We start from the raw sequence: 230,686 nt of genomic DNA, 5'->3' as shown, positions 1-230,686 counted from the left end.
CGGTACTGATCGAAACCTTACCCGCCGTTTTTCAGATGGATGAGATCCTGTGGAATCTGCGCGATCACATCACCGGCCTCAACTGCGGTCGCTGGGATTATATCTTCAGCTATATCAAGACCCTGAAACAGCATGCCGATCGTGTGCTGCCCGATCGCCAGTCCGTCACCATGGATCAGCCGTTCCTGAATGCCTATTCACGGCTGCTGATCAAAACCTGCCATCGACGGGGCGCGTTTGCGATGGGCGGCATGTCGGCGCTGATCCCTGCGAAAGATCCCTCGCGCAACGCCTGGGTCCTGCAGCGCGTAAAGGAAGATAAGCAGCGGGAAGCCGGTAACGGCCACGACGGCACCTGGATTGCGCACCCTGGTCTGGCCGATACCGCGATGGCGGTTTTCGATGCCGCACTGGGCAGGCGATCGAACCAGCTGCACATCCTGCGTGAAGAGGATGCGCCCATCACCGCAGAGCAGTTGCTCGCGCCCTGTCCGGGTGAGCGAACCGAGGCCGGAATGCGCGCCAACATCCGTGTCGCGCTGCACTATCTGGAGGCCTGGATCAGCGGCAATGGCTGCGTGCCGATTGACGGGCTGATGGAAGATGCGGCGACCGCAGAGATCGCACGCACCTCTATCTGGCAGTGGATTCGTCATCAGCAGCGCCTCAGCAATGGCCAGCTGGTCACCGCCGAACTGTTTCTGCGCTGGCTGAATGAAGAGCTGCACCTGCTGCAGAATGCGCTGGGCGAAACGCACTTCAGCGCCGGCCGCTATAGCGATGCGGCGCAGCTGATGGCGCAGATCACCACGGAGCGCGAGCTGGTTTCCTTTCTTACCCTGCCAGGCTATCGCCTGATCCCCCAGACAGAGGAGCTATTGCCATGACACGTACTCAACAGACAGAACAACTCGAACAACTCTGGCAGACCGCACGCTGGCAGGGAATTACCCGTCCCTACAGCGCGGCAGAGGTGGTTAATCTGCGCGGATCGGTTCTGCCCGCCTGTACGCTGGCCACGCGCGGCGCGGAAAAGCTCTGGGCGCTGCTGAACGGCGGGGCGAGGAAAGGGTATGTCAACAGCCTGGGCGCGCTGACGGGCGGGCAGGCACTGCAGCAGGCGAAAGCGGGCATCGAGGCGATCTACCTCTCCGGCTGGCAGGTGGCGGCGGATGCCAACGTGGCGGGGCAGATGTATCCGGATCAGTCGCTCTATCCGGTGAACTCGGTGCCGGAGGTGGTTTCGCGCATAAATCAGACCTTCCAGCGCGCCGATCAGATTCAGTGGTCCGGCGGTATTGAAGCCGGTGACAGCCGCCACATCGATTTCTTTCTGCCGATCGTGGCGGACGCAGAAGCAGGATTTGGCGGCGTGCTGAATGCGTTTGAGCTGATGAAGGCGATGATTCAGGCGGGCGCGGCGGCGGTTCACTTCGAAGATCAGCTGGCGGCGGTCAAAAAATGTGGTCACATGGGCGGCAAAGTGCTGGTGCCGACGCAGGAAGCGATTCAGAAACTGGTCGCGGCACGACTGGCTGCGGATGTGATGGGAGTGCCAACCCTGCTGCTGGCCCGGACCGATGCCGATGCGGCCGATCTGCTGACCTCCGACTGCGACGAATATGATCGGCCCTTTATCCGCGGCGATCGCACGGCTGAAGGTTTCTTCCGCACCCATGCCGGGATTGAGCAGGCGATCAGCCGCGGGCTGGCCTATGCGCCATACGCGGACATCCTGTGGTGCGAAACCTCCACGCCCGATCTGGCGATGGCGCAGCGCTTTGCCGATGCCATTCATGACCGTTTTCCGGGCAAGCTGCTGGCGTACAACTGTTCGCCTTCGTTCAACTGGAAAAAGAACCTCGACGATCGCACCATCGCGAAGTTTCAGCAGTCGCTCAGCGACATGGGCTATCGCTTCCAGTTCATCACGCTGGCGGGCATCCACAGCATGTGGTTCAACATGTTCGATCTGGCTCACGCCTACGCACAGGGTGAAGGCATGCGTCACTACGTTGAAAAGGTTCAGCAGCCTGAGTTCGCCGCCCGCGATCGCGGTTACAGCTTCTCCTCGCACCAGCAGGAGGTGGGCACCGGCTATTTCGATCAGGTGACCAATATCATTCAGGGAGGAAAATCGTCGGTGACGGCGCTGACCGGCTCCACCGAGGAGCATCAGTTCTGACCTTTTCCGCTGACTGATCCCCCGCCCGCCCTGTGCGGGCGGGCACTGACCGGAGCCGATTATGCCGCCACGCGAATCGCTGATCGCCCACACCATTCTGCAGGGGTTTGATGCGCAGTATGGCCGCTTCCTCGACATTACGGCTGGCGCGCAGCAGCGCTTTGAACAGGCGGAATGGCAGGCGGTGCAGCATGCCATGAAAGCCCGTATTCATCTCTATGATCATCATGTCAGCCTGGTCGCTGACCAGCTGCGGGTGCTGAACGGCGCAGCAGACTGGGATGTGACGTTCTGGCTGCGGGTCAAGGATCACTATCAGAGCCTGCTGCCCGGCTATCCCCGGCATGAAATTGCCGAAAGCTTTTTCAATTCCGTCTACTGCCGGTTACACGGACATGCCGATCTGCAGCCGGATCGGCTGTTTATCTTCACCTCTCAGTCCCGCACCGCGCCCGTCACGCCCCTGCGTCCGCTGTCGCGCACGTATCAGCCGCAGCGGGGCTGGCGGCCGCTGGTGGATCAGGTGCTGGACGATCTGCCTTTCACCCTGCCGTGGCAGCATCGTGCGCGCGATGTCGGCTGGATTGTCCGCCACCTGCAGTCGCACTTTCCCCGGCTGAACCAGGGCTGGCTTGAGGTCAACAGCGAGCTTTTCTACCGCAACAAAACCGCCTGGCTGGTGGCGCGTCTGCATCTGCCGGAGGGGATCTTTCCCTGTCTGCTGCCCGTCCAGCGCAGTGACGCGGGCGAACTGTGGATCGACACCTGTCTGACCGATGTGAACGACGCCAGCATCGTTTTCGGTTTTGCCCGCGCCTATTTCATGGTGTATGCCCCGGTGCCGGCGGCGCTGGTCGCCTGGCTGCAGCCGATTCTGCCCGGCAAAACGCTGGCGGAGCGCTACATGGCGATCGGCTGCCAGAAGCACGGTAAGACCGAATGTTATCGCGAATATCTTCAGGCGCTGGCCGAGAACAGGGCGGCGTTTGAGATCGCGCCCGGCGTGCGTGGCATGGTGATGCTGGTCTTTACGCTGCCGGGCTTTGACTGGGTCTTTAAGGTCATCCGGGATCGCTTTGCACCGCAAAAAGAGGTGACGGAAGCGCAGGTCCGCGCCTGCTATCAGCAGGTTAAAGAGCACGATCGCGTGGGGAGGATGGCGGATACCCAGGAGTTCGAGCAGTTTGCGCTGCCGCTGGCGCGCCTTTCACCGGCACTGCTGGCGGAACTTTACGCCTGCGTGGCGGAGAAACTGCATGTCGAAGGGGATCGCCTGATCGTTCGTCATCTGTGGCTGGAACGGCGTATGCAACCGCTCAATCTCTATCTGGCGCAGGCCAGCGCCGCCGAGCGCCAGCACGCTATCGATGAGTATGGCAATGCCATCAAACAGCTGGCGGCGGCCAATATCTTTCCGGGCGACATGCTGTTTAAAAACTTCGGCATCACCCGTCACGGCCGGGTGATCTTCTACGACTACGATGAGATTCGCCCGATGCAGGATCTGAACTTTCGTGAGGTGCCTGCGGCGCGCTATGAGGAGGATGAGCTGAGCGCCGAGCCGTGGTACAGCGTCGGGCCGGACGATGTCTTTCCGGAAACCTTCCGCTATGCGTTATGCAGCGAAGCCGTGACCGGCGCATTGCTGCTGGCGCTGCATCCGGAGCTATTCGACGCTGGCTGGTGGCGCGCCCAGCAGCAGCGCATCGCCCGCGGCCATGTGGAAGAGGTGATCGCCTGGCGGCAGACGCAGCGTTTCAGCGTCTGCTACGCCGCTGAAGCGATTAACGGCCGCTATACGCCAGCGTGACCTGACGCGCTTCCCGGATGACCAGCGCCCCCAGTTCGGTAATGCGATCGTCTGTCATGCGGGCAATGGGGCCGGAGATGGAGAGCGCGGCAAACGCGTCGCCATGCTCATCATAGATAGGCGCGGCCACGCAGCGCAGCCCCAGCGCATGCTCCTCATCATCCAGCGAAAAGCCCGCTTTGCGCACCTGCGCCAGATTCTCTTTCAGGCTCTGCGGTGACATCAGGGTTTTCGGCGTGTAGTAGTGCAGCCCTTTCTGATGCAGCAGGGCCGTGACCTGATCCTCGCCCAGATGCGCCAGAAACGCTTTGCCCGCGCCTGATGCATGCATCGGCAGCTTGCCGCCAATCGGCGCTGACATCCGCATCAGCTGGGTACACTGCACCTGATCGATGATCACCGCCTGGTGATCGCTGAGATCCAGCACCGCCAGATTGACCGTTTCGCCGGACTGCTCCATCAGGCTGCGCAGCACCGGATGCACCAGCGCCAGCAGATTCCGGCTCTGCAGAAAACTGCTGCCGACCACAAAGGCGTGCGCGCCCATCGTCCAGAGACCCAGATCGCCGACCTGGCGGACAAAGCCCTGCTGCTGCATGGTGCTGAGCAGGCGATGTGTGGTGGAGTTTGGCAGGCCCGCCTGCTGCGCCAGTTCGGTCAAGGCGACGCTGCCATGTGAATCGGCAATCAGCTCCAGCAGCGTCAGGCCACGGGTCAGCGACTGTACCTGTCCCCCCGCTGGCGCGGCGGCAGGGGAGCTTCTTGGTTTCTTGCCACGCTTTACAGGAACCGGCGTTGCCATCGTGTTTCTCCTTTTGCATTGTGGAAATCATTTTCGTTTTAATCCGCCGGTTTGCAAACGCTGGTTTTCTGGTCAGACCTGTCACGTCGTGCTGAAAATGTCTTATCTGTGGTCACTTTGTCGCCTGACCAGCTTGTGCCAGAATGAAAATCGGGGTTTTCGCCAGCAGACTGACGTGAAATGGGGCAACAGTGAGCAGAAAAATCGACGCGTTACATCAGCAGCTCGCCCAACGCATTATGGTGCTGGATGGCGGCATGGGCACCATGATCCAGCGCTACGGGCTGGAAGAGCAAGCGTTTCGCGGCAGCCGGTTCGCTGACTGGCCCTGCGATCTGAAAGGCAACAACGATCTGCTGGTGCTGAGCCAGCCGCAGGTGATCCGCGAGATCCACGACGCCTATCTGGCCGCAGGGGCGGATATTCTCGAAACCAACACCTTCAACGCCACGTCGATCGCGATGGCGGACTACCTGATGGAGAGCCTGGCGGCGGAGATCAATCTTGAAGCCGCCCGGCTGGCGCGCGCCTGTGCCGACGCGTGGACGGCAAAGACGCCGGATCGTCCGCGCTATGTGGCGGGGGTGCTGGGGCCGACCAACCGCACCTGCTCGATCTCGCCTGACGTTAACGATCCCGCTTTCCGCAATATTACCTTCACCCAGCTGGTGGCGGCGTATCGCGAAGCGACCCGTGCGCTGGTGGCGGGCGGGGCGGACATCATCATGATCGAAACCGTGTTCGATACGCTGAATGCCAAGGCGGCGGTCTATGCGGTGCAGGCGGAGATGGAGGCGCTGGGCGTTGCGCTGCCGCTGATGATCTCCGGCACCATTACCGACGCCTCCGGCCGCACGCTCTCCGGCCAGACCACCGAAGCCTTTTACAACGCCCTGCGCCACGCGGAACCGCTCTCCTTTGGGCTGAACTGTGCGCTGGGGCCGGATGAGCTGCGCCAGTATGTGGCGGAGCTGTCGCGGATTGCGGAAAGCTACGTGTCCGCGCATCCCAACGCGGGTCTGCCCAACGCGTTCGGGGAGTACGATCTGGATGCCGCGCGGATGGCAGAGCAGATTGGTGAGTGGGCGAGGGCGGGGTTCCTGAATATTATCGGCGGCTGCTGCGGCACCACGCCGGAGCATATCGCGGCCATGGCCCGCGCGGTGGACGGGGTCGCACCGCGCCCGCTGCCGACCCTTCCGGTGGCCTGTCGCCTTTCTGGCCTGGAGCCGCTGAACATCACCGCCGAGTCGCTGTTTGTGAACGTCGGTGAGCGCACCAACGTCACCGGCTCAGCTAAATTCAAACGGTTGATCAAAGAGGAGAAATATAGCGAGGCGCTGGAGGTGGCGCTGCAGCAGGTACAGAACGGCGCGCAGATCATCGACATCAACATGGATGAGGGAATGCTCGACGCCGAAGCGGCGATGGTGCGCTTTCTGAACCTGATAGCGGGTGAACCCGACATCGCCCGTGTGCCGATCATGATCGACTCCTCGAAATGGGCGGTGATTGAAAAGGGTCTGCAGTGCATTCAGGGCAAAGGGATTGTGAATTCGGTGTCGATGAAAGAGGGCGAAGCGGCCTTTATTCACCAGGCGCGCCAGGTGCGGCGTTACGGCGCGGCGATGGTGGTGATGGCGTTTGATGAGGTGGGTCAGGCGGACACCCGCGCCCGTAAAATTGCGATCTGTCGCCGGGCCTACCGGATCCTGACGGAGCAGGTCGGTTTCCCGCCGGAAGACATTATCTTCGACCCCAACATCTTTGCGGTCGCCACCGGCATCGACGAGCACAATAACTACGCTGCGGATTTCATCGGCGCCTGTGAAGATATCCGGCGGGAACTGCCCCATGCGATGATCTCCGGCGGCGTCTCCAACGTGTCGTTTTCCTTCCGTGGCAACGACCCGGTGCGTGAAGCGATACACGCGGTCTTCCTCTATTACGCCATCCGCAACGGCATGGATATGGGCATCGTCAACGCAGGTCAGCTGGCCATCTATGACGATCTGCCAGCGGAACTGCGTGACGCGGTGGAAGATGTGATTCTGAACCGGCGCAATGATGGCACCGAGCGGCTGCTGGCGCTGGCGGAGAAATACCGCGGCGGAAAAGGCGATGAGGCGCAGGAACAGCAGCTGGCGGAGTGGCGCAGCTGGACGGTTGCGAAGCGGCTGGAGTATGCGCTGGTCAAAGGGATCACGACCTTTATCGAACAGGATACCGAAGAGGCGCGCCAGCAGATGCCGCGTCCGATTGAGGTCATCGAAGGCCCCCTGATGGCCGGCATGAACGTGGTGGGCGATCTGTTCGGCGAAGGCAAAATGTTTCTGCCGCAGGTGGTGAAATCGGCGCGCGTAATGAAGCAGGCGGTGGCCTGGCTGGCGCCCTTTATCGAAGCCAGCAAAGAGGCGGGGCGCAGCAACGGCAAAATCGTGCTGGCCACGGTGAAAGGGGATGTGCATGACATCGGCAAGAACATCGTCGGCGTGGTGCTGCAGTGCAATAACTACGAGATTGTGGATCTCGGCGTGATGGTGCCGGGCGAGAAAATCCTCAAAACCGCGCGGGAAGTGAATGCCGATATTATCGGCTTATCGGGCCTGATCACGCCGTCGCTGGATGAGATGGTCAATATGGCAAAAGAGATGGAGCGGCAGGGCTTTACGCTGCCGCTGCTGATTGGCGGCGCGACCACCTCGAAGGCGCACACCGCCGTCAAAATTGAGCAGCACTACAGCGGCCCGACCGTCTACGTGCAGAACGCCTCACGCACCGTGGGCGTGGTGTCGTCGCTGCTCTCCCCGACCCTGAGAGAGGAATTCATCGCGCGAACCCGCAAAGAGTATGAAACCGTGCGCATCCAGCACGCGCGTAAGAAGCCCCGCACGCCGCCGATCCCGCTGCAGGCGGCGCGCGATAACGCCACCGTTATCGACTGGCAGAGCTATACGCCGCCGGTGCCGCATCGGCCGGGCGTCAGTCAGGTGGAGGTGAGCATTGCGACGCTGCGCAACTATATCGACTGGACGCCGTTCTTTATGACCTGGTCGCTGGCGGGCAAATATCCCCGCATCCTGGAGGATGAGGTGGTGGGCGAAGAGGCACAGCGTCTGTTTGCCGATGCCGGTGCGATGCTCGACAGGCTGAGCGAACACTCCCTGCTCTCGCCGCGTGGCGTGGTCGGGATTTTCCCGGCGAACCGGGTCGGCGATGATATCCATATTTACCGGGATGAGCGGCGCGAGGAGATTTTGTGTGTAAGTCATCACTTACGTCAGCAGACCGAGAAAACGGACTTCGCGAACTACTGCCTGGCCGATTTTGTGGCCCCGAAAACCTCAGGAAAGGCAGATTATCTGGGGGCGTTCGCGGTGACGGGCGGACTGGAAGAGGATGCGCTGGCGGAGGCTTATGATCGCCAGCATGATGATTACAACAAGATCATGGTGAAGGCGCTGGCGGACCGTCTGGCCGAAGCCTTTGCCGAATATCTGCATGAGCGGGTGCGAAAGGTCATCTGGGGCTTTGCGCCGAACGAAAATCTCAGCAATGAAGAGCTGATCCGGGAAAATTATCAGGGAATTCGTCCGGCACCCGGCTATCCGGCCTGCCCGGAGCACACTGAAAAAGCCGCTATCTGGCGTCTGCTGGCGGTGGAGCAGCAGACCGGCATGAAACTCACCGAATCCTTTGCGATGTGGCCCGGCGCGTCCGTGTCGGGCTGGTATTTCAGTCATCCCGAGAGTCGCTATTTCGCCGTTGCGCAGATCCAGCGTGACCAGGTTGAGGATTATGCGGCACGCAAAGGGATGCCGGTGAGTGAGGTGGAGCGCTGGCTGGCACCCCATCTCGGCTACGATGCGGAGTGAATAAAAAAAGCGGCCAGCGGGCCGCTTTTCTCTTCTGACGCTGTTCCCTTCGCATTAAGCTCAGGTGTGGTGGTCAGGTTCAGCCTGAGCCTGAGCCCTGGTCCTCTCCGGAGCATGAAGCGGCCCGTAAGCCGCCCCCGGCTTAGTTGAAGCGCGCGTCGCGATCGGAGGTCAGGTCATAGAGCTGGTACTTACGACCCAGCATCTGACCGCCATCACGCGTCAGCGGCACCCAGTTCACCTGCGCACGGCCACGGGTCGGCGTCACGGTGAAGAGGTCCATCGGGATAGAGATATAGAAGCCTTTGGTGAAGTCGCCCTCACCATACTCTTCAGACGACACGTTGGTTTTGGTGGCATACACCCCGACCATCACGCCGCTGTCGAAGCGCTTCGACACATCGACCGTCACGCCTTTATCTTTCGCCAGATACTGACCGACGCTGGTCTTCACCAGCACATCCTGCATGAACCACGGCCGCCAGTAAGCGGTCAGGTTGCCGGTGGCCGCTTTGTAGCGGTTAAACTGCATCATGTTGTCCCAGTCACGCTGACGGACGTAGTTGGCATCAACGCCCACCGCCCAGTTAGCATCGACCGGTCGGTAGAGCAGCTCGCCGCCCACGCCGCCGTACATCGTCTCCAGATACCCGCCGTAGACCTGACCATAGAAGCCGTTACCGAGGTGGCCCATATAGTTTGCCTGCAGATCGTTGACGTAGACGTTGTTCTCAACGTAGTCGCGGATGTGGGTACGCACGCGAGGCAGCGTGGAGTCCGCCGGAGCGCCGTTGTAATTGAACTTGTCGTAGTTGTTGGCAAGGTTGCCAAACAGGCTACCGCCCACCAGCAGGTGATCCGTCAGCCAGTAATCGACGTTGCCCATGACGCCGACCTGATACATGTAGAAGCTTTCCGGTCCGCCCACCGACTGATTCAGTACCGGCGACAGGCTGTAGTTCAGGCGATCTTTGCGGATGAACATCCCCTGTTCCGTGTTACCCGGATCGACCGGCTCTTTGCGAACCTGCTGCAGCGGCTGCTCATGACCCAGCGGATAGCCTTCCAGCTCCTGACGCAGACTGGCGACCTTCGTCTCCGTTGTCACCTGCGGCATGTTAAAGCGCGACTCGGTGACATTGATGGTGTCGATGCCGTCAGGCAGGTGGTTCATGATGATGCGGTTAGCGCGATCGACGCCTTCGCGGGTATCACGATACTTCGTCTGCTCGCCTGACACATAGAGCGTGTGGCCCTGCGTCTGAATGCGTGGGCCATCCAGCCCGGCATTCTCTTTCAGCGCGACCAGCTGATCGCCGACGACCGTCGTCTCCAGCAGGGCCGGTTGCGGCTGCGGCTGATAGGCAGGCTTCGCGCTGTCGATGTGCGACTGGCGCAGATCGTTAAAGTTCGTGCGGAAGGTCACACCAAACATAAAGGTGTTGCCGCGTTCGTAGCTGGCGTTGATGTCCGCCCAGTCGGTTACGCGATAGATCGCCCCGACGTTGAGCTTACTCCGCTGATCCAGCCGGCCCGCGAAGTCATTCTGGTAGTCGTTGCCCTCATACTCCATTTTAAGGCGCAGCGGCTGCCATGGCGTCTGATACTCCACGCCGCCAAAAAAGGCCGTCGGGCCGTGGAACATCTGCGAACCGTTGATGGAGCCGGCTTCGCCGACCCGTGGCCGCTGGCAGTAGCTGTCGCTGTAGGAGCAGAAGGGGTTCTTCACCGTGCCGCTGTTGCCGAGGTAGCCCCAGCCCAGGCCCAGGGTAAAGTCGAACGGCCCCCAGGCTTTGGTCGCCACCAGATATTCGCTGTCGAACAGGCCGGTGCCGCCGAGATCGCGGGTGCCCACCGCCACTTCCGGCAGCCAGAACCCTTCCTGCCACAGGCGGAGTTTCAGGTCGAACGCTTTGTCTTTATAGCTCTGGGTGCCGCTGAACTCAGACACCGCACTGTACTGGCGGGTCCGCACGTCGGTATACCGCACGGTCGTCTCCAGCCACGGGAAGAGCTGCAGCGAGGCGGAGTAGTAACGGTACTGGTCGTTGTCACGCGCATTGAGGCTGAACTCACCCTCTCTGGCCATGCGTGCCGTCGGCACCTGCATCAGGCCCACGCCGCCAAAATCGGATTGTGACGGGCCCACCGGTGCGGGCCAGGTGTCCGCCTGCGCCTGACAGGCCGCCGCCACAGAAACAGCCAGCAGGCTGAAGAGATAACGTTTTTTCATCAGTCTGGTATCCGGTGAGTCAGTACGGAGAGGATGCGGTCATTGAGATCGTCGCTGCTGCCTGGCAGGCTCCATGAGGAGAAGCCGAGCCAGATCACGCTGCCGGGTTCCACTTCCGCATGACGATGATTCCAGTACGCGACGGGCACCTGCTGTGTGGCCCCCGACGGCGAAATCACCGTGACAAAGTTGCGTTCTGCGCCGGACAGGGCGTCATGCCCCTCCAGATAGTCGCGCACCGACTTGCCCGGCTGCCAGCTCACTTTGCCTGCGCCACGCAGTGCGCCGAGCAGCAGCACGGCGTCGGACGGGGCCTGCAGCCAGAGGTCGTAGCTGCCTTCGAGCCGGCGATTGTCTGCCGGATGCAGACGGATCCAGTCCGGGTCGAGCGAGGTGAACTGACGTCCTGTGACCCTGATGGCGCTGAGCTGGTGGATCACCTCATCAATGGCCGCGGCCCGCTCACCACTGCTGTCACTGCGCCAGGCACGTAATGCGCCCAGCGTCTGCTGATAGTGCTGCTGTGCAACGGCGGTAGCACCGCGCTCGGCAATAAACGTGCTGCGCCAGTCCGTATTCGCCTGCAGCGGAGGCAGTGTCACCAGCTGTGCAAGATCGGCGACCTGGCTCAGCTCAGCCTGCCCCCCGTTGTGCGGTGCATGGACCGTAACCTGCGCAGCGGCCTGCGCGCCTGCGGTGCTGAACAGGCTCAGCCCGGCCAGCAAAAAAGTGATTTTTTTCATGATTTCGCCGGCTTCAGAATGGTGGTTTCAACAGGGAAGGCATCAGCCGCCAGCATCTGATGGGCCTGCACCACATCGCCGCTGCTGTTATCGATCCAGAAGGTGTTTTCCCACTCGCGGTGCAGGCTGTCGATGCTCACCTGCTCATGCCAGACGCGGCAGGGAATGCGGTTGCCCGCGACCGTCAGCACCTCGTCGGTGCCGCGCTGGAAGGTCGAACGCACGGTTGCGCCGCGAACTTTGCCCTGTTCAGTCCACTGCACGATACGGGTCCAGCCTGCGCCGTTGCTGAGGTGCAGGGCGTTTGCCAGCGGATCCTGCGGCAGATTACTGACGCTCAGCAGGTTATCGGTCAGGCCCAGAGTTTTCACCAGGCGGCCATGCTGTGTCACCAGCATCGCCTGATCCTGTGTTACCCATTTCTGCTGACCCTGCTCGTTGTAACCCAGCACCACAAAAATGCGCGGGCCGTTGTTCAGACGAGCGTAGAGACTGGCATAGGGGAGATTACTGACCTGTTGATCGGTGACGGTGACGTCGTCCGGACCGTTAACCGCCAGCAGCAACGTCTGTTCAAGACCTTTTTGCGTTTGTGTACAGGCCTGCAGCAGCAGGCAAGCGAGCAGCAGAGGAAGTTGGCGCACTGTGTGTCCCTGATAAGTCATGCCAAAGTAAAAATAACCACACAGACGTGTGGTTATGTTTAAAAGTGCTCTGCCCGTCAGCGCTGACAGCAACACGGAAGACTACGCTGCAAAGCTGCATCACCGGTGGGTATTCAGCCTTGCCCGTGAGTCACCGGACTGCCATCAGACATCTGCCGGTCAGCCATCAACGAGTGGTGCTCGTCGTGGTTGTGGTTGTTGTACCGGTATTCGCACCGTCACCACCGCCAGAAGCGGCAATGCCAAGCCCGACCAGCGCGCCCAGTGCGCCGATACCCACAGCGGTGGACGTGCCGGACGAGATTGCTCCCGCCTGCGCGCCTGCTGCAGTACCTGCTTCACCCGCTTCCTGTGGCGCAGCATACGCGCCGGAAGAGACAGCAACGAGGATCAGGGCTGCACCGGCAACCATAGTTTTTTTCATAACAACGTTTCCTGCATTGAGTGAATGAAGGATCTCTGACCGGCAACCCGGACGATGCAGATAACCTGCGATCCGCGTGACGGACAGGCCCATTGCGGGCGCGTTCATTATAGGGCAACAAAATATCAGAGTTCAGTGCCATAAAAACCAGGGCAAATAGCGGGGCGTGAACGTGATTTAATGAGCAATATTGGCGATAACTGCTCTTTATATGGGAGGGTTTCGGGCGGATACCAGATATTTTGCTGCCAGCGAATAAGTTGCAAAGCGTAATCATCTTTTTTATTTATATCTGGTACGGAATAAGAATAATCAGAATTTACTCAAATCAGCCAGAATTAAATCGGCTTACTAATCAAGGCTTAACAGGCAGGGCTGTCACGTTTCAGGGCCATTTTAAACTGTATAAGCACCGGTTTTGTCTCTGCAGGTTCAGAATTATCTCATGCTGTTTTAAGACTTTTCCCGCCCCCAGCCGCCGCCATAAAAGAATAAAAGGCCTGTTCCGCGATAAAAACAGACAAAAAAAGGGCAGCGCGGTCGCTGCCCTGTTCATTTAACGCCGGTTAACGCCAGGACTTATATCGGTTAATTAAGGCATTGGTGGAACTGTCGTGCGAGGTAATTTCGTCGTCGTTTTCCAGTTCCGGCAGAATGCGGTTCGCCAGCTGCTTACCTAATTCCACACCCCACTGATCGAAGGTGAAGATATTCAGGATAGCGCCCTGAGTGAAGATCTTATGCTCATACAGGGCAATCAGCGCGCCCAGGCTGTAAGGCGTAATCTCACGCAGCAGAATGGAGTTGGTGGGACGGTTACCCTCAAACACCTTGAACGGCACGATATGGGCAACGGATTCAGCAGACTTACCGGCATCGGTAAACTCTTTTTCGACCACGTCGCGTGACTTACCAAACGCCAGCGCTTCCGTCTGGGCAAAGAAGTTTGAGAGCAGTTTCGGATGGTGATCCGCCAGCGCATTGTGGGTGATGGCAGGCGCGATAAAGTCACACGGAACCAGCTTAGTGCCCTGATGGATCAGCTGATAGAAGGCGTGCTGGCCGTTGGTGCCCGGTTCGCCCCAGATAATAGGGCCGGTCTGGTAATCCACCGGATGACCGTCGCGATCCACATACTTACCGTTCGACTCCATATTGCCCTGCTGGAAGTAGGCGGCAAAGCGGTGCATGTACTGGTCGTAAGGCAGAATGGCTTCGGTTTCAGCACCGAAGAAATTGTTGTACCAGATGCCAATCAGCGCCAGCAGAACCGGCAGGTTCTGTTCCGCCGGGGCAGAGGCGAAGTGCTGGTCCATGGCGTGCGCGCCGCTCAGCAGCTGCTCAAAGTTGTCGAAACCGATGGACAGGATGATCGACAGGCCGATGGCTGACCAGAGTGAATAGCGGCCGCCCACCCAGTCCCAGAATTCAAACATGTTGTTGGTGTCGATACCAAATTCACCCACCGCTTTGGCGTTGGTCGACAGCGCCGCGAAGTGTTTGGCAACGTGCTGCTGGTCACCGGCTGTCTTCAGGAACCAGTCGCGCGCGCTGTGGGCGTTGGTCATGGTTTCCTGAGTGGTGAAGGTCTTCGAGGCGACCAGGAACAGCGTGGTTTCCGGGCTGAGATCTTTCAGCGTTTCGGCGATGTGGGTGCCGTCAACGTTGGAGACAAAATGCATGTTCAGATGGTTTTTGTACGGGCGCAGCGCTTCGGTCACCATAAACGGACCCAGATCGGAGCCGCCGATGCCGATATTCACCACGTCGGTGATCGGCTTGCCGGTATAGCCTTTCCACTCGCCGCTGATGATGCGTTCGGAGAAGGCTTTCATCTTCTCCAGCACCGCATTGACTTCCGGCATCACATCTTTGCCATCCACCCGAATCGGCGTGTTGCTCCGGTTGCGCAGGGCGACGTGCAGCACCGCGCGATCTTCGGTGCGGTTAATCTTCTCGCCCGAAAACATCGCGTGAATGGCACTGCTCAGATCGGTCTCTCTGGCCAGCGCCTGTAACTTATCGAGGGTTTCCTGGGTGATGCGGTTTTTGGAGAAATCCACCAGCATCTGATCATCAAAGGTGGCAGAGAATTTGGCAAAACGATCGGCATCCTGGGCGAACAGGTCGGCAATTTCCACCGATTTCATCTGCTCAAAATGCTGTTGCAGCGCTTTCCAGGCTGCGGTTTGTGTCGGATTGATATTTTTCATGGCAACACTCTTGTTGATATTAAGAACCGTCATTCCATCGGGGGCAGATCCTGCCCGTTTAGCGTTTCAGTATGACCACAGTTGTAACTGAAAGGGAAAAATTTTGTCAGTGCCCGGCGGGCTGGTGCACGCCACACCGGCCGCTTATCGCCAGCATTGTGTGGTGCGAAGCGCCCGTGCGGCGCCGATTCATCTCGCGGCAAAGTGTGCCGTGAAAGCCGGTGAAAAACGTTGTGCGTTATCAGGGATTGCTGCACAGGCTGAACCCATTAAGCACTGTAGCCGCTGCGCCACAGGCTGATTTGTTTTCTGATGCGGCATTCCAGGCCTTACTGGCGTTGACAGCAGGGCCAGAAAAGGCTAAATCTATGCGCCTACTTGCGCACCTGTGCGCAAGCCAGAAGAGGCGCGTCGCCCAGGCAGTGTGTTGGAGGAACCGTATCCGGTGAAAACACATAATGGGGAGCGACGCCGAGGCGGTTCAGCACGCGGCGTGTTGTCTGTCGGCTACAGGGGCTGAATCCTCTGGGTTGTCACCAGAAACGTCTGCAGTCGACGTTTCGCAAGGTGGGGCGCTTCTGGGTGACTCGTCTACCCGATCTGGTCTGCCCGTTTCTGCTCTTTCCTTGTGCCTGGCTGAAAGAATGTTTCTCGACCCTTTCTGCGGCGAGAACAAGATAACCTGACACGAGGTCCTACATGTCTCAAACTCTGATTGTGGCAAAATTCGGCGGCACCAGCGTGGCCGATTTTGAAGCGATGAACCGCAGTGCCGATGTCGTCCTGCAGGATGCGAACACGCGTCTGGTGGTGCTTTCCGCCTCGGCGGGCATTACCAATCTGCTGGTGGCGCTGGCGGAAGGCCAGCCGGCTGCCCAGCGCGCGACGCTGCTGGAGGATATCCGCCGCATCCAGTACGCCATCGTTGATCGCCTGCAGCGTCCGGCAGTGATCCGCGAAGAAATCGATCGCCTGATCGACAATATCAGCATGCTCTCCGAAGCCGCTTCGCTGGCCAACTCCCACGCCCTGACCGATGAACTGGTCAGCCACGGCGAGCTGATGTCTACGCTGCTGTTTGTGGAAATCCTGCGCGAACGCCAGGTCAACGCCGAATGGTTTGATGTCCGCAAGGTGATGCGCACAGACGACCGCTTTGGCCGGGCCGCACCGGATGTCGCCGTGCTGGCAGAGCAGGCAACGGCACAACTGCAGCCACGCATCGCAGAGGCGCTGGTGGTGACGCAGGGCTTTATCGGCAGCGAAAGTGAAGGGCGCACCACGACCTTAGGACGTGGCGGCAGTGATTACACCGCCGCGCTGCTGGGCGAAGCGCTCCACGCGGCGCGGGTGGATATCTGGACCGATGTGCCGGGCATCTACACGACCGATCCGCGCGTGGTGCCGACCGCAAAACGCATCGATGAGATTACGTTCGAAGAGGCCGCCGAAATGGCGACCTTCGGCGCCAAAGTGCTGCATCCGGCGACGCTGCTGCCGGCCGTACGCCGGGGTATTCCGGTCTTTGTCGGCTCCAGCAAGGACCCGGCAGCGGGCGGCACCCGCGTCTGTAACGAGACCCGTAACCCGCCGCTGTTCCGGGCGCTGGCGCTGCGCCGCAAGCAGACGCTGCTCACGCTGCACAGCCTGAATATGCTGCATACCTTTGGGTTCCTCGCTGAACTCTTCGCGATTCTGGCGCGTCACAACGTCTCTGTTGATCTCATCACCACCTCCGAAGTGAGCGTGGCGCTGACTCTGGACACCACCGGCTCCACCTCGACCAGTGGCAGCCTGCTGACCCAGGCGCTGCTGACGGAACTCTCGTCGCTGTGCCGGGTTGAGGTGGAAGAAGATCTGGCGCTGGTAGCGATTATCGGCAACCAGCTGTCGAAAGCCTGCGGTGTCGGCAAAGAGGTGTTTGGCGTGCTGGATCCGTTCAACCTGCGGATGATCTGTTACGGTGCCAGCAGCTACAACCTCTGCTTCCTGGTGCCGGGTAACGACGCTGAAAGCGTGGTGCGGACGTTGCATCACAACCTGTTCGAGTAAAGCGCCTTGCCCTCAGGCCGCGTTCGCGCGGCCTGAAAATAGGCCTGAATGGCCTGTTTCTGCCCGATCCCTTCCTGTCACTCCAGTCTCATTAACGATCGTAAAAACAGAGAGTTAAGTGGATCATTGCCAAATGGCAACCCATTTCTTTGCGCATTTCGTGCACCTCCGTTGCGCTCCCCTTGCGCAGATTTATAATCCCGCCGCTGAATCAATTCACCCAAATTTAGGAAATATCATGAAAAGGTTAGTCGCAGAGGCGCTGGGCACCTTCGTGCTGGTCGCGGGCGGTTGTGGGAGTGCCATTCTGGCCGCGGCGTTCCCGGGGCTGGGCATCGGCTTCACGGGCGTGGCGCTGGCTTTCGGGCTGAGCGTGCTGGTCATGGCGTACGCGGTGGGGCATATCTCCGGCGGTCACTTTAACCCGGCGGTCACCCTGGGATTAGTGGCGGGCGGCCGTTTTCCGGCGTCACAGGCCATCCCCTATATCCTTGCGCAACTGGCGGGCGGCATCGCTGCGGGCGCAGTGCTCTATCTGATCGCCAGCGGCAAAGCCGACTTCAATGCCACGGCCAGCGGCTTTGCGGCCAACGGCTATGGCGAACATTCGCCGGGCGGCTTCAGCCTGCAGGCGGGCATGATCACCGAAGTGGTGATGACCGCTATCTTCCTGATTGTCATCATGGGCGCCACCAGCGAACGCGCGCCGAAGGGCTTCGCGCCTGTGGCGATTGGCCTGGCGTTAACCCTGATCCATCTGGTCAGCATTCCGGTAACCAACACCTCGGTGAATCCGGCCCGCAGCACCGCGGCCGCGCTGTTCCAGGGCGGCTGGGCGCTCTCTCAGCTCTGGATGTTCTGGTTGATGCCGGTTATCGGGGCGGTGATCGGTGGTTTGATCTACCGTGGTTTACAGGAAAAAGCAGCGTAATTTCGTCGATATCCTGCGGATCGGCAGCAGTCGATCCGCATTTTCCCGCCTCGCCCCATCTTCGCCTTACGTCCCGATCCTGAGATGTTATGATCCTGCCCTCGTCACGGCAGTCGTTCCTGCCTGACGTTCCGACAGGGAAACCCTGCATAAAACATCACATTCTAATAAGGAAGTCTGGCTATGCTCGCCACCCTGACCCGCCTGTTCCCGCTCTGGGCCGTTCTGTTATCCGCTGCGGCGTATTTCTCGCCAGGCACCTTTCTCGGCATCGGCCCCTGGGTCACTTATCTGCTGATGCTGATTATGTTCGGTATGGGGGTAACCCTGAATATCGATGACTTTAAACGGGTGCTGATCCGGCCTGCGCCGGTGATCGCCGGCACTTTTCTGCACTATCTGGTCATGCCGCTCGCGGCCTGGGGACTGGCAAAACTGTTCCATATGCCACCCGATCTGGCCGCCGGCATGATCCTGGTCGGCAGCGTGGCCAGCGGCACTGCCAGCAACGTCATGATCTATCTGGCGAAAGGGGATGTGGCGCTGTCGGTGACCATCTCCTCGGTCTCCGCGCTGGTGGGCGTATTTGCCACGCCGCTGCTGACCCGCTTCTATGTGGATACGCATATTCAGGTGGATGTGGCGGGCATGCTGCTGAGCATCGTGAAGATCGTCGTGATCCCGATTACCCTGGGCCTGATCATCCATCACAGCATGAACAGCGTGGTTCGCCGCGTAGAGCCGTGGCTGCCTGCGTTTTCGATGATCTGTATTCTGCTGATCATCAGCGCGGTCGTCGCGGGCAGTCAGGGCTTTATCGGATCGGTGGGCCTGATGGTGATCGCGGCGGTGATCCTGCATAACGCGATCGGCCTGCTGGGCGGTTACTGGGGCGGTAAGCTCTTTGGCTTCGATGAGTCCACCTGCCGCACCCTGGCGCTGGAGGTCGGCATGCAGAACTCCGGTCTGGCGGCGACGCTGGGCAAGCTCTACTTCTCGCCGCTGGCCGCCCTGCCGGGCGCGCTGTTCTCGGTGTGGCACAACCTCTCTGGCTCACTGCTGGCGGGCTACTGGTCAGGCAAACCGATCAAAAAGAAAACCCCGTAACCTCGCAGGCCAGCGGGACGATCCGGTTGCGCCGCCGCCCGCCGGCGCAACCGGCGATTCAGGGCCTATTCGTAGTCACGCTCATCGTCGGGCTGTTCCAGCACGGTATAGGCCACGCTGCAGAACAGGGAGTTAAGACGCTTCATATCGCCGAGCAGACCGAGATGCAGGGAACTGGTTTCGATGCTCTGCACGTTCTGCTGATGCAGCCGATCGACGTGCGCGTGCGAGTAGCGCCTGATCATCAGGCGGAAGCGATGTTTCGCGCGGCGCAGCCGTCTGGCGCTGGTGACATCGTGCGACAGAAACACCGACAGACTCATTCTGAGGTTAGCGAGCAGCAGCTCCTGCAGCCCCTCCAGCTCTTTTAAGCCTTCGGCAGAGAAGGCGCGGCCGGCGGCCAGGGATTTGTCCGCGACATCGCCACTCATCCGCTCAATGATATCTCCGGCCTGCTCCAGATTCAGCGACATCTCGATAATCTCTCCCCAGCGGCGCGAATCCTCTTCCGGCAGATCCTCTTTCGGCATCCGCGCCAGATAGAGTTTGATGGCGGTGTAGAGCACATCCACATCATCATCCAGCCGCCGGACCGTGCGCTCCTCGCGGGATTCGCCCTGCACCACCTTGCCGAAGGCCTCCAGCATCTGCTCCAGCACATCCCCGATGCGCAGCGCTTCGCGCGCCGCATTGACCAGCGCCAGCGCGGGCGTATCCAGCGCGCTGCGATCGAGGTGTCTGGGTTTAAGATGCAGCGCGGTGTCGATATCGTCGGCGATCAGGCGACGGCAGAGGCGCGCCATCTGGTCAGTCAGGGGCACCATCGCCACACAGCGGATCAGGTTGTAAAACACATGGAAGAAGATCACTAACTCTTCGTCGTTAACCGGCAGCTTATCGAGCCAGGCCGCCACGACATCAACAAACGGCAGGACCAGGATGCAGCCGATCAGTTTGAAGAGCAGGCTGCCAAGCGCCACGCGTTTGCCCGCCGCATTCGAGCCGCTGGCGTTAATCATCGCCAGCAGGCCGCTGCCCAGATTGGCCCCAATCACCAGACAGAGCGCCACCTTGAACGAGATCACGCCCGTGGCGGTCAGCGTGGCGGTGATCAGCACGGCGGCCAGGCTGGAGTAGCTGATGATGGCGAAGACTGCACCCAGCAGCGCATCGAGCATCACGTCGCCGGTCAGGCTGGAGAAGAGCACCTGGACACCGGCAGCCTGGGTTATCGGGCGCGCTGCGGCGACGATCAGCTGCAGCGCCAGCAGGATCAGGCCCAGACCGATGCTGGCGCGGCCCAGCTGACCGGCGCGCGTCTGCTTGCGGCTGAGGAAAAACACCACGCCAAAGAAGATAAACAGCGGCGAAAGCCAGGAGAGATCAAACGTCAGGATACGCGCCATGATCGCGGTGCCGACGTCGGCGCCCAGGATCACCACCAGCGCGGGCGTCAGGCTGACCAGATTCTGCGCCACAAAGGAGGTGACCAGTAAGGTGGTGGCATTGCTGCTCTGCACCAGCGTGGTCACGCCAATGCCGGCCAGAAAAGCCATGGGTTTTTTTTCGATACTGCGGCTCAGAACCCGCCGCAGATCCGCGCCGTAGACCCGCATGATACCGGTTCGCACGATGTGGGTGCCCCAGACCAGCAGGGCCACGGCAGAGAGCAGATTAAGCAGAGTTAACACGGGGCGTCGCTCCTCGTTCGTCAGGCGCAAAGCACAGACTGCCGGCCTGACGGGAAGCGCAATCTGCGAAGGGGGATTGCCGCGCTGTGCGTGATTTTTTCCTGTGTTTTAAGCCACCTGGCGCAAAGTCGACATCTCCAATTGTAGACCAATCTGACAGCCCGCGGGGTGCAAATCGGCCGCCGAGCGGTTAAGCACATCCACCGAAAGTTCGACCTCGTTTGCCCGGATCCGGTAGCGGATGACGTTGCCCAGCAGGCTGTGGCTGAGGATTTCAGCCGGGATCCCCTGGCCCGGCGCGGTAAACCGCATCGATTCAGGGCGGATGGCGACCTGGCTGGTGAAAGGCTGGCCGGTCAGCCGCGTCGCCTCTCCGGCGCTCAGCAGGTTGTAGTTGCCAATAAACCCGGCGGCAAAGAGATCGACCGGCTGGGTGTAAAGCGCCTCCGCATCGCCGTTCTGCACGATTTTCCCGCGATTCATCAGCACGATACGGTCGGAGAGCGTCAGCGCCTCCTCCTGATCGTGGGTGACGAAAAGGGTGGTCAGCTTCAGTTCGCGCTGGATGCGTCGGATCTGATCGCGCAGGTGGCGACGAATGCGTGCGTCCAGCGCCGAGAGCGGCTCATCCAGCAGCAGCAGACGCGGGCGCGTCACCAGCGAACGCGCCAGCGCCACGCGCTGACACTGCCCGCCCGAGAGCTGATGCGGATACCGGCGTGCATAGTCGCTGAGTTCCACCAGCTCCAGCACCTCCAGCACCCGCTGGCGGATCTGCGCCTCGGGCAGTTTCTGCATCTTCAGGCCGAACGCGACGTTCTTCTCCACCGTCATGTTAGGAAACAGCGCATAGCTCTGAAACACCATGCCGATCGCCCGCTTCTGCGGAGCCAGCGGCACGATATCTTTGCCCTCCAGCCGGATCTCGCCGCTGTCGACGCCGGTCAGGCCCGCCAGGCAGCGCAGCAGCGTCGATTTGCCGCAGCCGCTCGGGCCCAGCAGGGTAACAAATTCCCCTTCCGCAGCGCTGAAATGGATCTGCTCAAAAATGGGGGTGGGTCCATAGGACTTATTCAGCTCTCTGACTTCCAGATAACTCATATTCAGCCTCGTTCAGGATTCAGGGCGTTAGCCAGCCAGGTGACCAGCAGCACCACGACGAAATAGGAGATCACCAGCGCGCTGGTGAAGTGGCCGCTGCCGTTGCGCATGTTGAACAGGTAGACCTGCAGGGTTTCGTAGCGGTTGCCGACCAGAATATTGGCGAAGACAAACTCGCCGATCAGAAAGGAGAACGAGAGCAGTACGGCAATCAGCATCCCTTTGCGCAGGTTGGGCAGCACGACCCACAGCGCGGCCTGCCAGGTGCTGGCCCCCAGCAGCTGTGCGGCATCGATCAGCTCTTTGAGGTTGATCGTCTGCATATTGTTTGCCAGCGCCCGATAGATAAAGGGCAGCGCGATAGTGAAATAGCAGCCGATCAAGATCCACGGTGTGCCGGTCAGCATCAGCGGGGAGGCGGAGTAAAGTTGCAGCAGTCCCACCGAGGAGACGACGGGCGGCACGGCGAACGGCATCAGGATCAGCACGTTCATCACCGCATCCAGTCGGGGATAGTAGTAAGCGATCACAAACATGGCAGGCAGCACCAGCACCAGCGAGAAGAGCAGCGCGCCGAAACAGATCAGCAGAGAGTGCCCCAGCGCCGTCAGAAAACGCGGGTCGCTCCAGAGCTGGATGAACCACTTCAGGCTATAGCCCTGCGGCAGAATGGTGTTGCTCCAGTCGGATGAGAGCGCATAGAGCAGCGTGGCCAGCAGCGGCAGCGCCAGCAGGATAAAAAGCAGCCCGACCATGAGGCGGTGATAGAGATGTTCGGCGCGTGACATGGCGGCTCCTTTCATGGCTGCTTCGCATTGAGATAGCTACGGCGCACCAGATACTGCTGCACCAGGGTGATCAGCGCCATGATCGCCACCAGCAGCATGGCCAGCGCACTGCCGGTGTTAGGGTCCAGCGAAATATCGCCGGAAACCAGCGCGGCAATGCGCACCGGCACCACGTTGAAGTTGCCGGTGGTCAGGGCGTAAATCGTGGCGTAGGCGCCCAGCGCATTCGCCAGCAGGATGACAAAGGTTCCGATTAGCGCCGGAAAGAGAATCGGCAGCCCGATGTGCCACCCGTAGCGCCAGCGGCTGGCACCCAGCAGCGCCGCCGATTCCTGCCACTCTTTTTTCAGCCCGTCGAACGCCGGATAGAGCAGCAGCACGCCAAGCGGGATCTGGAACCAGGTGTAGACCAGCACCATGCCGTTGCGGGAGAAGAGCCGGAAGCTCTCGATCACACCATAGTGGCGCAGCAGCAGCGTCAGGCAGCCGTTCAGTCCCAGCAGGATTACAAAGGCGAAGGCCAGCGGCACACCGGCAAAGTTGCTGGTCATATTGGTAAAGGAGAGCAGAAAGCGCTGCAGCCGTCCGCCACCGATCTGATGCAGTGAATAGCCGGTCACCAGCGCAATCAGCAATCCATACAGGCTTGACCAGAGCGAGATATCCAGCGAAAAGCGGAACGCCTGCTGATAGAAGGGCGAGGTCAGGATATCCTGATAGTTATCCCAGCCCCACTGGCTGTTCATCTCACTCCAGAAGCTGTTGATGGCGATCCACACCAGCGGGGCCAGCTGAAAGGCGACCCAGAACAGGGTGAAAGGCAGCAGCAGCAACAGCGCAATCCCTTTGCCTTTCATCGTGGACACTCCGCCAGCAGTCCGCGACAGACCGGCTTGTCATGCGCCACCGCCAGCAGCTCGCACAGGGTGCCGCAGAGGTCGGTCTGCTGCGGTGCAAGGTCCGGCTGCAGCGAGAACGCGCGGCCAAAGACAAACAGCGGCACGGTGGTCTCCTCCGGCAGGATGCCGCCGTGGGAGCGATCGTCGTTCATGCCGTGATCGGCCGTGACCATCACCTGATAGCCCTCCGCCAGCCACTGCGGCATCCACTCCGACAGCAGGCCGTCGGCGATGCGCGCCCGGTTACGATACTGCGGCGAGCAGAGCCCCGACTTATGCCCGGCATCATCGATGTTCATCGGGTGGATCAGCAGAAAATCGGGATCGTGACGCAGCCGCAGGCTCTCTGCATCTTCAAACAGATGCGAGTCGGGATAGCTGTCGTCAGAGTAAAAATGGCCATACTGGATGGGCAGGTCCGGCGCGTCGGTGTGGCGGTCGCGCGCCGCGACGAACGGCGTCTGGTTATACAGCTCACTCACCCAGTGGTACGCGGCGGCCGCCGTCGTCAGTCCGGCGGCCCGCGCAAAGTGAAACACGCTGCGTTCGCGACTCAGCCGGCTGACGCCATTATGAATAATGCCGCTTCTGACCGGCGGAACACCGGTCAGAATGCACTCATAAAGCGGGCGCGACAGTGACGGCAGCTCACAGGTCATACGGTAATAGAAGCCGTTGCCCTGCGAACATTCGGCATGCAGGTAACCCATTGCATGTTGCGCAACCTGATTGCTCAGGCCGTCCAGCACCACCAGGATCGTTTTCATTCCGTTCTCCCCGCCAGAAACTACGGCTGCATATTGATGATGACGTTTTCCTGCCACAGACGCGGCAGCATTTTCGACGATTTATCCCATGCAGCCTGGTCCTTAACCGGACGGGCATTTTTATATTCCGACTGGGGCAGCAGGCGAGCCTGAACGTCCGCGGGCAGCGTCAGATGCTCAGCACGGATCGGGCGGGCATAGCCTTTCGCCAGGTTAATCTGCCCCTGATCGGAGAAAATATATTCGCGGGTCAGTTTCGCGGCCGCAGGGTGTTTCGCATATTTGTTGATGAGGGTGGTGTAGCCGGAGGTCACGGAGCCGTCAGAGGGGATCACCACCTCATAACGCGTTTTGTCGATCTGGTCGCGGTAGTTAAGGGCATTAAAGTCCCACACGACCGCCATCTGCACTTCGCCCTTTTCGATGTTGGCAATCACCGGATCGGTGACGCCGAGACGCCCCTGTTTTGCCAGATCGGCAAAGAAGGCCAGCGCCGGTTTCAGGTTCTTCTCATCGCCGCCCAGCGCGTAGTTAGCCGCCAGTACGCCGTTAGCGGCCTGAGCTGCCACGCCGACGTCGCCGATAGTAACCACATACTTACCTTTCTTAAGATCGGCCCAGCTGTGGGGAATATCTTTCACCTGCTGCTTGTCGATCAGGAAGGCGATGGTGCCGGTATAGGCCAGCGCCCAGTGCCCCTCTTTATCTTTCGCCCAGTTCGGGATCTGGTCCCAGTGGGTCGGTTTATAGGGCTGGGTCACGCCTTTAGCCACGGCAATGGGGCCAAAGGCGGCACCGACGTCACCGATGTCAGCACTGGCGTTCTCTTTCTCCGCGTCGAATTTGGCCAGCTCCTGGGCCGACGACATATCCGTGTCGCTGTGCTTCAGGCCATATTTGCTGCTGATATCCTGCCAGGTCTCTTTCCAGTTGGCCCAGCTGTCCGGCATCCCGACACTGTTGACCTGACCTTCACTGCGCGCGGCTTTTTCCAGCGCGGCAAGGTCGTTATCGGCGGCCTGCGCGACGGGCAGGGTAAGCACAACAGCACTGGCTACTACAGAGGCGATAAACGCTTTCATCTCAGTTGCTCCGGGTGTAAGTTGATGGGCCTGTCTGGTCTAGTCCAGCAAAAACCGAGCCAATGTAGTCCCTGTCTGTGAAGGATTTATGACAGGGCGGCGCGGGACGGGGAACAGGGGAAGCAAGCGGCGACCCGTCAGCCGGTCGCTGACGCGTTGACCTGAACAGTAAGAGTGCGGGGTCGCACTAAAATGAGGCTACAGTTGTGGAGTCACCAGCACTCAAATCAGCGGACGCGATCGCCAGCGCCCTGCTGACGCGCATTCAGTCTGGCGAGTTCAGCGGCGGACGTCTGCCCGCCGAGCGCGCCCTGAGCGAGGCGTTCAGCACCACGCGCATTACCCTGCGGGAAGCGCTGGGCAAGCTGGAAGCGCAGGGCGTGATCTACCGGGAACTGCGGCGCGGCTGGTTTATTGCGCCGCCGCGGCTGATCTATAACCCGCTGCATCACAGCCATTTTCATGCCATGGCGATCGCGCAGGGACGCCAGGCGACCACCGAAGTGATCGCCGCCGAAGAGGTTGCGGCGCACGACAGCGTGGCGACCGCGTTGCAGCTGACGCCGGGTTCGGCGGTCTACTGCATCCGCCGCCTGCGGCGCATCGATGGACGCGCGGTGCTCTATGTCGAACACTACCTTAATCCCCGTTTTTTCCCGGATTTGCTCGGCGAAGACCTGACGCGTTCACTGACCGATCTCTACGACCAGCGTTACGGCATCCGGTACGGCGGGGCGCGCTTCACCATCCTGCCCGGTCCGTTGCCGGAGATCGCCGCCCCGACGCTGAATGTAGCATCCGGCAGTCCCGGCCTGCTGATCACCCGCATCAATCGCAATCAGCATCGGGAAGTGATTGACTGCGACTGCGAATACTGGCGTTACGATGCGCTCTGCGTGGATGTGGAGGCCTGACTCAATATTGTGATTTGCGTCACACTCGCGCATGATAGCGCGCGCTGATAACCTCTTTTTTAAGGCGCAACATGAGTGACAAAAATCCGTTTGCCCGCCACCTTGCCACGCTGCTGCAGTGGGTGCTGAATCTGGGTCTGCTGAGTCTGGCGATTATCCTTATCGTCTTCCTGGGCAAAGAGACGGTCCACCTGGCAAACGTGCTGTTTAATACCGGCGAGCAGGCCTCTTCCTATCTGCTGATTGAGGGAATCGTCATCTATTTCCTCTATTTCGAGTTTATTGCGCTGATTGTGAAGTACTTTCAGTCTGGCTATCACTTTCCGCTACGCTACTTTGTCTATATCGGGATCACGGCCATTATCCGCCTGATCATCGTCGACCATAAAAATCCCTTCGACACGCTCTGCTACTCGGCCGCGATACTGATTCTGGTGGTCACGCTGTGGCTGGCAAACAGCAACCGGCTGAAACGCGAGTAATCTCTCTGCCGTCGGACACGACGGCAGGTGTTCGCATCGCGTCTCTGCGCTAAACTACCGACCTGAAAATTACTGGGAGTGGTGCTATGTCGCAAGACGCGCTCAGCTTATTACGTGCGCTCAACTGGCTTTCTCCGTCGCAGGCAGCGCCTGCGCCCGCTCTGCTCGACTGGCTGATGGAGGAGGACTCGATGACGCGCCGTTTTGAACAGCATTGTCAGCGGGTCACGGTGCAGCCGCTGCGTGAAGGCTTTATCGACGCCCGCGAACTGGGCGAGGAAAAAGCGCTATTGCCGGACGATGAACGCTTCTGGCTGCGCGAAGTGCTGCTGTTCGGCGACGATCAGCCCTGGCTGGCGGGCCGCACGCTGGTGCCGGAAAGCACCCTCAACGGACCGGAGGCAATGCTGCAACAGCTCGGCACCCGTCCTCTGGGCCGCTATCTTTTCTCCTCATCGACCCTGACCCGCGATTTTATCGAGCCGGGGCAGGTGGGGGCATTATGGGGGCGGCGTTCACGCCTGCGTCTCTCCGGCAAACCGCTGCTGCTGACTGAACTGTTTTTACCCGCATCGCCATTCTATCGCGATCGGGACTGAGGGCTCTGTAGTGCAAAATAGTATGACGATGAAATGGCGGGCGTATGCCCGCCTGATGCGTATCGACAAACCGATCGGGACGCTGCTGCTGATGTGGCCCACGCTCTGGGCGTTATGGCTGGCGGATAGGACCGTGCCGCCGCTGCCGGTGCTGGCGGTCTTTGTCGCCGGGGTGTTTGTGATGCGCGCGGCGGGGTGTGTGATCAATGACTATGCCGACCGTAAGGTGGATGGTCATGTCGAGCGCACGAAGCACCGGCCTCTGGCCAGCGGGGCGGTGAGCGCCAGAGAAGCGAAGCTGCTGTTTGTGATCCTCGCGCTGGTGGCCTTTGCGCTGGTGCTGACCATGAACCTGATGACGATTATGCTCTCCGTCGTGGGGCTGGCGCTGGCCTGGGTTTATCCCTTTATGAAGCGCTATACCCATCTGCCGCAGGTGGTGCTGGGGGCCGCCTTTGGCTGGGCGATCCCTATGGCATGGTCCGCAGTTAGTGAGTCCTTACCTCTCGTCTGCTGGCTGGTCTTTATCGCCAACATCTGCTGGACGGTCGCCTACGATACGCAGTATGCCATGGTGGATCGGGATGACGATCTGAAGATTGGCGTGAAGTCGACCGCGATTCTGTTTGGCCGTTTCGACAAGCTGATCATCGGCCTGCTGCAGCTGGCGACGCTGGTGCTGATGGCGCTGGTGGGAATGATGCTGCATCTGAATGGCGCCTTCTACTGGACGCTGCTACTGGCGGCGGCGCTGTTTGTGTATCAGCAGAAGCTGATCGCCGGGCGCGAACGGCAGCCCTGTTTCCAGGCATTCCTGAATAACAACTATGTCGGGATGGTGCTGTTCCTGGGCGTGCTGATGAATACGCCGCCGTTCAGCCAGATTTTCTGACAGCGTGCCGGGCGTCAAAAGGCGGATTCATTGCTGCCACGCTCCTTCTGCACGGTATGGCGGATATAAAAAAGGCGACCTCATGAGGTCGCCTTTTTTGCGGTACGCAGATATCAGTCGTGCGCCACGGCGGTTTCAATCGTCATGCGCACGTCATTGGTCACCAGATCCGCCAGGATGTGCCAGGTGGCCTGGGTCTGTGTGACATCAGCATCGCCGCTGTCACTGATGTACCCTTCGTCGCGCAGCGTCAGCACCAGCGAGGTAAAGACCGCTTTGTCGAAGAACTCCGGTGCGTTGATACCGTGCAGCACTGACAGTCGCTGTGCCAGCGTCCGGCTCTCTTTTTCCAGCGTGCCGCGGTTAATCGTCGGCTTGGCGCTGAGGATGGAGAAGGTAATGGCGTAACGCTGCAGCGTTTCACGCACCCCGGCGGCCAGCAGCTGCAGCGTGCGATAGCGCGCCGCGGTAAAGCGCAGCTCACCGGCTTCACGCGTGATCAGGCCCTGACGCGCCAGCTCCTGACACAGTTCGGTCAGCAGCTGTGGCAGTTCATCGGTCTGCCAGCGCAGGAACAGCTCACTCTTCAGCATCGGGTAGATCAGGCTCACCTGACGCAGCAGTTCGGCTTCGCTCAGCGTCTGGTGCTGCTGAACAATGGCGGCAATCAGCGACGGCATCACCAGCATGTGGTGGATGTTGTTGCGATAGTAGGTCATCAGCACCGCCTGCTCGCGCGGCAGAATGATGATGTCGCCAATGCTGTCCTTTTCACTCTCGAACTTGTTCATGCCCATAGCGTGATCCAGCAGCGCTTCCGCCGTGAGATCGGGCACCGTCGCGTTGGGTGAGTAAGGCACGTTGCGCAGAAGCTGGGTGTAGCACGCCAGCTGTTCAATCAGCTGTTCACGGGTGAGTGAGCGCTGACGTGACGCCAGCAGCGCCGTGACGCAGAGGTTCATGGCATTGGCTGCGCCCGCTTCATTGATTCGCACCATCAGGCTGGCGGCGATATCGTTGACGGTCGGCGTTAACCAGCTCGGGCGCTGCGGCTCGATCGGATCGATGGCATCGCGCCATTCCGGCACGCGCTTGTTGAGATAGTTAACCAGCGGCATCGGCTCGCCAAAGTTAACGTAGCCCTGGCCGAGATTACGCAGCTTGCGTAAGCCACGCACCATCTGCATAAAGCCTTCTTTCTCTTTCGCCGCGCCGCGCAGCTCTTTGGCGTAAGTGCCCACTTCCATCACATGCTCATAGCCGATATAGATCGGCACCAGCGTGATCGGACGATTTCCGCCGCGCAGCATCGCCTGCAGCGTCATCGCCAGGGTGCCGGTTTTCGGGTCCAGCAGGCGACCGGTGCGTGAACGGCCCCCTTCGACAAAGTACTCAACCGAATAGCCGCGGGTAAACAGCTCGCCCAGGTATTCGCGGAACACCGTGGCGTAGAGCTTGTTACCTTTAAAGGTACGACGGATAAAGAATGCGCCCAGACGACGGAAAATCGGGCCTGCCGGCCAGAAGTTAAGGTTGATCCCGGCGGCGATATGCGGCGGCACCAGCCCCTGATGGTAGAGCACATAGGAGAGCAGCAGATAATCCATGTGGCTGCGATGGCAGGGCACATAGACGATCTCATGGCCATCCTGCGCCAGCTGACGCACTTTTTCGCCGCCGTTGACGTTGATGCCCTGATAGAGGCGGCTCCAGAGCCAGCCCATCACCCGGTCAGTCACACGAATCGCTTCGTAGGAGAAGTTGGCCGCAATTTCTTCCATCATCTCGATGGCATTCTGCTGCGCTTTCTCGTGGGAGATTTTTTTGCTGCGCGCTTCATCTTCGACGGCTTTCTCAATCGCTTTGGATTGCAGCAGACGATTAAAGAGATCCTGACGCGCCGGTAAGCGCGGGCCAATCGCGGCCAGCCGCTGACGGGCAAAATGAATACGGGCCACGCGGGCCAGCTTCTGGGCGATCGACTTGTCCGTTCCGTGTTCGGTGGCCATGCGGCGCAGCGAAACGGTCGGCGAGAAGCGGACAAAACTGTCGCGCCCGTGCCAGATGACGGCAAAGAATTTCTGTACCCCGTTCAGGACGCGCAGATGTGGCGTTGCCTCACCCTGAACTTCACGTCCCGGTGCGCGGCCAAACATCACGGTGACCGGCAGCATCTGAATATCCAGCGTGGGATTGTTTCGATGCAGGTCGAGGTAGTCGTGAAAGATTTTCACGGATTCGACGCTGGGCACAAAATAGGGGAAAACGCGCGGGCCGTCGTGAATAAAGACGTGACGCGGCAGCAGCGCGCCGTCAATCTCCAGCGGAGAGAGCGGATCGGGCAGATGATGTCGCAGACACTGGGCGCGCAAAGTCAGTAAGTCAGCCTTCGAATCGTAAGGCAAAACATACATAATAGGTCGGGTCGGGTCCAGACCATGTTCTGAAACGGGATCGGCCGGAATGGCCTTACTTTTTACCAAAAACGACAGTGGTAAATTAAGCAGTTTGTAATAAAGTTTACGCCAACCTGACATAGACAACATGAAGCCTCTTGTTAGCAAAGCGCCGCAAGCATACCAGAAAGTGCAGCGAAGATCTGTGGTGGTGCCAATTGCACGCAGCCCAGACATTGACGTCAATACGATGAAAGGGTTCCCCCATCATGGCAAATAATGCCACCGGACTTATCAGAATAGTTAAAGCCGCAGGTTACTCATGGCAGGGGCTGCGTGCCGCCTGGCAGCATGAAGCGGCATTTCGTCAGGAAGCGCTGGCCGCGCTGGCCGCCATCGTCATCGCCTGCTGGCTGGACGTGGATGTGGTCTCCCGCATCCTGATGATTGGTGTCGTAGTGCTGGTCGTCATTGTCGAAATCCTTAACAGTGCCATTGAAGCGGTGGTCGATCGCATCGGTCAGGAGCATCATCCGCTGGCCGGTCGGGCGAAAGATATGGGATCGGCCGCGGTGCTGATCAGCATTCTACTGGCTCTGTTTGTCTGGATCGCGCTGCTCTGGACACATTTGCGATAAGCGTTCCATATCGCGTCGGAAGCCGCGTTTTGCGGGACAATCGGTTTCCATTTCGCCAATACCTGTATATACTCACAGCGACTGTATAAACAACCAGGGGGCGGGATGAAAGCATTAACCAGCAGGCAGCAGCAGGTCTATGACCTGATTCGCGACCATATTACTTCAACGGGCATGCCGCCTACGCGTGCCGAGATTGCCGCGCAGCTGGGATTCCGTTCGCCGAATGCGGCAGAAGAGCACCTGAAAGCGCTGGCGCGTAAAGGCGTCATCGAGATCGTGTCCGGTGCCTCGCGCGGCATCCGTCTGTTGATGGAAGAAGAAGCCTCAGAAGGCTTACCGCTGATTGGCCGGGTTGCTGCCGGTGAGCCCATCATGGCGCAGGAACATATTGAAACCCACTACAAGGTGGATCCGGGCCTGTTTAAGCCGTCGGCTGACTTCCTGCTGCGCGTCAGCGGAATGTCGATGAAAGACATCGGGATTATGGATGGCGATCTGCTCGCGGTGCATAAAACCCAGGATGTGCGTAATGGTCAGGTCGTCGTGGCGCGCATCGATGATGAAGTCACGGTGAAGCGCTGGAAAAAGCAGGGGGCTATCGTCCATCTGCTGCCTGAGAACAGCGAATTTGACCCGATCGTGGTTGATACCCGTGCTCAGTCGCTGACCATTGAAGGTCTGGCGGTGGGCGTGGTTCGCAACGGCGAGTGGCTCTGATTTCTCTGCCTGCGTGCATTCGCCCTCTCTGATGCTATTCTGTCTGCCCTAATTTTGTCGCGGCCCTCTTTGCGCAGCGACACTGAGCACGGAACGGCGAATGCGCGTTATCACGGCAACCGATAAAAATCTCTGGCGGCTCGCGCTGCCGATGATCCTTTCAAATATCACCGTGCCCTTACTGGGCGTGGTCGATACCGCAGTTATTGGTCATCTCGACAGCCCTGTCTATCTTGGCGGCGTCGCGGTCGGAACCACCGTCACCAGTTTCCTCTTTATGCTGCTGCTTTTTCTGCGGATGAGCACCACCGGTCTCACGGCGCAGGCGCTGGGTGCGGGCGACAAAACGGCGCTGGCGCGGGCGCTGGTTCAGCCGCTGATGATTGCGCTGCTGGCTGGCGTGCTGTTTATCGCCTTACGCTATCCGATTATCCGGCTGGCGACGCAGCTGGTCGGCGGCAGTCCCGAGGTCCTGGCACAGGCGGCGCGATTTATTCAGATCCGCTGGCTCAGCGCGCCGGCCACCCTCGCAAATCTGGTCATTCTGGGCTGGCTGCTGGGCGTGCAGTATGCGCGCGCGCCGGTGATCCTGCTGGTGGCAGGGAATCTGGTGAACATCGTGCTCGATCTCTGGCTGGTCATGGGGCTGCACTGGGGTGTCGCAGGTGCGGCCACCGCCACGGCGCTGGCCGAATACATCACGCTGGGCGTCGGCAGCATCATGGTCTGGCGGGTGCTGAAACTGCACGGCATCACGCCAGCCCTGCTGAAACAGAGCTGGCGCGGCGACAGTGCCCGGCTGCTGCGCCTCAACCGGGATATCATGCTGCGCTCCCTGATGCTGCAGCTCTGTTTCGCGTCGCTGACCGTGCTCGGCGCACGGCTCGGCCCCGATGTGGTCGCGGTTAACGCCGTGTTACTGATGTTCATTACCTTCACCGCCTACGCACTGGATGGCTTCGCCTATGCGGTAGAGGCGTTTGCCGGTGAGGCGCATGGGGCAAAAGATGGCAGTAAACTGCTGCGTGTCTGGCACGCCGCCTGTCGTCAGGCGGTGGCCGTCGCGCTGTTCTTCTCGCTGGTCTATGCGATCGCTGGCCCGCAGATCGTGACGCTGCTGACCTCGCTGACGTCGCTGCAACAGACCGCCGATCGCTACCTGGTCTGGCAGGTCATACTGCCGCTGGCGGGCGTCTGGTGTTATCTGCTGGATGGCATGTTCATCGGCGCCACGCGTGGTCGCGAGATGCGCAACAGCATGGTGATGGCCGCCGCGGGCTACTTCCTGACGCTGCTGAGCGTACCGCTGCTGGGCAACCATGGACTGTGGCTGGCGGTAACCGTTTTTCTGGTGCTGCGCGGCCTGACGCTCTGGCTTATCTGGCGCAGGCACTGGCGTCACAACAGCTGGTTTGAAGCCTGATTCAGTCGTGCTCACAGAGGTATACAGATAATTCTGTATTATTCTGAGTCCCGGAATAAAGCAACTACAATTAACTTCATACGGCGCAGTTAAGTAGCGCTTTGTATCGAGGTTATGACGAGTAGCCAGATAATTAAACCCCGAGGATTGGAGGTCTGCCATGAATAAAGACGAAGCGAGCGGCAACTGGAAGCAGTTCAAAGGCAAGATGAAAGAGAAATGGGGCAAGCTGACCGACGACGATATGCAGGTGATCGAAGGTAAACGCGACCAGCTGGTAGGTAAAATTCAGGAGCGTTACGGCTATGCAAAAGATGAAGCAGAGCGCGAAGTAACGGACTGGGAAACGCACAACAAAGATCACCGCTGGTAATCGACCCTCTGTTCCGGTGAGCCCTCACCGGAACACGCTTCAGGCGCTGACACCTATCCCCGTTTTCCCCGCTTTTTGCCTTCATCCTGATGATCATGTTCGCAGTTTTCATGATGCGTACAGGCTGCCACTTCCGCACAGTTTTTACACAGTCCATGCGCTTCAATCACGCTATGGCGCAGAGCAAACTGCGCTTCCCCCGCCAGCGTCGCGATAATGGTCTCCACACCCTGCGCCTGTTTTTCGGTAACGGCGGCACAGCGATCGCAGACCAGCATCACTGAGGTATGCGCCGGTGCTTCAAAATGGTGACACATCACGTAGCTATTGTTGGACTCCACCCGGTGGATAAAGCCCTGTTCCAGCAGGAAATCGAGCGCCCGGTAAACCGTGGGCGGTTTGGCCTGAGGTTCACTGACCCGCAGCTGGTCCAGCAGATCGTAGGCGCTGATAGAGCCAGGCTGTTCGGCCATCAGGCGCAGCACTTCGGCACGCTGCGACGTCAGACGCACACCGCGCTGCAGGCACATTTTTTCAGCCTGGGTCAGAATTTGCTGCGTCGTCATGGTTGTCATGAAAATCCTCCGCTGGATAAGTGATGTTATTTTATCACAATTGATGGCCAGGTGCTGAAGTGGCTTCTGGCTGAAAAAACAGCATTAATTGCCTGTTAAACCAGCATATTCAGCATGCCGCTCCCCATTTTTAAGCTCGCCGGCGACAAAACAGATCCATTCTGATTCAACCGGAAGAGGATTTTATTGGCATTTTGCTTTGCATCTCACGGAGTTAAGAAGTAATGTTCAGAAAGACTTAAGCAACGTCTGGTATTTTTTGAAATCCCCCGACTCAGTTTGAACAATCACAACATGTTTTTGGTTGGAAAACGTCCAATCCCTTGAATTAAGGCACTGTTTCCTTTGAATTCACAGCAACGACGCGTTAGCCAGCATTCACAATACGGCTAACAAATTATTCAGTCATTGAATGTATTAATGACAATTTTCAGGTGATGGCAGGCAAATGGTGAAAAAATCCGCTCAACGTCCGGCGCTGAAGTACTCCGCTGCGGCGACCGCGCTTTTCCTTTCTTCTTCCGCCATGGCGGCAGGGACCTGGTACGATGCACGTAATGACGCCATGGGTGGCACCGGCGTCGCTTCTTCTCTCTATGGCTCCGCCGTGCTGGCTAACCCGGCACTGATGACGCGTGCCAGACCCGACGATAACGTCAGCATTATTTTTCCGTCAGCCGGTATTCAGGTCACTGACAAGGATGACCTGATTGACAAGGTCGATGATATTACCGCGACCGTAGATCGTTACCGCTCAGTGCTGGGTAACTTTACGCCCGCAGACTATTTACGGGGCTATCCTGAACTGCGTGCGGCCTCGGGCGATGTGGCCAACAGGCTGAGCGATTTGCGCGGCGATAAGGCCAACGGTTCGGCGGGGGTTGCCGTCGCCGTGACGGTTCCGAATGAGACGCTGCCTTTCGCCTTCATTACCAAAGCCTACGGAACCGCGCACGTTCGCGCTAACGTGGTGCAGGGTGATATCGACTATCTGCGCGGCGTGGCCAACGGCACGATACTGCCGCGTCAGGGCGATCAGAACAACCTTCGCTCCAGCGCCAATGGCTTAGCGGCCCTCGTCACTGATTATGGTGTGGCGGTCGCGCATGAGTTCACCATCGCCGGTCAGCCGGTGTCGGTGGGCGTTACGCCGAAAGTGCAGAAAACCTGGCTCTACAACTACACCGCCAGCATCTATAACTACGACAAGAACGACATCAACAACAGCCAGTATCGCAGCACGGATACCGGGTTTAACGTCGATGCCGGTCTGGCGACGACCTTTGCGGAGAACTGGACGCTGGGCGTGACCGGTCAGAACCTGGTGTCGCGCGATCTGCAGACCCGCGAGGTCAATGGTTATCGCGATACCTATCAGATTCGCCCGCTGGTCACTACCGGCCTGGCCTGGGATAAAGGTCCGTTCACCGTGACGGGCGATGTGGATCTGACGGAGACCAGACGCTTCAAAAGTCAGGGAAACAGCCAGTATGTGGCTGCAGGCGCAGAATATCGCGTACTCGACTGGCTGCAGCTGCGTGCCGGTTATCGTGCGGACATGCGGTCCAACGACGAGAATGTGGCGACCGCCGGTTTTGGTCTCTCGCCGTTTAACAACGCCGTCCATCTGGATCTGGCGGGCTCGGTGGGTGCAAACAACACCTGGGGCGCAATGGCGCAGCTGGGTTTCAACTTCTAAGCGCGTTATTCAGGCGGTCCGGGGCGGGGCGATGCACTATCGCCCCGCCTTGTGTTATCCTTGCACAGAATTCCATCACCTTAATTACCGGATTGCCTGTACTTCATGCCTGAATTTTCTTCGCAACGCTTCTCTGTCGCGCCTATGCTCGACTGGACCGATCGCCACTGTCGCTATTTCCACCGTCAGCTGACGGCTGATACGCTGCTCTATACCGAAATGGTTACCACCGGCGCCATCATTCATGGCAAAGGGGATTATCTGGCTTATAGCGAGGCCGAACATCCGGTCGCGTTGCAGCTGGGCGGCAGCGATCCGGCGGCGCTGGCGCACTGCGCGAAGCTGGCAGAGCAGCGCGGCTACGATGAAGTGAACCTGAACGTCGGTTGTCCCTCCGATCGGGTACAGAATGGCCGTTTCGGTGCCTGTCTGATGGCCGAGGCGACGCTGGTCGCCGATGCGGTTAAAGCGATGCGCGATGTGGTGTCGATCCCGGTCACCGTCAAAACGCGGATTGGTATTGATGAGCTGGACAGCTATGCGTTCCTGACCGATTTCATCGGCACGGTCGCGGGGCGCGGCGAGTGCGACACCTTTATTATCCATGCGCGTAAAGCCTGGCTCTCCGGCCTCAGCCCAAAAGAGAATCGCGAGATCCCGCCGCTGGATTATCCGCGCGTCTGGCAGCTGAAACGCGATTTCCCGCATCTGACCCTCGCCCTGAATGGCGGCGTGAAAACGCTGGAAGAGGCGCAGAACCATCTGCAGCACCTCGATGGCGTAATGATGGGCCGCGAAGCCTATCAGAACCCCGGCATTCTGGCGCAGGTCGATCAGACCCTGTTTGGCCGTGAGCATCCGGCGGTGAACCCGGTTGAGGTGGTGCGCGCCATGTACCCTTATATCGAAGCGGAGCTGGCGAAGGGCACCTATCTTGGCCACATTACGCGCCATATGCTGGGGCTGTTCCAGGGCATTCCGGGCGCGCGCCAGTGGCGTCGCCATCTGAGCGAAAATGCGCACAAGCCGGGCGCGGACGTGCGTGTGCTGGAGGCGGCGCTGTCGCTGGTCGCGGATAAAATCCCGCAGGAAGCCTGACCGCTCTTCTGAAGCATAAAAAAACCAGCCCCGAGGCTGGTTTTTTTTACGCCAGGATCTGGTTTTTTTCACCAGCTCTCAGGTGCAGCGTGCCCGTTTAGTGCTGCAAAAACAGCAGGTTATCTGTTGGCACGCTTTTTGTACTGCTTCTGTCAGTGAAGATCAATCAGGAGCACTGACGTGGAAATTTTATTTGTATTGGGGTTTTTCCTGATGCTGTTGCTGACCGGCGTTTCGCTGCTGGGCGTGCTGGCGGCACTGGGGGTGGCAACCCTGGTGATGGTTGTCGGGGGGCTGTTCGCACTTGTTATTAAAGTGTTACCGTGGCTGGTGCTGGCGGTGATCGCCGTCTGGCTGCATCGGGCATTTTCTGGCGACAGTGACGCACGAGCCCGCCGCAGGCTGCGTCGTAAGATCAACAGGTTAGACCGGAAAGGCTGGCGCTAAATGCGGTGACGATCACAGAGTGAGTGATTGTTTAACGCGGATCTGCAATTAAACATATTTTTTACTTATGTTTTCTGGCAGGATGCTGTCGTCAATTCGATGTGCCATCGACTCGACATGAATTCATCGCCGCTGTCCCTACACCAGCGCGAACAAAAAAGAAAAAAAGAAGAGGGCTTCCTGCGGGAAGCCCTTTTTGTTGCTGACGCTTACGGGATTAACAGACAGGAGCCCTGCGTGGCGCGGCTCTCCAGCATCTGATGCGCTCTGCTGGCCTCTTTAAGCGCAAACTTCTGCTGCGCGGGAACCTCCACCTGAATCGCGCCGCTGGCCAGCAGCGAAAAGAGCTCGGCGCTGGCAGTTTCCAGCTCCTGACGGTTGGTGATGTAGCCAAACAGCGAAGGGCGGGTCACAAACAGCGACCCTTTCTTATTGAGGATGCCGAGATCAACGCCGGTCACCGGCCCGGAGGCGTTGCCAAAACTCACCAGCAGGCCATGACGACGCAGCGAATCCAGCGACGCTTCCCAGGTATCCCGGCCGACCGAGTCGTAGACCACGCCCACTTTTTTTCCGTCGGTCAGTTCGCTGACGCGCTGCGCAATGTCCTCTTCGCGATAGTTAATGGTCGCCCAGGCACCGGCCTGTTTCGCCAGCGCGGCTTTCTCTGCGGAACCCACCGTGCCGATCAGGTGCGCGCCCAGCGCTTTGGCCCACTGACAGGCGATCAGGCCGACGCCGCCTGCGGCCGCATGAAACAGGAAGGTTTCGCCGGCGCTGATTTTATGGGTCTGGCGCAGCAGATACTGCGTGGTCAGCCCTTTCAGATAGCTGGCCGCGCCCTGTTCAAAACTGATCGCCTCCGGCAGATGCATCAGGCGATCTTCCGCCACGTTGTGCACTTCGCTGTAGGCACCCATGGACGCCAGGCAATAGACCACGCGGTCGCCGGGCCTGAACAGGGTAACGCCGCGGCCGACCCGTGATACCACGCCCGCGGCTTCCGTTCCCAGGCCAGAGGGAAAGGCGGCCACCGGATAGAGGCCGCTGCGAACATAGGTATCGATGTAGTTGATGCCGATTGCGCGATGCGTTACCTGAACTTCATGATCCGCTGGCTCAGCAGGTGAAAAATCTGTCCACTCTAAAACGTCCGGTCCGCCGTGCGCACTGAACTGAATACGCTTTGCCATTCTGACTCCTGTGATTGTTTCATCATGAGGGTGAGGCACGCCCCTCAACTAAGGTATACTTGCGCGTCCCCACAGAAGATCGGTAATGCATTCACTATGGCAGGAAATAAACCCACCAACAAATCGAACGAAACGCAGGATCGCCAGCTCGCAGGCGTGAAAATGCCCCCGCATTCGCTGGAAGCGGAGCAGTCTGTGCTGGGTGGGTTGATGCTGGATAACGAGCGCTGGGATAACGTCTCTGAGCGCGTCGTCGCGAATGATTTTTTCAACCGTTCGCATCGGCTGATTTTTTCAGAGATGCAGCGGCTGCTGGAAAACAGCAAACCCATCGACCTGATTACGCTCTCTGAATCGCTGGAAACCCGTGGCGAACTGGAGATGGCGGGCGGCTTCGCCTATCTGGCTGAGCTGGCAAAAAACACCCCGAGTGCGGCGAACATCGGTGCCTATGCCGATATCGTGCGCGAACGTGCGGTAGTGCGTGAGATGATCTCCGTCGCCAACCAGATCGCGGATGCGGGTTACGATCCGCAGGGGCGCAACAGCGAGGAGCTGCTCGACTTTGCGGAGTCGAACGTCTTTAAGATCGCGGAAGCGCGCGCAGATAAAGATGCGGGCCCGAAAAATATCGAGCAGATCCTGGAATCGACCGTTTCCCGAATCGAGTCGCTCTATCAGACGCCCCACGACGGTGTCACCGGCGTCGATACGGGGTATCAGGATCTGAATAAAAAGACGGCGGGTCTGCAGGGATCTGACCTGATTATTGTCGCGGCCCGTCCGTCGATGGGTAAAACCACCTTTGCGATGAACCTGTGCGAAAACGCCGCCATGCTGCAGGAAAAACCGGTGCTGATCTTCAGCCTGGAGATGCCCAGCGAGCAGATCATGATGCGTATGCTGGCGTCACTTTCCCGCGTCGATCAAACCCGCATCCGAACCGGCCAGCTCGATGATGAGGACTGGGCGCGCATCTCCGGCACCATGGGTATCCTGCTGGAGAAGAAGAACATGTATATCGATGACTCTTCCGGCCTGACGCCCACCGAAGTGCGCTCCCGCGCCCGGCGCATCTACCGTGAAAACGGCGGATTAAGCCTGATTATGATCGACTACCTGCAGCTGATGCGCGTGCCGTCGCTGTCGGACAACCGTACGCTGGAAATTGCGGAGATCTCCCGCTCGCTGAAGGCGCTGGCGAAAGAGCTGAACGTGCCGGTTGTGGCGCTGTCGCAGCTTAACCGCTCACTGGAACAGCGCGCCGATAAGCGGCCGGTGAACTCGGATCTGCGTGAATCGGGCTCGATCGAGCAGGATGCGGATTTGATCATGTTTATCTATCGCGATGAGGTCTATCACGAAAACAGCGATCTCAAAGGGATCGCCGAGATCATCCTGGGTAAACAGCGTAACGGCCCGATCGGTACGGTGCGCCTGACCTTTAACGGTCAGTGGTCCCGCTTTGATAACTATGCAGGCCCGCAATACGACGACGAATAATCTCCGCACCGGGCTGTCATGCACGATCTGTGCATGACAGCTCCCATCATCGGAAAATAGTGTTGGACAACTTCTCGGGTTATCGGGTTATCTGTAACAAAGCGACGACCATTACGCTGTGGAAACGGAATGACTCACGTAGACGATTACGACCTTAAAATCCTGACCTTATTACAATCTAACGGCCGTCTGACCAATCAGGAACTGAGCGATCTGGTCGGCCTCTCGGCCTCACAATGCTCCCGCCGCCGTATCAATCTGGAACAGGCTAATCTGATCCTGGGCTATCACGCCCGGCTGTCACCCGATGCCATCGGGCTGGGCATGGTGGGACTGATTGAGGTGCGCCTGATTAACCATACGGCGGAGTATGTCGAGAGTTTTCACCGCATGGTGGAGCAGGAGCAGGCGATCGTCGATGCCTATAAAACTACCGGCGATGCGGACTATCTGCTCAAGGTCGCCGTGGCCGATCTCAACGCCCTGAGTGCCCTGATCAGTCAGTTAGTCGCGGGTCATCAGAGCGTATCCCATGTGAAAACCTCGGTGGTGCTGGGCCGTATGAAAGAGAACGGGCTGATGATGATGCCGGAAAGCAGAACGCGCTAAAAAGGTGCGTGTTGTGCGCTTTTGGTGCACACTGGCGGCAAAGCATGCAAACAACGCGCATCATAACGAGGTTTTTCGCATGAACTGACGGTTGCAGACCGCGCTCATGCAAAAAATTCTGTTCTGAAGCCTGTTAGATATCAATGAGATATCGCGGGCAGCCGCGCAGCCGCCGGTGAGTGCGGTGACGATGGTGCGTTTTTTGCATTGGAACCGCATCATTTGCACTGAGACAACCCCCATGGATAACATCGCAGAACCCGCCCGCGTCCCGCATTCGCGCATCGAAGATGCGCTGGCGATGGTGCTGGGCACCCTGATGGTCTCGTTCGGCGTCATTATGCTGAAACAGGCCGGGGCGCTGACCGGCAGCACCGCCGGTATCGCCTTTCTGATCAGTTACCTCTCGCCGCTGTCGTTTGGCGGCGCCTTCTTCCTGATCAACATCCCTTTTTACTGGCTGGCCGTAAAACGCATGGGCTGGGAATTCACCCTGAAAACCTTCTGCGCCGTCGGTCTGGTGTCGCTGTTTTCCCAGCTGCATCCGCTGTTCGTCCACTTTTCCGATCTCAATCCCTTCTATGCGACACTGTTCGGTAACGTCATCATGGGAATCGGGTTTATAGTGTTGTTTCGTCATAAAGCGAGCCTGGGCGGCATCAACATTCTGGCGCTGTGGCTTCAGGACCGCTTTGGGATCCGCGCGGGAAAACTGCAAATGGCGGTGGATACCTGCGTCGTGCTGGCGTCCCTGTTTGTGGTGAGTGGCCCGATTCTGCTCGCCTCGATTGCGGGGGCGGTGATCCTGAATCTGATTATTGCAATGAACCACCGTCCGGGACGCTACCGGGTTTAACCCGTTTTTACCTCTGGACCAATCTTGGAGACCTACACCGTGTTTCAAAACGTTGATGCCTATGCTGGCGATCCGATTCTGTCGTTGATGGAAGCTTTCAAACAAGACCCGCGCGAACACAAAGTTAACCTGAGTATCGGGCTCTATTACAACGAACAGAACATCATCCCGCAGCTGAAGGCCGTGGCGGCTGCCGAAGAGCAGATCTATGCTGAGCCGCATCAGGCATCGCTCTACCTGCCAATGGAAGGGCTGAACAGCTACCGGAGCGCGATTGCACCGCTGCTGTTCGGAGCAGATCATCCGATGTTGCAGGCGGGCCGTATCGCCTCGATTCAGACGCTGGGCGGTTCGGGCGCGCTGAAAGTGGGCGCCGATTTCCTGAAGCGCTATTTCCCGCAGTCCGCCGTCTGGGTCAGCGATCCGACCTGGGAAAACCACATCGCGATCTTCAACGGTGCCGGTTTTGAGGTGAACACTTACCCCTGGTATGACGCAGAAACCCACGGTGTGCGCTTTGATGCCTTCATCAGCACCCTGAAAACCCTGCCAGCCCGCAGCATCGTTCTGTTGCACCCCTGCTGCCATAACCCGACCGGCGCCGACCTGACAGACGCGCAGTGGGATGAAACCATTGAGGTGCTGAAAGCGCAGCAGCTGATTCCTTTCCTGGACATCGCCTATCAGGGCTTTGGTGCCGGTATGCAGCAGGATGCTTATGCGCTGCGCGCCGTCGCGGCGGCCGGTCTGCCTGCGCTGGTGAGTAACTCGTTCTCGAAGATCTTCTCACTTTACGGTGAGCGCGTGGGCGGTCTCTCTATCGTCTGCGACAGCGCCGAAGAGTCAGCGCGCGTGCTGGGCCAGCTCAAAGCGACCGTTCGTCGTAACTACTCCAGCCCGCCGAACTTTGGTGCGCAGGTTGTGGCGCGTGTCCTCAACGATGAGGCACTGAAAGCGAGCTGGCTGGCGGAAGTGGAAGCGATGCGCCTGCGTATCCTCGCGATGCGTGAGTCATTGGTCGAGGTGCTGCGCACCGCGCTGCCGGGCAAAAACTTTGACTACCTGCTGAAGCAGCGCGGCATGTTCAGCTACACCGGCCTGAGCGCGCAGCAGGTCGATCGCCTGCGCAACGAATTTGGCATCTACCTGGTGGGCAGCGGCCGTATGTGCGTCGCCGGTCTTAACAGCAAAAATGTGCATCAGGTGGCAGAGGCCTTCGCCGCCGTCATGTAACGACGCGCCACGCTGTGAAAAAAACCGCCGGGTTCGCGCCGGCGGTTTTTTTATGGGGCAGGGTTTACCTTTGGGCGACATGCTGCACACTTAAACGGGACAATCGTTCAAGGAAACCGTTATGTGGCATCAACAAACCCTCACGCTGAGCGCGAAGCCACGCGGCTTTCATCTGGTCACCGATGAAATTGTCGCATCGCTCTCCGGCCTGCGGGATATCAAAACCGGCCTGCTGCATCTGCTGTTACAGCATACGTCGGCGTCGTTAACCTTAAATGAGAACTGTGACCCGACGGTGCGCAGCGATATGGAGCAGCATTTCATGCGGCACGTGCCGGAAAATGCACCCTATCAGCACGACTATGAAGGACGCGATGACATGCCCGCGCACATCAAATCCTCGACCTTAGGCGTGTCGTTACTCTTACCGGTTCAGCGCGGCCGTCTGGTGCTGGGCACCTGGCAGGGTATCTGGCTGGGCGAGCATCGCATTGATGGCGGTGCCAGGCGAATTGTCGCGACGTTACAGGGGGAATCGTCATGAATAACTCAGACTTACTGACCTATTGTATGAGCAAACCGGGCGCGGAGCAGAGCGTCCACAGCGACTGGAAAGCGACACAAATCAAGAGCAACGGTGTGCTGTTTGCGATGGTGCACGAGGCCAAAGGGCGGCCCGCGATATCGCTGAAATCGACGCCGGCGCTGGCCGAGTTACTGCGCGAAGAGCACAGCGACATTATTCCCAGCGAGCACCTGAATAAGTCCCACTGGAGCACGCTGTTTCTCGACGGCTCGCTGAAAGATTCGCAGATCTACTATCTGATCGACGCCTCCTGGCAGCAGGTGGCGGCGGGGCGGTAGACCGCAAAAAAAAACCCTCTTACCTGAGCAAGAGGGTTTAGCGCAGGAGGATTATGCGGCAGGCTGTTCGCGCAGCGTGTTGATGTCGATAACAAAGCGGTACTTCACGTCGCTTTTCAGCATGCGTTCGTAGGCGTCGTTAATCTGGTCCATCGCGATCAGTTCAATGTCTGAGGTGATGTTGTGCTGACCACAGAAATCGAGCATCTCCTGCGTTTCCGCGATGCCGCCGATTAGTGAACCGGCAATGCTGCGGCGTTTGAAGATCAGGTTAAACACCTGAGGCGCCGGGTGATCGTGCTCCGGCGCACCGACCAGCGTCATGTTGCCATCCAGCTTCAGCAGGGTGATGAACGGGTTGAGATCGTGCTGCGCCGCCACGGTGTTGAGAATAAAGTCGAAGCTGTTGGCATGCTGCGCCATCTGCGCCGGATCTTTAGAGATCACGACTTTATCGGCACCCAGACGTTTGCCATCTTCGATTTTAGATTCCGAGGTGGTAAACAGCACCACATGCGCGCCCATTGCGTGGGCAATCTTCACGCCCATGTGGCCCAGACCGCCTAACCCGACGATGCCCACTTTTTTGCCCGGGCCAACGTTCCAGTGGCGCAGCGGAGAGTAGGTGGTGATACCGGCGCACAGCAGCGGTGCGACGCCCGCCAGCTCCAGGTTCTCGGGAATGCGCAGCACAAAGCTCTCATCCACCACCATTGACGTGGAGTAACCGCCGTAGGTGATCACGCCGGTTTCGCGATCTTCACCGTTGTAGGTGCCGACGAACCCGTTTTCGCAATACTGCTCCAGCCCCTGCTGACAGCTCGGACAGCTGCGGCAGGAGTCCACCATACAGCCCACGCCAACCAGATCGCCGACTTTATATTTCTGCGTCTGCGGGCCAACGGCGGTCACGCGACCGACAATTTCATGACCCGGCACGACAGGGAAAATCGTGTTTTTCCACTCATTACGGGCCTGATGCAGGTCTGAATGGCAAACGCCACAGAACAGCACCTCAAGCTGGACGTCATGGTCGCGCAGCTCACGCGGCTTGAAATCGAACGGTGCCAGTTTGGATTTTGCATCCTGAGCAGCATACGCATGCGTAATATTCATGGTGTCTCCAGTTTCGATGTGTCGTGAGTTTTTCTGATGAAGTGCAGCCCTCTGAACAGGTTGCAAAAACAGGGCGACGCAGGGCGTGCCAAAGAGGAACCGCTTAAGGATAGTCAGCGTGGTGAAAAGCGTATATGCCTATACATGTCTGAATCTTGCCTGATCCTGCATTTTTCTGGCTGAATCGGCAGGGGTCATAAAAAGGCCCGCACACGGCGGGCCTGAGGGGATTACTTCTGTAACAGCGGCTTGAGGAAGCGCGCCGTATGGGATTTCTCACACTCCGCGACGGTCTCTGGCGTGCCCGCCACCAGGATTTCACCGCCGCCGCTGCCCCCTTCCGGGCCGAGATCGACAATCCAGTCGGCGGTTTTCACCACGTCGAGGTTGTGCTCAATCACCACGATGGTGTTGCCCTGATCGCGCAGCTGATGCAGCACTTCCAGCAGCTGCTGGATATCGGCAAAGTGCAGACCGGTGGTTGGCTCATCCAGAATGTAGAGCGTCTGGCCGGTGCCACGCTTGGAAAGCTCACGCGCCAGTTTCACACGCTGCGCTTCACCGCCGGAGAGCGTCGTCGCCGACTGGCCGAGACGGATATAGGAGAGACCCACATCCATCAGCGTCTGCAGCTTACGCGCCAGCGCCGGCACCGCATCGAAGAACTCACGCGCCTCTTCGATGGTCATCTCCAGCACTTCGTGAATGCTCTTGCCCTTGTACTTCACTTCCAGCGTTTCGCGGTTGTAGCGTTTGCCTTTGCACTGGTCGCACGGCACATAGATATCCGGCAGGAAGTGCATCTCGACTTTCAGCACGCCGTCGCCCTGACAGGCCTCACAGCGTCCGCCGCGCACGTTGAAGCTGAAGCGGCCCGGGTTATAGCCACGCGAACGCGCTTCCGGCACGCCGGCAAAGAGTTCACGCACTGGCGTAAAGATGCCGGTGTAGGTGGCCGGGTTAGAACGCGGAGTTCGACCGATCGGGCTCTGGTCGATGTCGATCACCTTGTCGAAGTGCTCCAGACCCGCCACATCGCGGTAGGGCGCCGGTTCCGCGATGGTCGCGCCGTTCAGCGCCCGCTGGGCAATCGGGAACAGCGTGTCGTTGATCAGCGTCGATTTACCGGAGCCGGAGACGCCGGTGATGCAGGTGAAGAGTCCGACCGGCAGCGTCAGCGTGACATCCTTGAGGTTGTTGCCGCGCGCGCCGGTAATCTTCAGCACCTTCGCCGGATCGCCTTTGACGCGCGCTTCCGGCACCGCAATCTCACGCTTGCCGCTCAGGAACTGGCCGGTCAGCGACGCTTCCTGCGCCATGATCTCATCCACGGTGCCTTCCGCAACGACCTGACCACCATGCACACCGGCACCCGGGCCGATGTCGATCACATGGTCAGCGGCACGGATCGCATCTTCGTCGTGCTCAACCACGATCACCGTGTTACCGAGATCGCGCAGGTGAATCAGGGTGCCGAGCAGACGTTCGTTGTCGCGCTGGTGCAGGCCGATAGAAGGCTCATCCAGCACATACATCACGCCGACCAGCCCGGCACCGATCTGGCTCGCCAGACGGATACGCTGCGCTTCACCGCCGGACAGGGTCTCGGCAGAACGTGACATCGAAAGATAGTTCAGGCCGACGTTCACCAGGAAGCTCAGGCGATCGCCAATCTCTTTCAGGACTTTCTCGGCGATCTGCGCACGCTGGCCGCTGAGTTTCAGATTTCCAAAGAAGGACATCGCATGCCCGATGCTCATCTCCGAGATGGTCGGCAGCGTGGTGTTCTCGACATAGACGTGACGGGCTTCGCGACGCAGACGGGTGCCTTCACAGCTGGCACAGGCGCGGTTGCTGATGAATTTCGCCAGCTCTTCGCGCACCGCAGAGGATTCGGTCTCTTTGTAGCGGCGCTCCATATTGTTGAGCACGCCCTCAAACGGATGGCGGCGCACTGAAGTGTCACCGCGATCGTTGATGTACTTAAATTCGATGTTCTCTTTACCTGACCCATACAGAATCACCTTCTGTACGTTGTCGGGCAGGCTGCCGAACGCGGCTTCAATGTCGAAGCTGAGGTGGTCCGCCAGCGAACGCAGCATCTGGAAGTAGTAGAAGTTGCGGCGATCCCAGCCGCGGATAGCGCCGCCCGCCAGCGAAAGCTCCGGATTCTGCACCACACGATCGGGATCGAAATATTGCTGCACGCCCAGGCCGTCACAGGTCGGGCAGGCACCGGCCGGGTTGTTGAACGAGAAGAGGCGCGGCTCCAGTTCGCTCATGCTGTAACCACAGACCGGACAGGCGAAGTTAGCCGAGAAGAGCAGCTCTTCGGCGTCGGCATCATCCATATCCGCGACAATCGCCGTGCCGCCCGAAAGCTCCAGCGTGGTTTCAAACGATTCCGCCAGGCGGGTCGACAGGTCGTCGCGCACTTTAAAGCGGTCAATCACCACTTCGATGGTGTGTTTCTTCTGCAGTTCCAGCTTTGGTGGATCGGAGAGGTCGCACACTTCACCATCGATGCGCGCGCGGATATAGCCCTGCGCCGCCAGGTTCTCCAGCGTTTTGGTGTGTTCGCCCTTGCGATCTTTAATCACCGGCGCCAGCAGCATCAGGCGACGGCCTTCCGGCTGCGAGAGCACCTGATCGACCATCTGGCTGACGGTCTGCGCCGCCAGCGGCACATCATGATCCGGGCAGCGCGGTTCGCCCACGCGGGCAAACAGCAGACGCAGGTAGTCATGGATCTCGGTGATGGTTCCCACCGTAGAACGCGGGTTGTGCGACGTGGATTTCTGTTCGATAGAGATGGCGGGCGACAAACCTTCGATGTGATCGACGTCCGGCTTCTCCATTAACGAAAGAAACTGGCGCGCATACGCAGAGAGCGACTCTACATAGCGGCGCTGACCTTCCGCATACAGCGTATCAAACGCCAGTGAGGATTTACCGGAGCCTGACAGGCCGGTCACCACAATGAGTTTGTCGCGTGGGATGGTCAGGTTAATGTTTTTCAAATTATGGGTGCGGGCACCACGAACTTCGATCTTATCCATTCACCTTTCCCGGATTAGCAGCACTCACCGCGCCTTGCCGACACGGCCAGAATAAACGTGTCATTATGGCACAAAAAATAGACTGAATAAATATCCAGTACTCTGTGGTCCGGGCGGCGGGCAGATTAAAACTGGAACCCCGCTCTAAAGTGGGAAACAGTGCGCAGGACGTGTTAGAATTGATGGATTAGACTGTATGCATTAACTCATCGGGAGACAGCAACATGGCCAGTCGTGGCGTTAACAAAGTGATTCTTGTCGGGAATCTGGGTCAGGATCCGGAAGTACGTTATATGCCCAATGGCGGCGCGGTTGCGAACATTACGCTGGCGACGTCTGAGAGCTGGCGTGACAAGCAGACCGGTGAAAACAAAGAGATCACCGAGTGGCACCGTGTGGTGCTGTTTGGCAAGCTGGCCGAAGTCGCGGGCGAATACCTGAAAAAGGGATCGCAGGTTTACATCGAAGGCCAGCTGCGTACCCGTAAATGGCAGGATCAGGGTGGCCAGGAGCGTTACACCACAGAAGTGGTCGTGAACGTCGGTGGCACCATGCAGATGCTGGGTGGCCGTCAGCAGGGCGGCAACGGCGGTGGCAACAACAACGGCTGGGGTCAGCCGCAGCAGCCGCAGGGCAACAACAACCAGTTCAGCGGCGGCGCGCAGTCCCGTCCGCAGCAGCAGCAGCCACAGAGTGCGCCTGCCAGCAACAACAATGAACCGCCAATGGATTTCGACGACGATATTCCGTTCTGATTCTGCTGGCAGAAAAAGTGCCGAAAAGCCCGCGATGCGGGCTTTTTTTATGCGCGGTGTCCATGTTCCCGCACCGATCGCACTGCCGGTACCGCGTCCCTGCGCGGCACGTTACCGGACAGCCGCAAAGGCGAGCACACCTCATACTCTGAATACGTCTGCTGTGCCGTCGGCGCACAGTGAATCGCAATCTTTTGCATTTTGCCCCCGGTCGCAGGCATTCTGAAGGTCACATCGGTTGAGAGAAGGAGTTAAAGGTGGAAGGTGTTCCGGCGAGTTTCCCCTATGAAAAAGACCGCGCCTGTTTCCAGCAGCCTGCTGGCCTGCCCGGTGTGGAACTCTATCAGGCTCACATCTCCCGTTACGCTTTTGAACCCCACACCCATGAAGCCTTTGGGATCGGCACCATCGAAGCGGGCGCGCAGCGTTTTCGCTATCGCGGAACCCAGTATACGGCGCCGGTTAACTCGCTGGTGACGATGAACCCGGATGAGCTGCACACCGGCGAGTCGGCGTGCGACGAGGGGTGGCGCTATCAGATGATCTATATTCAGCCGCAGCTGATGGATGAACTGACCGGCGATCGCGGCTGGTGGTTTAACGAGGCGCTGCTGACCGATCCGCGCGTGGCGCAGCCGCTTTCCCGCACGCTGGCCGCCCTCTGGCAGGCGGAGTCTGACCTGGCGCGTCACGGCCTGCTCGCGGAACTGCTGCTGCAGATCCGTCCGCTGGCTCGCATGGCCTCGCCGGGCCGGGAAGAAACCGGCCATCGCTTTGACCGGGTCCGGGATTATCTGCGTGCGAACCTCGCCGAGCCGGTACGGCTGGATGAGCTGGCGGCGCTGGCATCCCTGTCACCGTGGCACTTCTTACGCGCTTTTCGCCAGCACTATCACGTCACGCCGCATCAGATGCTGATGGCGTTCCGGCTTTACGACGCCAAACAGCGACTGGCGCGGGGCGAACCGGCCGCCAGCGTCGCGGCGGCGGTCGGGCTGACCGATCAGGCCCATCTGACCCGCGCCTTTGCCCACCGTTATGGCATCACGCCGGGACGCTATCAGAAACAGGTCCGCCAGCCCTGAAACAAGCGCAATCTGCTACAAGCATTGCCCGCCCGAACCCGCCACACTGGCCGAAAACGTCATACAGGAAAAAATCATGTTTGCTGGCGTCATCTTTGCCATCACTGCCGGGCTGATGTGGGGGCTGATCTTTGTCGGGCCGCTGCTGGTGCCTGATTACCCCGGCGCGCTGCAATCGGCAGGGCGCTATGTCGCCTTTGGCCTGATCGCCCTGCCGCTGGCCTGGCACGATCGTCGCCGCCTGCGTCAGCTGCAACGCGCGGACTGGCGCGAGGCCATTAAGCTCTCGCTGGTGGGAAACCTCTTCTATTATGCTTTTCTGGCGAACGCCATTCAGCGGACCGGCGGACCGGTCTCCACCATGATCATCGGCACGCTGCCGGTGGTGATCGCCGTCACGGCCAATCTCTGTTACGGCCACCTCGAAGGGCGGCTCTCGTGGCGGCGGCTGTTCCCGGCGCTGATTATGATGGCCACCGGGCTGCTCTGCGTTAACGCGGCGGAGCTGCAGAATCAGGGCACGAGACTGGATCTCAGCCGTTACCTCACCGGCATAGTGCTGGCGCTGCTGGCTGTGGTCTGCTGGACCTGGTATCCGCTGCGCAACGCCCGCTGGCTGCGGACGCATCCCGAACTGCGGCCCTCGACCTGGGCCACCGCGCAGGGGATGGTGACGCTGCCGATGGCGCTGGTGATGTATCTGCTGGTCAGCGTGCAGATCGCCTGGCAGCAGCCCGCGTTTTCCCTGCCGTTCGGGCCACGGCCTGCCGTGTTTATCACCCTGATGCTGGCGATTGGCCTGCTCTGTTCCTGGCTCGGCACCCTGTGCTGGAACGCGGCCAGCCAGCGGCTGCCCACCGTTCTGATGGGGCCGCTGATCGTTTTCGAAATCCTCTTCGGCCTGTTATGGACGTTTCTCTGGTATCAACGCTGGCCGCCGCAGCTCACCGTCACGGGGATTCTCTGTCTGATGGCGGGCGTAATCTGGGCCATGCGTATCAAACCTCAGCCGCGGGTGGTGTCGGTGAACGACTAACCCCCACGCGAAACAGCAGGTGATTGCCGCGCAGAGACGACTCTGCGCGGCTTTTTAAGATTAAGCCCTATGCCGATTTGCTCGCTCTCCGGCAGATTTATGCCGCGAAATCGTTTTCATACGGTGCTGCACCCAGGCGATTCCCCGCGCTTCCCCTGGTTATCCCCCCTTAACCCGTGAAAAAAAGCCTCTTACACCCGTCTCTCCCCCGATCTTTTCGCACTGAAAAGGGATTCACTGTTCAGATATCGGTCATTAATCAGGGAAAAAGGGACAACATTATGGACGTTACGTTTTTATCCACGGCTTTTTATTGTGGTCTGGCCCTGAGAAAAGCGGGTTAAAAACCACGATTAACTTCACTCAGTGATAAAGGAGTAAGACAATTCCGCCGCTGCGTTAATAAATAAATATTAATCTCTGGCATCAATGATGCGCAATGAAGAGAAGCAGGCGTAAGACAGATAACGTTAGTGTTAAGGAGCAATAAACTATTTATCCTGGATTATTCCTGGTCCTGGCAGAGGCAATTAACGCACTGCACGACAATTAAAGCGAAGCCGAAAGATTTTCGTCAGGACCATTGTTAACTTAAAAAGGTGTGATGATTTTTTGGCCGATGTTTAAAGTGGCTTAATCATATTCAGCGTGTTTAGTTCCGGGGATTAGCAGGGCTTATCAGATAACGAGAGGGCCCGGCCCCGCTGTTAACGGGGCCGGGAGGAGGAGAAAAGGCGTGGAATGCGAGACTTTTGCTGTTGTGAATCAATTTTACCGCAAAAAAAGAAGCTTAGCCGTGAAGCCATTCATTAGTTATAAATGGAGCGGAAAAGGGTGCCGCAATTGTCCTGTTAAATGATCTTCATCTCTTCTGGTAAGAACAAATCTCAGCGTTAAGTCTAAAAAGCGCGGTAGCATTGGGTTCAGCGGTTCTCCGTGCCTGACGGATAGTGGTAGACGCTGCGGCTGATATCTAATAAGCGGCAGCTGCGGCGGGTGCCGATGTCGAAAGTACTCTGCAGGAAATCCACAGCCTGACGTTTTTCGTTCGTCGTAAAGAAGTGCTTCAGCACGCTCTGCAGCATCTCTTTGTCAGAGTTGAGGGTCTGCAGTTCGCGTGTGATGTTCTGCAGTTTTTCTTCCAGATCCTTGATTTTTCTGCCTTCTTCCGAAGACAACCCAGAAAACTTCTTCTTCCAGCTGTAGAACGTGGCTTCAGAGATGCCTAACTCTTCACAGATTTCCCTGACTTTCACGCCCGATTCAGAAGCTTTAATGGCATTTGTGATTTGATCTTCGCTGTATCGTGACTTTCTCATAAATGCTCTTACCTTTCTTATCGATTAATGGATGAGAATGACTTTAATAATTTCTGGCACTGTAAGATTCTATTAAGGCAGTATTAAAGTGCGCGAGTTGAATTGCGAAGCCTAAATTAAGATATTTGGAATAAATATCATCATGGGATAAATCTTATTTTATTCTTATCGGCCAGGCGTGCCTTCCTGGAGGCGGGTTTTTGTTATAAATTCATCGCATCCAAATTACGAAAAAATTCTACGTACATTGGATATTTAGCCGGATCGACATGATTAATTTGCTGATAAGGCTCTTTAAGGTTGTTTTATTTTCAGCCTGAAATCGTTTCCATTTGAAGTGATTCGCGCCATTTATAATAAGAATTATCCTGAATTCACTCTCCGGAATATGATTTACTTCTCACTTTTCGGACCAGTTTGGTCTGAAGTCTTACATTTCCGCCAGGCCCACTGAGCGCTTATTAATTCGTTACAGGGATGTTGTACCGAAGCGGTTGTAGTTGAGTAATACTAAGGAAGAGTCGATGAAATTGAGCGTAATGTCGAATGCCGCCTGGATGATGTCTGAAAAGATCATCTCCGTTTTTGGCGTCATTTTTGTGACGTCTTACGTGGCGAAATCCTTTGGCCCGACGGTGTTCGGCCAGATGGCGTTTTCTACTTCACTATTTGCAATGGTGCAGACCGTTGCAATCTTTGGCACCGAAACCATTCTGTTCAAGCGCGTCAGCAAAAATGCGGCCAAAGGGCTGCGTCTGATGACCATCGCCCGCACGCTGCGGATGGTGCTGTTGCTGGCGACATCGGTGCCAGTCTTAATCTGGGTCTGGTACAACATGCAGGAAAACTTCCTGGCATTTGCACTGGCCTCATTTGTGGCCTCGGTGTTTGTTACCCAGGACACCTTCAGCGTCTATAACAACGCCCGGCTTGCCTCGCGCCTGAACACGATCGCCAACGCCGTGGGGATGCTGCTGAGTTTCGCCATCAGCTTCACCATCGCCTGGCTGCGTCTGAATCCGCTCTGGCTGACGCTGTCAATCGTGGCCGTGACGCTGGTGCCTTACCTGATTAAACGCCGCAACTTCTATCAGGAGCATCAGGATCAGATGCCGCCGCGCGAGAAGCGCACCGCCTATCTGCGCTATCTGATGTATGCCGGACTGCCGCTGGCGATCTCCAGCATCTTTATCTCTGTGCAGGTTAAAGCCGCTCAGATGTTCCTGGCCGGCACCGCACCTGCGCGCGATCTGGGCCTGTTTGCGGCGGCGAATACCATTTCCGCCTCCTGGATTTTTATCCCGGTGGCGCTTATCACCTCCTGCTTCACTGAAATTTTCAGGGAGCGCGGCGAGGTCGCCATTAAGCTGGCTGCCCGGCTCAATGGCTATGTTATGGCTGTCTCCCTGTTGATGTTGCTGGTTATTTCGCTTTACGGCGAGCGGATCATCATTGCGTTGTACGGGCCGGAATACACACAGTCAGGAAGTCTCATTACGTTGCTGTCGATAGCGACCAGCTTTTCGGCAATGGGGACGGTAGCGTATCGCTACATGGTTAAAGAGGGAGGATTCAACTACCTGCTGAGGAAAATCATCTGCCTTATGGTCATCAGTCTGCCGCTTTCGTGGTGGTTGATTCAGGGCCACGGCATCATGGGGGCCGCGTGGAGCGTTTTCCTTTCAGAGCTTTTGTCCCTGACCGTAATGAATTACTTCTTTAAAAACGGCGTCATTCAAAAGATTCAGGTTTCCTCACTCAACTACAAAACCTACAAATGAGGTCAGATATGCTCAAGTTGAAAGAAGAACTCAGAAGAAGTGTGCAGTACTTTATCAAGAAGATGCCCTGGGCGTATCAGGACCGCATCTACTACTTCCACAAGTTCAGAAAGCTGCCCAATCTGCGTCAGCCAAAAGTGTTCAACGAGAAGGTGCTGTACCGTAAGTTTATCTTCGGTGACTACCAGAACTACGGTCGCCTGTCAGATAAATACTCGGTGCGCGAATTCATTGCTGAGAAAATCGGTAATGAATACCTGATCCCGCTGGTTCACGAAACCACGGACCCGACCACGCTCAACAGCTTACCCTGCTGGAAAGGCACGGTGATTAAGCCGAACCACGCCTCCAACATGGTGGAAATTCTGCTGGAAGAGCCGGACGCGCTGCGCAAGCAGCAGATTATTCACGACTGCTACCGCTGGCTGAAGACCGACTTCGCCAACGAAGCGCGTGAGATCCACTATCGCTACATCAAGCCACGCATTCTGGTGGAGAAGTACATCGGTGATGGCAAAAGCGCGCCGATCGATTACAAGTTCCATATGTTCAACAAGCGCGATGGCAAATTCGAATATGTGCTGCAGGTGATCTACAACCGCTGTCAGCCGCTGCTGTCGATGAATTTCTATGTGAACAACCTCAGCGAGGCGTATCACAAGATTCGTGACACCGGTCTGGATGTCTCGCCAATCATGCCGTCGCTGGAGCATGCGCTGGAACTGAGCAAGAAACTGGCCAGTGATTTCGACTATGTGCGTGTGGACTGGTACATCCATGACGAACAGATCTACTTTGGCGAACTGACCTTCACCCCAGGTGCAGGACTGGTGACCGGATTGGATCGCGGTTTAAATCAGATGATGGGAGATATGTGGATTCAGGACCGTCGCGGAACGCAGAGCCCGGGCGTGACAGTGCAGGATGTTAATATCCCTGCCATGTTGAAGAAAATTTAAGCACACACAGCAATATAAAAAACCCCGCTTCGCGGGGTTTTTTATGCGCCGAAATCAGGGCATCGGCCAGTCGGCAGGCGCCTGACTCATCGCCTCGATAAAGGCATGCTTTGAGATGGCCAGGAAGTTATGCACATTATCCATGCTCAGCGTAATGCCCATCAGTCCGGTCACAAACCAGCAGGTCATGCCTAAACCAATTCCGCCACACATAAAGGCCATCACGTGACGGCTATCCTGACGAAGTTTGGTTTTCAGGGTGCTGGCAAAAAACATCATGACTGCGCTCAGCAACTCCCAACGCATAACAAGAAAACTGGCGGTTAACGTAGCCATCGGCCGGACCTCAATATCAGTAAGTATCCCTGACAATCTGCGGACATCACCGGCGGCGGAAAAGCGTGTCAGGAAAGACTTTTGCGCCGTCAAACCAGGTTCAAAGTGTGACTTGGGTCACATTATATCACCCGATTTTAAATTTTGAACAAAATTTGACTCATTGCGCGGGCAGGAAATGAACAGCGGCGGGATAAACGGGAGAAATCAGAGGGATGCGCCCGGGCAGGCGCATCCGGAAATCAGCGGACCGGGCAGCACTCGCCGGTGGTGCGCTGGGTAAAGCTGTTCAGCGTGTCGTTGCAGCCAAAACTCAGCAGGCGAGGGCGCTGAATGGCCTGACGACGCATGGTGTGACGGTAGGCCGTCGGCGTCTGCGAAAACTGACGACGAAACACCCGGGAGAAGGTCTGCTGCGAGTCATAACCATATTGCATCGCGATATCGAAAACCGGGCGCTGCGTCTGCGACAGCGCTTCTGCGGCCAGCGTCAGACGGCGTTCACGAATATAGCCACCCAGCGTCTGTTTCGTTACGGAACGGAACATACGCTGCAGGTGCCATTTCGAATAGCCTGACTTCGCGGCCACTTCGTCAATCGACAGGCTCTTATCAAGGTTCTGGTCAATCCAGTGCGTCAGGGAATGAATGATCTCTTCTTGCATGATGGCCTCATCCTTCTGGTGTGTAATAAAGAGGTAACGGAAGTTTAGTCGTTCAGATGGAGAAGAAGTATAATTCCTCAAGTTAACTTGAGGTAAAGGCTGAGATGAAAAAAGAACGCAACTATCCAAAACCGGTCTTAACGCCGGGTGAAGTGGCGCGCCGCAGCGGCGTTGCGGTCTCTGCGCTGCACTTCTACGAATCGAAAGGATTGATCTTCAGCACCCGTAACAGCGGTAATCAGCGGCGATACAGTCGTGACGTCCTGCGCCGCGTTGCGATTATCAAGATTGCGCAGCGCATCGGTATTCCGCTGGCGACGGTCAGCGAGAGTCTGGACCACATTCCGGCCAACAAGCGCATGTCGACGCCGGAGTGGGATGCGCTGACGCAGCACTGGCGCGAAGAGCTGGACAAGCGGATCGAAACCCTGACCCGCCTGCGCAACGATCTGGATGGCTGCATCGGCTGCGGCTGTCTGTCGATGCGCGACTGCCCGCTGCGCAACCCTGGCGACCGGCTGGGCCAGCAGGGTTCCGGGGCCGTGCTGCTCGATCCCGAACAGGATGACCGACATCCGGAAGGTGAGTGACGTCTATACTGTGGGGAGGTCAACACACAGGGAATCACGATGATCACCGTTCACCATCTTGAGAAGTCGCGCTCACATCGGGTGCTGTGGCTGCTGGAAGAGCTTGAAGTGCCTTATCAGATCAAACGCTATCAGCGCGAGCCGAGCATGCTGGCCCCGGCGGCGCTGAAAAAAATTCATCCGCTGGGGAAATCGCCGGTCATTACCGATGGTAATCAGGTAGTCGCCGAATCCGGTGCCATTCTCGAATACCTTGAAGAGAAATATGACCAGACGTTCCGGCTGAAGGTGAATGATGAGGCGTCGCGGTTGCAGTGCCGCTACTGGCTGCACTATGCCGAAGGCTCCCTGATGCCGCTGCTGGTGATGAAATTAATCTTCGGGCAGATGGGGAAAAAGCCGGTGCCCTGGCTGCTGCGGCCGGTAGGCGCGGCCTTTGGTAAAGGGGTGCAGAAGGCGTTTCTGGATAAACAGCTTAAGCCGCATATGGCGATGATCGAACAGCATCTGGCGAACCATCCCTGGTTTGCCGGCCCGCATCTCACCATTGCGGATATCCAGATGAGCTTCCCGCTGCTGGCGCTGGCCCAGCGCGCCGGACTCGATCAGATGCCCGCCACCCAGACGTGGCTGAACACCGTGCAGCAGCGTGCTGCCTGGCAGCGTGCGATTGCGCAGGGCGGCGAGCTTTCGCTGCCGGGCTGACCGCGCGTCCAGACCGCCGGGCCGGGCTCTGCCCCGGTTGCGGCGGTCCGTCTCTCCCTGAAATCCCGCCTGCAGCGGGGTGTCCGTCCTCCCCTCTGAGCCCGGCCGTGCGGCCGCGATCCTGAAGAATCTCCCTCTGACAGTTGAAAAGGGGCCGCTAAACGCCGGATAATCGCCTGCCTTTTTTATCTGGCCGCGTCTGACGGGCCACTATCTGCGGCAAGGTAAACGTTTGCCTGTCGGGTTACTCCGGGCAGTGACGCCGTCTACCCGCTTATTCCAGGGACAGCGATGGTCGCAGAGCGATCCACACTACAAAAATTTTTGAGGCTCAACTATGTCAACTGAATCACGCCCGGCCAGTGGAAAACTGGACGCCTGGTTCTCGATCTCGGCGCGCGGCAGCAGCGTGCGTCAGGAAATTCTGGCCGGACTCACCACCTTCCTGGCGATGGTCTACTCCGTGATTGTGGTGCCGGGGATGCTGGGAAAAGCCGGTTTTTCTCCCTCCGCCGTGTTCGTCGCCACCTGTCTGGTCGCCAGCTTTGGCTCCATCGTCATGGGACTGTGGGCCAATATGCCGATGGTGGTGGGCTGCGCCATCTCCTTAACCGCCTTTACCGCCTTCAGCCTGGTGCTGGGGCAGCACATCAGCGTGCCGGTCGCGCTGGGCGCCGTCTTCCTGATGGGCCTGCTGTTTACCCTGATCTCGGCGACCGGCATCCGCGCCTGGATCCTGCGCAACCTGCCGATGGGCGTCGCGCACGGCACCGGTATCGGGATCGGCCTGTTTCTGCTGCTGATTGCGGCTGACGGCGTGGGGCTGGTCATGAAAAATCCGGGGCCGGGGCTGCCGGTGACCCTGGGCCACTTCACCACCTTTCCGGTGATGATGACGCTGCTGGGGCTGTCTGCGATTATCGGCCTGGAGAAGCGTCGGGTGCCGGGCGGCATTCTGCTGACGATCGTCGTGATTTCGCTGCTGGGGCTGATTTTTGACCCGGCGGTAAGCTATCAGGGGCTGTTTGCGCTGCCCGCCCTGCGCGACGCCAGTGGTCAGTCGCTGCTGTTCAGCCTGGACATTATGGGCGCGATGCAGCCCGTGGTACTGCCCAGCGTCCTGGCGCTGGTGATGACGGCCGTGTTTGATGCCACCGGCACCATCCGCGCGGTGGCGGGCCAGGCCGGTCTGCTGGATAAGCAGGGGCAGATCATCAACGGTGGCCGGGCGCTGACCACCGATTCCGTCAGCAGCCTGTTTGCCGGTCTGGTGGGCGCGTCTCCGGCGGCGGTCTATATTGAGTCGGCGGCCGGTACGGCAGCGGGGGGCAAAACCGGCCTGACCGCGATTGTGGTCGGCCTGCTGTTCCTTGTGATCCTGTTTATGTCACCGCTGGCGTATCTGGTGCCGGCCTACGCCACCGCGCCCGCCCTGATGTATGTCGGCCTGCTGATGCTCAGCAACGTCTCGAAGATCGACTTCAGTGATTTCGTCGATGCGATGTCGGGCCTGCTCACGGCGGTGATCATCGTCCTGACCTGTAACATCGTCACCGGCATCATGATTGGCTTCGCCAGCCTGGTGGTCGGCCGTCTCGTCGCCGGTGAGTGGCGGAAGCTCAACATCGGCACCGTGGTGATCGCTGTGGCGCTGGTGGCCTTTTACGCCGGAGGCTGGGCGATCTGACTGTACAACCGGACGTGCGGCTGCGCGTCCGGGATTTTTCACTGTTTTCCCGCCCGTCGCACGCGTAGCTGACACCCTTCACCGCACTTTGTTTTACACTTTAGCGCTTAACCAATGATTGAAAGAAACGACGCCTAAGGAAAGCATGGAAATCTTCTTTACTATTCTCATCATGACGCTGGTCGTGTCGCTCTCTGGCGTCGCGGCCCGTATCCTCCCTTTTCAGATCCCGTTGCCGCTGGTCCAGATCGCCGCCGGTGCGCTGCTGGCCTGGCCCACGTTTGGTCTGCATGTGGACTTCGACCCGGAGCTGTTTCTGGTGCTGTTTATCCCGCCGCTGCTGTTCGCGGATGGCTGGAAGACGCCGATCAGCGAGTTCCTGCATCACGGTCGTGAGATCATCGGCTTAGCGCTGGCGCTGGTGCTGATTACCGTGATCGGTATCGGCTATCTGATCTACTGGATGGTGCCTGGCATTCCGCTGATCCCAGCCTTTGCGCTGGCCGCGGTGCTGTCGCCGACCGATGCCGTGGCGCTCTCCGGCATCGTCGGGGAAGGCCGCATTCCCAAGAAGATCATGTCGATTGTTCAGGGTGAAGCCCTGATGAATGATGCGTCGGGCCTGGTCTCCTTGAAGTTTGCCGTCGCCGTCGCGATGGGCACCATGGTGTTTACCTGGAGCGGTGCCAGCATTGAGTTTCTCAAAGTCGCGATAGGCGGGCTGATCGCCGGTGTGGCCGTCTGCTGGCTCTACGGGAAATCGCTGCGTCTGCTCAGCCGCTGGAGCGGCGACGATCCGGCCACGCAGACCGTCCTGCTGCTGCTGCTGCCGTTTGCCTCTTACCTGATTGCCGAACATCTGGGCGTGTCAGGCATTCTGGCGGCCGTGGCGGCCGGGATGACCATCACCCGTTCCGGCATTATCCGTCAGGCACCGCTGGCGATGCGTCTGCGTGCTAACAGCGTCTGGCAGATGCTGGAGTTCGTGTTTAACGGCATGGTCTTCCTGATGCTGGGCCTGCAGCTGCCGGACATCCTGCAGACCTCTGTGGACCAGGCGCAGGCCGATCCCAATGTCGAACTCTGGATGCTGTTTGCCGACATCGGGCTGGTCTATCTGGCGCTGATGGTGGTGCGTTTCGGCTGGCTGTGGATTATGCAGCGCTTCAGCAAACGCCTGCTGAAGAAGAAGCCGCTGGAGTTCTCTAACTACTCGCTGCGTGAACTGCTGATCGCCTCCTTTGCCGGCGTGCGCGGTGCGATTACCCTGGCCGGTGTGCTGTCGATTCCCCTGTTCCTGAGCAACGGTGATCCCTTCCCGGCGCGCTATGAGCTGGTCTTTATCGCCACCGGCGTGATTCTCTTCTCGCTGCTGGTGGGCGTGGTGATCCTGCCGGTGCTGCTGCGCGGCATCGACAGCATCGACAAAGGCGCCCATCGTCGCGAACTGCAGAGCGCCCGCGCAGTGATGGCCGGGGCGGCAATTGAAAGCCTGCACAAGATGGAAGAGCGGCTGGAAAATGAGTCGGAAGAGAATATCGATCCGGAGCTGCTGAAAGAGGTGAGCCTGCGGGTGATTGGCAATCTGCGTCGCCGCGCCGAAGGGAAGAATGACCTGGAACATGCGCTCTACGCCGAAAACCTGGAGCGCCGCTTCCGTCTGACCGGACTGCGCGCCGAGCGTGCCGAGGTCTACCATCTGCGCGCCACTCAGCAGATCTCCAACGAGACCATGCAGAAGTTACTGCATGATCTGGACCTGCTGGAGATCCTGCTGATCGAAAAAGAGGAGTAAGGTCAGGCTGGCACGCCTGCGCTCATGCGGCGTGCCAGCGTTTCATACCGACAGGCGCGGCGGTTCATCCGGCCAGTGTTCGCGGCAGCAGGCTATCCACGCCTGGGCGCTGCGCGACAGATAGCAGCCCTCCCGCCAGATCAGGCCCAGACTCCACTTCAGTTCCGATTCCAGCGGCAGCCACAGCAGAGATTGTTTGTCCAGACGCTGACAGATCGGCTCCGGCAGGATCGCCAGCCCCATCCCGGCCTGCACCATGGCCGCCAGAAAATCCCACTGTCCGCTGCGCACCGCCACCGTAGGCGTCAGGCTGAGCCGCTGAAAGGCCTGCATCAGCTGACGATTCAGCGAGAACTCCTCATTGAAAATCAGCAGGGGATGTTGTGCGAGTTCGGTCAGGCTCATCTGCTGGCGGTCGAGCCACTCCGGATGGCGCGGCAGCAGCACACAGAGCGGATGGTGCATCAGCGGCAGCGTGTTCAGCGGTAGCCCGGCGTCCACCGGCAGGGCGGTCAGGGCGATATCAAGGCTGCCCGCCAGCACCGCCTGCTGAACCGTCAGGCCGCCAAACTCAGAGATCTTCAGCTTCACGCCGGGATAGCGGCGGCGAAAGGCGGAAATCGAACCGGCGATCTGCATACCGACCATCGGCGGAATACCGAGCCGTAATTCGCCGGTTTTGAGCTGGTTAATGTCACCGATCTCCGCCTCCAGCTGATGAAACTCCTGCAGGATCGCCAGACCTCGCTGATAGACCGCCTCGCCGCTGTCGGTAAGGTGCAGACGGCGGCCATCGCGCAGGATCAGCGTGCAGCCCAGCTCCTCCTCCAGCTGACGCAGCATCTTGCTGATGGTCGGCTGGGTCACAAACAGTTTCTGTGCCGCCCGGGTAAAGCTCTGCTGGCGGACGACCTCAGTAAAGTAACGCAGGGCACGAACATCCATAACTATTCCTTTCAGGCATGATTCCGATAATTTTAATTCATTTTTTTCACCTTCTGTGGGCGTTTTATACTGGTGCGGTCAATTTAATCGGGGGAGAGGAAGATGGCGTCACTGCTGGTTTCACGCACTCATCGCGCAGCGCAGTGGTTCAGCCTGCCGCTGCAGCTGGGGTTCTATATCGGCCTCTACATCGCCTGCGACCGGCTGGTGAGCTGGCTGCATCTGCCGCTGCCCGCCAATATCGTCGGGATGCTGCTGATGCTGGCGTTAATCGTGACGCGGATCGTGCCGCTGAACTGGGTCAGGGCGGGATCGCGCTGGCTGCTGGCGGAGATGCTGCTGTTCTTTATTCCGGCGGTGGTGGCCGTGGTCAACTATGGCGATCTGCTGCGGATGGATGGCTGGCGCATCTGTGTGGTGATTGGCGTCAGTACGCTGCTGGTGCTGGCCTCGACGGCCTGGGTGGTGGACAGGGTTTATCAGTATGAAGTCGCGCGTGCCGCGCGTAAGCAGGCACCCGATGCGTGATCTTCTGCTCAGCCTGCTGTGTGTGGCGGTCACGCTGCTGGTTTATGCGCTGAATAAACGGCTCTATCGCCGCTGGCGGACGCTGCTGCTGATGCCGCTGGTGATGACGCCCCTGGTGCTGGTGGCGCTGCTGCTGCTGACGCACATCAGCTGGCAGGATTACATCGCAGAAAACCACTGGCTGCTCTGGCTGCTCGGCCCGGCCACGCTGGCCTTTGCGGTGCCGGTCTATGAGAACGTGGCGATCATCCGACGCCACTGGCTGTCGCTGAGCGCGGGGGTAATCACCGCCACGCTGGTCGCCGTCTGCAGTTCCGTCTGGCTGGCGCGGCTGCTCACCCTGCCGGAGGCGATCCAGCGCAGTCTGGCCGTGCGCTCGATCACCACCCCCTTTGCGCTGGCGGCGGCAGGCCCGATTGGCGGTCAGCCCGATCTGGTGGCGCTGTTCGTGGTGATCACCGGCGTGTTTGGCATGGCGGTGGGCGATGTGCTGTTTCTGCGGATCGCGATTAAGCAGGGCGTGGCGAAAGGAGCCGGATTCGGCGCGGCCTCGCACGGGGCCGGAACCGCACGCGCCTATCAGCTGGGGCAGCAGGAGGGCGTCGTCGCCAGCCTGGTGATGATGCTGTCGGGCGTGGTCACCGTGGTGATGGCGCCCCTGATTGGCCACCTGATGTGGACAATATAGTCTACACTCCGTTGCGCGGGTGATAACAGGCAGGCAGAAAGGGACACGGTTTTTTACGTAAAGTTTTTGGTATTTTGTTGTCACCCCGTTTCAGGCTGTTAACCTTGCGGCCGAATTAATTGTCCTTTCACGGAGTGGAATCATGTTTAAGCAACTTGTTGCCGGGAGCGCCCTCGGGCTGGTTTTACTGAGCGGTGCGGCTCAGGCGATTGAAGGTAGTGTGGACGTCAGCGAACACAACACCAATCTGAATCTGGGTCTGGGCACCACGACCCCTGGCCTGTTTCTGAAGGGGAACTGGCTGCGCAGCGACCATGACGGCAGCACCTACGGTGCCGGTCTGGGCTACAACGTTGACTTCGGACCTCTGCGTCTGGCGCCGACCGCAAAAGCGATCTTCACCCATCCTGAAGATGGAAAAGATGGATTTGCGGTGGCGCTGGGTGGCGCTGCGAACTACAGCTTCAACAGCATGTGGGGCGTGTATGGCGAATATTATTACGCGCCGGAGTCGCTTACCGATCACCTCGACAGCTATCAGGAAGCCGCTGGCGGCCTGAGCTTCACGCCGGTTTCCCTGCTGAACCTGCGCGTGGGTTATCAGTACATCGAACTGAATAACAAAGGCGGACGCAAAGATAACGTACTGGTCGATGGCCCGTACGTGGGTGCCTCACTGCGTTTCTGATCCCGTGGCATGATGAAAAGAAAAGGGCGGCTGTTATCAGCCGCCCTTTTTTTGTCACACCATAAAATCAGTGGGCTTTGCCCTGCTGAATACCGGTGCCGGTCTGTGAACGAATAAACTGCGCCCGGAAGCGGGAACGCTCCTCTGCGCCCTGCGGCGTATGGTCGGTAATGGAGAAGATCCAGATACCGATAAACGCCACGGCCATGGAGAACAGCGCCGGATACTCATACGGGAAAATCGGCGCTGGGTTACCCAGTACCTGCACCCACACGGTCGGGCCGAGGATCATCAGGACCACGGCCGTCAGCAGGCCCAGCCAGCCGCCCACCATCGCACCGCGCGTCGTGAGTTTCGACCAGTACATCGACAGCAGGATGATCGGGAAGTTACAGCTGGCCGCAATCGAGAAGGCCAGCCCGACCATAAAGGCGATGTTCTGCTTCTCGAACAGGATGCCCAGCGCAATCGCCACCACACCCAGCGCCAGCACGGTGATTTTGGAGACCCGCAGCTCATCTTTCTCGCTGGCCTGGCCTTTACGGTAGACGCTGGCGTAGAGATCGTGTGACACCGCCGAGGCGCCCGCCAGGGTCAGGCCCGCCACTACCGCCAGGATCGTGGCGAAGGCAACCGCAGAGATAAAGCCCAGGAAGGTGCTGCCCCCTACGGCGTTCGCCAGGTGGACCGCCGCCATGTTGGTGCCGCCAATCAGCGCGCCGCTGGCATCTTTAAAGATCGGATTCGCGCCGACCAGCAGAATGGCGCCAAAGCCGATGATAAAGGTGAGGAAGTAGAAATACCCCATAAAGCCGGTGGCCCAGAAGACGCTTTTACGCGCCTCTTTGGCATCCGCCACGGTAAAGAAACGCATCAGGATATGCGGTAATCCGGCCGTACCGAACATCAGCCCCAGCCCCAGCGACAGCGCCGAAATGGGATCTTTCACCAGTCCGCCCGGCTGCATAATGGCGTTGCCTTTGGGATGAACCGCCATCGCCTCGGTGAACAGCGTATTGAAGCTGAAACCGGTCGCCTTCATCACCATCACCGCCATAAAGGTGGCACCAAACAGCAGCAGCACCGCCTTGATGATCTGTACCCAGGTGGTAGCGAGCATGCCGCCAAACAGCACATACATCACCATCAGAATGCCCACCAGCACCACCGCCACATGGTAGTTAAGACCAAACAGCAGCTGGATGAGCTTACCGGCGCCGACCATCTGCGCAATCAGGTAGAGCGCCACCACCACCAGCGAGCCGCAGGCCGACAGGATACGGATCGGCATCTGCTTCAGACGGTAGGAGGCGACGTCGGCAAAGGTATAGCGACCCAGGTTGCGCAGCCGCTCGGCGATTAAAAACAGAATCATCGGCCAGCCGACCAGGAAGCCGAGCGAGTAGATGAGGCCGTCATAGCCGGAGGTGTAGACCAGCGCCGAGATGCCCAGGAACGAGGCGGCGGACATAAAGTCACCCGCCATCGCCAGGCCATTCTGAAAGCCGGTGATATTGCCGCCGGCGGTGTAGTAGTCGTTACGCGATCGGGTACGCCGGGAGGCCCAGTAGGTAATGCCCAGCGTGGCACCGACGAAAATCATAAACATGATGATCGCCTGGTAGTTAGTCGCCTGGCGCTGCACCGCGCCGGTAATCGCATCGGCCGCCAGGGCGGAGAAGGGCAGCAGCATGGCCAGCAGCCACAAGGTGAGACGGGTCATGATTTCACCTCGCTGAGGATCGCTTTGGTTAAACGGTCAAACTCACCATTGGCACGCCAGACATAGACGCCGGTCAGGACAAACGACATCACGATCAGCCCGACGCCAATCGGGATGCCGCGCGTGACGTTCGTCCCGGCATGCAGCGGCGTGCCAAGCCAGCCGGGTGCAAAGGCAATCAGCAGGATAAAGCCGACGTAGAGCACCAGCATAATCAGCGACAGCAGCGTGGCGAACGCCTGACGTTTACGGACTAACTCATGAAAACGGGGATTGCGTTCAATCTGTTGATTGATGGCATCCTGATTCGAAAGGGCGTCATTCATCACATTTTCTCCAGAGGGCTTGCAGGCGAGAACCTCGCGTCAGGGCGCGGATTCAGCTGGTTATAGTAGTTGTGACTCGCGAAACAGACTGCGTGGGGCGGGGGTGGCGGGAAGCGATCTTCCCGCCGGATTGCGTACGCTTAAGGCATTTTGATCGACTGCTTCTCCTCAAGCAGTTTCTCTACCACGCCAGGATCGGCGAGGGTCGAGGTATCACCCAGATTACTGGTGTCGCCGGTGGCGATCTTGCGCAGAATGCGGCGCATGATTTTGCCTGAGCGGGTTTTCGGCAGAGAGTCGGTCCAGTGCAGCACGTCCGGTGTGGCGATGGGGCCGATCTCTTTGCGGACCCACTGCCGCACGTCGCTGTAGAGCTCCGGCGACGGCTCTTCACCGTGGTTCAGGGTGATGTAGGCATAAATCGCCTGGCCTTTGATGCTGTGCGGGATCCCGACCACTGCCGCTTCGGCAATTTTCGGGTGCGAAACCAGCGCCGACTCGATCTCGGCGGTGCCCAGCCGGTGACCCGAGACGTTGAGCACGTCATCGACGCGGCCGGTGATCCAGTAGTAGCCATCTTCATCGCGACGGGCGCCGTCACCACTGAAGTAGACATTTTTAAAGGTGGAGAAGTAGGTCTGCTCGAAGCGGTCGTGATCGCCATACAGCGTACGCGCCTGGCCGGGCCAGGAGTCCGTGATCACCAGGTTGCCTTCACAGGCGCCTTCCTGCGGCTGACCTTCGTTGTCCACCAGCGCCGGTTGCACGCCAAAGAACGGACGGGTAGCGGAACCGGCTTTCAGCTCGGTCGCCCCCGGCAGCGGCGTGATCATGAAGCCGCCGGTTTCGGTCTGCCACCACGTATCCACGATCGGACAGCGGCTGTTACCGATTTTTTTGTAGTACCACTCCCAGGCTTCCGGGTTAATCGGCTCGCCGACCGACCCCATAATGCGCAGGCTGCTGCGGTCCGTGCCTTCAATCGCCTTGTCGCCCTCCGCCATCAGCGCACGGATTGCCGTCGGCGCGGTGTAGAGCAGGGTGACTTTATGCTTGTCGACCACTTCCGCCATGCGGGTCGGCGCTGGCCAGTTCGGCACCCCTTCAAACATCAGCGTGGTCGCCCCGCAGGCCAGCGGGCCATAGACCAGGTAGCTGTGGCCCGTGACCCAGCCGACATCGGCGGTACACCAGTAGATATCATCCTGATGGTAGTCAAAGACGAACTTGAACGTGGTCGCGGCGTAAACCAGATAGCCGCCCGTGGTGTGCAGCACCCCTTTAGGCTTGCCGGTAGAACCGGACGTATAAAGGATAAACAGCGGATCTTCCGCGCCCACTTCGGCTGCCGAATGATTGGTGCTGGCGTTCTGCATCAGGTCGTGCCACCAGCGATCGCGGCCTTCCACCCAGCCGATATCTTTACCGGTGCGGCGGAATACCACGACGTTTTTCACGCTGGTAACGTGAGGATTCTTTAAAGCGTCATCGACATTTTTCTTCAGCGGAATGCTGCGTCCGGCGCGGATCCCTTCGTCGGCGGTGATGACCAGCGACGCGCTGGAGTCGACGATACGCCCGGCGACCGCCTCCGGTGAAAAGCCGCCGAAGATGACCGAATGAACGGCACCGATACGCGCACAGGCCAGCATGGCGACGGCCGCTTCGGGCACCATCGGCATATAGATCGCCACCACATCGCCTTTTTTCACCTCCAGCAACTCCAGCACGTTGGCGAAGCGACAGACTTCGGCGTGTAACTGGCGGAAGGTCAGGGTCTTGCTTTCGCTGGCGTCGTCCCCCTCCCAGATAATGGCCGGGTGATCGCCGCGTGTCGCAAGATGACGGTCAAGGCAGTTTGCCGCCAGGTTGAGCGTGCCATCTTCGTACCAGCGAATATCAATGTTACCTGGCGCAAACGAGCAATTTTTCACTTTGCTGTAAGGCTTAATCCAGTCGAGGATTTTGCCCTGTTCACCCCAGAAACTGTCTGGATCATCGACAGATTGCTGATACATCGCCTGATACTGCTCTGCGGTAATCAGGGTGTTTGCTGCAATATTCTCTGGAACGGGATGTTTGTGTATTTGGCTCATGGCGGATCTCCTTGAAGATGTTAATGATATGTCAATCAATGGTTAATTAAAGCCCGCCCATAAGCTTTGTTTCTTTTTTGCGCCACAGATCACGGGATAAACCGTTCGCCGGGAAGTGTGAAGCGGTGCTGATATTTCCGGTAACTCGCTGGTGATGATGAGGAATTAAGAAAGGGTGTCAGACGGGAATGAACTGGATAAAAAGCAAGCAAACGCGCCGGCCGCGTTTTTAACCAACCCTGCATAGCTATGCGGAAATTCATCTAAGTATTACTTTTCATAACAGCAGGTTAGGGATTTTTACTTCTGGCAGCACTTTATGCTACTTAGGTGGCTAACTTTTAATCGGATCCGCCAGGGGTTGCATTTACCACAGTGAAAATGGTACTTATCTCGCCCCTGTTCTGCAGGTATCAACTCAGACAGCGTCTGAATATGGGTATGAGAATCATCAGATTTTCATACGGGGCGCTGTTTCAAGACACCCTCTAATTTACCGGGCTTTTTGCTCACTCCCTGTGTGTATTGTCTTCTGCACCTTCGCAGTAGAGAAAAACGGGTTTTGACTGAGGAAATTACGCGTTATGAAAGGTTTTAAAATCAGCCTGGCCTGGCAGATTCTGACAGCCCTGGTGCTTGGTATCATCGTGGGTGCTGTGTTGCATAATCAGCCAGACAATCGTGAATGGTTAGTCACCAACATTCTCAGTCCTGCGGGCGATATCTTTATTCATCTTATCAAGATGATTGTGGTACCGATTGTGATTTCATCCCTGATTGTCGGCATCGCTGGCGTCGGTGATGCAAAGAAGCTGGGACGCATCGGCGTCAAAACGATTCTCTACTTTGAAGTGATCACCACCATTGCCATTGTGGTCGGTATTACGCTGGCCAACGTATTTCAACCCGGCACCGGCATCGATATGTCAACGCTGGCAACGGTGGACATCTCTAAATATGAAGCGACAACGGCAGAAGTCCAGGGTGGCCCGCACAGCCTGGTGACCACGATTCTGTCGCTGATCCCGCAGAACATCTTCGCTTCCATGGCGAAGGGCGACATGCTGCCGATTATCTTTTTCTCGGTGCTGTTTGGCTTAGGCCTGTCGTCACTGCCGTCAGCGCAGCGCGATCCGCTGGTGAACCTGTTCCGTGGCGTTTCTGAAGCGATGTTTAAAGTGACCCACATGATCATGCGTTATGCGCCGGTAGGGGTATTTGCGCTGATTGCGGTGACCATTGCGAACTTCGGCTTCGCCTCACTGTGGCCACTGGCGAAGCTGGTGCTGCTGGTTTACGCGGCGATCCTCTTCTTCGCCTTTGTGGTGCTGGGTGGGGTGGCGCGCTTCTGTAAGCTGCGGATCACCACGCTGATGCGTATCCTGAAAGATGAGCTGATCCTCTCTTACTCGACCTCCAGCTCAGAAACCGTGTTACCGCGTATCATGGAGAAGATGGAAGCCTACGGCGCGCCGAAAGCGATTACCAGCTTCGTGGTGCCGACCGGTTACTCGTTCAACCTGGATGGATCGACGCTCTATCAGAGTATCGCGGCAATCTTTATTGCCCAGCTCTATGGCATCGACCTGTCGCTGACCGACGAGATCGTGCTGGTACTGACGCTGATGGTGACCTCAAAAGGGATCGCTGGCGTGCCGGGTGTCTCGTTCGTGGTGCTGCTGGCGACGCTGGGCAGCGTCGGCATTCCGCTGGAAGGCCTGGCGTTTATCGCCGGTGTTGACCGTATCATGGATATGGCGCGTACCGCGCTGAACGTGGTCGGTAACGCGCTGGCGGTGCTGGTGATTGCCCGCTGGGAAAACCAGTTCGACGCCGAACAGGCAAAACAGTATGAACTGCAGTTGCGGACACAGACCGCAGGCTGATCGCGGTTCCGATGCAGAAAAGGGCTCAACGAAAGTTGGGCCCTTTTTGTTTGCCGGGCATTTGTGGGCGTCTGATCGAAAGGCGCCTGGGTAATCCCTGCCAGAGACCCTGTCAGCCGCCACAGAGCAACCTGCAGCCAAACGGGTCACCTGAAAAGGAAAGCGTCCCACGCAGGCCGGGCAGCATGGATGACGTATGCAGCCTGACGATCGGGTGAACCGTTTCGGACCGGTTCCGATTGCCCGGCCACGCCGCCGCCTGGCAAATCACAGCCTCCGTTTACGCATGTCAGGCAGCCTGCGTAAACGCACCGCGGGTCAGCCCGACCGCTGTAACATGACTTACCCCGCATCCATTGAAAAAAGATCTCACTCAATGAATTAATCATTCGCTATGATAGCGCTAAGTTTGAATAATTTATTCCTTTATGGAGCCCGCCATGAAACTCGACCTGAGCCAGATGATCACCGAAGGCCGCAACCCGGCCAGCCAGAACATTGACGAACTCTCTACGGAGGCGATGCTGCGCGTCATTAATGACGAAGACAAAAAGGTGGCGCTGGCGGTTGAGGCGATTGTGCCGCAGATTGCGGAAGCCGTTGACGCCATCTGCGCGGCGTTTCAGGCCGGGGGACGACTGATCTACGCCGGTGCGGGCACCTCCGGACGACTGGGCATACTGGATGCCAGCGAATGCCCGCCCACCTTTGGCACCCCGCGCGATCAGGTGATCGGCCTGATTGCGGGCGGCCACACCGCCATCCTGCAGGCGGTCGAAAATGCCGAGGATAACCGGGAGCAGGGCGCGCAGGATCTGAAAGCGATTCACTTCAGCCGCCACGATGTGCTGGTGGGGATCGCCGCCAGCGGCCGTACCCCTTACGTGCTGGGGGCGCTGGCATACGCGAACGCGCTTGGCGCAACCACCGTGGCGCTCACCTGCAATCCGGGCAGCGCAATGTCACAGGTTGCCGCCATTGCGCTCACGCCGGTCGTCGGCCCGGAAGTGGTCACCGGCTCCTCACGCATGAAAGCGGGCACGGCGCAGAAACTGGTGCTCAACATGCTCACCACCGGATCGATGATCCGCAGCGGCAAAGTGTATGGCAACCTGATGGTGGATGTGGAGGCGACCAACCAGAAGCTGGTGCAGCGCCAGGTCAACATCGTCATGCAGGCGACGGCGTGCGATGACGCCACCGCCCGCGCCGCGCTCTCCGCCTGCGGCGGTCACTGCAAAACCGCCATCCTGATGGTGCTGGCCGATCTGGATGCCGATACCGCGAAAACGCTGCTGAGCCAGCATCAGGGCTTTATCCGTCAGGCGCTGCAGGCAGCGGGAGCACGCTGATGGCCAGAATCACCGAAGCACTGTTGCGTGAGATCCTGCAGGCGGTCGGTGGCGCGCAGAATATCGCGGCCTGTGGTCACTGTATGACGCGGCTCCGGCTTACGCTTAATCAGCCGGAGCAGGCGGATGTGAAGCGGTTAAAAAGCCTGTCCGGCGTGCTGGGCGTTATCGACAGCGACGCCCAGTTACAGATCGTTGTCGGCCCCGGTAAAGCGCAGACCGCCGCTGAGGGAATGCAGGAGCTGCTGGCGCAGGATGACACCGCCCGGCCACCGCAGGATGACGCGGTGGCACTCAGCCAGCTGGCGGCGCAGAAAAAGCAGCAGCTCAGGGCGAAACAGACCAGCGGCGTGCATCAGTTTCTGTCACGCTTCGCGACCATCTTCACGCCGCTGATCCCCGGCTTCATCGGTGCCGGGCTGCTGCTGGGCTTTGCAACATTGATAGAACAGAGTCTCCATCTCAATGCACCCGGCGATCATGCGCCCTGGCTGCTGCACACCGTGGCCTACATGAAGGTCTTTGGCAAAGGGCTGTTCACCTTTCTCAGCATCCTGATTGGCTACAACGCACAGAAGGCGTTTGGCGGCAGCGGCGTGAACGGCGCGATTATCGCCTCGCTGTTTGTGCTCGGCTATGTGCCGACCGCCACGACCGGCTACTACAGCGGCATGGAGAGCTTTTTCGGCCTGACGATCGACCCGCGCGGTAACATTATCGGCGTGCTGATGGCGGCGATGATCGGCGCATGGATTGAGAAACAGCTGCGCAGAATCATTCCCGACAATCTCGATATGATCCTCACTTCGCTGTTTACCCTGCTGATCACGGGCGCTATCACCTATCTGCTGATCATGCCGCTGGGTGGCGAACTGTTTAAAGGGATGTCGTGGCTGTTTATCCATCTCAACAACAACCCCTTTGGCTGTGCGGTGCTGGCGGGTCTGTTCCTGATCGCGGTGATGTTCGGCATCCATCAGGGCTTTATCCCGGTCTACTTTGCGCTGATGGAGACGCAGGGCTTCAACTCACTGTTCCCGATTCTGGCGATGGCTGGTGCAGGGCAGGTCGGCGCCTCGCTGGCCCTGTGGTGTAAAGCCGAAAAGGACGCGCTGCTGCGGGCGCAGATCAAAGGGGCGATTGTGCCGGGTCTGCTGGGCGTCGGTGAACCGCTGATTTACGGGGTGACGCTGCCGCGCCTCAAGCCCTTTATCACCGCCTGTGGCGGCGGGGCGCTGGGCGGCTTCTTCATCGGCCTGGTGGCGTGGCTGGGGCTGCCGGTCGGGATGAACACCGTCTTCGGGCCGTCCGGGCTGGTCACGCTGCCGCTGATGACCTCCAGCCAGGGGATCTTTGCCGGTATGGCCGTTTATCTGGCGGGGCTGATTGTGGCCTGGACCGGCGGCTTCCTGCTGACCTGGTGGTTTGGCTGCCGGGGTGTCGATCTGAGCTGACGGATGGGCCGAACCCTCCAGCCGGGCTAACAGATAAAATATCGGTAAAAGTGTGAAAGCCGCTGCAAAGTGGCTTTTTTCGCGGCGGAAATTTAACAAAAACACTAAAGAGAGTCCCAAATGATGCCGAAAACATAAAAAATGGTAATCGTTATCTCTCAGCCCGCCGTTTACACGCAGGCTCTCCGGCTGTCGCGTGCAAACGCCGGGTTTTTAAGGACCCGTAATGCGTAACAATCAACCTGTCTCTCAGCATGAATATCTGTTTGACGATCATGCGACCCTGATGTCGACCACCGATCTCAATAGCTATATCACCTACGCAAATGATGCCTTTATCGACGTGAGTGGATTCACTGCCGACGAGATCAATGGACAGCCGCATAACCTCGTCCGTCATCCCGATATGCCGCCAGAAGCCTTTGCCGACATGTGGGCGACGTTAAAACAGGGCGAACCCTGGACCGCGCTGGTCAAAAACCGCCGTAAAAATGGCGATCACTACTGGGTAAGAGCGAACGCCATTCCGGTCGTGCGTGACGGCAAAGTGCAGGGCTACATGTCAGTGCGGACCAAACCGACGGCAGAAGAGGTGCGGCAGAGCGAAGCGCGCTATCAGGATTTTCGCGAGGGACGTGCCAGAGGACGACGCTTTTACAAAGGCCTGCTGATCCACAGCGGCTGGCGTCGTCCGTTTTCTCTTCTGAAGACGCTGCCCCTGCGCTGGCGGATCCGCAGCACCCTGCTGCTGCTGCTGCCGCTCTCCCTCGCCGGCGTCTGGGCGCTGGGCATGACGCCGGCGGCGCTGGCGGGCTTCAGCGCGGGCATGGCAGGTCTGCTTCTGCTCGCCACTCTGTGGCTGGAGCAGCAGGTGTCGCGTCCTGTCGAACGGATGTGTCAGCAGGCGCTGAGCGTCGCGACCGGAGCGAATCACAAAGTAGACCCGATGGATCGGGTGGATGAGATCGGCGTGACCCTGCGCGCTATCGGCCAGCTCGGTCTGATGTTTCGCTGGCTGGTGGATGATGTCAGCGGTCAGGCGATCAATGTCTTAAGCGCCAGCGACGCCATCGCCCGCAGTAACAGTGAGCTGAGCCGCCGGACCGAGCAGGCCGCCGCCAACGTGCAGCAGACGGCCGCCACCATGAACGAAATGACCGCCACGGTGAAGAGCAACACCGAAACGGCCAGCGAAGTGAATATGCTGTCGGCCGACACCAGCAACGCCGCCATCAAAGGCGGTAACGTGATGAACGAGATGATGGGCATCATGGGCGAAATTGCCGACAGTTCAAAGCGGATCGCTAATATTACCAGCGTGATCGACGGCATTGCTTTCCAGACCAATATTCTGGCGCTCAACGCCGCTGTCGAAGCGGCGCGGGCAGGCGAGCAGGGCAAAGGTTTTGCGGTGGTGGCAGGGGAAGTACGCAGCCTCGCGCAGCGCAGCGCCAAAGCCGCCAGCGAAATCAAAACGCTGGTGGAAACCAGCGCCAGCCGCGTTCAGTCGGGCAATAGTCACGCCAGCGCGGCGGGCATGACCATGCAGGATATCGTCTCACAGGTGCAGAACGTGACCGCGCTGATTGCCCAGATCAGCGCCGCGACCGCGGAACAGGCGACGGCGCTCAGCGAGGTCAGCACTGCGGTGGAAGATCTTGATGACATCACTCATCAGAATGCCGCCCGCGTGACCGAAAGCGCCGAGGCGTCCGATCGTATGACCCATCAGGCTAACCGTCTGGTGGAGGCGATCAGCGTCTTCCGTTAAGCGAAAAGCCTGAGGCGCCGGATTAAGACGCCAGCGCCTGCGGGCCGTCGCGTCCGGCCCGCAGCGCCCCCGGTGACTGGCCGACAATCCGCTTAAAGGCGCGACTGAACGCCGCAATCGAGCCGTAGCCGAGATGAAACGCTACGGCTTCCACCGCTTCACCGTGGTTCACAATCCGCTGCACCGCCAGACGCATCCGCAATTCCGTCAGGTAGCGCAAGGGCGTCATGCCGGTGGCGTTGAGAAACCGTCCGGCAAACACCGAGCGTGAACAGCCCGCCACGCTGGCCAGCCGCGCGACCGTCCAGTTTTCGCCCGGCTCGCGATGCATGGCGGCTATCGCCTGGCTGAGGCGGGGATCGCGCATCGCCTGCACCAGTCCGCTGGACTCTCCGCAGCCGTTCTCCACCCAGCCGCGCACGATCAGGGCGGCGACCACATCGGCCAGACGCGACAGAATCCCGGCGAACCCGGCCTGGCGGGTGCGGGACTCCCGCTCCATCGCCGCCAGAATCGGCTGTATTTCCGGATACTGCGACAGCAGGGTGCTCACCAGCATCACATCCGGCATGGTGTTGATCAGCGGCTGCATCCCGCCCAGCTCAAACGCCATGCAGGCGCTGAACAGCAGCACGCTGTGCTCGTCATCACAGGCGCCTTCCGGCGCGGCGATGGTGCAGACGCTGTCGCAGAGCGGCTTGCTCGCCATGTTCTTAATACACTGGCAGGCGGCCTCTTCGCCTGAAATCAGGCTGTGCGGCTTACCGTGCGGCACCAGCAGCGCATCGCCACTGTTGAGCTGGATCAGCTCACCGGAGGCACTGCGCACCAGCAGCGAACCGCGTCCGACAAAGTGAAACTGCGCCCGGCCCGGCGCAGAGTCGTAATGCAGTCCGAACGGCGCACTGACCGCGATACGCTGGTAGTTGACGCCATACAGACGCATGCCCATCAGCAGTTCGCTGGTCAGATCTCCATAATGGCTCATAGCATTCCAGACGAATTATCAAAAATGAAGGTGTAAGCATCATAGATCGTCCTGATGCGACACTCTATCCTCAGACTCACTTTTTTTATCTTCCGGAGAAGCAGCATGAGTCTGACAACCGAAGTGGCTGATGAGGTTTCCTCGCCTACCCGTCCCGCGTGGGGCGCGGTCTTTGCGATGGCGTTTGGGGTGTTCAGCCTGATTACCGCCGAATTTTTACCCGTCAGTCTGCTGACGCCGATGGCCCACAGTCTGGGCGTCTCAGAAGGGCAGGCGGGACAGACCGTGACCGTCACGGCGCTGGTGGCGCTGTTTACCAGCCTGGTCATCGGCAGCGTCACACGCCGTATCGATCGCCGCATCGTGATGCTGGTCTTCTCGCTGCTGCTGATCGCTTCGGCGCTGATGGTGGCCTTTGCGGCTGACCTGACGGTGATCCTGCTGGCGCGGGTGCTGCTGGGGATGGCCATCGGGGGATTCTGGACGCTCTCGACCGCTATCACCATGCGGCTGGTGCCCACCGACCAGGTGCCGCGTGCGCTCTCGATTGTCTTCAGCGGTATCTCGCTGGCGACGATTATCGCTACCCCGCTGGGCAGCTATCTGGGCGGGCTGGTGGGCTGGCGTAACATCTTTATGCTGACCGCCGGACTGGGCAGCGTGGCGCTGCTGTGGCAGTTCTTTACGCTGCCCGACATGCCCGCAGAGAACAGGGATCGCAACGGCGGGGTGCTGGCGCTGCTTCGGATAGGCGTCATGCGCTGGGGGATGCTGGCGGTAATCATGATGTTTACCGGTCACTTTGCCTTCTTTACCTACCTGCGTCCGTTCCTGGAGGGGGTGGCGCAGTTCAGCCTCAATCAGCTGTCGCTGGCGCTGCTGGCCTTTGGCGTGGCCAACTTCTTGGGCACCTCGCTGGCCGGTTTCCTGGTCACCCGCAGCGTGTCGCTGACGCTGTGCGGGATGGCGCTGCTGATGAGCGTTACCGCGCTGCTGCTGGTCACGTTTGGCCATGTCGGCTGGCTGGTCGGCGCGGGCGTGGCGATCTGGGGAATGGCGTTTGGTTCGATGCCGACCGGCTGGTCAACCTGGATTTCGCGTGCGGTACCGGACGATGCGGAATCGGGCGGCGGGCTGCTGGTCGCCACTATTCAGCTGGCGATTACCGTCGGGGCGGCGGCGGGCGGCTGGATGTTTGATCTGCGCGGTGCGGGCGGCGTCTTTGTCGCCAGCGGGGTGCTGATGCTGCTGGCCGCGCTGACCCTCTTCAGCCGGGTCAGACACCACGGCTAATCGCGCAAAGGCAGCAGGATATGCTGCCTTTTTTATTGCATCTGGATTATTAACCTTTTGAGCGAAAACTGTGCGAAATGTGCTTTTTATATTCAGTTTTACTGAATGAGTTAAGCAAATCACTCCGCTTTTTACTGACCAACTTCGGGGCTAATATATCTATCAACAAGGCAGCACGCCTTACCTGATAAAAATTAACCGAGGAATTGACCATGAAATCTATCAAAACTTTTGCAGCTGTTATCGCGCTCTCTGTTCTGCCATTCGCCAGCTTTGCGCAATCTGTGACCGCCGTCGACTCTACGCTGGATGGTGCAGAAGCGAAAATCGCTGCCCAGGCTCAGGATGCTGGTGCTTCATATAAAATCACCGAAGCTTACACCAACAACGGCGTTCACATGACCGCTGAGCTGCTGAAATAAGCCACGCATACCCTCTATGCTGACAGGACGCCTCCGGGCGTCCTGGCTGCGTTGTTCTGCAGCGTCAAAGCGGCCCGGCTCACCCGAAATTAACGCGGACGAGGGGCTTAACCGGCAAAACCGCGTTCACCGTGCCGCCGCTTCAGGCCGGGAAGGCCACCCTTCTTCCGGCGCGCCGTTCCCCCTTCATGCGGCGTTTCCCTCCCGATTTTAACGTGGCGTTGCAACCGCCATCTCACCTGCGCGCAGCGCACTCACGGCAACTTTTCCATCCCGCGTAAAAGATTATAAGGGGCAGACGATGACCGTGCTCCTGGCCGCTGGCCGCAAAAAAGCCCGCGTTCGCGGGCCTGGATAGCACGGTTTTTCTGCCGGTATGTTCCGTACGGAAAGCGTCCTGCGACAGGAGCGGGCGCGCCAGACAGCGGCCCGGCCGTTTTCTTTCCGTGGTTACACCTCTTCCGACGCTTCGCGCATCATCTCATCGTGCGGCACATCATCCAGAATCTGCTCAAAGCTGCGCAGACGTTTGTAGATCGACATCAGCTCAATCAGCGTGGACCAGGAGGAGATCAGATACTGGAATGAGCCGCGCACCTGATCAAACACGTTGGTGATCTGGTTGAGTAAGCCCAGCGTGATGGTGCCTGCCACAATCGACGGGAACAGCAGGAACAGACCAAACACGTTATCGACCTGCAGATAGAGAATGCGGGTGATGTTGAAGTAGAGATAGTGGAAGTAGAGGCGGAAGTAGTTCACCCGCACCTGGCTGAACAGCTCCTGCACCGTCTGCGGCCTGGCGCGATCGGCATGATCTTCGCCGTAGACCAGCTCTTTACGGTAAGCCGCCTCCACCCGCTGATTGCGGAACTCCAGTCCCGGCAGCTTGATCCCCACCAGCGCCAGCAACCCGGTGCCAAACACCGACCAGAGCACCGCGGCAATCACCAGCGCATAAGGAATGTTGCCCAGAATGGGGATATCTTTAACGTGATGAGAGAGCGCCACCAGCACCGGTAAAAACGCCACCAGCGTCATAATCGCCTGAATAAAACTGACCCCCCAGTTTTCCAGCGTGGTCGCAAACCGCATGGTGTCTTCCTGCACACGCTGCGCGGCCCCTTCCACATGACGCAGACGCTGCCAGTTGTGCATATAGTAGTTATTCATGGCGCTACGCCAGCGGAAGACCCAGTGACTGATAAAGAATGAGTTAAGGACGCCAATCACCACGGCGATCAGTGCGATGCCCAGGAAGGCGAACACCTCATGATAAAAGGCTGAAATCTCGACCGATCCCGCTTTGGTCAGCGCTTTCTGAATGAGATCGTAGAAGGGGCCATACCAGGCGTTAATCGCCACCCCGACCTGCACACCAAACCAGGTGACAAAGATAATCAGCGCGGAGCCCCACACCGACCAGCGCTGCCACGGATGCGGATCGATAATCCGCCAGGCCACGGCGAATAGCGTGACCATAATCCAGTAATAGAGATAGAACCAGAGCTGGCTGGCGGCGATAAAGCGTGCGGCCGTGGTCGGCAGCGGCGCTTTGATCGCGGCTTCAAACGTGGGCCAGATGCCGGGCAAATCGCTGGCAAAGCCAAACCAGGCAAAAATCGCAATTAAGCTCCAGACAGCCGCAGAGCTGAAAAACAGCGCTGGCCGCGGAAAAAAAGACTTAAACATAGGCACTCCGCTGTTGTGTGTTGCCTGTTATAACGTTTTTGACCTGTCGCTGTCTGTAGTCTGTTGTTTCTGCTCATGACAGGACGAGGATAGATGTTAATGAAATTGTGCGATTTTGTTTCCTGGAACTAAATCTTTGTGAACGGCAGTGTTACAATATGGCGGTTTGTTACCGGTAACAAGCCCGCGCCGGGCCGGTATCTGCGGATTAAATCATTACAACGCAACCACCACTTTTTTCATACCGCCAGTCAGCGCGGGAATGAGGCAATGTCATGTCAGAACAAAAAAAGGGTCATTCACGCAGGGATTTTTTGCTGAAGACAATTACCCTGGCGCCTGCAATGGCGGTCGGGTCCACCGCGATGGGAGCGCTCTCCCTGCCGCTGGCCGCGCAGGCGGCTGAGACGCCTGCGGCACCCCAGCAGGCGCGTGATTACCAGCCCGCCTGGTTTACACCGGAAGAGTATGCCTTTATCACCGCCGCCGTCGCACGGCTCATTCCCCGCGACGAACGCGGGCCGGGCGCGCTGGAAGCGGGCGTGCCGGAGTTTATCGATCGTCAGATGAATACGCCGTACGCCACGGGATCGAACTGGTATATGCAGGGGCCGTTTAACCCTGACCTGCCGAAAGAGCTGGGTTACCAGCTGCCGCTGGTGCCGCAGCAGATCTACCGTCTGGGGCTGGCCGATGCCGATCGCTACAGCAAACAGCAGCACGGCAAGGTGTTCGCCCAGCTCAGCGGCGAGCAGCAGGATGCCCTGCTGCAGGCAATGGAGAGCGGCAGCGCTGAATTCAGCCAGCTGCCGGCAAACGTTTTCTTTAGTTTCCTGCTGCAGAACACCCGCGAAGGCTTCTTCAGCGATCCCATCCACGGCGGAAATCAGGGCATGGTGGGCTGGCGGCTCATCAACTTCCCTGGCGCACGCGCCGACTTTATGGACTGGGTAGAGCGCGGTGAACACTATCCGTTCCCGTCAGTGTCGATTCGCGGAGAGAGAAGTTAAGCATGGCAAACGAAATGAAAAAAGTGGATGCGGTCATTGTCGGTTTTGGCTGGGCAGGCGCCATCATGGCGAAAGAGCTGACCGAAGCGGGCCTGAACGTCGTGGCGCTGGAACGCGGACCGCATCGCGATACCTATCCCGATGGTGCCTATCCGCAGTCGATTGATGAGCTGACCTACAACGTCCGCAAAAAACTGTTCCAGGATCTCTCCAAAAGCACCGTCACCATTCGTCACGATGCGTCACAGACGGCGGTGCCTTATCGCCAGCTGGCCGCCTTCTTACCCGGCACCGGCACCGGCGGCGCGGGCCTGCACTGGTCTGGCGTCCATTTCCGTGTCGATCCGATTGAGCTGCGGATGCGCAGCCACTACGAAGAGCGCTACGGCAAGCATTTCATCCCGGAAGGCATGACGATTCAGGACTTTGGCGTCACCTACGATGAGCTGGAGCCGTTCTTCGACAAAGCGGAAAAAGTCTTTGGCACCTCGGGCAGCGCCTGGAGCATCAAGGGCAAAGTGGTCGGCAAAGAGAAGGGCGGCAACCCGTTTGCGCCCGATCGTTCAGATAACTTCCCGCTGCCCGCGCAGAAGCGCACCTACTCGGCGCAGCTCTTTGCTCAGGCTGCCGAATCGGTCGGCTATCACCCCTACGATCTGCCGTCCGCCAATACCTCTGGCCCCTATACCAATACCTATGGCGCGCAGATGGGGCCGTGTAACTTCTGTGGCTACTGCAGCGGCTACGCCTGCTACATGTATTCCAAGGCTTCGCCGAACGTCAATATCCTGCCCGCCCTGCGCCAGGAACCGAAGTTTGAGCTGCGTAACAACGCCTATGTCCTGCGGGTGAATCTCAGCGACGACAAAAAACGCGCCACCGGCGTAACCTATGTGGATGGTCAGGGACGTGAGCTGGTTCAGCCTGCCGATCTGGTGATCCTCTCCGCTTTCCAGTTCCACAACGTGCATCTGATGCTGCTCTCCGGCATCGGCAAGCCCTACAACCCCATCACCAATGAAGGCACGGTGGGGCGCAACTTCGCCTATCAGAACCTCTCGACGCTGAAGGCGCTGTTCGACAAAAACACCACCACCAACCCGTTTATCGGCGCGGGTGGCGCGGGCGTTGGCGTGGATGATTTCAACGCGGATAACTTCGACCACGGGCCACTGGGCTTCGTCGGCGGCTCGCCATTCTGGGTCAACCAGGCGGGCACCAAACCCATCTCCGGCCTGCCGGTACCGGCGGGCACGCCAAACTGGGGCAGCAAATGGAAGGCGGCGGTCGCGGATACCTACACCCATCATCTGTCGATGGACGCGCACGGTGCGCATCAGTCCTACCGCGCTAACTATCTCGATCTCGACCCCAACTACAAAGATGCCTACGGACAGCCTCTGCTGCGTATGACCTTTGACTGGCAGGAGAACGACATCAGGATGGCGCAGTTCATGGTCGGCAAAATGCACAAAATCGCGGAAGCGATGAATCCGAAGATGATCATCGGCGGTGCGAAAAAGCCGGGCACGCATTTTGACTCCACGGTCTATCAGACCACCCACATCAGTGGCGGCGCGATCATGGGCGACGATCCGAAAACCAGCGCGGTTAACCGTTATCTGCAAAGCTGGGATGTCCCGAATGTGTTTGTACCGGGCGCGTCCGCCTTCCCGCAGGGTCTGGGCTATAACCCAACCGGCATGGTAGCGGCGCTGACCTACTGGTCAGCCAAAGCGATTCGCGAACACTACCTGAAAAACCCCGGCCCACTGGTACAGGCATAAGGAGATGGCGATGAAAAATGGCATTCTGGCTCTGATTCTGGGCGCGCTGTCGTTCTCTGCACTGGCGGAAAGCGGTCAGGACGATCTGCTTAAGCGGGGTGAATATCTGGCGCGCGCCGGTGACTGTGTGGCCTGCCACACCAGCAAAGGCGGCGCACCGTTTGCCGGCGGGCTGCCGATGGCAACCCCGATTGGCACCATCTACTCCACCAACATCACGCCCGATCCTGAGACCGGTATCGGCGACTACAGCTATGACGACTTCCAGAAAGCGGTGCGTCACGGCGTGGCAAAAAATGGCGATACGCTCTATCCGGCGATGCCTTTCCCCTCTTATGCGGTGGTCAGCGACGAGGATATGAAGGCGCTCTACGCCTGGTTCATGCATGGTGTCGCCCCGGTTAAGCAGGCGAATCGGGAAAGCGACATTCCGTGGCCGCTGTCGATGCGCTGGCCGCTGGCGATCTGGCGCGGAATCTTTGCGCCCGATGTGAAAGCCTTCCAGCCTGCACCGCAGGAAGATCCGGTGCTGGCGCGTGGTCGCTATCTGGTTGAGGGCCTGGGCCACTGCGGCGCCTGCCACACGCCTCGCAGCATCACCATGCAGGAGAAGGCGCTGAACAACGAAGAGGGAAGCGACTATCTGTCAGGCAGCAGCGCACCGATTGATGGCTGGACCGCCAGCAATCTGCGCGGCGACAACCGTGACGGACTGGGACGCTGGAGCGAAGAGGATCTGCGTCAGTTCCTGCGTTATGGCCGCAACGATCAGACCGCCGCATTCGGTGGCATGACCGATGTGGTGGAGCACAGCCTGCAACACCTGAGCGACGAGGATATCACGGCGATTGCGCGCTACCTGAAATCCCTGGGCGCGAAAGATCCGCATCAGGCGGCGTTCAGCGTGGATGATGCGACCGCAAAAGCGCTGTGGAAGGGCGACGACAGCCAGACAGGAGCCGCAACCTATGTCGATAGCTGCGCGGCCTGTCACAAAACCGACGGCAGCGGCTATAAGCGCTTCTATCCGGCGCTGCGTGGCAATCCGGTGGTGCTGGCGGACGATCCGACCTCGCTGATCCATATCGTGCTGGTGGGCGGGCAGTTGCCTGGCGTCAATGGCGCACCGTCGACGATTACCATGCCGGCATTTGGCTGGCGCCTTAACGACCAGCAGGTGGCGGACGTGGTGAACTTCGTGCGTAACAGCTGGGGCAACACGGCGTCAGAGCCGGTCAGCGCGAAGCAGGTAGCAGCGCTGCGGAAAGATGAGAAAGACCGGCTGGGCAGTGCCGATATCCGGGTACTGGAAGGCAAGTAAACGGCAATTAATGCGGCCGTCACCCTCAGGGTGACGGCCTTTTTTCAGATGTTTTCCAGATCGCGTCCCCGCGTCTTCGGCCCGTAAATCCCCACCGACAGCATCACCATCACCATGCTCAGCACGATAAAGGTGATCACGCCCGGCGTCCCGGCGTACTGCAATATCACCCCGATCAGAATACTGCTGAAAACCGTAGAGAGGCGGCTGAAGGAGTAGCAGAAGCCAACCGCCCGCGCCCGGATGTGGGTCGGGAAAATCTCTGTCTGATAGGCGTGGAAGCTGAAGGTCAGCCAGGCGTTGGACCAGGTGATCAGGAAGCCGCAGAGGATCAGCAGCACCGGCTGCGTCTGAAAGGCGAAAAGCGTTCCGAACACCACCGTCATCAGCGAGGACAGAACGATCTGCCACTTATTCTCCAGCCTGTCGGCGTAGCGGCTACAGATCAGCGATCCCAGCGGATAGGCCAGCGTGATGAAAAAGGCGTAGAGCAGGCTGTGCGTGACCGTCGCGCCGCGACCCGACAGCAGCGCGGGCAGCCAGTTACCAAAACCGAAAAAGCCGATCGCCTGGAAAAAGTTCATCACGACCAGCATCAGGGTGCGCTGACGATAGGCGGGGGACCAGATCTCGCTGAATCGCCCCCGCGCCGGTAACTGTGCGGCGGCGTCGTCGGGCAGAACCGCAGGGCCGGCCGGAATGCCACAGCGCCGCTCCATTGTGCACAGCACCTCATGTGCCGCCTGATGACGTCCCTGCTGCGCCAGCCAGCGCGCCGACTCCGGCAGGTTCCGGCGCACCAGCCAGATCACCAGCGAGCAGACCGCGCCCGCAATGACGACCCAGCGCCAGCCCTCCAGGCTGAGCAGCGTCTGCGGGATCAGCCACCAGGACATCAGGGCCACCGCGGGCACCGACAAAAACTGCACGAAAAAGGAGAAGGCAAAGGCGCGACTGCGCAGATGACTCGGCACCCATTCCGACAGATACGTATCGATGGTCACCAGCTCGACGCCCAGCCCGATACCGACCAGGAAGCGGAACAGGATAATCATCTCTGCACTCTGCTGGAAAGCCATCAGCAGCGAAAAGAGTCCATACCACAGCAGGGCGCACATAAAGGTCAGACGGCGACCAAAGCGGTCCGCATAGGGAGCGAGCAGGCTGGCCCCGAAAAACAGACCGAGAAAAGTCGCCGACGCGAAAGCTGCCTGATCGGAGAAGCCCAGCACGCCCGCGTCACCGGTGTGAAACACGCCCGCCGACAGCAGCCCGGTGCTGATGTAGCCGGTCTCGAACAGGTCATAAAGCTCAAAAAAGCCGCCCAGCGCCAGCAGGGTAATAAATCGCCACAATCCGGCGGAGGAGGGCAGCGCATCGATGCGCGCCGCTAAGCTGTTGCGGGCCGACGATGAAGCGTGCCCCGGCGATAGCCTGGTGGAGAGTGTGGTCATATCAGCGTGAACCTCAGGCAGTGTGGAGACGACTCGCAGCCGGTCAGCGGCGCCGTAAATGCGTTAACCGTTAGCAAGCGAAGAATACGCAGAATAGTCAATTCCTCTGCGGTTGCCGAGAGGGGCGTTGCTGACGATTTAGCAATGCACGTTGCAGGTTCTGCCATCCGTGGCACCGTGCATTACGGCAGATGCGGCCAGACGCCCGGTCCGATCGGCAGACCCAGCAGATACCACACCAACAGCAGGGCTATCCAGCTGATAAAGAAGACCAGCGGATAGGGGAAGATCAGCACGTAATAGGTGCCGAGCTGTGCATCCTTCTGGTAACGCTGTAAAAAGGCCAGGAAGAGCGGCAGGAAAGGCGACATCGGGGCCAGGGGCAGGACGGCAGAGTCGGCGATGCGGAAAATCATCTGGGCAAAGGCGGGATGAAAGCCAAGCAGCATAAACATGGGGACAAAGACCGGGGCCAGAATCGACCAGATCGCGGAGCCGCTGGCGATAAACATGCAGAGAAACGCGGACAGGAACATCAGCCCGAGAAAGGCGGGTGCGCCACTGACGCCTGCGCTCTCCAGCACGTCGGTCAGCCCGATCGCCATGAATTTGCCCATGTTGCTCCAGTTAAAGAACGCCACGAACTGCGACAGCGGAAACACCATCACGATAAAACCCGCCATACCTTTCATCGGATCGACCAGCAGCTGCGGAATATCATCCGGACGGCGAATCTGCCGGGTAACCACGCCGTACGCAATCGCGACCACAAAGAAGAACAGGATGATGATCGGCACGATGCCCTGAATAAACGGCGAGGGAATGATGGCACCGGTCGCGGGATTGCGAAGCGGCGCATGTTCCGGCACGACCAGCAGCGCCATCAGCGCCATAAACAGCAGGGCGGCGATCCCGGCGGCGCGCAGACCGCGGTTCTCCAGCGGCGTCAGCGCCGCCAGCTTCTCACCGTTGCCCTGCCACGCTGGCAGGCGCGGCTCAACAAATTTGTCGGTCAGCAGCGCACCCGCAATTGTCAGGACAATCACCGACGTAGCCATAAAAAACCAGTTGTCGATGACGCTGACGTGTACCGTGTCGCTGACCGCTTTGGCCGCTTCGGTGCTGATGCCGGAGAGCAGCACATCGGTGGTGACAATCAACAGGTTAGCGGTAAAACCTGAGGCGACGCCAGCGATCGCGGCCAGCAAACCCGCGACCGGATGCCGTCCCACCGCCAGAAAAATCAGCGCGCCCAGCGGTGGCATGACGACCAGCGCGGCATCCGAGGAGATATGGCTGAAAAAGGCGATAAACAGCACCATATAGCTGGCGTAACGACGGCTGACGCGTGACGCCATCTTCACCATCAGCGACTGCAGCAGACCCACTTTTTCGGCCAGTCCGGCGCCAATCACCAGCGCCAGAATCGATCCCAGCGGGGTAAAACTGCTGAAGTTTTTGATGATATTGGGCAGGATCCACTGCAGGCCTGCAACGCTCAGCAGGTTGTTTACCCGGACGACCTCACCGTTAGCGGGGTTCGTCACCGCCCAATCCAGCGCGCTGATAATGGCGGTGGCCACCATCAGCACCACGATCAGATAAACAAACAGTAAAAACGGGTTGGGGACTTTGTTACCTATACGCTCTATCCAGCTGAAGAGCCGGCCAGGACCGCGATTCTCGGATGTTGCTTCCATGGTATTGATTCTCATCTTGTATTCCCTTTATCCGCAGAGGCCCGGTCTGGCGCCGGTCCGGAGAGGCGACAGGCGGTGAGTTCAGACACGGCTCCGCTGAGTCAGGGAAGTGTTTGCAATAATTTTTTATAGGGGTCCGCGTCAGAGACGCGGCCATTGGCTCATCCGGCCAGTTTTGTTGGGGTGATCCCTGCCGGGATCGGACACTGATAAGGCTGCGCGGCGCGCAGACGCCTGAACTCGGTCCGGCAGTCAGCCAGCGCCTGCGGATCCGTCAGCAGGGTCAGCACCGTGGCCGCCATCACTTTGCCCGCCAGAAACATCCCTTTATGCCCGATGCTGGTGCGGCCCTGCGCCACCAGTTGCCAGGTGTGCAGCGGTGTGCCAAACGTAAAGCAGGGTGCAAAACACTGTGCAGTGGGGGTCACCCAGCTGACATCGCCGACATCGGTGGAGCCATAAAGCAGCTCGCGGGTGACCGTATAGGGCGCCACCTCATCCATAAAGAGCTTATCGCCCAGCTGCTCAGCCCAGGCATAACCGGCTTCACCGCCGGTGCGGGCCGCATTGAGCCGGGCATTGCGCAGATCGTCATCGCTCAGGGTGGCACGGAGTTCGGCCGCAAACGCGCGCTCTTCGTCGCTGTAGTCGGGCAAACCAAACACATGCAAATAGCGCTCCATGACCGCTTCCAGCGCACGATTAGGCACGTAGTCCGAGCAGGCTTTGTCAAAACGCACCGTCAGGGTGGTGTCGGTCATCAGTGCGGCACCCCTGGCGATGTTGATCACCCGTTCATAAATCGCCTGGGCCTGCGGCAGTTCCGGGGCGCGGATCAGGTAGAGCACCTCCGCGTCGGCCTGCACCACATTCGGTGAAACGCCGCCGCTGTTGGTGATGGCGTAGTGCACGCGCGCCTCCTGAACGATATGCTCGCGCAGAAAGTTGGCGCCGGTATTCATCAGCGTGACGGCATCCAGGGCGCTGCGGCCCAGATGGGGTGAGTTGGCGGCGTGAGCGGCGACGCCTTTGAAGCTGAACGCCGCCTGAATATTGGCCAGCGTGCGCAGATTGAACATGCCGCTGAAACCTTCGGGATGCCAGGTGACGGCGGCATCCACGTCATCAAACAGCCCTTCACGCACCATAAAGGTTTTGCCCGATCCCCCTTCTTCGCCGGGGCAGCCATAGAGGCGTACCGTGCCGCCGGTGTGATGCTGCGCCATCCAGGCTTTCACAGCGCAGGCCGCCGCGACACCCGCCGTGCCGAGCAGGTTATGCCCACAGCCATGTCCGTTTCCGTTCGCCTCCAGCGGTTGTGGCCGGGCGCAGCCCGACTGCTGGCTCAGCCCGGCCAGCGCATCGAATTCACCGAGAATGGCAATCACCGGTTTGCCGCTACCCGCGCTGGCGATAAATGCTGTGTCGATACCGCCCACGCCCCGTTCCACAACAAACCCCTCCTGTTCCAGCGCATCGGCCAGAAGCGCGGAAGAGCGGGTTTCAGCGAAGCGGGTTTCGGGCGTGTCCCAGATCGCGTCGCTCAGCGTGCTGAAGCGGAGCTGATGGCGATCGATATATTCAGCAATAAAGGCTTCCATTATCATGCGCCCCCGAACTGTGTCTGATTCAGGGCGAGGGTCGCCAGCAGCGTGATGGCATCCGGCATCACCCGCTCATCAAAGTCAAATTTCGCATTGTGATGACCCGCCGCCAGCGCACAGCCGAAAATAACGTAAGAGGCCTGACCGCCACGCGCTATGACGCGCTCCATCATGCAGGTCGCATCTTCCGAACCTGCCGCCTGCGCTTTACGATCGACCACCGAGCTGAAGATGCCGAGGGCGTCCGCCTGCTGGTGGATGAAGTCGACCCACGGCTGCGTCGGGGTGCAGCTGCGTGCCGCACCCATCAGCGAAACCTGCTGCTCAACGCCATACATCGCGGCTGCGCCCGCAATCACCCGCAGCGCCTGCTGATAAACCTCGTCGTTGACCTTATTGGTCACACCGCGGGTTTCAATTTTCAGCAGGGCGCAGTCGGCGACCACGTTACGACCGGTTCCCGCCTGCAGCACGCCGACGTTGACCCGCGCCACGCCGCCGCTGTGCTGGGTTAATCCATGCAGCGCCAGCGTCGCCTGAGCCGCGGCCAGCAGGGCATTGCGACCCTCTTCAGGGCGGCCGCCCGCATGGGCACCGACGCCGGTGAAATGGACATCCAGTTTGGTGGTAGCAAGGAAGCTGTCGCTGCCGCACACCAGTTCGCCTGCCGGAACGCCGGTGCCGATGTGAATCGCCGTGAAGCGCTCAACGTCATCGACCACGCCTCTGGTGACCATCGCTTTCGCCCCGCGCACGCCCTCTTCGGCGGGCTGGAAGATCAGTTTAATCGTGCCGCTGAGCTGCTCTTTCATCGCCATCAGCACCGTCGCGAGACCCAGTCCGATGGTGGTGTGACCATCGTGCGCGCAGGCGTGCATCATGCCAGGGTTGCAGGAGGCGAACCCTTCGCGCTGCGGCAGGTGATCCGCAGCCTGACTTTCGTTGAGATCCAGTGCATCCATATCGACACGAAAGCCCATCACCGGGCCGGGACGACCGGTTTCCAGCGTCGCCACGATGCCGCAGAATCCCCCGGAGAAGTGGCTGATCCACTGCGGCAGCGCCCCCTGTTGTAACGCCCGCGCCTCCTGCTGCCTGAGCGTCGCGTCGTCCGGTAAACCCATCCGCGCATCGGCGTCGATGACGTCACGACCCAGCTTCAGCTGATAACCGAGCCTGTGCAGTTCTTCCGCCACTAAGGTGGCAGTACGGAACTCCAGCCAGCCCGATTCGGCATAGTGATGGAAGTCGCGTCGCCACTGTTGCAGCCTGGGCAGCAGGGCGCTGACGTGCTCTGAAAGGGGTTTCATCGGCTTTTTCCTCGTTGTTGATTTTTTATGCACTGCGTCGAATCTACACAATGGTGCTGGCGGGCATAAGATGCGAATATCTTGTGACTGATAAACAACGGTTATCGAGAAACTATGCCGGCCAACATCAAACTTCATCAGTTGCGCGCCTTCGTTGACGTGGCGCGACAGGGCAGTATCCGGGCCGCGAGCCGTCTTTCCGGGCTGTCGCAGCCGGCGTTAACCAAAGCGATTCAGGAGCTGGAGCGTGAGCTGGGGGCGAAGCTGTTTAACCGCCGTCAGCAGGGCGTCGTGTTAACCGATATCGGTGATAACTTTTTTCGTCATGCCAGCCTGGTGCTGGCAGAGCTGCGGGTCGCGGAAGAGGATATCCAGCAGCGGCTGGGGCTGGGTGGCGGTCAGGTGAACATCGGCGTTGGCGGCAGCGTGGCGCGCACCATCATGCCGCAGGTGATAAATCAGTTTCATCGTGAATATCCGCTGGTGAAGGTGCGCATCGTCGAAGGCCAGCTGGTGTCGATGGTGCATGAACTGCGTCAGGGCGCGCTTGATTTCACGATCAATACCTACGACCAGAGCCATCTCGATCAGGAGCTGATGTATGAGCGGGTCATGGAACGCGAATACAGAGTGGTGGTCCGTAAGGGCCATCCGCTGGAAAAGGCCCGCTCGCTGGCGGCGTTACAGCAGGCGGACTGGACGATGCCCACGCCGAAAGGCAGTTATTATCGCCTGCTGCACGATCTCTTTGGTGAGCGCGGCATGGCACCCAAAATCGTGGTGACCTGTGAAACGTTTATGGCCTGCACCAGCCTGGTCGCGCAGAGCGATTTCGTCAGCATCCTCTCAGTTGACGTCATTGACGATCCGATTCTGGGCCAGTCACTGGTGGCGCTGACGCTCGACGATCCCCTGCCGAAAGCGACCTTCTATCTGATTCAGCGGAAAGACACGACGCTGACCCCGATGAGCAGTTACATGGCGCAACTCTTCCGCCGGTATTGTCAGTGAAATCAGTGCGTAAAGGCGATCGTCTACACTCTTAAGGTACTGTAAAAATCCAACCGATAAATAGAGGTGAAGATGCAAGTCAGTCCTTATCTGTTTCTCTATGGCCGTTGCGAAGAGGCTATCGACTTTTACCTGCAGGCAACCGGGGGTGAGCTGCTCGGCAAAATGACGTTCGGAGATATGCCGGACCAGGGTGAGCAGGTCGGTGACCAGTCTGCCGCGCCACAGCCGCCAGAAAAGATCATGCATGCGCAGCTGCGCATTGGTGATGGTGAGCTGATGCTGAGCGATGGCGACACCGCGAAGCCACCCGCGTCTGAGCATGCCGGTTATGCGGTCAGCCTTTCCACCGATGATGTCGAAGAGGGTAAAGCCTGGTTTGAAAAACTGTCAGCAGGCGGCAAAGTAACGACGCCGTGGCAGGAGACCTTCTGGTCAGACGGCTTCGCCATGTTTATCGACAAGTTCAACATTCCATGGCGTATCAACGTCGAGAAGTCGCAGGACTGATTGCCGTGAACGGGTCGCGCTAACGGCAAGGCCTGAAAACCGGCACGCTGACCGGGAAGCTCAATTCCCGGCCAGCGTGCCGGTATATCGGACGGCACGCTGCGCCGCCCGCCCTCATCAGAAGTTGTAACCCGCCACCAGGTAGTAACCCCAGCCGGTTGATTTCACTTCAAATGGCCCTCTGCCGAAGTTCAGCTCCTGACCATCTGCCCACTGGCCGCCGTTGTGGAAATAACGTGCCACCGCAGAGATATGCCAGTGATCGTAACCCAGTGACAGAATGTGGCTGGAGGCGATGGAGTTGCTGGTGCGTGATGGGCCTGCTTTATCGCGGAGATCGGAACCCCAGTCGAAGTTGGTGAAGCCGACATAGCCCAGGTTACCGCCCCACAGCGTGGTGATTGGCACGAAGTATTTCACCTTGAAGCGATAGCCATCCCAGCTGTTTTCGTTCGCCGCACCGTAGTTTTCCCACTGGTATTTAGCGTAAACGTTCAGCGACAGGCCAACATCGCTGTGCGTATCAATATCGGTGCCCAGGCCCATGTACCAGGTATTCTGCCGATTATCGCTGTTGCGGCCCATGTCGTAGATGTAGTTGTTCGCGAAGTACCACTCTTTGAACGGGCCAAAGGCCAGGCTGGTGCCGGTCAGCTTATCGATAGAGAAGCGCGGTTCGATTTCCATGAACATCGGTGAACCGTGGTCGAACACGCCGTTGGCGTTGCTGTTGCCCACGCCAAAGAAGTTAGGCACGTCGAGGTAGCCGTAAAAATCGAACCACTCTTTCTTCGCAAACGCTTCATATTCCAGATAAACGTCGTTATTGAACTGCGGTCCGAAGCGGGTGTGGTAACTGCCTACCACGTTAACGCTCTGATGCCACCAGTCTGAAACATACTGCGGATCGCTTTCAGCGGCCTGCGCAGCACCGGTCAGTGAACATGCCAGCGCGGCACCTGCTATCAACGTTTTAAATTTCATTATCATCAGCCACATGCTTTTGACCGCCGCCCAGCAGAGGCAGTCAGAGAGATATCGGTCCCCTGGAGGGGAATAAGAGGTTCAGCAAAAACAGCCGTTTTCAGCCCGCGTAGCGTGCCTGTAACAGTTCGATAGAAAATAGATTTTGCTCACGTTTGTCAAAAAGTGTTGCATTACAATTCAGCTAAATTGTGATGTGCTTCACAATAATGACCAGGATCGAACGGAACCAGGCAACCGTTTACGTTGTCTGGTTCGTGATCAAACGGGCGGGATCAGGGAAGGGTGACACGAACCTGCAATCCACAAACGGTACCCTGTGGCGACAGGCAGTTGGAAAGGGCGACCTGCATCTGATACTTCTGCGCGACGTTGCGCACGATCGATAATCCCAGCCCGCTGCCCTGCGCTTTGACGTCAGGCGAACGGGTAAAACGATCGAATGCGCGATCGATGAAAGCGTCCGGCATCCCCGTGCCGTTATCGACGATATCGACCACCGTTCTGCCCGCGACCCGATGCAGCAGAACATCCACCAGGCTGCCTTCCGGGGTGTGCAGCATGGCGTTACCGATCAGGTTGTCGAACAGGCTGCGCAGTTCGGAGCGGCTGGCCTGCAGGCGGTACTGCGTGGAGCCGTTAAAGCCGATATCAATGCCGCGTTTATCCGCCACCACCATCAGCTGCTCAATGCTCTCCTTCAGCAGATCTTCCAGTTCGATATGTTCCACGCTGGCGACCACGCTCTGGTCATCCTGACGGGAGACGTTAAGCAGCTGCGTAACCAGATGACGGGTGCGCGTCACGCCAGCTTCCAGCTGGCTGAACTGCCGGCTCGCTTCACCGGGCTGAATATGCTGGCGCAGGTTTTCCAGCTGCAGCGTCACGGCGGTCACCGGTGTGCGCAGCTCATGGGCGGCATCCTCCAGGAACTGGCGCTGGGACGACCAGGCGTCGCGCAGCTTGCTCAGCAGCGAGTTATAGGCTGCCACCAGCGGCAGGATCTCATCCGGTAAGCCTTCCGGTGAGACGATATGCGGATGATGGGTCTCCTGCGCCGCGATCTGCCGCGACGCCACCTGCAGATCCCGCGTGATCTTCCGGACCACCAGCCAGATCACCAGCAGCGAAAGCGGCATCATCAGGATCATCGGCACGATCGCCGACAGCGCGCGCTTGACCATTGAGGCCTTCATGTAGCTGAGGTTGTGCATGACCTGTATGGTCCTGATCTCACTGCCTGGCATGCCCGGCCGGGTGTAGATACGCCACTCGCAGTCGCCGCAGTGGCCCACATAGACATCACGATAGCCGCGCTGATTCTGCAGCGGCGCCGCCAGTTCCGGCCAGGAGCTGGCCCGCAGCTGGCCTTTTTCGTCCCACAGCTGCACCACGAAGGCGCTTTTCGCCTTATCGGGCGCGATAAGCATCGGCATCAGGGCGGGCATCTGTTTATTGGTGGACCAGGCATCGGCGATTTTCGCCAGCTGATCATCCTTCATGGTGCCAACCATATCGCCGTAGCAGCTGAAGAAATACCAGGTCACGCCGCCGATCATCAGCAGATGAATTATCAGCAGCGTAGAGAGTAATTTGTTGCGCAGTGAGCGCATAAACGCGAAGGGTTTCATATTGCCGGCACCCGCCAGCCCAGTCCGCGCACATTGCGGATCACATCGTTATCGAGCTTGCGCCGCATGCCGTGGATCAGCACATCCACGGCGTTGCTGCTGACCTCATCACCCCAGCCGTAGATGCGGTTTTCCAGCTGCTCTCGCGACAGAATCGCGCCCGGCCGTTCCAGCAGCGCGTAGAGCAGGGCATATTCCCGTGCGGTAAGCTGTTCGCGCTGGCCTTTGTAGAGCACTTCGCGGGTCATCATATCGAGCTGGACATCGCCGCTGCCCAGCACCGAGTCCGCTGCGCCGTGGCTGCGTCGGGTGATGGCGCGCATCCGGGCCATTACTTCCTGTAAATCGAAGGGTTTGAGCAGGTAGTCGTCAGCGCCGCTGTCGAGCCCCTGTATCCGCTGCGCCACCGTGTCGCGTGCGGTCAGGATCAGCACCGGCGTGGCATCGCCGCGCCCGCGCGCCCGGCGCAGCACCTGCAAACCATCATCGCGGGGTAAGCCCAGATCCAGCAGCACACAGCTGTAGCCGCCTTCGCTCCACGCATTCTGGGCATAGACGCCATCGCGCACCCAGTCCACCGACCAGCCCGCGCCCTCCAGCGCCTGCTGAAGGTTTGCGCCGATCATTTCATCATCTTCAACCAGTAATACGCGCATGGCTGATCTCCTCTGCAAAGATGGAAGAGAGTGTACTCATCAATTGTTAGGTCAGAATTATCCGCCGTTTTCCTCTGCGCTGCCGCGACACTGGCTGCATTTGCTGACCGCAGGCACTGACGGAGACCGTGCAGATTTGCCGCCCGGCTTGAGCCGAAACGGTTCTGGCAGATCGCCGCCGTTAGCTTTACGGTGCCGCGATTTATCTGCACTCTTCCCACATTTTCCACATTTAATGAGGGGCAGACCACTGGCGGGCTGATAAAGATTTTGATGGTTAAGAGCCGAAGCAAACACGGCGCTGATTCTGCATTAATGTTACCCATCTTTATCTGCGTTATCAGCACCAGAGGAACCTTTAACCTGATAGGGTCCCCGGAACAGGCTGATTTAATCGGATGCGGGGAGATGTTAAAAGTAATTAATAAAAATTAACTCTGCAGAAAAAGTGTGCATTGCGTCACATAATTACGTCAATGCCAAACGTTACCGAAATGCGAAAGAGAGAAGAGAAGTACGTAAAGGACGCTCTTTTTCGTCAATCTGACTGATATTCATCACTTTTCTCTAAATTTTAATGGCGATATATCTTTTTGAAAAGAGGCGGTCGGATTGATATAAACGAACTCATCACTGGGTGTACTGATAGTAAAAGGATTCAATAGAGGGAATTTACAGATGAAATTATTAAGTCAGCGTCAGTTAATTTTAGTACCGGGTGCCAGCGGTGCCTATGATCCCGCCTATGCTGGTGCCTCTTCTCATGTCAGTCAGCACGGTCATCATTCAGGTCGTTCCGGTAACCCTTTTGGACCCAGTAATGGCGTCATTCAGGTGGTCGCGGCTCACCCTGAGATTGCGGGCTGCCTCAACGGAATCCTGGGCGGGATGGTTGGCGGTTCGTTCGGCGGCCCTGGCGCAGCGGTAGCAGGCGCCATTGGGGGCGGTATTGGTTCATGTTTTAATAATTCGGGAAACAGTCATGCCGGAAACAATTTTGGTGGTCAGTGTACCTGGTAAAGCAGGCCATGCCGGTCACCCGCGCTGAGGTCCTTATGCAAAAAATAGTCAGAGCGATATTAATTCTTATCAGCACATTAGTCGGCGCAGCGTTTTTAAATGGTGCCGGTGTTTCCTATGAGAACTGGTATGCGATGCCGGTCAACATATCAAAAATGGTGGTGACAATCGCAACGCTGGCGGCGTTTGTCAAAATCGCTATTTTTTTATCCTCAAAGCTTTGTAAAAAACCGAAAAGCTGCAAGGAAGTTTAAACAATATTCATTGCGTCCGGGGCCACTGGCCCCTTCCTGTGCGTTTGCAACGACGCTAAACCGATAATAAATATCACCCGGAAGATAAGACAGTAATGTTAATAGGGGTGATAGCAGCAAGCTGTTATGCAATATTTTTCTTAAACATAACATCCGCAGGTGCCCTTCGCCCCGGAAATAAAAAAAACCGCTCTCCACGCGCGAATACTCTTTATTTTCATCTGTCTCTGTCCGCCTCTCCCGCCTGCCATCCGTTCCCCGCCTGCCTCCCGTTTCCGCCGTTGCTAATTCTGCGCTAATTTTCTGCTAATTAAGGGATAAATTTTAGCGGGTAGAGTGGTTCCACTGCACATCAGCATCAACGGGAGGAACCATGAATCAGCGCGAGTTTATTCGGAGTCTGCTGGACTGGATTGAGAACAACTTAGGACACGATCTGCATCTGGATGAGGTGGCGCGCCGCTCAGGCTATTCGCGCTGGCATCTGCAACGCCTGTTTCGCCAGCATACCGGCTTTTCACTGGCAGAATATATCCGTCAGCGCCGCCTGACCGAGTCCGCGCTGACGCTGCTCAGCAGCAACGAAGCGATACTGCAGGTGGCGATGAACTACGGCTTTGACACTCAGCAGGCCTACACCCGCACCTTTAAAAACTACTTTATGATGACGCCGGGCCAGTTGCGCCGTCAGCGTCGGGTTGAGCCTGACCGGCTGCTGTTCCCCCTGGCGATGGCCAGTTGAGGTCCCTCAGACCTTCCCGTCACCCTCTGCAGACGGGAAGGTCGGCCCGCTTTCTCCGCGCCTTGCTCCGCCTCTCGCCTTTTTTACCCTTCAGCCGCCGTGCCACCATCCGGACGTGTTAGCGTATTGCCAGCATCTCTTTCCGATCGGAGTCAGGAAACATGGAAAACGGCGCGAATTTAACCGCCATGCTGGTCTTTGCGCGTGTTGTGGAATTACAGAGTTTCAGTGAGGCGGCCCGCGCGCTGGGCTGGTCCAAATCCCATGTCAGCCGCGAGATAGCCCGACTGGAGCTGCGGCTCGGTATCCGGCTGCTGCAGCGCACTACCCGACGGCTGGCGCTGACCGAGCTGGGTCAGGCGTACTATCCCTACTGTGTACGGATGCTGGCCGAAGTTCAGCGCGCCGAAACTTTTGTACAGCAGTTGCATCAGCAGCCTGCGGGTCATCTCCGGCTGCAGGCACCCGTAACCTTCGGCTGCCAGTGCGTGGTTCCGGTGCTGAATCGCTTTCTGCGCCGCCATCTGCATATCAACGTCGATCTCGATCTGACCGATCGCAATCACGATCGGCTCGACGATCAGACCGATCTGGCGATTGTGATCCGATCCCGATCGCCGCAGCAGGGCCATTTCCGGGTGCTGAGTGAGATCGAGTGGGGGCTCTATGCCGCGCCCGCTTATCTGTCGCAGCGTCCCGCCATCACGCATCCGGAGATGCTGCCGCGCCACGACCTGCTGCTGTTTCATGGCCCGGCGCACACCGCGGCGTTGCCGTTTCGCCGCGATAAGCAGCGGCTGGCGCTGGATGTGCGCAGCCGGTTTCGCGCTAACAACAGCATGGCGCTGCTGAATGCGGCGCTGGCGGGCAGCGGCATCGCCTATCTGCCGTCATACATGGCGCAGGAGGCGGTCGCGCGCGGCGAGATCCAGCAACTGCTGCCGGAGTGGCAGATGGACCGGCTGCAGAGCTATCTGTTGCTGCACGATGCCTGTGAACTGGCATCGCCGGTCACGCTGCTCTGCGATGCCCTGGTTGCGGCGCTGAATCCGCGCTGATTGTTGCCTGCTGACAACAATCAGCGCCACAGAGTAACTATCGCGCCAGGACTGTTGTTATCCGTTGCGCCTGGTTAGCCTGTCTCCCTGATCATTCAACGGACATTACCATGCAACAGTCACCTGAAGCGGCAGAGTTTCAGCACTGGAGACGCAACCTCGCGGTCTGCGTCGTCGGCTCGTTTACCACCATCGTGGCGATGACGCTGCTGCTGCCGTTTCTGCCGCTCTATGTGCAGCAACTGGGCGTGGAGCAGCCTGCCGCTATCGCCCGCTGGTCTGGTCTCGCCTATGGCGCGACGTTTTTCAGCGCGGCCCTGACCGCGCCGCTGTGGGGCAGGCTGGCCGATCGTTATGGCCGTAAGCTGATGCTGATCCGGGCGAGCCTCGGGATGGCGATTGCCATGTCGCTGACAGGTATGGCGACGGCACCGTGGCAGCTGGTGGCGCTGCGCCTGCTGGCAGGGTTACTGGGCGGCTACGCGTCGGGATCGACCATTCTGGTGGCGGCCCGGACGCCAAAAGCACACACCGGCTGGGCGCTGGGGATACTTGCGTCCGGCATCATGGCCGGTAACGTGGTCGGGCCGCTGCTGGGCGGCCTGTTGCCGCCGTTGATCGGTATCCGTCAGACGTTCTGGCTGACCGGCGCGGTAATCTTTCTGGCCTTTCTCGCCACCACCTTTTTACTTAAAGAGCAGCCACGGTCTGCTGCGGCTGCGCGCGCCGGTCAGCCAGCTTCGTCTGATGAGCAGCCGGTAAATCGTCGTCTGGTCCGGCTGATGTGGCTCTCCGGCATGTTGCTGATCTTCGCCAGCATGTCGATAGAGCCGATCATTACGCTCTACGTGGGTGAATTTGTGCAGGGTGATCATCAGATCACGCTGACCGCCGGACTGGTGATGTCCGCTGCGGCGCTGGGTACGGTGCTGGCGGCTCACCGGCTGGGAAGGCTGGCCGATCGCGTGGGCCACTGGCGGGTACTGACCGGCGGACTGGTGGTGAGCGGAGTGCTGCTGATCCCGCAGGCGTTTATTACCGCGGCCTGGCAACTGGTGCTGCTGCGTTTTCTGATGGGAATGGCGCTGGGCGGCCTGATGCCCTGCATCACGGCGATCATTCGTCACAACGTGCCGGGTTCGCAGGTCGGACGAATGCTGGGCTATTCGACATCGGCGCAGTATATCGGTCAGGTCAGCGGTCCGCTGTTCGGCGGGCTGGTGGGCGGGGCATTCGGGATGCGGCCAGTGTTTCTGGCCACCTGCGTGGTGATGCTGTTCTGTGGCTGGCTCAACTGGCGCGCAATGCGTCGCTAGCGCGATCAAAAAAGGCGGACCGGAGTCCGCCTGAATTTATTCACCGTCTGGTGAGTTACTTCTGGTCTGGCAGCGCGTAGGCAATCACATAGTCGCCCAGCTTGGTCCCGAACGAACCGTGACCGCCTGCCGCGATGACAACGTACTGCTTGCCATTCGCTTCATAGGTCATTGGTGTCGCCTGGCCGCCTGCTGGCAGACGTGCCTGCCATAACAGTTCGCCGGTATCGGTGCTGAACGCACGCAGGTAGTTATCCGCGGTGGCACCGATGAAGAAGACCTTACCTGCGGTGGTGATAGGACCACCCAGCATTGGCATCCCCATTTTGAACGGCAGCGGAACCGGTGCGCTGTCGCGAACGGTACCGATACGCTGTTTCCACACCACGTCGTTGGTCTTCAGATCCACCGCAGAGATGTAACCCCACGAAGGCTGTTTACACGGCAGACCAAACGGAGACAGGAACGGATTCAGCTCGACGCCATAAGGCACGCCATACTGCGGCTGAATACCGGTTTCGGTGCCTGAACCGCCTTCCGCGCCTTTCGGCGGCTCAATCGGGTTGCCCGGACCGCGTGGAACCAGTTTAGAGACAAACGGCAGCGCCATCGGGTTAGCAATCGCGATCTGACGGTTAGGATCGACAGCGATGCCGCCCCATTCGAACATACCGAGGTTACCCGGGAAGACCAGGGTGCCCTGCTCAGATGGCGGGGTGAACGGACCTTCATAGCGCAGGCGCTTAAAGATCACGCGGCACACCAACTGGTCAAACATCGTCGCGCCCCACATGTCCTTATCCGTCAGATTCTGTTTCGGACGGAAGGTCAGCTCAGAGTAGGGCTGAGTGGCGGCAACGTGATCGCCTTTCGCCGCACCCTGTGGCACTGGCGTTTCTGGCGCAGGAACAACAGGCTTACCGGTACGACGGTCCAGTACAAAGATGTTACCGGTTTTCGCAGGGGCATAAACCACCGGCACGGTATTGCCCTCTTTGTCTGTGATATCGGCCAGCGTCGGCTGCGACGGCAGGTCCATATCCCACAGGTCGTGATGGACGGTCTGATAAGACCAGACCAGCTTACCGGTGGTAGCGTTCAGTGCCAGCACGCTGCTCGCATAACGCTCCTGCTCTGGTGTACGGTTACCGCCCCAGATATCTGGCGTGGTCACGCCCATTGGCAGGTAAACGGTATCCAGTTTTGGATCGTACACCGCCGGTGCCCATGAGTTCGGAGAGTTCATGGTGAAGGTGTGTTCATCCGCCGGAATCGCGTTAGGATCTTTCGCGCCGGGATCGAATACCCACAGCAGTTTACCGGTGTTTACGTCAAAGCCACGGATAACGCCTGACGGCTCGCGGGTTGAGTAGTTATCGGTAACGGCACCCGCCATCACAATTGTGGTGTTGGTGATCACTGGCGGTGAGGTCGGCTCATACATACCTGCGGTGGTCACAGGCTGTTTGTGCTGCAGATCCAGCTCGCCATTGATACCGAATGCCGGGCAGCGTTCGCCGGTTTCAGCGTCCAGCGCAAACAGACGACCATCGTTGACAGGCAGGTAGATGCGGCGTGAGCAGAGCGCAGGCTGGCTGTTTGCAGCATCAGCGGCAGCCGGCACTTCGTGATAAGAGACACCACGGCAGGTCACGTGCTGGAAGGTAGGGTTCACCTTCATGCCCGGATCAAACTTCCACTTCTGCTTACCGGTCGCCGCGTCCAGTGCGAACAGGATCTGGTGTGGCGAGCAGAGGTAGAGCGTGTCGCGGATTTTAATCGGCGTGACTTCGTCGGTGATTTCACCCGGATCGTTAGGGGTTTTCATGTCGCCGGTCTGGAACTGCCAGGCAACCTGCAACTCTTTCACGTTCTCGTGGTTAATCTGCTTCAGCGGAGAGAAACGGGTTCCCTGCTGGTCGCGCGCGTAAGCGGGCCAGTCAGCATCCGGGATGGTGCTCAGTGGCGTCGCCTGCGGGGCGTTGTCGGCCGTTTCCGGTACTGAACCGTTGATGACCTGCGGATCGTTGAAGACGGCATAGGCCAGAACGATGGCGCTGGCAAGCAGCGCTACGGCCATGGTGCCCAGCGCGGCCTTGCTGCCTGCGTTGAAGCTGCGATAAACAAACGGCAGGATCAGCCAGACACCGAAGATCACCAGCACATCGGTGCGCGGTGCCAGTGCCCAGAAGTCAGTTCCCACTTCCCAGACACCCCAGATCAGGGTACCGATCAGCAGCAGCGCATAGAGAACCAGCGCGGTGCTTTTACGACGGGAAAGCAGGTAAGCGGTGATAAGCATAACCACACCGCCGAAAACGTAATACCAGGAACCACCAATGGCGGCTAACCAGCCACCGCCAATCAGCATAAACGCGCCCGTCAGCACTGCGAACAGTACGGTCAGGAAACGAACTACGCCAAAAGATGAGGAGTTTTTCCCCATAATATCGACCTCGTTTTGTTGCCATAAAACACACGAAAACAACCAGATAGGCTGTTTCCAGTTATCAAGTACAAATGATTAAGGGTGTTCTTGAGTATCTCTTCCGTTAAGACAGCTGATCCCTTTGTGTTAAATGTTATAGCAAAATTAGATCGAGGTTTGATTTTTTTAGCTCAAAGCGCTTAACAAATGGAGTAATACGACATTTTATGAGGGATTAAAGGACGTTAAGCGCACCGCCGTGTGCCCTTAACGCCGGAAGGCAGGATTTGTGAATCAGCTGCTAATAAGATCGCCGTCCGAACGTTGCTGTTGCCAGCCACTGATATTTATCTCAGCAAACTGCTCAGCAGTTAATGGGGGAGTCTGACTCCGCACGATGACCTCTGCCCCTTTATCCCGGAATGTCGCCATAAAAAAGGGAAAGGTAAATTTTTCATAATTGTCTTTAAAGAACGCTTCGGTTAAAACAATCCCTGAAAAAGGAAAGGATTCCAGCAGTCGCCAGTCTGCGCCCGGCGGCGCGAAATCATAAAGCCAGAAATCAAATTTATCAGTTAATTCAAGCAGTGACGCATTGTGCGCGGCCAGGCTGGAATAATTGATGCCGATCCGGACGCGGCCATTCTGTAAATGCGACCAGGCGTCCGGCACCGCGATAATTCCCCGCAGCCGAAGATCTTCGACCGGAATAATCATTAATGATTCTTCAGTAGCAATTTGATTGTGCAGTGAAATAATGTTGTTTGTATTAAGTATATTGCGGCTGTCCTGGTTTTGCTGAAGATAAGGCACGCTATAGCAAATGCCGGTGACATTGCGCTTAACATGGTGGATAGGTTCAGTAACATAAGGGTTATATAAACTGTTTCTCATTATCTCTATGAAATGCAATAAAAAAGGAAGTGTTGATAATCAGGCATATAAAAAGTCGCATTTTTCTAAACGCGTGAATAAATATAGATCAACTCCTTAATCCAAATCACCTCTTTGTTGCGTGAAAAAGTAAATTAATCCATTAATCAGGCGACGATAATTCCTTTGGCATCTGATGATGTGCTGGAATATATTCATGAGTCGGGACCAGTAGGCTGGTAATAATCAGCGGTGGACCGGGCGGTCTGCGTCGGGAGCCAGGCCGTTAGCGGCGCAGCAGGCCGCCGTGCATCTGAAAGTACGACCTCAGTCATCACACCAATAACACCGCGCTATGAGGCGGCTTCCTCACCTGATTTGGGATAAGAGATGAAATTTATGGCATCGGCGACCGAAGAGTCGCTGTGGCGACATCGGACATTCGTCGCTTTCTGGACCGCGCGGACCTGCTCCTCCTTTGGATTCCAGATGTTCTCGGTGGCGATTAGCTGGCAGATCTATGCGCTGACCAACAGCGCGATGGCGCTGGGAATGATTGGTTTGATGCAGTTTCTGCCGTCGGTGTTGCTGGCACTGCCTGCGGGTCACCTGGCGGACCAGTATGACCGGCGGCGCATCGTCCTGCTGGGACAGCTGGTGGAATTTGCTGCGCTGCTGGCATTAGTGGTGCTTACCTTATTCCATCACGCTGACAGGACCACGTTATGGGGACTGGTGTTTATGATTGCGGTGGCGAAGGCGCTGGAGTGGCCTGCGATGTCTTCGATGCTGCCGTCGCTGGTGCCGCCTTCGATTCTGACGCGGGCGATGGCGATGAACTCCGTCGGCGGCCAGGCGGCGGTTATCGTCGGGCCGACGATCGGCGGTCTGCTCTATGTCGCCGGCCCCCAGGTGGTGTATGGGGTTTCCGGGCTGTTTTATCTGATCTCGCTGATTCTGGTGAGCCTGCTGCGTTATACGCGCCCGGCGCAGAGCCGCCTGCCGATGAATATGAAGAACCTGTTCGCCGGAATTCACTTTATCCGCGCGCGCAAGGATGTGCTGGGCGTGATTTCGCTCGATCTGTTTGCGGTGTTGCTGGGTGGCGCGACGGCGCTGCTGCCGATTTTTGCCAAAGATATTCTGCACACCGGCCCCTGGGGGCTGGGGATGTTACGCGGCGCGCCATCGGTGGGCGCGCTGCTGGTCGGCCTCTGGCTGAGCCGCCACAAGCTGGAAAAGCATGTCGGGATGATCATGTTCGGATCGGTGGCGGGGTTTGGCCTTGCCACGCTGGTGTTCGCGCTCTCCACGCAGTTGTGGCTTTCGCTGCTGGCGCTCTGTGCGCTGGGCGGTTTTGATATGGTGAGTATGGTGATCCGGGGCGCACTGGTGCAGCTCGATACGCCGGACACGATGCGCGGGCGGGTGAATGCGGTCAACGCCATCTTTATCAATACGTCGAATCAGCTGGGCGAGTTCGAATCAGGCCTGCTGGCGGCCTGGATGGGCGCGGCCCCGGCGGCGGCACTCGGCGGCATCGGAACACTGATTGTGGTGGCGCTCTGGATGAGGCTGTTCCCGCACCTGCGGCGGCGTCAGAAGCTGGAGAACGAGGCGGGTCCGGTTTAGCAGGGCAGGCGGGCGGATAGTGACCCGATGCAGGCGCAGATGACGGGGCGAACAGCACAAGAGGTAACTGGCCCGGGGGCCAGTTGAGTAGGGGACCAGTCACACTGCCAGTTCATGCCGGGGTCAGAGGGGGAGTCTGACCCGCAGGCGGGAGGCCGTCAGGCCCCGGTTTTTCCCAGGTTGGCGTCAAATGTTAGCCAGCTTTCACGCATGTCCACTACGCTGCGGGTTTTGCGTGCCTCATCGATTTTGATGGCGGTGAGGCCTGCTTCCAGCGCGTCCACCACTGACACTTTCAGCGGTGTTCCCTGTTTAATATGTTTAACAATCTCTGTGGCCATCAGCGCATCCGCGCCGTAATGGCCATCATAGGCGTTGCCGCTGTAGGCGGTATCCACCTCTTTTGCGCCGCTGCGGGCATTGTGTACGCGGAAGTAGTTGCGGACAAAGTCACCCTCCGCCATGCCGTCGGTGCCCATCACGCAAAAACGGCGGAACTCATCCGGCACGTTCAGATTGGCGTGGAAGGCGAGCGTCGCGCCGCCTTCATATTCGATCAGGGCAGTCTGGTAATCCACGATGTCGGCATCGCTGTCGAACACCGCATCGGTACTGGACCAGCCGCTGGGCTTCTCATGATAGATCGCGGAATCAGGCGTCACCGTTCCCTGCGGCGCATGAGCGGGCGTAAAGGATTTGCGGCCACCGAAGCTGGCGACGCGGCTCGGACGCTGCTGCAGCAGGCCCTGATAGAGATCGATATCGTGGCAGCACTTCTCCAGAATATAGGGACCGGCATACTTCTCCAGTCGCCGCCAGTCGCGCTGGAAAAAGGCACCGTGATAAGGCTTGATGTGCTCTGTCGCCTCAATGGAGGTGATCTCGCCCAGCTGCCCGGCGTCGTGCGCCGCCAGCAGATCGTGATAGAGCGGTGAATAGCGCAGCACCAGCCCGACCAGGATGCGTGCTTCGCCATACTCGCGCACCAGCTTCGCCATCGCCATGGTCTGCTCTTCATTGATTACCACCGGCTTTTCGGTAAAGACCGTGTAACCGGCCGCCAGCGCCTGACCCACATGCTCCAGATGCAGAAAGTTGGGTGAACCCACCAGCACCACATCCATTCCACCCTGTTTTAGCAGGGCATCAATGGAGTCAAAGGCCTGACCCGGCGCGATACCAAAACTGTGCAGATTAGGCAGTCCGGCGGGGGCTGGATCGTAATACCCCACCACCGAGAAGGCGTCGTCGGCCTTGCTGAACTCTTTAATCACGTGGGACAGACGAAAGCCGAGACCGATAATGCCTACTTTCATGTTAAACCCCTGCTTCTGAAATCGGATGATGCCTGGCCCGCCATTACGCGGCGTGGCTGTTGATAATCTGACCATCAACTTATTACGACAGAAAAAGTAATGTCAATAACGTGCTGCGCGTTTTGCGAGAGTGTTTTTTGTTATAGTTATGTAAAATAAGGGAAAATTGACAATATCTTTTTGCCATATTTATTTGTGATTGCGATTTAAGTTTTTTTATCCTATCGTTCGCTCATTATGGCTATAACCCCTGCTCAGGGAAGGAATCGCGTGCAACCACACTATCTTCTTGGCATTGATGGCGGCGGTACACAGTGTCGCGCGCGGTTAACCGATCTGCAGGGACGTCTGCTGGCCGAAGCCACGGGCGGCCCTGCCAACGTCTGGTCAGCCTATGATGCGGCGCTGACCAGCGTCGATCAGCTGATCGACCGCGTTTTCTTACAGGCGGGATTAACCCCGGAGGCGCTGGCGCAGACCGCGCTGGTCGCCGGCTTAGCCGGTGCCAACGTCGCTTCGGTGCAGGCACGGCTCGCCAGCTGGCAGCCCGCCTGCGCGGCGTTACAGGTGGTCAGCGATGTGGAGATCGCCTGTGCAGGCGCCCACGCGGGCGCGCCCGGCGCCGTCTTTATCATCGGCACCGGCAGCCAGGGTGCCGCCTGGGATGGCGAACGCTTTACGCTGCTTGGCGGCTGGGGTTTTGCCCTGTCGGATCAGGGATCGGGGGCAGAGCTGGGCCGTCGTGCGCTGCGTCTGGCGCTGCTGGCCCATGAGTCTATTGTTCCGCCCGGCGCGCTGACCCGACAGCTGATGGCGCAGTTTGACGACAGCCCGGAAACCATGCTGCTCTGGACGCGCTCCGCCACGCCTGCGGACTGGGCGCGCGTGGTGCCGCAGATCTTTGCGGCCGCCGATGCGGGCGATCGTCATGCCCGGGATCTGCTGCAGCAGACCGCTGCCGATATCGGCCTGATGGTTCGCCGTCTGACCGCCCTGAGCAGCGGATCGGTGGCACTGATGGGCGGACTCGCCACCCCGATCCAGCCCTGGCTGGATGAGGCCGTTCAGGCCCGGCTGGTGACGCCGCAGGGCGATGCCCTGAGCGGCGCGCTGAACCTGGCCCGGCAGCAGATGCCTGTCCGATTACCGACCTGACGCGGGCTTATCCCTGTCAGCCCGCTAACCCGAGGAATTTATGACCGCTCCCAACGTAACCGCGCGCATTCTGCGGTTGATTGTTGAAAATGCGCCGATCAGCCAGTCGGACCTGAAAGTTCGCAGCGGACTGAGCATGTCGACCGTGTCACAGGCGACGAATCGCCTGCTGGCGCAGGAGATTGTGCAGGAGCTGGGGTTACGCCGCGTCTCGATGGGACGGCCAAAAACGCTGCTGGGACTCAATGCCGATCGCGCCAGCGTGATTGGTATTCAGCTCAATGCCGAACGTAACCTCATCGTGATGACCGACCTCAGCGGCAACCTGCTGGGCGAGCAGCAGATGCCGAAAGGTACGCTGACGCCGCGTCAGCTCGGCGATGCGCTGGCAAAATTCCTGCGCGGTGTGGAGGAGAAGCGGGTCGGTGCGATTGGCCTTGCCCTGTCGGGCCTGGTTGACGCCGACAATGGCTACTGCATCCGTTCCAAGGTGCTCGACTGGGACAACGTGCCGATTGCGCGCCTGCTGGAAGCGCGCTTCTCTCTGCCGGTCTTTATCGAAAATGATGCCAACGCGATGGCGATGGCCGCGATGGTCTTTGGTCAGCTCGGCAACGCCCAGTCGGCGGTGATCGCCACCTACGGCAAAGGGATCGGGGCAGGGATCATTCTTAACCGTCAGCTCTACCGCGGGCGTCACGGCAAGGCGGGGGAGATTGGCAACGGGCTGGTCGCGGACGGTTCGCTGCGGCTGCTGGAGGATGTCGCCTCGTCGCGCGCCATTCTGCAACGGCTTGCGGAGCCGGAGCCGGATGAGGGCGTCACGCTACAGGCGCTGGACCAGCGGCCCACCCCTGAGGTGCTGGCGGTGCTGGAAGAGGCCGGACGCGAGCTGGGTATTTCGCTGGCGAACCTGTCGGTGGCTTACGATCCGGATGTGGTTTATCTGGCGATGGAGCCGCACATGGCGTCGCGTATCCTGCTCGACCACATCACCCAGAGTTTCCAGGCCTATCGGCTGAAACTGACACCGCACATGACGCCGTTGCAGTTCCTGACAGAATCGAACCGGATGTGGGCGCTGGGTGCGGCAGGCTTTGCGGTTAACCGGCTGCTGGATCTGCTGGCGGCGCAGGCCGATGAAGAACCGGTTACCTGAATCACCCCGCAATAAAAACGGGCGCCGCGGCGCCCGTTTTCTGTTTCTGCACGTTCCCTAGCGCAGGCGCATTCCCTGCTCATCAAACAGCAGGCAGTGCGCGGCGGAAAAGCCCAGTTCCACCCGGGTGCCCAGATCGCGCGGTGTCGCCTCGCGCTCCTCCACCACCAGCATCTGCTCACGTCCGATATCCAGATAGAGATAGTTGGTGTGGCCCAGCATCTCGCCATAGGCCAGCTCACCGCTGAAGTGCACGGCGTCCGGCGTCCGGGCGGCAGAGTGGAAGTGCTCGGGACGAATGCCCAGCGTTACGGTCTGCCCTTCGCGGCAACCGGCGGCGATGTTCAGGGTCAGCGCCTCAATCTTCAGCGCCGGCACCCGCAGCTGCACCTTACCCGCGCCCGTGGCGCTGATTTCCGCCTGCAGAAAGTTCATCTTTGGCGAGCCGATAAAACCGGCGACAAACAGATTATCGGGGTCGTGATAGAGCGTCAGCGGTGCGCCAACCTGCTCAATGCGGCCCTGGCGCAGCACCACGATGCGGTCAGCCAGCGTCATCGCCTCCAGCTGATCGTGCGTCACATAGATCATGGTGTTGCCGAGCGAGGCGTGCAGGCGGGCGATCTCAATCCGCATCTGCAAACGCAGCTCGGCATCCAGGTTAGAGAGCGGTTCATCGAACAGGAAAATCCGGGGGTGACGGATGATCGCCCGGCCAATCGCCACACGCTGTCGCTGTCCGCCTGACAGCGCGCGCGGCAGGCGATCGAGCAGTTCGGTAAGGTGCAGGCGGGCGGCGGTCTGCTCAATCGCGCGGTTGATCTCCGCTTTCGGCTTTTTCATCACCTCCAGCGGATAGGCCAGGTTTCCGCGCACCGTCATGTTGGGGTAGAGCGCATAGGACTGGAACACCATGGCGATGCCGCGTTCGGTGGCGGGCTGCTGCGTCATATCCTGTTCATCAATCAGCAATTGCCCGCTGCTGATCTCCTCCAGCCCGGCGATCATCCGCAGCAGCGTGGATTTGCCGCAGCCGGATGGCCCGACAAACACCACAAATTCACCGCTGTTTATCGTCAGATCGATGCCGTGAATGACATTCACATGTTCATAGGACTTCTTCACATTCTGCAGGCGCAGGCTGGTCATCGGCTACCTCACTCAGAGTAACTGGCCCATGTAGATGGCATTGCTGCGCAGGATCGGGGTAAACCCCATGCGCTGATAGAAGGCACACACCTGCTCATTCTGCAGGCTGACCCCCAGATGAACGCCGGTGACGCCGGCAGCACGCAGTGCCGCCAGCTCATGCTCAATCATCCGCCGCCCCCAGCCCCCTTTCTGGGCCGCGGGCAGCAGGTTGATATGCAGATGCGCGGGCCACTGCGTCACCAGGCTTTCTGCGGCCTGATCGGGATGGCGGATGGCGTCGAGAATTTTGCTGTCGAGCGGGGCGCTGGCGTGGCGATCGCGATAGCTCGCCTGCAGCTCAGGCCACCATTCGGCCGCCAGCCGGGCTTCAAACGCGCGGGTATCGGGTGCCGCGACCACATAGCCCTGCACCTCACCCTCCCGCGCCAGCACAAAGGCAAAGTCCGGCGCAAATCGCGCGTAGGGCACGGCAAAACGCTGGCCGGGGTACTCGGGATCGGAGTAGAGCGCACGGGCATCGCCGCCCGCATCGGCTGTTTCCAGGCAGATGCGGTAGAGCGCCGGAAAGTCCGCCGGGGTGGCCGGACGGATGACACCTTGATTCGCCATGGTGAATTCTCGTGAGTGAGTGAAGGGGTCAGAGAGTGAACCGCTTCGCAGGTGAAAGTTACGTTAATAAAAGCGGACTTAGTTTTCAAGATAGAATAATTACCTTATCGCACTAACCTGGCCGGTTCAGCAATATTTACCGGCAGCGGGATGCACAACTGTGATCGCCAGCACGCCCGTGACAGGGCGTCTGGCGGCAGTTTCCCCGCCAGCGAAAAGAGAAAAGTGTGAGCGTGATAGGATTTTCATATGTTTTATCAGGATGTTATTTTGCGATTATCGCTCAGGCATCTTCTGCCGGATAACCGTCAGGCGGCGGCATGCCGCACCGGCCGATGGGCGCAGACGCAGCGCGGCGTGCTGAATTTTCCACTCTTTTGTTGTTTATTTGCGCGTGCTCACAGCGTTGCAATTCCCCGCCCGGGCTGTTTGACTTTATTTTTCCGTTAAAGTAAGTATGAGTGAGTGCGTTTGTGTGCGGCTGCAGCCTGCAGGATGTCAGGCGGTGAGATGAAGGGATGCCGATCCTGGTCTGAAGAAGGTGAGCATAATGTCTGTTTCCTCCGTTCGTTCGTTCCGAATTCGTAATGTGGGTCGGCTGCTGGCAGCGAGCCTGCTGGCGGGCAGCGTCTCGCATGTCGCCCACGCCGCCGTCACCCTGAATGAGTGGGATATCTATAACTACCCGCAGCAGACGGCCGCGGTAGATGAAGGGATTAAGGCGTTTTCGCAGCAGAATCCCGGCATCGTGATAAACCGCTCGGTCCACTCCTTCGAAGATACCCGTATTCCGCTCAAGCTGGCGCTGACCGCCGGAGATGGCCCGCAGATCGCCCAGGTGAACCAGGGCGGGGGCGATATGGGCTCGCTGGTGAAAGATAAGCTGCTGCTGCCGCTCGACAGTTACGCCACCAGCAACGGCTGGACCACCCGCTTCCCGGACTCGATTCTGAAACGCAACCGCTGGTCAGACAGCGGCGAATTTGGCAGCGGTAAGCTCTATGGCATCGCCAGTCTGGGCGAAATGGTCGGGCTCTATTACAACAAAGCGCTGCTGGACAAAGCAGGCATCGCGGTGCCGAAAACCCTGGCCGAGCTGGAGAGCGCCATGGCGAAGCTGAAACAGCAGGGCACCGCCCCGATGATGCTGGGTCTGCTGGATGGCAACATGGGCCAGCAGCTGCTCAGTACGCTGTGGCAGGCGCAGATTGAGAGCCACGACCGCAAGACGCTGGATAACCTGATTTACGATGTGGGCGGCACCTTCAAAGACAGCAAACTGGTGAAGGCCGCCACCATGATGAAGAGCTGGACCGACAACGGCTACTTCTTCCCGGGCTTCCAGGGCATCGGCCATGACGATGCCGCCACCCTGTTCCAGAACGGCCAGGCGGCCTTCCTGGTCAGCGGCACCTGGTATCTCGGCCAGTTTAAAGACAACAAAGATATTCACTTCGCCGCGATGCCTGCCGGTGAGGGTGTGAAACAGCCGCTAATGGTGGGCGGAACCGATCTGGCGTTCTCCATCACCAGCACCGCCAAAGGCAAGGATCAGCAGGATGGCGCGGCGAAGTTCATCAACTATATGGTCTCCGATGAGATGGCGGATCGCTGGCTGAAGGTGGGCTTTCTGCCGGCCAGCACCAACAAAGCGGCCAGAATGCCAGCGGATAACCCGCTGCTGGCGGAGGCCTATCAGGTCTGGCTGACGCTCAACGACTACGACGGTCTGGGCCACTACGTCGACTGGGCGACGCCGACCATGAACGCCGAACTGAACCAGAACGTCCAGCTGCTGCTGGCGGGCCGTCTGACCGCCGATCAGATGGTGGCCAACTTTGATAACAACTATCAGCGTTACCTGAAAACCCTGAAGCATTAAGCCGGCGGCCCGGCGAACCGCCGGGCCTGAGCATCGTTCCGAACCACGGGTAAGGTTATGTTGAATTTAAGCGGCTGGCGTAATTTCCTCTATGTTCTGCCTGCGGTGCTGGTGTATGCGGTGTTTCTGCTGTTCCCGCTGCTGGCGTCGCTGGGCATCAGTTTCACCGAATGGGATGGCACCTCGCTGCCGGTGTTCAGCGGCATCAGCAACTATCTGCGGATGTTCAGCGACCCGGTGTTCTGGATCGCGCTGGGGAACAACGCCATCCTGATGTTGTTCTACACGCTGCTGCCGATTGGCGTCGGCCTGCTGCTCTGCAGCTTTCTGTATGAAACGCGCAACAACAGCGAACGCAGCGTGCTGCGCATTCTCTTTTTCCTGCCCTACATCATGCCGATGGCGGTGCTGGGCGTGGTCTGGCGCTGGCTCTACAACCCGGCGTTCGGGCCGATCGACCAGATCCTCCGCGCGATAGGCGTGCCGCAGCTGGCGCTCTCCTGGCTGGGGGATTTTACCTGGGCGCTGCCCGCCGTAGGGCTGGTCGCCACCTGGTACTTCTTCGGCTTCTGTCTGGTGCTGTTTATGGCGGGCCTGCAGCGCATGGATCCCTCGCTGCTGGAAGCCGCCGACCTGGATGGCTCATCGCGTCGCCAGAAATTTATGCGGATTACGCTGCCCGGTCTGCGGCCTGAACTGCGGATTGCGCTGCTGCTGACGGTGATCGCCAGCCTGAAAGCCTTTGACCTGGTCTATGTGATGACGCAGGGCGGGCCGGGCACCTCGACCATGGTGACCAACATCTTTATGTATAAGCAGGGCTTTGACCTGCACTACTTTGGCTACGCCTCGTCGGTGGCGGTGTTCAGCATGGTCATTGTTTTAGGCATTAACTTTCTGATCCATCTGGCCTTAAAGGAGCGTTACTGATGCGAAGCACGCCGGTCATTTCACGCGCGCTGATCTGGATTGTGGCGCTGATGACGATTCTGCCGTTTCTAATGGCGCTGATGACCTCGTTTAAAACCCAGATGGAGCTGTTTCAGGGGGTCTTCACGCTGCCCGCCTCGCTGAATTTTAAAAACTATCTGACCGCGTGGCAGCAGGGACATTTTAACGTCTACTTCCTCAATTCGGTGCTGGTGGTAATCCCGGTGGTGCTGTTCAGCGTGCTGCTGGGGATCCTGGCCGGATTTGGCTTCGCCTGGCTGAAGATCCCCGGCAAAAAGGTGATTGCCGCGATGCTGGCGCTGGGGATGGTGCTGCCGAGCGAAGCCTTTATCATTCCGCTCTATCATGAACTGCGCTGGATGGGGCTGACCAACACCTATCTGGCGCTGATCCTGCCGCAGATTGCGCTGTCGCTGCCCTTTACCACGCTGATGATCGCCAGTGCGTTTCAGCAGGTGCCCAAAGAGCTGGTGGAAGCGGCGGTGATGGACGGGGCGTCGCGGGTCAAAATCCTGTGGGGCATTCTGGTGCCCGCCATCTGGCCGACCCTGTCGACGCTGGGGCTGCTGCTGTTTATCTGGACCTGGAATGAGTTCCTGATCCCGCTGATTCTGGTCAACAAAGATGAGCTGCGCACGCTGCCGATAGGCATGATGTTTTTCCAGAACAAAAACACCATCGATATTCCGGTGCTGATGGCCGGTGCGATGATTGTGATTATGCCGCTGATCGCGGTGTTCCTGATTTTCCAGCGCAAGTTTATCAGCGGCGTTACCGAAGGTGCCGTGAAGTAATCTGTGACAACCTGCACAAAACGGCGCACTGGCGGCCAGACGAAGGTTTGCCGCGCCGCAGTGTGCTGCAATTCCTCCTCCTCAACCTGCGGGAGACGCATGATGCACCTTTCCCTTGCTGATTTTCATCCGGTCGCCGATGGCGAAACTGCCGACACCGGCGTGCTGCAGCGCGCGCTGGATCAGATTGCCGCGGCGGGCGGCGGGCGTCTGACCCTGCCAGCCGGACGCTATCGCACCGGCTGCCTGACGCTGCCCTCTGATTTTGAGCTGCACCTGGAGGCGGGCGCGGAGCTGATCGCCAGTCACCGGCTGACGGACTATCAGGCCGTGCAGACGCTGAGCTGTGCGGAGAGGTCCCACAACGTGCTGCTCTATGCGCTGGGCCAGCGCAATATCACCATCAGCGGCAGCGGGCGCATCAATGGCGAAGGCGAAGCCTGGTTTGCCGCCGGGCGCGATGAGCAGGGCTACCGCCTGCCGCGCGTCGATCGGCCCCGAATGATTGTGTTTGAAGATTGCGAGCAGGTAACGCTGACGGCTTTTACCCTTGTGCAGGCCCCGATGTGGACGGTGCATCTGGTGAGCTGTCGCCATGTGCATATCGACCATCTCACGATCGACAACAGCATGACCATGCCCAATACCGATGCACTGGATATCGACAGCTGTGAAGCGGTGTTTGTCAGTAACAGCTACTTCAGCGCCGCCGATGACGCGATCTGCATTAAAACCACCTGCAAACCTACGGCGCTGCGGCGTCCGGCCCGGCAGATTATGATCACCAACTGCCTGCTGCGCAGCTACAGCTGCGCGTTTAAAATCGGCACGGAGACCTGGGACGATATCGAAGATGTCACGGTGACCGGCTGCACGCTGTTCGATTCCAACCGTGGCATCGGCATTCTGTCGCGCGACGGCGGGGCGATGCGGCGTCTGCTGTTCAGCAATCTGACCTTTGCCTGTCACCATGCGCCGCCCTGCCACTGGGGCAAAGCCGACCCGCTGCATATTTCCGTTCGCAGCCGCGATCCGGCGATCCGGCCCGGCATCGTCGAGCTGGTGCAGTTCAGTAACCTGACCGGCGTGGCGGAAGGCGCAATTAACCTGCATGCGGCAGAGCCTGGCTGGATACGCGATGTGGTGATCAGCCAGCTTCAGATGCGGCAGACGGTGTCGCCGATGGCCCAGGGCCAGTATGACATTCGCCCGCCCTGTAATCCGGATGCCCCGACCGGCATGGGGCTGGATAACGCCTATAAGCTGGATCCGAATACCGGCGAAGCCTTTGGCGTGGAACCCTATCCCGGCGGGTTACCGGGCCTGTTCGCGCGGGGCGTGGCGAATCTGCAACTGCACCACCTGACGATCCACAGGCCCGCGCCGTTACCGGCAGGCTGGCATCCTGATCCGGTGGTGCAGTTACCGGCGTGACTTACAGCGCGGCGGCGATGGCGGCCCCCAGCGCTTCTGTGGTGGCGCTGCCGCCGAGATCGCGCGTGAGATGCTGCCCCGCCGCCAGCGTGCGCTCGATCGCGTTCAGCACGGCGTCGCCCGCCGCTTTGTAGCCGAGATGCTCCAGCATCATCGCCCCGCACCAGATCTGCCCGACCGGATTGGCGATACCTTTACCGGCGATATCGGGCGCCGAGCCGTGCACCGGCTCAAACAGGCTGGGGAACAGACCTTCCGGGTTGATGTTGGCAGAAGGCGCAATGCCGATGGTGCCGGTGCAGGCCGGGCCGAGGTCCGAGAGGATATCGCCGAACAGGTTGCTGGCGACCACCACATCAAACCAGTCCGGATGCAGCACGAAGTTGGCGGTGAGAATATCAATATGATACTTATCGACGCGAACCGCCGGGAACTGGCTGGCCATTGCCTCCACGCGGCTGTCCCACCAGGGCATGGTGATGGCGATGCCGTTGGACTTGGTGGCAGAGGTCAGGTGTTTCTTCGGCCGGCTCTGCGCCAGCTGATACGCAAACTTCAGGATGCGATCGACACCGGTGCGCGTCATCACCGTCTCCTGAATGACCACTTCGCGATCGGTGCCGGGGAACATCGTGCCGCCGACGCTGGAGTATTCGCCTTCGGTGTTTTCACGCACCACATAGAAGTCGATGTCGCCGGGCTGGCGGTTCGCCAGCGGCGCTTTCACGCCGGGCATCAGCCGGACCGGACGCAGATTGACATACTGATCGAACTCGCGCCGGAACTGCAGCAGCGAACCCCACAGTGATACGTGGTCGGGCACCACCTCAGGCCAGCCGACCGCGCCAAAATAGATCGCATCGAAGGCTTTCAGCTGCGGGAACCAGTCGTCAGGCAGCATTTTGCCGTGCTGCTGCCAGTAGTCGGCGCTGGCATAGTCAAACCACTCCCAGCGCAGCGGAATATTGAATTTTTCTGCGGCGGCATTCATTACGCGGACGCCTTCCGGCATCACCTCTTTGCCGATGCCGTCGCCAGGGATCACGGCAATGCGGTGTATTTTGTCAGTCACAGGGCACCTTTCCGGTTGATGTTCGAATTGTGTACGCAGTATAACTGTCGGTTCCGGGAAGATAATGAGTCTGAAACGCAATCCAGTGTTGAATAAAAGTAGAGAATCCCGTACCTCGACAGATGACCTGGCCTTCTTTGTCCGCCTGGCCGGGGTGGAGAGTCTGACGGCGGCGGCCCATGAACTCGGTCTGTCGCTGGCGGCAGTCAGCAAACGTCTGAGCCAGCTGGAGCAGCGCCTCGGCGTGCAGCTGCTGCGCCGCACCACGCGACGACTGGAGCTGACGGCGGAGGGCCGTCGCTATCTGGCGGGCGCCCGGCCGCTGCTGGATCAGCTGGCGGCGCTGGAGGAAGCGGTCAGCGGCGAAACCGCTCAGCTGCGCGGCACACTGAACATCAACGCCTCATTCGGCTTTGGTCGTCGCCATATCGCGCCCTGCGTATCGGCCTTTGCCGCGCTGCATCCGCAGCTCTCGCTGTCGCTGTCGCTCAGCAGTCAGTCACTCAATTTTCCGGATGCGAATATGGACATTGATATTCGCGTCGGCGAGCCACCCGACTCGCGGCTGGTGGCGCGCCGGCTGCGGACCAATCCGCGTATTCTCTGCTGCTCGCCCACCTATGCGGCCCGGCACGGGCTGCCCGCCACCGTGCGCGATCTGGGGCAGCACAACTGCATTTTACTGCGTCAGCACGACAGCGATTTTACCCTGTGGCGGCTGACCCGCGGCGAACAGAGCATCACGCAGAAGGTGCGCGGCAGCCTGATCACCAACGATGGCGAAGTGGCGATGCGGCTGGCGATGGACGGGCATGGCATCCTGCTGCGTTCCTGGTGGGATGCGCAGCACAGCCTGGCGTCGGGTGAACTGCTGCCGGTGTTGCCCGACTGGCAGGCGCCGGATGGGGATATTTTTGCGGTCTGGCAGGCGCAGCGCCAGCTTCCGGCGCGGATTTCCGCCTTTGTCGCGTTTCTGCAGCAGCATCTGCAGTCGATCGATTAATCTGTTTTTTCAGATTCTTTATGGCGGAGCTGAGCACTTTGTGTACCGCATAATGCTGATTTACGCGTCCGGCGGAGTCGCTACGTTTACACGATTTTCACTGATGCGTATGATTCTCATTCTTTTCATCCCGGCCTGCCGTGGCAGATCGATAAGGGAGTTAAGCATGAAAGCGTTGTTCAGCCCGCGTAATACGGCACTCGCCCTGGCGATGGTCAGCGCCTTCTGCCTGACCGCGTGTCAGAGCACCCCCCGGAAAGTGGATGGCAGCGGTGCGGTGGTGATGCAGCCCTCCAGCCCGGACAATCTGATCCAGCGTGAGCTGGAAGAGGGCGTGCAGCAGATCGTCTATCTGGCTGCAACCAATACGCTCTATATCGCCCGCGCGCAGGCGGCAGAGACGATCAGCGGCGGTATGATCCAGCGGCTTGATGCCACCACGCTGCAGAGCCGCGGGGCGGGGCACTTCGATCTCAAAAACGTAGGGCTGATCGGCGAGCCGGACGGCAGCACGCTCTATGCCACCAACACCTCTGACGGCGCGATCACCGCGATCGATCCGGAAAACGGCAGGGTGCTGAAACGCCTGATCCTGAATGAAAAGGATCAGCGTGGTCAGCCCTGTCATCCGCATGAAATCCTGCTGCATGATGGCCTGCTTTATATCGGCGATGCCGGCGAGTCGGGAACGATCTGGGTCGTGCAGGCGAAAACCCTGAAGCTGAAGGCCCGGATTACCGGAGCCGGAAAGGCGATCGCCGGCCTCCTGTTCTCGCCGGTCAGCGACCGGATTTATGCAACGAATGGCAGCGGGGAAATCCTGGTCATCAATCCGCGTAATCACAGGATTGAGCAGCGTCTGACGGCGGGTGACGGGCAAGCCGATCCGTTCCTGAACATGGCGGAAGATCCGGCGACGGGCCGGCTGTTTGTCACGGCGCGTTCCCAGGCGGGACAGGCGCGGGTGTTTGACGAGCGGAGCGGCCGGGTGATCCAGAGCCTGATGCAGGGCGATTCGCTGGGGATTAAATTTAACGGCAAGCGCAATGAAATCTATATCAGCCAGCGCGCGTCGAAGAAGGTGCTGCAGCTGGATGGCACAACCTATGAGGTTAAAAACAGCTGGTCATTCGGCGGGCATCCTGAAAATCTGCTGGTCACGCCGGATGGGCAGACGCTGTTTGTCACCCTGAAGCAGGAGATCGGTGAGGATAGCAGCGGCCAGCCGCAGGATGGCGTGGCGCGAATCAATCTGCAGTAAAGAAAGGCGGCATGGCTGCCGCCCTGAGACTTACTTGCTGACACCCTCAACCAGCACCACGCGGTAGTTGGCGCCTTTCAGACGGTGCGCTTTGGCCGCCTGATATTCCGGGCTGTCATACCAGGCGTGTGCGGCTTCGCGGCTCGCAAACTCCAGAATCACTACGCCTTCCGCTTCCTGACCTTCCAGCGTCTCTAGCTCACCATAAAAGGCCAGCGGATTGATCTGATGATCGCCGCGCGCCTGGCCCGCTTTCTCGGCGTAGATCGCCATTTCATCCTGGTTCAGGGTGTTATCACGAATAAAAACAACGTATGCACTCACAGGTTTCTCCTTAGGCTTTTTTATCCTGAGTCTGGGTATCGAAGTCAGCGGCATCATGACGCTCATGCAGCTGATCGGCCGGGTCACCCATGACACGGTTGACCTTGCGGCCACGAATAACGGCAGGACGCTGCGCGATCTCTTTCGCCCAGCGCACCACATTTTTATAGGACTGCACATCCAGGAAGTCGGCAGCGCCATACTGATCGTTCAGCACCATGTTGCCGTACCACGGCCAGGTGGCGATGTCGGCGATGGTGTAATCGTCACCGGCCAGGTAGCGGTTATCGGCCAGCTGGCGATCCAGCACGTCGAACTGACGCTTCGCTTCCAGCGTGAAGCGGTTGATGGCGTACTCGATTTTTTCCGGCGCGTAGTGATAGAAATGGCCGAAACCGCCGCCCAGATAAGGCGCGGAGCCCTGCAGCCAGAACAGCCAGTTCAGGGTTTCGGTGCGGGCGGCGATATCTTTTGGCAGGAAGTAGCCATATTTTTCTGCCAGATAGAGCAGGATATTGCCCGATTCAAACACCCGGATCGGCGGCGTGGCCGAGTGGTCGCTCAGCGCCGGGATTTTCGAGTTCGGGTTCACGTCCACAAACCCGCTGGAGAACTGATCGCCGTCGCCGATACGAATCAGCCAGGCATCATATTCCGCATCGTTAACGTTCAGCGCCAGCAGCTCTTCCAGCAGGATAGTCACTTTCTGGCCGTTAGGCGTGCCCAGGGAGTAGAGCTGCAGGGGGTGTTTGCCGACCGGCAGCGCTTTTTCATGGGTAGGACCCGCGAACGGACGGTTTGTCTTCGCACCGTTGCCTTTGGCTTCAGGATCCCAGGTCCAGACTTTTGCGGGCTGATATGCATTTTCCGACATAATGAAAGTTCGCCTTGTGATGTGATGTTCGTCTGGAGTGTAGCAGGTGCTGCAGAGGCGGTTTAACTCTGCTGGCTGCGCGAAGGCGTGCCGCTACGCGCAGAGGTCAGGCGGGCTGCGGCGTCGGAGAAAAGTGCATAAAAGTGTGTCAGGCGGGGCGTCGGATGATCTGACCGGGCCCTGCCGTGCCGCAGGCGCGCACGGCAGGGCCGAGAGGATTACAGCCGCTCCCGCTCAATCCGTTCGCGGATTTCGATAGCCTGAAGATGCATCGTTTCCGGATAGCCAGACAGCGGCGCGGCGATCGATTCGCCGCCTGCTTTGTGCGACCGGATGGCCAGGCCGGTATCGCGCAGCATTTTAAAAAGGGTGTGTCCAGTCACGCTTCTCCGGCCCCTACTGATAGGAGAACGTGATGCTCGCCAGGGCGTTGGCGGAGCCGGGCGCCAGATCCCCCGTACGAATGTACTGCGTCTGGAAAGGCAGCGTCAGGACCTGTCTGGCGGAGGAGGTGGTCTGAATAAAAAACTGGTTGAGCGTGTCAGCGCCCGAGCTGTCGGGTCCCATCATCAGCGGGCCGGTCCCGTTGTAGAAGAACTGAACGCCCACGCCCGACGCGGTGGAGTCGCCCGTCAGCGTCACCACCGATGAGCGATTAGCGGGCGTCGTCTGGTCGGTCATCACCGCATTCACGGCGATATTCTGGTCACAGGTCAGCGTCACGTTGAAGGAACCGGAAGGTGAGGTGCTGCCCACGGCGGAAAGGGTACGGACATCCAGCGTGCCCAGATCGACGCTGGCACTTTTGGTATTGACCGTACAGCCGCTGGCAACCACCGTAATGGTCGTGGGGTTGATGATAACCTGCGCGGTTTTAGTTTCATTGTTGTAAGCCGTCAGTGTGGCAGCATTGATCGTGGGGGTGGTATACGTCCCCGATTTCAATGCGGAAGCCGTTTTAACGAAGGTCACTTTGGCTGACCAGCCCAGGCTCTGAGCAAAGCCCGCCGTACCCTTAGCCGGGTAGCTCTGCGTGATGCCGTTCTGTAACGGAACATATTCGGTTGCGTTCGAATCTTTCAGGCCAATGATATAGCCCACGCCGGGTACCCCCGTTTCAAACACCGTGTAATTTACGCCATCAACGGTGACGGTTGCCCCGCTGGTGATTGCCGAAGCAGAGGGCTGAAGGGTGCCCTTTGTGCAGGCCACGACCACTCCGCACCAGAAAACTTCACCGACATCGACGGTGGTGCTCCAGGTGGAACCAATGATATTACCGGGCATCACGGAGTCCGCCGGTCCGGAATAGTTCATCGGCTTAGGCGAGAGCGTGATGTCAGATTTCTTCTCCAGCGCCAGCGCGTGAGCAGAGAGAAGGCAGCAGGCAAGCAGCAGTAAAATACGCATTATTGATACTCCGTTGTCCAGGTGGCGATAGCGGTAACGTCGCCCGCAGTCACGTCAGGACCTGTCGCGGTTAATCGGGCATAAAAGTTCATCTGAACGCTGTCACTCCCCGCCACGCCATACGTTGCTGTCTGGGTATTGAGGGGGATAAGCTTGCCGTCGTTATCGAGGATCTGCACGGCCACGCCGGTCGCGCCACCGTCTGCCACCTTGAGCAGGCGCGAATCGACCTCATCCGGCGTACCGCTGAAGCGGATCTTCACACCCGAAAAGGTGGACCCGCACGCTTCCAGCGTGAGAGTAAAGGGTGCTTTAATGTTACTTACTGCCCCCGTTTTGCTTAACTGGCGGGTGCCGATATCGCCCAGCGGCACCTCTTTTAGCAGTGAGTCTGCCGAGACAACGCAGGTATTGGCGATCAGATTGCCCTTCACCGACACCAGGACATCGTAGGCGCGGACCGGCAGCGTGCAGGCGAACAGCAGGACGATACACACCAGGCGGATAATTACTGACATGTTCCCTCCACTGTGTAGAGGCCCGTGTGGGCGTTGAAATCGGGCTGTGTGAGCTGATAGCGCACAGAACAGCGTGACGCATTGTTTTTGCCCCAGACCGCGTTAAGCGTGCCCGTCAGGGGCAGACCGGATAAGTAGACGCTGCCGCCGTCACCGACAATGCTGCTGCTCTCGCTCTCGGCTAACGCGACCACCGTGCCAAAAGGCAGTTCGGTGCCGTGATGCCGCAAAATAAACATCGCTTTTGCACCATGCCGCGTGGCGATGGTGGCTCTGACCAGGGCGCCATCGGTTGGGATGGCACTGATCAGGGTGTTATCCAGTTCGACATCACTGCCAGCGGTGGTGGCATCGAGTCCGACCTGATTAACCCGATAAGGTGTGGCATAGGGGATAACGGCATAACCGCGGCTGTCGGTTTTGATACTCCGATGGTTGAGCACCGTCACATCACTGGCGCCAGGTGCTTTGATCAGAATATTGGTATTGCCCAGCGGCTGGCTCAGCGTCAGCCCATCTTTGTGCACGACTGCGCCTCCGCTGATGCCGTAGCTGAGAGTGCGGCCATCCTGCCCATAGCTGTACCCCAGGTTGTACTGGCCGCGCTGATCTTTGTATTGCAGGGCCGCATCGCCGCCATAGTGCTGTTGTGCGTTGTAGCGCTGGCTGACGCTGTAGTAGAGCTCCTCTGTGCCGGGCACATAGCCGCTGACGCCGCCGCTGTAGGTCGTTCCCGATGAATTTCCCTGCGTAGTGGAGAAACGCGCGCGCGTCGAACTGGCGGGATCGCCAAAGGGGATCGAGAGCGAGAACGCCACGATATTATCCTTGCGATCATCATAGAGCGTGGTAGTGCGCTGAAAGCTGACGCCCAGCGAGGCCCTCCGGAAGGTGGTATTCCACGCAAACTGGATCCCCTGGGTGGTTTTCGGGGTGTGCCAGTAGGTTTGCTGATCCCAGGAGAGTGACAGCGAACCATACTCATTCAGCGGCTGAGAGAGCTGAAGCTGGTTGCGGGCCTTGCGCGATAACCGGAGATCATAGACCTTTTCATAGCGGGTCGTGACGGCACCCTGCGCGTCCACGACCTGCTCCGGTCTGCCGCCGCTCATTCTTTTATAGGTTGTATCGCTGAGGCTATAGAACCCCTGCGTGGAGTAACGCAGCGAATAGAAGTTAACGCGCGTGCCGATGTTGTTCAGCAGCTTGCTGTAGCGCAGACGGAGAGAGTCGCCGGTGTAGTGCCGATCATCGGCCAGCTGACTCTGGGCATGGGTAATATCCAGCGAATAGGCACCCAGATGACCCAGGTTCTGGCCGATCCCGGCGGCCACGCCGCGATACCGTTCCGAGAGCTGCATCCCCCCATAAAAAGTCAGCCCATATTGCCAGCCATAAAAGAGTTCACCCTGGGCAAAGGCTGGCGCAGTCTGATTATTAACCGGCTGAAATCTGCCCGCACTGAGCGCATATCTGACCTGGCCGCTGCGGACCAGATTAGGCACGCTGGCGAAAGGCACGGTGAACCGGCTCTCATAACCGTCGCTCTCCCTGATCGTCACGTCGAGGTCGCCGCCCGATGAGGTGGGATAGAGGTCGCTGAGCACAAAGGGACCGGGCGAAACGCTGGTCTGATAGATGATATTGCCGGTCTGCCGGACCGTCACCACGGCGTTGCTGCGCGCAATTCCCCGCACTTCGGGCGCGTAGCCGCTCAGGCTGGCAGGCAGCATATTCTCATCCGTTTTCAGCGTCAGCCCGCGCACACCCACCGTGTCAAACACCTGCGAGGAGGTGTAGGTCTCCCCGGCGTAAAACTGGGCCTCCAGCGCCGGAACATCCCGCTGCAGCCACGTCTGTACATGGTTAAATTTATGCGTATCCCGGGTCCAGGTGGTGTAGTCGCGCAGCCGCCAGGCACCCAGGTTTACGCCGCTGTTCAGGCTGGCAAACAGCTGCTCATCGCGGGTTTTACTCCCCGATTTATAGGTGTTATCTGAGCCGTTGATCACATAGTTCAGCCACCCGGCGCGGATGCCCTGCTCCCAGCTTTCCGGGCTAACGAAGCCGCGCGGCAGATTACGCATCTGGCTCTGGGGCAGGGTGATATTGAGCGTGAGCGTTTGCGGCTCATAGTCGGTGCTGCTGTCGGGAAACAGCGTATTAAGAAAGTAGCACTGCTTTGCCAGCGGCAGGCTGACGCCTCTGGCCTGCGCCATATCGACGCCCAGTGCCTCAAGCTGGCCGGATGTCAGACAGGCGGTGGTGGCGTCCTGCCCGCTGGATTTATTGACTGCAAAACTGACGTTACCGGTGAAGGCGTAAGTCTTGTTGATGTAGACATTGATATTATATTCACCCGGCGGCAGCGCGCTGCCCGTATTAACCCAGGAGAGATCGGCCGCGGGAGCACCTTCGCCATTCAGAAAGGCAGGGTTAAAGCGTAAATCACTCTCCGCGGCTGCGGTATACCCCAGGGTATGGAAAGCCACCACCGCACAAACGATTTTTATCTTCACGCGTTTACCCCTTAAAGCAACTAGTTCTGGTTTAACGAGACGCGGGTAACCGGTGTCCATGCACCGTAGTCGTTAATCGTCTGGAAACTCAGCGATGTGGCCTGGCTGAATTTATCCGCCAGCGCCGTTCCGGACTGCGGCGGTAACATAACCGGCTTAACGGCTTTACCATCCACCTTCAGGTTAATCGTGGTAATAAAATAGGGAGTGGGGTTGTTTAATACCACTTTGCCCGCGCTATAATTCGCGGTCACACTTTTCCACGCTTCAGTCGCATTACCCGGCAGTGAAGCAGGGCGGTAAAATAACTTAATGCGATTAGCAGAGGCGAACTGCAGAGAATTCCCCGCGCTATTATCCGATTGCTGCGGAATAGCTTTAATCGTCATCCAGTAAAGGGTTTCACGATCCTGCGGCAGTGCCTTACCGTTAAAAATAATTTTTACAACGCTTTCGGTTGCCGGTTTAAGAAGATACAGCGGCGGTGTAATAACAAAATCCTGTGTACGCTCACCGCTGGCGGTTTCCATCCAGGACTGAATTAAAAATGAGGCGGTCTCGTGGGTATTCCGGACCTGAAGGGTGGACTGTTTCGCCGCGGAGGAGTAGACCAGGCGTGTCGCACCTAACCCTTCACCCCCCGCCTGAGCGGCTGAAGAGCAGAGTGCAGCTGCCAGAAAAATCCAGCTTAAATAACGCATTTTTTCCTCCTGACTTCGGGTTTATGCCCGACGGTTAAGCCGGGCATCGCGATTACGAGTAGGTCACGGTGTAGGTGGCCACGGCGCTGGCATCACCCGCGGTTGCGCCACCCTTAGGTGAATAATATTTCGCGCTGAAATTCATGGTGTTAGAACCCTCACGCACCGGCATAGCGGTTGTGGCTTCGCCCAGCTTCACGACTTTGCCCTGATCGTCGTAGAGACGGATGGCCACGTTCTGCGCAGAATTCGGACCCCCGTTGACACCGGCGGCCAGGCTGCCGCTGTCATTAAGGTCTGGCGTACCCGAGAAGGTCACAGCGACGCTGGTGGCGGCGACAGGGTTCTCTTCCGTGCCTTTTGAGGTATCCGCGATGGCGCAGTCTTCCAGCGTGATTGAAAAGGCTTTTCCAACGCTGGCTTCGCTGCCTGCGGTGGCCAGCGTCGCCGTGCGGACTTCGCCCATGTTTACATCGATGTTGGCGCTGTTGGCGCTGATGGCACAGGCTGAGGTCACAACGCTTCCGTTAAAATTGACCGTGCCACCGCTGGCGGTTGCGGCCAGGGCAGAACCTACCGGAAACAGCGCGGACACGCTTAATGCCAGAAAGAGTTTCTTGTTAAATTTCATTTTCATGTGATTACCTTTATTGTTGGGGTCGCTTTATTGTGTTTTGTAAATAACAGCCAGAAATAAATAGATTTCTTATTATTACTGTAAATGTGCGTAACGATTTTCACCGAAAGGCGGATATATCTTTTTTGATCTTTTTATTATTCAGGGTGACGTTGCGTTATACGCAGAGTGGGTTTCTCCTCTTAGTAATAAGTCGAAAACATTATAATTCTTTCAAAGAAAAAAGTACCCCTGCTTTCTGTTTTATGTGGTAAGTGATACGGGATAACCATTGCATATTTATTGTTGATGTTAATAATTTATATATTTTTTTGTGAATGAATCGTTTTTATCGGCGTTTTATTAATTTGAGTTATTAAATAGGAATGCACTATCTATTTGAGAATTATTTTTATTTCTCTTTATTTTTTATTTAAAAAGAAGAATTGCCCACCTGCCTGGCGGACAGCTGAAGATCACGTTCAGGCGCGCGCGTTTACAGGGGCGGCCATACGGTCGCACGAAAGAAAAGGCAAAGCGGAGAGAAAAGGCGCACTCAGCAGGCGCGCTGTCTGAGTTCATCGGGCGTTTGCAGAGCATGATGGCTAAAGCAGAAAAGTCCGGGAGGCGAATATCGCAGTGAGAAATGAAACGTCGGGAAAGAGAAGGGCATCGTCCCGGCTGTGGTAGTACCGCCCGCAGAACAGGCAGGGAGAAAGAGGGGGGGATGGGAATGGAGGGCGAGCCACAGGCGGCGGGTTGATCGAACCGTCGATAGCGGGTCCGCCTCAGAACGCAAAAACCCGCCAGAGGCGGGTTCTTTGGATCTGGTGCCCGCACCCGGACAAAAATGCCGGGCATTTTTGCATCGCGCGTCAGCGCGACCCACAGGACGTGGCGAGTGAATCGAACCGCCGATAGCGGGCTGGCCTCAAAACGCAAAAACCCGCCAGAGGCGGGTTCTTTAAATATGGTGCCCGAACCCGGACAAAAATGCCGGGCATTTTTGCATCGCGCGTCTGCGCGACCCACAGGGCGAGCCACAGGATGTGGCGAGTGAATCGAACCGTCGATAGCGGGTCCGCCTCAGAACGCAAAAACCCGCCAGAGGCGGGTTCTTTAAATATGGTGCCCGAACCCGGAATCGAACCAGGGACACGGGGATTTTCAATCCCCGTGTTTCTGAATTGCAGTTGAGCGCACATTTGCTCGTACCTGGATAACAGTTCAGTTGTTCAGGTGATCAAATGCATTCAAAAACTAAAGTCATACCTGTTATTTCTACCAAAGGCGGAGAGGGTAAATCAACTCAAACCGCTAATCTTGGTGGGTTTTTGGCCGATACAGGCCTGAAGGTTCTCCTTATTGATGGCGACCATGCCCAGCCAACAACCAGCAGTATATTTCCCCTGACTTATGAAGCCCCATGCGGGCTGTATGAACTGCTTATGCAGAGCGCAGACCTGTCAGAGGCTGATAACATCATCTCCCGCACTGACATAGATAATCTTCATCTTATTGCTTCAAACGATCCCCGTAATCTCCTGCCCACTCACATGCTTAATGTGCCAGACGGACGCGTTCGTCTGCGTAATGCGCTCTCTGCTCCCTTATTCAAAAGCTATGACGTCATCCTGATAGACTCACAGGGCGCCAAATCAGTGATGCTTGAGCTGATTATACTGGCCTCGACCGGTGAAATGATTGGCATGGTTAAACCTGTATTGCCGGACGTCAGGGAGTTTTTGAGGGGAACGGTCGCGCTTATGGAGGACCTGCTGCCCTATTCTGCCTTCGGGATAAAACTACCGGCCATTCGGATGCTCGTTAACTGCATGAAGTATAACTCTCTGGCAAAAGCGACTATCGGGCATGCAGAAAGCATCATTAACAGCAAAGAATACAGTGCACATACTGATGAGATAGTCGTATCAATGCTGCAGACCCGTATCTATGACCTGGCCGTATATGAACAGGGGCATGCCAGCGGAAAACCCGTGCACCGGCTGGAAAACAAAACGTCCCGCGTTAGCGATTCCGCATTCGATTCCATGCTTAAGCTGGCGGGCGAACTATTCCCGGAGCATCGGGCGCGATTTGATGCCTTCGCCGTTAGCGGAGGTGTGAATGTCTGACAACCGCAGAAATATACCTGGCCTTTACTCCCAGGACGCTGAACAGAGCGTCATTGGCGGATTGATGCTGGATAATGATTGCTGGGATGAAGTTATTCTGCGCATCAACACCGACGACTTTTTCCACAAGATTCATCGCGAAATCTTTAAGGCAATGTCTCACCTCGTAGCAGCAGGCAAGCCGATCGATCTTCTTACGCTGGCTGAAAGTATTGAAAATCGTGGCAAAGACTCGCTTGAACAACTGGGTGGATTTGCTTACCTGGCCGAGCTTGCCAAAAATACCCCGAGCGTGGCCAACCTCACGCATTACTGCGATATCGTGGCCCGCTACAGTCGCGGTCGCCAGCTGGCAGCAATCGGTAATGAGATACATGAATCTGCTGTTGCACCTGGCGCGAATATCGCCGCTGCGATGGAAATGGCCGAACAAAAAATCACGCAACTGGCAGAGCGGGCCGAACCGCAACAGGGCGTGACCATTGTGGATGGTCTGGAAAAACTGGTGGCCGAGCTTGAACGTCGTTGCCAGACGCCCGACGGTATCACCGGCACGCCGACGGGGTTTGACGAACTGGACACCTTCACAAGCGGTTTTCAGCCGGGTGACCTCATTCTCGTCGCAGCACGCCCCTCCATGGGAAAAACTGCACTCCTTATCAATATCATCATGAATTCTTTGATGAAAAAAACAGAATCCAACGGCCAGTTTTACAGTCTTGAACAGCCAACTGAACAGATTCTGATGCGCGTGGTATCGTCGCTCGGTAACGTTGACCTGACCCGTATGAAAAGCGGAATAATGGACGAAGAGGACTGGGCACGCGCGTCGGGTGCCTTCGCGTTGCTGACAGGAGATATAAAAGGTCGCCTGCTCATTGATGATACCAGCGGGCTGACACCGGCCATGCTTCGCGTCCGTGCGCGGCGTAATGCCCGACGCTACGGTAATCCCTCTATAATCGGCCTCGACTACCTGCAGCTTATGCGTTGCCCGGATCAGGAGAATCGTACCCAGGAAATCGCCGAGATATCACGTTCACTCAAAGCGCTGGCGAAAGAGATGGCGTGCCCTGTGGTGGCTCTTTCTCAGCTCAACCGTTCTCTGGAAAGCCGTGCTGATAAACGGCCCAACAACGGTGACCTGCGTGACTCCGGTGCGCTTGAGCAGGATGCTGACGTTATCATCTTTGTTTACCGTGATGAGGTCTACAACGAAAATTCACCAGATAAGGGTCTGGCTGAACTTATCATCGGCAAACAGCGTCAGGGGCCTACCGGCACCCTGCGTTTGCGGTTTGAGGGACGATACACTCGCTTTGAAAATCTTCTGGCCAACTCGGGGAGATTCGCATGAGCAACATACGTAACCTCGATCTGGGAAAAGCCATGCTGCAGAGGGGCAAAAGCCCTGTTCAGCTGGCTGAAACGCCTGTTGCTCCGTTACCGGTCAGTGAAATGGCGATGGTGCTGACGCTGGATCAGCTCAGGCCCAATCCTGACAACCCACGCAAAAGTAAAAATCCGCGCTATGACGAAATCAAGGCATCAGTGCTTGCCAGCGGGCTTAACACGGTTCCTAAAGTCACCCGCGATCCGGACGGAGAAGACGTTTACATTTTCAGTGACGGCGGAAACACACGCTACCAAATCCTCAGTGAGCTCTGGCAGGAAACGGGTGACGAGCGTTTCTATCGAATTTTAACCGTCTCTAAGCCCTGGCCGGGCCGTCTCAAATGCCTTGTTGGCCACCTTGCTGAGAATGAAGTCAGGGGAGACCTGACGTATATAGATAAAGCATTTGGCGTTCATAATGCGCGGTGTATTCAGGAGGAGATCCTGGGCCGTGCGGTGACATTACGTGAACTCTCGGAACTGCTGAATAAAGAGGGACTTCCGGTTGATAACTCTACTATCAGCAGAATGGAAGACACCATAAAGTACCTGTGGCCCTGCCTGCCAACATTACTGAACAGTGGCTTTCCCCGCCTGCAGGTTCTTTCTTTACTCCGTATACGCTCCCAGGCCAGTAAAGTCTGGGCGCAGTATGTTCATGAGTCAGTCCCTGCCATCACTTTTGATGAAGTTTTCTCTGCCAGTTGCCACCCATTTGATCACCCTGACAGTTATGCTTTTGAGACCTTCAGGGATGAGTTTATCGGACAGTTGGTGAAGGCTCTGCCGCATCCCAGCCTCAACTATGACCGCTGGCTGATTGAGCTTGACCCTAAGGAGCAAAAGCGCCGCGAGCAGTTTGGTCAGCCGCCGGCCATGCCGCCGCTTACGCTCAGTCATTCGCCGGAGCGTCCGGGCGGTAAGTCTGGGCCTGTCACCGTTCTGCCGGATGATAGCACCGGCGTCACGCCCGTTACCGGCCTTCGCTCAGGCACTCTTACCAGTTCAACCAGTCCCGAGCCGGCCCCTGAACCAGCGGGCAACATCGTATTGCCTGAAAGTCACGGCATCAGCCCCGGCAGCCTCTCACGCAGTGAAATCCAGAATGATCTCTTTGGAGGCCGTCCCGTTATTACCGGTAACGACGTTGACATTAACGGTGAACAGGGCGCGGGGCTGGTTTCTCCGGGCAGTCTTTCCCTTGCATCGGCGTTTGGTGAGCGGGATGACGCGGTGCCGGTATCAGCCGGGTCCGTAAGCTTTGCCGAAACCGGCCTTGAGCCTGTCAGCGACATCTGGCTGATCCCGGCTATGCAGGATGATGTTGAGCACCTTCAGGACATGGCCTACCGGCTGGTCTATGAAATTGCCGAAGCGATGGGCTGTGAAAGTGGCATTAACGAGGACAAAACCCCCGAGTCTGCAGGCTTTTCCGTCTCCGGCCGCAGTGATGAGTTCAGCCAGTTCCTTGCGGGCCTGTCCGGCTGCCTGCCTAATCAGCAGTGCAACATGTTCATGTTCTGCCTCAATTTTTTTGGTTCGCAGGACCCGGCTGACACGCCGGTTTTAGACGACATCATGGTGGTCAAAATGATGCGCCTTATCCGCATCATTCGCCGCCTGCGTGAGCTGCAGCGCCTTGCCGCAAAAGGGGGAGAAAATGTCCGATGACTTAAATGACGAAATGGCCCAGGCCAGCACAGCCTTATTTATTCAGCACGGCATTGACGCCATCCGCTCGCAACTCCGTTCTGATGAGCCGTCAAAAGCGTTCTGTGAGTGTTGCCGAGCTGACATTCCGCTGGCCCGTCAGCGTGCGATGCCCGGTGTGAAGCTCTGCGCAGGCTGCAAGGAAGTTGATGAGATAAAGCGTCGCCACATCGCGGGCGGTCAAAGAGGGGCGCGTCATGCAGGATAAGTCAAAACTCGCCAGACGTATCCGTCGTCTGATGGCCCTAGGGACGCAGAACAGTAATGCCCATGAGGCCGCCCGTGCGGTTGCCCTGGCCCAGCGCCTCATGCGCCGTCACGGCCTGACTGACGACCAGCTGGCGATGACCGGGATCAGCGAGTCAGTCTGTGAGCAACTGACCAGCAACGCGGAAAAAGTTCCTGCCTGGATGAATTCTCTGGCCACGGTGGTGTGCATGGCTACGCAGTGCCGGTGCTGGTTTGGCTGGTACGGCTATGTGACTCCGGGAGGATTACGCATGATCCGCAGGTCGCTTCATTTTTACGGCTTCGGTGAGCGTCCTGAGCTGGCCCTCTACATCTATACCGTCCTGCAGCGCAAGCTGCGGACGGCAACAGACAGCCATATGTCGACTTACCGCAGGCAGCGCATTAAGAAGAGTACGCTGCGCAGCCGCGCCGACCAGTTCCGTGAAGGCTGGGTCTCCGGCGTGTGGCAGGTGCTGCAGTCGTTCAGTACTTCCGATGGTGAAAATCAGGTGCTGCAGCGCTGGCTGACGCAGCGGCATTCCGGGCAGAACATGGCCGCCGTCAAAACGCGGGAGGGGAAACGCTGTCGCGGCGACATGTCGGCCCGCACGGCAGGATGGTTTGCTGGCCGCCAGGCCGAACTCAGTCACGGCCTGGCGGGTGCCCAGGCCACTCAGCAGCTTACGGTGGGAGAAACGCACAATGATTAACACACTTTTATGGTGTGCCTGCCTGTCGGGCTGGCTCTGTGATGCGGTAATGGTGGCCAGTCAGGTCGCTACAGGAGGTGGCCTGTGAGCCAGCAGAATCTATCCAGCGCAACGGCGGCCATTCTGAGCTCGCTGCTTATGGACATCAAATGCGGCAACATCCGGCGCTGCGAATCGCTGGGCATGTCGGTCGAGGAGATACGGGCGCTCAGCGGCCTCAGCCTCGACGAGCTGCACTACATCGGTCAGTCAAAGGTGTCTGTTCTGGACGTCACAGTCAATCACGAGAATTTCTGGCTGATACTCAACCAGGCCCGTAACGAGCAGGCCCGCATGCTGATGATCGACCGTGCCCTTGAACTGGGCGGCTCCATGGAGCTGATGGACAAATACTTCGGCATGTCACCCTCTGACGTGAGCGCACGTCGTCGGCTGATGGGCATCGAGAGCCGTCAGGGCCGGACACAGTCGCTGACCGAGGAGCAGGACGCGCAGCTCTGGGCGGAGTGGAAAAGCGCCGGTCTCAGCTCACCGGAATCACATCAGGCGCTGGAGGCGATGATGCTTGCGGCAGAGCTGCACGGCCTGTCGCTGACCGCCGTGTGGACAAAGGTCTGCCAGTGGTGCCGGGAGGCATCACATTCCCTGTCCGTAACTGCGCTGCGTAAGGAGGCCTGATGCGGTTAAGTGATTTCACCCGGCGTCAGCAGGTCTCCCCGGCGGTTCGCCGCCAGGCTCAGAAGCTGTTTCTGGCAGTCTGCAGCGGTAAAAAGGTGTTCCGGCGGCTGGCCCGCAACGGCTACCTCAAGATTGATGTCGGCCCCTTCTGGCGGATCCTCAGCAAGGACGGAGGCCGGCAGTGGTGGCTGATGGACCATGAGACATATAACCGTGAAATACGCCGGTAACGGACGACCAGCGACGACCAGACAGTGCCGGGATTATCCCGGCACTGTGCTGTCTCAGGCAAAAAAGGGGAGCAAAAAATGAACATACCCGCCGACAGCATCGTGGCGCACACGCTGTCACGAATGGAAAAAAGCCTTGAGCGGAGGGCTGTCAGTGGCGACGCCGGCCAGGAACGGAGCGGCCTGCTGTTTATGGGTAACGTCCACGACGCGTTTCCCCGCCGGCTCTTTCTCGACAAGCGCCTGTCGCCGCTTGATAAAACGGCCTGGGTGATGATACGGCTTTACGCGCAGCAGAATGAGGGAGCGGTGTTTCCGACCTATGACGAACTGCAGGCGCAGCTTGCCTCGGCGCACTCTGACAAGGCCTCGCGTGAAACCGTGAGCCGCACGCTGCTGATGCTGCGGCTCACGGGCTGGATAAGCCTGTGCAAAAAGGTCCGCGACGAAAATGGCCGGGTCCGCGGCAACATCTATGCACAGCACGATGAGCCGCTTGGCTACCGTGATGCAGAGACGTTCGATCCGGGCTGGCTGACGCTGGTTGAGCAGAGCTGCCAGAGTAAGAACAAATCCGTGCGCATGACGGCGCTGGCCATCATTAACGACATTCTCCTGGACAAAAGTATGCGCCACCGCCACAGCCGCCTGGCGCTGATTGAAAGTCGCCTTAATGCTCCGTCGACACCGCTTGCCATGGTGGGGAAAAGCGGCGCGGTACGACCGGGTCCGAAAAACGAACCCGGTCAGGAACCCCGTGAAAAAAAACCTGAAATACTGAGTTCGGAATCCGAACTCAGTCAGGATATAGACGACAGAACACTGAGTACGGATTCCGAACTCAGTCTGAAATCAGGTACTTACAGCAGAGTTCGAAAATCGAACCTTAACGTACGTTCTTTCACACAGAGTGTGATTAAAACAACGTACGTCGCTGACGCGCCGACTCTGCCTGACAGCTTTCTGGCCATGCTGAGCAGTGAAGACCGCCAGATGGTCAGCGTGCAGTTCGGTGCGCTGCCGGTGCCGGTAGCTGAAGGGTTGAGCAGTTTGCTACAGAGACAGCTGCGTAAAGGTCGCCTGGCGAATCCAGCCGGCTGGATGTTCGCCATGCTGAAACGCGCCAGACAGGGCGAATTCCGGCAGTCTGAGGCTACGGGCACACCCGCAGTCCAGAGTGGAACGGAGCCTGCTAACGTTGTCTCAAACAGGCCAGCACCGGCTGCCGCCTCGTCCGTCACTGCTGCGGTGCTGCCTGAAAACCGGGCGACGGCTGAACAGGTTTTCGCTGCTATTGCCGCTATCAGGCAGCAGTTCAGATAAGGGATTAAGTGTCGCTGCTCAGAAGTCTGGTTTGTTGCCAGTGGCAACATGATTGAAAATCAAGCAAAGCATCTAAATGAAGCTACCGGTTAAGTCACTCTACTGTATACGCCAAATCAGGATTGATTAAAAAACACACTTGTTGCCAGTGGCAACAAGATTAAAAATTGAGTAGCGAGTTTAATCGTATTAATTGTCAACTATTTGGAATGTTAAACACCAACTGAATTTGATTAAAAAACATACTTGCTGCCAGTGGCAGCAAGGTTAAAAAATAAGCAAATTAAATTGCAATCAGCTGATTATGAGTTTCACATTGTCGTAAAACCTTAGATTTCAGGAAGATGTCGTTTCATCTTAACTGACTGCAGGTGACAACAATGGCTGACAACACAGACAAACGGACAGGTGCATTACAGTCCGAAATGACGATAGCGCTTCATACTAATTATGCAATCGGGCTCTGGCAGGGACGCAAACCTGAAAAAAATGATTCTGATAAGCCCGGGCGGCACGGGATCATCGGTATGCCTCAATTTTTTCAGAGAGCGGGCCAGATAAACCAGGATTCTCTTAAGAACAACCCCTGGGCTGATCAGGCGATGTTCCAGCTTGAAGAAAAAATCAGGTCTGCTTCTGACGCCATGACTTCTTTGCTGGAGCAGATAGAAAAAGACATGGGCATGCTGCCTAAAGGTGTGAAGGTCAGCGACGTTGAATCAGCTGAGCCACTTGATATTAATGTCTTTACCCGAACGCCTCTGGGCTATCGCTGTGTGTTCCTGCTCATGGGTTTTGATCAGTTTGCCAAAAAGGTCCTGCAGGCTTCGCACTATGGTCTGGTCACTCGCTCTAAGAGAGACCAGTATCTGAGCGAGGGTGGGCGCCTGCTGCGGCAGATTTACGGAACGGTACTCTCATACCGTCATGTTGACGCCACACGCATCGATGCCGCTGAGGACAATGAAATCTGGCGAAAAGCCTGTGAAGCAGTCGGCGAACCTGACCGGGCCGTTCTGCTCGGGGAAAAGCGATCGGCGTTTTCCCCGCTGGTTAATGAAGCCAGCGTGAACCTTCTGCGCCTGCGCTATAAAGCGGGTCAGTAAGCGGAGGCGGGTCATGCGCTTATTCATGTGTGAAAAGCCCTCTCAGGGGCGCGACCTTGCTGCCGTGCTGGGTGCAACCCGTCGCGGTGACGGTTTTATGACGGGTAACGGCGTTACGGTCACCTGGGCGATTGGGCACCTGCTGGAGACCGCACCGCCAGAGGCATACGGGCAGCAGTACGGCAAGCCCTGGTCGCTGTCTGCACTGCCAATCCTCCCTTCTGTGTGGCAGGTTGTGGTCAAAAAGGAGACACAGGAGCAGTTTAAGGTTATTGAGAAACTGCTCAGGCAGGCTGATGAGGTCGTCATTGCAACCGACGCCGATCGCGAGGGTGAAGTCATTGCCCGCGAACTGCTGGACTATTGTGACTGGGAAGGCCGGGTTCTGCGCCTCTGGTTTTCAGCACTTGACGAGCTCAGTGTCAGAGCAGCACTTGCAGATCTGCGCCCGGGTCAGGCAACACTCGGTATGTATTATGCCGGGCTGGGACGCTCCCGTGCGGACTGGCTGGTCGGCATGAACCTGTCACGGCTCTATACGCTTCGGGCCGCCGAGGCAGGTTTTGAGGGTGTGGTCTCGGTCGGCCGGGTGCAGACGCCCACGCTGGCGCTCGTTGTCCGCCGGGACCGTGAGATAGCGGCATTCGTGCCGAAGCCTTACTGGCAGGTTAAGGCCGTGCTCAGTGCTTCCGGTATCAGTTTTCAGGCATCGTGGGTGCCGGCCGCCGTCTATACGGATGAGGAAAAGCGCTGCATTCAACAGAACGTCGCCCTGCAGGTGGCGCAGCTCTGTCGGCAGGCGGGTGTTGCCACAGTGACCGAGTACGAAACGAAACGGGAGAAAGAGGCCGCCCCGCTGGCCTTTTCACTGGGTACGCTGCAGCGGGCCTGTGGAAAGCTCTGGAATATGTCTCCGCAACAGGTGCTGGACACCGCCCAGAGCCTGTATGAAAAGCACAAGGCCACAACCTATCCCCGCACCGACTGCGGCTGGCTGCCGGAATCAATGCGGGAAGAAATACCGGCCGTGTTTGATGCCATGGCGCGGACTGACCCTTCACCTGAATTCGCATCCCTGTTGTCACAGCTGGACAGAGGGTTTGCTTCCCGCATCTGGAACGATAAAAAAATCACGGCGCACCACGGCATTATCCCCACACGCAACGCCGTTCAGCTCTCGGCCCTGACTGAGACAGAGCGCCAGGTCTACCTGCTTATCCGCCGCAACTACCTGGCCCAGTTCCTGCCGCTCTGCGAGTCGGACGCAACGCGAGTTTCCTTTGATATTGGTGGCCAGCTGTTCCGCACGACCGGCCGCACTGAAGTCTTAAAGGGCTGGAAGGTGCTGTTTGCAAAGGATGAAGAGGATAAGCACGCAGCTGAGGAAGACAGCGCAGGTGCCCTGCCGCTGCTCAGCAAAGGGGCACAGTGTGGCGTTACCGACGCTGAGGTTAAGCAGCTGATGACCCAGCCGCCTGCACACTACAGCTTTGACACGCTGATTGGTGCCATGACGAATGCGGCTGCGTACGTTACGGACCTTCAGCTGCGTAAAATCCTCAAAGAAAACGCCGGGCTCGGCACTGAGGCGACGCGAGCCGGCATCATCGAGCAGCTGCTCAGCCGCCGTTTTATCGCGCTCAAAGGTAGTAAACTGCTGGCAACATACTTGGGGGCTGACGTCATTGATGCCCTGCCCAAGCAGCTGACCGACCCCGGTATGACCGCGCTCTGGGAGCAGGCGCTTGATGAGGTGGCCGCCGGACGGATGAACCTAAACGACTTTCTGCAGCGTCAGACCGTCTGGACCACGACGTTAGTCAGTCAGGGGATGCAGCAGCGCATCAGCATCCGGGTGCCGCCTTCGCCACCGTGCCCGCTCTGCGGCAGCAAAACTGCTCTGCGCAGGGGCCCTAAAGGAGAGTTCCGCAGCTGTACGCGCTATCCCGAGTGCAGAGGCATCATCAGTCTGGACAGTGGTAAGCGTAAAAGTGTCGGCAGGACTAAGTCGTCAAAAACAAAAAAGAATTAAGCCACTTTATCCGATTGCGGGCCGTTTGCGCCTTTGTTATTGTGACGCCGGCTCTGAAGCCGCACCCCGCGACTGCGGGCTCCGTCAGCATCTAATGCATGTGTTGCCGGAATACAGTCTGGCCGTCCCCGCCCACACCTGAGCGGGAGGCGACAAGGCACGAAAACTCCGTGAAGCCCGTGCCGGGCGCTGAACACGCCAGCGGAGCCACTGCCCAAGGCAGATTAACTAAAGGTCGATGGTGCAGACCCCCATGGCGGTGCCGCGAGGTGCCGCTTTTTATTATCCGCGCACTGATGAATTTTCACACGTAGCGAGATTGACAACCGCTGCGTCCCGATGAAAGATAAAGAGGCTAACCGTTGTCCTTCCGACAACTGCCAATGTTCCGGTGATTTGAGAGGAACGCTTTCGGGTAATCACATGCCAATGCCATCACAACCTGAGAGATGGCGCTTTCGGGCGGTTAAAACCTGTTTAACCTTTGCAAACAGGGACCTGTAATCCGGGTTAAGGTCCATTTCACCAATACAGCCTGTCGGCATTCACTGCTGACCCCGTGCGGGAAACTCTCTCCCGCACGGGACTGATGTTTCTCCGCACCCTGTTTCGTTTTACTCCGGAGATAACACCATGACTGCAACTGCAAATACCCCTGCTTCAAATAATGCCTCAGCTGCTGCCGGTACATCAGGTAACAGCCCTAAAGAGAAAGAGTATTTCAACCTCAACGTCAGCGGCATCGGCTATCTCAGTACAATACGCCGCGTTCAGGGCGCTAACGGCGAATTTACCTGCGCCGTGGTCAATGCCCTGACCGGTCCGACTGACAATGCCTCCTACACGCGTTTTGACGTCACCGTCGCGGGTGTAGAAGCAACCAGGCTCATTAACCGCTGTCACAAAGCGGTCGATGAAGAGGAAAAAATCCTGATTGGGTTTGTCCTCAGCGGCCTGAAAGCCGACGTGTTCACCCTTCAAAGCGGTGATCATGCCGGTGAATCCCGTCCCTCACTGAAGGCGCGCCTGATAAAGGTCGACTTCATCAAAAAGGGTCAGGATGTCGTTTACAAGGCCCCTAACGCTTCACAGACGCCAGAAACCGGTCCGGCCACGCAGAAGGCTTACGATCCGGAATCTTTCTAAAGCGTCACGGACACACCGTCGGAACACATCCCGACGGGTGTGTTCCTCTCAACCCCATTTCTAAGAGGAATTCATTATGTCCGCACGCGGCGTCAACAAAGTTATCCTGGTCGGTAATCTCGGTCAGGACCCCGAAGTTCGTTATATGCCTGGCGGTAAAGCAGTGACCGGTCTTTCGCTGGCCACTTCCGAAACCTGGCGTGACAAACAGACCGGTGAAAACCGGGAAATAACCGAATGGCATCGCGTCGTGCTGTTTGGGAAGCTGGCTGAAGTTGCCGGTGAATACCTGCGTAAGGGTTCACAGGTCTATATTGAAGGTCAGCTGAAAACCCGCAAATGGGAAGATAACGCGGGAACTACGCGTTATACGACTGAAGTAATTGTGGGCGTAAACGGAACGATGCAGATGCTGGGCGGGGCGAAAAACAGCACCAATACCAGTGGAAACAATAAGCCTTCAGGCCAGCAGAGTGGATGGGGCCAGCCACAGCAGCCACAGCCTTCTCAGCCACAACAGTCGGCTCCCAGAAATCCGGCGAACGAGCCGCCAATGGACTTTGACGATGATATACCGTTCCTCGGACACGGTTATGGCGTCTGCCGCAAAGCCATTTATGCAATTTCGTAAAGGATTCATTAAGTTAAACCTTCAGGAGCGCCAGTTTGACTGGCGCTTTTTTATTCACCATAATCGAGCCATGCACAGGGTAAAACGTTTATGCCCGTTATACTCAGAGTACGCGGATTCAAATTTTTCTTTTATTCAAACGAAGGTAACCCCCTCGAGCCTGCGCATATTCATGTTCGCAGTGCTGAGGGTGAAGCTAAATTCTGGACGCAGAGTGAAGTCCGGCTGAGTACTAATGATGGATTTGATTCAAGAACGCTCAGAGAGTTAACAAAGCTGGTTAAAGATAACCAGACGCTTTTTGTGGAGGCCTGGAATGACTATTTCAGCTAAAACGGTAAAGTTCGACGAAAGCACTATGTGGGTTGAGCTGAGCGATGGAAGAACTGTGGGAGTGCCACTGGTTTGGTTTCCAAAACTTCTCAACGCATCAGAGCACGACAGAAACGACTTTGAGCTGAGTAAGCGGGGCATTCACTGGGATGTACTCGATGAAGATATATCAGTGGATGGCCTTCTGGCTGGTCGTGGAGACGTGACTCATACTCATCACCATGTTGCATGATGATTCAGAGACTAAAACGCCAGCTCAAAGCTGGCGTTTTTTATAACTGACAGGAACTGCCTTTGGGATGTCAGATCAGAACCCGAAGCAAAATTCTTTTAATGAGCGTTGATTTGCGTGACTTTAAAGCTATCAGGCTTGAATTTGTCACTGACGAATGGAGCGCTGATTGTAAATTTTTGGTCGGACTCAATGTTGTTTGCTCCACTGATAGCCTCACCGATTACTACACCATCTTTTAGAAGATTGAAGTGAACAAAAATATTTGCCAATCTCTTGCCGGAAATATTTTTTCCGATGCCATCAATCTCATAAACACCGCCTGAATTCTGATTAAGCTTTAGGTCACTTACGTCCACCATTTTTCCCTCAGCATTGACATGGCCTGACGCGAGAGAAGCAAAAATCAGTGCTGAGACAAGTAATTTCTTCATAAAAAAATCCCTCTTAAATTTGAGTTAGACATTAATCGGTCGCATTGCTAATGCTTTATCGGCCATCTTCTTTTTTTTCTTTAATATCCAGACAGAGTTTCACATTGCTCGTGATTATGGCACAGCCAGAATAGCAGTCCTGATTAAGACTATTCCTGGGGTGGAACCTGATGGCAGTACCTTCCGGACCGACCGCAAAATGCGTCGGCATCATTGCCTGCACTGTCATGCTGACAGGCTGTATGAATACAGCCGCGACAGACACCGCGTCGGGGTATTCCCGCAGCCGTATACCGGCCCGGTTTGATGATATCTACCGTAATCGCTCTCCTGAGGTGGTGCGCTACGATCGCTACACCCTCGTGAGTACCCGGCCTGCCGATGCGCAGCTGGACCCGCTGAATCAGGTGGTCGATATCACCATGCCGGCGCAGCTGGTCAGCACGGTCGGTGAAGGGTTCCGCTATCTGCTGCTGGAGTCAGGCTATTCACTGTGCTCTGCAACCACCGCTGCGTTTTCTGAACTCCTGAGCCGTCCGCTGCCCGCCGTTCAGCGCACCATCGGCCCGCTGAAGCTCAGCGAGGCGCTTCAGGTTGTTGCGGGACCCGCCTGGCGACTGAAGGTGGACGAGGTGAACCGTGAGGTCTGCTTTGAGTTACGCGACCAGTACCGGAGCTTTTCAGCGCCCGTTGCCAGCCTGACCGCGACGCGCCCTGCTGTCAGCACACCGGTAACCAGGCCGTATACGGCACCGGTCGTGCAGGATAAAGCCGCATCTGTTCAGGCACCTGCATCCGGGCTTACCCGAAACCCCTTTACCGGCGACGTGGTCACGCCGCCCGGGCTCAGACCGCAGAGCCTCAGCGTACCCTCGCCGGTACTGCAGCAGGGTCAGGTGCCAGTGACTTCCTTAAGGATAACCTCCGCACCCGTGAAGCCAGCCCCTCAGTTAATCTCAGGTTCTATAACCCCCATGCCTGCATCAGTTTCATCTGGCTCCTCATCTGCTTCGCACCCGGTATCAGGCTCATCGCACACCGGCAGCAGGTCTGCGGCTTCCGGAGCCGCGTCGCTGACTACAGTGAATGCCGCCCCTGAAGTCTCAGCAGCAGTTCATCAGAAACCCTCTGCGGCAGTCACGCCGGCGCCCGCTGCGGACAGCCGCATCGTGTCAGCTTACGCAACCGGTACGCAGGTGACGTCACCTGCCACGGGCCAGACCTGGCGGGCTGAGGCGGGTACCACGCTTAAAGAGGCGCTCACCGCCTGGACGGCAAAAGCGCCCTGCGCCAGTGGCGGCAACTGGGTTCTGATATGGCCGGTTGCGCTGGATTACCGCATCGATGCCCCCTTGGTGTTCCATGGCAACTTCGAGTCGGCTCTGGTGCAGGTTTTCGATTTGTATCGCCACGCTGAGAAGCCCCTGTTTGCCGAAGCCAGCCGCATTCAGTGCCTGGTTTCGGTCAGCGATACGCCGGCGCCGGGAGAACGCTGAGATGGGGTTTGCCTGGCCCATTATCGCGCTGGCCCTGTTTTTCCTGTTCAGGGCTGAGGATGCGCAGCGCCGCTCCGCTGACGTTGTCTCTCAGTCAGCCGCGCGTGCCGCGCCGGACTCTCTGGCCAGCGACATGCTGAGAACGGCCGATGCGGTTAACGACTGGCGCCATGGCCGTCCGGTGGGTGACGGGCCGGTGTCAACCTCACAGACCGGGATGGTGCCGCTCCCTGACAGGCGAATTAAAAGCGTGATACAGAGCGGCCGACTCTGGGTCTGGCTCGCCGATACGCCCGGCGTGTATGCCGCGCTGCGCAGTCAGTCTGCCTCGTCCGCGCTGGTCCTGACCGTATCAGGCGGCCGCCTGCGTATGTACGACGGTACAGACATGAATCTTTCCCTGCCGTCCGGCGTGACGGAGGGGAGCATTGTTTACCTTAACTGAGGAACAGCGGATGTCACGCAACCCTTTAAAACTGACGCTGCTGGCAATGGCTGTACTGCTTTCCGCGTGCTCAGTCAAAGACGTTTCGACGATTGAAAAAGAAAACAACGCACAGGCTGACACAACCCGGCGCGTGCTGAAAAGCCGTCTGGATATGTCGCAGCCTGCCGTCGTGTGGTCGGATAAGCCCTGGGTCAACCTCAGGCCGATACAGCCCGTGATATCGGCACCGGACGGCGTAAAGCTGCCGTCCTGTCAGATCGTCCTGAATAACCCCGAAGGGCTGACGCTGGCGCAGATAGCGAGCCGCATCAACACCATCTGTGATTTCCGCGTCTTCATTTCACCGGAGGTGGCTGCCGCACTCATGCAGTCCGCCGGCGGTGGCGTGACCACCTCCCGGATGAGTGGCAGTCTCCCGGCTCCGGACGACAACGGTCGTGTTCCGCTGGCGCAGATGGGCATGCAACAGTCGCAGTTCACCGCCGTCTCCGCTGAGCCTCTCCTTTTCCAGGGAACGCGCTTTCTGGGAGACGCGCAGGAGGCCCTGAACATCGCGGCCGGCACGCTGGGCCTCTCCGTCCGGCGCTCAGCGGGCCGCGTGGATTTTTATATTCAGGACACGCGCACATTTCAGCTCGCCATCCTCAACACCAAAGTCAACAGCACCGCGTCGATAACGTCCGGTGCCGGGACGCAGCTGGGCGCAGAAGGCGGCACCGGCGGCACCAGAGGCGACGTCAGTTCGAATCAGAAAACGGACTATGGCATGAACAGCGACCTGTATAACGATATCCGCAAAACCGTTGAGCAGATCCTGACGCCGAAAAGCGGCCGCTACTGGCTGTCCGATGCCACCGGCACGCTCAGCGTGACGGACACCCCGGAGGTGCTGGACCGGGTCGGTCGGTACATTGATTATCAGAATAAAGTCCTGAGCCGGCAGGTTCAGCTTAACGTGCAGATTGTCCGGGTTACCCAGACCAGTAATGTCGACAGGGGCCTGGACTGGGGCCTTATCGTGAAAAGCGTCACCGGCTTTGGTGCGACACTCGGCAGCACCTTTGCCGGTGCGCCGAACAATGCCGGCAGCGCGGGTATTTCTATCCTGGATACGGCAGACGGCGGCGCAGCGAAGTTTTCCGGCTCACAGCTGATGCTGAAGGCCCTGGCTCAGCAGGGCAGCGTTACCATGGCGCTGAACCAGACCGATCCGACCGCTAACCTGACGCCTGTTGCTTACCAGCTCTCAAAAAGCACCGGCCTGCTGACCAGCTCCAGCTCGACGGCCGTTGCCAACGTGGGCGTTACGTCGAGTCAGACCGTCTCCAGCATCACGACCGGCCTGTTTATGACCATGCTCCCGTTCGTGCAGGAAAACGGGGACATTCAGCTGCAGTTTGCCTTCAGCTATACCACCCCGCCGGATGTTAAACAGTTCATCAGCAAGGACGGCAATACCCGCAACGACGTGGCTGACACCGCAACCGAAGGGCTGGCACGCAAGGTCAATCTGCGTGCCGGCCAGACGCTGGTGCTGACCGGCTCTGAACAGCAGAACGCCTCTTCAGACAAGCAGGGAACCTTCACGCCTGACAACTTTATCCTGGGCGGTGGCCAGAGCGGTGCGAAAAGCCGCTCCACGCTCGTCATCATGGTCACGCCGGTTTTACTGGGGCAGTAATGATGAAAATTCAAAAGAAAGCATCACCTCAGCTCAGCCCCGGCGTCACGGTCGGCGACAGGAAAAAACGGCTCGACTGGGTAGCCGGTATGCAGTGGGAGAAACCCCACGCACGGATTCAGTGGCTCCGGCATGGGGCCGCAGACACGCACTACCTCCTCATCGGACACCGCCCGCATGCCCTGGTGGGCAATGTCTCGCCCGTCCGGACCAGAAACCGCCTTTTTTCGCTCGCCGTGGCGTTTCAGCTCTGTGAAGGCGGCAACGTCTGGGGCATATACCGGCTGAGCCGCGAACGGGACAGCTGGGTGTTTCTCGCCGTCAGTAACGGTCACCTGTCCGTCATGGGCGACGTGACCGGCACCCGGACAGAGGTGCAGGCCGCCGCCGAGAACTTTCTGTTTTTTAATGATTCCGAATCGGGCGGACTCCGCTGTGCCGCCAGGGCTGAAGACGGTGTTGATGTGCTTGTCTTCACGTCGCGCCTGACCCGGTCGCAGCTCAGACGCTGTCGGCTCAGCCGTCGCGTGAGCCCGGCCGCGCTTGCGCTTCCTTCTTTACTGCTCATTTCCCTGCTGGGCGCTGGCTGGTATGCCAGAGACACCCTCAGTGAGCGGGCGAAACAGGCAGCTGACGACGCTGCGTTTCGTGCAAGGCTGGCCATGACGCCGGCAAAACCTGCAGCGCCTGCATCAGCGCCTCACCCCTGGGCACATCAGCTGCCGGTGCCGGACATGCTCAGCTTCTGCTGGCTGACCCGCGAGCCGCTTTACGCTTCGGTTGCCGGCTGGCGCGTGACCGATGCCGAATGTGTGCAGCAGGGTATCCGCCTGCGCTATATCGCCACGCCGGGCGCTACGGTGAGCGACTTTGCCAGACGCGTCAAAGAGTTATTTGGCCTCGATGCAGTATTCAACCTTCAGGAAGGCGGCAAAAACGGGGATGTGTTTATCCCTGCCAGGGTTGCCCCCGGGCAGTTCGCAGACGAAAAGCTGCCCGGTGCGGATGAACTGCTCATGCGCTTCATCTCTCACCTGCAGCGGCGAAACATTGATGTGAAGTTTGATGAAGTTAAGCCGCCTGTCCCGGTCCCCGGACAGGACATGAAAACCGCGCCGCAGGACTGGCGTATGTTCACTTTCATCATCAACTCCCGTCTGCAACCTGAACTGCTGTTTCAGGGGCTGGATATGACCGGCATTCGCCTGACGAGCGTGGCCATCTCTATGAACGAGCAGGCGAAGTTCAATTACACCATTAAGGGGAGCGTTTATGCGCAGAAATAATCCTGCGGGTCTCTGCCTGCTGTCATGGCTGCTGGTAAACGCTGCCACAGCGACAGCGGCCGGCAGCGCTCCGCTGCCGCCTAACGTCACCCTGGGCGAACTTGAATCCGCGCAGGCGCAGAACCTGCTGCTGGAGCAGAAGGTGCAGACGGCGCGGCTGCAGCAGCAGCTGCGCGAGAGCCAGACAGCCGTGACGTCTGCGCTGTCCCAGGCGGCGGTTGTGCCACCGCTCACATCTTACCCGTCTGCCGGTCAGATGCCCGCTTCACAGGCACAGGCTAAAGACAGCGGCAGCCCGGCTGCGACTCAGCCAGCCAGTATCAGGCTGGTCGAAATCTATGGAAGCCCCGGAAAGCTCCGCGCCCGCCTGCAGCTGCCCGGCGGCGGCATCGCAGAGGTGGTGAAAGGCGACCCGATCCCGGGCACGTCAAAGCGCGTGACGGCCGTTACCGAAACCGTGGTGCGTCTCAGTGACGACACCGAACTTTCATTCTGAGGTGAAGATGATCCCGGCTAAGGAAATCGCGGACTTTGTGTTTGCCGAGCACCACCCTGTACAGGGTGTCACGCTGCTCATTGATAAAAACCGCCGGCAGGATCCGGCCGTTCAGCGCTGGGCGATGGACTCGGCGAAACAGTATCCCGGCGCAAAAACCGAATTTGTGTCGCTCAGTGAGCTGAATCAGCGCCGTGAGGGTGCCGCCTCGCTGGGGCCTGGCGTGACGGAAGATGAACTGAGTAAAAAAGACGTCAGCCGTTCACAGGATAAAGTGCTGAGCTATTTCCGCCTGGCTAAGGAACTGAATGCATCTGATATTCACATGGAAATCAGCGCCGATCGCAAAATCACCGTGATCCAGCTGCGCATCCACGGCGAGCTGGAGGTCATTGACGAGCTGACCGACGAGGAAGGCACGACGCTGGCATCCACCGTTTATATTTCCATGTGTGACGTGCGCGAACAGTCTTTTGTGGCGGGCCGGGAGCAATCGGGACGCGTTAACGCGAAATTTGCGCGTCAGTCCGGCCTGTTCGGGGCCCGGTATGAGCACCGTCCGACGCCAGACGGCCTCATCCTGGTCATGCGCATGATCCCCGATGACAGTAAAAATATTCCTTCCCTGACTCAGCTGGGTTTTCTGTCTGAGCAGATAAGGATCGTTCTGCAGATACTTCGCCTTCCGTCAGGCATGGTGCTGGTGACCGGCCCGACAGGCTCCGGAAAAAGTGCCACCCTGCGCGTCTTCAGCAATATGTGGCTGACGCTCACCGGCGGAAAAAAGCGTCTGCTGACGCTGGAAAACCCGCCAGAGGGCCTCATCCCGGGGGCAATCCAGACGCCGGTCATGCCCGATAACAATACGCCTGAGGCCATCAGCCGGGCCTGGAACAACGCCAACGCCTCCGCGCTGCGGCTCGATCCCGATGCCATCCTTAACGGGGAGATGCGCGACCTTTATTCCATTATGGCGGGCATTTACGGCACTGAAACGGGACACATCTTTATGTCTACCCAGCATACGCTCAGCGCCATCGGCGCCCTGCGACGCATGGAGCATTTTGGCGTAGAGCGACAGCTGCTGGCTGATGCGTCCCTTATCACCGGTCTGATTGGACAGCGTCTGGTGCCGGTGCTGTGTGACAGTTGCAAAATCCCCTGGGCTGAGAAAGCGCCTGAGCTTGACAGCGATACCCGTGAGCGCCTGGAAAAGTACTGCACCGTGGACGGCGTCTGCCGCCCGGGACAGCTTTTTTTCCGCAATCCGGAAGGCTGTGACTGCTGCCGCAAAGTCATCCCGATCACGAAGCGCGTGGTCAGCAAAGGCATCACCGGGCGTATTGCCGTGGTGGAAGCGGTGCGCACTGACGCCATGATGATGCAGTTCTGGCTGAATCAGGGACCGGCCGTGGCCCGTCAGTACTGGGTCAGTAAAGGCGGGATCACCCGCGTGATGCACCTGCTGCGCTATCTGGCTGACGGCCGGGTTGACCCGCTTGAGGGTGACCTTGTCTGTCCGCTGGACGAAGATGAGCTGATGCGCTGCGGGGTGCCCCATGTCGCGTAATCTGCGCTTTCGCACTGAGCGGGACATGTCCCTCCCTGAAAAGTGCCGCTATCACGCCGTCAGGCTGACCTTCACCGGCGCACATCGCCAGGTGTTTTACGAAAACATGCGTTTTCTGCTGGAAAACCGCAGGCCGCTGGACGGATCGCTGAAAATGATTGGCGATGTTCATACCAGTTTCGGTGAGAAGTGGCATCCCTTCCGTGAACTCACCGAAGACTGCCTGGAGGGGCTGCGGGATAACTCGCCGGGGCGGACTCTGGGGGATGTGCTGGCGGCATGGGTGCCCTATGAAGAGGCCGCCCTCATCAGTGCGGGCATGAAGACGGGCAATATACCCGTTGCACTGAAGCAGACGGACAAACTCATCAACGCCCGTGGGCAGATCCTGGGTCAGGTCGTATTTGCGTCGGTTTACCCACTGGTGCTGGTCGTTCTGGGCGGGGGGCTGCTCGGGGTCAATAACCTCTCACTTATCCCGATGCTGAGCAGAATATCTGACCCGGCAGGCTGGAGCGGTGCGCTCGGATTCATGAAGGGGCTTGCTGACTGGACGGAACGCTGGGGCGCAGTGTCAGCTGTTGCCGGTGCAGGACTTATCGCGCTCAGCCTGTGGTCGCTTCCCCGCTGGCGCGGGAGTCTGCGGCGTTTTGCCGACAACTTTCTGCCCTGGTCTTTATATAAAGACCTGCAGGGTGCGGTGTTCCTGATGAACACCGGTGCCCTTCTGGGGGCGGGCGTACCCGGGCTGGAAGCCATGCAGCTGCTGCACAGCTTTGCGCCGCCCTGGCTGCAGGAGCGCCTTGAGGCGGCGATGGACGGGATGAGTGAGGGCAACTCTCCCGGCATGGCGCTGCGCAAAAGCGGCTATGACTTCCCGAGCCGCGAGGCCGTTAACTACCTGTCACTGCTTGACGACGGAGACGGCTCCGCTGAGCTCATCAGCAATTATGCCGATCGCTGGCTGAAGCAGACGCTTGAGCGCGTTGCCCGCCGGGCCAGCGTGACCCGTCTTTTATCCATGCTTCTGATTCTGGGGTTCTTCGCACTCATCATCCTGATGGTCATGCAGATCCAGGACACCAGTTCACTTAACCTTCACTGAGGACACACCATGTCTGTACCAAACGATAACGTAAAAGGCTACCCGGACCGGGGCTGGGGATTTATGGAGCAGGGTGCCATCGGCCTGGCTTATGTCATTGTCGTCGCACTGGTCGTGGGGGGGATCTGGAAACTCTTCAGTGCCAAAGACGCCGCGACGGAGGTGACCAGCCTGCAGACCATGATGAGTAACGGTACCGCGCTGAAAACCGGTAACGGTTACGACTTCAGCAGCGGCGCGGCCATGACCGGTTTCCTGATCCAGAAAGGCGGGGCTCCGTCCGGGTTTACCGTTCACGGCACGGCGTCATCCGGCACCGCGACCCTGACCAACAGTTATGGCGGATCGGTGATTATCGCGCCGGTGGCTACCAACGGTTATAACAACGGTTTTTCCGTGACTTCACAGAGCATACCGCAGGCCGGCTGCATCGACATCACCACCCGCATGATGGCAGCCGGCTCCGCGAGCTCAGTATCCATCAACAGCACCGACTTCAGCAGCGGCCAGGTCAGCTCTGAGGCCATCGGTCAGGCGTGTACGGCGGACAGTGGCCGGTCGGGCAATAACACGCTCGTCTTTACCCACAACGGCTGATGTCATGTCCCGTCCGCTGCTGACGCTGTGCGTTTTACTGTTGCTGTTCTGCGCCCGCGCCCGGGCCTTCTGCTTTGACGCAGCGGGCGCAAAATATCATATAGACCCGCTGCTGATTCAGGCGATTGCAATCGGTGAGAGCAGCCTGCAGCCGGGTATTACTCACATTAACCGGGCGCCCGGAACCGGGCGGCCCGTCAGCACCGATTACGGCCTGATGCAGGTGAACTCCTCTCATATTCCGGCGCTCATCGCGAAGGGCTTTATCAGCAGCCCGCAGGATCTGCTGACGAAACCCTGCCTCAACGTGCAGATAGGCGTCTGGGTTCTGGCCACGCATTTTCAGGTGTGCGGCATCAGCTGGAACTGCCTGGGCTCGTACAACGCCGGGTTTCGTAAAGACCGGCACGAAACCCGCGAGTCCTATGCCAACCGCATTTATGCCATTTATAAAAAACTGCTGTTAAAAGAGCGGGGAATTAAACTGTGACACTGCTGACCCTGAGTATGCCCTGGCAGTTTGCTGCCCTGATATTTCCTGTATTCGTACTGCTGTTCCGGCTGCTGGCTAATCAGGTATGCACCAGTCTGCGGCCGTATCCTTTGGTCACTGACTGCGCCGACACGGCCACGTCAGGGATTGTCTGGCTGTATGCGTGTGCCGCCACGGCCGTCGTTCTGGCTCCGGTGTCAGTCAACCTGCCGGCGTTGTTTTTTCTGATGTTTCTGTTCAGGCTGACGCTGGCCGATGCGCTGACAGGCCTGCTGCCCCGCAGTCTGACCGTCAGCTGTCTGCTGGCCGGTCTGGCGGCGTCACTCTGGCATCATGATTCAGATATGAGGGCTGAGGGCGCAGCGCTACTGAAGCACCTGTTTTATGCGATTTTCATGATGCTCACAGCCAGTGGATTTCGCCTTGTCAGCCTCGCTGTGCATGGTTATGAAAACCCCGCGACCGGAGATGTCTGGCTGTCCGGGGCTGTCTGCACCTGGCTGGGATTCCAGGGTTTTCACGCCGTGGTGACCGGGTTCCTGCTTTTCACTCTGTGGCAAATACAGGCGCGCCGCACGTCTGAAGGTGGCCCGCTTGGACCCTGGCTGGCCGCCGGCGCCGTGATAGTGACATTAATTCAGCTCTATCAGCCCCTTATTATCTGGTGAATACTATGTCCTCACGCATACATCCCGATCGTGGCTGGGCCTTTGCCAGCACCGGCGCTGCCCTCATTGTTCTGGTTTTTATAACCGCCTGGGGCAGCTCACTGATTCAGGACTGGAATGCCCGGCAGAACTGGCTCAGGAGCGCCACGCAGGCCTCGCGCTTCACGCAGGCCGTGAAGCGCTACGCGGGCCGGTATTACGATACTCTGCTGTCGACCGCACCGGTCACGGTGACCCCGGCCATGCTCAAAAATACGGGCTTTCTGGAGCCGGGATTCAAAGAAACCAACGACTACGGCCAGCAGTATCTTGCGTCTGTGGTGCGTAATGCGTCGCAGAATAACCAGCTGCAGGCGCTGGTATACACGCAGAACGGCAGTCCGCTGCCCTTTATGGCCATGGATCAGATTTCCGTCAGCATTAACGCAGGAATGGGGGGATATATCATTACAGCGGGCACCGTGACCGGCGCCCGGGGGGGCTGGTCCGCCCCCCTTCAGACCTTTAATGCGAACACCACGCCCGGCCATATTGCGGCGCTTCTGACCACGGATGACCTGGGTGCATCCCGCGCCGAAAGCGACCGGCTTTACCGGTTTGCGGTGAACGGCAAACCCGACCTTAACACCATGCATACCAGCATCAACATGGGCGGTAATGACCTGAACAACACCGGAAACATCAACGCGGCAAACGGCAGCTTCAGCAGTAACGTTACGGCAAATGGCACTGTCACAGGTCAGGACGTGAATGGCCGGGGCAACGTCAGCGCCGGAAACGCTGTTTCGGCAAATGGCGTCGTGACCGGGCAGGACGTCAACGCGCGGGGTAATATGTCTGCGGGGAACAGCATTACCGCCAATGGAGATATCCGCAGTACCGGTGGCTGGTTTATCACCCGTGACGGCAAAGGCTGGCTGGATGAGTCTCACGGCGGCGGTTTTTACATGTCCGACAATGACTGGGTCCGTGTTATTAATAACAAAAATATTTATACCGGTGGTCTGATACGGGGTGGCAACGTCAGGGCTGATGGTGATATTTCGGCGGGAGGCATTCTCTATCAGGACAGTGTTAATGCGGAATACACAACCTGTCGCCCTGAAGGTGCGATTAGCCATCAGGTAGGCGGAGCCATACTTTCATGCCAGTCCGGAGTCTGGCGACGGATGTCTGCCACCAAAACTATTGTTTCAGCATCTGCAGATGTGATGCGTTTTTCCGCAGCAACGGCAACCTGTCCGGCTCCAAAAAAAGTCGTGGGAGGTGGCGGGAACTGTGAAAGTCTGAGCCATCAGGGAACTGTATGGCTGGTCACATCCATTCCGTCAGGTGATGCATCATGGTTTGCATACTGTGATTCAACGAAAAACCAGGTAATTCGATCAACAAGCTACGCCATTTGTGAATAAGACATCAGCTTTATCGAAGGCATTTCTTGATCAGCACGAGCAACAGTCTGAAAGGCTCAATTCATATAGCTAATTTTTTATTACTGCTGGCTTTACACAAAACATGCAAAGTCCATTAAATCTTCAGAACCGGCTGATGAGTTAATCATCGTCATTGTATCGTGAATTTTGCACCTTATGGCCGTTCTGCTGAGCAGCCATAAGGAATTCACCGATGTCTCTTACCCACGCCTCACCCGATGAACTGGTGCCGGAAGTCACCGGCACTGGTCATGCTCCGGATGAGCCAGCCCATGATGATGTTCCCTCATTACTCCGAAAACCGCCGGTTGATCTGCGCAGAGTAGCCCGTCACGTCAGTCTCGGCGTGCTGGTTGCCGCACTGCTTGGCACCCTGACTGCCTCAGCGGTGCTTCTGTATAAAGTGTCAAATCTGACTATCCGGGTTAACACGCTTGATGCCGCTTTCCGAAGCGGACAGATAGGCCAGCTGTCTTCGAACGTTACCGCGATGCAGGAAAAGCTGAAAACGCTGGAAAAACAGGTTACTGCACTGGAGCCGGTGCAGGACAAAATCAGCTCCCTCTCCTCTGATCAGCTGAAACTCAGCACCCGTGTGAATCAGCTCAGCGATGCCGGCCTCAGCGATCATCAGTCTGTACAGCAGCTGCAGCAGCAGGTGGAACAGCTCAGCCAGTCGGTTCAGACGTCGGCTGCGGCACTTGAATCGCTGAAACAGCAGGCCGCGGTGACCCCCAAAGCCCCTGAGACTGAGAAGGCAGCACCGCAGCTGTCCCGCAAGGTGGTCTCTGTCCCAAAAAAGACTAAACGGTCAGTCAGGCACGCGGCGATGCCGGCTGCACCGTTCGTGCTGACCGGCATTGAACGCCGGGGTGGCCAGACGTTCGCCGTGGTTATTCCCCGGGGCGTTGACCTCATTTCGTCGATGCGCCTGCTTTCGCCCGGTGACGGTTTTATGGGCTGGACCCTGCGTGCGTTTGAGGGCAACGCCGCACTGTTCAGCGTCAGCGGCAGCGCCGTTCGTGTTCAGGTTCAGTAAAAGGACAACTCATGAAAAAAACACTGACTGCAGCGTTAATATTACTGTCGTTCCGGGCGCTGGCCGCATTGCCGCCGGATTATGAAATGCGCAGCACCATTGCGCCACTTCAGGAAAAGAGCTCATCGCAGCAGAACACAGAGCAGCAGGCACAGCAGTGGGGCCTGTCTGCGAGCGACTGGAGCCGGTATCAGACGCTGATGAAAGGCGGGCGCGGGATCATGTCACCCGGCCTGGATCCGCTGACCGCACTGGGCGTTGAGACCGATAACAGTGCGGAACGCCGCCGCCTGGCCGAACTCTGGGTGAAACACGAATACCAGCGGACCGAAAAGGAGCTGGCCTTCCAGCGCGACGTCAACGCCGCCTGGCTGCGCCTGTACCCGGAAACGCTCGCGGTCAACATGGGCACCAACGCAGCCGGCATCGCGCACGACACGCAGGGACGTCTGGCGCTGTTCCTCAGAGAAAACTGCTCACGCTGTGATGCGCGTCTTGCCGCCGTTCTGGCTGACAACCGCCCCGTCGACCTCTACCTGGTTGGCATCGACAGCGATGACGGCCTGCGTGCCTGGGCCGTCAGACACAACATACCGGTGGAAAGAGTCCGCAGCCGTCAGATTACGCTCAATCATGACAATGGCCTGTGGTTCAGGTACGGCATGGGTCAGATGCCGGTCATTCTGCAGCAGGGGGAAAGCGGATGGCAGGTCGCGGCGTACTGAAGCAGGCAGCTTTCCTGGCCTGCCTTGTCAGCTGCGCCTGCGGGGCGGCCGATAGGCGGCAGGTCATTCCGGATGCCTACCGGCAGATAGCGGCTGCAGAAAGAGTGCCGGCGGAGTCGCTTTATTCACTGGCCATGGCGGAGAGCACCCGCAAAACCGCCTGGGGTACAAAACCCTGGCCGTGGACCATTAACGTCGCCGGCCGGGGTTATCACTATGAAACGCGTGAAGCGGCCTTCACCGCACTGCTGGGATTCGTGCAGCGCTGGCCACTGAAGAACATCGATGTGGGCGTCGCTCAGGTCAACCTGGGCTGGAACGGGCATTTTTTTCCGGCCTACCGCGATGCCTTTGACCCGTATCTCAACCTCCGCGCCGCCGCCCGCATTCTCCGGGCCTGTTACGAAGTACGCCCCGGCAGCTGGTTAAACGCGGCAGGCTGTTATCACCATCCTGCCGGCGGTAAAGAGGCGCAGACCTATATTGCCATCGTCCGTCGCAGACTCGGCCAGATTGCCCCGGTTACATCCGGTGCGCAGTCTGTCACGCCGGCCGAACTCGCCAGTAACACCCTTACCTGGATCGAACCGAAATGATGAAACGCAACAGCCTTATCCGGAACGTTTTTTTCAGCGTGTGCCTGCTCCCGGTCGTCGCGGGAGCCAGTGCTGCGCTGGTTGTCGTGGGTGACCTTGGCGGCGAGTCCACTGCGCCGTACTTTGATGCCATCAATGCTGATAAAGATGCTGTTGCCGGCACACCGTCTGTGCAGGCTGCGCCGCCAGAATCGCTGTCCATATCCGACATGCTGCCCGTCACCACGCCGGAAATGAGTCCGGGCCCGGTATCGCCTCAGGCGCTTGAACTCTCAGGCATGCCGCCGGTATTTGTTGTGGGCGACGACAGCCTTTCAACGCAGTGGCTTTCACGGCATGCAGCAGAGCTCAGTCAGATGCGTGCCACAGGCATGGTCGTCAGCGTGAAAGACGCATCTGCTTTGAGCGCGCTTCGTGCACTTGCGCCGTCTGCTGACATGGTGCCGGTCAGCGGCGGTGACCTTGCCCGCCGTCTGCACCTGACCCATTACCCGGTACTGATCACCGATAAGGGGCTGTCACAGTGATGCCGGTGTCAGTTATTGCAGAGCTGATAAGGGCGCATCCGGTCAGGGTTGCGGTCGCTTTGGCGCTGGCTCTTTTTCTGGTGTGCCTGCTCTCTCTTTTAGGTATCCGGAGCGCCAGCGGGCGTCGCCACCGCCGCTATCAGAAGCGTGCGGCATCAGCACTCGCCCGCCTGCCGCAGCTGCGCGACGACGCTGCCCGCATGGTCTGGCTGCGCAAAATGAATCCGTATGTCTTTGAGGAGATGCTGCTCACGGCACTGTCCCGTCAGGGATTCCGGATTAAGCGAAATGCCCGCTACAGCGGGGACGGCGGCATGGACGGTCAGGTCTGGATAGCCGGACAGCGCTGGCTGATTCAGGCGAAGCGCTACGGCGCCTCGATCAACGCCCGCCACATCGCTGCATTCGGAGAGCTGGTCCGCGATGAAGCGTGCCGTGGGCTGTTCATTCACACCGGCCGTACGGGTGAAGTCAGTCGCGAGGCCTTCAGATGTTATCCGGACGTCACGCTCATAAGTGGTCAGCGCCTGCTTCAGCTGCTGAACGCTGACCGCCGGTGGCTGGATTTTCACAGCAACGCATGCCAGCTGCTGTCTCAGCCGTCACTTACCCGCTCCCGTTCACTTATAAGGTAACCCGTTATGCGCATGTTCCTGAAAACCATCCCGGCCGCTGTCAGTAACTTTCTGGAGTCAGTGTCGTTGGATAACGCATTTTCCGCCATCATGATCCCTGTACTCTGGCTGCTGATCTTAGTGGCCTTCCTCTTTCTTTACCTGCTCAGGATCGTATTTCTCTGGCCTCTCATATTTTTCACAGCCACGACAGCCGTCATCATTATCCTCATTCCGGTTCTCACGCTGATAAATCCGCTTTTTACGCCTGATGTTTTGACGCACGGGATGATGAGGGTGTTCCACCAGTTACCTTCTGTGTGGCTGGCATTGATACTGCTGAGCTTAACGGCCGACATGCTGCTGTTTTTACATCGGGAACACAGCCGGGAGTTTGCGGGGGTACGTGATCGTATATTCAGGCGGGGCATTATTCAGGCCGGTGAGCGGTCGGGTCGCGGTGGTGATTTAACAGATAAGCAGAGACGCTGAGACGGACATGAGCAATCGTTACGTTATGGAGTCGCTGCTCCGTCCCGCCGTCGAGCTGTATTCGGCAACCGTGGCCGGCAGTGCCACCTTCATCTGCCTGATAGCGCCCTGGTCTGTCGCGCTGGCCCCCTCGGTGAGCTGGGTAACCGCTACGGGATTTGGTGTGCTGGCCCTGAAGCGCACCTCGCAGGGGGTAAAAATACTGCGCTACCGGCGCAATATACGCCGCCTTTCGCGCTATGCACTGACCAGTGACCAGATACCCGTCAGCCGCCGGCACCTTTTCCTCGGAAAAGGTTTTCAGTGGTCGCCCCGCCATACGCAGCGGCTGATGGAGGCCCGCCGCCCTGAGTGCGAAATCTACGTCCAGCCCTCATTAATGTACCGCATGGCCCGGGAGCTGGAAAAAAAGATGGAATACAGCCTGCCGTGGCTGTGCCGGCTCACCCTGGCGGATTCCGCCCTCAATCCGTTCCGGCCGCTGCCCCCGGTGGGCGGCAGCTCTGTTTATCACGGTGTTGAGCCCGATGAAGTTAACGTCATGTCTGATCTGGGCGAGCGCGTGGGCCATATGCTGGTCATGGGTACAACCCGCGTCGGCAAAACCCGCCTGGCTGAGCTGCTGATTACGCAGGATATCCGCCGGCGCAACGCCGCCGGTGAGCATGAGGTGGTTATCGTGTTCGACCCCAAAGGCGACGCCGACCTGCTGCGGCGCATGTATGCCGAGTCGCACCGCGCAGGCCGTCAGGATAACTTCTGGGTCTTTCACCTGGGCTGGCCTGACATCAGCGCACGCTATAACGCCGTGGGCCGTTTCAGCCGTATCTCCGAGGTAGCGTCGCGCGTCGCGGGTCAGCTCTCCGGCGAGGGGAATTCCGCCGCCTTTCGTGAATTTGCATGGCGGTTCGTCAACATCATTACCCGGGCGCTGGTTGCCCTTGGCCAGCGCCCTGATTACAACCTGATCTTACGTTATGTCACCAACATCAGCGAACTCTATGAGACCTATGTCGATAACCTGCTGAGTGAGAAGGCACCGGCGCTTATGGGAAGCATGGAAGCACTGATGCAGGCCGGCATCAGTGAAAAAGACCTGCCGCGTCACCTGCAGGGCAGAGCGAACGGCACGAAAATCTGGGCGTCTGAGCAGGTGCTGGGCAGTCCTGAGGGGAAAAAGCTCTGGGACCCGGTGCTCGATGGACTGCGCAGTGCAGTGCAGTATGACCGGACGTATTTCGACAAAATCGTGGCCTCGCTTCTGCCGCTGCTGGAAAAGCTCACCACGGGCAAGACCGCCGCGCTGCTGGCGCCCGATTACGCCGACCTTAACGATCCGCGACCCATACTCGACTGGCACAACATCATCAAGTCACGCGGCGTGGTCTACGTCGGCCTCGATGCGCTGTCCGACCCGGTGGTGGCCGCCGCCGTGGGAAACAGTATGTTCGCCGACCTGGTCTCTGAGGGGGGACATATTTATAAATTCGGGCTGGGTGATGAGGGTGAAGAAAAAGCCGGTAAGACCGTAATCAACCTGCACTGCGATGAGTTTAACGAGCTGATGGGGGATGAGTTTATTCCGCTCATCAACAAAGGTGGTGGCGCCGGCTTCCAGGTCACGGCCTATACGCAGACACTGTCCGATATTGAGGCCCGCATCGGGAATGCGGCCAAAGCCAGCCAGGTCATCGGTAACTTTAACTCCCTGGTCATGCTCAGGGTACGTGAGAAAAACACGGCCATGCTGATGACTGATCAGCTGCCAGAGGTAGGGGTATATCAGAAAACCCTGACGTCCGGCGTGACCGACGTCTCCCGCCCGGGTGAAGGCACGGACTTCAACAGTAACGTTAACGATCAGGTGACGCTGGTTAAGGTGCCGATGATAAGCCCCTCCGATATCATCAACCTGCCAAAGGGCCAGGCCTTTGCGCTGCTGGAAGGCGGACGGCTGTGGAAAATCCGGATGCCGCTGCCGGTCAGCGACCACAATGACCGCTTTATGCCAGCGAGCCTGAAACAGCTGGCTGACACCATGGAGAAAAATTACCAAAGCCATGATTCGTGGTGGACGGGCGGCGACATAGGAAGTCCGGGAGGCCCGTATGCCCCGGAATGATGATGTTAATAACCAGAACAGTACGCCCTCAAAGCCCCGCCAGTCGGGCCCGTTTACGCTGCTGCTGTGGGATCTGCCGGTGAGTCTGATGGGTATCCTGACTGGCTCACTGCTCGTCAGCCTCGGCGTTGAGTACGCCTGCATCACCTTCCTGTGGCCGGACGAGGGCGCCACACACAGCTATCAGGTCATGGTTGCGGAAAGCCACTGGCTTTCAGAGGGATATACCCGAAGCCTGCTGATGAACACGCCGGTTGAAACCATCACCCGCTGGGTACAGGTCGCGTGGCACTGGCTGTTTGTGGATAGCGGGATCAGTCACTGGCTGGCCTCATTCAGGGAAACGGGACCGACGGGGAACGGCCTCATTCCGTCGCTCAACGGTTTTGGTGCATCCCTTATCAGCTGGCTGGAAGAGTACCTGCAGGCCACGCTCTGGGTGACGCTGGTTTTCTTTATCCGGGTAATGATCCTGTTTCTCAGTATTCCGCTGTTCGGGCTGGTCATCATCACCGGCATCGTGGAAGGGCTGGTCAGGCGCGATCTGCGTCGCTACGGGGCGGGTTATGAGTCGAGCTTTGTCTATCACCACGCCAAACGCTTTATCAGGCCGGCGCTGTACGGGCCCTGCATGCTGTATCTGGCCTGGCCAACGGCCGTGTGGCCAAACCTTTTTCTGCTGCCCTCCGCGTTGCTGGCTGGCGGCATACTGGCTGTGGTCACCGCTTCGTTTAAGAAGTATCTTTGAGGCGGTATCTGTGTGTGTTTATGGGGAAGTATGCCCGCAGGGCCTGCGCCGCTGCAGGGCAGGCCTTTTTTTAAGGGCTTAAAAGGAGGTTCACAGGCTCATGCCCAGAACATGCAGCGTGACGTGTTGGGTAGCAGTGTTGAAGAAATTATTTCGTATATATGCCATGCCCTGCTTTTCATAAAATCTGCGTGCACGAGCATTTTCTTTAAGCACTTCAAGCCACAGAAAATCACTGCCTTTTTCTTTTGCCATATCGGCAACTTCATTGAATATAAGCTGACCGTAGCTTTTACCTGTTGTACCTTCGGAAAGGTACAGTTTATTCAGGAGCGTTCCTTGACGTGATGTTCCCGGAATCTGGCATTGCCATGTGACTTTTACAAATCCAACCGGCGTCAGGGTCTCAGCGATATACCAGTTAACTGAAGGCTCAGCCAGGCTGCTTACGATAGCCTGTAACGAATACTCCTGCAGAAGGAACTCATCCAGTTCCTCCCTGCGGGTCCAGTACTTTTCAAAATGATGGGTGTATGTTCGGACACCCAGCTCATTCAACAGCGAAGCATCAGAATGTCGTGCTTCGCGCAGAATTAATGTCATTCATTTATCTCTGACTGTGTAGGTCATCGTGTCGTTTAGGGGAAAAGCCAGCGTCCGGCTTCAGCTGACTCAATCAGCATTCTGACGGTAAGCGCTGCAGGCTCATGATGGTCCGTGCGCATATATTTTGGCAGTATGGCGTCAGGCAGGAAGCGTATCCCCTCGTTAGGAAAGTATTTTCTGAACTCAAAATGAGTCATGTCGACGCCAAATTTCTCTGCATACTCTTCAATAAAATCAGTGGCCTCTTCAGGCAGTACCATGTGGTTCCCCGTGCTTAGTGAGACATCATCTGTCATTTCCCAGAAGTATTTTTTAAGCAGGTTTCTGACCTGAACTGAAGTTTCCATGAGCTTAATCCTTTTCACCCGTTATCAGTCGGTAGCGATGTATGACGTTATTCGTAATGATGGAGATGTCATAAGCAGTAATGACGGCACCTATCCATGGCACCCAGCGACCAACGTAAGCGCCCACGCTCGTTGTATAGGCCCATTGTCCACGAATCATGCTACCGATTGTCAGCGTCCTGCGGCGGTTCGCAAATCGTTTTTTGATCAGTTTGCGCGTTATCATCGAGAGAGGACTTGTGCCTGTTGTTGCCGTCCTGGCATCCAGTTTTCCGGAGACGGGTATAAATGGCAGGCTGGCCAGCATTGAGGCGACGGCCAGAATATCCGTGATGCCGCTGAAGGTTTTAGTAAACTCATCAAGGATCAGCCACATCAGCAGCTCTTCTTTATCAACGCTCATGCCGTCAAAGAAATACTTCCCGCCCAGCTGCTCGGTCGTGTCCATGTGCCCTTCGCTCCGGTTGTGAATCCACTGTTCGGTTAATCATCGCCCAGCCGGGACGCGTTTAGCCAGAAACAATCTGCTTTTATTTTCAGAAATCCATAAAGATTTTACTGCTGTCAGGCGAGCGCGGTTGCGTCACTCTCACCGTCATCTGTTACCCGGGAGAACCGTACATGCGCCGTTTACCCCCTTTCATTGCACTCCTTGCCTGCGTTATGCCCGTCATGGCGTGCCATGCCGCCGAAAAGGACGAGCTGGCGCTGGTGATGCGCCAGCTGGATCAGGTCCAGGCGGGCCTTGACCGCGCCCGCGTGGTGGCGAATCAGGATCAGGATGCCCGCTTTTACTTTGACTATCAGCAGGCCACCCGCGACATCGCGACCATGAAGCAGGGTATTTCCACCTACCTTGAACCGTCCCGCGCTCAGCCGTATGCCGGTTCAGCCTCTGTCACTGGCCAGTACCGGGCACAGGAGCCGGCATGGCGATGAACGGCGCACAGACTTCGGGCTGGGCGGCAGGCACCGGCAGCAGCCTCACTCCCGGACAACTGAACATCCTCATTCTGAGCACGCTCGCCGTTGTCATGCTTCTGTTTTCTGCCTGGTCGCTGGTACAGGCTTACCGTGGGCTCGCGTCCAAAACTGTAAGATTTCAGCAGATCAATGAGCTTTTCATCCGGCTGGCGATCCTCTGGCTGCTGACACTGTTTTTCTTCTTTAACTGAAAGGATACCCGCTATGAAGTGCATTTTTCTGATGAGGCTCTGCCGTGCCGCACGGTTACGCGCAGCGCAGCTGATGTTGCCAGTGATATTGACGGCAAACCAGGCATGGGCTGGCCTGCCCAATGTTGAGCAACCGACAACGGGTGGCGGTGGCGGATTATGGAATACATGGATGGCCTACATCAAGATGGCAGGCCTGGGGTTTGGTCTTCTGGTCACCGTCGCGGCCTTCCTGGCGGTGGCGCATGCCGTCATCACTTCGTTTCATGACGTGCGTAAGGGCAAAGGCACCTGGACTGAGCTCATCCTCTACAGCGTCGTCGGCATCATCCTTATCCTGGTGGTTATCTTTCTCGCGACCAAAGCTGCAGACATCCTCTGAGGACCGATTATGGCCGTTATCGACTTTCTTCCTGATCGGCTCAATTATCCGCCCGTGGTGTATCGGGGGTTTACCGCCAGCGAGTTTCTGCTGGCGGCGGGCACGGGCAGCCTGGCGGGTATTCCGCTGGCTGTGCCGCTGTGCCTGGTGCCACATGTCGGCTGGCTGGCGTTTCCAATCTGCACGCTGCTGATGCCGCTGGTCTCAGTGTTCATCGGTGGCCGCTGGGTTGCCGCTTACAAGCGCGGTAAGCCAGAAAATTATATCTGGCAGCGGCTTGAGCGAATCCGCTGCCGTCTGGGCCTGTCACGATCGATGATTGTGGCCAGCCGCGCGTGGGAGCTGCAGCGCACGTCCGGGCTGGCAGTGAGGAGGCCAGGATGAGCCGGTTTCGTAACGGTATCACCGCGCGTGATAACCACATCTTTTCCCTGCGCATTGCCTGCGTACTGCTGTTCGCCGGCATGCTGGCCACCTCAGCCGGCTGGATGCGGGCGCCTTCGGACATGACCATCCACATTCCCCCCGACCTGCGCTCGGGCAGCACGCAGAAATGGTGGGTTGTTCCGCCCTCAACGGTTTATGCCTTCGCGTTCTACATTTTCCAGCAGCTCAACGCCTGGCCGACCGACGGTGAGGTGGACTATGCAGCGAAGATTGCCCAGCTCAGCCCCTACCTGACACCGTCCTGCCAGGACTTCCTGAACAGGGACTATGAGTTTCGTAAAAATAATGGCGAGCTCAAAGACCGCGTGCGCGTGGTGTATGAAATCCCGCGTCGCGGCTACAGCGACAGCAGCGTCGACATCCTGAGTGACGACCGCTGGGTGGTCCGGCTCGACCTGGTGGCAGACGAGTATTACCACGCCGAGAAGGTCAAACGCGCCCTGGTCCGCTACCCGCTTAAAGTGGTGCGGTGGGAGGGGGATGCCGCCCGCAATCCGTTTGGCCTGGCGCTGGACTGCTACGACTCCACGCCGCAGCAGCTTGAAGCCATTCCGCAGGCGGAGCCCGTGAATAAATCAGGAGTCTTCCAGTGATGAAACGTCCTCTGACCCTGCTGTGCCTGCTTCTGGTTTCAGGCCTGACGCAGGCGGTTGAGCTCATGAAGTGGGAGCGCATCCCGCTGCAGATACCGCTTACTGTCGGTCAGGAGCGCATCGTGTTTGTAAACAAAAATGTGCGCGTGGGGTTCCCGCCGGCGCTCAACGGCAAAGTGCGCATTCAGAGCACCGGCGGCGCGGTCTACTTTGACGCCAGCGGGGCCTTTCCGGTGACGCGCATTGAGCTGCAGAATAAGGAAAACGGCGAAATCATCCTGCTTGACGTCAGCGCCACGCCCGGCAAAGTGACCCGTGAACCGGTGAAACTGGTTTATGACGGTGAACTGGCTACGGCAACGGCCAGCGATAAACAGACCGTGAGCGGCGATGCCGGCAGTAGCAGTAATACCCCTTCACCGGACACACAGGCTGCATCTGCACCGGCACGCAAATCGCCAAAACTCAGCGCCCCGCTGCCGGTGGTGCTGACCCGCTACGCGGCCCAGAGCCTTTACGGGCCCGTCCGGACCGTGGAGCCGGTGCCGGGCATCAGCCCCGTGTCGCTGAAGCTGCCTTCCTCCATCACAGCGCTGATGCCGGGCGAACCCGTTTCGGTCACGCCGATGGCGGCCTGGAGCCTGCAGGGCGACAGCGTGGTGGCGCTGCAGGTGCGTAACCGTTCAGCCGGCAAGGTGGTGCTGGACCCGCGTGAGCTTCAGGGCCGTTTTGAGACGGCGACCTTTCAGCACCGCTGGCTGGGTCGCGCCGGCACGCCGGAAGATACAACGGTCGTATACCTGGTCATACAGGGACGCCCTGAAGGCGCGTTTATCGCTGAACCGGTCACTGTCATGCCCGGACAGGCGCGGAGGGTCAAGAAATGAGCCAGCCCGGCACAAACCTGTTGGTAAAAGTGGCGGTGCCGCTGGTGCTGACCGCCGCCATCATCGTCGGCGTTAAATCCTGCTCGGATCCGAATAGCGCAGCGACAGCCCCGCAGAAAACCACCAATGCGGCACTGCAGAACCTGACGCCTGACGAGCTGAAGGCACTGGGCGTTGAAGGTGACACGCCGCAGGACACCCTGCGCACCATCGTGGGTAACTTCCGCCGCGTTCAGGACCGGCTGGATGTGCTGGCCGGCGACAACAAAAAGCTGAACGATGAAAACGCGGCGCTGAAAAAGACCAACGGCAACGTTGACGCACAGATCAATCAGGCCGTGGCAAATGTCCGGGCTGATGAGGCTGATAAACGGGCAAAACTCAGTGCTCAGGTGTCAGACCTCGGTGCGCAGGTCGGTCAGATGCTTGAACAGCTGAAAAACGGGGGGCCGGGCACGCCGGCTAAAGCCCTTTCGCCGGGTAGTGATATCCCAATCGGGCTTGGCTATGACAGCGGCAGCAGTGGCAGCGTCACGATGTCAGCGCCCGCCTCAGACGGCCTGCAGTGGGTCGAGCCGAAAGACGGCATCCCGCTGGATGCCAGCGGCAAACCCGTTACTGACAGCAATAAAAATGCCGCGACCGGTTTCTCGTTTGCTTCGTCGTTCGGTGAAGCGGGTGACGCCGGTAAACAGGCCGGTGCGGCGGTGACCACTGCCGTCAGTCAGGCCGCTCCGGATGCAATTAAACCTGTCGATCCGGTTTTTACGCTGCCGGAAAACTCCACGCTGGTCGGCAGTCGCGCCATGACGGCGCTGCTCGGCCGCATCCCCATTGACGGTAAAGTCACCGACCCGTACCCGTTTAAGGTGATGCTGGGTAAGGACAACCTGACGGCCAACGGCATTGAGCTGCCGGACGTTCAGGGGGCAATCGTGTCCGGTACGGCGACCGGTGACTGGACGTTATCCTGTGTGCGCGGATCGATTACCAGCATCACTTTTGTGTTCGAGGACGGTACTGTGCGCACACTGCCGTCGCCGGACAGTCAGAACGGCGGCGGTAATAACCAGAATTCGCAGAACAGCAGCGGTAACGGCAGTAACAGCATCGGCTGGCTGTCAGATGACAACGGTATTCCCTGCATCTCCGGCACCCGTAAAAGCAACGCCTCTGCCTATCTGCCGACTATCAGCCTGCTGGCCGGCGCTGCTGCTGCCGGCGATGCACTTTCCCAGAATCAGATGACGGGCCAGACCAACGCCATGGGCGGCGTGACGCAAACGCTCACCGGCGATGCGGGACAGGCCGTGCTGGGTAAATCGCTGTCCGGGAGCATGAAAGAAACCGTGGACTGGGTAAAGCAGCGTTATGGCCAGACTTTTGACGCGATATACGTGCCGCCGGGTCAGACCGTCGCGCTGCACATCACCCGCCAGCTGGCGATCGACTACGAAGAAAAAGGCCGCAAGGTGAAGTATGACTTCAGCCTGGCAGGCTCAGGTACGGGGATGGACTGATGAACAACCAAAGTAAAGACAGTAGTGAGCTTGAGTACCGCGTGGGGTATACCCCGCTCAGTGGACGACTGTATGCCGGGTTTGTCCGGCGTGATACGGGCAAGAGGGAAGCCGAACCGCGTGATGTGACGGACTGGGCCATGCTGGCCGTCGCCCGGAAGCTGGTTCGTGAAGAGACCGATGTTCTGCTCAGTCAGGCGGACGGCCGAATCCTGCGCCTTTCCGCAATCATTTCTGAAACGAATACACCGGGGGCTGATTATGCAGAAAATTAATCCCTTACTCTTACTCATCCTGAGCGGGACAGTTGCGCTGATGCTGAGCGGCTGCAGTACCTCCAAAGATGATATGCTGCCCCCGGGGGACAGCAGCATGCTGGAACTCTGGAATATCGGTGCGTCCACCACGCACGCCACGGCGGAGAGCCGCTCCACGCTGCGCCGGCCGGTGTCTGACAGTGAGAGCACGAGCAGCCAGCAGACCCGGGACAGCTACAGCCGCACCCAGGAAAATGAAATCCAGCAGACCTTTCCGCGTCTGCCCAACCCTGACATGGTGATGTATGTGTTCCCACACCTGGCCGACGGGAACACGCCTGTGCCGGGCTACAGTACCGTGTTCCCGTTTTACAGCCAGGTGCAGTATGCGCTGCCCGGCGAACGCACGGAGGCGCTGTAGATGGCCTTTCGTCTTTTTCGCCGCCGCCGTGAAGCACAGGCTGAGCATCAGCACGGTGACGGGCCGTTTTCGGTTGATGGCCATGAGCCCCTCTCCCGCGAGGGTCGCCTGACGCATGCTGATGAGTCGGGCCTGTATGCCACCGGCCCCTCCATTATTGACCACGTTCCGTGGGGGGAATACCTGCCGGAACACCAGTGTATCCTGCTCGATGACGGCGTGTCTGTCGGTGCGGTTTATGAGCTGACGCCCGTCGGCACCGAAGGCCGCCCTGAATCCCGCCTGGAGGAAATCCGCGACGTGGTGGAGAACGCCCTGCAGGACAGCATCCCGGAGCTGGACTCGCACCAGTGGGTGGTGCAGTTTTTCTGTCAGGACGACTCCGATCTGTCGGCGTACATGGATTCCATCAGAGGCTATGTCAGACCCCGGGCACAGGGAACGGCCTTCACTGAGGCCTGGCTGAACGAGCAGGAGCGTCACCTGAAAAACGTGGCGGCTGAAAAAGGCCTGTTTGTGGATGAAACCGTGACCGGTGCCCCCTGGCGCGGGCAAATCCGTCGCACGCGCATGGTGGTTTACCGCTGGGTTGAAAAGCCGTATCGCGATCCGATGGCACCGGAAGTGTTACTGAATCAGGTCTGCGACCGTCTGACATCGGCAATGAGCGGTGCCGGCATCCGTTCCGTGCGACAGAACGGCGAGCAGATACACAACTGGCTGCTGCGCTGGTTCAACCCGGCCCCCCAGTGGACGGACAAGGCCACGCTGTACCGCTGCGCCCGCCACAGCGACGAGGCACCCGGCGACCTTCCGCTGCTCAATGACTTCAGCGAAAGCCTGTGGTTTACCCGTCCCCGCAGTGATGCTGACAGGGGCATATGGTGGTTTGACAGCATTGCGCACAAGGCGGTGCCGGTTGCCCGGCTCCGCACCCGCCCCCAGACCGGCCACCTCACCGGCGAGGTAAAGCGCGGCGACAACATCAACGCTATTATGGACCTGCTGCCAGAAGGCACCGTGCTGGCCATGACCCTGGTGGTGCAGCCGCAGGACAGGCTGGAGGCGAACTTTGCCAGCCTGAGCCGCAACTCAATGGGGGAAAATGTGGATTCGCTGCGTGCCCGCGAGGATGCCGCCACGGCCCGCACATATCTGGGTAACAAACACAAGCTTTACCGGGCGGCCATTACCCTGCTGATAAAAGGTAAAGACGAGGATGCGCTGAGCAAACGCTACCTTGACCTCAGCAGTAAACTGCTGAATTGCGGGCTGGAGCCGGTCAACCCGGAACACGATATCGGCCCGCTCAGCACCTACATGCGGGCGCTGCCAATGTGCTTTAACCCGCAGCACGACCGGCACAACTGGTACACGCGCCTGATGTTTGTCCAGCATTTTGCCTGTATGGCACCGGTTTACGGGCGCGATACCGGCACCGGCCATCACGGCCTGACCTTTTTTAACCGGGGCGGCGGGCCGCTGTCGGTCGATCCGCTCAATAAAGAGGACCGCACTCAGAACGCGCATCTGTTGCTGTTTGGCCCGACCGGTGCCGGTAAGTCTGCCACGGCGGTGGACAAGCTTTCGCAGATGGTGGCCATTTACCGATCGCGCATATTCCTGATTGAGGCGGGTAACAGCTTCGGCCTGTACGGTGATTACTGTGCGTCGCTGGGCCTCAGCGTTCACCGCGTCAGCATCAAGCCCGGAAAAGTGGTGTCGCTGGCCCCCTTTGGTGACTCGCACCTGCTGATGAAGGCAAAGGCCGGTGAGCTGCTCATCAGTGAGGACGACTTACCGGAAACAGACGCTGATGACGAGGAGGACGAAGACGGTGAACGCGACGTTCTGGGCGAGATGGAAATTGCCGCCCGCCTGATGATTACCGGCGGTGAGGCCCCGGAAGAGTCCAGAATGACCCGTGCCGACCGGGGGATGATCCGCGAGGCTATCATGAACGCGGCCCGGAAAGCTTACGCAGAGTCCCGTCAGATGCTGCCCGGGGATCTGATGTCTGCGCTGCAGGACATTGCCCATGACGTCAGCCAGGGCGATGACGGTCGCGAAAAGCGGACTTCGGCCCGCCGCGCACGCGCAGAGGAGATGTCGGAGGCGCTGCGCATGTTCACGGAGGGCTTTGAAGGCGACCTGTTCAACCGTCCTGGCACTCCGTGGCCGGAGGCCGACGTCACGATTGTCGATCTCGGTCAGCTGGCCCGCGAAGGGTACGAGGCCCAGATGGCGGTAGCAGTTATCTCCCTGCTGAACACCATCAATAACATCGCCGAGCGCGACCAGTACCTCGACAGGGACATTATCGTGCCCATTGATGAGGGCCATATCGTCACCACCAACCCGCTGCTGGGCCCTTATGCCACTAAAATCGCCAAAATGTGGCGTAAGTTAGGCACCTGGCTGTGGATTTTTACGCAGAACCTCGCCGACTTCCCCGATACGTCAAAAAAGATGCTCAACATGGCCGAGTGGTGGATTTGTCTGGTGATGCCCCCTGAAGAGGTGGAGCAGATCGCCCGTTTCAAAACGCTTAATGAAGAGCAAAAGGCGATGCTGCTCTCTGCCACCAAGCTGCCGCGCAAGTATACCGAGGGGGTTATTCTGTCGCGCAAGGTGCAGGCGCTGTTCAGGGCGGTGCCGCCGAGCCTCTATCTGGCGCTGGGCATGACTGAAAAAGAAGAAAAAGCAGAGCGCCGCGCCATTATGGACGAACTGAAATGCTCGGAACTTGAGGCCGTTTACCATGTTGCGCGTCGTCTTGACGAGAGTCGTGGTCTTATTTACTGACAGGGGATTTTATGAAAAAACTGACCATGGCGCCGCCACGGGTTGTCCAGGACAAGGCTTTTGTTGCCACTGTCATTTTTACCGTTCCACCGCTGGGACAGGCTTCGGTCGGCGAGACGGATAACCTTGCTATACTGCAGCTTCGGGAAGAAATATGTCAGCGTCTTGAACACCCCCTGCTGGTATCGGTCTATCCGCATCGGGTCGGGCGCCGCAGCTGCACGGCTGTTCGTCTTTCCGGTGCAAATAATAAGGTGCTGGACATTCTCATCACCGTCACGGGCAATACACAATGGCCGGCAGATGGGGATTACAAAACCGGCATTCGCTGGCATATCTGCGTGCCTGATGCCACTGATATGCTGTGGGTGCTGAAGGAGATAGATCGCGCCACCGAAGCAGGAATGAGCCATTAAACAGGCCCTCCGTTATCGCGCGGCACCGGTGTGTGGTGTCGGGCGATAACGGAGGCTGCGGGTGCGGGCGGCATAGAGCCCGCGTTAGTTATATTTACTAATTCCATTCATAACCCTACAGAGCTTTTTGAACGCAACTTATGCTGCGCATCACTCATACCCTTTAAATCGTATGCAGTAGATAATTAAAATCAAAACGAGTTAATTCAATGTAGATGATTGACTAAATTTTCTGAGTTGGTTTTATAAAAAACAAACCCATTTTGATTAATACTATGAATAAAAAACTACTCCTTTAGCTTAATGCTAATTGATTCTGGAAATCCTATCTGGCTGTAACACATGGTCTCTGTTATATATAATTTCTCGTCAATGATATTAAGAACCTCTACCTCTTCTAAATCAGTTAACTTCGCCAGCTTTTCAATTGTGTAACTGAACCAATCCTGATTTAGCATATTAATATACGTATTGATATCAATGGCATCCTCTTGCCAAGAATCTTTAGCAATTAAGCCCTCACGTTCTAAACCCCTTATTAAATCGGTAGCATAAGACATCCTAAGAAATATAGATAAAAGAAGCCTCATATTAACGTGAGAGTAGTCCTTTGGTATGGCAGATGGAAAGTCATAAAGCCTGAAAATTAATCTACTAACGAAAACAGCAGAGTCTATGGCATTTACAGGAAGTAAAGTACCTATGACGCTTAATGCGCCACTTACCATAAAACCATTAGCTACTGATGCATGCGAACCACTAAGTGCAGACGTAAGACAAGCACTAAGTATGACGACTGGAGGGATTCTGGCAACCTTATTGAGATGCCATGTGTCAATTTTCTCATCACCAATGATTAACCAACCATGTCCTATGTCACCTCCATGATCTCCATGGCAATCCATTACAAGCAAGTATCCATTATATTGGTTCAACGCCTCGATAAATTCAGCATTTGAATTTACATCAATAATTTCACAAGATAAGTCAGGCATATGCACCCTAAAAGTATCTAATGCAGTTTCCAATATAAACTTTAAAGGATCATCTGGTTGAAAAGAGCGAATGACCAAAACCTTTTTTAGTTCTGATGCATTTATCACAGTACGTGGGAAGAATGATGCGTTCTGTAATAGAATATTCCCCGGCGTTGTGTTTATCCTGGATATTTCATGGCTAAACATAACAGGCAGCCCCCTGAACCTAACCCAGTCTAAAGGCACATCGCAGACGAATGATATGTCATTGAAATTATCAGTTATATATGATCGTAACTTATTCCCCATAGTTCTTCGTATTACCGTGTTAAATACTTTGGCAGTACTTATAAAGTCAGGGGCATATATTCCAATCTTGACGGCTAGCTCTTCGATTCTTTTTAGTATATTGCCATGATGATTTATTGAATTTGGCATTCTAATAGCAGGTATTTTTTTATGTAAACTAAGCAAAGAGATTGCAGCCGTTGTTAATCGCATTTCAGAACGCCTAAGTGAAATGAAATATTTGAATATCGGATTTTTGAAAAAATCCTTTGTTTTATGTTCCTCAAGTTCGACCCTGATGCCTGAATAAGCAGGATTTCTAAGGACGCCGTTAATCAAAAATCTTTTCTCATCTAAATTCAATTCTTTACCGACCAATTCATAGAGGTCATGGTTTTTATCATACAGAAAAGAATGCATTCCTGGAGCGTATAATAAAATTTCCACAGGAGGATCTATATTTAATTCCTTCGTGCAGTTGATGTAAGCGTCAACGCTGTCAATTATTATATTTATAAACTCTCTTTTGCTGCTTCCATCTTTAATTCTTTTTGGCCGTGATAACATATAGCCAATGGATTCCATAAGCAGTTCATTTGGCAAGGTCGCATTGTTAAGAGTAGATCTCCAATTTGAATTTTTAAACAAAAATCCTCTTCTTTTAAGGTTGTTTGATATTTTTCTTTCACCAGTTGATTTTCGTATCATGCTTTCTAAGAACTTCAACCTAGAGTACAAAGCTTTATCGAATGAAAAAATGCTATTTATTTCATTTAAGCGTATGTCAGCAGATTTGTTATTGCAGCATATTATTGGTGGTACTTCGAAATTTTTGGCGATTTTGCTAACGTATAAAAAGTCTTCTTTAACACAAAATATCAAACAAAATGGCACATGATAAATATTAGGTATATTTTCAATATTTTCTTTAGAGATAAGAGTGATTGGGTTTAGTGCATTTAGCGTATCATCCACCCCATGTGATTCGGAAACAAAAATATCCTTTAATTCTTTGGGTGCCTTGCTTAACAAGAAGAGGATTTCAGCTACTTCAGGATTTAGAATGCCAATATCGAAACCCTGAAGAAATGTCCACTCTCCTGTTGTTGGCATTATAACAACTTTATGTATAGCACCTTTCTCTTGTAGTAGCTCCATAAAAAACCTCACTTTACAATCTAAGGGTAGATTAAACTTTAAAATAGCAGCGATGACTATTTATTTCCATGTCGAATGAAAAATCTGATAAACTTTATATAAGGCCAGCTGTTGTCGATGGCATGCACTGGGCGTAGTAAATTTGAAATGTTCTTGGGGTGCAAATTTTCAATATATTTTCTTAGAACATGATTTTAAAAGTTTCATCATACATGCAAGGCAACTCTTGATATGTGTGATCACAAAGGTGTGATTCATCTCAGCCAAACAGTTTATCCCTGATGCGTTAAAAAGTATTTGATATCCATAATTCAGTATCCTTTATTGTAGCGTTGCCGTGCGCCATGAGTGTCATCAGTGTCATCAGTGTCATCAGTGTCATCAGTGTCATCAGTGTCATCAGTGTCATCATTTTCAGTCTGCCAGCGGCGTGCGGTTTGGTCCCAAAGGTCTCTTTTTTCCAGTGATCCTGCAGTGCTGTTATCCAATTTTATTATTCTTATCAGCATTTTATTTTCGAATTGCTCATAATGGATATTCTTTCAGTTGTGCATTAAGACTTCCTTATTTAACCCATAACCCGCATCCGGAAAATGGTCCTGAACCCCTTGCAGGAGCATCCTGATGCGACATCCCTTTGAGCTAGACCCCGAAATCATTCACCACATCATCTACAGCCAGGCCGGCTCTGTGGCCAAAGCCCTCATTGAACTCATCATGAACAGCGTCGATGCCGGCGCGGGGGCCATTACGCTGAACATTACCCCGGGGGGCTTTAGCTGCTGTGACGACGGCCGGGGTTTTACGTCGTATGATGATGTGAAACGTTATTTTGGCCGCTTCGGCACGCCACACCGTGAGGGGGATGCCACCTATGGTCGCTTTCGCCTGGGCCGTGGCCAGATTATGGCGCATGCCCGGACGGTCTGGCGCTCGCAGCGCTGGCAGATGGAGGTTGACACCAGGGTAATGGGATATGAGTATGAGCTGACAGAGCCAGAGGCGCTTCAGGCAGGGTGCACCATCAGCGGTGATTGGTATAGCCGCTTTCCAGTCAGGAGCGGATGTCCTGTATTCAGGAAATACGTGACCAGGTCCGTTACACGTCAGTCCCGGTAACTCTGGACGGCAATGTTATAACGCGTAAACCGGCGCTGGAAAAGTGGGATGCTGAGGATGATATGGCCTGGTATCGCCTGCGGGAGGATGGTGCGCTGTCAGTTTACAATCAGGGTGTGCTTGTGCGTCACGATCCGGGGCATATCTGGGGCACCGGTGGTCTCATTGTCAGTAAAAAGCCTCTCGCACTGAACGTTTCGCGTACCGAAATCCTGCGCAAGACCTGCCCGGTCTGGAAAGCCGTTGCCGCACGGTTTGGTCAGCTCGCCGCCGATTTTTCTGACAATCAGGGGCATCACCGTAAAACAGAAGCACGACGGGAGAATACGGCCCGCGCATTGCTCTCCGGAGAAGGGGATCTGCAGAAACTGATGAACGGTGAAGAGGTCATCACGCTCCTGCCCGGTAAACGTCACGTCACGCTTGAGCACTTCATCCGCAAGTGCCGCTACTATCCGGCGGCGACAGATAAAAACTGCTTCACCCTCGCGCGGTATGCACGCGATGTTCCTCGCGGGGAAATCATCGCCCGTGCCGGTATTGCCCCTGTGGTGCACCCCGTCACGCTTTCCCGCTTCGGCTGTTACGAGCCGGATGAGTTCATGGAGTGTCTGAGCCGCGTGCGCGTAAACCTTCAGGCGTACCGGGAGCATTTACCCCGGCAGCAGCGCTGGGGCGCTGGCTGGCGAGACGACCTGGCGCTGATCGACTTTGAGACCCTCAGCGAAAACTTTCTCGACCGCACGCAGATGATCAGTGAGAAACAGCTCGATAAGGAAACGCGACGTGCATGGACAGCACTGCGCTGGTGCCTTGCTCAATATGCTGCCATCTGTTCGGGGGGGGAAGCAGGCTATCAGTCACGCAGTTATGGCGGTATCCGCTTCCAGATCCTGCTGGGTGAGTCCACGTCTGCCGATGCCTGGACGGACGGAGAGACCTATATTGCTTATAACATCGATATCGTGCGCAGGCTGAAGTCTGACGCGCTGCAGACTGCCAGCCTGCTGTTCAGCCTGACGGAGCATGAGGCTGCGCATGAGGGTGACAGTATGGATTGCGGGCATGACGAGGCCTTTTACCAGCGATTTCATGACATCAGTATGTCATGCGCTCCTGACAGGCAGCGTTACATGCACGTCTGGCTGATGAAGTACACAACGAGCCTGGAGGCAGAGGGTAAACGCGCTAACGGGACGGTCTGGCGGGAACGTTACCTGGCCGATCGTGCCAGTACCGGGCGGGAGAAAAAAGGACTGCCGGGCGTTATCAGCGAGGCGGGAATGACAGAAGCCGTCAGCGCTCAACCCGAACCGGAGGATACATCCTGGCTGAACTTCCTCAATCAGCAGCTGAACGGCGCGGGTATGGCAGCGCCTGCAGAAACTGACTGGAACAGCGTGGTGGCTGCGGGTATTGAGCAGACGCGTGAAAATCATGCTGCACGCCTCCTGGAGCAGCAGTCAATGGAAGAATGGTACGCAACTGACGAAGGCACGACCAGCCACCCTGAGGATGAGCAGCCGGAGTCCGATGCTCAGCTCTGGCTGAACGCCTGCAGAACGCATTACTTATCGCTTTTACCTGGGGCAACAGAAGATAATCTGAATGACTGGGCTGTTGAGTTCCTTGCCAGTGTGACTGATTCTGATGAGGAAGCGCTGCTCGCATGGGGCATGCAGGCATGGGAAAACACTGACCTGTGGTTTGCCAGGCATGTCCCCTTGCACGCTGATGCTGAAGACCGGCACAGGCAGGACTTTGACGGGCCACCGGAGAACCCTGTTCCGGATGAATGGCTTCCTCTCATGCGGGAAGGCGAGACGCAATGGAGCATTAGGCGCAATGCCGCTGCTGCCGGATTTGTCCGTGAGCTGGAATATCTTAAATGGCGGCAGGCTGATGAAGGCGACGGGCGGGATTAAGAGATAAAAACATGGGCCCCGGGGGCCCGGACGCAACTGATAATGCTGCGTCCGGATGCGCTCCACACTGCAGAGTGTTAGCTGTTTTTTTACCGGCTCAGATTCTTTTTCCTGTGTAACCAGATTCCGCAATTCTATTAACACCGTCACCACACTGACTCATGACGTGCAGAATTATCATTTCTTAATTAAGAGTTAACGGCTGACCCTTCCACGCGAAAAACGCACCCTGACGGCATTATCCACTCAGGGAGTGTTACCCATGAAAATCCCCCTCAGCAGCCTTATCGTCCTGTTCCTCACGGCCGGTGCCCATGCCGGCACCGTGATTTACACCGACCATGCGTACCCCGTTACGGGCGAGCTCAGCCCTGACGTCACCGTCACCGAACTGGATGCACCCGACCGCGTTCAGTCTGAACTTTTCGGGCCGCTTTCCATGAATCCGGCTCAGGCTGAGCAGCAGGCCCGGGCGGTCATTGCCTCACCGGCGTTCCGTCAGCGTCAGCAGGCGCTGGCGGGCAGCTATGCCGGCGTTGCGCACGCCTGGTCACTGGGGCTGGAAAAGTATCCCGCCGTGGTGTTTGACGATAAATGGGTGGTTTACGGTACCACCGACGTCGCCGCGGCCCGGGCAAAACTCGATGCCTGGCGGGAGAAACAGCCGTGAACATGCGCCTTTCCCGCCCCCGCCGCCTGATGCTGGCCACGCTGTTTACCTGCAGTGGCACCCTCGCCAGCGTGAACACGGCGAGCCTGGTCTCCGGCGCCATGAGTCCGGACTGTATCAGTTGGCGTATCAGCGGCATCTGCTACTGGCTGCTCTGTACGCCCTTTGGCTGCTCGGTTAAAACCTCGGTCAAGGTCACTCACTATATTCCTGAAGCGGTCGTGTCCGCCTACCTCAGTCCGGGCGACAATCCCTGGACCGAAATGTCAGCCGTGAGTGCCACGGCCGGCGGCGCTGAAAGCCTGGTGTCCGGCGGTCTCGCCGGCGTGCCTGCAGGCGGCGGCCGTCAGGAGATGAAGGCCCCGGGCATGCGCAAGCAGAACCTGCACTTCTATTACGGCGATGCGTATGGCCACCCGGCGACGTCGCTCATCGGCGGCATGGTGCCGGGCTACTCATGCCGCTCCGCAGCCACGCCGTTCGTGCCGTATTTCGTCAGCGCCCTGGATGCGCTGGCATGGCGGACGGGCGTGCCGGAGTCGTTCTATCCGGAAGCGCTGATACCCGGGAAACGCGAAATCGGCAGCACGCCCGGTGGTGAGATGTGGGGCAACGTTTATCCCCGCAGCGGCTTCGTGACGGAGACCGACAGCTACAAATCGGCGGCCGTGGTGGTTCAGCGCGTGGCCGACATCATCACCCGCGAGGGACAGCTGCACGTCTATAACCCGCTCAGGGGTCAGCGGTCGCCGGGTTACTGGCCACCGGGCCCCGCTACCGAAAATACCGGCACACAAAATCATAAGTGGCAGCGGCTTTCCCCGCAGCTGTCCCGGAGCTGCGCGGTGTTTCCGGATACGGGTGGCCAGACGGCGGAAAGCGGCGATTACGCCTGGGCGCTCTGGCAGCCTTACAGCTGCTGCAGGCGACGTGGCCAGACCTTCCTTTACAGCACCGACTTTTCATAAGGACACACAGCATGATGACCTTAATTAAGCAGAACCTGCGCGTGGCCTCGGGCGCGTTACTCCTTTCCCTGGCGATGCCGTCACTTGCCCTCGATACCACGCTTTCCTCACAGGGCGCCGGCGTCAGCGGTGCCATCAACGACGGGCTGTTCTATTCCATCGGCGGCGGCTCGGTCATTTCGCCGCCGTCGACCCGCAGCAACATGTCGCGGCTCGGACTGGACGGCGGCTGGAGCAGCGATTTGATGTGCGGAAACTTTGACCTGAAAACCACGGTCGGTAATCAGCTTAACGGCATCACCAGCGGATATAAGGACCTGATGGGCAACGTCATTCAGGGGGCGACCGGCGCGGTGATGAGCATGCCGGCAATGGCCATTCAGCGAGCGAATCCGGGGTTGTATGAAATGCTCACCAACGGCGTGCTGCAGGCGGGCCTGAATTTCGATAAGGCGCAGATGAACTGCCAGAACATGTCGAAGAAGCTGGCCGACTACACCATGGGCAGTAAGTGGCAGCAGGCTGCGGTGTCTGAAGAGTATAAAGACATCGTCTCATCAAGCGGCGGCGATGCGGTTTCGAGCGATCAGAAGCTGCAGAAGGCCACCGGGGAAGAAGGTGTCACCTGGGTCGGTGGCCAGAAGCGCGGCGGCAAGGGACAGCAGGCGATTCAGCCTACCCGCGACCTGGCAAAAGCCGGCTACAACATGATGAACAGCCTGCCGGTGACCAGCAACGGCAGCGTGGGGTCGTCCGGCTGTAACGGGACGGTCTGCCAGCGCTACAAGTCCTCTGATGAAGCGGCTGCGGCGGTTGTGAAAGTACTCGGCGACCGCTCTATCCGGACCTGCCGTGAAACCAGCGAATGTGCCAGCGGCGGTGCCGACAACCAGCCGGGCAGCACCGTTGCCGGCACCGGCTTCTCACCAGTGCTGGAAGACGCCACCAGAGCCAACCTTGAGCAGCTCAGCAAACTGGTTAACGGTCAGCTGCAGCCAACGACCGATAATCTGGCCGCACTCAAAACCGGCAGTCTGGTTGTCACGCGCGGGGTGATTCAGGCGCTGCGTGATGATCCGGACAGGGCCGCACTGGTGCAGAGACTGGCGGGTGAACTGGCCATGTCTGACACCGTTGAGGCGGCACTTACCATGCGCCGCATGCTGATGACCGGTGAGTCTGAGCCAAACGCGGCCGAACAGCCTGAGGCCATCGCCGAAGGTGACCGCCGTGTTGATGCCCTCGACCGCGAACTCAACGCGCTGCGCAATGAGATGGAGCTGCGCAGGTCCATCAGCAGCAACAGCCTGCTCACCACACTTGACCGTCAGGGCGAACGCAACCAGAACAATCAGCTGCAGCAGAAAGCCGGCAACCAGGACCAGGGTTTCAGCCAGATGAGCCAGCCTCAGCCGGGAGGCAACTGACATGAAACGCAGATTCCTGAGCGGCCTGCCCGCCCGTATTTTGCTGATATTCTTCAGCACCGTCGTGGCCATGCTCGCGATTTTTGGCCTGGCCTCGGTGTTCATGGCGTACGATCCGGACGGGCACCTGACCCGTCAGTGGCTGTATGACAGCCGGTGGGCCATGTTTGCCTGGCGACTGAGCATGTACGTGCTCACCGGCTGCCTGTGGATTATGAACCTGCGGCCGCGCCTGCTGAAGCGCTGGCCGGAGGTCTCAGCACGCCTGCCGCGCACCGAGCTGCTGGCGGTGCTTTTCATTCTGGCCACGGAGTACGTGGCCTGGTCTGACGCGGTTCAGGGAGGCTGAAATGACGGCGAACAGTTACCTGGAATACTTCCTCATCCTGTTTGGCTGGGTTCTCAATAATTCGATGTGGAGCATCCTCAGCAGCACGGGTTTGTTTGCGCTGCCGCTGGTTTTTAAGGTACTCGGGGTTTGGCTGAAGGTGCGCGAGGAAGGTGCCGATGAGGGAAACAAAGGTATGCTTGCGCTGCCGCGCATCGAGCACGCCATCTATGTCTCCTTTCTGGTGATGCTGTTCTGCTGCATTCCGCTGCTGCCGGTGGACATCAACACCATCAAGTTTGACGACACGCGGGCGAAACAGTGCGGCTTCAGCGTGCCCTCGCCGCAGAACTCCGGCTATAAGGGGCTTGTGAACGACTTTGACGGTCGCACGGCCGAGGTGCCAATCTGGTGGTATCTGCTCCATGCGATGTCAAAAGGCACCACGCAGGCGATGATAGCGTCAATTCCCTGCGGTACGCAGTTGCGTCAGCTGCGCTTTGACGTGCAGAACACCAAACTGCGCGACCCGGTAGTGCTGCAGGAGGTCCAGGACTTCGCAAACCAGTGCTACTCCCGGGCCTACTTTAAGTTGAAAAACAGTAATAGTCAGCTGAGCGACGCCACCATCAACTCGGTCGGCTGGATTGGCAGCGACTATTTTCTTAATACATCAGGCTATTACGACTATTACACGGCCATGACGCCACGCAGCCAGTGGCCTTATAACAGCAGCCGGGATAGCGGCTATCCGGATACGGGCCAGGGTGGTTATCCGTCGTGCAAAACCTGGTGGTCAGATGGCAGCAGCGGACTGCGCAAACGCGTGCTGGCCAGCATCAGCGACGGCACGCGCATTGAGTTGCAGCGTCAGTTCCCGGGCAGTCAGTGGGAAGAGCCTGCGCTGCGCTGGCTGGTCAGCCCCAGCAACGCAGAAATATCAGGCGGCGGCGTCACCTACATGTCCGGCAGTGCGGACACAACAAGCGGTATCGGAGGCAGCATGTCGCGGTTTGCCTCCACGGTGGGGCTGGGAATGAAACAGGCCGAAGCTCTGCCGGGCTTTGATGCGCTCAAGCAGGCGCTGCCGATGATACAGGCGCTGCTGCAGATGATGATCATCATCGTTATCCCCGTGCTGATGATGTTCAGTGCTTACGAACCGAAAACGGTAGTAACGATTTCGTTTGCGCTGTTTGCACTGCATTTCATCACGTTCTGGTGGGCACTGGCGGGCTGGCTGGATGACAGACTGATCACCATCCTCTACTCAAACCTGGCTGCAGGGGGGCTGGCTTCGGGGCAGCCTATTGCAGACTTCCTCAGTTCACCGCGTGACGGCTGGATCATGAATCTCGTACTGGGAATGATGTATGTAGTATTTCCGGCGTTCTGGGTAGGCATGCTTGGGTGGATTGGCGTTAATCTTGGAAGCACTATAGGTTCTTTGATAGAAAAAAGCGCCTTACCAACTCAAGCTGCTGGTGAACAGGGAGGTGGATTAGTTAAGAAAGCAGCTATGGATGTGGTGACAAAAGGAAAAGGATGAGGATTTCTCAATAATGATGCGTTATGAGGAGGGTGACGCATCATTAATTGTTAGAATTATCAAACGGATCGATGTAATTATTTCTTTGCCAAACCCTGTCTTCTCTATCTTTTTGCTCTTTCCTAAGAGCATTGATACTGTCACATACATCCGAGGTATTTTTTGGGAGAAATGAGATAATTTTTGATGCAACTGAGCCAGCAGTCATCAATGAATCTCTCAAATCCTCACCAAAGCTCCGACTATTCTCGTACTTATCAAGCTCTTCATTCCAGTCACTGGCCATATGGTTTGCCTCCGATAGTATGATAAATACCCAATCTCAAGATTACTTGAAAGACAGCTGAGTTGGCAAGCTATTGTATAACTATCGTCGCTTAGGTTTTCAATGCTAAGCTGGCGAAACTCATCCTTTTTGATCTAAACAGTTATCAATTAATTACAAAATTTATCTCACTCAGAATAAGCTGGATAAGTTATATAAAAGCTTATTCGCCATATGAACTGGACTGGAATGGAAATGGAATCATTTAAAACCTTTGAGCTGGATAGAAGCCTGGTTAATCCAAAGATTCGCATAGGAAATGAAATCCTTGCTGCTTGCATTGGTTATGGAAGCAAAACAGATCAATATAAATTTATCACTGGCTTTTGCTGTAAAAAAGGAAACGGGTATGCAATATTATTGAAGTTCATTTCAGCATTATTTTACGGCCTTAAATTACCTATTGAAAATGACAGGATCTATTCCCGCTTTAGGAATGATGGCAATGTTGAAGAGTTATTAGCATCTCTAAGCCAGTTACAACAAAAAGAAATCATTGATGAGCTATGTGAAATCTACGAAAATAAACAAAAGCTTTTAAATTCCGCAGGAGTTACTCATGTTAACTTAAGGCGCGACATTCGTTGCACAGCAAGACCACATCATTTAAGTAAAGGAATCAGAGTATCTAAATTCGGTATTAATGGAATGAACTATAGTAGCTTGCTGATGTTTTATAAAGCATCAGCAAATATCCTTGGTTACGAAAAAATACCTCTACAGATGGATGTGGCAAATTCTTTCACCGACGCTAATGATAAAGGCGGCTACGGCTCCATATCTCTGAACTTCAATATCCCAATAGAAGATATATTGTATTCTTACCTCACCCTCCCAAGCGATCAGATGGAAGGCGAGGAATGGATTGCAATTAACCGTTCGTCTACTGGCATTATTCAATTCCCTGTTTCAAATATTACCATTAATGACAAAGGAGTCGAATTATTGTATGAAGAAGCCTATAGTTATTTAAGCTCTGATTCTGCAAAGTACTTATTCGATTTAGAGCATTCAAAAACATGGGGATACTTGCCTCATTACCGCGGCTTCTAACTATCTTAAAAAAATTATAACGGGAAGTTAGTAGCTAGCGTGTTAAGTTCTGTGTTTGTTACTGAAATTATTGATGAACACCCTTACGCGTGAGTAGCAAGCTGCTGCCGCTATGGCTCCGGAAATCACGCCCCTTGCGTCGCAAGCGCCGTAAAACCCGCTCACCGGGGTTAAAAGGGGGTGTCGTGAGCTGTTATCATTGCTGTGACCACGCTGGCTGTTCAGGTAAAGGTATGATATAGAGCAATTTATATGTCTGTAACCGGCTACGCCGGGCATAAGGCGCTGTTTCGCGTCTGCGCCAGCTAAAGGGATTGATTGAATGCGTAACCGTGTATGTTGTTTTCCTTTTTGGAACTTAATTGAGCCGCTCATATTAGCCAAATAATACGGGAGTTTATATTTTAAGAAAATATAAACTCCGCAACATACTTTAGGCGCATATGTACTCAATTAGCCCGTAGCAAATGGCTTATGCGCCTTTTTCGGTTGGATCAAGACCGAACCTAAATGGCATCCTATCATGTGGAATTCAGTACGCCACTTTCTTTTTGGCGCGATACCATGAGATATACAAATTCAACGTACCTCCCCAGAATATACCATCCAACAACCCGCTTAACAGACCGAAAAGTAAATTGTAATGTAACGAATTAAAGAGCACTGGCCATATGGCCAGAGAGGCCGTAAGAGCAAATTTTACAATAAATAGCAGTACAATAAAAATTAACGTTAGTGGTGTACCTGCCCGTATTATCGTGTTTTCCTCTGCCCCATTTCGCAGTCTGGGCTGCGAATTCCACAGAAGCCATCCTATGCCAATGCCTACAATCAGCCCGACCAGCATAAACACTAGGGATGCATCTGATGCCGCCGTTTCATGGATCACGCTATAGATGCCCCAGACAAGAAATACTAGTGGCAATATAAATAGCCGTTCTATGCGCATTTCGCGATCGGAGAGCGCGGTTATTCCACGTTTAATCAGAAAAATAAGTAAGATCCAGACCCAGACGGGCGTATCTTTAATAATCTGAGCAACAGTCATATTATTTTCCTCGGTTATCTTGGTATGGAAAAGAGGTGGCGGAAGATTGAAAACGTTTTCTGTAGTGATCACGCATTATCTTTGGGAAATAATGTGAAGCCAGAAGTGCCAGTATAACTAGAGATAAAGATACAAGCCTAAGATTTAGTGACCAGCTATAGTGAAAATTCAGCGCGCAGTTGATAATGAAAACTCCCAGCCAGACCATCGTGATATTTCGATTAATTAGGTAAAATATTATATGGCGCTTCTTGTCTTCCGGCAAAGAATCCCCTGCAAACTTTATAGTAAAAGGTTTTTTTAGAATTAGACTACCCCCAGCAACTAGCGCCAGCAATAGATAACATAGGCTGGCCGGATAGCGCAGTAGCAGCGGTATCAGATTAAACTGATAGTTCACGAAAATAAAAACAAAGCTGAATAGGTTCGCGAGTGTAATTGCCTCTCCTTGCAGCAATAGATGGCGGTTAATTGTGACAATAAAGATAAATAGCAAGCACCACAGTGTAAACTTATCGCGAAAGGATAATGATGTATTCATCACCCATGAGTAAACGCTCCACGGAACAAAAGACAGGACGACTTTAAACAGACGATTCATAACGCCACCTTTTTATAACAAATAACTGCCACTGACATGACGTTCACCTTTTTCAGCGGTAATGATAAAGGTGTTCGTCTGAGAGCCCTCAGCCGAGCCGAGCGTCAGGCGATATATTGTTTCAGGAAGAACTGCTCTGAGGAATTTTACCTTTTTCAGTTTTAAGGTCTGTCGCTTAGTAGGGTGTAGCAGTGTTGAGAGCAGTAAGTCTATCAGAAGTGAGCCTGGGCACACCGGGTTGCCTGTGAAGTGCTCGCTAAATAAAGGGTTGCTACCATTGAGTCGGAATTCGCAATACTTCGTATTTTGACTAAGGATCTCCCATAACGGAATCGCCGAATCTTCTGCAGCAGGCGAGGTGAACTTTATTGGCAGTGATACAGGATGAACAATCATTGCAGCCTCAGCCACCAGCCGATCGCGGCTGTTATCCGACCAGGCACGGCAAATAACACGCACGCTAACGTGCTGAATCTCAATATCGCCTTCCAGCACTAATTGCTCTTCAGTCAATTCCGTTTCACTCTCAAAATATTCTATCATTGCTGGCAAATATCGCTGCGCAGGCGTGCATGGGAATTGTGAGGTTGCGTAACGTACAGCGAACTGATGTATTGCTTCCAGCAATAGGCTAACGCTCTGATGGTTTTTATAGCCTTTCCAGTGCGTTAGCTTTGCGCTCGCGGTAGCTGCTGAATCAAGCGGTGAACATATTGTTAGGAACTTGTTTTCCATATCGTCCCTTATAGCCAGTGTTTTGGCAGCGCTTTGTACTTGTCGCGTAATTCACTGGAACTCATACCAAACGAGTGCGTGTGATAACGCAAACGGTAGTGCCCCAGCAATATCGGTACTCGACAAACGAAGAAGACCAGCACTGCAACCTCAGGAGCTACGTGCCACCGACTGCAGGCACTACCTATCAGGTAATCTACATTTGGGTTAACGCCGCTCTGTGCACTGATATGCTCTGACAAAGCCTGATACTTGCCAAATCCATGCGTGTAGTGTTCGAAGAACGCATCGACGCGAGTATCGCGCGGCATCACCGGATGCCCAAATCCCGGCCAAGGACGGTTGGCACAGTAAACCTCAGCGGCTGCACTCACACTTTGCTCCAGTGTATCGCCTAGAGAGCTTAGCAACGTCGTGACACGCTGGCAGGCGCCCAGATGAGCAGGACCAGCGGCGCAAAGTGCGCCAATCAACGCATAATTCAGGCTATTTTTTGTGCTTGCAATAAATCGTACCGTTGCTGTTGTTGGTGCAACGATGCCAAACCCCCCCAGCAGCAGTGACATCATATAGCTGATATCGTTCTCCTGTGGCTGGTATTCGCTGAGTGTGCTGCTGAACCAGCGACTGTAAGCCTGACAGCTACTAAGCGTGGGCAGCAAACATATTTTCTGCGGGTTGCGGGCCAGTTCTATAAGCCAGGGAAGCAAAAGTACGGTGGTCAATTCATGCTGCAGCCTATCCGCTTCACAGCTATATGATGTGTCGGCAACATGTGGCTCGCTTTGCATTATTAGCAGCATAAAGCGCTGAATGACGTCCAGCTGGATCACGTTCTGAAGTGACTTCCACGTTGACGCAATTCGCGCCACACGCTCCTGTTGGCGCAGCGCTTCGCTGGCGATCGCAACGCGTCTGTCCATCTCTGTCAGAGATAGCACCTCGCCGCTAAGTGTAAACCATACATTTTGCAAATAGTGAAGGCTGTGCGCCAACTGCAAAATGTTTTCCTCGCGAATGAACAGTGTATTATTGTCAAGGTCGTAGCGGTCAAGCACATCATTTTCCATGGGTAACTCCCGAAAGTGGTGTGAATTGATAGGATTGAAGATTAACGTTATCGCGCGCCTCCCCTCCGAGACGAAATGCTTCGAACCCTGCAGGTGTTGTGAAAGCCTGGTTATAAAGGAAATTAGGGGTGCGTTCAATGACCGTAACCTCGCGGTTAGCAGTGGCCAGAATCGCGGCATAAACGTTTTCCTTATTAAGGATGGAAGCAGAAATCACAATCACATCCATATTACGGTAGTCCACCTCTTCCCCAGGCAGGGTAAGAAAATTCGCACGATCAGCCGGAATATTTTTGGTATGACGCCACTGTTCAAATACTACCTTTGCGCAGGCAATTGCTTGCCCGTCAAAATCTATCGCCGTTATATTAGCCGCGGTGTATTTCATCCACATCAGGATAGACGCTGGCATTGGCCCACAGCCAACATGGCAAAGGTGCTGCGGATCTTTCGTCAGCAGCCTGCGTTCAGCAAAATAGAGCGAGCGATAAAGCTCAATAAAGGTTTCTTTACTCTGCAGTGCTTCCTCTAAAGCCTCATCGCTCAACTGGGACTGACCGCTCATCAGTTGGGATATAGTGGTTTCATGCTGCTTTTCATAAGTAATGATCTTTTCATCTAACTGGCGAAAAGCTTCCTCGTTCTGACGTAAGAAATCCTGGCATTCGGTGACATTAGTTTTATACATTACCAAAAGGTCTTGGCGGATCGCTTTCACTCGGTAGTAGAAATCCGTGGACAATCCATCACTGTCGCTCATCGACCAGTGAATAGCTTCATAAATGCGGGACAAAATTGTATCGAACATTGGTTTATTCTCTCTCATCAACAACAAACTGAAGCTTTCCTCTGGCTGACAGAACGAACGCATTTTCAGCAACCGAATGCACTTCCAGCCTGCCTCGCTGCTTTTGATAGACCTCGGCCAGTTCCGGACGAGCGCGAAGCTTCTGCGCTATAAGCTCTAATTGCTGCGTTTGAAGATTCTTCCCGGCTACATTAACCAGCAGTAATTCCTGCTGCCCCTTTTCCGAACGAATAACGAGTTGGATGAAGCTCTCAGGTATACTTTCCGCCACAGTTGCGGCAATACTCTCAACGCTTATCAGATTGCCGACAAAATTGAACAACAGGTCTTTGCGAGCCATGATTCGCATTTTCAGTTGTTTGTTATGGAATGTCAGTTCAACACCATCACCGGTTGGATAGCGTATAAGTCGGTTTTTTGCAGAGGGATCTAAGGAGGTCACCAGAAGCCCGTGTACAGGGTCCTGCTCAAAAAAGAAGTCATCATTGAATAGTGTATACTCATCGCAGTCTTGCGCATCCGTCAGGCCAAGAAATCCGCACTCGGATAAGCCATACAGACCCACAATCGATAATGTTCTCCCAAGTCTGCTGCGCAGCCACTCAGCCTGGCTTGGCCGCAAAGTTTCTCCGGTAAACACTATTTTCTTAATACCAATCGGCACCTTATTGCTGAGCATAGCTTCGACAAACTGGATGATGGTAGCGGGAACACCGAACAGCACGCTGAGCTCCACTTCCTGCAGGAACAGAAAATGATCTCGGGTCAGCATCGCAATATCGCCCACCGGCACGATGCTGCCTTGGCAGTATTTGACGATATCACAGGCTGACTGGTGCAGAGTGGAGAATAAATTAATGGTAAACAAGTTACCTACCACGTCTTGCGGGAAGAACACCCGACGTTCGCGCAAATGATAAATAAAGTTGCGCTCGCTTGCAGAAACCGAGCAACCGCCATTTTTTAACTGGATGCGTACAGGCTTCATTTTTCCGCTGGTGCCACTGGTGGCACCAATAAGCGAGGGCAGGTTTGCGCTACTGTCGTCACCCTGTTTTCCTTCTACTTCATGCATTCTCACTAGCTTGCTAATGGGCACTGAACGGGCAAAATGTTCATAGTCACGGAATGTACTACCGCTGATGATGGAAATTCTATTGTGTTGTTCGACGAATGTCGGCTGATGGTCGTAACTTCTCATCAGTTTCTCCTGCGTATCAGAATTTCGCATCCAAGAGCTGCTATCCCGCTGCCCGGCAGAACAAGATAATCGATCTCTTCCGACTCACAAGCCTTCATCAGTTGATTAATCTGCGACAAGGTATATTTTTCATCCGTGGTCATTTCACCTATACCATATTTGAGGCGCGCACTATTAAATGTCTGCAGTGCAGCTTTCTCTGCATCGGCCAATGGTTCATGGATAATAACGATACCGCCTTTGTCTAATACCCGGCATAATTCCTGTAATCCTTTTTCCGGCTCAGCCCAGTGATGAATAACTGAACGAGCATAAATAAGCGAAAAGCTACGGTTCCCATAAGGCAGAGCGCTGACATTCCCTTCCAGTACAGTAATTTTGGTATCATTCTTCCAGGCAGATATTTTTTTCTGACAAAATTCAACCATGCGCGGGTCCACGTCGACACCGTGAAAATGGAATTTTCTAAGCTCTTCGTTGTTAAGAAGATCAAAAAGCATATGGCCAGTTCCCATGCCCACATCCAACAATGTTTTTTTATCTGATGTAATGCCAGGAATTTCCTCAAGAATTCTTTGTTTAAGATAGATGTTCCACGGTGATGTCGCTTCTACTGCAAATGTTTCATAACGTTCGGGTTCAATATCAACGAGTAAGTCTTTCATTTTTTTTCCTTAACAAAGTGAGAAAAATCAATTAATTTAAATAGAACGTTTTTTCTTCCCAACGACGAAAAAGTATAAAAATGGTGCATAATAAAAGATGAAGCTTGAAGAGGAAAATAACCCGCCAATGAGTAGAATACCTAAATTATTTTGAGCGTGTTTGCCAACATTATTACTGATAGCTAACGGAATCACGCCAGAAATAAAGGCGATAGAGGTCATTAATACCGGTCTGACTCTATTATCGAGTGCCAATTGGATCACATCGCAGATGTTATAGCCTTTACGAGCACTCAGCCGGTTCATCTCATCAACCAGCATCACAGCGTTACGGATAGTTAAGCCCATGGTGACCAGCACGGACAGATGAAGGTAGATATCATTCTCCGCGCGGCTTATCCACGCTGTCAGCAGCACGCCGGAAACTCCTAATGGCGCACAGAGAAGAACAATCAATGGTGTTTTCCAGCTTTCATAAAGGGCTGCGAGTGCCAGCCAGATAACCAGTAGAGAGAGTAGTATCAGTTCAAGAATATGCTGGCCGGCCTGCTGCTCCTGCAATGACTGACTGGTCCATTGTAAAACAATACCAGCTGGCAACGTATGTGCCAGTTGGTTAATCCGCTGCATCGCTTCACCTGTGGTATGCCCTTCGGTAGCCTCACCCAGTAACTCTATTGCTGGAAAGCCATTATAGCGCTCCAGCAACTTGGCAGCTTTCCCCCAATGCAGATCAGTCAGAGTAGAAACCGATACCATCTGATTATTACTGTTACGTACATACCACTGACCGATATTCTGAGGCAGCATCCGCCAGCGGGCGTCCCCCATCACAATGATTTTTTTATTGTGTCCTTGTTGTGATGTCTGGGCAATCCAACTGCCGCTCATTGCTGTCTGTATGGTTGACGTGATGTCCTCTATTTTCACGCCACTGCTCAGTGCGATAAGATTTTTGATAGAAAGTTTTTCGACCGGCTCATCCTCCTCACCCGCTGGACGCACGGCGCTGAACAATTCAGGCTCTCGATACATTATCCACAAAAGCTGATTGCGAGCTTTCAATAGCGCCTCATGTCCAAGATTTTCCTCATCCACCAACTCAAAAGCGAATCCGGAGGCGCTGCCAAGGCCTGGGATGGGAGGATTATTAAATGCGAGGATGAAGGCGTCAGGAATGGTGGAAAAGTAACGGCGGCTGCGCTGTATAACCGCCTGTACTGAATCCTGCTCACCTAAGCGTTTTTCCCAAGCTTTTAAGCTTACAAAGACGAATCCCATATTTTGCCCGAGACTATTAAATCCCATCCCGCTTACGGTGAAGACATCTTTAACCCGTGAACGCTCCTGTGTCAGATAGTAATTGCTGACGCGTCGCATCACTCTTGCTGTATTTTCTTCTGATGAACCTGGCGGCAGCTTCACCATTACCATCATTGATCCCTGATCTTCATCGGGTACAAAAGAGGCGGGAAGATAAAACCAGCCCAGCACGACCAGCATAAACAGCACCAAGAGAAGTGCGCCATACAAAAACCGTTGCTGCAGCATTCGCGCCACGATTGCGGAAATTCTCAGGCTGAGCCACGCAAGTAGATGCTGCTGGCGCGGTGCATGAGTCTGATGCCAGGGTAAGATATTCAGCAGAACAGGGACGAGAAGCAGTGATACCAGCAGCGAGAGAACTATGGCGATAATCATGCTCGCAGCAAACTGTTGATAAATCACGCCCGCCGAATTATGCGTAAATAGCATAGGCAAAAAAATCGTTGTCAGCACAAGCGTTATAGCCAACAGCAATGGAGCAATTTCTCTTGTGGCGCGTATAATGGCTAAGTCCAGAGGCAAGCGCTCTCGGACGGCCAGTGCATCAACTTTATCAATAATAACTATACTATCATCAACAATTATACCGATTGCCAGTATCAGCCCAAAAAGGGTCAGCAGATTCAAACTGAAACCCAGCACAAACAGAATAGATACGGTCGCCAGTAATACAAGCGGGATCACTAATGCTGGAATAAAGATTAACGGATTGGTGCGAAAAAATATAAACAGAATGATAACAGTAATTGCTACGGCCTCACACATTGTCACGCCGAGTGCATTTAGCGACGTTTTCACGTAAGGCACGCTATTCCATGGATAAGAAATTACAACGCCTGCAGGTATAGAACGTTTTAAACTGCTGATAAAGGAAAAGATAAGCTGGCCTGTCTTAAGTGCATTCGCTCCTGGCTTCAACTTTATACCGATGCCCGTAGCAGGCTGGCCGTTAAGATGTACACCCACATTGTAGCTTTCACTTCCATATTCAACTCGCGCGACATCGCGCAAATGGACCATTGCTCCCTGCTGATTTCCTGATAACACAATATTACCGAGGTCGTGTCTGTTAGTTGAATGATCGCTATAGACCAGTGGATAACTCATCACCGCCCATGTCGTCGATGGCAGGCCGCCCAATTGACCTGTCGCAATCATTGCCGTCTTATTAGCAATCGCCCGTTTGACATCGTTAACTGTTAATTTGTAAGACTGCAATTTGAAGGGATCGAGCCAGATGCGCCAAGCGTGTTCAGTTCCAAACAGCGCCACAGAGCCCACGCCGTCGATCATCCTGATTCGGTCGATAACATTATTATTAATATAATCGGAGATATCAACCTGACTGATTGCAGGGTCCTCTGCAGCAAAGCCGACAATCATCATCCAGCTACCGCTAGAGTTCGTGATTTTTATTCCCTGCTTTACCGTATCAGTGGGTAACCGAGGTGTTGCCTGCTGTACCGATTTCTGCACCTGAACCTGAGCAATATCCATATTCGTCTGCGGTGCAAAGGTCAATGTAATGGTAATATGCCCACTGTTGTCGGTAGCAGAATTAATAAACATCATATTGTCGAGGTTTGTCATATTCTCTTCTAGCACCTGGGTTACCGTATCTTCAGCCATCCGAGCATCTGCTCCGACGCTGACCGCCGTTACCTCAATGGTTGGCGGAGTAATAAGCGGAAAGAGCGCCACCGGCATCTTTTTAATTGCAATAAGCGAAAATAATATAATTGCAAAACATGAAACAACAACCAGTACAGGTCTGGCCAGTAGTGCTTTCATCATAATTTATCTGAGTGATTTAAAAGTCAAAGTGAAACAACCTGAAAGTTCATAAACGTTGTCGCAACGACAGTGTCTTCGTGTAGATAATATCGACAATTGATAAGTCTACCGACTATTTCCTCCTGTACCCCAACGTAATTAAATACGCAAGAGTTACCAGAAATTTGCTCAAGATGATAATCATTGACAGAGAATGTCATTGGCCACCATGCAGACAGTGTTTTATAAATACTTTCCATACAGCAAAACACAATGGTGGACAGTAACAATGGAGAAGCCGCCCAGTCGCGCGCACAACTACTGTGCTCTAGATAATTAATCATAAAAGGACGTATGCGACGTGATACGTCTACTTTTTCTGTGTCTACGCCGCAGCTGAAAACTTTTGGGCAGTAGCTTGCCAGCAACACTGTATCATCCCTAGAGTGGCTGACACTGAATACTCCCCGGCTTTCAACAAAACCTCTACATTCTGCCAGCCGTGCCATATGCTTAATAGCTCGCTGTTTTGCCGCCGTCCGCAGTATTTGTTTCTCGCTGGCGCCTTTAGGTAAAATCTCAATAATCGGATCATTCGGCCGCAGTTGAGCGGCGGTCTGCTTGTGGCTGACCATACAAAGGAAAATCGTTTTATCAAGATTGCTATATATCGTTTCCATCCTTCAGTTCTGCTCTACTTTAATTTTACCGGTGTGGGTTGTAGGTATCGTAACAACCGTTTTGATGGCAAAAGTGTAACGATGCCACGAGTCTGAAAGTAATTGTGAAATCCTCCCTGTTATCTCGTGACCGTGCTCAGCTTCAATATGCAGATTGATAATGCCTTCCGAACCTTTACTAAATGCGTGTCGAAGAGCACCAAACTCACGCATAAGATGGTCAGAAATTGCTTGCACTGGGACAAACTTACCGTTTATTTTTATTTCATTTTTTTCACGTGCTATCCAGAAATATATGTCGTGCAGGCCTTTTTCGAAAAGGTCGCCAGAGTACATCCACTCTCCTCGCGGGATTAGGGCAAGATGCTCATCGACATAACCATCTGCAGCATAGGGGCTGCGGTATAACATCCGGCAGGCACCATCTCGCGATTCGTCGCGTGGGTGTAGTTGAATACTAATGCTATCGTTCATCACAAAGCCCGGTGCAACAACATTGTTGAGGCTATATTTTGCAATCTCGCTAAGTGTCTCCAGTTTAAGACAAAACAAACGTGGACCGGATTCTGTCTGGCCAAAATTATTCCAAAGAACATCACAGCTCGGCATGATATTTTCTGCCTGTACGCTCAAAAGACGATCAGAAGCATTCAGCACTCGTTTCAGTCGTATGCTACTAAGCGCTAATATCTTGCTCAATGGGAGCATCCAGTCACCAATTACGGGTAGTGTAGTAATATGGTGATAACGTAGCATTTCACCGACTCTACTAAGCGAAAACTGGTCGAATACCAGATTCCCTTGGCAGATTAAAGTGGTCAACATCGTCGACAGACCATACATATACTGTACAGGAAAGAAGCAAAGAATATTATCGTCTGGAGCCAGTGACAGATATCGGCTAACTTCTACCGCATTGCCAATGAGCATTTTCTCCTGGTATTGAACGAGCTTTGGCCTGCCTGTTGTGCCAGAGGTCATAAAGTAAAAATAGGCGCCTGAAAACGGAGAAAACGCTGCCACAGAAACACCTTTAAACGCTGTACTCTGAGCAAAATGAATCAACAAAGTTTTACTGCTCAATACCGGCAATCCTCCCTCCTGATTGCAAATATAGGCGGCAACTATATCCTCTTTTAGCAGTGAATTAATTGTTTCCACATCACGGACATTTACGATTGCCGCCTTCACCTTCAGAAGAGACGCGACAAAATAACAGAGCATTCCCTCAAAATTATTTCTGCTTATAAAGATAAACAAACCTTCAGGATTAATACGCCGATTAACGCAGTGCAGCACAATCTGTGCCGCAATATGGTGAGCAATTAGTGAAACTTCAGCAGGCTTCCAGCTTCGATTTTTCCAGCTTAGTCGCCACAAATTGTGAAGCAGAGAGGCTATTCTTATCATAGCGACACTCCCGGCAGGTTTTGAGGTTTAGCAACAACCAAACTGGCCGCACTGCCTCCCATTCCAAATGAGTTTTTCAAAGCGTAGCGTAGTGGTTGCTGCCTGTTATGCTGAACCAGAGTCACATACTCCACCAGTTCAGGATCTGGTTGCTCAAGGTTAAGAATTCCTGGCAGGAAATCGTGCTGGAAAGAAGTAATTACCGTTAGCAATTCCATCGCACCTGCTGCTGCGATTAAGTGCCCGTGATGGCCTTTAGTCGCTGTAACTGCAGGTTTGTGCGCACCAAACACGCTGGCAATTGCGCGTGACTCATGAAAGTCATTCTGACGTGTTGAGGTGCCGTGTGCGCTCACAAAGTCTATACTGTCCCGCGAAATGCCAGCGTCTTGCAGCGCACGCTCCATTGATAGTTTCATTTCAAGGTCATCTTGGTGCGGAGCTACGATATTTTCGGCACACAGTGAGCTGCCATAGCCCAAGAGAGTAAGTAAAGGCTGATCTCCACGCGACAGAACCGTTGATTGCTTTTCAATGGTAAATAACACTGCGCCTTCAGACAGCATGAAACCACTTCGTTGGCGATCAAAGGGCCGCGAACGCTGATGGCCCTCATAAGTGTTGTCAATGGTCACTACCCCCATACCCTCAAGACGCGCCAAATTCACTGGCGTAACTTTGGCTGACACGCCGCCAACTATCGCAGCACTGATTTCGCCGCTATGTATGGCTCGCATCGCCAGGCCAATACTTTGTGTTGAAGCAGAACAAAGACCCATGTGCACGAAGCTGACACCGGCATAGGGCAAAATGGTATGAATCGCTTTAAGTACTGCACCACTTTCAAGATCGAGAAGGTCGCTGACTTTGAAATGATCAATGGCCTTTTCAATGAGCTCTTGTCGATGAGGGTGATCACTGAGCTGGCGGGTAAACGCGATACACTGCTCAACATCAATGGCCGGTTCGTCAGAACCTATAATGCAACCAATTTCATTGGCCGGATAAAGCGCGCTAATATTCAAGCGATGAGCTAAATCTTTGGCTGCTTTTTCAGCATAAAAAATTTCGCCGTTTCGAAAACGGTTTTTCTTCGGCCAACGAATATATTCATTGCCTTCGGCCGGTATTCCAGCAAATGCTGAACCCAACGAATGGTGATCGAATTTATTTATCTCTGTGATACCACTTACTCCATTAAAAAGGTTAGCAGTGATCTCTTCCAGAGTATTTCCTAATGGTGTAATGGCACCGTATGCACTGATGCAAAGCGGCTCATAATCACAGGTATTTTTCATACTTAGGCATCCCGCTTGATTAATAGTATGCAACCTAACCCGTAATTTATTCCAGTGCCGTTAAGCAGTACGCGACTACCCGGTTTGATTTCTGTATCATTTAGGCAGCAAAGAATATCTATCAGGTTATTAGACTTGCCGGTGTAACCGATTAATGTCTTGTAATTAACCGTTTTGACTTCAGGAAACACCTCATCCAGCGCATCACTTTCAGCTTTCGCCTGTTCAACAATACCATTGTCATACCTAACAATAACATCTGGCGTGCCATGCTGGCTTTTTTGTTCTATCAGCAAACTAAGCCAATCTTCTTTTTCAAAGCGTACTTTCGGGCGGTATTTAATCTTTACCTCAACAAGTTCAGCAAGAGCCTTTTCTGGCCGATCATCAAGATGTAAAAACACACTGCCCCACCCAGGCAAAATGCCGGAGTGCTGATGTCCTTCATATCGAACTTCATTTAATTTTCCAAATACAGTTAAGCTGTCGAAGCTCAACATATTTGCGCTGCTGAATATCAGGGCCCCTGCGGAGTTGCGACCAGAAGCCACATCTCGGCGAGCCATTTTAAGGGCGCTCATGCCGCTAAGCGAGGCGGTACGTAGCGGTACCCCCTCATGATGATTCTGTAATATTTTCGATATGTGATAGAGTGTATTGGTTGGCAACAGCCGTAACATATCGAGCGGATTGCTTAGTTGATTAAAGTCCGAAACATTTCTCCAGAAGTTTTCGGGGTCCTTGTGCACGACCTCTCTAAAAGTTTCAAAACTGTGCTCCTCGCTATCACAAGCGGAATAGAGCATTACCTGCGAAAGTGAATTTTGATCCATTTTCTCCAGTAAATCAGCCAGAGCACTGACCGCCATTTTCGAGATGGTATTCATTACAGCCCTATCTTCCCGTTTGATCAGATCCCGACGCGTCACGTCAATGTCGGCACTGGCATACCTTTGAGCGGAAGTTATTGAGGCTGGTTTTCTGCAACATACTACCTCCAGCAGATTAGAGGTGCTTTTGGCATGTTGGCTGTATATTCCAAAATTTTTTATATAAGTCCTGCCCATAGTTTAATTATCCGCACTGGTAAGCGAAGCGATCTTGGAATTAACATATGTAAGCGTGAAATAATCATATAACTCTTTTAGTTCTACCGATCTGTCGGTCACCGCTGGTTTATCAGAAAAACTTAGCACTTGGTTAAGTTTTTCCAGACCTACGGATGTCCACTGTTTTTCTTGTAAGGAGTAGTACTCTTCGCTTGTAGCCATTTTATTTACCGGCCATAGCTCATCTGGGTCAATATCAACACTAAATTTTTTCTTCAGTTCAAAGGCGAAGTCAATGAAATCTATCGACGTCATATCATAATGCAGGAAAAGCGATTTATTGATGTCTAGTTCATCACTGTCATTGAAGTACATAATATCTTTAAATAACTGTTTTACCTCAGAGATAGCCATATTATATAAACCCCTCACCATGTCCTAAAGTTAAAGTCACACCAGTAGTGACGATCTGATTGTTAGTAAAACAACGGATTGTGTTAACCACATCTTGGGGGTTGAGCATTTTTCTCATGGGAATTTTCTTCTCGATATCCCTTAAAGTTATTCCCTTTTTTTCACAATACTCATCCAACATTCTTGTTTTGATATATCCGGGGCTTACAGATAGAGTCCTGACATTAAACCTCGCCATTTCAAAAGCAACGCCAGACAGATAGCGCTCCATAGCCAATTTGGTAGCTCCATAAAGGCTGTTACCAATGCTCACTTTCTGCGCCGCAACCGAGCTGATATAAACCAAGCATGTACCAGCATCCTTATGCGCCTTCATCTTTTTTACGATTGCATTGAAAATAAGGGTGGCTGAAATGAAGTTTACCCTGCTTATTGAGGTCAGCATGCTTGCCTCGATTTCATCACACAGTGCAGCTGGATTGATTCCAGCACAATATATAGTGGTCTTGATATAGCGGGTTGATAATCCTTTACAAAAAGCAGTTACGCTATCTTCACAGCTTAAATCTAAGCGAATAGCTTCGATACTACCTCGATGTTTCTGCAGCAGATTTAATGCTCTGGGCTCATTTTTCCACCATGTGAAAATAACTTTATACTTTTGATTAACAAGATCATCGATAATACTAGCACCCAGTTCTGAACTCCCAGCAAGGACTAATGCGGTACGCGAATATGAATCAACTGGGACGGATTTATCACTTTGCGAATTCATGATCATTTCCCTTGTATCAACAATAGTAATTAACAGGCTGTTAGTTGCTAGCTTCCTTACAAAAATACAAAATGCATTAAGTTACTTAATTCTTGAGGCTCTTGATAATGAGTTGATTATTAAATAAGCATATATTTTTGTCAAAAAACAGCAGGATTTGATGAAGCAAAGTAAATTTTTGTAAAATTATATTTCTTTGGTCCGAGCGGAATATTTAATTGATTTATTTAAATAAGGCTAATGAATAATTAAGTCATATAAAACCTCATTAACAGAAAAATGACCTTTTTTATATAAAAAAACCATGTGTAATTAGCAAATAAGAATAGGCTTTAATAAAACATTCAACTATTTTTCGTTCTAAACAAATAATTTTTATTGAGTGTGATTTTTTAGTTCATGTGTTTTTCTTGATATGGAAAGATTAAGCTGCAAAAACTATGCGCCGAGAGGTTAGGTTTATTTTCCTCAATCAATCATTATTGATGCCTATCCTACCAAATAATTATTACAAGAAGTAATGAGTCATTTTTTTTGATAAAGCCTGAGTGTAAACTACCCGCCAGAGTAACTGGATTTGGAATAAGTGATTATATTCGATCACCCGGCATGTCTGCTGCGTGCTCAGATGGCCAGACAACTGGACTCCGTATTTTTGGACAGAATCCATGTGTTACTAATAGCAATAATGTTGCGAGTTAGTGACATACCCACGGATATGCCAAATCTCGTAAGCATGCCTGAAGAACTGGATTTAGACGCTGAAAAGTCTAACCGGGCTGCTCATTTGAAAGGTGCTGCAAAAGAAGTTCCTGCGTTAAAACAATTCTGAACACAAGGACAAAGGCTGGTTCACTCTCTTTTTTGTGATGGTATTTAATCATCACGTAATGCTAGATATAATATAAGGGCTCATTTTTCGGTTTGTCTTCAAGGCTGCTCCCATATTTTACTCTCAGGCATCTATAACATTTAGCTTGTAAATGGATCTAATAACGATCTAACATTCTCGTCGTTGTACCGTTGCTTTAGCAACACGCCAATGTCCCGGTAATCTGAGAGGGGCGCCTTCGGGTGATTGCACTGCCAAAACCGTCATGACCTGAGAGACGGAGCCTTCGGGCGGTAACTTCGTTTAACCTTTGAGAACGAAGATCGCGTTGCGATAAAGGTCCTTTCTTTTACAAAGCCATTCCTGGCATTTTCTGATTACGGTTTCGGCCGTATCGCTTTCACTTTTCTTTACGCATTGACGCTGAAGGGCTGCTGCGAACTTTGCAATGCGGGTATTACCATTTGGAACATTTGGGCATCTTCCACGTTTGCATTGAAAGCAGAAGAGCGCGGCGTCACTTGTGTACGAGTGAAACGAGTACCAAGTGACGCGCGCAGCGCATAACGGTCAGCGCTTACGCACTGTACCTTCAACGACAGGTTTACCAACTGACTGACACGTATTAAAGGGTTTCTGACGTCCTGAATACGTTTTTCATCTCAATACTGAGAAACTTTCAACCTAACGTTCATTCGCTTTTTAAAAGTTTGAACGCCAATTAATAAGGAGAAATCGGCACGACATCGATGGCGACACCAGACAACTGGTGTGTGGAGGCAGACTGATTCATTTCAGCCCGGCGAAAGCCGCGAACAGGTCAGAGACCTGGGGAGCCTCGCAATAACTCAACATTTCGCCGCCCCGCTGCACAGATGTCTGCAGAGCCGCAGGAAGCGCAAAACGAACCGTGCCGTCGGGGTGAAATCTCATCGTCTGTAATTGTTGTGCAGTCGGTGACAGAGCTTTTCCGTTCACACGGACGGAAAAGCTCTGTCACCTCATTGCTTGGAGAATGGTCTGTGGCAAAGCTGAATAAAAACTTAAAAACCCTTGCCCGCCAAGCAGGTGGCAGTTTTAAAACCGTATCTGACCGTACTAAAATTGCGGATCGATTTGCAGACCGAATGATCAGTCTTAACATTCAAATTCGTGACATTAAAAACATAAAGACCAGCCACATAGAAACTTACATTCGAAGCCGCCTGGCCGAAAATATTTCCAGGCGTACACTTCAAAATGAAATGGCGGCGATACGCGCAATATTACGTGTATCAGGTAAAACTTTCATGGCTGATCCAGCTCATCCGAAGCTGAACAATGATGCTTTGAATATTTCAGGAACTAGCCGTAACGGCACTAAGATTGCAATAACTGATGACTATTTCAAACAGGTCTTTTCATCTGTTAATGAAAAGGATGAAGGAGTGGCCTGTGCAATGAAACTTTCACGGCTTTTAGGTTTGAGAACGGAAGAAACTGTTCAGTCTGTAAAGTCACTGCAGACCTGGAAAAAAGCGTTGCAGAATGGAGATGAAAAGGTTCGCGTTATTTTCGGTACGAAAGGAGGGCGGCCGAGGGATACCACAATAATCAATCGGTCTGAAACTATTGAAGCCATTAACAGAGCCATAAATTACTCTGTTGAGAATAACGGGAAGCTTATAGATAAGCCTTCCATTCATTTGGCAATAGAGCGATACAGGAATATTGTAAGGGATGCAGGACTTGTTGGGGAATTTGCCCCTCACAGTCTGAGATACGCCTATACTCAGGATGTGCTTAAGCTTCATAAAGATAAAGGTTTCAGTCAGAAGGAAGCTGAAGCGCTTACCTCTATGGACCTCGGTCACGGTGACGGAAGGGGGCATTATGTTGCACGAGTTTATAACAAGCTTAAGGCATAATTATTGGATACTCTTTAATAACCCCCTTAACTTTAAATGAGTTTAAGGGGGCATTAACTGGTTTGCTAGTATGATCATTTTTTACTTATCGTGATGTATCTCATACGAGAATGTTACGTGTTCCTTCACGTAATTTTCACCTTCAATTTCAGGTTGTATTTCTTCAATTGTTACTTCACAAAGAATTCCACTATTGTTTAACAGTATTGCTTTCTGCCCCACGATCAGGGATACCGTACGTGTTGGCCTCATTACAGCCTTGAAATCTAAAGGGTCTGAATTTGCTACCTGAAGCTTCCATACAGCTTTGAGGCCATAATCTTTATAAATTCTGACTACTTGGCTGTTCGCTTGGTCGAACATTATATCGAATTTATGGTCACCATAACCGACACTATAGAAATTGTGATCTCTATAATTGAATGTAACGCGTCCGTTAAGAGCTGGGTTAGTGTAACTTGCTGGATCAAGCAGAGTATCGGCATGCTCAAGTCTTTCGCAGCGCTCCCTGTGTGTCGCAATGGAAGCCGCATTGCTTTTGTCGGCTGGCAAACCCGCGATCCAGCGCCATATCGCTTCAATTTGGCTAGCTCCAGGATATGTCATTTTATCTTCTGGATAATTGAAATCAAAACCTTTAGGGTTATGTGGAGCTAGCCAATCCGGCAGTTTGCAACCAGCATTGTCAACAAACATAACTGACAGCCACGTCTCAGGCTTGGTTTCTAAAACCTCGCTTATCCATCTGTTTTCAATGGCGACCCCTGAAAGTGGATAATCATTCGCACGTTCAACGTAGTTGGTGTCAATGATCATAAGCACATGCGCGCAATCTGTCATCTCACGCATAAACCCACTCAAGCTACTTCCGTAATCGACTCTTTCATCGATTTTAACGATGAAACCTGCCATATGAAGATGAGAAGCAAAGAGGTGAACCCACTTACAATGCTCTGCTGACGTCCATGCGTAAGAAATAAATAAATCGGTTTTCATTCTTAATTTCCTTTTTTGGCAATAATTTATTAATGACTAACCTGTCTATAGGTAAACTTAGCAACTGTACTATGACTAATAAATCCTTTGGGATTAATCATTAAATTTTATGATTTAACTCGACTTTTGTTTCTCTTCTTCGTTGCAACTAGCCTGTGATGACGTTTTTAGCTGAAAAAGTTTTCCAGGTACTTGCCGTGTTAAAAATCCTGAAGTACGATATTTCTGCTAACTGTTGTCTCCATGACAACTGCCAATGTTCCAGTGATTCGAGAGGAACGCCTTCGGGTAATCACACGCCAATGTCATCATTACCTGAGAGATGACGCTTTCGGGCGGTAACAAATCTGTTTAACCTTTGAAAACAGAGACCCGTGCGGTTAAGGTCCTTTTCTACTTCGCATCACACCCCCATACACCTGTTTTGCTCATCTGGCATTTTGTGCCTGATTCTCACTCCTGAGGGATACTTTCCCTCCGGGACGGTTCCCTTTCTTTTCATAAGGAACCGTACCGATGCATTACACCAGGATGATCAACCCTCTCACGTTACTCCATTGTGATTCGCCAGCTTCGGCAAAAATCATGGTGGATTACGTAAAAACTCAGCTTAACGTACGTCTGGATTACAGACTCATGGTCGATGCAGATCCACAGGTTCCTGCTGACGGCCTTCCTGACTACCTGACTTTTCTGAGACATGTCGCGCATACAGTTGGTTTTGCAACTGAGCATGGCTACATCAGACATGCCTTTATCGAAGAGGCAGTGAGTGAGCTCACTCTTCTGGGGACGGCAGTTCACAGTCGTCACTGGAATGGAGCTTTTCAGCAGGGCGTTATCAGTTCCCGTGAGAACACAGAGCTGGACAACGCTATAGAACAATCGCGTGCAGAGTTTTATCAGAGTGCTGATGCTTTTGACATCGACTGACCGCCTTATTAACCGAACAGTTTCTCACCCTAACGGGACTTCTGTCCCCGCCAGGGCAGGGTTCCTCAATCCTTTAAGGAATCCGATATGAACGATTTAACTTTTACACAGGATTTTCATATCAGCGCTCGCGAGCAGACAGCTCACAAAGCCGCCCTGGCTAAGGCTGAAGGTGACCTGTTAATTATTGCCGCACATCGTCGCCTTGGATTTAACACCAATACTGATGAAGACGGCTTTCCACACTACGTCTGGGAAATGGCTGACGTTGCCCGGGACCTGGCAAAAATGTCTGTACGTCAACTCGTGCCAGCATCCTGGCAGCCTTTCTTTGAAAGTCTCTGCCATATGGCCAGAAACATTGATGAAGCAGCCTGGACGTTTTTTTTCGGCGGTGCCGTTAAGGACGAAGAGGAGCTGATGCACGAAGAACGTGAATGCCAGCGTTATGGCGAATACTGAGTGGACTGGCATCTTTCTGGTCTGACTTACCCATGCGGGGATTTATCTCCCCGCGGAGAGAAGTCCTCCTCTAGACCTGAAGAGGGTTGACCTATGGATAACTTAAATTTCGAACCTTTATTACTTGTTAAGCACAACAGCGATGAGTGGCACCGTATGTGGGGCAGACTTGCGCAGCATAAGTCAAATTGCTCACTTCCGGACCCGTCTGTTGCTGATAATGGCGGTGAAGTCTGGGAATACATGGAGACGGTGGAAACGCGTTTCCTGTGGTTCGGAAAACGCTACTTTCACTGTTTCCGACATCGTCATCACTCTGCTACTAACGGCCGCATCGTGATAAACATTCCAGCGAATTTTGCCTTCAGTCCGGATGATTCGGATAACGCTCACTATCACTATTTTGGTTAGTGATTGACCACCGGCCTGCGTCAGTTTCTGACAAAGGCTTTAACCCGCGCGGGGACAACCTCCCCGCCACAGCGGCGATGGTTTTCTTCGCGCTTAATCAGGAGAAAATCATGAGCAGTATAATGCTTTCACTTGTCACCCGCCTTTCAGGCGCACTCAACCGGCTTGCCGGCGCTCTGCAGCAACAGCAGGCCGAGTGGTTTACCAACCGCAGCGGCCGCTGCAGCTTTAAGGCAGACGTCGTGCCGACAGAGAACGGGTTCATGCCCGTCATATCCCGTCGCACCGGCTTCACCCCGCGCGACTGGCGTGTTGACCTGTTGCCGGGTGCCGGTACTTACTCAACAGCCCGTAAGGCCCTCAGAGCGGGACGGCTGCTGGCGCAGCAGATGACGGAGCTTCGCTATCGTTTTGACTGATGTTAACTGAATGACACTTCCCGGAGGGACTTCCCCTCCCGGGGAGGCCACCTCCTTTTTAAAGGAGCTCTTATGATCCGTTTTACGTCTACCGAACTGCGCCCGCTGCTGACACAGAATCAGGGCAAGGGACGTCCGCTGATACTCGAAAAGAATCTGGGAATTTACATCCGAGTGCCGGATGACAATGGCTGCGCGGAATGGCTGAAAGCCAGTGCTGCCGGCTGCAATTCTGCCACGGATGCTGACTGGTCAGCACTGTGCGATAAGTTAATACCTGAGAGGGAGTTTTCTTTCACCACATTCCTGGACCACAAAATATACGATGCCGTGCTGAACGAACATCACGATTTGTACCTGAACCCCGGAATTAATCAGGTGACTAAATCGCTGACCATTTACAAAGAAACCCAGCCACCACTGAAAGAGTATTTACCGGTTGCGGAATACCGCGATCAAGTACAGTGGCTTAGCGATCAGTCCCGCCTGCATCTTCGCGCCTGCGTGTGCAACGCAGAACGTCTCAGCTGGCGTTCGCAGGCACTGAAGGTTCTCGACAGGGTTATCCGCCTCGATTCTAAGCGTGCTAAACCTGAAGATCGTAAGCGGTTTGACAGCGCCGTATATAACGTCAAATCAGATATTGACTCAATTATGTTCGACGGTTCAGTACGTCGTTACTGATTTTCCCACTCCCCGGTGGCGCATTGTCCGCCACCGGGACAGATGCGCCGTTTTTCAGAGACGCATCTCATGAAGAAAAAAACAGCCGGCCGTAAGGCCACAACGGAACAACAGACTGACCTTTATCAGCAGGTCACCGACAAAATCATCATCGCACTGGAAAGCGGTGTGCCGCCCTGGCGTCGGCCATGGCGATCGGCGCAGAAGGTTTACGGCGGCGGCTTGCCGGTTAATGCCGTCACGGGCAGGTACTACAGCGGCGTCAACGTGCCGCTACTGTGGATGGCTGCAGATGAGGCAGGTTACGGAGCCGATCGCTGGCTGACGTATCAGCAGGCTAAGGCTGCCGGCGGACAGGTCAGAAAAGGCGAGCGGAGCGCGATGGCCATCATCTTCAAACCGTTCGAAAAGCAACTCCGCGACGGCAATGACAGTCCGGTATTCAGGGACGGCGTGCCGGTGATGGAAAAGCTGGCCATGATGAAGCCGCTGCAGCTGTTCAACGTTGCGCAGTGTGAAGGGCTTCCCGATAACGTGTATGCACCCACGGTGAAGCAACCTGAAAGTGACGCTGAGGGATTCTTAAGTGAGCAGCAGCAACAGGTTCTGGAAATCCTCAACGCAACCGGGGTGAAGTGCTCTTCTCACCGGCAGAACCGGGCGTATTACAGCCCGGGGGCAGATCTAATTGTGTTGCCTGCAACCTCACAGTTTCGTTCACCTGAAGACTACTGGTCCACGCTGCTGCATGAGCTGGTGCACGCGACCGGCCACCGCAGCCGCCTTGATCGTGAGGGAATAACCTCCTCATCAAGAGAGTTCGGTGATCCCGTATACGCCTTTGAGGAACTGATAGCGGAAACCGGCAGCGCGTTTCTTTGTGCGCATCTCGGCATTTTTGGTGAGGTGCAGCACGAGAGCTACCTGAACGGCTGGCTCAGCGTTTTGCGTAACGACAAAAAAGCGTTCTTCCGTGCCTGCCGGCTTGCCCGGGAAGCGTCGGAGTATCTGCTAAATCCGCCGGGTGAAACCCGCATTGAAGCAGCGTAATTAACCCCGGCGACGTCAGTCGCCATCATCCCCCTGAGGGCATCTTCCTCAGGGAGATGCCCTCTTTTTTAAACGCAAAAGAGGAATACAACGATGTTTTCATGGTGCAAAAACCGTCTGGAAATTACCGGCAAGTCTGTCTGCATCGATATCATGCAGTCCTGGGTTGCCGGCACAGAAGTGCCGCTTTACCGCCACGCCATACGGCAGGCCATAAAGCTGTTTCTCGCCGGCTGTGCCGGCATACTCAAACCCGTTAAGGCAACGGAATACCGTGCTTATCCGGAGCTGGTTTCATCAGGCACGGGAGGCAGCACATCACCGAACCAGGCATTTCAGCATTTCCTGGAGCTGCTTGAGAAGGACGCCTGGCTTGACGGCGCAACCCTCTCGCGAATGGACAGAATCTGGGTCCAGTCGGGCATCGGTGACATCAAATGGGAGGCAATCCCGTTTGCTGCACGCCAGACCATCACCCGGCTTATGGCTGTCCATTACGCCGACTGGTTTGGCGTCGCCTCAACGGGCGGTCAGTTTGACCCGCAGGAGCGCTGGGAGTGGCTCAGTATAATGCCGGACACCACCTGTCCGTGCGACATGCTGATGGTGATGCCGTCACGTCTGGCCACCGAGATTAACGGGGAAAGTGGCCTTTTCTGTGGTCTTAACACCACGTCAGAACTCTATATCCAGCTTTACGGGACGGAGTTTCCTGCGGGGCATCGGTCGGAGTGTAGCCGTGACGATATCGGTTCGCTGAAGCTGACGTTCTCCTCTCCCTGGTATCCGCCGTCGGCGGAAATCATGGGGCAGATGTCGCAGAAGTTTGACTGTGAAATCCGTCACTACTGGATCTCTCCGGATGCCGGCACGTCGGGTTATCACTGTTTTGACAGCGGTGACCACGTCGACAGCGGCCCTTATCCGGAGGAGGACGTGCAGTATCAGGTGAGTGAAGGGGCAAGGCTGTATCAGTTCAGTGCTGAAGCAGCTGCGCCAGCCGCCACTGCCGTTGCGCACTACGCCGGCGTTCGTGGTTAACTACCGACAGATCCTAATCACAAGTCTGTCAGACAATGGCCACAGCATCTGCTGTGGCCGCTTTTTTTCACCCGAAGGGGGAATATCGTTTCCCTTACGGGGCGTGTTCCCTTTTTTTTCAGGAAAACACGCATGAGCGTCCGCATCGACAACGAGAAAGAATTTATCTCACTCTTTAACTCCATCGCCCGTGGCACCCGGCGTCTCCAGGTGTTTACAGACTTCATCAGCTGCAGCGTGATCGCCATTCAGAATGGCCTGCATTTCTGTGAGAAGCGCGAACAGAAATACATGGCCATCGTGGGCAAATACAAAAAAGAGGACGTTTCATCGATGGCCAGACTGCTGGCATACGTGGTGAACGGACTGGAAGAAAAAACCTGTGACTTTCTCGGGCGCATTTACATGCTGCTTGAACTGGGTGACAAAGACAAAGAACAGTACTTTACCCCGTGGAGCGTGGCGCTGATGATGGCGCAACTGCAACTCGGCAGGCCTGAAGATCTGTTCAGGGACAAGCCGTTTGTCACCTTTGCTGAGCCAGCGTGCGGTGCCGGAGCCATGACGCTCGCATTTGCCTGCGCTCTCCGGCAGGCCGGTTATTCTCCGCACCGGCATATGTGGGTATCAGTTACCGATATCGATCCTCTGGCGGCGGGCATGGCCTATATCCAGCTTTCACTCTGCGGCATACCCGGGGAGGTTGTAATCGGGAATGCCCTGTGTGACGAACGGCGGCGGGTGCTGCTGACGCCGGTGCATTACTGGAACGGATGGTCAGCACGTCTGCGTGCGCACTCTGGCATCAGGGCTGACGCAGCAGCGTGAAGTGACCTGATCCCATTAACGAACACTGAACAGAAGGAAAGACATATTTCTCAACATCTGAGGCCGGGTAACCGGCCTTTTTTTTATCTTTTTTTTCGGGTATTGAAATGCTTGATTACCGGTAAAGGACTAAATATTTCAACGTTGTTAACACATTTGGTCTGGCTGCGGTTACTTTTTTATAATATTCATTGGGTTACACCGGAGATAACTGAGTATGGTTGACTGCCCAGGAATCCCTAGATAATACTGTATGTATAAACAGTAAATTAGGAGGTGCCATGACATGCTCACTTTATACAAATTCCCGCTATCCCCGATCTCGATAGCTGCACCACTTTTCCTCGAAAACTGTCAGGCTGGTTTTCCCAGCCCTGCTCAGGATTATGTTGAACGTGAGTTAGACCTCAACGAATATTGTGTAATGCGCCCTGCAGCGACTTTTTTTGTACGCGCCTCTGGCCAGTCTATGACGGACATTGGCCTTAATAGTGGTGACTTAATGGTGGTAGATAAGGCCGAATCTCCCCGGCACGGCGACATTGTCATTGCTGAGATTGAAGGTGAATTTACCGTAAAACGCCTGCTGCTCCGCCCCAGGCTGACGCTCCAGCCCATGAATCCTTCCTTCTCCCCTATATACCCCGATCCGGAAACGCTCCAGATTTTCGGCGTGGTCACCTCGTTTATTCATAAAACCCGGGGTGAGTGATGTTCGCCATAGTGGACGTCAATAGCTTCTATGCGAGCTGTGAAAAAGTCTTCAGACCTGATTTGCGCAACCAGGCAGTGGTTGTTCTGAGTAATAACGATCTGAGTGATTAGAAACGTTAGTTAGTTTCGTGCTGTTCAATTTAGTCTGTCTAAGGATTTGACAGGTCTGCTATGGGCGTAGGCTGTGTGAAAACGCCATAAGCTTGAGACGTGAACACAAAAGACGCTGACGCCTGCCCTTTTAGGTTAAATCTGCATCATCTTTCAATGCGAATTTTCTAAGAAACCGTCCAAACGCGTGACCTTCTGTCAGCAATAAGAGTTTTCACACAGCCTGAGCGAGGAGCGAAAGTTCATGATAGTTCCAACTACTGATTAATACCTTACAAGCATCTTGATATTTTATTGAGATATGAACAGTTCATTCCCTCAGGGAATGACTGTTTCTCCACTTCTTTAACTATATGGATAAAGGACGCAGTTCTATTCAACTTTAAGAAATGTAGTGGTCTTTTTCTATAGCCTAAAAAGTGAGGAACAACTGGGGATGGGGTGTGAGGAAATAAGTGAGGGTTTGTGATAACTTTTCGGTGGCCACTTCTTGATTTTGTCATAACAATTATGTTGAAATCATGAAGTGAACTAATGGAGACACCCTCATGACCATGCCTTATTGTATCCTGCATACCGAAGCTGATTCAGATGTTGTACTTGATGGACTGGGTTTTTCGGAAAACGATATCCATACCGCTCTGACGTCTGCTTTGTACGAGCGCCGCAAATCTAGCAAGCTTCACCCCGCAGTTGATGCAGGGTTCCGTTTCTGGAGCGAAATGGTTGCCGCGACCCGCCGTGTACTGATTGGAAAGGGTAATGGCTGGTCTCCTGAAGTGGTAAAACGAATGGAAATGGTCGTTAACTCAGCGAAAGGGGTTAACTTGATTATAACCTCGGGTGACAGGCACACCGGACGCCCTGATGGATTACCGAAAACCAAAAATGCCAAAGGTGAAGCAACGCGTTCGATTGTTCATAATAATCCTGGCACAGTCGATATGTTTCAGACGGATGCGTTGTATGCAGGTAAATCTGAAATCACGCCGATAGACAGCACTCGCACTTATATTGTCCTGTATTATTATGATGCGGCTAGCAAAGAGGTTCGCTGCGAAGTGTCCTACCCGGTAGGAATGGTCAATCAGGACGGATTTGCCCGTGTAAGCGCCTGGAGTGAGCGCATTATTTTGAGTCCTCTGCCGTTTGAAGGCACGGATATTTTCCCTGAAGAGGATTTCGATGGTGACATATCAATTTCCGTTGAAAGCAAATGAGTAAACCTGTCGATGATGGCAAACGTCTTTTTAATCCGTCCCGGCTTAAGCTGGCACGGATCAGACGCAAGCTGACCTTGAAAGAACTGGCAGAGAAAATGGGGCTATCCAGCCGTATTGTAATCGAGTACGAAAAAGACTATTGCCTGTATGAACCCACGCCAGAGACGGTCCAGTTATACGCTAGCGCCCTGAAGTATCCAGAGTCCTTTTTCTTCGGGGATGATGTTGAAGCAATCGATCCACTAACGGTTTCATTCCGTTCTTTGCGCTCGACAAAAGCCGCCGACCAGCATGCAGCAATTGGAGCTGGTGCGCTGGGGGTTATGCTGAGCGAATATTTCAGCACCCGCTTCACGCTGCCGCAGCCTGAACTGCCGAATCTCCGTGGAAGTGAACCTGAGGTCGCCGCACAGGCGGTGCGAGAAGCTTGGGGTATTGGTAAGAAGAGTATAACCAACGTTGTTCATCTTCTGGAGAAGCACGGCGTTAAGGTGTTCTGGCTCTCGGAGGAAACGGCGAGTATCGATGCATTTTCTTTCTGGAAAGATGATGTCCCTTACATTTTCCTCAACACGCGCAAGTCAGGTGAACGCAGCCGCTTCGATGCGGCACATGAGTTGGCTCACCTGGTGCTTCACCGTCACGCTGATGTCAAAGGACAGGATGCTGAGCGTGAAGCGGATGCTTTTGCGTCAGCATTTCTGATGCCCCTGGAAAACGTGATGGCCGTTAAAATGTCGTTTCCAACGTTCGACAAAATCGTTCAGCTGAAATCGCTTTGGAAAGTCTCGGCAATGGCTCTGATTGTCAGAATGCGCAATCTGAACATGCTGACGGAATGGCAGTATAACAGTCTGATGCGCGATGCAACCGCAAAGGGGTTCCGAACCGGTGAGCCGGGAGGAATTGAGCGTGAGAGGTCACTCATTATAGAAAAAATGATGGCCGCTCTTGCGGGTAGCGGCGTTCATCTGACTCAGCTGAGTGATGAGCTTAACGTGCCTCTTGATGAACTGAGCAGTCTGCTTTACGGTGTGGCGGCTATCAGCGGCGGCAATAGCGGAACCTCATTATCCAGGGCCTCGCTCCGTCTGGTATGAATAGGTTAACCGCTCATGCTTAGAGCCGCTAGGGGGGAGTCTCTAGCGGCTTTTCATTGATGGCCAACAGATTCCCCACTGTCATGTTTCTGAGTAGCAATCCTCATATTTAACCAATATCCAGGAGGAACTCTTAAAAATGTAGCGGTATTACCCGCAATTACCCCGCCTAGCCCCTATTAGTATGTACAGACTGGTTTTATCAACGTTCGCCTTTGGCACATAACGGAAGGCGACTGATCACCTACCTATTTGAAGATGCTTCTCATCGGATTCGTTCTATAAGTTGCGGATTGGATTAACCCTCCGAAACTTAAGACATAGAAAAAGTTAGTAATCCAATACCGATTAAAATCATATCATTACATATAAGTAACTGTTAGCGACCCTCAGATATAATGATGGTTGCGTCATCGCACGTAGTGCCGAAAGTAAAAAACATGTCCGTATGGGCGAACCCTGGTTTAAAATCAAAAACGAAAATTTCCCAGTTAAAATTCATGCCTTTAGCTCTAATTATGCGTTATACGCATTTATGTGGAATGGAAAATCTACAGAAATTATTGGTGCTTTAAGGTCCGCTATGAGCGAAAAGCAGACATGGTGTGCAGTAGCGAGTTTGCTCAAGGTTCCATGCTTACGTAAAGGATAAGATTGTATCATTCTCAAAATTTATCTTTTCTATGCATGGAGTAATACTAATGGATATCCACATAAGACCAGCTCAATTGTCTGATGTTGAGAGTATTTTTACTGTCAGAACCTCGGTTGCCGAAAATCACCTGAGTCGTGAAGAGATGCAGGAGATGGGTATCACCGAAAGTACGGTGAGCAATATGATCGAAGAGGGCCACTGCGCATGGGTTGCGACAGATGATGACGAAGTCGTGGGTTTTTCTATGATTTTAAGGGAGAAAGGCTCTCTTTTTGGTCTTTTTGTCCTTCCTGCCTATGAAGGCAGAGGTATTGGTCGCAGACTTACAGAGATTGCGGAACAGGAGTTGTTCAAACATCATAAAGTTGCCTGGCTGGAAACCGATAAAAACAGCCGTGCGGCTAAATTTTACATGCAACTTGGCTGGGGCAATAAGACAACATTAGATGGCGCTTATATTCGATTAGAGAAACAACGTAGTAGTTGACCTTATACCGCTCTCTTTAAGTCATTGATCGGGCACAGGGTAGACATGTCAGCATGGTGAAGTCCGCAATGAGCGAACAGCGGAAGTTCGCGATTGTCATAACAACCAGGGTCCAGGACTAACATTGGAATCTGATAATCAACCGGGAGCAGATCAGCAGAGCTGTTCAGAGAACTTCGATTATGGCCGAGATAATTGTAAGGCCTTTTATAAAAAGGCCTTGGCAGATAGAACTCTCCAAATGCTTACAATTTAAGGAGTAATTTCAATTTTTTTACACAATATAAGAAATATTGTTACTTCCATATATTCACCTAGAAGGCATATCCTCAAGAGTATTTTTCAGCCCCCAAGCAACGGCGTGCGCCAATAATGGGGGAACGGCATTGCCAATTAGAGCATTTCGTGCATCTTGCGAACTATACACAGCAACAAAATGATCTGGAATAGATTGAAAGCGCATGGCTTCCCTTGCTGTTATTAGGCGGTTATGTTCATAATGAAAATTCGAGCCAACATTGGGTCTCCGAAAGTACGTATTAACAGTATAAGAAGGTTTTTCAGGGTGAAGTCGGGCATATGTTGTGGTACGCCCTCCACTCTTCTTAAAATTAAGAATTCTACCTGTTGCATACTCATCCGGAACATTTTGGTAATTCCCCCCCGGAGGAATAAAGCTTAATAGCCGCATATCAGTATCCGACATACGAGGATTTTCATGAAGAGAAACCTGCTGCAACCCTGAATTTCGCATTATTTTAGAAAATTCAGAAGGAATCCCATCCTGATAGTTAGCAAGCTCTCCTTTAGGAACAGGATCGCCTAAGTCGCCTATTGCTGCTGCTGCACCATTATCATAATTTGAAATATCAATTCCATAGCATTTTTTTGCAAATTCGCTGGGAGTTGGCATTACAAAATTAGCATCAAGTACCCCCACCAAGAAAATTCTGCGTCGCTTTTGAGGTACAAGATAGTTAGATGCATCAAGTTTCATCACTGAGACTGTGTATCCCAGCGACATAAATTCTTCAACAAGAATGTCAGGAAGCCTTTTCCCATTAATATTAGATGCAGCCATTCCAGGTACATTTTCCATAACAAATGCACGCGGTTTTTTTGCTCGGATTATTTCCACATAACGATAAACTAGTTGCCCACGCTGATCATCAGGTCTTCTTTGACCAACCAAAGAGAATGATTGGCAAGGTGGCCCCCCAATAATTATATCTGTGTCCGGTATTGTATTAATAGATAATTCATTTATATCTCCTAGTAGGGCAACACGATTAAAATTGTGAGGGTAAGAGTCAATAGCTGCCTTCGCAATATCGTTTGCCCATATTATTTCATATCCAGCCCACTCAAAGCCCAGATCAAGCCCACCAATTCCACAAAAAAGTGAAGCAACTGTAAGACGTTTGTTTTTCAAGGGTTACGTGCCTCTAGCCACTCGGATAAAGCTTGCCAAGTTTCCTGAAGCAAAGCATTTTTCTGTAATGCCGGTTTACGGGACACTATTTCCTCCGCAAATAATTTATCAAGTGCCTGCAAATCAGGCTGAGAAAATGGAGAACAATCCGTACGCAGCGGATATTGAAGAGAGTGAGCTGCTTCTATAATCGCAATTCGATTTGGCGAACGGACCCATCGTGGATCAAATATTTTAATATTTCGTACATGCGATTGCTCCAATGAACGAACCCCTTCCCTATTAACTGATACAATTTCACATTGCAACCAACCAAAACTAGACATCAAAAAAGCCGCAATTAACTCAACAGCAATTTCACGAGTCAACCCTGTTGTGATATCTGTTGCTTGGCAATCACCATATGACAAAAAATTACTTGAAAGCCTGACCTGACGCTCGTGTTGCATGAAAGGAAAAGGGTTAATATGCACACGGTGCCCCTTGCGCAGTTTTCTCGGAACAATTAGCTCCCCAGCAAATGGCTCACGTAATGCATTCCAAAGCAAGTTCGAAGGTAGTACCGTTTCATCCAGCCCCACAACCTGTTCAATGTCGTGTATATATTGAGCAACACTAACATTTGCTTTTAACTCCGCCAACGCAGAATCGAGGTCAGCATCCCATACACGTCGCCCATCACCTCGATAGCTAGCTTGGATGGCAGGCTGACGCTGAAAAGGTGCTTCTAAAGTCTCATCAAGTGTTACATCCTTGATAGTTAAGCGATAACCTGATAAATGATCAGAGTTTTGTATAGCATATCCACGATATTGCTGAGGTATTTGTGAGGCTGAATGTCTTAATTGCACTTGTTCCGATTTTGTTAGAGGAGTTCCCTTTGTAGTTTCGTATCTTTTACGATTTGGATTGCTGGAACGGCGGGGTCCATAATTTGTACGATTAAAGGGAAATTCGTATACAGCGATCCCTCCACCTTCTTTTGCCAAACTACCACGTCTGTTACTAGCGAATAACTGCTCAAGATTAGGCCAATCTGAAGATCTATATTCCTGCTGTAAATCAGGGGAAAAATATGCTTTCCAGCTAGATTTAGCTTCTAATTTTTGCTGACTTACATATTGTACATTCCAATCAGATGGGTAAGCACATTGACCACGAAGCGCAGCTCCTACAGCCATAAAATCAGCACGGATTGGATCAAAACTGCGTAAAAATTGAACATCATGCCCAGCAGGAGCTGTCCCTTTCCTAACAACTAAAATTGAAGTAGCAATTGTCCAAGCAGTAAAATAGTTTTTGTGCGGATATTCGACTAATGCCAAGATAGTACATTCACGTAAAATCAAAGCACGGAGCGGTATTGAAATACTATTGTGATACCAACGATTGTCTAAAATTATACCGAAAATAGTGCCTTCATCACTCGCTTTAATAACAAACTCGACATATAAATTATATATATTTGCTTGACCAGCAGCCGTTTCTGTAATGCTTCCCAAAGCATCAATACAACTATAGAAATGTTTTCTGAGATCCTGAGGAATTGGGGCTTCATCCTGTGCCTCATATCTCTTGAATGGAGGATTCATGAGTACAACATCAACCCCATTAAATTCCTTGGCAGATGAAAACATATCACCGGCAGAAATATTACAAGGGTCTTGACATGAAAGAACATGAGGTTCTTTCAATACTAATCTAATCGCTGCAATTTTCGTTGCAAGTGCATCAGCATCAATTCCATGAATCCGGGAAAGAGTTTCAGCATGACTTAAACCAAATGCTCTCAATAAATCATAAGCAGCAGAAAGAAGGCTGCCATCACCACAACCGGGGTCAAATACTGTCTTATTAGCATCACTAATCACAAGTGCAGCAAGAAGTGCGGATAAATCAGGATCCGTTTGAGCCTTACCTCGTGCATCCTGAACTGTTAAAGTATAAGACTCAGATATAAGGATATCTGGAAATTCAAGAATATCAGCCCGAGTAGCTGCCAATCTACTTATGCGCTCTGTTCTTATTTCATTAATAAATAGTTCAATAGTAGACTTATAATCATTTTTTCGCTCTAATTTTCGATATAGGGAGGCAGCTTCAGATTCAAATACACCAGCAAAGTCTATACGGTGTAATTCATCAATTGCATTTCCAACTTGGCTTACGCTGCCCCTTAGAGACGGGACCTGATTTGCTAAGGGGTGACGAAATTTCTCAAGTACTCCCTTGAAATATTCAATTGCTAAACATCTCAATAGAAGCTCTCTACGAGGGGCCTCAGATGGTTCTCCAGAGAAATAATTGGCCACAACATGGGGAACCTTTCCCCCACTCAGGTTAATTTCCAAATCATATGGCAGTTCTTCAGAATAGCTGATCATTGAACGAACAATTCTTGGCCACACTAATTCGAACACAGGTACATGTGTATTTATCACATGGGAAATGAGCTGACTAAGATGATTAGCAAACTGTTTTTGATGCGCAGCACAGCTCCCAGGAACAAAGCTTCCAGAATCAAATGTCATACCAAGGATTCGACAATCTTTTGGGGGATTGCTTCCGTTTAGTGCAAACAACAAGGTCACTTCCATATTTGTAACACAGAAGTATCCTGGCTTTCCTAGAGAATAAAGTAATCGGTTTGCTTCTGCATACCCTTTTGCTTGAATTTGATTTCGTTCCGAAAAAACTGCTGCTTTAGTCCGCTTAATTTCGACTACCAAAACCCATCTGTTTGTAGCACTTTCCACTAAAACAAAGTCTGGGATAACTTGGACTCCATCAGAACTTGGATGATGCTCCCAATGATATTGAGCAGAGATCCCCATACTTAATAGCACATCATCAGCAACATATTGAAATGCTGGGTGAAACTGTCGAACCTCATCATTGTTATAATTAAGCCAAGGCATAATAATTCCTTATTTTTTTGGTCGCCGAGCATTCAACTCAACTTCTAAAAGTATCTCGTTTATTGAATGAGGCTTTAGCCGATCATCAGCAAGAACATTTGCTACCAATTCGTCGATTCTAGAAAGGAGTTCGGTAACATCTTCTCGACCATCGATCAATAACTGCCCCAAAAAAGTGAGTTTTTCAATGTCCTTTTGTGGCCAAATAGTCAAGTCAATAATAGATGCAGCTCTGTATTCAAACAATTGGAGCTTAGCCAGTCCAGCTCCTTGATTTCTTGCCTGTTCAAGAATACCAATTGAACTTACCGTTGAATTAAGTGCTGCCAACCACGCCTGAGTCGGGATGTTAGAAAGAGGGGTAAGCCCATAGAAATTATCCGAATAGATTCGATTCGGATTAAAAATATGTCGCGGACGCTTCCGTAGATAATAATTAAATAATAATGGAGCCCACTGAGCATTATGGTGTACTGCCCAAGTATCTGGCCGCTCTTTTCGCCAAGTCAGAATTGAAATATTATCTTTTGGGGAGACTAACGCCTGTTTGAGCCTGCGTTCAAGAGTTTCCATTGTTCTATTATTTACTTCTGTCGAGGTTACTAAAAGTACAGCTTCAGGATGGTTGTCTGGAACAACAAAACCAGGAATTAGAGCAACCTTCTTGACAAATGGACTAGAACACTCACTTTCGGCATTAACTAAATTTGTCATAAAGAAGTTCGACTGCTTTAAACGAAGCCCCCGCCGTGTAACAAAAAGGTTTTCGAGTACGCTTAATCCATTTACACCATGAAGTAAGGAATTTTTATTATCTTCAAATAAGTTTCCACTGGAAAAGCCTTTTTTGACATAGATAATCGTTGCGTCGATCAACCTTCCATCAAATGGTAAATCTGGAATAGTTTCCACTTTCACCCAAGAACAGTTTTCATTTAAATAACTTTTCAACCATTGTCCGAATCTAGTTGTTTGCCATGAATCATAAACAATGCATGCCATTTTCCCGCCTAGTTTAAGATCGGCAATGACCTTGACAATAAAGTAAACATAGAGATTCGCTGTCCCAGGGACACTTACACCATACCGTTCCTTAAAAAGGGATTTGTAGTGATGCTTTTTTGTAATCCACTCTTGCCGAACATAAGGAGGATTAAGAATGGCGAAATCATATTGCTCCTCAACGCTATACTCCAAATAATCGGCATTGTTAATGCGTAAAGGTATACGACTGAAAGTTGACCAATTTCTAGTCAATTGCACCATCTCTGCATCAAGATCAATAGCATCAATCTCAACTTTGCAGTCTCTCGAAACTAAACGTTCGATAGCTTGAGGGAATGTTGCTGGTCCAACACAAGGATCTAGTAGCCGCTGGTGAACCTCATTCTCAGAGATACCTAAGCCCTTAACCATTTGATTTGCCAATTCTACATTGGTAAATACTTGTCCAAGTGCTTCCGCTTTAGTACGGGGTTTCCTTGCATTGCTTTTTGGATCACCAGAGCGCACAGATCTTAGCACCAGTGTATTCATAGTCTGTAATGCACCGATTTCAAATTGAGATTGCGCGGAGTATAAACCAAATTCATCACTGATTAACCCCCCAATCGCACTTCCTATGGGTAAGTAATATAAATGGCATTACATCCTAATGTATTGTTTTTTAAGTATATTCAATATGTTGAGCTTCATAAATGGTCACTGTTTCGGTAGTCATATTTTAAGCTCGCATGCAGGTGCCAATGTCCGCTTCTGGCACAAAGCGGCCCTTTTCACCCTTCGGGTTTAAGGGGCAGTCTTTCAAGAGCCTGCTCTATTTTCTCTGCGTCCTGTTCCACGATTGCTCTCTCATCAGGTGTGAGCGGAACTTCTTCAAGGTAACGTCTGACGGAGGCTTTGCTTTCCAGTATAAGCCCGCGCGCGCTGTCCTTCAGCAGGTTAAAATCGTAACAGTTTTAGCCAGCGCTCGGCCAGTAACAGGAAATGTTCATCCGGTGGAATCAGCATTGCGTTCACCTCTGGCAGCATTATCACTGATTAAAGTCTACTCACTCAATGTTGCATTCCACTTAACTTACTCGATATCGAACAGGGTAATGAGCGTTTTAGAAGCTCTGTCACCTCGCGTAGAACAGTATTCGATTGATGAGATGTTTCTAGACGTCCGTGGAATCGATTTTTGCACGGACTTCGAGACATTTGGACGCGAAGTCCGTTGCAGTATTCGTGAGCACACCGGCCTTACGGTCGGCGTTGGGGTTGGTAAAACCAAAACGCTAGCAAAATCAGCCCAGTTGAGTAGCAAAGAGTGGCCTCAGTTTGGCGGCGTTCTGGCCATCACATCGCACGTCCGTGCAGAGAAGATGCTTGCCCGCCAGCCCGTTGAGGAGGTCTGGGGAGTAGGCAGACGCATTGCCAAAAAACTTAGCGGAATGGGTATTACGACCGCACTGGAACTCTCCCGCGCCAATCCTGCAATGATCCGTAAACACTTCAGCGTGGTACTGGAGAGGACGGTGCGCGAGCTGAACGGCGAGAGCTGTATCAGTCTGGAAGAGGCGCCGCCGGCAAAGCAGCAGATCGTGTGCTCCCGTTCGTTTGGCGAAAGGGTCACGGAGTATGAACACATAAGACAGGCGATCTGTCAGCATGCCGAGAGGGCGGCCGCTAAATTGAGGGGGGAGAAACAATACTGCAGACAGGTTTGTGCATTCATTAAAACCTCGCCTTTTTCGCCCGGAGAAGCTTACTACGGAAATCTGGCTTCAGAGACACTGATGTCACCCAGCCAGGATTCCAGGGACATTATCGAAGCTGCGATGAGAGCGCTTGACCGGGTATGGATAAGCGGCCATCGCTATGCGAAAGCAGGTGTTATGCTGAACGATTTCACGCCTTCAGGAGTTACTCAGCTCAATCTCTTTGATGAAGTTCAACCCAGAGCCAACAGCAAGCCTCTGATGCAGGTGATTGACCATATTAATCAGACTGGCATAGGGAATATCTGGTTTGCCGGAAGGGGCATAGCGCCTGCATGGCAAATGAAGCGCGAGATGCTTTCACCAGCCTATACAACACGGTGGAGTGACATTCCTTGGCGACACTTTGAACATGAAGATAACAGGGTATTTTTATTAAAATGCCCTGTTAAAAAAGCATTAAGGATAACTATCATTATCACTATAAGAAGAATGATACTCTTCAAACAGCGGTTCGTATTTTTTTAATTGATCGGCATTCTCTTGTAACATCCAAGAAATTGCTGACTTAAAATATATTATGAAAATTACATGTTTTCTATTCTTTTGAATTGCTAGAGTCCATAAAAGATCATGACATTTATTCAATAATTCATTAAAACCCTGTTTGAACATGTAATTATAGATGTTCAGAAGTTCATTTACCTCTGCATCTGTGATTTTATCAACATCATGGTTGTCAGCCATTATTTCAAGTTTATAAATCATGGCTTTGCAATAATTAAAATTGTTACTATCTGTAGATAAGACCCTATTTAGCCGACCTAGTCTATCAGCATCTTTTTTAAGAGTGTTTATAGAAAATAAGATATTATTAGCTAGTGTATGATACTCTAACCTGCGACTTTTCTTTTCTAGTGACTCTAATTTAGTGATGCGCTGGCCATATGGTAGTTCATCAGAAATAACATATTCCGAAGTAATATGAGCATGGCTATTAGCGCGAAAATTCCTTTTGCTTTTCTTAGCTAAAGAAATCGCTGCAGTTTTATCTGTTTCTTGTAAAAGATATAATTCAGAGACGTAAACTTTCTCCAAGAAACTTTTCTCATTAACAGGGCATAAGTTGCGGGCCTTTGCAAGATTTTTAATTGCATCATCGTACAGAGAGAGCATTCGCTGAGAATCACCTAGATGATAATAAAATTTATAATCATGAGGGTTAGCTACATCAGCAGTTACCTGCAATAGACTGGCGGCAGCAGAGGTTGTTTCTTTAAATCTGCATGAATTATCTAGTGAGTAAACATATGCGACAGAAAGATAAACTAATTTATTTAACTTATTTACAAAGTGCTCTTTCTCACTGTCAGTGGTTAGATCGCAGGATATTTTAGACTTACATTGAATGATAGAGTTTTTTAATAGGGTACTTGCGTTATCTTCTTCAGTGTTATATCCATTATCGATGATTTTTCGGTTTGTCGCACCAAGGTGAATCCCTTTTTTAGTTTCACTGATAACAACTTTTAAATATGCACTTGAAATTATAAATATTTCATCCTGAGGGATTAGTGAAATGACATAGTCTTTAATTATGGGGTTTAATTTAATTAATGTTGTATTGCCGTCAATCTCAACTACCGAAGCAAAGCCTAAGTGAATTATCTCTTGGGTGTTTTTTATAGATAGTTTTACACCCATTTTATCTTTACGTAAATTACTTAAAGACTCACCATTTTTAAGAACCGCTAAGATTTTTAGCATTGTGAATGTTAAATTCTTGTCCGGATTCTTGGAAATAAAATCTATTTGCCTAATTATCTCAGCAGGCACATCATCTGAAATGTAGATATCAGAAAATAAATCATCTTCTTCTAATATTTCTGACGGAGAACTATAGCCCAGGCTCTTAATTATCTGGTCTAATTTTATCGCCACACCTTCACTTAGCTCATATAATTCCTTAATCCTGTTATTATCAAGCTTACTTTCATTGAATTTATTTCTAAGAATTAAGGTTGTTTCATCCAGAGAGAGATTGTTTAATTTTACCGTAATTCCTTGGAATGCAGGGAACGTAATTGATGATGAAAAAATACAATAAACAAATCTATTGAGGTTTTTCAAAGTCTCTGAAAAGTGAATTAAGTAATTTAAAGCCTCTTGCTCAATGTCTCCCCTAATATTGTCTATAGTGATCAAAAAAGACTCTTCTTTTAGTCTCCCTATTTCAAAAGCGAGTAACTGCGGATTAACGCCAGTATAAGCTACGAAGCAATCATCAACTTGATTTTTAACTATAACATCATTGAATTTAATTCTAAAATGCCTAATTTCTTTCTTATATCTAGCCGTTAATGAATAAATAAAACTATAAAGCCCAGCTCCGATACCAGCTTCAATGAATACATGCTTATTTTTGAAAAGTTTAATAAAAGCATCATTTTGCTCTTTTTTTCTAATTCCTAAGTAATCAGGGTATTTTGGCATGTAAAAATAGTTTAATTCGCTAGTCGTATTTAAAGTGACTGGCGAACATACTACTTTTTTATTCTGACAGCTTCCTTTTTTAGAGAGTTGAAGATAGTGTTGCAGTCAACGTTTTTGTAAAAATGTATGCGTTCTCTACTTATAGCATCCTTAAAAATACCTTCGAATCTTCCATAGTTTTTATTTATATCATCTTCTTTATCAGAATAAAAACACCAGATAAGTGAGTATTTTAATGAATGGTTGTTCATTATTGCAATAAGGGTTCTAGTAAAGCTATCCTCCCACCCCCCATATGCCATCATACAAACAGTATGACCATCTAAAATATTTCTTATAGATTCCTCTATCTTAACACGCCTTTGATTTAATTGATTGCGAGTATGCATTGTATCGCCTTTGGTCCATACGCCATGGATATGAACTATTGTCAATTCATCATTGGCGTTCTCATTTATGGTTGAGTCCGAAACAATACTAATGCTGTTATAAGGAATTTTTTCTAGAGACAACGCATCTTCAATTAATGTATCAAAATTAGTTGTAATGATATATTTTACTTTTAATTTTCCTTCCTTGATTGCTGTCACAAAATCTTTCACAGAATTAGGGATCTTTTGTTTTCCAGTAGAAGGATCTATATTAAGGCTAACAATTTCATTAATAATGTTTTGAATTCCATCAGCACCATAATTCTTGGACACAAACTCAAATGCTAACTGATATGGAATTGCCTCGGAGTCGCTATCCATATAATTATCAAAAGGTTCCTGATAACCCTCTTCATACATTTTATTTTTTATAAATGAAACGACACCATCAGGTTCTAATATACCTACTTCACCACGTCGGCCAGTTAAAGCAGAGCCGAAAACGAATGAAACTTCAGAGGTGTTAGACAGACGCCTGATTAAATCTTCTTTTTGTGCACATTCTAATGCCATTCCAAAATCCTTATTTTAAATAAAATAAATTCATAGAAACTTACATCTGAAATAAAGTTACCAGATAAAATGCAGAGAAAGGGGGAAAGATTGCATAAGCATAATTATTTTCATTAGATTATATACTCATTTCTGGGCAATCATCAACAAAATTAAAGTATGCACTCAATTAAATGTGAAGTATGACATAGGGTGAATGGTTTTTAACAAAGAGAGGGCTTAACGACATCCGTGTTGCGCATATGAAATTCACTAACCACTTTGCTGCGGCACGTAGAAGGATGAGACAGAAAGCACCTTCATAGCCCTTAAATGTCGCTAAGCTTGAATTGTAATTTCTGTCTTTTCCAAAAAAAAAAGCCTAGGGAAGATATTTTAGAATCTCGATTTTTTTGGGGTTAACACATATTAATCATAAACTTAATCAGCTTCACCACGAACTGCCGCATGAATCTGACTGAAAAGACGCTTCGTCCAGGTATCAGTGACGTGCTTCGGATCGGATGAGATATACGTTGATACAACAAAGCTTCCCGCTTTGTTGCCGGTTGAACCCGTGCCTTTGAACGTCCGGCGAACTTCAATCGTCAACCTGTCATTTCCCGCCCAGTTTCTGGACATACGATAATAGCTGCCAGGCTCTGCCGACCAGCTGGTGCCTTCAGAAATGGCCGAGGCTGACCAGCCCGCATTCCCCTGTCCGCTGTTGCGCGCGGCAGCCACATCCCCGTCTGAGACGAAGCCGAACTTTTCCTTCAGGCGCATGGCCACCGTATCGGCTGGTATGAGAACCGGCCCATAGGCATCGCTGATCTGATTGCGTTTTTCAGGCGTGGTCTGGCCTTTTATATCTGTAGGCATTTGATGACCGTCATTCAGCGAACCGAACTGGCCTAAGCCGTTCATGAAGCTGCTGCAGCCGCTGAGCGTGGTCGCCAGCACAATGGAGGAGAGAGTAAGGTTTTTTTTTGACATGATATTCTCCGGTTCAGGGGCGGGCTGCACCCGGCAGCCCGTGTGCGTCAGAAAGTGAAAGAAAGCTGCGCGGCAGCACCGTAGCTACGGTCTGTACCGGCCATGCCGGTCAGGTCGAGATGCACCACATTGAAAGGTGAAATCCCCACGCCGGCGGTAAACATGCTCCGATCGCTGTTACGCATGTCTGCACGGTAACCGGCACGCAGTTGCGCCCAGTCCCAGGCATTCAGCTCGGCGCCCACGCCAACATACTGTGCTTTTTCATCCGAGGCAAAACCGCTGGCCGGAGTCAGGTCAACGTCTGTGGCCATCGTGACAAAACCGTTGCTCCACGCCGTGCCGGCAGTCGCCTGCGGGCGGATCTGGAAAGTGTCAGTGATGCCGTTGATTTCGCGGGTATTAACGTTACGTGATACAAGGTTCTGTCCGGTCAGTCCGACGGTCCACTCTGGCGTCAGCTGAGCCGCAAAGCCTATGTCGACGTTTGCGCCGCTTTCTGTACGCTTCCAGTCACCGCTGCGGAAATCTGACGCGCTGTAGTTACCGACGGAAACGTTGTAGTTCCAGGTATCCACGCGCTGGACCTTTGGCGTGATGCCTACAGAAACCGGCGTGTCGCCCAGGGTAAACTGATGCGCTGCAGCGATACCGTATTCCGTGACCAGTGCGGCAACGCCCTGAGCCCGCGAGGTCATCTGGTCAATATCCGCCTGGGTCGGCGAGAAAATGCCGCTCTGTGCCGCATCGAGATACGCCAGGTCACGCTGTGTGATATCGGTGCGGACCTTCGCCTGTCCCCAGCCCTTTGCCACAAAGGCGAAAGGGAGGGTGTCATTCGGAATGGCAATCACCGCAGAAAGCCCGGCGCTGGCGTGCCCGCTGTCGCCGTCAACGTCCTGCAGAGATTGTTTCAGCGCAGCCGCCTGTCGTGAACTGTTTCCGGTGCCCGCTGAATCGCGGAAGTCGTCAAAGGTGGCTTTTACCCTGTTCAGTCCGTCACGCAGGTTATCCGGATCGCTGATTTGTGCCCCCACGCCCGGCAGGATGAGTCCAACGTGGTCACTTCCATCGTGGCGGGTCATCAGAGCGGGATTGGCCAGCGCAGCGGCCAGATAATTTGAAGAAGCCACGCCCGTTCCCCCCATGGCATCGTTACGCGCCTCGGTCCAGGTGGTTGCGGCATTGACTGACGGCACGGCTGAAGCCAGTAATGCCAGAATAATGCTGCGTGTTAACAGTTTTGCTTTCATCAGTTATTTCCTTTTCTTGTTTTTGACAAAGGGGTTTCCCTGGTGCTGATGCACCAAATAAATAAACAGGCCTGATTTTTGTTATTTAAATACGGTTAACCAAAGCTCATGACTTCTTTCAGATAGTCCTCCCACTCAGGCGTAATATGAAACGCCGGGTTTCTTTTCGGTTGCAGTTCCTCCTCGCTCCACTTGAATTTTGAGCTGATTTTTTGCTGGCGATTAATGATTTCTTCAATGGCAGATGAGATCGGGAGAAGTAATTCAGAACCCTCTCTCAGAATGTCAAATATCCCGCGCGGTAATTTGCGGAATGAAATTTCAGCAATCCTGCTTTTCAGCCGCAGCAATTCGCAGAACGAGATAAAAGCATTTGTGTCTGATTCACTGATAACGGAGTGCGGTATCACGCCGGTGAAGTAATTATTTTCAAAAGACAGGCCATTAATGTATTTAATCCGGGTCGCTGCGATTAGTATCTCGTCGTCGGAATTAAGCCCTAGCTGACCGGTATCATGCTCTCGCCTGAAAAAACATAAGGACTGAACCGCTGCACCTTTGTGCGGCAGAAGGCATTCAGCAGCCTGCCAGACGTCCCGGAGTGCAATAATCTCCACCGGAGCAATGTTTTCACCGGCGAGCCAGCCGGACTGAACACAGAACCATGATGCAAGCTGCTCAAGTACAGGCAGGATCAGGTGATCGAGCGTGCGCTCACGGTTCTCCAGCACGCTCATGCCGATATTCAGCTCAGAGAGCAGTGTAGCCACCTGCGCCACATCAAGGCCGTGGCGGTCCATCAGGTGCCAGAAGCGCTCATAAACGCGGTTTACCGTGGCTTTGCGGGGCGCCGTCGTTTCAGTCATGACGCCCTCGATGATGACATTGACCAGTTCAGAGACCGAGATACCGAGGTTACGTGACACCTGGTGCAGAAATTCCCGTGATGCCGGACGGAAACGTATGGCCACGGGCGGACTGCCGGTCTTTTTTCCCTCTGCGAACTGCGTCAGCAGCTGCCTCTGCCCGTCGGTCTGCTCCAGGGCGACGCGGGAGAGTATTTCTGTCAGGTTCATACGTTTCATAAAAGCCCTGGTGCTGGATGAATGAGAAAATAGTTTGTTAATCTTTTTGTAGCCGGTGTGAATACAGTACCTGGCAGAACCGGGGGCTGTATAACGCGATATTTCGATCGTTCAGATCGAATACAGGCATGTATTCAGTGTGAATAATTCCTTTCCGGCCTGACAGCCGAAATTATTTTTCCGGTTCAGAAGATTTCCGCAGCAGCATTACTGGCCATTCGCTGCGTAACGGGCAGCGCCAGCGCCACTGCCTGAACAGAATTTCCAGCTGCATCAGGGCGCGGGCAGCGTCCCGGAAAGGGACACTCGTCAGCCGGCTGCGGTAAGACCAGCCCTGCGCCGTCAGGTACGCCCTGAGTCTGGCTGCCCGCACCGGCGTCAGCAGGTGCGAGGCAATGACAATGGTCTTTCCCTCCTGCAGTGCGGATTCTACCGCCTCATACACGCCTGACCAGAACCAGCTCACGCGCTCAGGCGTCAGTCCCACGGTGGGCTGCCAGGGAGACAGGTGCACGGTGATGCGTTTTCTGCGGCTCAGCATACAGGGTTTCCTGAGCAACTGACGGGTGAACCAGTCGAGCGGCCTGAGCATAAACGGCGAGGCGGCCGTCAGCATCCAGAGCGTCAAAGCGCTGCACGGACCGGCCGGGGTCAGCAGGCTGAAAGCGAGCGTGAGCGCCAGCCAGAGAAAGAGGGTCAGGATAACCAGACGTTGCTGCATGGGTGTGTTCAGTTTGATTAACGGATGGTGCGCACAGCGAAGCACGGGACGTTAACGGCGTCCGTCGTAAACCCTGAATCCGGTATGAAAAATTAAAGCAAGCGGGATGTCTGCCTGAGGCAGAAAAGGGTTTAGGGTTGCAAACCACGCCCGGTCTCATAGCGTTACGTCATTTCTGAAGCAGAATGAAAGGCAGTGACGATGGTGCGGGTAATGAAATGGCTGGCAGGCAGGACGACGCAAAAGCCGGCGGCGCAGCGGCTGAACACGGACGTGAAAGAGGTGGCGTTTCGCCCGGTCCTCACCGGCAGCGAACTGATGCAGACGGCTGAGCGGCGTAAGCTTGCGAAAATGCTGGCGGAAAACAGCCCCCTGTCGCAGTCCGTGACGGAGGCCTGGTGGCTTCAGCCGGCACAGGCACTGCTTGCGTGCGTACAGGACTGTCCTGCCGCGTGGCGCGGGCCTTACTCCGGGCCGGGGGGATTTGGCGACCTGAGCCTAAGCGTGGCGGTCAGGGCCGTCCGGCTGGTCCGGGGCATGATGCTGCCGCCCGGCGCGGCTTCAGAAGAGCAGTCTGAGCAGGCGCCGGGCTGGGTCTGCGCGGTGTTCTGGGCGGGGCTGTTTCATCATCTGGCCTGGCTGACGCAGGCCGAAGGTGCCACGGAAAAAGGGCGGGTGTGGTATCCGGGCCTGCAGGAGCCGGACAGCGCGTGGCGAATCCGGCCCGCAAAAGAGGTGCAGGTATCACAGCTGACGGGCCAGTACATGGCCGCACGGCTGTTACCGGCGTCCGGAATGCTGTGGCTGCAGCGCTGGCCGGAGATTTCACACTCCCTGCTGCAGTTTATGGCGGGTGAGCGCAGCGGTGTGCTGTACGGCATCATTACTGAGGCAAGGCAGGGAGCCGGACTGGATTACGGGAATTTATCAGATGCATCCGGAGCGGAATTTGTAAGCATCGTACCGGAAGTACAGGTGACTGAAACTTCACCAAATTTAGCACACATCGCACCCGTCCTTTTGTCGAGTCATATCATTTCAGCAAATGTTTCAGAACCGATTGGAAGCAAAGCGGCAAAGTATACTGCACCTCAGTCAGGCGATGGGTCAGGAGGGGCAGAGAATGCCCCCCCGGTCATCACGGCACTAGTGTCGGCCCTGGACAGCATTGATACAGGTTCTGCCCCGGATGAGTCAGCCCCTGATGGCGCGGACAGTGATACGCAGGCAGACCTGCTGGTCGCACTGGACCGCATTACGGCCGGACAGTCGCCGGTCTGTACCGCTGAAGATAACATGCAGCCTCAGCCAGAGCCTGAGCAAACAGCGAGTGCCATGCTGCAGAGCGCGACTACGGAAGCAGTTTCGGCCGCAACAGACGGCGAGCGGTTTATGGAGTGGCTGAGGGAAAGCGTTGAAGGTGGCACGCTGACGGTAAACGAGCGTGACAGTCCGCTGCACGTCCTGGCCGGTTTTGTCTTTCTGGTGTCGCCGGACGTTTTCTTTAAATTCATTGCTTCAAAGCCAGAGAATAACGCCGACAAAAACAGGTTGCAGAAAAGTTTTGAGGCGCTGGGACTTCATCATTCACGAAATGGGAAAGGGTTATACCATTACCATAAATACGACTCGCCGGATAAAAGCGGTCGTTTTACCAGCCTGTCGGGATATATGGTACGGCCCGAAATTATATTTAAAAGAGGAAGCTGTCCTGCGGACAGTATATGGCTTTCGCCACGGCGGGAGTAATTACAGGGTTAATAACACTGAGGCTGTCATGTCTGAAAAAGTGACTTTCAATATAATTCTAGAGGATTACTTTTTTAATAAAGTTCTCCGGGAAGCAACAGAATGGAGCTATAAAAAAGTCGTCAAAACGTTTACTGAATATGCCGGGGAATCATTATTACCGGGCAGCGTTACCCGCACGGATGTCCTTAAATGGCGGCGTCACGTGCTTAACGAACAGAAGCTGAGCAAAAGGACCTGGAATAATAAAGTTGCGCATATGCGGGCTATATTCAATCACGCGATGGCCAGCAAACTTATTTCTTTATCGGATAATCCCTTCAACGGGGTGGTCGTGAAACCTGAACTTAAGCGAAAAAAGACACTCACCCGCGAGCAGATGCGAAAGATCGATATTACCATGCAACGTAAGGTTGAACTCGAGCAGCTGGGGATACTTGATGTCAGGCCAAACGCGTTGGAACCGGCCTGGTTCTGGAAGACGGTCATAGACACGCTGAAGTATACCGGTATGCGGCAGAATCAGTTACTGCACATCCGGCTGTGTGACGTTGACCTGAACATGGGCGTCATTGAACTGCGGCCTGAAGGATCTAAAAGCCACCGTGAGCATCGTGTGCCCGTGACCGACAAACTCAGACCCGGTCTGGAGGAGCTTTGCAGGCAGGCGGTCTGGAAAGGGGCAAAATCAAAAGACCAGCTGTTTAACATTAACCTGTTTAACCGGATAAAGAAAAAAACGGTCAGAGGCAGTAACATGGATCATCTGCCGCTGCGGGCTTTTTTCAGGCGGCTGTCAAAAGAGTGCCAATGTGACATCAGCCCGCACCGGTTCAGGCATACAATTGCCACAGATCTAATGAAAACCCCGGAACGAAGCTTGAATGACGTCAAAATGCTGCTGGGACATTCCAGTGTGGCGGTGACACTGGAATACGTTGAAGCTAACATGGATCTTCTGCGGCATAACCTTGAAGAAGCCTTCAGAGTTTAAGACTAATCTTAACCCAAATTTCTAATTAGCTGATAATAAAAAGGGAAAAAAGGCGGGGTTTTACTTTACAGATCGTTGACATAACTGCGATGAAAAGGTAAATACCTGTAACTGAAATACTCGGGATGCGAGAAATCCGGATGATGCGCTAACATCATCCGGATTCTTAATCCCTAAACCCCAGGTGCAGAACGAACGTGACTCATCCTGCACGATGACGAAAAGGGATCTCTGTCTTGCCCGTTAAGGATCTCACCCCTTAACGAACAGGCTCTGAAGAGTGGTGCCCGAACCCGGAATCGAACCAGGGACACGGGGATTTTCAATCCCCTGCTCTACCGACTGAGCTATTCGGGCAACGGGGCGCATTAAACCGTAAAGGCCGCGGGTCGTCAACGGCTTTCACTAAAAAACCCCTGGAAACGTGACTGATTGCCTGATTTTCAGTCAGAGTCGGTAAAACCTCAGGCCAGCGCACCATGCTTGCGGCAGAGCGCGATGCTGTAAACGTCCTCCGCCAGCCGCTGGGCGGTGGCGACATCCTGCACGTTTCGTTTCACCAACAGCTTGCTGAGACAGCCCTCCAGGATCAGCTCCATCTGATCGGCCACCATGGCGGGGTTATCCAGCGCCTGATCCAGCAGAATGTCATGCGTGAATTGCCAGGAGCCACGTTTCTGCTGTTCCGCCAGTTGATGGATGGGCTGGTCGGGCTGCGGATAGAAGCTGCAGGCGGCGATAAACAGGCAGCCGGGGAAACGGCCTTTACTGACCTGCTCAGCCAGGACCTCGTAACGCGCCATCAGCTTCTGATCCGGCGTCAGCGACTCATCCAGCAGGATCTGACGTCGCCAGGTCTCAATCTGCTGCCCGTGATAGCGCAGCGCATCGTAAAGCAGGGCATCACGGTCGGGCCAGAAGAGCTGGAGCTGTTCTGACGATAATCCGGAACCCGCCAGGGTTTCCAGTGAGAGGGTGGCGGCGAGGCCGTTCTGTTCAAGCACATTCAGGGCATGCTCGAGTATCTGTTCACGCTGCAAGTGTCTCTCCTCTGGTCTGCAGGCCCGGCTCTATCACCGGGCAATAATCTGACTCCAGTGTTGTTTATGGGGTAAGTTTCTGCAAATGCGCCCGGAAGTCGGCGGCATTGAGAAACCCGGTGAGACGTGATCCGGGGATTTCCCGGCCCTGCGCATCAAAGAACAAAATGGTCGGTAATCCCAGTACCTGAAGATGCTGCAACAGCGCGTTGTCGCGGGCGCTGTTGGCCGTGACATTGGCCTGGAGTAACTGAACCTGACGCAGGCTATCGCGCACGGCGCTATCGCTAAAGGTATATTTCTCAAACTCTTTGCAGGCCACGCACCAGTCCGCATAGAGATCGACCATGGTGAGACGGCCCCCGGCCTTCTGCAGCGCGCTGTCGAGCTGCTGCGGCGTCTGAACCGGCTGAAACGGCAGCGCGGCCACGGCCTGCTGCGCAGCAGAAGTGCCAAAGGCCCAGTCCTGCAGCGGGCGGGCGCTGATGAGCGCGGCGGCCAGCATGACGATCTGGACCACCCGCCAGCCACTGCTGCGGGCATGCAGGCTGACGCTGAAGGCCCAGCCGAAGAAGGCCACGCCCAGCAGGCTCCAGAGACGCAATCCCCAGACATCGCCGATAACCCGCTCCAGCAAGAACACCGGCAGGGCCAGGATGACAAACCCGAAACCCTCTTTAACGGTCTGCATCCACGGGCCGCTTTTCGGCAGCAGGCGGTTACCAAAGAGGGTCACGGCGATCAGGGGGAATCCCATCCCGAGCGCATAAAGCCACAGCGTCCCGGCACCGGCCCACAGATTGCCGCTCTGCGCGATATAAAGCAGGATGGCGCTGAGCGGGGCGGTAGTGCAGGGCGAGCAGATCAATCCGGCCAGCGCCCCCATCAGGAAAACGCCGGGTAGCGATCCTCCCTGCTGGCGATTACTCCACAGGGTCAGGCGGGTTTGCAGGCTGGCGGGCAGTTGCAGCGTAAACAGGCCAAACATCGACAGGGCCAGCACGATAAACAGCACGGAGAGCGTCACCAGCACATAGGGGTGCTGCAGCGCGGCCTGGAAACGCAGACCGGCGGCCGCCACGATCAGCCCCAGCAGCGTGTAGGTCAGCGCCATCCCCTGCACATAGACCATCGCCAGCGCAAACAGCCGGCCCAGCGAAAAGTGGCGCTGTCCGCCCAGGATAATGCCGGAGATCAGCGGATACATCGGCAGCACGCAGGGTGTAAACGCCACACCGATGCCGATCAGCAGTGCCCAGAGCGGAGAAAAGGGCAGCGGGCTGGCGGGGGCGGGCTGTGCATCAGGTGTAGCGGTGGGCGTCGCCGCCTGTGCGGGCGCGCTGCTGGCGGCCACCGCGTTCAGCGGAACGGTGCGGGTTTCCGGCGGATAGCAGAACCCGGCGGCAGCACAGCCCTGATAGGTCACACTGAGCGAGGCGCCGCGGGCGGCCTGCTGCAGCGTGACCGGCAGCGTCAGATCCTCAGGATAGATCTCACTTTTGCCAAAGAACTCATCTTCATGCGGCTGTCCGGCGGGCAGCGTCAGCGGCGCAATCGTCGCGTTCTGCGGCGTGATGTGGATCTGCTGGCGATAGAGGTAGTACCCCGACTTGACCTTCCAGTGCAGGTTGAGTTGCGCGCCCTGCTGGTTAAAGTCAAACGTAAACGCCTGGTCGACCGGCACAAAGCGGCGGGTCGACGGGTCAGAGAAGAGGGAGGCGTGCGCCTGCAGGCAGATAAAGAGCGCCAGCAGGAGCGTAATTAAGCGAGAGATGCGTGCAGCCATGACAAGTATTCACTGTCTCCATATTGAACCGGCAGCGCCAGCAGTTCGGGTACGTCGTAAGGATGAGCCGCTTTGAGCAGGTCACACAGCGCCTGCTGACGATCGCTGTCGCACTTCAGCAGCATCTGAACCTCGCGGCTCTGCGCGATCTTTCCCTGCCAGTGATACCAGGAGGTCGCCTCTGGCAGCAGGGTTACGCAGGCCGCCAGTCTGGCTTCCAGCGCCAGGGTCGCGAGCTGCTGCGCCGTGGCCTGATCGGGCGCCGTACAAAGAATAACGACAGCATTCATCCTGACACTCCTGTTTAAAAGCGCGCCGATGATAGCACGCTCCTCCGTTAACACGATGCGCCGCTACAGCAGCAATCCGCCGAAGAGAAAGCCCGCCAGCACCGTCAGCGCAATGGCGATCACGCCCGGAATAATAAAGGCATGGTTAAAGACAAACTTGCCAATCCGGGTGGAGCCGGTGTCATCCATCTCCACCGCAGCCAGCAGGGTCGGGTAGGTGGGCAGGACAAACAGCGCCGACACCGCAGCGAAAGAGGCAATCGCCGTCAGCGGGCTGACGCCCAGCAGCAGGGCGGCGGGCATTAACGCTTTGGTGGTGGCGGCCTGCGAGTAGAGCAGCATGGAGGCAAAAAACAGAATCAGCGCCAGCATCCACGGGTAGGTTTTCAGCGTGTCGCCAGCCAGGGTCTGAATATCAGTCAGATGCGCTTTTACAAAGGTATCGCCCAGCCAGGCGACGCCCATCACGCAGATACAGGCGCTCATGCCGGATTTAAAGGTGCTGGCACTGAGAATTTCGCTGGTGTCGAGTCGGCAGGTCAGGCTGATCAGCGTGGCGATGGTCAGCATAAACACCACGATAGCCTCATTGCGCGGCAGGGGCGGATTGACGATCAGGCCGACGCTGGCGCTGGTCGCGGTGGCATAGAGCACCACGGCTACAATGCCCGTCAGGAACAGCAGCACCGATCGCTTCGCGCCCGGCTTTGCCTGGTAGCGGGTGGCGCCGCGCAGGGTGGTTTCCCCTTTGGCAAGCCGGGCCTGATAGACCTCATCATCTTTTAACTCTTTGCCGAGGAAGTTTGTCACCAGCGCCGCCAGGAACAGGCCCACCATCGTGGCAGGGATGGTGATCGCCAGCAGGGTAATGTAGCTGACGCCGCGCGGTTCCAGCAGCGTCGCGAAGAAGACCACCGCCGCCGAGATCGGCGAGGCGGTAATGGCAATCTGCGACGCCACGACCGCAATCGACAGCGGCCGGGAGGGGCGCACCCCCTGCTCTTTTGCCACTTCGGCAATCACCGGCAGTGTCGAAAATGCGGTGTGTCCGGTGCCGGCCAGCAGCGTCATCAGGTAGGTCACCAGCGGAGCCAGCAGGGTGACGTGACGCGGATGGCGACGCAGCAGGCGTTCCGCCAGGCTCACCAGATAATCCATCCCGCCCGCCACCTGCATGGCCGCTATCGCCGCGATCACCGCCATGATGATTTCGATGACATCAAAAGGGATGGCGCCGGGTGCCATGCCAAAGCCCAGCGTCAGGATCAGCACGCCCATTCCCCCTGCGAATCCGATCCCGATACCGCCCAGACGGGCACCCAACCAGATCGCCATCAGGACGATCAGCAGCTCAACCACAAACATGACTTACTCCTGGAAATTAAACCGGTCATTGCTGAGGCGCTGTGTATCAAAAAAAAAGGCACACCGTGTTGATCGCGGTGTGCCTTTTGTTAATCAGCGCAGGTCAGACCTTACTGCTCGTTTTCATCGGTATAACGTTTCGCTTTGTAGACCGGATACATCAGGTTCTGCACCGAGAAGATATCGTCCAGCTCGCTTTCCGTCAGCAGGCCGCGCTCCAGCACCACCTCGCGCACGCTTTTGCCGGTTTCGGCACAGATTTTCCCGACGATGTCGCCGTTGTGATGGCCGATGTAGGGATTAAGGTATGTCACGATGCCAATGGAGTTGAAGACGTAGGCTTCGCACACTGCACGGTTCGCGGTGATGCCGTTGACGCACTTCTCCAGCAGGTTATAGCAGGCGTTGGTCAGGATGCTGATCGACTCAAACAGCGCCTGGCCAATCACCGGCTCCATGACGTTCAGCTGCAGCTGACCGGCTTCAGAGGCCATCGTAACCGTGATGTCGTTGCCGATTACCTTAAAGCAGACCTGGTTCACTACCTCCGGCACCACCGGGTTGACCTTGGCGGGCATGATGGAAGAGCCAGCCTGCAGTTCTGGCAGGTTGATTTCGTTCAGGCCCGCGCGCGGACCGGAAGAGAGCAGGCGCAGGTCGTTGCAGATCTTGGAGAGCTTCACCGCCAGGCGTTTCAGCGATGAGTGAACCATCACATAGGCGCCGCAGTCGGAGGTCGCTTCGATCAGATCTTCCGCAGGCACCACCGGCAGGTTACTCACTTCCGCCAGACGCTGAACCGCAAGGTGCTGATAGCCGTCCGGTGTATTGAGGCGGGTGCCGATAGCGGTCGCGCCCAGGTTCACTTCCAGCAGCAGTTCGGCGGTGCGCAGAATGCTTTTCGTCTCTTCGTTCAGCAGCACGCTGAAGGCGTGAAACTCCTGGCCGAGCGTCATCGGCACGGCATCCTGCAGCTGGGTACGGCCCATTTTCAGGATGGTCTGGAACTCATCGGCCTTGTGCTGGAACCCTTCAGAGAGCTGGCTGATGCCATCCAGCAGTTTCAGCAGTGAGCTGTAAACCGCGATGCGGAAACCGGTCGGGTAGGCATCGTTGGTGGACTGGCATTTGTTGACGTGATCGTTGGGATTGAGGTACTGATATTCCCCTTTCTGGTGGCCCATCAGCTCCAGGCCGATGTTCGCCAGCACCTCATTGGTGTTCATGTTGACCGAGGTTCCCGCACCGCCCTGATAGACATCCACGGGGAACTGGTCCATACAGCGGCCGTTGTTCAGCACTTCATCGCAGGCCTTAATGATGGTATCGGCAATGTTGCGCGGGATGGTCTGCAGCTCTTTGTTGGCCATCGCGGCCGCTTTTTTCACCATCACCATACCGCGGACAAACTCAGGTATGTCGCTGATTTTGCTGTTGCTGATATAAAAATTCTCAATCGCACGCAGAGTATGAACGCCATAATAGGCATCCGCCGGAACTTCGCGCATACCTAACAGGTCTTCTTCGATACGAATGTTGTTCGCCATGATAACCTTCTTGTTGTTGCCGCTAACCATCACAAAGGATGTGTTTATTTTGTCGTGGTGTACCCGTGCCGACATATTATCCGTCTTCACAGGGGCGTGTGCGATCATATTCTGATGCCAGTGAAAATCATGCATGCAGATCACTTAATGCTGCAGCCTGGTTAACGATATGTGAAGTGGGTTACAAAATTAACCCCGCAGGATAAATTTGACAGAATCGGTTGAAAATGTCGGCGCGGGTGCCCATCTCTTTTCTTATCATCTATGGGATGAACGCTTTCTGCTGACCGGCACGCTGCCGTTCAGCCCCTAAATACAGGAGAGTTCGGTGCGCTGGATACCGTTAGTCGTCTTTTTTGTTCTGGCCTGGATTGAGATTTCCCTCTTCATTCAGGTGGCACACGTCATGGGCGTGCTGCTGACCATGCTGCTGGTGATCTTCACCTCCTGCATCGGGGTTTCGCTGGTGAAAAATCAGGGCATGAAAAACTTTATGCTGATGCAGGAGAAGCTGGCGCGTAACGAAAGCCCGGCCACGGAGATGATCAAAAGCGTGTCGCTGATTATCGCCGGTTTCCTGCTGCTGCTGCCGGGCTTCTTTACTGACCTGCTCGGCCTGCTGCTGCTGCTGCCGCCGGTTCAGAAGCATCTGACGCTGAAGCTGATGCCGCATCTGCGCGTCTGGCGCGGGCCGGGTGCCGGTCCGGACAGCGGTTACACCGTGGATGGTGAGTTTGAGCGTAAAAACAGCGATCGCCTTGAGCACCACGACGATCGTCATGACCGTTAATGGCCATCCCGGCCTCTGAAAAGCGCAACCTCCGGGTTGCGTTTTTATTTGCCCCGCCACCTGTCTGAAAAATCATCAGTTGTCCCGTCCGGGTAAAAAATTTGTTGTCCGCCCCCTT

The 230,686-nt window shown here is 55.6% G+C and carries 209 protein-coding genes, 1 tRNA gene, 4 pseudogenes and 1 riboswitch (1 of these 215 only partly in view); of the genes and pseudogenes, 131 read left to right on the top strand and 83 right to left on the bottom strand.

The features are described 5' to 3' along the window. The 3 genes from aceB to aceK form a co-directional block, all read left to right on the top strand. On the top strand, window positions 1-887 hold the 3' portion of the coding sequence (gene aceB / locus J1C59_RS17755) for a malate synthase A (protein WP_140916790.1). Its footprint begins 733 nt before the window's first position; only the last 887 of its 1,620 coding nucleotides appear in the window; its start codon lies beyond the left edge, outside the window; the stop codon is at window positions 885-887. After that, the gene (gene aceA, locus J1C59_RS17750; RefSeq protein ID WP_167498242.1) at window positions 884-2,185 is read left to right on the top strand and encodes an isocitrate lyase; all 1,302 of its coding nucleotides are present in this window, start codon (window positions 884-886) and stop codon (window positions 2,183-2,185) included. The genes aceB and aceA overlap by 4 nt, the downstream gene beginning before the upstream one ends. Before the next feature lie 61 nt (window positions 2,186-2,246). Then, window positions 2,247-3,995, top strand: a complete 1,749-nt coding sequence (gene aceK, locus J1C59_RS17745) for a bifunctional isocitrate dehydrogenase kinase/phosphatase (protein WP_128086640.1) — start codon at window positions 2,247-2,249, stop codon at window positions 3,993-3,995. On the opposite strand, the gene iclR is transcribed toward aceK, so the two are convergent. After that, window positions 3,970-4,797, bottom strand: a complete 828-nt coding sequence (iclR, locus tag J1C59_RS17740) for a glyoxylate bypass operon transcriptional repressor IclR (RefSeq protein WP_128086639.1) — start codon at window positions 4,795-4,797, stop codon at window positions 3,970-3,972. The genes aceK and iclR overlap by 26 nt on opposite strands. A 239-nt stretch (window positions 4,798-5,036) precedes the next feature. On the opposite strand from iclR, the gene metH reads away from it, so the two are divergent. Further along, window positions 5,037-8,672 (top strand): methionine synthase, encoded by a 3,636-nt coding sequence (gene metH, locus J1C59_RS17735; protein ID WP_422615490.1) that lies wholly within the window; start codon window positions 5,037-5,039, stop codon window positions 8,670-8,672. Between the two features lie 142 nt (window positions 8,673-8,814). On the opposite strand, the gene J1C59_RS17730 is transcribed toward metH, so the two are convergent. The 5 genes from J1C59_RS17730 to pgi form a co-directional block, all read right to left on the bottom strand. Continuing rightward, a complete protein-coding gene (locus tag J1C59_RS17730) occupies window positions 8,815-10,905 on the bottom strand; it encodes a YjbH domain-containing protein (RefSeq protein ID WP_128084938.1) in 2,091 nt (696 codons plus the stop codon). Next, window positions 10,905-11,648, bottom strand: coding sequence for a capsule biosynthesis GfcC family protein (locus tag J1C59_RS17725; RefSeq protein ID WP_128084939.1), 744 nt, complete (start codon window positions 11,646-11,648; stop codon window positions 10,905-10,907). The genes J1C59_RS17730 and J1C59_RS17725 overlap by 1 nt, the downstream gene beginning before the upstream one ends. Then, the gene (locus J1C59_RS17720) at window positions 11,645-12,292 is read right to left on the bottom strand and encodes a YjbF family lipoprotein (RefSeq protein ID WP_128084940.1); all 648 of its coding nucleotides are present in this window, start codon (window positions 12,290-12,292) and stop codon (window positions 11,645-11,647) included. Before J1C59_RS17720 ends, J1C59_RS17725 begins: the two co-directional genes overlap by 4 nt. A gap of 187 nt (window positions 12,293-12,479) precedes the next feature. Continuing rightward, window positions 12,480-12,737: an exopolysaccharide production protein YjbE gene (gene yjbE, locus J1C59_RS17715; RefSeq protein WP_111142061.1), complete on the bottom strand. Its 258-nt coding sequence runs from the start codon at window positions 12,735-12,737 to the stop codon at window positions 12,480-12,482. A 566-nt stretch (window positions 12,738-13,303) separates the two neighbouring features. Then, window positions 13,304-14,950, bottom strand: coding sequence for a glucose-6-phosphate isomerase (pgi, locus tag J1C59_RS17710; protein WP_128084941.1), 1,647 nt, complete (start codon window positions 14,948-14,950; stop codon window positions 13,304-13,306). 393 nt (window positions 14,951-15,343) lie between these two features. Next, window positions 15,344-15,536: riboswitch (Lysine riboswitch) on the top strand. Window positions 15,537-15,649: 113 nt separating this feature from the next. Here pgi and lysC point away from each other — a divergent pair. The 3 genes from lysC (at window position 15,650) to panS (ending at window position 19,040) form a co-directional block, all read left to right on the top strand. After that, the gene (lysC, locus tag J1C59_RS17705) at window positions 15,650-17,002 is read left to right on the top strand and encodes a lysine-sensitive aspartokinase 3 (RefSeq protein ID WP_128084942.1); all 1,353 of its coding nucleotides are present in this window, start codon (window positions 15,650-15,652) and stop codon (window positions 17,000-17,002) included. Window positions 17,003-17,240: 238 nt separating this feature from the next. Next, window positions 17,241-17,933 (top strand): aquaporin Z, encoded by a 693-nt coding sequence (gene aqpZ, locus J1C59_RS17700; protein ID WP_128084943.1) that lies wholly within the window; start codon window positions 17,241-17,243, stop codon window positions 17,931-17,933. Window positions 17,934-18,116: 183 nt separating this feature from the next. Further along, window positions 18,117-19,040, top strand: coding sequence for a ketopantoate/pantoate/pantothenate transporter PanS (gene panS, locus J1C59_RS17695; RefSeq protein ID WP_128084944.1), 924 nt, complete (start codon window positions 18,117-18,119; stop codon window positions 19,038-19,040). A gap of 65 nt (window positions 19,041-19,105) precedes the next feature. On the opposite strand, the gene J1C59_RS17690 is transcribed toward panS, so the two are convergent. The 6 genes from J1C59_RS17690 to J1C59_RS17665 all read right to left on the bottom strand — a co-directional run bounded on the left by J1C59_RS17690 (window position 19,106) and on the right by J1C59_RS17665 (window position 25,368). After that, complete coding sequence (locus J1C59_RS17690) at window positions 19,106-20,731, bottom strand: Na/Pi cotransporter family protein (protein ID WP_140916827.1); 1,626 nt, start codon at window positions 20,729-20,731, stop codon at window positions 19,106-19,108. A 108-nt stretch (window positions 20,732-20,839) separates the two neighbouring features. Further along, window positions 20,840-21,832: an ABC transporter ATP-binding protein gene (locus tag J1C59_RS17685; protein WP_128084945.1), complete on the bottom strand. Its 993-nt coding sequence runs from the start codon at window positions 21,830-21,832 to the stop codon at window positions 20,840-20,842. A 2-nt stretch (window positions 21,833-21,834) separates the two neighbouring features. Then, window positions 21,835-22,620 carry an ABC transporter permease gene (locus J1C59_RS17680; protein WP_128084946.1) on the bottom strand — a complete coding sequence of 262 codons (786 nt, stop codon included), beginning with the start codon at window positions 22,618-22,620 and terminating at the stop codon, window positions 21,835-21,837. An 11-nt stretch (window positions 22,621-22,631) separates the two neighbouring features. Beyond that, the gene (locus J1C59_RS17675; RefSeq protein ID WP_128084947.1) at window positions 22,632-23,477 is read right to left on the bottom strand and encodes an ABC transporter permease; all 846 of its coding nucleotides are present in this window, start codon (window positions 23,475-23,477) and stop codon (window positions 22,632-22,634) included. Continuing rightward, the gene (locus J1C59_RS17670; protein ID WP_128084948.1) at window positions 23,474-24,286 is read right to left on the bottom strand and encodes an alkaline phosphatase family protein; all 813 of its coding nucleotides are present in this window, start codon (window positions 24,284-24,286) and stop codon (window positions 23,474-23,476) included. Before J1C59_RS17670 ends, J1C59_RS17675 begins: the two co-directional genes overlap by 4 nt. A gap of 20 nt (window positions 24,287-24,306) precedes the next feature. After that, on the bottom strand, window positions 24,307-25,368 hold the full coding sequence (locus J1C59_RS17665; RefSeq protein WP_128084949.1) for an ABC transporter substrate-binding protein: 1,062 nt from the start codon (window positions 25,366-25,368) through the stop codon (window positions 24,307-24,309). A gap of 206 nt (window positions 25,369-25,574) precedes the next feature. Here J1C59_RS17665 and J1C59_RS17660 point away from each other — a divergent pair, with 206 nt between their 5' ends. The 4 genes from J1C59_RS17660 (at window position 25,575) to ubiA (ending at window position 28,255) form a co-directional block, all read left to right on the top strand. Then, the gene (locus J1C59_RS17660; RefSeq protein WP_128084950.1) at window positions 25,575-26,282 is read left to right on the top strand and encodes a UTRA domain-containing protein; all 708 of its coding nucleotides are present in this window, start codon (window positions 25,575-25,577) and stop codon (window positions 26,280-26,282) included. A 71-nt stretch (window positions 26,283-26,353) separates the two neighbouring features. Beyond that, window positions 26,354-26,764 carry a phosphate-starvation-inducible protein PsiE gene (psiE, locus tag J1C59_RS17655; protein WP_128084951.1) on the top strand — a complete coding sequence of 137 codons (411 nt, stop codon included), beginning with the start codon at window positions 26,354-26,356 and terminating at the stop codon, window positions 26,762-26,764. 86 nt (window positions 26,765-26,850) lie between these two features. Then, a complete protein-coding gene (gene ubiC, locus J1C59_RS17650; protein ID WP_128084952.1) occupies window positions 26,851-27,363 on the top strand; it encodes a chorismate lyase in 513 nt (170 codons plus the stop codon). A 10-nt stretch (window positions 27,364-27,373) separates the two neighbouring features. Next, window positions 27,374-28,255, top strand: coding sequence for a 4-hydroxybenzoate octaprenyltransferase (ubiA, locus tag J1C59_RS17645; protein WP_128084953.1), 882 nt, complete (start codon window positions 27,374-27,376; stop codon window positions 28,253-28,255). A 113-nt stretch (window positions 28,256-28,368) separates the two neighbouring features. On the opposite strand, the gene plsB is transcribed toward ubiA, so the two are convergent. Further along, on the bottom strand, window positions 28,369-30,792 hold the full coding sequence (gene plsB, locus J1C59_RS17640) for a glycerol-3-phosphate 1-O-acyltransferase PlsB (protein ID WP_128084968.1): 2,424 nt from the start codon (window positions 30,790-30,792) through the stop codon (window positions 28,369-28,371). Between the two features lie 128 nt (window positions 30,793-30,920). Here plsB and J1C59_RS17635 point away from each other — a divergent pair, with 128 nt between their 5' ends. The 4 genes from J1C59_RS17635 (at window position 30,921) to J1C59_RS17620 (ending at window position 33,805) form a co-directional block, all read left to right on the top strand. Continuing rightward, window positions 30,921-31,289, top strand: a complete 369-nt coding sequence (locus J1C59_RS17635) for a diacylglycerol kinase (protein ID WP_128084954.1) — start codon at window positions 30,921-30,923, stop codon at window positions 31,287-31,289. Window positions 31,290-31,394: 105 nt separating this feature from the next. Continuing rightward, complete coding sequence (lexA, locus tag J1C59_RS17630; protein ID WP_111140194.1) at window positions 31,395-32,009, top strand: transcriptional repressor LexA; 615 nt, start codon at window positions 31,395-31,397, stop codon at window positions 32,007-32,009. A 100-nt stretch (window positions 32,010-32,109) separates the two neighbouring features. Further along, window positions 32,110-33,432: an MATE family efflux transporter DinF gene (dinF, locus tag J1C59_RS17625; protein WP_128084955.1), complete on the top strand. Its 1,323-nt coding sequence runs from the start codon at window positions 32,110-32,112 to the stop codon at window positions 33,430-33,432. A gap of 160 nt (window positions 33,433-33,592) precedes the next feature. Continuing rightward, on the top strand, window positions 33,593-33,805 hold the full coding sequence (locus tag J1C59_RS17620; RefSeq protein ID WP_111140196.1) for a CsbD family protein: 213 nt from the start codon (window positions 33,593-33,595) through the stop codon (window positions 33,803-33,805). Between the two features lie 53 nt (window positions 33,806-33,858). Here the strand turns inward: J1C59_RS17620 and zur are convergent, their stop codons facing one another. Beyond that, complete coding sequence (zur, locus tag J1C59_RS17615) at window positions 33,859-34,380, bottom strand: zinc uptake transcriptional repressor Zur (RefSeq protein ID WP_128084956.1); 522 nt, start codon at window positions 34,378-34,380, stop codon at window positions 33,859-33,861. A 448-nt stretch (window positions 34,381-34,828) separates the two neighbouring features. On the opposite strand from zur, the gene J1C59_RS17610 reads away from it, so the two are divergent. The 3 genes from J1C59_RS17610 (at window position 34,829) to pspG (ending at window position 37,624) form a co-directional block, all read left to right on the top strand. Further along, a complete protein-coding gene (locus J1C59_RS17610) occupies window positions 34,829-36,079 on the top strand; it encodes a conjugal transfer protein TraF (protein WP_128084957.1) in 1,251 nt (416 codons plus the stop codon). 105 nt (window positions 36,080-36,184) lie between these two features. Next, complete coding sequence (gene dusA, locus J1C59_RS17605; protein WP_128084958.1) at window positions 36,185-37,177, top strand: tRNA dihydrouridine(20/20a) synthase DusA; 993 nt, start codon at window positions 36,185-36,187, stop codon at window positions 37,175-37,177. 180 nt (window positions 37,178-37,357) lie between these two features. Next, window positions 37,358-37,624, top strand: a complete 267-nt coding sequence (gene pspG / locus J1C59_RS17600; protein WP_128084959.1) for an envelope stress response protein PspG — start codon at window positions 37,358-37,360, stop codon at window positions 37,622-37,624. A 209-nt stretch (window positions 37,625-37,833) separates the two neighbouring features. On the opposite strand, the gene J1C59_RS17595 is transcribed toward pspG, so the two are convergent. Further along, complete coding sequence (locus J1C59_RS17595; protein ID WP_128084960.1) at window positions 37,834-38,817, bottom strand: quinone oxidoreductase; 984 nt, start codon at window positions 38,815-38,817, stop codon at window positions 37,834-37,836. Between the two features lie 96 nt (window positions 38,818-38,913). On the opposite strand from J1C59_RS17595, the gene dnaB reads away from it, so the two are divergent. The 6 genes from dnaB (at window position 38,914) to J1C59_RS17565 (ending at window position 43,882) form a co-directional block, all read left to right on the top strand. Further along, entirely contained in the window at window positions 38,914-40,320 is a 1,407-nt protein-coding gene (gene dnaB / locus J1C59_RS17590; protein WP_098051787.1) for a replicative DNA helicase, read from the top strand. Window positions 40,321-40,449: 129 nt separating this feature from the next. Then, window positions 40,450-40,929 (top strand): Lrp/AsnC family transcriptional regulator, encoded by a 480-nt coding sequence (locus J1C59_RS17585; RefSeq protein ID WP_128084961.1) that lies wholly within the window; start codon window positions 40,450-40,452, stop codon window positions 40,927-40,929. A 241-nt stretch (window positions 40,930-41,170) separates the two neighbouring features. After that, the gene (locus tag J1C59_RS17580; RefSeq protein ID WP_128084962.1) at window positions 41,171-41,785 is read left to right on the top strand and encodes a YitT family protein; all 615 of its coding nucleotides are present in this window, start codon (window positions 41,171-41,173) and stop codon (window positions 41,783-41,785) included. A gap of 39 nt (window positions 41,786-41,824) precedes the next feature. Then, the gene (locus J1C59_RS17575; protein WP_128084963.1) at window positions 41,825-43,018 is read left to right on the top strand and encodes an amino acid aminotransferase; all 1,194 of its coding nucleotides are present in this window, start codon (window positions 41,825-41,827) and stop codon (window positions 43,016-43,018) included. Between the two features lie 121 nt (window positions 43,019-43,139). Next, complete coding sequence (locus J1C59_RS17570) at window positions 43,140-43,562, top strand: secondary thiamine-phosphate synthase enzyme YjbQ (protein ID WP_128084964.1); 423 nt, start codon at window positions 43,140-43,142, stop codon at window positions 43,560-43,562. Continuing rightward, window positions 43,559-43,882, top strand: coding sequence for an MmcQ/YjbR family DNA-binding protein (locus tag J1C59_RS17565; RefSeq protein WP_111140206.1), 324 nt, complete (start codon window positions 43,559-43,561; stop codon window positions 43,880-43,882). The genes J1C59_RS17570 and J1C59_RS17565 overlap by 4 nt, the downstream gene beginning before the upstream one ends. 51 nt (window positions 43,883-43,933) lie before the next feature. On the opposite strand, the gene J1C59_RS17560 is transcribed toward J1C59_RS17565, so the two are convergent. Next, complete coding sequence (locus J1C59_RS17560; protein ID WP_128084965.1) at window positions 43,934-44,998, bottom strand: NAD(P)-dependent alcohol dehydrogenase; 1,065 nt, start codon at window positions 44,996-44,998, stop codon at window positions 43,934-43,936. Window positions 44,999-45,228: 230 nt separating this feature from the next. Then, a complete protein-coding gene (gene uvrA, locus J1C59_RS17555; protein ID WP_128084966.1) occupies window positions 45,229-48,057 on the bottom strand; it encodes an excinuclease ABC subunit UvrA in 2,829 nt (942 codons plus the stop codon). A gap of 224 nt (window positions 48,058-48,281) precedes the next feature. On the opposite strand from uvrA, the gene ssb1 reads away from it, so the two are divergent. The 3 genes from ssb1 (at window position 48,282) to J1C59_RS17540 (ending at window position 50,933) form a co-directional block, all read left to right on the top strand. Then, window positions 48,282-48,812, top strand: coding sequence for a single-stranded DNA-binding protein SSB1 (gene ssb1, locus J1C59_RS17550; RefSeq protein WP_128084967.1), 531 nt, complete (start codon window positions 48,282-48,284; stop codon window positions 48,810-48,812). A 257-nt stretch (window positions 48,813-49,069) separates the two neighbouring features. Next, window positions 49,070-49,897: an AraC family transcriptional regulator gene (locus tag J1C59_RS17545; protein WP_140916826.1), complete on the top strand. Its 828-nt coding sequence runs from the start codon at window positions 49,070-49,072 to the stop codon at window positions 49,895-49,897. Window positions 49,898-49,973: 76 nt separating this feature from the next. Then, the gene (locus J1C59_RS17540; RefSeq protein ID WP_128086674.1) at window positions 49,974-50,933 is read left to right on the top strand and encodes a DMT family transporter; all 960 of its coding nucleotides are present in this window, start codon (window positions 49,974-49,976) and stop codon (window positions 50,931-50,933) included. 923 nt (window positions 50,934-51,856) lie between these two features. On the opposite strand, the gene J1C59_RS17535 is transcribed toward J1C59_RS17540, so the two are convergent. Then, the gene (locus tag J1C59_RS17535; RefSeq protein ID WP_128086675.1) at window positions 51,857-52,252 is read right to left on the bottom strand and encodes a transposase; all 396 of its coding nucleotides are present in this window, start codon (window positions 52,250-52,252) and stop codon (window positions 51,857-51,859) included. A 524-nt stretch (window positions 52,253-52,776) separates the two neighbouring features. Here J1C59_RS17535 and J1C59_RS17530 point away from each other — a divergent pair. Together J1C59_RS17530 and J1C59_RS17525 are read left to right on the top strand one after the other, a co-directional pair. Continuing rightward, window positions 52,777-54,033, top strand: coding sequence for an oligosaccharide flippase family protein (locus tag J1C59_RS17530; protein ID WP_111140213.1), 1,257 nt, complete (start codon window positions 52,777-52,779; stop codon window positions 54,031-54,033). A gap of 8 nt (window positions 54,034-54,041) precedes the next feature. Then, on the top strand, window positions 54,042-54,992 hold the full coding sequence (locus J1C59_RS17525; protein ID WP_128086676.1) for an ATP-grasp fold amidoligase family protein: 951 nt from the start codon (window positions 54,042-54,044) through the stop codon (window positions 54,990-54,992). Window positions 54,993-55,046: 54 nt separating this feature from the next. Here the strand turns inward: J1C59_RS17525 and J1C59_RS17520 are convergent, their stop codons facing one another. Together J1C59_RS17520 and soxS are read right to left on the bottom strand one after the other, a co-directional pair. Continuing rightward, a complete protein-coding gene (locus J1C59_RS17520; RefSeq protein WP_111140215.1) occupies window positions 55,047-55,328 on the bottom strand; it encodes a YjcB family protein in 282 nt (93 codons plus the stop codon). A gap of 242 nt (window positions 55,329-55,570) precedes the next feature. Further along, window positions 55,571-55,996, bottom strand: a complete 426-nt coding sequence (gene soxS, locus J1C59_RS17515; protein WP_199560009.1) for a superoxide response transcriptional regulator SoxS — start codon at window positions 55,994-55,996, stop codon at window positions 55,571-55,573. Between the two features lie 101 nt (window positions 55,997-56,097). Between soxS and soxR the strand changes: the two genes are divergently transcribed. The 4 genes from soxR to J1C59_RS17495 all read left to right on the top strand — a co-directional run bounded on the left by soxR (window position 56,098) and on the right by J1C59_RS17495 (window position 60,770). Further along, window positions 56,098-56,583, top strand: coding sequence for a redox-sensitive transcriptional activator SoxR (soxR, locus tag J1C59_RS17510; protein ID WP_128086677.1), 486 nt, complete (start codon window positions 56,098-56,100; stop codon window positions 56,581-56,583). A 39-nt stretch (window positions 56,584-56,622) separates the two neighbouring features. Further along, a complete protein-coding gene (locus J1C59_RS17505) occupies window positions 56,623-57,288 on the top strand; it encodes a glutathione S-transferase family protein (RefSeq protein WP_140916825.1) in 666 nt (221 codons plus the stop codon). Window positions 57,289-57,625: 337 nt separating this feature from the next. After that, window positions 57,626-58,975, top strand: coding sequence for an NCS2 family permease (locus J1C59_RS17500; protein WP_140916824.1), 1,350 nt, complete (start codon window positions 57,626-57,628; stop codon window positions 58,973-58,975). A 145-nt stretch (window positions 58,976-59,120) separates the two neighbouring features. Further along, a complete protein-coding gene (locus J1C59_RS17495) occupies window positions 59,121-60,770 on the top strand; it encodes a Na+/H+ antiporter (RefSeq protein ID WP_111140220.1) in 1,650 nt (549 codons plus the stop codon). A 42-nt stretch (window positions 60,771-60,812) separates the two neighbouring features. On the opposite strand, the gene J1C59_RS17490 is transcribed toward J1C59_RS17495, so the two are convergent. Continuing rightward, entirely contained in the window at window positions 60,813-61,715 is a 903-nt protein-coding gene (locus tag J1C59_RS17490; protein WP_128086790.1) for a LysR family transcriptional regulator, read from the bottom strand. A 102-nt stretch (window positions 61,716-61,817) separates the two neighbouring features. On the opposite strand from J1C59_RS17490, the gene J1C59_RS17485 reads away from it, so the two are divergent. From J1C59_RS17485 to J1C59_RS17475, 3 genes are all read left to right on the top strand, one after another. Further along, window positions 61,818-62,243, top strand: coding sequence for a CidA/LrgA family protein (locus tag J1C59_RS17485; protein ID WP_128086789.1), 426 nt, complete (start codon window positions 61,818-61,820; stop codon window positions 62,241-62,243). After that, window positions 62,236-62,931 (top strand): LrgB family protein, encoded by a 696-nt coding sequence (locus tag J1C59_RS17480; protein ID WP_140916823.1) that lies wholly within the window; start codon window positions 62,236-62,238, stop codon window positions 62,929-62,931. Before J1C59_RS17485 ends, J1C59_RS17480 begins: the two co-directional genes overlap by 8 nt. A gap of 142 nt (window positions 62,932-63,073) precedes the next feature. Continuing rightward, a complete protein-coding gene (locus J1C59_RS17475) occupies window positions 63,074-63,619 on the top strand; it encodes a YfaZ family outer membrane protein (protein WP_128086452.1) in 546 nt (181 codons plus the stop codon). 67 nt (window positions 63,620-63,686) lie between these two features. Here J1C59_RS17475 and J1C59_RS17470 read toward each other — a convergent pair whose 3' ends face one another. The 3 genes from J1C59_RS17470 to acs all read right to left on the bottom strand — a co-directional run bounded on the left by J1C59_RS17470 (window position 63,687) and on the right by acs (window position 67,764). Further along, window positions 63,687-65,342: a cation acetate symporter gene (locus J1C59_RS17470; RefSeq protein WP_128086451.1), complete on the bottom strand. Its 1,656-nt coding sequence runs from the start codon at window positions 65,340-65,342 to the stop codon at window positions 63,687-63,689. Beyond that, complete coding sequence (locus tag J1C59_RS17465) at window positions 65,339-65,668, bottom strand: DUF485 domain-containing protein (protein ID WP_013359807.1); 330 nt, start codon at window positions 65,666-65,668, stop codon at window positions 65,339-65,341. Before J1C59_RS17465 ends, J1C59_RS17470 begins: the two co-directional genes overlap by 4 nt. Window positions 65,669-65,808: 140 nt before the next feature. Continuing rightward, the gene (gene acs, locus J1C59_RS17460) at window positions 65,809-67,764 is read right to left on the bottom strand and encodes an acetate--CoA ligase (RefSeq protein ID WP_140916822.1); all 1,956 of its coding nucleotides are present in this window, start codon (window positions 67,762-67,764) and stop codon (window positions 65,809-65,811) included. 584 nt (window positions 67,765-68,348) lie between these two features. Between acs and gltP the strand changes: the two genes are divergently transcribed. The 4 genes from gltP (at window position 68,349) to J1C59_RS17440 (ending at window position 74,227) form a co-directional block, all read left to right on the top strand. Further along, window positions 68,349-69,650, top strand: a complete 1,302-nt coding sequence (gene gltP / locus J1C59_RS17455; protein WP_128086450.1) for a glutamate/aspartate:proton symporter GltP — start codon at window positions 68,349-68,351, stop codon at window positions 69,648-69,650. Window positions 69,651-70,090: 440 nt separating this feature from the next. Beyond that, window positions 70,091-71,002 carry an N-acetylmuramic acid 6-phosphate etherase gene (gene murQ, locus J1C59_RS17450; RefSeq protein WP_128086449.1) on the top strand — a complete coding sequence of 304 codons (912 nt, stop codon included), beginning with the start codon at window positions 70,091-70,093 and terminating at the stop codon, window positions 71,000-71,002. Further along, complete coding sequence (gene murP, locus J1C59_RS17445; protein ID WP_128086448.1) at window positions 71,002-72,456, top strand: PTS N-acetylmuramic acid transporter subunit IIBC; 1,455 nt, start codon at window positions 71,002-71,004, stop codon at window positions 72,454-72,456. Before murQ ends, murP begins: the two co-directional genes overlap by 1 nt. Window positions 72,457-72,682: 226 nt before the next feature. Next, entirely contained in the window at window positions 72,683-74,227 is a 1,545-nt protein-coding gene (locus tag J1C59_RS17440) for a methyl-accepting chemotaxis protein (protein WP_140916821.1), read from the top strand. 22 nt (window positions 74,228-74,249) lie between these two features. Here J1C59_RS17440 and J1C59_RS17435 read toward each other — a convergent pair whose 3' ends face one another. Next, window positions 74,250-75,215 carry an AraC family transcriptional regulator gene (locus J1C59_RS17435; RefSeq protein ID WP_128086747.1) on the bottom strand — a complete coding sequence of 322 codons (966 nt, stop codon included), beginning with the start codon at window positions 75,213-75,215 and terminating at the stop codon, window positions 74,250-74,252. A gap of 105 nt (window positions 75,216-75,320) precedes the next feature. Between J1C59_RS17435 and J1C59_RS17430 the strand changes: the two genes are divergently transcribed. Beyond that, window positions 75,321-76,508: an MFS transporter gene (locus J1C59_RS17430; RefSeq protein ID WP_140916820.1), complete on the top strand. Its 1,188-nt coding sequence runs from the start codon at window positions 75,321-75,323 to the stop codon at window positions 76,506-76,508. A gap of 212 nt (window positions 76,509-76,720) precedes the next feature. Next, the gene (locus J1C59_RS17425) at window positions 76,721-76,930 is read left to right on the top strand and encodes a YdgH/BhsA/McbA family protein (protein ID WP_003855705.1); all 210 of its coding nucleotides are present in this window, start codon (window positions 76,721-76,723) and stop codon (window positions 76,928-76,930) included. Window positions 76,931-77,380: 450 nt separating this feature from the next. Here J1C59_RS17425 and sbmA read toward each other — a convergent pair whose 3' ends face one another. Continuing rightward, on the bottom strand, window positions 77,381-78,622 hold the full coding sequence (sbmA, locus tag J1C59_RS17420; RefSeq protein ID WP_128086746.1) for a peptide antibiotic transporter SbmA: 1,242 nt from the start codon (window positions 78,620-78,622) through the stop codon (window positions 77,381-77,383). 275 nt (window positions 78,623-78,897) lie between these two features. Here sbmA and J1C59_RS17415 point away from each other — a divergent pair, with 275 nt between their 5' ends. From J1C59_RS17415 to J1C59_RS17405, 3 genes are read left to right on the top strand one after another with little or no spacing between them, the layout of a single operon-like run. Then, window positions 78,898-79,632, top strand: a complete 735-nt coding sequence (locus J1C59_RS17415; protein ID WP_140916819.1) for a gluconate 2-dehydrogenase subunit 3 family protein — start codon at window positions 78,898-78,900, stop codon at window positions 79,630-79,632. A gap of 2 nt (window positions 79,633-79,634) precedes the next feature. Further along, window positions 79,635-81,419, top strand: a complete 1,785-nt coding sequence (locus tag J1C59_RS17410) for a GMC family oxidoreductase (protein ID WP_128085721.1) — start codon at window positions 79,635-79,637, stop codon at window positions 81,417-81,419. 10 nt (window positions 81,420-81,429) lie between these two features. Continuing rightward, a complete protein-coding gene (locus tag J1C59_RS17405; RefSeq protein WP_128085720.1) occupies window positions 81,430-82,740 on the top strand; it encodes a c-type cytochrome in 1,311 nt (436 codons plus the stop codon). A gap of 44 nt (window positions 82,741-82,784) precedes the next feature. Here the strand turns inward: J1C59_RS17405 and J1C59_RS17400 are convergent, their stop codons facing one another. The 4 genes from J1C59_RS17400 to J1C59_RS17385 form a co-directional block, all read right to left on the bottom strand. Continuing rightward, entirely contained in the window at window positions 82,785-84,194 is a 1,410-nt protein-coding gene (locus J1C59_RS17400; protein ID WP_128085719.1) for an MFS transporter, read from the bottom strand. A gap of 182 nt (window positions 84,195-84,376) precedes the next feature. Then, window positions 84,377-85,894 carry a p-aminobenzoyl-glutamate transporter gene (gene abgT, locus J1C59_RS17395; protein ID WP_128085722.1) on the bottom strand — a complete coding sequence of 506 codons (1,518 nt, stop codon included), beginning with the start codon at window positions 85,892-85,894 and terminating at the stop codon, window positions 84,377-84,379. A 161-nt stretch (window positions 85,895-86,055) separates the two neighbouring features. Further along, the gene (locus tag J1C59_RS17390) at window positions 86,056-87,501 is read right to left on the bottom strand and encodes a M20 family metallopeptidase (RefSeq protein WP_140916818.1); all 1,446 of its coding nucleotides are present in this window, start codon (window positions 87,499-87,501) and stop codon (window positions 86,056-86,058) included. After that, entirely contained in the window at window positions 87,498-88,808 is a 1,311-nt protein-coding gene (locus tag J1C59_RS17385; RefSeq protein ID WP_128085717.1) for an amidohydrolase, read from the bottom strand. Before J1C59_RS17385 ends, J1C59_RS17390 begins: the two co-directional genes overlap by 4 nt. Before the next feature lie 114 nt (window positions 88,809-88,922). On the opposite strand from J1C59_RS17385, the gene J1C59_RS17380 reads away from it, so the two are divergent. Together J1C59_RS17380 and yjdN are read left to right on the top strand one after the other, a co-directional pair. Next, window positions 88,923-89,819 (top strand): LysR family transcriptional regulator, encoded by an 897-nt coding sequence (locus tag J1C59_RS17380; protein ID WP_128085716.1) that lies wholly within the window; start codon window positions 88,923-88,925, stop codon window positions 89,817-89,819. A gap of 72 nt (window positions 89,820-89,891) precedes the next feature. Beyond that, the gene (gene yjdN / locus J1C59_RS17375) at window positions 89,892-90,329 is read left to right on the top strand and encodes a VOC family metalloprotein YjdN (protein WP_111141869.1); all 438 of its coding nucleotides are present in this window, start codon (window positions 89,892-89,894) and stop codon (window positions 90,327-90,329) included. Between the two features lie 117 nt (window positions 90,330-90,446). Here the strand turns inward: yjdN and J1C59_RS17370 are convergent, their stop codons facing one another. The 3 genes from J1C59_RS17370 to J1C59_RS17360 form a co-directional block, all read right to left on the bottom strand. Continuing rightward, window positions 90,447-91,313 carry a nucleoside-specific channel-forming protein Tsx gene (locus tag J1C59_RS17370; protein WP_128085715.1) on the bottom strand — a complete coding sequence of 289 codons (867 nt, stop codon included), beginning with the start codon at window positions 91,311-91,313 and terminating at the stop codon, window positions 90,447-90,449. 275 nt (window positions 91,314-91,588) lie between these two features. Continuing rightward, entirely contained in the window at window positions 91,589-92,944 is a 1,356-nt protein-coding gene (locus J1C59_RS17365) for a sensor histidine kinase (protein ID WP_128085714.1), read from the bottom strand. Beyond that, window positions 92,941-93,600 carry a response regulator gene (locus J1C59_RS17360; RefSeq protein ID WP_111141873.1) on the bottom strand — a complete coding sequence of 220 codons (660 nt, stop codon included), beginning with the start codon at window positions 93,598-93,600 and terminating at the stop codon, window positions 92,941-92,943. Before J1C59_RS17360 ends, J1C59_RS17365 begins: the two co-directional genes overlap by 4 nt. A 678-nt stretch (window positions 93,601-94,278) precedes the next feature. Here J1C59_RS17360 and J1C59_RS17355 point away from each other — a divergent pair. The 5 genes from J1C59_RS17355 to J1C59_RS17335 all read left to right on the top strand — a co-directional run bounded on the left by J1C59_RS17355 (window position 94,279) and on the right by J1C59_RS17335 (window position 97,990). Beyond that, window positions 94,279-94,620 (top strand): hypothetical protein, encoded by a 342-nt coding sequence (locus J1C59_RS17355; protein WP_128085713.1) that lies wholly within the window; start codon window positions 94,279-94,281, stop codon window positions 94,618-94,620. Window positions 94,621-94,655: 35 nt separating this feature from the next. Beyond that, the gene (locus J1C59_RS17350; protein WP_140916817.1) at window positions 94,656-94,874 is read left to right on the top strand and encodes a hypothetical protein; all 219 of its coding nucleotides are present in this window, start codon (window positions 94,656-94,658) and stop codon (window positions 94,872-94,874) included. A gap of 373 nt (window positions 94,875-95,247) precedes the next feature. Beyond that, complete coding sequence (locus tag J1C59_RS17345; protein ID WP_003855685.1) at window positions 95,248-95,616, top strand: helix-turn-helix domain-containing protein; 369 nt, start codon at window positions 95,248-95,250, stop codon at window positions 95,614-95,616. A 161-nt stretch (window positions 95,617-95,777) separates the two neighbouring features. Beyond that, a complete protein-coding gene (locus J1C59_RS17340) occupies window positions 95,778-96,674 on the top strand; it encodes a LysR family transcriptional regulator (protein ID WP_128085712.1) in 897 nt (298 codons plus the stop codon). Window positions 96,675-96,784: 110 nt separating this feature from the next. Next, window positions 96,785-97,990, top strand: coding sequence for an MFS transporter (locus J1C59_RS17335; protein ID WP_128085711.1), 1,206 nt, complete (start codon window positions 96,785-96,787; stop codon window positions 97,988-97,990). A 55-nt stretch (window positions 97,991-98,045) separates the two neighbouring features. On the opposite strand, the gene J1C59_RS17330 is transcribed toward J1C59_RS17335, so the two are convergent. Together J1C59_RS17330 and J1C59_RS17325 are read right to left on the bottom strand one after the other, a co-directional pair. Then, a complete protein-coding gene (locus J1C59_RS17330; protein WP_140916816.1) occupies window positions 98,046-100,436 on the bottom strand; it encodes a glucose/quinate/shikimate family membrane-bound PQQ-dependent dehydrogenase in 2,391 nt (796 codons plus the stop codon). A 276-nt stretch (window positions 100,437-100,712) separates the two neighbouring features. After that, window positions 100,713-101,312 carry a hypothetical protein gene (locus J1C59_RS17325; protein WP_128085710.1) on the bottom strand — a complete coding sequence of 200 codons (600 nt, stop codon included), beginning with the start codon at window positions 101,310-101,312 and terminating at the stop codon, window positions 100,713-100,715. 369 nt (window positions 101,313-101,681) lie between these two features. Between J1C59_RS17325 and J1C59_RS17320 the strand changes: the two genes are divergently transcribed. After that, on the top strand, window positions 101,682-102,923 hold the full coding sequence (locus J1C59_RS17320; protein ID WP_140916815.1) for an MFS transporter: 1,242 nt from the start codon (window positions 101,682-101,684) through the stop codon (window positions 102,921-102,923). A 158-nt stretch (window positions 102,924-103,081) separates the two neighbouring features. On the opposite strand, the gene J1C59_RS17315 is transcribed toward J1C59_RS17320, so the two are convergent. Beyond that, complete coding sequence (locus J1C59_RS17315) at window positions 103,082-104,239, bottom strand: Gfo/Idh/MocA family protein (protein WP_140916814.1); 1,158 nt, start codon at window positions 104,237-104,239, stop codon at window positions 103,082-103,084. A gap of 270 nt (window positions 104,240-104,509) precedes the next feature. Here J1C59_RS17315 and J1C59_RS17310 point away from each other — a divergent pair, with 270 nt between their 5' ends. Beyond that, window positions 104,510-105,394 (top strand): glucosamine kinase nucleotide-binding domain-containing protein, encoded by an 885-nt coding sequence (locus J1C59_RS17310; protein ID WP_140916813.1) that lies wholly within the window; start codon window positions 104,510-104,512, stop codon window positions 105,392-105,394. A gap of 40 nt (window positions 105,395-105,434) precedes the next feature. After that, on the top strand, window positions 105,435-106,553 hold the full coding sequence (locus J1C59_RS17305; protein ID WP_128086488.1) for an ROK family transcriptional regulator: 1,119 nt from the start codon (window positions 105,435-105,437) through the stop codon (window positions 106,551-106,553). A gap of 57 nt (window positions 106,554-106,610) precedes the next feature. On the opposite strand, the gene J1C59_RS17300 is transcribed toward J1C59_RS17305, so the two are convergent. Together J1C59_RS17300 and J1C59_RS17295 are read right to left on the bottom strand one after the other, a co-directional pair. Beyond that, window positions 106,611-107,702, bottom strand: coding sequence for an ABC transporter ATP-binding protein (locus J1C59_RS17300; protein ID WP_128086489.1), 1,092 nt, complete (start codon window positions 107,700-107,702; stop codon window positions 106,611-106,613). 12 nt (window positions 107,703-107,714) lie between these two features. Then, window positions 107,715-108,314 carry a GNAT family N-acetyltransferase gene (locus tag J1C59_RS17295; RefSeq protein ID WP_128086490.1) on the bottom strand — a complete coding sequence of 200 codons (600 nt, stop codon included), beginning with the start codon at window positions 108,312-108,314 and terminating at the stop codon, window positions 107,715-107,717. A 550-nt stretch (window positions 108,315-108,864) separates the two neighbouring features. Between J1C59_RS17295 and J1C59_RS17290 the strand changes: the two genes are divergently transcribed. The 4 genes from J1C59_RS17290 to J1C59_RS17275 all read left to right on the top strand — a co-directional run bounded on the left by J1C59_RS17290 (window position 108,865) and on the right by J1C59_RS17275 (window position 113,375). Then, window positions 108,865-110,196 carry an extracellular solute-binding protein gene (locus J1C59_RS17290; RefSeq protein ID WP_128086491.1) on the top strand — a complete coding sequence of 444 codons (1,332 nt, stop codon included), beginning with the start codon at window positions 108,865-108,867 and terminating at the stop codon, window positions 110,194-110,196. Between the two features lie 57 nt (window positions 110,197-110,253). Continuing rightward, a complete protein-coding gene (locus tag J1C59_RS17285) occupies window positions 110,254-111,126 on the top strand; it encodes a carbohydrate ABC transporter permease (RefSeq protein ID WP_128086492.1) in 873 nt (290 codons plus the stop codon). Continuing rightward, window positions 111,126-111,941, top strand: coding sequence for a carbohydrate ABC transporter permease (locus J1C59_RS17280; RefSeq protein WP_111141335.1), 816 nt, complete (start codon window positions 111,126-111,128; stop codon window positions 111,939-111,941). The genes J1C59_RS17285 and J1C59_RS17280 overlap by 1 nt, the downstream gene beginning before the upstream one ends. Before the next feature lie 102 nt (window positions 111,942-112,043). Next, window positions 112,044-113,375: a glycoside hydrolase family 28 protein gene (locus J1C59_RS17275; RefSeq protein WP_128086494.1), complete on the top strand. Its 1,332-nt coding sequence runs from the start codon at window positions 112,044-112,046 to the stop codon at window positions 113,373-113,375. A gap of 1 nt (window position 113,376) precedes the next feature. On the opposite strand, the gene J1C59_RS17270 is transcribed toward J1C59_RS17275, so the two are convergent. Then, window positions 113,377-114,447 (bottom strand): tartrate dehydrogenase, encoded by a 1,071-nt coding sequence (locus tag J1C59_RS17270; RefSeq protein ID WP_128086493.1) that lies wholly within the window; start codon window positions 114,445-114,447, stop codon window positions 113,377-113,379. Window positions 114,448-114,511: 64 nt separating this feature from the next. On the opposite strand from J1C59_RS17270, the gene J1C59_RS17265 reads away from it, so the two are divergent. Further along, complete coding sequence (locus J1C59_RS17265; protein ID WP_140916812.1) at window positions 114,512-115,450, top strand: LysR family transcriptional regulator; 939 nt, start codon at window positions 114,512-114,514, stop codon at window positions 115,448-115,450. Between the two features lie 166 nt (window positions 115,451-115,616). Beyond that, entirely contained in the window at window positions 115,617-116,711 is a 1,095-nt protein-coding gene (locus J1C59_RS17260; RefSeq protein ID WP_128084584.1) for a YncE family protein, read from the top strand. A 30-nt stretch (window positions 116,712-116,741) separates the two neighbouring features. Here J1C59_RS17260 and J1C59_RS17255 read toward each other — a convergent pair whose 3' ends face one another. The 8 genes from J1C59_RS17255 to J1C59_RS17220 all read right to left on the bottom strand — a co-directional run bounded on the left by J1C59_RS17255 (window position 116,742) and on the right by J1C59_RS17220 (window position 123,688). Beyond that, the gene (locus J1C59_RS17255; protein ID WP_128084583.1) at window positions 116,742-117,035 is read right to left on the bottom strand and encodes a DUF1330 domain-containing protein; all 294 of its coding nucleotides are present in this window, start codon (window positions 117,033-117,035) and stop codon (window positions 116,742-116,744) included. Between the two features lie 10 nt (window positions 117,036-117,045). Further along, window positions 117,046-117,909 carry a glutathione-dependent disulfide-bond oxidoreductase gene (yghU, locus tag J1C59_RS17250; protein ID WP_128084582.1) on the bottom strand — a complete coding sequence of 288 codons (864 nt, stop codon included), beginning with the start codon at window positions 117,907-117,909 and terminating at the stop codon, window positions 117,046-117,048. Between the two features lie 218 nt (window positions 117,910-118,127). Then, window positions 118,128-118,292, bottom strand: a complete 165-nt coding sequence (locus J1C59_RS17245; protein WP_158086861.1) for a hypothetical protein — start codon at window positions 118,290-118,292, stop codon at window positions 118,128-118,130. Between the two features lie 13 nt (window positions 118,293-118,305). Continuing rightward, a complete protein-coding gene (locus J1C59_RS17240) occupies window positions 118,306-119,319 on the bottom strand; it encodes a fimbrial protein (RefSeq protein ID WP_128084581.1) in 1,014 nt (337 codons plus the stop codon). Beyond that, window positions 119,319-119,837: a fimbrial protein gene (locus J1C59_RS17235; protein WP_128084580.1), complete on the bottom strand. Its 519-nt coding sequence runs from the start codon at window positions 119,835-119,837 to the stop codon at window positions 119,319-119,321. The genes J1C59_RS17240 and J1C59_RS17235 overlap by 1 nt, the downstream gene beginning before the upstream one ends. Next, entirely contained in the window at window positions 119,828-122,356 is a 2,529-nt protein-coding gene (locus tag J1C59_RS17230) for a fimbria/pilus outer membrane usher protein (RefSeq protein WP_242281348.1), read from the bottom strand. The genes J1C59_RS17235 and J1C59_RS17230 overlap by 10 nt, the downstream gene beginning before the upstream one ends. Window positions 122,357-122,376: 20 nt before the next feature. Next, on the bottom strand, window positions 122,377-123,057 hold the full coding sequence (locus J1C59_RS17225; RefSeq protein WP_128084578.1) for a fimbria/pilus periplasmic chaperone: 681 nt from the start codon (window positions 123,055-123,057) through the stop codon (window positions 122,377-122,379). A gap of 52 nt (window positions 123,058-123,109) precedes the next feature. Continuing rightward, the gene (locus tag J1C59_RS17220; protein WP_422615489.1) at window positions 123,110-123,688 is read right to left on the bottom strand and encodes a fimbrial protein; all 579 of its coding nucleotides are present in this window, start codon (window positions 123,686-123,688) and stop codon (window positions 123,110-123,112) included. A 1,232-nt stretch (window positions 123,689-124,920) separates the two neighbouring features. Between J1C59_RS17220 and J1C59_RS17215 the strand changes: the two genes are divergently transcribed. From J1C59_RS17215 to J1C59_RS17150, 14 genes are all read left to right on the top strand, one after another. Next, on the top strand, window positions 124,921-125,808 hold the full coding sequence (locus J1C59_RS17215) for a ParA family protein (protein ID WP_128084576.1): 888 nt from the start codon (window positions 124,921-124,923) through the stop codon (window positions 125,806-125,808). Next, a complete protein-coding gene (gene dnaB-PI / locus J1C59_RS17210) occupies window positions 125,801-127,165 on the top strand; it encodes an SPI-7-type island replicative DNA helicase (RefSeq protein ID WP_128084575.1) in 1,365 nt (454 codons plus the stop codon). The genes J1C59_RS17215 and dnaB-PI overlap by 8 nt, the downstream gene beginning before the upstream one ends. Beyond that, window positions 127,162-128,874, top strand: a complete 1,713-nt coding sequence (locus tag J1C59_RS17205) for a ParB family protein (protein ID WP_128084574.1) — start codon at window positions 127,162-127,164, stop codon at window positions 128,872-128,874. Before dnaB-PI ends, J1C59_RS17205 begins: the two co-directional genes overlap by 4 nt. Beyond that, complete coding sequence (locus J1C59_RS17200) at window positions 128,864-129,121, top strand: TraR/DksA C4-type zinc finger protein (protein WP_128084573.1); 258 nt, start codon at window positions 128,864-128,866, stop codon at window positions 129,119-129,121. The genes J1C59_RS17205 and J1C59_RS17200 overlap by 11 nt, the downstream gene beginning before the upstream one ends. Next, the gene (locus tag J1C59_RS17195; RefSeq protein WP_128084572.1) at window positions 129,111-129,854 is read left to right on the top strand and encodes a DUF2786 domain-containing protein; all 744 of its coding nucleotides are present in this window, start codon (window positions 129,111-129,113) and stop codon (window positions 129,852-129,854) included. The genes J1C59_RS17200 and J1C59_RS17195 overlap by 11 nt, the downstream gene beginning before the upstream one ends. Window positions 129,855-129,938: 84 nt before the next feature. Continuing rightward, complete coding sequence (locus J1C59_RS17190) at window positions 129,939-130,532, top strand: DUF2857 domain-containing protein (protein WP_128084571.1); 594 nt, start codon at window positions 129,939-129,941, stop codon at window positions 130,530-130,532. After that, window positions 130,532-130,762: a ParE family toxin-like protein gene (locus J1C59_RS17185; protein WP_128084570.1), complete on the top strand. Its 231-nt coding sequence runs from the start codon at window positions 130,532-130,534 to the stop codon at window positions 130,760-130,762. Before J1C59_RS17190 ends, J1C59_RS17185 begins: the two co-directional genes overlap by 1 nt. A 78-nt stretch (window positions 130,763-130,840) precedes the next feature. Beyond that, complete coding sequence (locus J1C59_RS17180; protein ID WP_128084569.1) at window positions 130,841-132,085, top strand: STY4528 family pathogenicity island replication protein; 1,245 nt, start codon at window positions 130,841-130,843, stop codon at window positions 132,083-132,085. Between the two features lie 380 nt (window positions 132,086-132,465). Beyond that, window positions 132,466-133,191 (top strand): PFL_4669 family integrating conjugative element protein, encoded by a 726-nt coding sequence (locus tag J1C59_RS17175; protein ID WP_128084568.1) that lies wholly within the window; start codon window positions 132,466-132,468, stop codon window positions 133,189-133,191. A gap of 13 nt (window positions 133,192-133,204) precedes the next feature. Next, window positions 133,205-135,223, top strand: a complete 2,019-nt coding sequence (locus J1C59_RS17170) for a DNA topoisomerase III (RefSeq protein WP_128084567.1) — start codon at window positions 133,205-133,207, stop codon at window positions 135,221-135,223. 633 nt (window positions 135,224-135,856) lie between these two features. After that, window positions 135,857-136,369, top strand: coding sequence for an STY4534 family ICE replication protein (locus J1C59_RS17165; RefSeq protein WP_128084566.1), 513 nt, complete (start codon window positions 135,857-135,859; stop codon window positions 136,367-136,369). Window positions 136,370-136,445: 76 nt separating this feature from the next. Then, window positions 136,446-137,000 carry a single-stranded DNA-binding protein gene (locus J1C59_RS17160; RefSeq protein ID WP_069025677.1) on the top strand — a complete coding sequence of 185 codons (555 nt, stop codon included), beginning with the start codon at window positions 136,446-136,448 and terminating at the stop codon, window positions 136,998-137,000. Between the two features lie 90 nt (window positions 137,001-137,090). Further along, the gene (locus J1C59_RS17155; protein ID WP_128084565.1) at window positions 137,091-137,333 is read left to right on the top strand and encodes a DUF4160 domain-containing protein; all 243 of its coding nucleotides are present in this window, start codon (window positions 137,091-137,093) and stop codon (window positions 137,331-137,333) included. Beyond that, a complete protein-coding gene (locus J1C59_RS17150; protein WP_128084564.1) occupies window positions 137,317-137,565 on the top strand; it encodes a DUF2442 domain-containing protein in 249 nt (82 codons plus the stop codon). The genes J1C59_RS17155 and J1C59_RS17150 overlap by 17 nt, the downstream gene beginning before the upstream one ends. A gap of 98 nt (window positions 137,566-137,663) precedes the next feature. Here the strand turns inward: J1C59_RS17150 and J1C59_RS17145 are convergent, their stop codons facing one another. Beyond that, window positions 137,664-137,999 carry an FxLYD domain-containing protein gene (locus J1C59_RS17145; protein ID WP_242281347.1) on the bottom strand — a complete coding sequence of 112 codons (336 nt, stop codon included), beginning with the start codon at window positions 137,997-137,999 and terminating at the stop codon, window positions 137,664-137,666. A 170-nt stretch (window positions 138,000-138,169) separates the two neighbouring features. On the opposite strand from J1C59_RS17145, the gene pilL2 reads away from it, so the two are divergent. The 19 genes from pilL2 (at window position 138,170) to J1C59_RS17050 (ending at window position 156,135) form a co-directional block, all read left to right on the top strand. After that, window positions 138,170-139,495 carry a PFGI-1 class ICE element type IV pilus protein PilL2 gene (pilL2, locus tag J1C59_RS17140; protein WP_128084563.1) on the top strand — a complete coding sequence of 442 codons (1,326 nt, stop codon included), beginning with the start codon at window positions 138,170-138,172 and terminating at the stop codon, window positions 139,493-139,495. 1 nt (window position 139,496) lies between these two features. Then, complete coding sequence (pilM, locus tag J1C59_RS17135; protein ID WP_128084562.1) at window positions 139,497-139,940, top strand: type IV pilus biogenesis protein PilM; 444 nt, start codon at window positions 139,497-139,499, stop codon at window positions 139,938-139,940. A 10-nt stretch (window positions 139,941-139,950) separates the two neighbouring features. Beyond that, on the top strand, window positions 139,951-141,624 hold the full coding sequence (gene pilN / locus J1C59_RS17130) for a PilN family type IVB pilus formation outer membrane protein (RefSeq protein WP_128084561.1): 1,674 nt from the start codon (window positions 139,951-139,953) through the stop codon (window positions 141,622-141,624). A gap of 2 nt (window positions 141,625-141,626) precedes the next feature. Continuing rightward, window positions 141,627-142,910, top strand: coding sequence for a type 4b pilus protein PilO2 (pilO2, locus tag J1C59_RS17125; protein ID WP_128084589.1), 1,284 nt, complete (start codon window positions 141,627-141,629; stop codon window positions 142,908-142,910). After that, window positions 142,897-143,406, top strand: coding sequence for a type IV pilus biogenesis protein PilP (pilP, locus tag J1C59_RS17120; protein ID WP_128084560.1), 510 nt, complete (start codon window positions 142,897-142,899; stop codon window positions 143,404-143,406). Before pilO2 ends, pilP begins: the two co-directional genes overlap by 14 nt. A 7-nt stretch (window positions 143,407-143,413) precedes the next feature. Continuing rightward, window positions 143,414-144,976: a GspE/PulE family protein gene (locus J1C59_RS17115; RefSeq protein ID WP_140916785.1), complete on the top strand. Its 1,563-nt coding sequence runs from the start codon at window positions 143,414-143,416 to the stop codon at window positions 144,974-144,976. Continuing rightward, entirely contained in the window at window positions 144,966-146,081 is a 1,116-nt protein-coding gene (locus tag J1C59_RS17110; protein WP_128084559.1) for a type II secretion system F family protein, read from the top strand. Before J1C59_RS17115 ends, J1C59_RS17110 begins: the two co-directional genes overlap by 11 nt. A gap of 9 nt (window positions 146,082-146,090) precedes the next feature. Next, a complete protein-coding gene (locus J1C59_RS17105; RefSeq protein WP_128084558.1) occupies window positions 146,091-146,678 on the top strand; it encodes a type 4 pilus major pilin in 588 nt (195 codons plus the stop codon). 4 nt (window positions 146,679-146,682) lie between these two features. Further along, a complete protein-coding gene (locus tag J1C59_RS17100) occupies window positions 146,683-147,168 on the top strand; it encodes a lytic transglycosylase domain-containing protein (RefSeq protein WP_128084557.1) in 486 nt (161 codons plus the stop codon). Continuing rightward, window positions 147,165-147,839 carry an A24 family peptidase gene (locus tag J1C59_RS17095; protein ID WP_128084556.1) on the top strand — a complete coding sequence of 225 codons (675 nt, stop codon included), beginning with the start codon at window positions 147,165-147,167 and terminating at the stop codon, window positions 147,837-147,839. The genes J1C59_RS17100 and J1C59_RS17095 overlap by 4 nt, the downstream gene beginning before the upstream one ends. 5 nt (window positions 147,840-147,844) lie before the next feature. Beyond that, entirely contained in the window at window positions 147,845-149,251 is a 1,407-nt protein-coding gene (pilV, locus tag J1C59_RS17090; protein WP_128084555.1) for a shufflon system plasmid conjugative transfer pilus tip adhesin PilV, read from the top strand. 214 nt (window positions 149,252-149,465) lie between these two features. Next, on the top strand, window positions 149,466-150,311 hold the full coding sequence (locus J1C59_RS17085; RefSeq protein WP_242281346.1) for a plasmid transfer protein: 846 nt from the start codon (window positions 149,466-149,468) through the stop codon (window positions 150,309-150,311). Between the two features lie 11 nt (window positions 150,312-150,322). Then, window positions 150,323-151,036, top strand: a complete 714-nt coding sequence (locus J1C59_RS17080; protein WP_128084554.1) for a TIGR03759 family integrating conjugative element protein — start codon at window positions 150,323-150,325, stop codon at window positions 151,034-151,036. Then, window positions 151,015-151,632, top strand: a complete 618-nt coding sequence (locus J1C59_RS17075; protein WP_128084553.1) for a lysozyme family protein — start codon at window positions 151,015-151,017, stop codon at window positions 151,630-151,632. Before J1C59_RS17080 ends, J1C59_RS17075 begins: the two co-directional genes overlap by 22 nt. Continuing rightward, complete coding sequence (locus J1C59_RS17070; protein WP_128084552.1) at window positions 151,629-152,159, top strand: integrating conjugative element protein; 531 nt, start codon at window positions 151,629-151,631, stop codon at window positions 152,157-152,159. Before J1C59_RS17075 ends, J1C59_RS17070 begins: the two co-directional genes overlap by 4 nt. Next, window positions 152,159-152,794, top strand: coding sequence for a restriction endonuclease (locus J1C59_RS17065; protein ID WP_128084587.1), 636 nt, complete (start codon window positions 152,159-152,161; stop codon window positions 152,792-152,794). The genes J1C59_RS17070 and J1C59_RS17065 overlap by 1 nt, the downstream gene beginning before the upstream one ends. 6 nt (window positions 152,795-152,800) lie before the next feature. Continuing rightward, window positions 152,801-153,265 carry a hypothetical protein gene (locus J1C59_RS17060; protein ID WP_128084551.1) on the top strand — a complete coding sequence of 155 codons (465 nt, stop codon included), beginning with the start codon at window positions 152,801-152,803 and terminating at the stop codon, window positions 153,263-153,265. A gap of 7 nt (window positions 153,266-153,272) precedes the next feature. Beyond that, window positions 153,273-155,387 (top strand): type IV conjugative transfer system coupling protein TraD, encoded by a 2,115-nt coding sequence (traD, locus tag J1C59_RS17055; protein ID WP_128084550.1) that lies wholly within the window; start codon window positions 153,273-153,275, stop codon window positions 155,385-155,387. Then, a complete protein-coding gene (locus J1C59_RS17050) occupies window positions 155,374-156,135 on the top strand; it encodes a TIGR03747 family integrating conjugative element membrane protein (protein WP_128084549.1) in 762 nt (253 codons plus the stop codon). Before traD ends, J1C59_RS17050 begins: the two co-directional genes overlap by 14 nt. A 90-nt stretch (window positions 156,136-156,225) precedes the next feature. Here J1C59_RS17050 and J1C59_RS17045 read toward each other — a convergent pair whose 3' ends face one another. The 3 genes from J1C59_RS17045 to J1C59_RS17035 are packed head-to-tail and all read right to left on the bottom strand — an operon-like array spanning window position 156,226 to window position 157,536. Then, on the bottom strand, window positions 156,226-156,738 hold the full coding sequence (locus tag J1C59_RS17045; RefSeq protein ID WP_128084548.1) for a GNAT family N-acetyltransferase: 513 nt from the start codon (window positions 156,736-156,738) through the stop codon (window positions 156,226-156,228). 35 nt (window positions 156,739-156,773) lie between these two features. Beyond that, the gene (locus J1C59_RS17040; RefSeq protein WP_128084547.1) at window positions 156,774-157,088 is read right to left on the bottom strand and encodes a DUF1493 family protein; all 315 of its coding nucleotides are present in this window, start codon (window positions 157,086-157,088) and stop codon (window positions 156,774-156,776) included. Window positions 157,089-157,092: 4 nt separating this feature from the next. After that, window positions 157,093-157,536: an STM2901 family protein gene (locus J1C59_RS17035; protein WP_128084546.1), complete on the bottom strand. Its 444-nt coding sequence runs from the start codon at window positions 157,534-157,536 to the stop codon at window positions 157,093-157,095. A gap of 173 nt (window positions 157,537-157,709) precedes the next feature. On the opposite strand from J1C59_RS17035, the gene J1C59_RS17030 reads away from it, so the two are divergent. The 11 genes from J1C59_RS17030 to J1C59_RS16980 are packed head-to-tail and all read left to right on the top strand — an operon-like array spanning window position 157,710 to window position 165,991. Next, window positions 157,710-158,027 carry an integrative conjugative element protein, RAQPRD family gene (locus tag J1C59_RS17030; RefSeq protein ID WP_128084545.1) on the top strand — a complete coding sequence of 106 codons (318 nt, stop codon included), beginning with the start codon at window positions 157,710-157,712 and terminating at the stop codon, window positions 158,025-158,027. After that, on the top strand, window positions 158,018-158,263 hold the full coding sequence (locus tag J1C59_RS17025) for a TIGR03758 family integrating conjugative element protein (protein ID WP_162287373.1): 246 nt from the start codon (window positions 158,018-158,020) through the stop codon (window positions 158,261-158,263). The genes J1C59_RS17030 and J1C59_RS17025 overlap by 10 nt, the downstream gene beginning before the upstream one ends. Window positions 158,264-158,276: 13 nt before the next feature. Further along, window positions 158,277-158,645: a TIGR03745 family integrating conjugative element membrane protein gene (locus J1C59_RS17020; protein WP_128084544.1), complete on the top strand. Its 369-nt coding sequence runs from the start codon at window positions 158,277-158,279 to the stop codon at window positions 158,643-158,645. Window positions 158,646-158,654: 9 nt separating this feature from the next. Then, on the top strand, window positions 158,655-159,029 hold the full coding sequence (locus J1C59_RS17015) for a TIGR03750 family conjugal transfer protein (protein WP_128084543.1): 375 nt from the start codon (window positions 158,655-158,657) through the stop codon (window positions 159,027-159,029). Then, window positions 159,026-159,685, top strand: coding sequence for a PFL_4703 family integrating conjugative element protein (locus J1C59_RS17010; protein ID WP_128084542.1), 660 nt, complete (start codon window positions 159,026-159,028; stop codon window positions 159,683-159,685). Before J1C59_RS17015 ends, J1C59_RS17010 begins: the two co-directional genes overlap by 4 nt. Further along, a complete protein-coding gene (locus tag J1C59_RS17005; RefSeq protein WP_128084585.1) occupies window positions 159,685-160,572 on the top strand; it encodes a TIGR03749 family integrating conjugative element protein in 888 nt (295 codons plus the stop codon). The genes J1C59_RS17010 and J1C59_RS17005 overlap by 1 nt, the downstream gene beginning before the upstream one ends. Further along, window positions 160,569-162,092 carry a TIGR03752 family integrating conjugative element protein gene (locus J1C59_RS17000; protein ID WP_128084541.1) on the top strand — a complete coding sequence of 508 codons (1,524 nt, stop codon included), beginning with the start codon at window positions 160,569-160,571 and terminating at the stop codon, window positions 162,090-162,092. The genes J1C59_RS17005 and J1C59_RS17000 overlap by 4 nt, the downstream gene beginning before the upstream one ends. Beyond that, entirely contained in the window at window positions 162,092-162,367 is a 276-nt protein-coding gene (locus tag J1C59_RS16995; protein WP_128084540.1) for a DUF7446 family protein, read from the top strand. Before J1C59_RS17000 ends, J1C59_RS16995 begins: the two co-directional genes overlap by 1 nt. After that, window positions 162,354-162,770, top strand: a complete 417-nt coding sequence (locus J1C59_RS16990; protein WP_128084539.1) for a TIGR03751 family conjugal transfer lipoprotein — start codon at window positions 162,354-162,356, stop codon at window positions 162,768-162,770. Before J1C59_RS16995 ends, J1C59_RS16990 begins: the two co-directional genes overlap by 14 nt. Continuing rightward, window positions 162,771-165,575, top strand: coding sequence for a conjugative transfer ATPase (locus tag J1C59_RS16985; RefSeq protein WP_128084538.1), 2,805 nt, complete (start codon window positions 162,771-162,773; stop codon window positions 165,573-165,575). Between the two features lie 11 nt (window positions 165,576-165,586). Beyond that, window positions 165,587-165,991 carry a hypothetical protein gene (locus J1C59_RS16980; protein ID WP_128084537.1) on the top strand — a complete coding sequence of 135 codons (405 nt, stop codon included), beginning with the start codon at window positions 165,587-165,589 and terminating at the stop codon, window positions 165,989-165,991. A 287-nt stretch (window positions 165,992-166,278) separates the two neighbouring features. On the opposite strand, the gene J1C59_RS16975 is transcribed toward J1C59_RS16980, so the two are convergent. Further along, complete coding sequence (locus J1C59_RS16975) at window positions 166,279-168,414, bottom strand: CHAT domain protein (RefSeq protein WP_128084536.1); 2,136 nt, start codon at window positions 168,412-168,414, stop codon at window positions 166,279-166,281. Window positions 168,415-169,038: 624 nt separating this feature from the next. On the opposite strand from J1C59_RS16975, the pseudogene J1C59_RS16965 reads away from it, so the two are divergent. The 6 genes and pseudogenes from J1C59_RS16965 to J1C59_RS16940 all read left to right on the top strand — a co-directional run bounded on the left by J1C59_RS16965 (window position 169,039) and on the right by J1C59_RS16940 (window position 176,400). Beyond that, window positions 169,039-171,458: pseudogene (locus tag J1C59_RS16965) on the top strand (ATP-binding protein). Window positions 171,459-171,720: 262 nt separating this feature from the next. Further along, on the top strand, window positions 171,721-172,128 hold the full coding sequence (locus J1C59_RS16960) for a TIGR03757 family integrating conjugative element protein (protein ID WP_140916786.1): 408 nt from the start codon (window positions 171,721-171,723) through the stop codon (window positions 172,126-172,128). A gap of 2 nt (window positions 172,129-172,130) precedes the next feature. Next, window positions 172,131-173,096: a TIGR03756 family integrating conjugative element protein gene (locus J1C59_RS16955; RefSeq protein WP_422615488.1), complete on the top strand. Its 966-nt coding sequence runs from the start codon at window positions 172,131-172,133 to the stop codon at window positions 173,094-173,096. A gap of 11 nt (window positions 173,097-173,107) precedes the next feature. After that, entirely contained in the window at window positions 173,108-174,523 is a 1,416-nt protein-coding gene (locus J1C59_RS16950; RefSeq protein WP_128084783.1) for an integrating conjugative element protein, read from the top strand. 1 nt (window position 174,524) lies between these two features. Next, a complete protein-coding gene (locus J1C59_RS16945) occupies window positions 174,525-174,872 on the top strand; it encodes a hypothetical protein (RefSeq protein ID WP_128084784.1) in 348 nt (115 codons plus the stop codon). 1 nt (window position 174,873) lies between these two features. Continuing rightward, entirely contained in the window at window positions 174,874-176,400 is a 1,527-nt protein-coding gene (locus J1C59_RS16940; RefSeq protein WP_128084785.1) for a conjugal transfer protein TraG N-terminal domain-containing protein, read from the top strand. Between the two features lie 43 nt (window positions 176,401-176,443). On the opposite strand, the gene J1C59_RS16935 is transcribed toward J1C59_RS16940, so the two are convergent. Next, entirely contained in the window at window positions 176,444-176,686 is a 243-nt protein-coding gene (locus J1C59_RS16935) for a hypothetical protein (protein ID WP_128084786.1), read from the bottom strand. A gap of 234 nt (window positions 176,687-176,920) precedes the next feature. On the opposite strand from J1C59_RS16935, the gene J1C59_RS16930 reads away from it, so the two are divergent. After that, window positions 176,921-177,778 (top strand): hypothetical protein, encoded by an 858-nt coding sequence (locus J1C59_RS16930; RefSeq protein WP_128084787.1) that lies wholly within the window; start codon window positions 176,921-176,923, stop codon window positions 177,776-177,778. Between the two features lie 532 nt (window positions 177,779-178,310). Here J1C59_RS16930 and J1C59_RS16925 read toward each other — a convergent pair. The 14 genes from J1C59_RS16925 to J1C59_RS16860 form a co-directional block, all read right to left on the bottom strand. Then, complete coding sequence (locus J1C59_RS16925) at window positions 178,311-178,826, bottom strand: DUF6622 family protein (RefSeq protein ID WP_128084789.1); 516 nt, start codon at window positions 178,824-178,826, stop codon at window positions 178,311-178,313. A 1-nt stretch (window position 178,827) separates the two neighbouring features. Further along, on the bottom strand, window positions 178,828-179,427 hold the full coding sequence (locus tag J1C59_RS16920; RefSeq protein WP_128084790.1) for a hypothetical protein: 600 nt from the start codon (window positions 179,425-179,427) through the stop codon (window positions 178,828-178,830). 12 nt (window positions 179,428-179,439) lie between these two features. Then, window positions 179,440-180,162 (bottom strand): ApeI family dehydratase, encoded by a 723-nt coding sequence (locus J1C59_RS16915; RefSeq protein ID WP_128084791.1) that lies wholly within the window; start codon window positions 180,160-180,162, stop codon window positions 179,440-179,442. A gap of 8 nt (window positions 180,163-180,170) precedes the next feature. Further along, the gene (locus J1C59_RS16910) at window positions 180,171-181,232 is read right to left on the bottom strand and encodes a citrate/2-methylcitrate synthase (RefSeq protein ID WP_158086865.1); all 1,062 of its coding nucleotides are present in this window, start codon (window positions 181,230-181,232) and stop codon (window positions 180,171-180,173) included. Beyond that, window positions 181,222-182,040 carry an NAD(P)/FAD-dependent oxidoreductase gene (locus tag J1C59_RS16905; protein ID WP_158086866.1) on the bottom strand — a complete coding sequence of 273 codons (819 nt, stop codon included), beginning with the start codon at window positions 182,038-182,040 and terminating at the stop codon, window positions 181,222-181,224. Before J1C59_RS16905 ends, J1C59_RS16910 begins: the two co-directional genes overlap by 11 nt. A 4-nt stretch (window positions 182,041-182,044) precedes the next feature. Beyond that, window positions 182,045-183,241 carry an AMP-binding protein gene (locus J1C59_RS16900; protein WP_158086867.1) on the bottom strand — a complete coding sequence of 399 codons (1,197 nt, stop codon included), beginning with the start codon at window positions 183,239-183,241 and terminating at the stop codon, window positions 182,045-182,047. Beyond that, window positions 183,241-183,906, bottom strand: a complete 666-nt coding sequence (locus J1C59_RS16895) for a class I SAM-dependent methyltransferase (protein ID WP_128084794.1) — start codon at window positions 183,904-183,906, stop codon at window positions 183,241-183,243. Before J1C59_RS16895 ends, J1C59_RS16900 begins: the two co-directional genes overlap by 1 nt. Window positions 183,907-183,942: 36 nt before the next feature. Continuing rightward, window positions 183,943-187,026, bottom strand: a complete 3,084-nt coding sequence (locus tag J1C59_RS16890) for an efflux RND transporter permease subunit (protein ID WP_128084795.1) — start codon at window positions 187,024-187,026, stop codon at window positions 183,943-183,945. Between the two features lie 23 nt (window positions 187,027-187,049). Continuing rightward, complete coding sequence (locus J1C59_RS16885) at window positions 187,050-187,685, bottom strand: hypothetical protein (RefSeq protein WP_128084796.1); 636 nt, start codon at window positions 187,683-187,685, stop codon at window positions 187,050-187,052. A gap of 3 nt (window positions 187,686-187,688) precedes the next feature. Further along, window positions 187,689-189,095, bottom strand: coding sequence for an AMP-binding protein (locus tag J1C59_RS16880; RefSeq protein WP_128084797.1), 1,407 nt, complete (start codon window positions 189,093-189,095; stop codon window positions 187,689-187,691). Continuing rightward, window positions 189,092-190,393 carry a beta-ketoacyl-[acyl-carrier-protein] synthase family protein gene (locus J1C59_RS16875; RefSeq protein WP_128084798.1) on the bottom strand — a complete coding sequence of 434 codons (1,302 nt, stop codon included), beginning with the start codon at window positions 190,391-190,393 and terminating at the stop codon, window positions 189,092-189,094. Before J1C59_RS16875 ends, J1C59_RS16880 begins: the two co-directional genes overlap by 4 nt. Window positions 190,394-190,395: 2 nt before the next feature. Further along, window positions 190,396-191,280, bottom strand: coding sequence for a hypothetical protein (locus J1C59_RS16870; RefSeq protein ID WP_128084799.1), 885 nt, complete (start codon window positions 191,278-191,280; stop codon window positions 190,396-190,398). Window positions 191,281-191,463: 183 nt separating this feature from the next. Beyond that, window positions 191,464-191,856 carry an acyl carrier protein gene (locus J1C59_RS16865; RefSeq protein ID WP_158086869.1) on the bottom strand — a complete coding sequence of 131 codons (393 nt, stop codon included), beginning with the start codon at window positions 191,854-191,856 and terminating at the stop codon, window positions 191,464-191,466. Between the two features lies 1 nt (window position 191,857). Further along, on the bottom strand, window positions 191,858-192,631 hold the full coding sequence (locus tag J1C59_RS16860) for an SDR family oxidoreductase (RefSeq protein ID WP_158086870.1): 774 nt from the start codon (window positions 192,629-192,631) through the stop codon (window positions 191,858-191,860). A 1,854-nt stretch (window positions 192,632-194,485) separates the two neighbouring features. Between J1C59_RS16860 and J1C59_RS16855 the strand changes: the two genes are divergently transcribed. Next, window positions 194,486-195,370 carry an integrase domain-containing protein gene (locus J1C59_RS16855; RefSeq protein WP_128084824.1) on the top strand — a complete coding sequence of 295 codons (885 nt, stop codon included), beginning with the start codon at window positions 194,486-194,488 and terminating at the stop codon, window positions 195,368-195,370. Window positions 195,371-195,451: 81 nt separating this feature from the next. Here the strand turns inward: J1C59_RS16855 and J1C59_RS16850 are convergent, their stop codons facing one another. Continuing rightward, window positions 195,452-196,366, bottom strand: a complete 915-nt coding sequence (locus J1C59_RS16850; protein WP_128084803.1) for a toll/interleukin-1 receptor domain-containing protein — start codon at window positions 196,364-196,366, stop codon at window positions 195,452-195,454. Between the two features lie 516 nt (window positions 196,367-196,882). On the opposite strand from J1C59_RS16850, the gene J1C59_RS16845 reads away from it, so the two are divergent. From J1C59_RS16845 to J1C59_RS16785, 14 genes and pseudogenes are all read left to right on the top strand, one after another. Next, window positions 196,883-197,299: a hypothetical protein gene (locus tag J1C59_RS16845; RefSeq protein WP_128084804.1), complete on the top strand. Its 417-nt coding sequence runs from the start codon at window positions 196,883-196,885 to the stop codon at window positions 197,297-197,299. An 87-nt stretch (window positions 197,300-197,386) separates the two neighbouring features. Next, the gene (locus J1C59_RS16840) at window positions 197,387-197,761 is read left to right on the top strand and encodes a hypothetical protein (protein WP_128084805.1); all 375 of its coding nucleotides are present in this window, start codon (window positions 197,387-197,389) and stop codon (window positions 197,759-197,761) included. Between the two features lie 93 nt (window positions 197,762-197,854). Continuing rightward, a complete protein-coding gene (locus J1C59_RS16835) occupies window positions 197,855-198,172 on the top strand; it encodes a hypothetical protein (RefSeq protein WP_128084806.1) in 318 nt (105 codons plus the stop codon). A gap of 110 nt (window positions 198,173-198,282) precedes the next feature. After that, window positions 198,283-198,591, top strand: coding sequence for a hypothetical protein (locus J1C59_RS16830; RefSeq protein WP_128084807.1), 309 nt, complete (start codon window positions 198,283-198,285; stop codon window positions 198,589-198,591). A 72-nt stretch (window positions 198,592-198,663) separates the two neighbouring features. Continuing rightward, window positions 198,664-199,275, top strand: coding sequence for a hypothetical protein (locus J1C59_RS16825; RefSeq protein WP_128084808.1), 612 nt, complete (start codon window positions 198,664-198,666; stop codon window positions 199,273-199,275). 69 nt (window positions 199,276-199,344) lie between these two features. Continuing rightward, on the top strand, window positions 199,345-200,325 hold the full coding sequence (locus J1C59_RS16820; RefSeq protein WP_128084825.1) for an ArdC family protein: 981 nt from the start codon (window positions 199,345-199,347) through the stop codon (window positions 200,323-200,325). A 93-nt stretch (window positions 200,326-200,418) separates the two neighbouring features. Further along, window positions 200,419-201,366, top strand: coding sequence for a DUF1281 domain-containing protein (locus J1C59_RS16815; RefSeq protein ID WP_128084809.1), 948 nt, complete (start codon window positions 200,419-200,421; stop codon window positions 201,364-201,366). Between the two features lie 132 nt (window positions 201,367-201,498). Continuing rightward, window positions 201,499-202,194 (top strand): DNA methyltransferase family protein, encoded by a 696-nt coding sequence (locus tag J1C59_RS16810; RefSeq protein WP_128084810.1) that lies wholly within the window; start codon window positions 201,499-201,501, stop codon window positions 202,192-202,194. Between the two features lie 286 nt (window positions 202,195-202,480). Next, window positions 202,481-202,906 carry a translesion error-prone DNA polymerase V autoproteolytic subunit gene (umuD, locus tag J1C59_RS16805; RefSeq protein ID WP_069025716.1) on the top strand — a complete coding sequence of 142 codons (426 nt, stop codon included), beginning with the start codon at window positions 202,481-202,483 and terminating at the stop codon, window positions 202,904-202,906. Next, a pseudogene (locus J1C59_RS21840) lies at window positions 202,906-203,007 on the top strand (Y-family DNA polymerase); the annotation flags it as partial. The gene umuD and the pseudogene J1C59_RS21840, both read left to right, overlap by 1 nt. A gap of 560 nt (window positions 203,008-203,567) precedes the next feature. After that, window positions 203,568-204,239: a hypothetical protein gene (locus J1C59_RS16800; RefSeq protein WP_128084811.1), complete on the top strand. Its 672-nt coding sequence runs from the start codon at window positions 203,568-203,570 to the stop codon at window positions 204,237-204,239. Then, entirely contained in the window at window positions 204,236-205,342 is a 1,107-nt protein-coding gene (locus J1C59_RS16795; RefSeq protein ID WP_128084812.1) for a helix-turn-helix domain-containing protein, read from the top strand. Before J1C59_RS16800 ends, J1C59_RS16795 begins: the two co-directional genes overlap by 4 nt. A 388-nt stretch (window positions 205,343-205,730) precedes the next feature. After that, a pseudogene (locus J1C59_RS16790) lies at window positions 205,731-205,874 on the top strand (DNA polymerase V subunit UmuC); the annotation flags it as partial. A 169-nt stretch (window positions 205,875-206,043) separates the two neighbouring features. Then, window positions 206,044-206,484 carry a GNAT family N-acetyltransferase gene (locus J1C59_RS16785; protein ID WP_128084813.1) on the top strand — a complete coding sequence of 147 codons (441 nt, stop codon included), beginning with the start codon at window positions 206,044-206,046 and terminating at the stop codon, window positions 206,482-206,484. Between the two features lie 310 nt (window positions 206,485-206,794). Here J1C59_RS16785 and J1C59_RS16780 read toward each other — a convergent pair whose 3' ends face one another. Genes J1C59_RS16780 through J1C59_RS16770 form a run of 3 tightly spaced genes read right to left on the bottom strand, consistent with a single transcriptional unit; the run spans window position 206,795 to window position 212,370 of the window. Next, window positions 206,795-207,916 carry a DNA cytosine methyltransferase gene (locus tag J1C59_RS16780; RefSeq protein ID WP_128084814.1) on the bottom strand — a complete coding sequence of 374 codons (1,122 nt, stop codon included), beginning with the start codon at window positions 207,914-207,916 and terminating at the stop codon, window positions 206,795-206,797. Further along, window positions 207,913-210,834, bottom strand: coding sequence for a BpuSI family type II restriction endonuclease (locus tag J1C59_RS16775; protein WP_128084815.1), 2,922 nt, complete (start codon window positions 210,832-210,834; stop codon window positions 207,913-207,915). Before J1C59_RS16775 ends, J1C59_RS16780 begins: the two co-directional genes overlap by 4 nt. Before the next feature lie 9 nt (window positions 210,835-210,843). Then, window positions 210,844-212,370, bottom strand: a complete 1,527-nt coding sequence (locus tag J1C59_RS16770; RefSeq protein ID WP_242281343.1) for an Eco57I restriction-modification methylase domain-containing protein — start codon at window positions 212,368-212,370, stop codon at window positions 210,844-210,846. 542 nt (window positions 212,371-212,912) lie between these two features. Between J1C59_RS16770 and umuC the strand changes: the two are divergent. After that, window positions 212,913-213,932, top strand: a pseudogene (umuC, locus tag J1C59_RS16765) (translesion error-prone DNA polymerase V subunit UmuC); the annotation flags it as partial. A gap of 63 nt (window positions 213,933-213,995) precedes the next feature. Here umuC and J1C59_RS16760 read toward each other — a convergent pair. From J1C59_RS16760 to J1C59_RS16735, 6 genes are all read right to left on the bottom strand, one after another. After that, a complete protein-coding gene (locus tag J1C59_RS16760) occupies window positions 213,996-216,029 on the bottom strand; it encodes a hypothetical protein (protein WP_128084818.1) in 2,034 nt (677 codons plus the stop codon). Window positions 216,030-216,079: 50 nt separating this feature from the next. Next, the gene (locus J1C59_RS16755; protein WP_128084819.1) at window positions 216,080-216,973 is read right to left on the bottom strand and encodes an SIR2 family protein; all 894 of its coding nucleotides are present in this window, start codon (window positions 216,971-216,973) and stop codon (window positions 216,080-216,082) included. 420 nt (window positions 216,974-217,393) lie between these two features. Next, complete coding sequence (locus J1C59_RS16750; RefSeq protein WP_140916831.1) at window positions 217,394-217,948, bottom strand: hypothetical protein; 555 nt, start codon at window positions 217,946-217,948, stop codon at window positions 217,394-217,396. A 47-nt stretch (window positions 217,949-217,995) separates the two neighbouring features. Then, window positions 217,996-219,201 carry a conjugal transfer protein TraF gene (locus J1C59_RS16745; protein WP_167498246.1) on the bottom strand — a complete coding sequence of 402 codons (1,206 nt, stop codon included), beginning with the start codon at window positions 219,199-219,201 and terminating at the stop codon, window positions 217,996-217,998. A 95-nt stretch (window positions 219,202-219,296) separates the two neighbouring features. Beyond that, on the bottom strand, window positions 219,297-220,286 hold the full coding sequence (locus tag J1C59_RS16740) for a conjugal transfer protein TraE (protein ID WP_128084822.1): 990 nt from the start codon (window positions 220,284-220,286) through the stop codon (window positions 219,297-219,299). 172 nt (window positions 220,287-220,458) lie between these two features. Further along, complete coding sequence (locus tag J1C59_RS16735; RefSeq protein WP_208721834.1) at window positions 220,459-221,007, bottom strand: pili assembly chaperone; 549 nt, start codon at window positions 221,005-221,007, stop codon at window positions 220,459-220,461. Window positions 221,008-221,220: 213 nt separating this feature from the next. On the opposite strand from J1C59_RS16735, the gene J1C59_RS16730 reads away from it, so the two are divergent. Both J1C59_RS16730 and J1C59_RS16725 read left to right on the top strand, forming a co-directional pair. After that, a complete protein-coding gene (locus tag J1C59_RS16730) occupies window positions 221,221-222,756 on the top strand; it encodes a conjugal transfer nickase/helicase domain-containing protein (protein ID WP_242281342.1) in 1,536 nt (511 codons plus the stop codon). Window positions 222,757-222,784: 28 nt separating this feature from the next. Beyond that, a complete protein-coding gene (locus J1C59_RS16725) occupies window positions 222,785-223,750 on the top strand; it encodes a tyrosine-type recombinase/integrase (protein ID WP_128086839.1) in 966 nt (321 codons plus the stop codon). A gap of 281 nt (window positions 223,751-224,031) precedes the next feature. Here J1C59_RS16725 and J1C59_RS16720 read toward each other — a convergent pair. The 6 genes from J1C59_RS16720 to aspA all read right to left on the bottom strand — a co-directional run bounded on the left by J1C59_RS16720 (window position 224,032) and on the right by aspA (window position 229,778). Continuing rightward, window positions 224,032-224,107: transfer RNA gene (locus J1C59_RS16720), tRNA-Phe, on the bottom strand. Window positions 224,108-224,214: 107 nt separating this feature from the next. Continuing rightward, window positions 224,215-224,790 (bottom strand): division control transcriptional repressor DicD, encoded by a 576-nt coding sequence (dicD, locus tag J1C59_RS16715; protein ID WP_128086840.1) that lies wholly within the window; start codon window positions 224,788-224,790, stop codon window positions 224,215-224,217. 64 nt (window positions 224,791-224,854) lie between these two features. Beyond that, window positions 224,855-226,576, bottom strand: coding sequence for a protein-disulfide reductase DsbD (locus J1C59_RS16710; RefSeq protein ID WP_140916833.1), 1,722 nt, complete (start codon window positions 226,574-226,576; stop codon window positions 224,855-224,857). Then, window positions 226,552-226,866 carry a divalent cation tolerance protein CutA gene (gene cutA, locus J1C59_RS16705; protein WP_128083965.1) on the bottom strand — a complete coding sequence of 105 codons (315 nt, stop codon included), beginning with the start codon at window positions 226,864-226,866 and terminating at the stop codon, window positions 226,552-226,554. The genes J1C59_RS16710 and cutA overlap by 25 nt, the downstream gene beginning before the upstream one ends. A 63-nt stretch (window positions 226,867-226,929) precedes the next feature. After that, entirely contained in the window at window positions 226,930-228,231 is a 1,302-nt protein-coding gene (locus tag J1C59_RS16700; RefSeq protein ID WP_140916834.1) for an anaerobic C4-dicarboxylate transporter, read from the bottom strand. A gap of 110 nt (window positions 228,232-228,341) precedes the next feature. After that, window positions 228,342-229,778, bottom strand: a complete 1,437-nt coding sequence (aspA, locus tag J1C59_RS16695) for an aspartate ammonia-lyase (RefSeq protein WP_128083966.1) — start codon at window positions 229,776-229,778, stop codon at window positions 228,342-228,344. Between the two features lie 328 nt (window positions 229,779-230,106). Between aspA and J1C59_RS16690 the strand changes: the two genes are divergently transcribed. Beyond that, a complete protein-coding gene (locus J1C59_RS16690) occupies window positions 230,107-230,568 on the top strand; it encodes an FxsA family protein (protein WP_140916835.1) in 462 nt (153 codons plus the stop codon). Window positions 230,569-230,686 lie beyond the last annotated feature (118 nt).

The organism is Pantoea deleyi (assembly GCF_022647325.1).
In the GTDB taxonomy this organism is placed as follows: Bacteria; Pseudomonadota; Gammaproteobacteria; order Enterobacterales; family Enterobacteriaceae; genus Pantoea; species Pantoea deleyi.
The sequence above is the reverse complement of the archived record's forward strand: the minus strand, read 5'-3'. Positions and strand labels throughout refer to the sequence as shown.

Coding starts and splice junctions, on each gene's coding strand:
- pilL2 (WP_128084563.1), top strand. CDS start 138,170: ATGGCAGTACCTTCCGGACCGACCGCAAAATGCGTCGGCATCATTGCC.
- J1C59_RS17520 (WP_111140215.1), bottom strand. CDS start 55,328: ATGGCTACGTTAACCGCCAGTTTTCTTGTTATGCGTTGGGAGTTGCTG.
- J1C59_RS17195 (WP_128084572.1), top strand. CDS start 129,111: ATGCAGGATAAGTCAAAACTCGCCAGACGTATCCGTCGTCTGATGGCC.
- J1C59_RS17235 (WP_128084580.1), bottom strand. CDS start 119,837: ATGTCAGTAATTATCCGCCTGGTGTGTATCGTCCTGCTGTTCGCCTGC.
- J1C59_RS16730 (WP_242281342.1), top strand. CDS start 221,221: ATGAAATGGCTGGCAGGCAGGACGACGCAAAAGCCGGCGGCGCAGCGG.
- J1C59_RS17620 (WP_111140196.1), top strand. CDS start 33,593: ATGAATAAAGACGAAGCGAGCGGCAACTGGAAGCAGTTCAAAGGCAAG.
- J1C59_RS16940 (WP_128084785.1), top strand. CDS start 174,874: ATGACGGCGAACAGTTACCTGGAATACTTCCTCATCCTGTTTGGCTGG.
- J1C59_RS16860 (WP_158086870.1), bottom strand. CDS start 192,631: ATGAATTCGCAAAGTGATAAATCCGTCCCAGTTGATTCATATTCGCGT.
- J1C59_RS17500 (WP_140916824.1), top strand. CDS start 57,626: ATGTCAACTGAATCACGCCCGGCCAGTGGAAAACTGGACGCCTGGTTC.
- J1C59_RS17680 (WP_128084946.1), bottom strand. CDS start 22,620: ATGTCACGCGCCGAACATCTCTATCACCGCCTCATGGTCGGGCTGCTT.
- J1C59_RS17360 (WP_111141873.1), bottom strand. CDS start 93,600: ATGCGCGTATTACTGGTTGAAGATGATGAAATGATCGGCGCAAACCTT.
- J1C59_RS17465 (WP_013359807.1), bottom strand. CDS start 65,668: ATGAATGACGCCCTTTCGAATCAGGATGCCATCAATCAACAGATTGAA.
- J1C59_RS16960 (WP_140916786.1), top strand. CDS start 171,721: ATGAAAATCCCCCTCAGCAGCCTTATCGTCCTGTTCCTCACGGCCGGT.
- pilV (WP_128084555.1), top strand. CDS start 147,845: ATGTCCTCACGCATACATCCCGATCGTGGCTGGGCCTTTGCCAGCACC.
- J1C59_RS17370 (WP_128085715.1), bottom strand. CDS start 91,313: ATGAAATTTAAAACGTTGATAGCAGGTGCCGCGCTGGCATGTTCACTG.
- J1C59_RS16915 (WP_128084791.1), bottom strand. CDS start 180,162: ATGGAAAACAAGTTCCTAACAATATGTTCACCGCTTGATTCAGCAGCT.
- J1C59_RS17040 (WP_128084547.1), bottom strand. CDS start 157,088: ATGGAAACTTCAGTTCAGGTCAGAAACCTGCTTAAAAAATACTTCTGG.
- umuD (WP_069025716.1), top strand. CDS start 202,481: ATGCTCACTTTATACAAATTCCCGCTATCCCCGATCTCGATAGCTGCA.
- pilP (WP_128084560.1), top strand. CDS start 142,897: ATGCGCAGAAATAATCCTGCGGGTCTCTGCCTGCTGTCATGGCTGCTG.
- pilN (WP_128084561.1), top strand. CDS start 139,951: ATGTCACGCAACCCTTTAAAACTGACGCTGCTGGCAATGGCTGTACTG.
- acs (WP_140916822.1), bottom strand. CDS start 67,764: ATGAGCCAAATACACAAACATCCCGTTCCAGAGAATATTGCAGCAAAC.
- J1C59_RS17565 (WP_111140206.1), top strand. CDS start 43,559: ATGAATAACTCAGACTTACTGACCTATTGTATGAGCAAACCGGGCGCG.
- J1C59_RS17080 (WP_128084554.1), top strand. CDS start 150,323: ATGAAAAAAACACTGACTGCAGCGTTAATATTACTGTCGTTCCGGGCG.
- J1C59_RS16700 (WP_140916834.1), bottom strand. CDS start 228,231: ATGTTTGTGGTTGAGCTGCTGATCGTCCTGATGGCGATCTGGTTGGGT.
- J1C59_RS17570 (WP_128084964.1), top strand. CDS start 43,140: ATGTGGCATCAACAAACCCTCACGCTGAGCGCGAAGCCACGCGGCTTT.
- J1C59_RS17365 (WP_128085714.1), bottom strand. CDS start 92,944: ATGAAACCCTTCGCGTTTATGCGCTCACTGCGCAACAAATTACTCTCT.
- J1C59_RS17115 (WP_140916785.1), top strand. CDS start 143,414: ATGATCCCGGCTAAGGAAATCGCGGACTTTGTGTTTGCCGAGCACCAC.
- J1C59_RS17505 (WP_140916825.1), top strand. CDS start 56,623: ATGATCACCGTTCACCATCTTGAGAAGTCGCGCTCACATCGGGTGCTG.
- lysC (WP_128084942.1), top strand. CDS start 15,650: ATGTCTCAAACTCTGATTGTGGCAAAATTCGGCGGCACCAGCGTGGCC.
- J1C59_RS17345 (WP_003855685.1), top strand. CDS start 95,248: ATGAATCAGCGCGAGTTTATTCGGAGTCTGCTGGACTGGATTGAGAAC.
- J1C59_RS16760 (WP_128084818.1), bottom strand. CDS start 216,029: ATGCCAAAATACCCTGATTACTTAGGAATTAGAAAAAAAGAGCAAAAT.
- J1C59_RS17585 (WP_128084961.1), top strand. CDS start 40,450: ATGACTCACGTAGACGATTACGACCTTAAAATCCTGACCTTATTACAA.
- J1C59_RS16775 (WP_128084815.1), bottom strand. CDS start 210,834: ATGCCTTGGCTTAATTATAACAATGATGAGGTTCGACAGTTTCACCCA.
- J1C59_RS17525 (WP_128086676.1), top strand. CDS start 54,042: ATGCTCAAGTTGAAAGAAGAACTCAGAAGAAGTGTGCAGTACTTTATC.
- J1C59_RS16955 (WP_422615488.1), top strand. CDS start 172,131: ATGCGCCTTTCCCGCCCCCGCCGCCTGATGCTGGCCACGCTGTTTACC.
- J1C59_RS17340 (WP_128085712.1), top strand. CDS start 95,778: ATGGAAAACGGCGCGAATTTAACCGCCATGCTGGTCTTTGCGCGTGTT.
- iclR (WP_128086639.1), bottom strand. CDS start 4,797: ATGGCAACGCCGGTTCCTGTAAAGCGTGGCAAGAAACCAAGAAGCTCC.
- J1C59_RS17730 (WP_128084938.1), bottom strand. CDS start 10,905: ATGAAAAAACGTTATCTCTTCAGCCTGCTGGCTGTTTCTGTGGCGGCG.
- J1C59_RS16845 (WP_128084804.1), top strand. CDS start 196,883: ATGCATTACACCAGGATGATCAACCCTCTCACGTTACTCCATTGTGAT.
- aqpZ (WP_128084943.1), top strand. CDS start 17,241: ATGAAAAGGTTAGTCGCAGAGGCGCTGGGCACCTTCGTGCTGGTCGCG.
- J1C59_RS16770 (WP_242281343.1), bottom strand. CDS start 212,370: ATGAATACACTGGTGCTAAGATCTGTGCGCTCTGGTGATCCAAAAAGC.
- J1C59_RS16810 (WP_128084810.1), top strand. CDS start 201,499: ATGAGCGTCCGCATCGACAACGAGAAAGAATTTATCTCACTCTTTAAC.
- J1C59_RS16910 (WP_158086865.1), bottom strand. CDS start 181,232: ATGGAAAATGATGTGCTTGACCGCTACGACCTTGACAATAATACACTG.
- J1C59_RS17145 (WP_242281347.1), bottom strand. CDS start 137,999: ATGAAGAAATTACTTGTCTCAGCACTGATTTTTGCTTCTCTCGCGTCA.
- J1C59_RS17205 (WP_128084574.1), top strand. CDS start 127,162: ATGAGCAACATACGTAACCTCGATCTGGGAAAAGCCATGCTGCAGAGG.
- J1C59_RS17280 (WP_111141335.1), top strand. CDS start 111,126: ATGCGAAGCACGCCGGTCATTTCACGCGCGCTGATCTGGATTGTGGCG.
- J1C59_RS17325 (WP_128085710.1), bottom strand. CDS start 101,312: ATGAGAAACAGTTTATATAACCCTTATGTTACTGAACCTATCCACCAT.
- J1C59_RS17110 (WP_128084559.1), top strand. CDS start 144,966: ATGTCGCGTAATCTGCGCTTTCGCACTGAGCGGGACATGTCCCTCCCT.
- J1C59_RS17475 (WP_128086452.1), top strand. CDS start 63,074: ATGTTTAAGCAACTTGTTGCCGGGAGCGCCCTCGGGCTGGTTTTACTG.
- aceK (WP_128086640.1), top strand. CDS start 2,247: ATGCCGCCACGCGAATCGCTGATCGCCCACACCATTCTGCAGGGGTTT.
- dnaB (WP_098051787.1), top strand. CDS start 38,914: ATGGCAGGAAATAAACCCACCAACAAATCGAACGAAACGCAGGATCGC.
- J1C59_RS17305 (WP_128086488.1), top strand. CDS start 105,435: ATGACCGCTCCCAACGTAACCGCGCGCATTCTGCGGTTGATTGTTGAA.
- lexA (WP_111140194.1), top strand. CDS start 31,395: ATGAAAGCATTAACCAGCAGGCAGCAGCAGGTCTATGACCTGATTCGC.
- J1C59_RS17415 (WP_140916819.1), top strand. CDS start 78,898: ATGTCAGAACAAAAAAAGGGTCATTCACGCAGGGATTTTTTGCTGAAG.
- J1C59_RS17000 (WP_128084541.1), top strand. CDS start 160,569: ATGAGCCAGCCCGGCACAAACCTGTTGGTAAAAGTGGCGGTGCCGCTG.
- J1C59_RS16735 (WP_208721834.1), bottom strand. CDS start 221,007: ATGCAGCAACGTCTGGTTATCCTGACCCTCTTTCTCTGGCTGGCGCTC.
- J1C59_RS16710 (WP_140916833.1), bottom strand. CDS start 226,576: ATGGCTGCACGCATCTCTCGCTTAATTACGCTCCTGCTGGCGCTCTTT.
- J1C59_RS16920 (WP_128084790.1), bottom strand. CDS start 179,427: ATGAATCGTCTGTTTAAAGTCGTCCTGTCTTTTGTTCCGTGGAGCGTT.
- J1C59_RS16795 (WP_128084812.1), top strand. CDS start 204,236: ATGAGTAAACCTGTCGATGATGGCAAACGTCTTTTTAATCCGTCCCGG.
- aspA (WP_128083966.1), bottom strand. CDS start 229,778: ATGGCGAACAACATTCGTATCGAAGAAGACCTGTTAGGTATGCGCGAA.
- J1C59_RS17530 (WP_111140213.1), top strand. CDS start 52,777: ATGAAATTGAGCGTAATGTCGAATGCCGCCTGGATGATGTCTGAAAAG.
- J1C59_RS17485 (WP_128086789.1), top strand. CDS start 61,818: ATGGCGTCACTGCTGGTTTCACGCACTCATCGCGCAGCGCAGTGGTTC.
- J1C59_RS17100 (WP_128084557.1), top strand. CDS start 146,683: ATGTCCCGTCCGCTGCTGACGCTGTGCGTTTTACTGTTGCTGTTCTGC.
- murQ (WP_128086449.1), top strand. CDS start 70,091: ATGAAACTCGACCTGAGCCAGATGATCACCGAAGGCCGCAACCCGGCC.
- J1C59_RS16995 (WP_128084540.1), top strand. CDS start 162,092: ATGAACAACCAAAGTAAAGACAGTAGTGAGCTTGAGTACCGCGTGGGG.
- J1C59_RS16755 (WP_128084819.1), bottom strand. CDS start 216,973: ATGGCATTAGAATGTGCACAAAAAGAAGATTTAATCAGGCGTCTGTCT.
- J1C59_RS17470 (WP_128086451.1), bottom strand. CDS start 65,342: ATGACCCGTCTCACCTTGTGGCTGCTGGCCATGCTGCTGCCCTTCTCC.
- dnaB-PI (WP_128084575.1), top strand. CDS start 125,801: ATGTCTGACAACCGCAGAAATATACCTGGCCTTTACTCCCAGGACGCT.
- J1C59_RS17275 (WP_128086494.1), top strand. CDS start 112,044: ATGCACCTTTCCCTTGCTGATTTTCATCCGGTCGCCGATGGCGAAACT.
- J1C59_RS16840 (WP_128084805.1), top strand. CDS start 197,387: ATGAACGATTTAACTTTTACACAGGATTTTCATATCAGCGCTCGCGAG.
- J1C59_RS17165 (WP_128084566.1), top strand. CDS start 135,857: ATGACTGCAACTGCAAATACCCCTGCTTCAAATAATGCCTCAGCTGCT.
- abgT (WP_128085722.1), bottom strand. CDS start 85,894: ATGGAAGCAACATCCGAGAATCGCGGTCCTGGCCGGCTCTTCAGCTGG.
- J1C59_RS16880 (WP_128084797.1), bottom strand. CDS start 189,095: ATGATAAGAATAGCCTCTCTGCTTCACAATTTGTGGCGACTAAGCTGG.
- J1C59_RS16750 (WP_140916831.1), bottom strand. CDS start 217,948: ATGTCAAAAAAAAACCTTACTCTCTCCTCCATTGTGCTGGCGACCACG.
- J1C59_RS17180 (WP_128084569.1), top strand. CDS start 130,841: ATGAACATACCCGCCGACAGCATCGTGGCGCACACGCTGTCACGAATG.
- J1C59_RS17315 (WP_140916814.1), bottom strand. CDS start 104,239: ATGAAAGTAGGCATTATCGGTCTCGGCTTTCGTCTGTCCCACGTGATT.
- J1C59_RS17220 (WP_422615489.1), bottom strand. CDS start 123,688: ATGAAATTTAACAAGAAACTCTTTCTGGCATTAAGCGTGTCCGCGCTG.
- J1C59_RS16725 (WP_128086839.1), top strand. CDS start 222,785: ATGTCTGAAAAAGTGACTTTCAATATAATTCTAGAGGATTACTTTTTT.
- J1C59_RS16930 (WP_128084787.1), top strand. CDS start 176,921: ATGGAATCATTTAAAACCTTTGAGCTGGATAGAAGCCTGGTTAATCCA.
- J1C59_RS16870 (WP_128084799.1), bottom strand. CDS start 191,280: ATGAATACCATCTCGAAAATGGCGGTCAGTGCTCTGGCTGATTTACTG.
- J1C59_RS16865 (WP_158086869.1), bottom strand. CDS start 191,856: ATGGCTATCTCTGAGGTAAAACAGTTATTTAAAGATATTATGTACTTC.
- J1C59_RS17410 (WP_128085721.1), top strand. CDS start 79,635: ATGGCAAACGAAATGAAAAAAGTGGATGCGGTCATTGTCGGTTTTGGC.
- J1C59_RS17355 (WP_128085713.1), top strand. CDS start 94,279: ATGAAATTATTAAGTCAGCGTCAGTTAATTTTAGTACCGGGTGCCAGC.
- J1C59_RS17240 (WP_128084581.1), bottom strand. CDS start 119,319: ATGCGTATTTTACTGCTGCTTGCCTGCTGCCTTCTCTCTGCTCACGCG.
- J1C59_RS17285 (WP_128086492.1), top strand. CDS start 110,254: ATGTTGAATTTAAGCGGCTGGCGTAATTTCCTCTATGTTCTGCCTGCG.
- uvrA (WP_128084966.1), bottom strand. CDS start 48,057: ATGGATAAGATCGAAGTTCGTGGTGCCCGCACCCATAATTTGAAAAAC.
- J1C59_RS17265 (WP_140916812.1), top strand. CDS start 114,512: ATGAGTCTGAAACGCAATCCAGTGTTGAATAAAAGTAGAGAATCCCGT.
- J1C59_RS17320 (WP_140916815.1), top strand. CDS start 101,682: ATGAAATTTATGGCATCGGCGACCGAAGAGTCGCTGTGGCGACATCGG.
- J1C59_RS17490 (WP_128086790.1), bottom strand. CDS start 61,715: ATGGATGTTCGTGCCCTGCGTTACTTTACTGAGGTCGTCCGCCAGCAG.
- J1C59_RS17425 (WP_003855705.1), top strand. CDS start 76,721: ATGAAATCTATCAAAACTTTTGCAGCTGTTATCGCGCTCTCTGTTCTG.
- J1C59_RS17155 (WP_128084565.1), top strand. CDS start 137,091: ATGCCCGTTATACTCAGAGTACGCGGATTCAAATTTTTCTTTTATTCA.
- J1C59_RS17160 (WP_069025677.1), top strand. CDS start 136,446: ATGTCCGCACGCGGCGTCAACAAAGTTATCCTGGTCGGTAATCTCGGT.
- J1C59_RS16820 (WP_128084825.1), top strand. CDS start 199,345: ATGAAGAAAAAAACAGCCGGCCGTAAGGCCACAACGGAACAACAGACT.
- ssb1 (WP_128084967.1), top strand. CDS start 48,282: ATGGCCAGTCGTGGCGTTAACAAAGTGATTCTTGTCGGGAATCTGGGT.
- J1C59_RS17440 (WP_140916821.1), top strand. CDS start 72,683: ATGCGTAACAATCAACCTGTCTCTCAGCATGAATATCTGTTTGACGAT.
- J1C59_RS17185 (WP_128084570.1), top strand. CDS start 130,532: ATGCGGTTAAGTGATTTCACCCGGCGTCAGCAGGTCTCCCCGGCGGTT.
- J1C59_RS16815 (WP_128084809.1), top strand. CDS start 200,419: ATGTTTTCATGGTGCAAAAACCGTCTGGAAATTACCGGCAAGTCTGTC.
- J1C59_RS17225 (WP_128084578.1), bottom strand. CDS start 123,057: ATGCGTTATTTAAGCTGGATTTTTCTGGCAGCTGCACTCTGCTCTTCA.
- J1C59_RS16990 (WP_128084539.1), top strand. CDS start 162,354: ATGCAGAAAATTAATCCCTTACTCTTACTCATCCTGAGCGGGACAGTT.
- J1C59_RS17335 (WP_128085711.1), top strand. CDS start 96,785: ATGCAACAGTCACCTGAAGCGGCAGAGTTTCAGCACTGGAGACGCAAC.
- J1C59_RS17350 (WP_140916817.1), top strand. CDS start 94,656: ATGCAAAAAATAGTCAGAGCGATATTAATTCTTATCAGCACATTAGTC.
- dusA (WP_128084958.1), top strand. CDS start 36,185: ATGCCTGAATTTTCTTCGCAACGCTTCTCTGTCGCGCCTATGCTCGAC.
- J1C59_RS17045 (WP_128084548.1), bottom strand. CDS start 156,738: ATGACATTAATTCTGCGCGAAGCACGACATTCTGATGCTTCGCTGTTG.
- J1C59_RS17405 (WP_128085720.1), top strand. CDS start 81,430: ATGAAAAATGGCATTCTGGCTCTGATTCTGGGCGCGCTGTCGTTCTCT.
- J1C59_RS17300 (WP_128086489.1), bottom strand. CDS start 107,702: ATGACCAGCCTGCGCCTGCAGAATGTGAAGAAGTCCTATGAACATGTG.
- J1C59_RS17435 (WP_128086747.1), bottom strand. CDS start 75,215: ATGAGCCATTATGGAGATCTGACCAGCGAACTGCTGATGGGCATGCGT.
- J1C59_RS17685 (WP_128084945.1), bottom strand. CDS start 21,832: ATGAGTTATCTGGAAGTCAGAGAGCTGAATAAGTCCTATGGACCCACC.
- J1C59_RS17020 (WP_128084544.1), top strand. CDS start 158,277: ATGAAGTGCATTTTTCTGATGAGGCTCTGCCGTGCCGCACGGTTACGC.
- J1C59_RS16985 (WP_128084538.1), top strand. CDS start 162,771: ATGGCCTTTCGTCTTTTTCGCCGCCGCCGTGAAGCACAGGCTGAGCAT.
- J1C59_RS17670 (WP_128084948.1), bottom strand. CDS start 24,286: ATGAAAACGATCCTGGTGGTGCTGGACGGCCTGAGCAATCAGGTTGCG.
- murP (WP_128086448.1), top strand. CDS start 71,002: ATGGCCAGAATCACCGAAGCACTGTTGCGTGAGATCCTGCAGGCGGTC.
- J1C59_RS17035 (WP_128084546.1), bottom strand. CDS start 157,536: ATGGACACGACCGAGCAGCTGGGCGGGAAGTATTTCTTTGACGGCATG.
- pilO2 (WP_128084589.1), top strand. CDS start 141,627: ATGAAAATTCAAAAGAAAGCATCACCTCAGCTCAGCCCCGGCGTCACG.
- J1C59_RS17635 (WP_128084954.1), top strand. CDS start 30,921: ATGGCAAATAATGCCACCGGACTTATCAGAATAGTTAAAGCCGCAGGT.
- J1C59_RS17025 (WP_162287373.1), top strand. CDS start 158,018: ATGGCGATGAACGGCGCACAGACTTCGGGCTGGGCGGCAGGCACCGGC.
- J1C59_RS17260 (WP_128084584.1), top strand. CDS start 115,617: ATGAAAGCGTTGTTCAGCCCGCGTAATACGGCACTCGCCCTGGCGATG.
- soxR (WP_128086677.1), top strand. CDS start 56,098: ATGAAAAAAGAACGCAACTATCCAAAACCGGTCTTAACGCCGGGTGAA.
- J1C59_RS17050 (WP_128084549.1), top strand. CDS start 155,374: ATGCCCCGGAATGATGATGTTAATAACCAGAACAGTACGCCCTCAAAG.
- zur (WP_128084956.1), bottom strand. CDS start 34,380: ATGACAACCATGACGACGCAGCAAATTCTGACCCAGGCTGAAAAAATG.
- J1C59_RS17290 (WP_128086491.1), top strand. CDS start 108,865: ATGTCTGTTTCCTCCGTTCGTTCGTTCCGAATTCGTAATGTGGGTCGG.
- aceA (WP_167498242.1), top strand. CDS start 884: ATGACACGTACTCAACAGACAGAACAACTCGAACAACTCTGGCAGACC.
- J1C59_RS17065 (WP_128084587.1), top strand. CDS start 152,159: ATGCCGGTGTCAGTTATTGCAGAGCTGATAAGGGCGCATCCGGTCAGG.
- J1C59_RS17015 (WP_128084543.1), top strand. CDS start 158,655: ATGGCCGTTATCGACTTTCTTCCTGATCGGCTCAATTATCCGCCCGTG.
- J1C59_RS17560 (WP_128084965.1), bottom strand. CDS start 44,998: ATGAATATTACGCATGCGTATGCTGCTCAGGATGCAAAATCCAAACTG.
- J1C59_RS17200 (WP_128084573.1), top strand. CDS start 128,864: ATGTCCGATGACTTAAATGACGAAATGGCCCAGGCCAGCACAGCCTTA.
- J1C59_RS16850 (WP_128084803.1), bottom strand. CDS start 196,366: ATGAAAACCGATTTATTTATTTCTTACGCATGGACGTCAGCAGAGCAT.
- J1C59_RS17010 (WP_128084542.1), top strand. CDS start 159,026: ATGAGCCGGTTTCGTAACGGTATCACCGCGCGTGATAACCACATCTTT.
- J1C59_RS16895 (WP_128084794.1), bottom strand. CDS start 183,906: ATGAAAGACTTACTCGTTGATATTGAACCCGAACGTTATGAAACATTT.
- pilM (WP_128084562.1), top strand. CDS start 139,497: ATGGGGTTTGCCTGGCCCATTATCGCGCTGGCCCTGTTTTTCCTGTTC.
- gltP (WP_128086450.1), top strand. CDS start 68,349: ATGAAAGGTTTTAAAATCAGCCTGGCCTGGCAGATTCTGACAGCCCTG.
- traD (WP_128084550.1), top strand. CDS start 153,273: ATGAGCAATCGTTACGTTATGGAGTCGCTGCTCCGTCCCGCCGTCGAG.
- cutA (WP_128083965.1), bottom strand. CDS start 226,866: ATGAATGCTGTCGTTATTCTTTGTACGGCGCCCGATCAGGCCACGGCG.
- J1C59_RS17075 (WP_128084553.1), top strand. CDS start 151,015: ATGGCAGGTCGCGGCGTACTGAAGCAGGCAGCTTTCCTGGCCTGCCTT.
- J1C59_RS17430 (WP_140916820.1), top strand. CDS start 75,321: ATGAGTCTGACAACCGAAGTGGCTGATGAGGTTTCCTCGCCTACCCGT.
- J1C59_RS16945 (WP_128084784.1), top strand. CDS start 174,525: ATGAAACGCAGATTCCTGAGCGGCCTGCCCGCCCGTATTTTGCTGATA.
- J1C59_RS17380 (WP_128085716.1), top strand. CDS start 88,923: ATGCCGGCCAACATCAAACTTCATCAGTTGCGCGCCTTCGTTGACGTG.
- yjdN (WP_111141869.1), top strand. CDS start 89,892: ATGCAAGTCAGTCCTTATCTGTTTCTCTATGGCCGTTGCGAAGAGGCT.
- J1C59_RS17400 (WP_128085719.1), bottom strand. CDS start 84,194: ATGACCACACTCTCCACCAGGCTATCGCCGGGGCACGCTTCATCGTCG.
- J1C59_RS17105 (WP_128084558.1), top strand. CDS start 146,091: ATGTCTGTACCAAACGATAACGTAAAAGGCTACCCGGACCGGGGCTGG.
- J1C59_RS17030 (WP_128084545.1), top strand. CDS start 157,710: ATGCGCCGTTTACCCCCTTTCATTGCACTCCTTGCCTGCGTTATGCCC.
- J1C59_RS17215 (WP_128084576.1), top strand. CDS start 124,921: ATGCATTCAAAAACTAAAGTCATACCTGTTATTTCTACCAAAGGCGGA.
- J1C59_RS17610 (WP_128084957.1), top strand. CDS start 34,829: ATGGTGAAAAAATCCGCTCAACGTCCGGCGCTGAAGTACTCCGCTGCG.
- sbmA (WP_128086746.1), bottom strand. CDS start 78,622: ATGTTTAAGTCTTTTTTTCCGCGGCCAGCGCTGTTTTTCAGCTCTGCG.
- J1C59_RS17725 (WP_128084939.1), bottom strand. CDS start 11,648: ATGAAAAAAATCACTTTTTTGCTGGCCGGGCTGAGCCTGTTCAGCACC.
- J1C59_RS17295 (WP_128086490.1), bottom strand. CDS start 108,314: ATGGCGAATCAAGGTGTCATCCGTCCGGCCACCCCGGCGGACTTTCCG.
- metH (WP_422615490.1), top strand. CDS start 5,037: ATGGTGCTGGATGGCGGCATGGGCACCATGATCCAGCGCTACGGGCTG.
- dinF (WP_128084955.1), top strand. CDS start 32,110: ATGCGCGTTATCACGGCAACCGATAAAAATCTCTGGCGGCTCGCGCTG.
- J1C59_RS16785 (WP_128084813.1), top strand. CDS start 206,044: ATGGATATCCACATAAGACCAGCTCAATTGTCTGATGTTGAGAGTATT.
- J1C59_RS17085 (WP_242281346.1), top strand. CDS start 149,466: ATGTCTCTTACCCACGCCTCACCCGATGAACTGGTGCCGGAAGTCACC.
- J1C59_RS17495 (WP_111140220.1), top strand. CDS start 59,121: ATGGAAATCTTCTTTACTATTCTCATCATGACGCTGGTCGTGTCGCTC.
- J1C59_RS16745 (WP_167498246.1), bottom strand. CDS start 219,201: ATGAAAGCAAAACTGTTAACACGCAGCATTATTCTGGCATTACTGGCT.
- J1C59_RS17675 (WP_128084947.1), bottom strand. CDS start 23,477: ATGAAAGGCAAAGGGATTGCGCTGTTGCTGCTGCTGCCTTTCACCCTG.
- J1C59_RS16740 (WP_128084822.1), bottom strand. CDS start 220,286: ATGAAACGTATGAACCTGACAGAAATACTCTCCCGCGTCGCCCTGGAG.
- J1C59_RS17060 (WP_128084551.1), top strand. CDS start 152,801: ATGCGCATGTTCCTGAAAACCATCCCGGCCGCTGTCAGTAACTTTCTG.
- J1C59_RS17480 (WP_140916823.1), top strand. CDS start 62,236: ATGCGTGATCTTCTGCTCAGCCTGCTGTGTGTGGCGGTCACGCTGCTG.
- J1C59_RS17005 (WP_128084585.1), top strand. CDS start 159,685: ATGAAACGTCCTCTGACCCTGCTGTGCCTGCTTCTGGTTTCAGGCCTG.
- J1C59_RS16975 (WP_128084536.1), bottom strand. CDS start 168,414: ATGGAGCTACTACAAGAGAAAGGTGCTATACATAAAGTTGTTATAATG.
- psiE (WP_128084951.1), top strand. CDS start 26,354: ATGAGTGACAAAAATCCGTTTGCCCGCCACCTTGCCACGCTGCTGCAG.
- J1C59_RS16875 (WP_128084798.1), bottom strand. CDS start 190,393: ATGAAAAATACCTGTGATTATGAGCCGCTTTGCATCAGTGCATACGGT.
- yjbE (WP_111142061.1), bottom strand. CDS start 12,737: ATGAAAAAAACTATGGTTGCCGGTGCAGCCCTGATCCTCGTTGCTGTC.
- J1C59_RS16825 (WP_128084808.1), top strand. CDS start 198,664: ATGATCCGTTTTACGTCTACCGAACTGCGCCCGCTGCTGACACAGAAT.
- yghU (WP_128084582.1), bottom strand. CDS start 117,909: ATGTCGGAAAATGCATATCAGCCCGCAAAAGTCTGGACCTGGGATCCT.
- J1C59_RS17170 (WP_128084567.1), top strand. CDS start 133,205: ATGCGCTTATTCATGTGTGAAAAGCCCTCTCAGGGGCGCGACCTTGCT.
- J1C59_RS17330 (WP_140916816.1), bottom strand. CDS start 100,436: ATGGGGAAAAACTCCTCATCTTTTGGCGTAGTTCGTTTCCTGACCGTA.
- J1C59_RS17175 (WP_128084568.1), top strand. CDS start 132,466: ATGGCTGACAACACAGACAAACGGACAGGTGCATTACAGTCCGAAATG.
- panS (WP_128084944.1), top strand. CDS start 18,117: ATGCTCGCCACCCTGACCCGCCTGTTCCCGCTCTGGGCCGTTCTGTTA.
- pgi (WP_128084941.1), bottom strand. CDS start 14,950: ATGAAAAATATCAATCCGACACAAACCGCAGCCTGGAAAGCGCTGCAA.
- J1C59_RS16885 (WP_128084796.1), bottom strand. CDS start 187,685: ATGGAAACGATATATAGCAATCTTGATAAAACGATTTTCCTTTGTATG.
- J1C59_RS16925 (WP_128084789.1), bottom strand. CDS start 178,826: ATGACTGTTGCTCAGATTATTAAAGATACGCCCGTCTGGGTCTGGATC.
- J1C59_RS17385 (WP_128085717.1), bottom strand. CDS start 88,808: ATGAAACCCCTTTCAGAGCACGTCAGCGCCCTGCTGCCCAGGCTGCAA.
- J1C59_RS17150 (WP_128084564.1), top strand. CDS start 137,317: ATGACTATTTCAGCTAAAACGGTAAAGTTCGACGAAAGCACTATGTGG.
- ubiC (WP_128084952.1), top strand. CDS start 26,851: ATGTCGCAAGACGCGCTCAGCTTATTACGTGCGCTCAACTGGCTTTCT.
- J1C59_RS17540 (WP_128086674.1), top strand. CDS start 49,974: ATGTTTGCTGGCGTCATCTTTGCCATCACTGCCGGGCTGATGTGGGGG.
- J1C59_RS16830 (WP_128084807.1), top strand. CDS start 198,283: ATGAGCAGTATAATGCTTTCACTTGTCACCCGCCTTTCAGGCGCACTC.
- J1C59_RS16935 (WP_128084786.1), bottom strand. CDS start 176,686: ATGGCCAGTGACTGGAATGAAGAGCTTGATAAGTACGAGAATAGTCGG.
- J1C59_RS16835 (WP_128084806.1), top strand. CDS start 197,855: ATGGATAACTTAAATTTCGAACCTTTATTACTTGTTAAGCACAACAGC.
- J1C59_RS17390 (WP_140916818.1), bottom strand. CDS start 87,501: ATGATAATGGAAGCCTTTATTGCTGAATATATCGATCGCCATCAGCTC.
- J1C59_RS17595 (WP_128084960.1), bottom strand. CDS start 38,817: ATGGCAAAGCGTATTCAGTTCAGTGCGCACGGCGGACCGGACGTTTTA.
- J1C59_RS17070 (WP_128084552.1), top strand. CDS start 151,629: ATGATGAAACGCAACAGCCTTATCCGGAACGTTTTTTTCAGCGTGTGC.
- J1C59_RS16950 (WP_128084783.1), top strand. CDS start 173,108: ATGATGACCTTAATTAAGCAGAACCTGCGCGTGGCCTCGGGCGCGTTA.
- J1C59_RS17665 (WP_128084949.1), bottom strand. CDS start 25,368: ATGAAAGCGTTTATCGCCTCTGTAGTAGCCAGTGCTGTTGTGCTTACC.
- J1C59_RS16900 (WP_158086867.1), bottom strand. CDS start 183,241: ATGAGAAGTTACGACCATCAGCCGACATTCGTCGAACAACACAATAGA.
- plsB (WP_128084968.1), bottom strand. CDS start 30,792: ATGTCAGGTTGGCGTAAACTTTATTACAAACTGCTTAATTTACCACTG.
- J1C59_RS16980 (WP_128084537.1), top strand. CDS start 165,587: ATGAAAAAACTGACCATGGCGCCGCCACGGGTTGTCCAGGACAAGGCT.
- J1C59_RS16890 (WP_128084795.1), bottom strand. CDS start 187,026: ATGATGAAAGCACTACTGGCCAGACCTGTACTGGTTGTTGTTTCATGT.
- J1C59_RS16800 (WP_128084811.1), top strand. CDS start 203,568: ATGACCATGCCTTATTGTATCCTGCATACCGAAGCTGATTCAGATGTT.
- J1C59_RS16905 (WP_158086866.1), bottom strand. CDS start 182,040: ATGTTCGATACAATTTTGTCCCGCATTTATGAAGCTATTCACTGGTCG.
- J1C59_RS17535 (WP_128086675.1), bottom strand. CDS start 52,252: ATGAGAAAGTCACGATACAGCGAAGATCAAATCACAAATGCCATTAAA.
- J1C59_RS17580 (WP_128084962.1), top strand. CDS start 41,171: ATGGATAACATCGCAGAACCCGCCCGCGTCCCGCATTCGCGCATCGAA.